Source organism: Brachybacterium kimchii (assembly GCF_023373525.1).
In the GTDB taxonomy this organism is placed as follows: domain Bacteria; phylum Actinomycetota; class Actinomycetes; order Actinomycetales; family Dermabacteraceae; genus Brachybacterium; species Brachybacterium kimchii.
The window spans coordinates 1,473,284-1,699,133 of record NZ_CP097218.1 but is presented as its reverse complement, the minus strand read 5'-3'; the positions used below and the strand labels follow the sequence as shown (position 1 = coordinate 1,699,133).

General features: G+C 72.3%; 202 protein-coding genes, 1 tRNA gene and 1 riboswitch (2 of these 204 cut by a window edge). Of the genes, 114 read left to right on the top strand and 89 right to left on the bottom strand.

Features of this window, described 5'->3' with window-relative positions; translation table 11 throughout:
* Positions 1-676, bottom strand: partial view of a glucose-6-phosphate isomerase gene (gene pgi / locus M4486_RS08085; RefSeq protein ID WP_249480665.1) — the start only. It extends 1,031 nt beyond the left edge of the window; 676 of the gene's 1,707 nt are visible here — the first part of the coding sequence; the start codon lies at positions 674-676; its stop codon lies beyond the left edge, outside the window.
* 275 nt (positions 677-951) lie between these two features.
* Between pgi and M4486_RS08080 the strand changes: the two genes are divergently transcribed.
* The 7 genes from M4486_RS08080 (at position 952) to M4486_RS08050 (ending at position 10,020) form a co-directional block, all read left to right on the top strand.
* Positions 952-2,595: a peptide ABC transporter substrate-binding protein gene (locus M4486_RS08080; protein ID WP_249480664.1), complete on the top strand. Its 1,644-nt coding sequence runs from the start codon at positions 952-954 to the stop codon at positions 2,593-2,595.
* 203 nt (positions 2,596-2,798) lie between these two features.
* Positions 2,799-3,728 (top strand): ABC transporter permease, encoded by a 930-nt coding sequence (locus M4486_RS08075; protein WP_249480663.1) that lies wholly within the window; start codon positions 2,799-2,801, stop codon positions 3,726-3,728.
* Positions 3,718-4,674 (top strand): ABC transporter permease, encoded by a 957-nt coding sequence (locus tag M4486_RS08070; RefSeq protein WP_249480662.1) that lies wholly within the window; start codon positions 3,718-3,720, stop codon positions 4,672-4,674. Before M4486_RS08075 ends, M4486_RS08070 begins: the two co-directional genes overlap by 11 nt.
* A complete protein-coding gene (locus M4486_RS08065) occupies positions 4,671-6,626 on the top strand; it encodes an ABC transporter ATP-binding protein (protein ID WP_249480661.1) in 1,956 nt (651 codons plus the stop codon). Before M4486_RS08070 ends, M4486_RS08065 begins: the two co-directional genes overlap by 4 nt.
* Before the next feature lie 311 nt (positions 6,627-6,937).
* Positions 6,938-8,860, top strand: a complete 1,923-nt coding sequence (gene typA / locus M4486_RS08060; protein ID WP_249480660.1) for a translational GTPase TypA — start codon at positions 6,938-6,940, stop codon at positions 8,858-8,860.
* Positions 8,857-9,399 (top strand): hypothetical protein, encoded by a 543-nt coding sequence (locus tag M4486_RS08055; RefSeq protein ID WP_249480659.1) that lies wholly within the window; start codon positions 8,857-8,859, stop codon positions 9,397-9,399. Before typA ends, M4486_RS08055 begins: the two co-directional genes overlap by 4 nt.
* A 36-nt stretch (positions 9,400-9,435) precedes the next feature.
* Positions 9,436-10,020 (top strand): CDP-alcohol phosphatidyltransferase family protein, encoded by a 585-nt coding sequence (locus M4486_RS08050; protein WP_249480658.1) that lies wholly within the window; start codon positions 9,436-9,438, stop codon positions 10,018-10,020.
* Here the strand turns inward: M4486_RS08050 and M4486_RS08045 are convergent.
* Positions 9,962-10,303, bottom strand: a complete 342-nt coding sequence (locus tag M4486_RS08045) for an acetyltransferase (protein ID WP_249480657.1) — start codon at positions 10,301-10,303, stop codon at positions 9,962-9,964. The two genes, M4486_RS08050 and M4486_RS08045, sit on opposite strands and share 59 nt — an antisense overlap.
* 247 nt (positions 10,304-10,550) lie before the next feature.
* Here M4486_RS08045 and fdxA point away from each other — a divergent pair, with 247 nt between their 5' ends.
* The 3 genes from fdxA to M4486_RS08030 all read left to right on the top strand — a co-directional run bounded on the left by fdxA (position 10,551) and on the right by M4486_RS08030 (position 13,709).
* A complete protein-coding gene (fdxA, locus tag M4486_RS08040; RefSeq protein WP_249480656.1) occupies positions 10,551-10,877 on the top strand; it encodes a ferredoxin in 327 nt (108 codons plus the stop codon).
* Between the two features lie 51 nt (positions 10,878-10,928).
* Entirely contained in the window at positions 10,929-12,116 is a 1,188-nt protein-coding gene (dapC, locus tag M4486_RS08035; RefSeq protein ID WP_249480655.1) for a succinyldiaminopimelate transaminase, read from the top strand.
* Positions 12,117-12,311: 195 nt separating this feature from the next.
* Positions 12,312-13,709 carry a citrate synthase gene (locus tag M4486_RS08030; protein WP_249480654.1) on the top strand — a complete coding sequence of 466 codons (1,398 nt, stop codon included), beginning with the start codon at positions 12,312-12,314 and terminating at the stop codon, positions 13,707-13,709.
* Positions 13,710-13,979: 270 nt separating this feature from the next.
* Here M4486_RS08030 and M4486_RS08025 read toward each other — a convergent pair whose 3' ends face one another.
* The 6 genes from M4486_RS08025 to M4486_RS08000 all read right to left on the bottom strand — a co-directional run bounded on the left by M4486_RS08025 (position 13,980) and on the right by M4486_RS08000 (position 19,989).
* On the bottom strand, positions 13,980-14,774 hold the full coding sequence (locus M4486_RS08025) for a glycerophosphodiester phosphodiesterase (RefSeq protein WP_249480647.1): 795 nt from the start codon (positions 14,772-14,774) through the stop codon (positions 13,980-13,982).
* Between the two features lie 34 nt (positions 14,775-14,808).
* Entirely contained in the window at positions 14,809-15,300 is a 492-nt protein-coding gene (locus M4486_RS08020; protein ID WP_249480645.1) for a VOC family protein, read from the bottom strand.
* Complete coding sequence (locus M4486_RS08015; protein WP_249480637.1) at positions 15,293-16,261, bottom strand: helix-turn-helix domain-containing protein; 969 nt, start codon at positions 16,259-16,261, stop codon at positions 15,293-15,295. The genes M4486_RS08020 and M4486_RS08015 overlap by 8 nt, the downstream gene beginning before the upstream one ends.
* 51 nt (positions 16,262-16,312) lie before the next feature.
* Entirely contained in the window at positions 16,313-17,251 is a 939-nt protein-coding gene (locus M4486_RS08010) for a hypothetical protein (protein ID WP_249480635.1), read from the bottom strand.
* Positions 17,252-17,309: 58 nt separating this feature from the next.
* Positions 17,310-18,296: a 2,3,4,5-tetrahydropyridine-2,6-dicarboxylate N-succinyltransferase gene (dapD, locus tag M4486_RS08005; RefSeq protein WP_249480633.1), complete on the bottom strand. Its 987-nt coding sequence runs from the start codon at positions 18,294-18,296 to the stop codon at positions 17,310-17,312.
* A gap of 136 nt (positions 18,297-18,432) precedes the next feature.
* Positions 18,433-19,989, bottom strand: coding sequence for an MDR family MFS transporter (locus M4486_RS08000; protein WP_429798331.1), 1,557 nt, complete (start codon positions 19,987-19,989; stop codon positions 18,433-18,435).
* A 212-nt stretch (positions 19,990-20,201) separates the two neighbouring features.
* Between M4486_RS08000 and M4486_RS07995 the strand changes: the two genes are divergently transcribed.
* The 7 genes from M4486_RS07995 to M4486_RS07965 all read left to right on the top strand — a co-directional run bounded on the left by M4486_RS07995 (position 20,202) and on the right by M4486_RS07965 (position 27,508).
* Positions 20,202-22,091, top strand: a complete 1,890-nt coding sequence (locus M4486_RS07995) for an FAD/NAD(P)-binding protein (protein ID WP_249480631.1) — start codon at positions 20,202-20,204, stop codon at positions 22,089-22,091.
* 13 nt (positions 22,092-22,104) lie between these two features.
* Positions 22,105-23,238: a succinyl-diaminopimelate desuccinylase gene (gene dapE / locus M4486_RS07990; RefSeq protein WP_249480629.1), complete on the top strand. Its 1,134-nt coding sequence runs from the start codon at positions 22,105-22,107 to the stop codon at positions 23,236-23,238.
* Positions 23,235-24,617: an APC family permease gene (locus tag M4486_RS07985; RefSeq protein WP_249480623.1), complete on the top strand. Its 1,383-nt coding sequence runs from the start codon at positions 23,235-23,237 to the stop codon at positions 24,615-24,617. The genes dapE and M4486_RS07985 overlap by 4 nt, the downstream gene beginning before the upstream one ends.
* Before the next feature lie 325 nt (positions 24,618-24,942).
* Complete coding sequence (locus tag M4486_RS07980) at positions 24,943-26,211, top strand: polysaccharide deacetylase family protein (protein ID WP_249480622.1); 1,269 nt, start codon at positions 24,943-24,945, stop codon at positions 26,209-26,211.
* Positions 26,212-26,254: 43 nt separating this feature from the next.
* Positions 26,255-26,998, top strand: coding sequence for an LOG family protein (locus tag M4486_RS07975; RefSeq protein WP_249480620.1), 744 nt, complete (start codon positions 26,255-26,257; stop codon positions 26,996-26,998).
* Positions 26,995-27,234 carry a hypothetical protein gene (locus M4486_RS07970; protein WP_249480618.1) on the top strand — a complete coding sequence of 80 codons (240 nt, stop codon included), beginning with the start codon at positions 26,995-26,997 and terminating at the stop codon, positions 27,232-27,234. The genes M4486_RS07975 and M4486_RS07970 overlap by 4 nt, the downstream gene beginning before the upstream one ends.
* 103 nt (positions 27,235-27,337) lie before the next feature.
* Positions 27,338-27,508: a DUF3117 domain-containing protein gene (locus M4486_RS07965; RefSeq protein WP_152353492.1), complete on the top strand. Its 171-nt coding sequence runs from the start codon at positions 27,338-27,340 to the stop codon at positions 27,506-27,508.
* Between the two features lie 331 nt (positions 27,509-27,839).
* On the opposite strand, the gene M4486_RS07960 is transcribed toward M4486_RS07965, so the two are convergent.
* Positions 27,840-28,493 carry an O-methyltransferase gene (locus tag M4486_RS07960; RefSeq protein ID WP_249480617.1) on the bottom strand — a complete coding sequence of 218 codons (654 nt, stop codon included), beginning with the start codon at positions 28,491-28,493 and terminating at the stop codon, positions 27,840-27,842.
* Between the two features lie 186 nt (positions 28,494-28,679).
* On the opposite strand from M4486_RS07960, the gene M4486_RS07955 reads away from it, so the two are divergent.
* Positions 28,680-29,075: a twin-arginine translocase TatA/TatE family subunit gene (locus tag M4486_RS07955; RefSeq protein ID WP_227488204.1), complete on the top strand. Its 396-nt coding sequence runs from the start codon at positions 28,680-28,682 to the stop codon at positions 29,073-29,075.
* A 112-nt stretch (positions 29,076-29,187) separates the two neighbouring features.
* On the opposite strand, the gene M4486_RS07950 is transcribed toward M4486_RS07955, so the two are convergent.
* Genes M4486_RS07950 through M4486_RS07935 form a run of 4 tightly spaced genes read right to left on the bottom strand, consistent with a single transcriptional unit; the run spans position 29,188 to position 34,107 of the window.
* Entirely contained in the window at positions 29,188-30,405 is a 1,218-nt protein-coding gene (locus M4486_RS07950; RefSeq protein ID WP_249480615.1) for an Mrp/NBP35 family ATP-binding protein, read from the bottom strand.
* Positions 30,402-31,136 (bottom strand): DUF1003 domain-containing protein, encoded by a 735-nt coding sequence (locus tag M4486_RS07945; protein WP_249480614.1) that lies wholly within the window; start codon positions 31,134-31,136, stop codon positions 30,402-30,404. The genes M4486_RS07950 and M4486_RS07945 overlap by 4 nt, the downstream gene beginning before the upstream one ends.
* Before the next feature lie 5 nt (positions 31,137-31,141).
* On the bottom strand, positions 31,142-32,482 hold the full coding sequence (locus M4486_RS07940; RefSeq protein ID WP_249480612.1) for a magnesium transporter MgtE N-terminal domain-containing protein: 1,341 nt from the start codon (positions 32,480-32,482) through the stop codon (positions 31,142-31,144).
* A gap of 26 nt (positions 32,483-32,508) precedes the next feature.
* Positions 32,509-34,107, bottom strand: a complete 1,599-nt coding sequence (locus M4486_RS07935) for an aminopeptidase P family protein (RefSeq protein WP_249480610.1) — start codon at positions 34,105-34,107, stop codon at positions 32,509-32,511.
* A 94-nt stretch (positions 34,108-34,201) separates the two neighbouring features.
* Here M4486_RS07935 and M4486_RS07930 point away from each other — a divergent pair, with 94 nt between their 5' ends.
* A complete protein-coding gene (locus tag M4486_RS07930; RefSeq protein WP_249480608.1) occupies positions 34,202-35,089 on the top strand; it encodes a PHP domain-containing protein in 888 nt (295 codons plus the stop codon).
* Positions 35,086-35,718 carry a MarC family protein gene (locus M4486_RS07925; protein WP_249480607.1) on the top strand — a complete coding sequence of 211 codons (633 nt, stop codon included), beginning with the start codon at positions 35,086-35,088 and terminating at the stop codon, positions 35,716-35,718. The genes M4486_RS07930 and M4486_RS07925 overlap by 4 nt, the downstream gene beginning before the upstream one ends.
* A gap of 203 nt (positions 35,719-35,921) precedes the next feature.
* On the opposite strand, the gene M4486_RS07920 is transcribed toward M4486_RS07925, so the two are convergent.
* The 4 genes from M4486_RS07920 to M4486_RS07905 all read right to left on the bottom strand — a co-directional run bounded on the left by M4486_RS07920 (position 35,922) and on the right by M4486_RS07905 (position 40,087).
* Positions 35,922-36,905, bottom strand: a complete 984-nt coding sequence (locus M4486_RS07920; protein ID WP_249480606.1) for a Rossmann-fold NAD(P)-binding domain-containing protein — start codon at positions 36,903-36,905, stop codon at positions 35,922-35,924.
* 10 nt (positions 36,906-36,915) lie between these two features.
* Positions 36,916-38,799: a DEAD/DEAH box helicase gene (locus M4486_RS07915; protein ID WP_249480604.1), complete on the bottom strand. Its 1,884-nt coding sequence runs from the start codon at positions 38,797-38,799 to the stop codon at positions 36,916-36,918.
* Positions 38,800-39,007: 208 nt separating this feature from the next.
* The gene (locus M4486_RS07910; RefSeq protein ID WP_152353481.1) at positions 39,008-39,229 is read right to left on the bottom strand and encodes a DUF3107 domain-containing protein; all 222 of its coding nucleotides are present in this window, start codon (positions 39,227-39,229) and stop codon (positions 39,008-39,010) included.
* 153 nt (positions 39,230-39,382) lie between these two features.
* On the bottom strand, positions 39,383-40,087 hold the full coding sequence (locus M4486_RS07905; protein WP_249480602.1) for a TetR/AcrR family transcriptional regulator: 705 nt from the start codon (positions 40,085-40,087) through the stop codon (positions 39,383-39,385).
* A 279-nt stretch (positions 40,088-40,366) separates the two neighbouring features.
* On the opposite strand from M4486_RS07905, the gene M4486_RS07900 reads away from it, so the two are divergent.
* Together M4486_RS07900 and M4486_RS07895 are read left to right on the top strand one after the other, a co-directional pair.
* Entirely contained in the window at positions 40,367-43,921 is a 3,555-nt protein-coding gene (locus M4486_RS07900) for a PD-(D/E)XK nuclease family protein (protein ID WP_249480601.1), read from the top strand.
* Entirely contained in the window at positions 43,918-47,484 is a 3,567-nt protein-coding gene (locus M4486_RS07895) for an ATP-dependent DNA helicase (RefSeq protein ID WP_249480599.1), read from the top strand. Before M4486_RS07900 ends, M4486_RS07895 begins: the two co-directional genes overlap by 4 nt.
* A 9-nt stretch (positions 47,485-47,493) precedes the next feature.
* On the opposite strand, the gene M4486_RS07890 is transcribed toward M4486_RS07895, so the two are convergent.
* Entirely contained in the window at positions 47,494-48,951 is a 1,458-nt protein-coding gene (locus tag M4486_RS07890; protein WP_249480598.1) for an FAD-binding oxidoreductase, read from the bottom strand.
* A 332-nt stretch (positions 48,952-49,283) separates the two neighbouring features.
* The gene (locus M4486_RS07885; RefSeq protein ID WP_249480595.1) at positions 49,284-50,486 is read right to left on the bottom strand and encodes a phosphotransferase; all 1,203 of its coding nucleotides are present in this window, start codon (positions 50,484-50,486) and stop codon (positions 49,284-49,286) included.
* 123 nt (positions 50,487-50,609) lie between these two features.
* Here M4486_RS07885 and nudC point away from each other — a divergent pair, with 123 nt between their 5' ends.
* From nudC to M4486_RS07870, 3 genes are all read left to right on the top strand, one after another.
* Positions 50,610-51,530: an NAD(+) diphosphatase gene (gene nudC / locus M4486_RS07880; RefSeq protein ID WP_249480593.1), complete on the top strand. Its 921-nt coding sequence runs from the start codon at positions 50,610-50,612 to the stop codon at positions 51,528-51,530.
* Between the two features lie 130 nt (positions 51,531-51,660).
* On the top strand, positions 51,661-53,790 hold the full coding sequence (locus M4486_RS07875; protein ID WP_249480592.1) for an ATP-dependent DNA helicase UvrD2: 2,130 nt from the start codon (positions 51,661-51,663) through the stop codon (positions 53,788-53,790).
* Between the two features lie 347 nt (positions 53,791-54,137).
* The gene (locus tag M4486_RS07870) at positions 54,138-54,440 is read left to right on the top strand and encodes a WhiB family transcriptional regulator (protein ID WP_283257967.1); all 303 of its coding nucleotides are present in this window, start codon (positions 54,138-54,140) and stop codon (positions 54,438-54,440) included.
* Positions 54,441-54,611: 171 nt separating this feature from the next.
* Here the strand turns inward: M4486_RS07870 and M4486_RS07865 are convergent, their stop codons facing one another.
* Complete coding sequence (locus M4486_RS07865) at positions 54,612-54,770, bottom strand: DUF5679 domain-containing protein (protein WP_193636287.1); 159 nt, start codon at positions 54,768-54,770, stop codon at positions 54,612-54,614.
* 544 nt (positions 54,771-55,314) lie between these two features.
* Here M4486_RS07865 and M4486_RS07860 point away from each other — a divergent pair.
* Positions 55,315-55,965: a M48 family metallopeptidase gene (locus tag M4486_RS07860; protein ID WP_249480591.1), complete on the top strand. Its 651-nt coding sequence runs from the start codon at positions 55,315-55,317 to the stop codon at positions 55,963-55,965.
* Between the two features lie 65 nt (positions 55,966-56,030).
* Here the strand turns inward: M4486_RS07860 and M4486_RS07855 are convergent, their stop codons facing one another.
* Positions 56,031-56,744, bottom strand: a complete 714-nt coding sequence (locus M4486_RS07855; protein ID WP_249480590.1) for an NUDIX domain-containing protein — start codon at positions 56,742-56,744, stop codon at positions 56,031-56,033.
* Positions 56,728-58,236, bottom strand: coding sequence for a zinc-dependent metalloprotease (locus tag M4486_RS07850; protein WP_249480589.1), 1,509 nt, complete (start codon positions 58,234-58,236; stop codon positions 56,728-56,730). The genes M4486_RS07855 and M4486_RS07850 overlap by 17 nt, the downstream gene beginning before the upstream one ends.
* A 177-nt stretch (positions 58,237-58,413) precedes the next feature.
* Between M4486_RS07850 and M4486_RS19810 the strand changes: the two genes are divergently transcribed.
* From M4486_RS19810 to ettA, 3 genes are all read left to right on the top strand, one after another.
* Entirely contained in the window at positions 58,414-59,634 is a 1,221-nt protein-coding gene (locus M4486_RS19810) for a YlbL family protein (protein WP_283257966.1), read from the top strand.
* A 50-nt stretch (positions 59,635-59,684) separates the two neighbouring features.
* Positions 59,685-60,380 (top strand): HAD family hydrolase, encoded by a 696-nt coding sequence (locus M4486_RS07835; protein WP_249480588.1) that lies wholly within the window; start codon positions 59,685-59,687, stop codon positions 60,378-60,380.
* A gap of 251 nt (positions 60,381-60,631) precedes the next feature.
* Positions 60,632-62,311, top strand: a complete 1,680-nt coding sequence (ettA, locus tag M4486_RS07830) for an energy-dependent translational throttle protein EttA (RefSeq protein WP_249480587.1) — start codon at positions 60,632-60,634, stop codon at positions 62,309-62,311.
* A gap of 154 nt (positions 62,312-62,465) precedes the next feature.
* On the opposite strand, the gene M4486_RS07825 is transcribed toward ettA, so the two are convergent.
* Complete coding sequence (locus tag M4486_RS07825; protein WP_249480586.1) at positions 62,466-63,071, bottom strand: GNAT family N-acetyltransferase; 606 nt, start codon at positions 63,069-63,071, stop codon at positions 62,466-62,468.
* A 182-nt stretch (positions 63,072-63,253) separates the two neighbouring features.
* Here M4486_RS07825 and glgP point away from each other — a divergent pair, with 182 nt between their 5' ends.
* The 4 genes from glgP to M4486_RS07805 all read left to right on the top strand — a co-directional run bounded on the left by glgP (position 63,254) and on the right by M4486_RS07805 (position 69,355).
* Entirely contained in the window at positions 63,254-65,896 is a 2,643-nt protein-coding gene (gene glgP, locus M4486_RS07820; protein ID WP_249480585.1) for an alpha-glucan family phosphorylase, read from the top strand.
* A gap of 244 nt (positions 65,897-66,140) precedes the next feature.
* Positions 66,141-67,004, top strand: coding sequence for a carbohydrate ABC transporter permease (locus M4486_RS07815; protein WP_249480584.1), 864 nt, complete (start codon positions 66,141-66,143; stop codon positions 67,002-67,004).
* Between the two features lie 12 nt (positions 67,005-67,016).
* Positions 67,017-67,850, top strand: coding sequence for a carbohydrate ABC transporter permease (locus M4486_RS07810; RefSeq protein ID WP_249480583.1), 834 nt, complete (start codon positions 67,017-67,019; stop codon positions 67,848-67,850).
* A gap of 161 nt (positions 67,851-68,011) precedes the next feature.
* Complete coding sequence (locus tag M4486_RS07805; protein ID WP_249480582.1) at positions 68,012-69,355, top strand: ABC transporter substrate-binding protein; 1,344 nt, start codon at positions 68,012-68,014, stop codon at positions 69,353-69,355.
* Between the two features lie 23 nt (positions 69,356-69,378).
* Here M4486_RS07805 and M4486_RS07800 read toward each other — a convergent pair whose 3' ends face one another.
* A complete protein-coding gene (locus M4486_RS07800) occupies positions 69,379-70,404 on the bottom strand; it encodes an acyl-CoA thioesterase (protein WP_249480581.1) in 1,026 nt (341 codons plus the stop codon).
* Positions 70,405-70,449: 45 nt separating this feature from the next.
* Here M4486_RS07800 and M4486_RS07795 point away from each other — a divergent pair, with 45 nt between their 5' ends.
* Complete coding sequence (locus M4486_RS07795; RefSeq protein WP_249480580.1) at positions 70,450-70,932, top strand: acyl-CoA thioesterase; 483 nt, start codon at positions 70,450-70,452, stop codon at positions 70,930-70,932.
* On the opposite strand, the gene M4486_RS07790 is transcribed toward M4486_RS07795, so the two are convergent.
* On the bottom strand, positions 70,933-72,438 hold the full coding sequence (locus tag M4486_RS07790; RefSeq protein ID WP_429798330.1) for an MFS transporter: 1,506 nt from the start codon (positions 72,436-72,438) through the stop codon (positions 70,933-70,935).
* Between the two features lie 312 nt (positions 72,439-72,750).
* Here M4486_RS07790 and M4486_RS07785 point away from each other — a divergent pair, with 312 nt between their 5' ends.
* Entirely contained in the window at positions 72,751-73,431 is a 681-nt protein-coding gene (locus M4486_RS07785) for a TetR/AcrR family transcriptional regulator (RefSeq protein WP_249480579.1), read from the top strand.
* A gap of 10 nt (positions 73,432-73,441) precedes the next feature.
* Here M4486_RS07785 and M4486_RS07780 read toward each other — a convergent pair whose 3' ends face one another.
* Genes M4486_RS07780 through M4486_RS07765 form a run of 4 tightly spaced genes read right to left on the bottom strand, consistent with a single transcriptional unit; the run spans position 73,442 to position 77,340 of the window.
* Positions 73,442-73,987 (bottom strand): globin, encoded by a 546-nt coding sequence (locus M4486_RS07780; RefSeq protein WP_249480578.1) that lies wholly within the window; start codon positions 73,985-73,987, stop codon positions 73,442-73,444.
* A 47-nt stretch (positions 73,988-74,034) separates the two neighbouring features.
* Positions 74,035-74,979: a mechanosensitive ion channel family protein gene (locus tag M4486_RS07775; protein ID WP_152353458.1), complete on the bottom strand. Its 945-nt coding sequence runs from the start codon at positions 74,977-74,979 to the stop codon at positions 74,035-74,037.
* Between the two features lie 58 nt (positions 74,980-75,037).
* Complete coding sequence (locus tag M4486_RS07770; RefSeq protein ID WP_249480577.1) at positions 75,038-76,174, bottom strand: FecCD family ABC transporter permease; 1,137 nt, start codon at positions 76,172-76,174, stop codon at positions 75,038-75,040.
* Complete coding sequence (locus M4486_RS07765) at positions 76,171-77,340, bottom strand: FecCD family ABC transporter permease (RefSeq protein ID WP_249480576.1); 1,170 nt, start codon at positions 77,338-77,340, stop codon at positions 76,171-76,173. Before M4486_RS07765 ends, M4486_RS07770 begins: the two co-directional genes overlap by 4 nt.
* A 244-nt stretch (positions 77,341-77,584) precedes the next feature.
* Here M4486_RS07765 and M4486_RS07760 point away from each other — a divergent pair, with 244 nt between their 5' ends.
* On the top strand, positions 77,585-78,595 hold the full coding sequence (locus M4486_RS07760) for an iron-siderophore ABC transporter substrate-binding protein (RefSeq protein ID WP_249480575.1): 1,011 nt from the start codon (positions 77,585-77,587) through the stop codon (positions 78,593-78,595).
* Between the two features lie 132 nt (positions 78,596-78,727).
* Here M4486_RS07760 and pepN read toward each other — a convergent pair whose 3' ends face one another.
* The 4 genes from pepN to M4486_RS07740 form a co-directional block, all read right to left on the bottom strand.
* Positions 78,728-81,289: an aminopeptidase N gene (gene pepN, locus M4486_RS07755; RefSeq protein WP_249480574.1), complete on the bottom strand. Its 2,562-nt coding sequence runs from the start codon at positions 81,287-81,289 to the stop codon at positions 78,728-78,730.
* Between the two features lie 112 nt (positions 81,290-81,401).
* Positions 81,402-82,061, bottom strand: coding sequence for a ribonuclease FAU-1 family protein (locus tag M4486_RS07750; protein ID WP_249480573.1), 660 nt, complete (start codon positions 82,059-82,061; stop codon positions 81,402-81,404).
* A gap of 400 nt (positions 82,062-82,461) precedes the next feature.
* Positions 82,462-84,300, bottom strand: coding sequence for an ABC transporter ATP-binding protein (locus M4486_RS07745; protein ID WP_249480572.1), 1,839 nt, complete (start codon positions 84,298-84,300; stop codon positions 82,462-82,464).
* 8 nt (positions 84,301-84,308) lie between these two features.
* The gene (locus M4486_RS07740; RefSeq protein ID WP_249480571.1) at positions 84,309-86,132 is read right to left on the bottom strand and encodes an ABC transporter transmembrane domain-containing protein; all 1,824 of its coding nucleotides are present in this window, start codon (positions 86,130-86,132) and stop codon (positions 84,309-84,311) included.
* 263 nt (positions 86,133-86,395) lie between these two features.
* On the opposite strand from M4486_RS07740, the gene M4486_RS07735 reads away from it, so the two are divergent.
* From M4486_RS07735 to M4486_RS07720, 4 genes are all read left to right on the top strand, one after another.
* Positions 86,396-87,004: a DsbA family protein gene (locus M4486_RS07735; protein WP_249480570.1), complete on the top strand. Its 609-nt coding sequence runs from the start codon at positions 86,396-86,398 to the stop codon at positions 87,002-87,004.
* Between the two features lie 82 nt (positions 87,005-87,086).
* Positions 87,087-87,593 (top strand): ribose-5-phosphate isomerase, encoded by a 507-nt coding sequence (locus M4486_RS07730; RefSeq protein ID WP_249480569.1) that lies wholly within the window; start codon positions 87,087-87,089, stop codon positions 87,591-87,593.
* Positions 87,593-88,672, top strand: coding sequence for an Fpg/Nei family DNA glycosylase (locus M4486_RS07725; protein WP_249480568.1), 1,080 nt, complete (start codon positions 87,593-87,595; stop codon positions 88,670-88,672). Before M4486_RS07730 ends, M4486_RS07725 begins: the two co-directional genes overlap by 1 nt.
* A 5-nt stretch (positions 88,673-88,677) precedes the next feature.
* Positions 88,678-89,181, top strand: coding sequence for a GNAT family N-acetyltransferase (locus M4486_RS07720; protein WP_249480567.1), 504 nt, complete (start codon positions 88,678-88,680; stop codon positions 89,179-89,181).
* A gap of 63 nt (positions 89,182-89,244) precedes the next feature.
* Here M4486_RS07720 and M4486_RS07715 read toward each other — a convergent pair whose 3' ends face one another.
* The 6 genes from M4486_RS07715 to M4486_RS07690 all read right to left on the bottom strand — a co-directional run bounded on the left by M4486_RS07715 (position 89,245) and on the right by M4486_RS07690 (position 97,124).
* Complete coding sequence (locus M4486_RS07715) at positions 89,245-89,730, bottom strand: ankyrin repeat domain-containing protein (RefSeq protein WP_429798329.1); 486 nt, start codon at positions 89,728-89,730, stop codon at positions 89,245-89,247.
* Positions 89,731-89,862: 132 nt separating this feature from the next.
* Positions 89,863-92,247, bottom strand: a complete 2,385-nt coding sequence (locus M4486_RS07710; protein WP_249480566.1) for an ATP-binding cassette domain-containing protein — start codon at positions 92,245-92,247, stop codon at positions 89,863-89,865.
* Complete coding sequence (locus tag M4486_RS07705) at positions 92,244-92,954, bottom strand: ECF transporter S component (protein WP_249480565.1); 711 nt, start codon at positions 92,952-92,954, stop codon at positions 92,244-92,246. Before M4486_RS07705 ends, M4486_RS07710 begins: the two co-directional genes overlap by 4 nt.
* A gap of 75 nt (positions 92,955-93,029) precedes the next feature.
* Positions 93,030-93,136: riboswitch (TPP riboswitch) on the bottom strand.
* Between the two features lie 264 nt (positions 93,137-93,400).
* On the bottom strand, positions 93,401-93,979 hold the full coding sequence (locus M4486_RS07700; protein WP_249480564.1) for a hypothetical protein: 579 nt from the start codon (positions 93,977-93,979) through the stop codon (positions 93,401-93,403).
* Between the two features lie 7 nt (positions 93,980-93,986).
* Entirely contained in the window at positions 93,987-96,143 is a 2,157-nt protein-coding gene (locus tag M4486_RS07695) for a M13 family metallopeptidase (protein WP_249480563.1), read from the bottom strand.
* A 138-nt stretch (positions 96,144-96,281) separates the two neighbouring features.
* Positions 96,282-97,124 carry a hypothetical protein gene (locus M4486_RS07690; RefSeq protein ID WP_249480562.1) on the bottom strand — a complete coding sequence of 281 codons (843 nt, stop codon included), beginning with the start codon at positions 97,122-97,124 and terminating at the stop codon, positions 96,282-96,284.
* A 234-nt stretch (positions 97,125-97,358) separates the two neighbouring features.
* Here M4486_RS07690 and M4486_RS07685 point away from each other — a divergent pair, with 234 nt between their 5' ends.
* Positions 97,359-98,426, top strand: coding sequence for an ADP-ribosylglycohydrolase family protein (locus tag M4486_RS07685; protein ID WP_249480561.1), 1,068 nt, complete (start codon positions 97,359-97,361; stop codon positions 98,424-98,426).
* A 4-nt stretch (positions 98,427-98,430) separates the two neighbouring features.
* Here the strand turns inward: M4486_RS07685 and M4486_RS07680 are convergent, their stop codons facing one another.
* The gene (locus tag M4486_RS07680; protein ID WP_249480560.1) at positions 98,431-100,461 is read right to left on the bottom strand and encodes a glycosyltransferase; all 2,031 of its coding nucleotides are present in this window, start codon (positions 100,459-100,461) and stop codon (positions 98,431-98,433) included.
* A gap of 177 nt (positions 100,462-100,638) precedes the next feature.
* On the opposite strand from M4486_RS07680, the gene M4486_RS07675 reads away from it, so the two are divergent.
* A complete protein-coding gene (locus M4486_RS07675) occupies positions 100,639-101,241 on the top strand; it encodes a class I SAM-dependent methyltransferase (RefSeq protein WP_249480559.1) in 603 nt (200 codons plus the stop codon).
* 47 nt (positions 101,242-101,288) lie between these two features.
* Here M4486_RS07675 and M4486_RS07670 read toward each other — a convergent pair whose 3' ends face one another.
* Entirely contained in the window at positions 101,289-101,645 is a 357-nt protein-coding gene (locus M4486_RS07670) for a hypothetical protein (protein WP_249480558.1), read from the bottom strand.
* A 331-nt stretch (positions 101,646-101,976) separates the two neighbouring features.
* On the opposite strand from M4486_RS07670, the gene M4486_RS07665 reads away from it, so the two are divergent.
* A complete protein-coding gene (locus M4486_RS07665) occupies positions 101,977-102,549 on the top strand; it encodes a DUF2087 domain-containing protein (RefSeq protein WP_249480557.1) in 573 nt (190 codons plus the stop codon).
* Here M4486_RS07665 and M4486_RS07660 read toward each other — a convergent pair.
* The 5 genes from M4486_RS07660 to M4486_RS07640 all read right to left on the bottom strand — a co-directional run bounded on the left by M4486_RS07660 (position 102,539) and on the right by M4486_RS07640 (position 108,482).
* On the bottom strand, positions 102,539-103,474 hold the full coding sequence (locus M4486_RS07660; protein WP_249480556.1) for an aldo/keto reductase: 936 nt from the start codon (positions 103,472-103,474) through the stop codon (positions 102,539-102,541). The genes M4486_RS07665 and M4486_RS07660 overlap by 11 nt on opposite strands.
* Before the next feature lie 145 nt (positions 103,475-103,619).
* Positions 103,620-104,729, bottom strand: coding sequence for an FAD-dependent monooxygenase (locus M4486_RS07655; RefSeq protein ID WP_249480555.1), 1,110 nt, complete (start codon positions 104,727-104,729; stop codon positions 103,620-103,622).
* Positions 104,722-105,915: a bifunctional 2-methylcitrate synthase/citrate synthase gene (locus tag M4486_RS07650; RefSeq protein WP_249480554.1), complete on the bottom strand. Its 1,194-nt coding sequence runs from the start codon at positions 105,913-105,915 to the stop codon at positions 104,722-104,724. Before M4486_RS07650 ends, M4486_RS07655 begins: the two co-directional genes overlap by 8 nt.
* Complete coding sequence (prpB, locus tag M4486_RS07645) at positions 105,912-106,937, bottom strand: methylisocitrate lyase (protein WP_249480553.1); 1,026 nt, start codon at positions 106,935-106,937, stop codon at positions 105,912-105,914. The genes M4486_RS07650 and prpB overlap by 4 nt, the downstream gene beginning before the upstream one ends.
* 27 nt (positions 106,938-106,964) lie before the next feature.
* Positions 106,965-108,482: an MmgE/PrpD family protein gene (locus M4486_RS07640; protein ID WP_249480552.1), complete on the bottom strand. Its 1,518-nt coding sequence runs from the start codon at positions 108,480-108,482 to the stop codon at positions 106,965-106,967.
* 224 nt (positions 108,483-108,706) lie between these two features.
* On the opposite strand from M4486_RS07640, the gene M4486_RS07635 reads away from it, so the two are divergent.
* A complete protein-coding gene (locus tag M4486_RS07635) occupies positions 108,707-109,000 on the top strand; it encodes an FmdB family zinc ribbon protein (protein WP_249480551.1) in 294 nt (97 codons plus the stop codon).
* 59 nt (positions 109,001-109,059) lie between these two features.
* The gene (gene fmdA / locus M4486_RS07630; protein ID WP_152353428.1) at positions 109,060-110,316 is read left to right on the top strand and encodes a formamidase; all 1,257 of its coding nucleotides are present in this window, start codon (positions 109,060-109,062) and stop codon (positions 110,314-110,316) included.
* 74 nt (positions 110,317-110,390) lie between these two features.
* Here the strand turns inward: fmdA and M4486_RS07625 are convergent, their stop codons facing one another.
* Both M4486_RS07625 and M4486_RS07620 read right to left on the bottom strand, forming a co-directional pair.
* A complete protein-coding gene (locus M4486_RS07625) occupies positions 110,391-110,783 on the bottom strand; it encodes an MmcQ/YjbR family DNA-binding protein (RefSeq protein ID WP_249480550.1) in 393 nt (130 codons plus the stop codon).
* 38 nt (positions 110,784-110,821) lie between these two features.
* Complete coding sequence (locus M4486_RS07620; protein WP_249480549.1) at positions 110,822-111,586, bottom strand: hypothetical protein; 765 nt, start codon at positions 111,584-111,586, stop codon at positions 110,822-110,824.
* Positions 111,587-111,812: 226 nt separating this feature from the next.
* On the opposite strand from M4486_RS07620, the gene M4486_RS07615 reads away from it, so the two are divergent.
* Together M4486_RS07615 and M4486_RS07610 are read left to right on the top strand one after the other, a co-directional pair.
* Positions 111,813-112,415, top strand: a complete 603-nt coding sequence (locus tag M4486_RS07615) for a TetR/AcrR family transcriptional regulator (protein ID WP_249480548.1) — start codon at positions 111,813-111,815, stop codon at positions 112,413-112,415.
* 106 nt (positions 112,416-112,521) lie between these two features.
* Positions 112,522-113,376 (top strand): nitroreductase family protein, encoded by an 855-nt coding sequence (locus M4486_RS07610; RefSeq protein ID WP_249480547.1) that lies wholly within the window; start codon positions 112,522-112,524, stop codon positions 113,374-113,376.
* Between the two features lie 449 nt (positions 113,377-113,825).
* Here M4486_RS07610 and M4486_RS07605 read toward each other — a convergent pair whose 3' ends face one another.
* Positions 113,826-114,365 (bottom strand): chloramphenicol phosphotransferase CPT family protein, encoded by a 540-nt coding sequence (locus M4486_RS07605; protein ID WP_249480546.1) that lies wholly within the window; start codon positions 114,363-114,365, stop codon positions 113,826-113,828.
* A gap of 83 nt (positions 114,366-114,448) precedes the next feature.
* A complete protein-coding gene (locus tag M4486_RS07600) occupies positions 114,449-115,066 on the bottom strand; it encodes a GrpB family protein (protein WP_249480545.1) in 618 nt (205 codons plus the stop codon).
* A 471-nt stretch (positions 115,067-115,537) separates the two neighbouring features.
* Between M4486_RS07600 and M4486_RS07595 the strand changes: the two genes are divergently transcribed.
* From M4486_RS07595 to M4486_RS07575, 5 genes are all read left to right on the top strand, one after another.
* Positions 115,538-116,530, top strand: a complete 993-nt coding sequence (locus M4486_RS07595) for a phosphotransferase enzyme family protein (protein WP_249480544.1) — start codon at positions 115,538-115,540, stop codon at positions 116,528-116,530.
* A 927-nt stretch (positions 116,531-117,457) separates the two neighbouring features.
* On the top strand, positions 117,458-119,329 hold the full coding sequence (gene dnaK / locus M4486_RS07590; protein WP_249480543.1) for a molecular chaperone DnaK: 1,872 nt from the start codon (positions 117,458-117,460) through the stop codon (positions 119,327-119,329).
* Positions 119,329-120,006: a nucleotide exchange factor GrpE gene (locus M4486_RS07585; RefSeq protein ID WP_249480542.1), complete on the top strand. Its 678-nt coding sequence runs from the start codon at positions 119,329-119,331 to the stop codon at positions 120,004-120,006. Before dnaK ends, M4486_RS07585 begins: the two co-directional genes overlap by 1 nt.
* A gap of 253 nt (positions 120,007-120,259) precedes the next feature.
* Positions 120,260-121,279, top strand: a complete 1,020-nt coding sequence (locus tag M4486_RS07580) for a DnaJ C-terminal domain-containing protein (protein ID WP_249480541.1) — start codon at positions 120,260-120,262, stop codon at positions 121,277-121,279.
* Between the two features lie 102 nt (positions 121,280-121,381).
* A complete protein-coding gene (locus tag M4486_RS07575; protein ID WP_249480540.1) occupies positions 121,382-121,852 on the top strand; it encodes a heat shock protein transcriptional repressor HspR in 471 nt (156 codons plus the stop codon).
* A 60-nt stretch (positions 121,853-121,912) separates the two neighbouring features.
* Here the strand turns inward: M4486_RS07575 and M4486_RS07570 are convergent, their stop codons facing one another.
* From M4486_RS07570 to M4486_RS07540, 7 genes are all read right to left on the bottom strand, one after another.
* Positions 121,913-123,025, bottom strand: coding sequence for a glycosyltransferase family 4 protein (locus M4486_RS07570; RefSeq protein WP_249480539.1), 1,113 nt, complete (start codon positions 123,023-123,025; stop codon positions 121,913-121,915).
* A complete protein-coding gene (locus tag M4486_RS07565; protein WP_249480538.1) occupies positions 123,022-123,768 on the bottom strand; it encodes a TVP38/TMEM64 family protein in 747 nt (248 codons plus the stop codon). The genes M4486_RS07570 and M4486_RS07565 overlap by 4 nt, the downstream gene beginning before the upstream one ends.
* Before the next feature lie 7 nt (positions 123,769-123,775).
* On the bottom strand, positions 123,776-125,167 hold the full coding sequence (locus M4486_RS07560) for a glycosyltransferase (RefSeq protein WP_249480537.1): 1,392 nt from the start codon (positions 125,165-125,167) through the stop codon (positions 123,776-123,778).
* Between the two features lie 376 nt (positions 125,168-125,543).
* Positions 125,544-126,026 carry a YbhB/YbcL family Raf kinase inhibitor-like protein gene (locus tag M4486_RS07555; RefSeq protein WP_249480536.1) on the bottom strand — a complete coding sequence of 161 codons (483 nt, stop codon included), beginning with the start codon at positions 126,024-126,026 and terminating at the stop codon, positions 125,544-125,546.
* 118 nt (positions 126,027-126,144) lie between these two features.
* Complete coding sequence (locus M4486_RS07550; RefSeq protein ID WP_249480535.1) at positions 126,145-127,422, bottom strand: carboxylate--amine ligase; 1,278 nt, start codon at positions 127,420-127,422, stop codon at positions 126,145-126,147.
* 122 nt (positions 127,423-127,544) lie between these two features.
* The gene (locus M4486_RS07545) at positions 127,545-128,804 is read right to left on the bottom strand and encodes a carboxylate--amine ligase (protein ID WP_249480534.1); all 1,260 of its coding nucleotides are present in this window, start codon (positions 128,802-128,804) and stop codon (positions 127,545-127,547) included.
* Positions 128,805-128,857: 53 nt separating this feature from the next.
* The gene (locus M4486_RS07540; protein WP_249480533.1) at positions 128,858-129,010 is read right to left on the bottom strand and encodes a hypothetical protein; all 153 of its coding nucleotides are present in this window, start codon (positions 129,008-129,010) and stop codon (positions 128,858-128,860) included.
* A gap of 63 nt (positions 129,011-129,073) precedes the next feature.
* On the opposite strand from M4486_RS07540, the gene trpS reads away from it, so the two are divergent.
* Entirely contained in the window at positions 129,074-130,135 is a 1,062-nt protein-coding gene (gene trpS / locus M4486_RS07535; protein ID WP_152353641.1) for a tryptophan--tRNA ligase, read from the top strand.
* A 22-nt stretch (positions 130,136-130,157) separates the two neighbouring features.
* On the opposite strand, the gene M4486_RS07530 is transcribed toward trpS, so the two are convergent.
* Positions 130,158-131,768 carry a DUF5129 domain-containing protein gene (locus M4486_RS07530; protein ID WP_249480532.1) on the bottom strand — a complete coding sequence of 537 codons (1,611 nt, stop codon included), beginning with the start codon at positions 131,766-131,768 and terminating at the stop codon, positions 130,158-130,160.
* Between the two features lie 153 nt (positions 131,769-131,921).
* Between M4486_RS07530 and cysK the strand changes: the two genes are divergently transcribed.
* Positions 131,922-132,851 carry a cysteine synthase A gene (cysK, locus tag M4486_RS07525; RefSeq protein ID WP_249480531.1) on the top strand — a complete coding sequence of 310 codons (930 nt, stop codon included), beginning with the start codon at positions 131,922-131,924 and terminating at the stop codon, positions 132,849-132,851.
* A 7-nt stretch (positions 132,852-132,858) separates the two neighbouring features.
* Complete coding sequence (gene epsC, locus M4486_RS07520; RefSeq protein ID WP_249480530.1) at positions 132,859-133,539, top strand: serine O-acetyltransferase EpsC; 681 nt, start codon at positions 132,859-132,861, stop codon at positions 133,537-133,539.
* A gap of 71 nt (positions 133,540-133,610) precedes the next feature.
* Here the strand turns inward: epsC and M4486_RS07515 are convergent, their stop codons facing one another.
* From M4486_RS07515 to M4486_RS07505, 3 genes are all read right to left on the bottom strand, one after another.
* Positions 133,611-134,381 carry an SIR2 family NAD-dependent protein deacylase gene (locus M4486_RS07515; protein WP_249480529.1) on the bottom strand — a complete coding sequence of 257 codons (771 nt, stop codon included), beginning with the start codon at positions 134,379-134,381 and terminating at the stop codon, positions 133,611-133,613.
* A complete protein-coding gene (locus M4486_RS07510) occupies positions 134,378-135,235 on the bottom strand; it encodes an aldo/keto reductase (RefSeq protein WP_249480528.1) in 858 nt (285 codons plus the stop codon). The genes M4486_RS07515 and M4486_RS07510 overlap by 4 nt, the downstream gene beginning before the upstream one ends.
* Before the next feature lie 121 nt (positions 135,236-135,356).
* Positions 135,357-135,932, bottom strand: a complete 576-nt coding sequence (locus tag M4486_RS07505; RefSeq protein WP_152353406.1) for a GNAT family N-acetyltransferase — start codon at positions 135,930-135,932, stop codon at positions 135,357-135,359.
* A 122-nt stretch (positions 135,933-136,054) separates the two neighbouring features.
* Between M4486_RS07505 and gcvT the strand changes: the two genes are divergently transcribed.
* From gcvT to M4486_RS07480, 5 genes are all read left to right on the top strand, one after another.
* Positions 136,055-137,179: a glycine cleavage system aminomethyltransferase GcvT gene (gcvT, locus tag M4486_RS07500; protein ID WP_249480527.1), complete on the top strand. Its 1,125-nt coding sequence runs from the start codon at positions 136,055-136,057 to the stop codon at positions 137,177-137,179.
* 52 nt (positions 137,180-137,231) lie between these two features.
* Positions 137,232-137,603 carry a glycine cleavage system protein GcvH gene (gene gcvH / locus M4486_RS07495; protein WP_249480526.1) on the top strand — a complete coding sequence of 124 codons (372 nt, stop codon included), beginning with the start codon at positions 137,232-137,234 and terminating at the stop codon, positions 137,601-137,603.
* Between the two features lie 166 nt (positions 137,604-137,769).
* Entirely contained in the window at positions 137,770-140,835 is a 3,066-nt protein-coding gene (gcvPB, locus tag M4486_RS07490) for an aminomethyl-transferring glycine dehydrogenase subunit GcvPB (RefSeq protein WP_249480525.1), read from the top strand.
* 80 nt (positions 140,836-140,915) lie between these two features.
* Positions 140,916-142,127, top strand: a complete 1,212-nt coding sequence (locus tag M4486_RS07485) for a cobalamin-independent methionine synthase II family protein (protein WP_249480524.1) — start codon at positions 140,916-140,918, stop codon at positions 142,125-142,127.
* Between the two features lie 187 nt (positions 142,128-142,314).
* Positions 142,315-143,460, top strand: coding sequence for a glycosyltransferase family 4 protein (locus M4486_RS07480; RefSeq protein WP_249480523.1), 1,146 nt, complete (start codon positions 142,315-142,317; stop codon positions 143,458-143,460).
* 42 nt (positions 143,461-143,502) lie between these two features.
* Here the strand turns inward: M4486_RS07480 and M4486_RS07475 are convergent, their stop codons facing one another.
* On the bottom strand, positions 143,503-144,243 hold the full coding sequence (locus tag M4486_RS07475) for a type 1 glutamine amidotransferase (RefSeq protein WP_249480522.1): 741 nt from the start codon (positions 144,241-144,243) through the stop codon (positions 143,503-143,505).
* Positions 144,244-144,393: 150 nt separating this feature from the next.
* Here M4486_RS07475 and M4486_RS07470 point away from each other — a divergent pair, with 150 nt between their 5' ends.
* The 3 genes from M4486_RS07470 (at position 144,394) to M4486_RS07460 (ending at position 146,969) form a co-directional block, all read left to right on the top strand.
* Positions 144,394-145,140 (top strand): gamma-glutamyl-gamma-aminobutyrate hydrolase family protein, encoded by a 747-nt coding sequence (locus M4486_RS07470; RefSeq protein WP_249480521.1) that lies wholly within the window; start codon positions 144,394-144,396, stop codon positions 145,138-145,140.
* A gap of 32 nt (positions 145,141-145,172) precedes the next feature.
* Positions 145,173-145,409 (top strand): hypothetical protein, encoded by a 237-nt coding sequence (locus M4486_RS07465; protein ID WP_249480520.1) that lies wholly within the window; start codon positions 145,173-145,175, stop codon positions 145,407-145,409.
* 159 nt (positions 145,410-145,568) lie between these two features.
* Positions 145,569-146,969, top strand: coding sequence for an MFS transporter (locus M4486_RS07460; RefSeq protein WP_249480519.1), 1,401 nt, complete (start codon positions 145,569-145,571; stop codon positions 146,967-146,969).
* Between the two features lie 19 nt (positions 146,970-146,988).
* Here M4486_RS07460 and M4486_RS07455 read toward each other — a convergent pair whose 3' ends face one another.
* On the bottom strand, positions 146,989-147,609 hold the full coding sequence (locus M4486_RS07455) for an L-threonylcarbamoyladenylate synthase (protein WP_249480518.1): 621 nt from the start codon (positions 147,607-147,609) through the stop codon (positions 146,989-146,991).
* Between the two features lie 56 nt (positions 147,610-147,665).
* Positions 147,666-148,031: a DUF952 domain-containing protein gene (locus tag M4486_RS07450; RefSeq protein ID WP_152353396.1), complete on the bottom strand. Its 366-nt coding sequence runs from the start codon at positions 148,029-148,031 to the stop codon at positions 147,666-147,668.
* Between the two features lie 25 nt (positions 148,032-148,056).
* On the opposite strand from M4486_RS07450, the gene M4486_RS07445 reads away from it, so the two are divergent.
* The 4 genes from M4486_RS07445 to M4486_RS07430 all read left to right on the top strand — a co-directional run bounded on the left by M4486_RS07445 (position 148,057) and on the right by M4486_RS07430 (position 150,953).
* On the top strand, positions 148,057-148,410 hold the full coding sequence (locus M4486_RS07445; RefSeq protein ID WP_249480517.1) for a GNAT family N-acetyltransferase: 354 nt from the start codon (positions 148,057-148,059) through the stop codon (positions 148,408-148,410).
* The gene (locus tag M4486_RS07440; protein WP_152353394.1) at positions 148,407-148,895 is read left to right on the top strand and encodes a low molecular weight protein-tyrosine-phosphatase; all 489 of its coding nucleotides are present in this window, start codon (positions 148,407-148,409) and stop codon (positions 148,893-148,895) included. The genes M4486_RS07445 and M4486_RS07440 overlap by 4 nt, the downstream gene beginning before the upstream one ends.
* Positions 148,896-148,980: 85 nt before the next feature.
* Entirely contained in the window at positions 148,981-150,474 is a 1,494-nt protein-coding gene (locus M4486_RS07435) for an amidase (RefSeq protein WP_249480516.1), read from the top strand.
* Positions 150,475-150,491: 17 nt separating this feature from the next.
* On the top strand, positions 150,492-150,953 hold the full coding sequence (locus M4486_RS07430; protein ID WP_249481096.1) for an RNA-binding S4 domain-containing protein: 462 nt from the start codon (positions 150,492-150,494) through the stop codon (positions 150,951-150,953).
* On the opposite strand, the gene M4486_RS07425 is transcribed toward M4486_RS07430, so the two are convergent.
* On the bottom strand, positions 150,916-152,421 hold the full coding sequence (locus tag M4486_RS07425) for a PrsW family intramembrane metalloprotease (protein WP_249480515.1): 1,506 nt from the start codon (positions 152,419-152,421) through the stop codon (positions 150,916-150,918). The two genes, M4486_RS07430 and M4486_RS07425, sit on opposite strands and share 38 nt — an antisense overlap.
* 322 nt (positions 152,422-152,743) lie before the next feature.
* On the opposite strand from M4486_RS07425, the gene clpB reads away from it, so the two are divergent.
* Positions 152,744-155,491 (top strand): ATP-dependent chaperone ClpB, encoded by a 2,748-nt coding sequence (clpB, locus tag M4486_RS07420; RefSeq protein ID WP_283257965.1) that lies wholly within the window; start codon positions 152,744-152,746, stop codon positions 155,489-155,491.
* Positions 155,492-155,584: 93 nt separating this feature from the next.
* Here clpB and M4486_RS07415 read toward each other — a convergent pair whose 3' ends face one another.
* Positions 155,585-156,898 carry a hypothetical protein gene (locus tag M4486_RS07415; RefSeq protein WP_249480514.1) on the bottom strand — a complete coding sequence of 438 codons (1,314 nt, stop codon included), beginning with the start codon at positions 156,896-156,898 and terminating at the stop codon, positions 155,585-155,587.
* A gap of 164 nt (positions 156,899-157,062) precedes the next feature.
* Between M4486_RS07415 and M4486_RS07410 the strand changes: the two genes are divergently transcribed.
* Positions 157,063-158,451 (top strand): MFS transporter, encoded by a 1,389-nt coding sequence (locus M4486_RS07410; protein ID WP_249480513.1) that lies wholly within the window; start codon positions 157,063-157,065, stop codon positions 158,449-158,451.
* Between the two features lie 104 nt (positions 158,452-158,555).
* On the opposite strand, the gene leuS is transcribed toward M4486_RS07410, so the two are convergent.
* From leuS to panD, 3 genes are all read right to left on the bottom strand, one after another.
* Positions 158,556-161,474, bottom strand: a complete 2,919-nt coding sequence (leuS, locus tag M4486_RS07405) for a leucine--tRNA ligase (protein ID WP_249480512.1) — start codon at positions 161,472-161,474, stop codon at positions 158,556-158,558.
* A 211-nt stretch (positions 161,475-161,685) separates the two neighbouring features.
* On the bottom strand, positions 161,686-162,612 hold the full coding sequence (locus tag M4486_RS07400; protein WP_249480511.1) for an AEC family transporter: 927 nt from the start codon (positions 162,610-162,612) through the stop codon (positions 161,686-161,688).
* 23 nt (positions 162,613-162,635) lie between these two features.
* The gene (gene panD / locus M4486_RS07395; RefSeq protein ID WP_249480510.1) at positions 162,636-163,043 is read right to left on the bottom strand and encodes an aspartate 1-decarboxylase; all 408 of its coding nucleotides are present in this window, start codon (positions 163,041-163,043) and stop codon (positions 162,636-162,638) included.
* 301 nt (positions 163,044-163,344) lie between these two features.
* Between panD and M4486_RS07390 the strand changes: the two genes are divergently transcribed.
* The 7 genes from M4486_RS07390 to acs all read left to right on the top strand — a co-directional run bounded on the left by M4486_RS07390 (position 163,345) and on the right by acs (position 171,986).
* Complete coding sequence (locus M4486_RS07390) at positions 163,345-165,105, top strand: DEAD/DEAH box helicase (RefSeq protein WP_249480509.1); 1,761 nt, start codon at positions 163,345-163,347, stop codon at positions 165,103-165,105.
* Positions 165,102-166,496 carry an L-serine ammonia-lyase gene (locus tag M4486_RS07385; RefSeq protein ID WP_249480508.1) on the top strand — a complete coding sequence of 465 codons (1,395 nt, stop codon included), beginning with the start codon at positions 165,102-165,104 and terminating at the stop codon, positions 166,494-166,496. The genes M4486_RS07390 and M4486_RS07385 overlap by 4 nt, the downstream gene beginning before the upstream one ends.
* Before the next feature lie 254 nt (positions 166,497-166,750).
* Positions 166,751-167,773 (top strand): helix-turn-helix domain-containing protein, encoded by a 1,023-nt coding sequence (locus tag M4486_RS07380; protein WP_249480507.1) that lies wholly within the window; start codon positions 166,751-166,753, stop codon positions 167,771-167,773.
* Complete coding sequence (locus tag M4486_RS07375; protein WP_249480506.1) at positions 167,770-168,708, top strand: serine/threonine-protein kinase; 939 nt, start codon at positions 167,770-167,772, stop codon at positions 168,706-168,708. Before M4486_RS07380 ends, M4486_RS07375 begins: the two co-directional genes overlap by 4 nt.
* Before the next feature lie 65 nt (positions 168,709-168,773).
* Complete coding sequence (locus tag M4486_RS07370; RefSeq protein WP_249480505.1) at positions 168,774-168,977, top strand: ribbon-helix-helix domain-containing protein; 204 nt, start codon at positions 168,774-168,776, stop codon at positions 168,975-168,977.
* On the top strand, positions 168,955-169,860 hold the full coding sequence (locus tag M4486_RS07365; RefSeq protein WP_249480504.1) for a hypothetical protein: 906 nt from the start codon (positions 168,955-168,957) through the stop codon (positions 169,858-169,860). Before M4486_RS07370 ends, M4486_RS07365 begins: the two co-directional genes overlap by 23 nt.
* Before the next feature lie 149 nt (positions 169,861-170,009).
* Complete coding sequence (gene acs / locus M4486_RS07360) at positions 170,010-171,986, top strand: acetate--CoA ligase (RefSeq protein ID WP_249481095.1); 1,977 nt, start codon at positions 170,010-170,012, stop codon at positions 171,984-171,986.
* Positions 171,987-172,129: 143 nt separating this feature from the next.
* On the opposite strand, the gene M4486_RS07355 is transcribed toward acs, so the two are convergent.
* From M4486_RS07355 to M4486_RS07345, 3 genes are read right to left on the bottom strand one after another with little or no spacing between them, the layout of a single operon-like run.
* Positions 172,130-172,954 (bottom strand): DUF4097 family beta strand repeat-containing protein, encoded by an 825-nt coding sequence (locus M4486_RS07355; protein WP_249480503.1) that lies wholly within the window; start codon positions 172,952-172,954, stop codon positions 172,130-172,132.
* Complete coding sequence (locus M4486_RS07350; RefSeq protein ID WP_249481094.1) at positions 172,954-173,607, bottom strand: response regulator; 654 nt, start codon at positions 173,605-173,607, stop codon at positions 172,954-172,956. Before M4486_RS07350 ends, M4486_RS07355 begins: the two co-directional genes overlap by 1 nt.
* A gap of 35 nt (positions 173,608-173,642) precedes the next feature.
* On the bottom strand, positions 173,643-175,073 hold the full coding sequence (locus M4486_RS07345) for a sensor histidine kinase (RefSeq protein ID WP_249480502.1): 1,431 nt from the start codon (positions 175,071-175,073) through the stop codon (positions 173,643-173,645).
* 181 nt (positions 175,074-175,254) lie between these two features.
* On the opposite strand from M4486_RS07345, the gene M4486_RS07340 reads away from it, so the two are divergent.
* The 4 genes from M4486_RS07340 (at position 175,255) to rlmB (ending at position 179,575) form a co-directional block, all read left to right on the top strand.
* On the top strand, positions 175,255-176,457 hold the full coding sequence (locus M4486_RS07340) for a LacI family DNA-binding transcriptional regulator (protein ID WP_249480501.1): 1,203 nt from the start codon (positions 175,255-175,257) through the stop codon (positions 176,455-176,457).
* A gap of 140 nt (positions 176,458-176,597) precedes the next feature.
* Positions 176,598-177,083: a phage holin family protein gene (locus tag M4486_RS07335; RefSeq protein WP_200501295.1), complete on the top strand. Its 486-nt coding sequence runs from the start codon at positions 176,598-176,600 to the stop codon at positions 177,081-177,083.
* Positions 177,084-177,125: 42 nt separating this feature from the next.
* Positions 177,126-178,568: a cysteine--tRNA ligase gene (gene cysS / locus M4486_RS07330; protein WP_249480500.1), complete on the top strand. Its 1,443-nt coding sequence runs from the start codon at positions 177,126-177,128 to the stop codon at positions 178,566-178,568.
* Positions 178,568-179,575 carry a 23S rRNA (guanosine(2251)-2'-O)-methyltransferase RlmB gene (gene rlmB, locus M4486_RS07325; protein WP_249480499.1) on the top strand — a complete coding sequence of 336 codons (1,008 nt, stop codon included), beginning with the start codon at positions 178,568-178,570 and terminating at the stop codon, positions 179,573-179,575. Before cysS ends, rlmB begins: the two co-directional genes overlap by 1 nt.
* 8 nt (positions 179,576-179,583) lie before the next feature.
* On the opposite strand, the gene M4486_RS07320 is transcribed toward rlmB, so the two are convergent.
* Both M4486_RS07320 and M4486_RS07315 read right to left on the bottom strand, forming a co-directional pair.
* Positions 179,584-180,825, bottom strand: coding sequence for a DUF4032 domain-containing protein (locus M4486_RS07320; RefSeq protein WP_249480498.1), 1,242 nt, complete (start codon positions 180,823-180,825; stop codon positions 179,584-179,586).
* A gap of 229 nt (positions 180,826-181,054) precedes the next feature.
* Positions 181,055-182,134 (bottom strand): ABC transporter ATP-binding protein, encoded by a 1,080-nt coding sequence (locus M4486_RS07315; RefSeq protein WP_249480497.1) that lies wholly within the window; start codon positions 182,132-182,134, stop codon positions 181,055-181,057.
* 242 nt (positions 182,135-182,376) lie between these two features.
* Here M4486_RS07315 and M4486_RS07310 point away from each other — a divergent pair, with 242 nt between their 5' ends.
* Positions 182,377-183,057: a peptide deformylase gene (locus M4486_RS07310; protein WP_249480496.1), complete on the top strand. Its 681-nt coding sequence runs from the start codon at positions 182,377-182,379 to the stop codon at positions 183,055-183,057.
* Between the two features lie 181 nt (positions 183,058-183,238).
* Positions 183,239-184,027 carry a hypothetical protein gene (locus M4486_RS07305; protein ID WP_249480495.1) on the top strand — a complete coding sequence of 263 codons (789 nt, stop codon included), beginning with the start codon at positions 183,239-183,241 and terminating at the stop codon, positions 184,025-184,027.
* 207 nt (positions 184,028-184,234) lie between these two features.
* On the opposite strand, the gene M4486_RS07300 is transcribed toward M4486_RS07305, so the two are convergent.
* A complete protein-coding gene (locus M4486_RS07300; RefSeq protein WP_200503873.1) occupies positions 184,235-184,747 on the bottom strand; it encodes an inorganic diphosphatase in 513 nt (170 codons plus the stop codon).
* A gap of 100 nt (positions 184,748-184,847) precedes the next feature.
* On the opposite strand from M4486_RS07300, the gene M4486_RS07295 reads away from it, so the two are divergent.
* The 15 genes from M4486_RS07295 (at position 184,848) to M4486_RS07225 (ending at position 199,409) form a co-directional block, all read left to right on the top strand.
* Positions 184,848-186,269, top strand: coding sequence for a D-alanyl-D-alanine carboxypeptidase/D-alanyl-D-alanine-endopeptidase (locus M4486_RS07295; RefSeq protein WP_249480494.1), 1,422 nt, complete (start codon positions 184,848-184,850; stop codon positions 186,267-186,269).
* 12 nt (positions 186,270-186,281) lie between these two features.
* On the top strand, positions 186,282-187,382 hold the full coding sequence (tilS, locus tag M4486_RS07290) for a tRNA lysidine(34) synthetase TilS (protein WP_249480493.1): 1,101 nt from the start codon (positions 186,282-186,284) through the stop codon (positions 187,380-187,382).
* 62 nt (positions 187,383-187,444) lie between these two features.
* On the top strand, positions 187,445-187,996 hold the full coding sequence (hpt, locus tag M4486_RS07285; RefSeq protein ID WP_152353369.1) for a hypoxanthine phosphoribosyltransferase: 552 nt from the start codon (positions 187,445-187,447) through the stop codon (positions 187,994-187,996).
* A 1-nt stretch (position 187,997) separates the two neighbouring features.
* Positions 187,998-190,094: an ATP-dependent zinc metalloprotease FtsH gene (gene ftsH, locus M4486_RS07280; protein ID WP_152353368.1), complete on the top strand. Its 2,097-nt coding sequence runs from the start codon at positions 187,998-188,000 to the stop codon at positions 190,092-190,094.
* 1 nt (position 190,095) lies between these two features.
* Positions 190,096-190,731 (top strand): GTP cyclohydrolase I FolE, encoded by a 636-nt coding sequence (gene folE, locus M4486_RS07275; RefSeq protein ID WP_249480492.1) that lies wholly within the window; start codon positions 190,096-190,098, stop codon positions 190,729-190,731.
* A 4-nt stretch (positions 190,732-190,735) separates the two neighbouring features.
* Positions 190,736-191,653, top strand: a complete 918-nt coding sequence (gene folP / locus M4486_RS07270) for a dihydropteroate synthase (protein ID WP_249480491.1) — start codon at positions 190,736-190,738, stop codon at positions 191,651-191,653.
* Positions 191,650-192,567, top strand: coding sequence for a 2-amino-4-hydroxy-6-hydroxymethyldihydropteridine diphosphokinase (gene folK / locus M4486_RS07265; protein ID WP_249480490.1), 918 nt, complete (start codon positions 191,650-191,652; stop codon positions 192,565-192,567). The genes folP and folK overlap by 4 nt, the downstream gene beginning before the upstream one ends.
* Positions 192,567-193,070, top strand: a complete 504-nt coding sequence (locus tag M4486_RS07260; protein WP_249480489.1) for a DUF3180 domain-containing protein — start codon at positions 192,567-192,569, stop codon at positions 193,068-193,070. Before folK ends, M4486_RS07260 begins: the two co-directional genes overlap by 1 nt.
* 90 nt (positions 193,071-193,160) lie before the next feature.
* Positions 193,161-193,664 carry a PH domain-containing protein gene (locus M4486_RS07255; protein ID WP_249480488.1) on the top strand — a complete coding sequence of 168 codons (504 nt, stop codon included), beginning with the start codon at positions 193,161-193,163 and terminating at the stop codon, positions 193,662-193,664.
* Positions 193,661-195,361 (top strand): PH domain-containing protein, encoded by a 1,701-nt coding sequence (locus tag M4486_RS07250; protein WP_249480485.1) that lies wholly within the window; start codon positions 193,661-193,663, stop codon positions 195,359-195,361. Before M4486_RS07255 ends, M4486_RS07250 begins: the two co-directional genes overlap by 4 nt.
* Positions 195,358-196,254, top strand: coding sequence for a Rossmann-like and DUF2520 domain-containing protein (locus M4486_RS07245; RefSeq protein WP_249480481.1), 897 nt, complete (start codon positions 195,358-195,360; stop codon positions 196,252-196,254). Before M4486_RS07250 ends, M4486_RS07245 begins: the two co-directional genes overlap by 4 nt.
* Before the next feature lie 46 nt (positions 196,255-196,300).
* A complete protein-coding gene (gene panC, locus M4486_RS07240; RefSeq protein WP_249480479.1) occupies positions 196,301-197,155 on the top strand; it encodes a pantoate--beta-alanine ligase in 855 nt (284 codons plus the stop codon).
* Positions 197,156-197,205: 50 nt separating this feature from the next.
* A complete protein-coding gene (gene lysS, locus M4486_RS07235; protein WP_249480476.1) occupies positions 197,206-198,729 on the top strand; it encodes a lysine--tRNA ligase in 1,524 nt (507 codons plus the stop codon).
* A 1-nt stretch (position 198,730) separates the two neighbouring features.
* Positions 198,731-198,916, top strand: coding sequence for a hypothetical protein (locus M4486_RS07230; protein WP_249480475.1), 186 nt, complete (start codon positions 198,731-198,733; stop codon positions 198,914-198,916).
* 163 nt (positions 198,917-199,079) lie between these two features.
* Positions 199,080-199,409, top strand: a complete 330-nt coding sequence (locus M4486_RS07225) for a histone-like nucleoid-structuring protein Lsr2 (RefSeq protein ID WP_249480473.1) — start codon at positions 199,080-199,082, stop codon at positions 199,407-199,409.
* Positions 199,410-199,568: 159 nt separating this feature from the next.
* On the opposite strand, the gene M4486_RS07220 is transcribed toward M4486_RS07225, so the two are convergent.
* Together M4486_RS07220 and M4486_RS07215 are read right to left on the bottom strand one after the other, a co-directional pair.
* The gene (locus M4486_RS07220; protein WP_249480472.1) at positions 199,569-200,549 is read right to left on the bottom strand and encodes an aldose 1-epimerase family protein; all 981 of its coding nucleotides are present in this window, start codon (positions 200,547-200,549) and stop codon (positions 199,569-199,571) included.
* A 5-nt stretch (positions 200,550-200,554) separates the two neighbouring features.
* Positions 200,555-202,042, bottom strand: coding sequence for a malate:quinone oxidoreductase (locus tag M4486_RS07215; RefSeq protein ID WP_249480470.1), 1,488 nt, complete (start codon positions 202,040-202,042; stop codon positions 200,555-200,557).
* Positions 202,043-202,255: 213 nt separating this feature from the next.
* On the opposite strand from M4486_RS07215, the gene M4486_RS07210 reads away from it, so the two are divergent.
* From M4486_RS07210 to M4486_RS07195, 4 genes are all read left to right on the top strand, one after another.
* Entirely contained in the window at positions 202,256-203,641 is a 1,386-nt protein-coding gene (locus M4486_RS07210) for an alpha-L-fucosidase (protein WP_249480468.1), read from the top strand.
* Between the two features lie 111 nt (positions 203,642-203,752).
* On the top strand, positions 203,753-206,392 hold the full coding sequence (locus M4486_RS07205) for an ATP-dependent Clp protease ATP-binding subunit (RefSeq protein WP_249480467.1): 2,640 nt from the start codon (positions 203,753-203,755) through the stop codon (positions 206,390-206,392).
* 99 nt (positions 206,393-206,491) lie between these two features.
* Positions 206,492-207,442 carry a DedA family protein gene (locus M4486_RS07200; RefSeq protein ID WP_249480465.1) on the top strand — a complete coding sequence of 317 codons (951 nt, stop codon included), beginning with the start codon at positions 206,492-206,494 and terminating at the stop codon, positions 207,440-207,442.
* Positions 207,439-207,954 (top strand): amino-acid N-acetyltransferase, encoded by a 516-nt coding sequence (locus M4486_RS07195; protein WP_249480463.1) that lies wholly within the window; start codon positions 207,439-207,441, stop codon positions 207,952-207,954. Before M4486_RS07200 ends, M4486_RS07195 begins: the two co-directional genes overlap by 4 nt.
* A 15-nt stretch (positions 207,955-207,969) precedes the next feature.
* On the opposite strand, the gene M4486_RS07190 is transcribed toward M4486_RS07195, so the two are convergent.
* The 5 genes from M4486_RS07190 to M4486_RS07170 all read right to left on the bottom strand — a co-directional run bounded on the left by M4486_RS07190 (position 207,970) and on the right by M4486_RS07170 (position 211,392).
* Positions 207,970-208,881, bottom strand: a complete 912-nt coding sequence (locus M4486_RS07190; RefSeq protein ID WP_429798328.1) for an HhH-GPD family protein — start codon at positions 208,879-208,881, stop codon at positions 207,970-207,972.
* Positions 208,882-209,036: 155 nt separating this feature from the next.
* Positions 209,037-209,465, bottom strand: coding sequence for a large conductance mechanosensitive channel protein MscL (gene mscL / locus M4486_RS07185; RefSeq protein ID WP_249480461.1), 429 nt, complete (start codon positions 209,463-209,465; stop codon positions 209,037-209,039).
* A gap of 76 nt (positions 209,466-209,541) precedes the next feature.
* Positions 209,542-210,177, bottom strand: a complete 636-nt coding sequence (locus tag M4486_RS07180; RefSeq protein ID WP_249480459.1) for an SAF domain-containing protein — start codon at positions 210,175-210,177, stop codon at positions 209,542-209,544.
* Positions 210,178-210,269: 92 nt separating this feature from the next.
* Positions 210,270-210,614 (bottom strand): FmdB family zinc ribbon protein, encoded by a 345-nt coding sequence (locus tag M4486_RS07175; protein WP_249480457.1) that lies wholly within the window; start codon positions 210,612-210,614, stop codon positions 210,270-210,272.
* A gap of 163 nt (positions 210,615-210,777) precedes the next feature.
* Positions 210,778-211,392, bottom strand: a complete 615-nt coding sequence (locus M4486_RS07170; RefSeq protein WP_249480455.1) for a 5-formyltetrahydrofolate cyclo-ligase — start codon at positions 211,390-211,392, stop codon at positions 210,778-210,780.
* Between the two features lie 52 nt (positions 211,393-211,444).
* Here M4486_RS07170 and M4486_RS07165 point away from each other — a divergent pair, with 52 nt between their 5' ends.
* The 6 genes from M4486_RS07165 to M4486_RS07140 all read left to right on the top strand — a co-directional run bounded on the left by M4486_RS07165 (position 211,445) and on the right by M4486_RS07140 (position 214,861).
* Complete coding sequence (locus M4486_RS07165) at positions 211,445-212,071, top strand: GNAT family N-acetyltransferase (RefSeq protein ID WP_249480453.1); 627 nt, start codon at positions 211,445-211,447, stop codon at positions 212,069-212,071.
* A gap of 37 nt (positions 212,072-212,108) precedes the next feature.
* A complete protein-coding gene (locus M4486_RS07160; protein WP_249480451.1) occupies positions 212,109-213,053 on the top strand; it encodes a hypothetical protein in 945 nt (314 codons plus the stop codon).
* A gap of 43 nt (positions 213,054-213,096) precedes the next feature.
* Positions 213,097-213,951, top strand: a complete 855-nt coding sequence (locus tag M4486_RS07155) for an inositol monophosphatase family protein (protein WP_249480449.1) — start codon at positions 213,097-213,099, stop codon at positions 213,949-213,951.
* Positions 213,952-214,084: 133 nt separating this feature from the next.
* Positions 214,085-214,157: transfer RNA gene (locus M4486_RS07150), tRNA-Ala, on the top strand.
* A 193-nt stretch (positions 214,158-214,350) separates the two neighbouring features.
* Positions 214,351-214,515 carry a hypothetical protein gene (locus M4486_RS07145; RefSeq protein WP_249480446.1) on the top strand — a complete coding sequence of 55 codons (165 nt, stop codon included), beginning with the start codon at positions 214,351-214,353 and terminating at the stop codon, positions 214,513-214,515.
* A 97-nt stretch (positions 214,516-214,612) separates the two neighbouring features.
* Entirely contained in the window at positions 214,613-214,861 is a 249-nt protein-coding gene (locus tag M4486_RS07140) for a hypothetical protein (RefSeq protein ID WP_249480444.1), read from the top strand.
* 46 nt (positions 214,862-214,907) lie between these two features.
* On the opposite strand, the gene M4486_RS07135 is transcribed toward M4486_RS07140, so the two are convergent.
* The 4 genes from M4486_RS07135 to M4486_RS07120 form a co-directional block, all read right to left on the bottom strand.
* A complete protein-coding gene (locus M4486_RS07135) occupies positions 214,908-215,537 on the bottom strand; it encodes a hypothetical protein (RefSeq protein WP_249480442.1) in 630 nt (209 codons plus the stop codon).
* A gap of 172 nt (positions 215,538-215,709) precedes the next feature.
* Complete coding sequence (locus M4486_RS07130; RefSeq protein ID WP_249480440.1) at positions 215,710-216,300, bottom strand: hypothetical protein; 591 nt, start codon at positions 216,298-216,300, stop codon at positions 215,710-215,712.
* A 320-nt stretch (positions 216,301-216,620) separates the two neighbouring features.
* Positions 216,621-216,794: a hypothetical protein gene (locus M4486_RS07125; protein ID WP_249480438.1), complete on the bottom strand. Its 174-nt coding sequence runs from the start codon at positions 216,792-216,794 to the stop codon at positions 216,621-216,623.
* 224 nt (positions 216,795-217,018) lie between these two features.
* Positions 217,019-217,480: a hypothetical protein gene (locus M4486_RS07120; RefSeq protein WP_249480436.1), complete on the bottom strand. Its 462-nt coding sequence runs from the start codon at positions 217,478-217,480 to the stop codon at positions 217,019-217,021.
* Between the two features lie 194 nt (positions 217,481-217,674).
* On the opposite strand from M4486_RS07120, the gene M4486_RS07115 reads away from it, so the two are divergent.
* From M4486_RS07115 to M4486_RS07100, 4 genes are all read left to right on the top strand, one after another.
* Positions 217,675-218,394: an SOS response-associated peptidase gene (locus M4486_RS07115; protein ID WP_249480434.1), complete on the top strand. Its 720-nt coding sequence runs from the start codon at positions 217,675-217,677 to the stop codon at positions 218,392-218,394.
* A gap of 65 nt (positions 218,395-218,459) precedes the next feature.
* Positions 218,460-218,825 (top strand): VOC family protein, encoded by a 366-nt coding sequence (locus M4486_RS07110; RefSeq protein ID WP_249480432.1) that lies wholly within the window; start codon positions 218,460-218,462, stop codon positions 218,823-218,825.
* A gap of 183 nt (positions 218,826-219,008) precedes the next feature.
* Entirely contained in the window at positions 219,009-220,286 is a 1,278-nt protein-coding gene (locus tag M4486_RS07105) for an acyl-CoA dehydrogenase family protein (RefSeq protein ID WP_249480429.1), read from the top strand.
* Positions 220,283-221,728: an LLM class flavin-dependent oxidoreductase gene (locus tag M4486_RS07100; RefSeq protein ID WP_249480427.1), complete on the top strand. Its 1,446-nt coding sequence runs from the start codon at positions 220,283-220,285 to the stop codon at positions 221,726-221,728. The genes M4486_RS07105 and M4486_RS07100 overlap by 4 nt, the downstream gene beginning before the upstream one ends.
* Before the next feature lie 21 nt (positions 221,729-221,749).
* Here M4486_RS07100 and M4486_RS07095 read toward each other — a convergent pair whose 3' ends face one another.
* Together M4486_RS07095 and M4486_RS07090 are read right to left on the bottom strand one after the other, a co-directional pair.
* A complete protein-coding gene (locus tag M4486_RS07095) occupies positions 221,750-222,031 on the bottom strand; it encodes a metal-sensitive transcriptional regulator (RefSeq protein ID WP_152353260.1) in 282 nt (93 codons plus the stop codon).
* A 149-nt stretch (positions 222,032-222,180) separates the two neighbouring features.
* A complete protein-coding gene (locus M4486_RS07090) occupies positions 222,181-223,200 on the bottom strand; it encodes an aldo/keto reductase (protein ID WP_249480425.1) in 1,020 nt (339 codons plus the stop codon).
* Between the two features lie 155 nt (positions 223,201-223,355).
* On the opposite strand from M4486_RS07090, the gene M4486_RS07085 reads away from it, so the two are divergent.
* The 3 genes from M4486_RS07085 to M4486_RS07075 all read left to right on the top strand — a co-directional run bounded on the left by M4486_RS07085 (position 223,356) and on the right by M4486_RS07075 (position 225,260).
* On the top strand, positions 223,356-223,961 hold the full coding sequence (locus tag M4486_RS07085) for a TetR/AcrR family transcriptional regulator (protein WP_249480423.1): 606 nt from the start codon (positions 223,356-223,358) through the stop codon (positions 223,959-223,961).
* Between the two features lie 28 nt (positions 223,962-223,989).
* Positions 223,990-224,694 (top strand): type 2 periplasmic-binding domain-containing protein, encoded by a 705-nt coding sequence (locus M4486_RS07080; RefSeq protein WP_249480421.1) that lies wholly within the window; start codon positions 223,990-223,992, stop codon positions 224,692-224,694.
* Positions 224,695-224,789: 95 nt separating this feature from the next.
* Positions 224,790-225,260 (top strand): S-ribosylhomocysteine lyase, encoded by a 471-nt coding sequence (locus M4486_RS07075; RefSeq protein ID WP_249480420.1) that lies wholly within the window; start codon positions 224,790-224,792, stop codon positions 225,258-225,260.
* Between the two features lies 1 nt (position 225,261).
* Here M4486_RS07075 and malQ read toward each other — a convergent pair whose 3' ends face one another.
* Positions 225,262-225,850: the end of a 4-alpha-glucanotransferase gene (gene malQ / locus M4486_RS07070; RefSeq protein ID WP_249480419.1), read on the bottom strand. Its footprint extends 1,553 nt past the window's final position; the window shows 589 of its 2,142 coding nt (coding positions 1,554-2,142); its start codon lies beyond the right edge, outside the window; the stop codon is at positions 225,262-225,264.

Below are 225,850 nucleotides of genomic sequence, written 5' to 3'. Positions count from 1 at the left end.
CGAGCGTCGTGAACGTCTTCGAGGCGACGATGACCAGGGTCGTCTCGGGGTCGAGGTCCGCGGTCGTCTCGTACGCGTCGGTCGGATCGATGTTCGAGATGAAGCGCGCCTGCAGACCCTCCTGGGCGAGCGGCTTGAGCGCCTCGTAGACCATGACGGGGCCGAGGTCGGAACCGCCGATGCCGATGTTCACGACGGTCTCGATCTTCTTGCCGGTCACGCCGGTCCACTCGCCCGAGCGGACCTTGCGGGCGAAGTCGTAGATGCGCGCGAGGGTCTCGTGGACGTCGTGGTCGACGTCCTGGCCGTCGACGACGAGCTCGGGGGAGGCGCCCTCGGGGCGGCGCAGCGCCGTGTGCAGCACGGCGCGGTCCTCGGTGGTGTTGATGTGCTCGCCGGCGAACATGGCGTCGCGGCGCGCGAGCACGCCGGTCTGCTCGGCGAGGTGCAGCAGCAGCTCCACGGTCTCCGGGGTCACGAGGTTCTTCGAGAGGTCCACGTGCAGGTCGGCGGCGTCGTGGGTGAGGCGCTCGGCGCGCTGCGGGTCCTCCTCGAACCACTCGCGCAGCGAGCCGTCGAGCGACTCGTCGTGCGCGAGGAGCTGCTCCCAGGCGTCCGTCGTCGTGGGGTCGACGGGCGCGTCCTGCGGGGTCTGCGTGTTCTGTGCGGAAGTCATGGCCCCATTGTCCCTCGCGAGGGGGCGCCCGTGCGAGGCGAGGGCGCCCGATGTGGGAACTCAGTCCTCGCGCGGCGCTCCCCGGCATCGACGGACGGACGGGGCAGTGACCGTATCGTGACCAATGGATGGACACTTCTTGCGCTATGCACCCCGTCACGTCGTGCACACTGGAGGATGCGCGCCACGATCCGCATGGATCCCCAGAGCGCGACCCCGTACGGAGATCCGACCGCAGACGCGGCCGCGGCATCCCATGACACTAAGGAGTGTCCATGTCCATCTCGCGACGTTCGATGATCCTCGGCACCGGTGCCGCCGGCACCGCCGCGCTCGCCCTGTCCGCCTGCGGCGGCGGGAGCGACAGCGGCGACGGCGGCTCCGGCGGCGGCTCGGGCGATCCGGTCTACGCCAACGAGACCGAGCCCCAGAACCCGCTGATCCCGACCAACACCAATGAGGTGGGCGGCGGCCGCATCATCACCTCGGTCTTCGCGGGCCTCGTCTACTACAAGGCCGACGGCACGGTCGAGAACGACGTCGCCGACTCGATCGAGTCCGACGACAACCAGACCTGGACCATCAAGATCAAGGACGGTCAGAAGTTCTCCGACGACTCGCCCGTGACCGCGAAGTCGTTCGTCGACGCCTGGAACTTCGGCGCGAACACCAAGAACGCCCAGCTCAGCCAGAGCTTCTTCGAGCCCATCGAGGGCTTCGACAAGGTCAGCGCCGACAAGGCCACCGGCAAGGAGACCCTCTCGGGCCTCAAGGTCGTCGATGACCTGACCTTCACCGTCAAGCTCGTCTCCGAGCAGTCGGACTTCCCCAACCGCCTGGGCTACAGCGCCTACTCGCCGCTGCCCGAGTCGTTCTACGACGACACCAAGTCCTTCGGGGAGAAGCCGGTCTCCAACGGCCCCTACATGGTCGACACCTGGGACCACGACCAGCAGATCGTGCTCGTGCCCAATGACAAGTACGACGGCCCCCGCAAGGCGAAGAACGCTGGCGTCACCTTCACGATCTACTCGTCGGACGACACCATGTACGGCGACCTGGAGTCCGGCGAGGTCGACGTCACCGACCTCATCCCGACCTCGGCGCTGTCGAGCTACCAGGACACCCTGGGCGACCGCGCGGTCAACGATCCCGGCGCCGTGTTCCAGTCCTTCACGATCGCCCAGAACGACCCGAACTTCTCGGGCGAGGCCGGCAAGCTGCGCCGCAAGGCCATCTCCCGGGCGATCAACCGCAAGCAGATCTGCGACAAGCTCTTCTACGGCACCCGCACCCCCGCCACGGACTTCATCGCCCCGGTGATCCCCGGCGGCGGCGAGAAGGACATCCCGGGCGCCGAGGTGCTCGAGTTCGACGAGGCCGAGGCGAAGAAGCTCTGGGAGCAGGCGGAGAAGAAGCAGCCCTTCAAGGGCGAGTTCACCCTCGCCTACAACGCCGACGCCCCGCACAAGGACTGGGTCGACGCCGTGTGCAACTCCATCGCCAACACCCTGGGCATCACCGCCAAGGGCAAGCCGTTCCCGGCCTTCGGCGACTTCCGCGAGCAGATCACCAAGCGCGAGCTCAAGGGCGCGTTCCGCTCCGGCTGGCAGGCCGACTACCCCTCGGCCTACAACTTCCTGGGCCCCCTCTACTCCTCGGCCGCGGCCGACGGCAAGGGCTCGAACGACGGCGACTACAAGAACCCCGAGTTCGACGACCTGCTCAAGGAAGGGCTCTCGGCGGCCGACGAGAACGCGGCGATCGAGAAGTACAAGGCGGCCGAGGCGATCCTCATGGAGGACCTGCCGGCGATCCCGCTGTGGTACCAGAACACCTTCGGCGGCTTCTCCGAGAACGTCTCCGACGTGAAGTACGGCTGGGACACCGTCCCGCTGTACTACGCGATCACCAAGTGATCGACGGAGCTGCGCGCATCCGCTGATGCCGGGGCGGGAGGGGCACGGAGCCCTTCCCGCCCCGAGGTCCGTCCAGGACCGTCGGCACCGGCCCGGCCCCTCGTCGGCCCGGCCGCGGCCATCAGCGGCCCCCGCGCGAGCGCTCCGGCCAACTTCCCCGGGACGGCGATCGTCGTCCTCTCCCATCAACCTGAGGTGACCCAGTGATCTGGTACATCGGGCGGCGACTGCTGCAGATGATCCCCGTCTTCCTCGGCGCGACCCTGCTGATCTACGTCATGGCGTTCTACGCGGGCGGCGATCCGATCCAGGCGATCATGGGCGACAAGCCCCTCTCGCCGGCCGTGCAGGACCAGCTCCGATCGCAGTACAACCTGGACAAGCCGCTCATCGTGCAGTGGCTGATCTACGTGGGGAAGGTGGTGCGCGGCGACTTCGGCGTCGGCTTCAACGGCCGACCGATCTTCGAGCAGATCCGCGACGCGTTCCCCGTGACCTTCCGCCTCGCGATCATCGCGGTCGTCTTCGAGACCATCCTGGGCATCGTCGCCGGCGTCATCTCGGGCCTCAAGAAGGGCACCTGGATCGACACCACGCTGCTCATGGTCTCGCTCCTGGTGATCGCGGTCCCCACCTTCGTGATCGGCTTCGTCGCCCAGTTCACCCTCGGGGTGAAGCTCGGGGTGGTGCCTGTGAACGTCGGACGCGACGCGAGCCTCCAGAACCTGCTCCTGCCAGGGTTCGTGCTCGGCGTCGTCTCCTTCGCGTACGTGCTGAGACTGACCCGGACCTCGATCACCGAGGTCGCGACGGCCGACCACGTGCGCACCGCGACCGCCAAGGGGCTCTCGCGGACCGGTGTGATCTCCAAGCACATCATGCGCAACTCGCTGATCCCCGTGGTGACGTTCATCGGCGCCGACCTCGGCTCCCTCATGGGCGGCGCGATCGTCACCGAGCGCATCTTCAACATCCACGGCATCGGGTCGGTGCTCTACCAGGCGATCAACAAGTCCGAGAGTCCCGTGATCGTCTCCGTGGTCACGATCATGGTGATGATCTTCCTGCTCACCAACCTCATCGTGGACCTGCTCTACGCCGTGCTCGACCCGAGGATCCGCCATGCGAAGTGATCACAGCTCCCGCACCCTGCGCCCGGCCGACGCGCACTTCGTCGCGCCCCTGGACGAGACGCCGCTGCGCGAGGTCGACGCGGTGGACACCACCGCCGCGCCCCGCTCGATGTGGGGCGAGGCCGCGCACAACCTGATCCGCAACCCCGTCTTCGTGATCTCCGCCCTGCTGATCCTGATCCTGCTGTTCATCGCGGCGTTCCCCGGGCTCTTCACCGACTACGACCCCACCAAGGGCGACCTCGGGGTCTCCAACCAGAAGCCGGGCGACGGCCACCTGCTGGGCACGACCGTCCAGGGGTACGACGTCTGGGCGCGCATCCTCTACGGCACCCGCACCTCGCTGAGCGTAGGCTTCTTCGCCATGGTCATCTCGACCGTCATCGGCGTGGTCATCGGCGCCTTCGCCGGCTACGTGGGCGGCTGGATCGACGAGGTCCTCTCCCGCGTCACCGAGATCTTCTTCGCGCTGCCGCTCGTGCTCGGCGCGATCGTCGCCTTCACCGCTCTCAGCAGCGGGGTCAGCACCTTCACGATCGCCCTGATCCTCGCGGTCTTCGGCTGGACGAACATCGCCCGCATCACCCGCGGCGCCGTGCTCTCGGTCAAGAGCCAGGACTTCGTGACGGCCTCGACCGCACTGGGCGCGGGGAGGCTCACGAACCTCGCCAAGCACGTGCTGCCCAACGCGATCGCCCCGGTGATCGTCACGGCCACCGTGAACCTGGGCGTGTTCATCGTCGCCCAGGCGACCCTGTCCTACCTCGGGCTCGGCAACGGCTCGATCTCGTGGGGCAGCGACATCTCGGACGCCCAGCCCGCGCTGCGCAACAACCCGATGATGCTGTTCTACCCGTCAGTGGCGCTCGCGATCTGCGTGCTGAGCTTCATCATGCTCGGCGACGCCGTCCGCGACGCCCTGGACCCCAAGGCGAGGAAGCGATGAGCGCCACCACTGCACCCCGAACGGGCGACCAGCCCGCCAGCGCCGAGGCCGGCGCGCTGCTCGAGATCCGCGACCTCGACATCACGTTCACGACCGGCAGCGGGCCCGTTCACGCCGTGCGCGGCGCGAACCTCGAGGTCTATCCGGGCGAGACCGTCGCGATCGTCGGCGAGTCCGGCTCGGGCAAGTCGACGACCGCGATGAGCATCGCCCGTCTGCTGCCCAGCAACGGCAGCGTCACCGGCGGCTCGATCCGCTTCGACGGCAAGGACATCACCTCCGTGCCGCTCGGCCAGATCCGCGCGCTGCGCGGCAGCGAGATCGGACTGGTCCCGCAGGACCCCATGAGCAACCTCAACCCGCTGTGGAAGGTCGGCGCGCAGATCGACGAGGCGCTCGCCGCCAACGGCATGGCCAAGGGGGCCGCGGCGAAGAAGCGCACCGTCGAGCTGCTCGAGGAGGCGGGCCTGCCCGACGCCGAGCGCCGCGCCGGTCAGTACCCGCACGAGTTCTCCGGCGGCATGCGCCAGCGCGCCCTGATCGCCATGGGCCTCGCCGCCCGTCCGCGGCTGCTCATCGCCGACGAGCCGACGAGCGCCCTGGACGTCACCGTCCAGCAGCAGATCCTCGACCACCTCGACACCCTGACCGCCGAGCTCGGCGTCGCGGTGCTGCTGATCACCCACGACCTGGGCCTGGCCGCCGAGCGCGCCCAGCACCTCGTGGTGATGTACAAGGGACAGATCGTCGAGTCCGGCCCCGCGCTGCAGATCCTCCAGGACCCGCAGCACCCGTACACGAAGCGCCTGATCGCCGCGGCGCCCTCGCTGGCCTCGCGACGACTGGTCTCGACCAAGAGCGGCGACGCGCAGGACGCGACGCAGCAGGCGGCGCCCGCTGCGGCCGGCGGATCCGCCGCGGTGTCCGAGAGGACTTCCGCTGCGAACACCCCTGTCGACGAGGAGGCCCCTGCCGATGGCGCAGGGTCCCGCGCCGATGCTGCGCGCAGTGGCGAGGACACGGTGATCAGCGTCCAGAACCTCACCAAGGTCTTCCCGCTGCGCGGGAAGGTGCCGTGGAGGACGACGCCCTTCACCGCCGTCGACGACGTCTCCTTCGACCTGCGCCGCGGCACGACCACGGCCATCGTGGGGGAGTCCGGCTCCGGGAAGTCGACCGTCGCCCAGATGGTGCTCCGCCTGCTCGAGCCCACGTCGGGCCGCGTGCTGTTCGAGGGCCGGGACGTCGCTGGCATGAAGGGGAAGGAGATGATGGCGCTGCGCCGCCGCGTGCAGCCGATCTTCCAGAACCCCTACGGCACCCTCGACCCGATGTACTCGATCTTCCGCACGATCGAGGAGCCGCTGCGCCTGCACGGCATCGGGGACGCGAAGTCCCGGGAGGCGAAGGTCCGCGACCTGCTCGACAAGGTCGCCCTGCCGGCCTCGATGATGCGCCGCTACCCCAACGAGCTCTCGGGCGGGCAGCGCCAGAGGATCGCGATCGCCCGTGCGCTCGCCCTGGACCCCGAGGTCGTCGTGTGCGACGAGGCGGTCTCCGCTCTCGACGTGCTGGTCCAGGACCAGGTGCTGCACCTGCTCAACGACCTGCAGTCCGAGCTGGGGCTGTCCTACCTGTTCATCACCCACGACCTCGCCGTCGTGCGCCAGATCGCCGATCACACGGTGGTGATGGAGAAGGGCCGCGTCGTCGAGCACGGCTCGACCGATGCCGTCTTCCACGACCCGCAGCAGGAGTACACCAAGCGACTGCTTGCGGCGATCCCCGGCGGCTCGATCCCGCTCGCGGGCGCCGAGACCATCGAGGTGGACGTCGACACGGAGGTCCCCGAGGCGGACGACGCCCGGGGCGGTGACCGTGACGGGACCGATGCCCATCACCCGCTGGGCGGCGACCCCGAGGATCCCTTCAGCGGGGCCGGGCACGTCTGATCCGGAGTGATCCGGCCCGAGCGATCCCGTCCGAGCCCGATCTGCCCGCGCCGCCCCGTGCGGCTCCACCGGCGGCCCGCCGCGCTCCGCGAGGAGGCGGCGGGCCGTCGGCCGTGGACGCCTCTTCGCGGCGTGTCCAAGCGCACCTGGGGATCGGCCCCGTCGGACGGTAGAATCTCTCCGGCGCATCGTGTCCGCACGCCCCGGACCCTCGTGCACGAGCCTCCTCGCGGAGGCCGGTGCCGGGAATGCCGCGGGGCGGCGACGTGAGGAGTGCGCCGCCTTCCGACGACGAATCGAGCAGCCCCCGCATGTCCCTCCAGCACCGCACCGACCTGCGCAATGTCGCTATCGTCGCCCACGTCGACCACGGCAAGACCACCCTCGTGGATGCCATGCTCACGCAGGGCGGCGCCCTCGGCGAGCGCGACAAGCACGACGACCGCGCCATGGACTCCGGTGAGCTCGAGCGCGAGAAGGGCATCACGATCCTCGCCAAGAACACCGCGATCCGGTACCACGGACCGTCGGCTGCGGCGAACGGCGAGCCCGACGGCATCACCATCAACGTCATCGACACCCCCGGCCACGCCGACTTCGGCGGCGAGGTCGAGCGCGGCCTCTCGATGGTCGACGGCGTGGTGCTCCTCGTGGACGCCTCCGAGGGACCGCTCCCGCAGACCCGCTTCGTGCTGCGCAAGGCGCTCGCCGCGAAGCTCCCCGTGATCCTCGTGGTCAACAAGGTCGACCGCCCCGACGCCCGCATCGAGGAGGTCGTCGGCGAGTCGACCGACCTGCTGCTGGGCCTCGCCTCCGACCTCTCCGACGAGGTCCCGGACCTCGACCTCGACGCCGTCCTCGACGTGCCCGTCGTCTACGCCTCGGGCAAGGCCGGCCGCGCCGATCTCGAGCAGCCGGCCGACGGCGAGCTCCCGGCGTCCGAGAACGTCGAGCCCCTGTTCAAGACCATCATCGAGTCGATCCCCGCGCCGAGCTACGACGACGAGATGCCGCTGCAGGCGCACGTCACGAACCTCGACGCCTCGCCCTTCCTCGGCCGCCTCGCGCTGCTGCGCGTCAAGAGCGGCGAGCTCACCAAGGGCCAGCAGGTCGCCTGGTGCACGCGCCACGGCGAGACGAAGACCGTGAAGATCACCGAGCTGCTGGAGACCAAGGGGCTCGCCCGCGAGCCCATGACCCGCACGGCGCACCCGGGCGACATCGTCGCTGTCGCCGGCATCCCCGACATCATGATCGGCGAGACCCTCACCGACGTCGAGGACCCGCGACCGCTGCCGCTGATCACGGTCGACGACCCGGCGATCTCCATGACCATCGGCATCAACACCTCCCCGCTCGCCGGCAAGAACGGCAAGGGCCACAAGCTCACCGCCCGCCAGGTCAAGGACCGCCTCGACGCCGAGCTCGTGGGCAACGTGTCCCTGAAGATCCTGCCCACCGAGCGCCCCGACGCCTGGGAGGTCCAGGGCCGCGGCGAGCTCGCGCTCGCGATCCTCGTCGAGCAGATGCGCCGCGAGGGCTTCGAGCTCACCGTGGGCAAGCCCCGCGTGCTGACCCGCGAGATCGACGGCAAGACCTGCGAGCCCGTCGAGCGGATGACCATCGACGTGCCCGAGGAGTACCTGGGCGCCGTCACCCAGCTGATGGCCTCCCGCAAGGGCCGCATGGAGACCATGAGCAACCACGGCTCCGGCTGGGTGCGCATGGAGTTCCTGGTGCCCTCTCGCGGCCTCATCGGCTTCCGCACCCGTTTCCTCACGGAGACCCGCGGCAACGGCATCGCCTCCTCCTACGCCGACGGGTTCGAGCCCTGGATGGGCCACATCGAGTTCCGCACCTCGGGCTCGCTGGTCGCCGACCGCGCGGGCGTCGTGACGCCGTACGCGATGATCAACCTCCAGGAGCGCGGCTCCTTCTTCGTCGAGCCCACGAGCGAGGTCTACGAGGGCCAGATCGTCGGCGAGAACTCGCGCGCCGAGGACATGGACGTCAACATCACCAAGGAGAAGAAGCTGACGAACATGCGCGCAGCCTCCTCCGAGGCGTTCGAGAACCTCGTGCCGCCGCGCAAGCTCACCCTCGAGGAGTCGCTCGAGTTCGCGAACCAGGACGAGTGCGTCGAAGTCACCCCCGAGATCGTCCGCATCCGCAAGGTCGCCCTCAGCGCCCAGGAGCGCTCCAAGCTGCGCGGGAAGACCAAGGGCACGGCGTGACCCCAGGCCCCTCCGGACGCGCGACGCCGGGGACCCCCGTGCGCACCGCGCCGGGGACCCCCGTGCGCACCGCGCCGGGGGCCTCCGGGCGCACGGCGTCGGGGACCGCCTCGATCGCGGCCAGGATCTCCCAGGTCGTCGCCGCGATCGTCGTGGCCGTGGTCTCCGTGCTCCTGCTGGTGACGATGCACCGCCTGCAGCTCACGGTCGCGGGCGTCGACCTGCCCGTGGGGCTCGTGTTCGGCGCCGTCTTCCAGTTCGCCGCCTCGACCTTCCTGTGGGCCGCGACCGGCGCGCGCCTGCCCGTGGTGGTGCTCGGCTGCATCTGGGGCCTGATGGTGCTCCCCTTCGCGGGCACGAGCCCCGGCGGGGGAGTGCTGATGCCCGCCGTCATCGCGCAGAAGGCGCAGATCTCCGGCTGGATCGTGCAGGGCATCGGCATCGTCGTGCCCTTCGTGTTCCTGGGCATCCAGCACCTCGCCTCGAGGCGGACCCGCCCGACGGGCGGGTCGGCGGGCTCCGTCGGCCGACGGGTCTGAGCGGGCGTGGAGGCCCCCGGCCCTCGCCGTTCCGCCGTGCCCCGCGGGGCACGGCGCCCCGACTGGGCGACGATCCCCAACGCGGTCACCCTGCTGCGCTTCCTGCTGCTGGTGCCCGTGTGCGTGCTGCTGGTGGACGGCGGTCCCGACCCGCTCGCCGTGATCCTGCTGCTCGTCTGGGCGCTCACGGACTGGGTCGACGGACTGCTGGCCCGCGCCCTGCACCAGACCAGCCGCATCGGCGCGATCATCGATCCGATCGCCGACCGGCTGGGCCTGGTGGGCGTGGTGCTCTCGCTCGCCCTCGCCGGGGTCCTCTCGTGGATCCCTCTGGGCGTGATCGCCCTCGTGGACATCGTGCTGCTCGCGCTCGCCGGCCGCACCGCCGCCGGGGGCGCGCTGCCCGTCTCGCGGGTCGGGAAGGCGCGCACCGCGGTGCTGATGTCGGCCGTGTTCCTGCTGGCCGCCGCGGCCGCGTGGCTGCCCGCGGCGATCCCGGCGCTGCGCGTGCTCGTGTGGATCGGCGTGCTGCTGCACGTGATCGCCGGCGTCGGCTACCTGCTCAGCGCCCTGCGCCACCGCGGCGGCGGGGAGGATCGGGCACCGGCCTGGCGGCGGTGACCAGACCCCGCACCACCCGGTCGCTGCCGCGCTTGGTCGCGATCGTGACCGTGTCCTCGTCGGCGTCCTCGACGACGCCCAGTGCATCGGTCATCCCCTCGCCGTGCGGCGACGCGCTGCGGTCGATCGCATAGCGCACCACCACGCGCGTCCCCACCTGCAGGAAGGGCGCCCAGCCCGGACGAGGACGCCGAGCAGGATCCGGGGACGCACCGCGGTCGACAGCGGGATGGTCGCCGGGCGTCGCGCCGGGTGGGGGATCCGGGGAGTGCTCCTGGGCCATGGCTCCAGGCTACCGGCGGGAGCCGCCGCGATGTCGACCTCGTCACCTGCGCGCCGGAGGGCGGGCTGTGCGCCGCGGAGGCACGGGCGACGGTGACATGATGGGGACGGCTCCCTCGCCCCGGGAGCCCGAGAACATCCTGGGACCATCGCGTCGGCCCGCTCCGGCGCCGCACCCGCCCCGGCCGCGGCCGGGAGCGAGTACAGCCCCGGCCGTCGCCCGGTCCCTGCCCTGGAAGGATCGCTGCATGACGTACGTCATCGCCCTGCCCTGCGTGGACGTGAAGGACAGGGCATGCGTGGACGAATGCCCCGTGGACTGCATCTACGAGGGCACCAGGTCGCTGTACATCCAGCCCGACGAATGCGTGGACTGCGGCGCCTGCGAGCCCGTGTGCCCGGTCGAGGCGATCTTCTACGAGGACGACCTCCCGGACGAGTGGGCCGACTACTACAAGGCCAACGTCGAGTTCTTCGACGAGCTCGGCGCCCCCGGCGGCGCTGCGAAGATGGGCGTCATCGACAAGGACCATCCGCTCATCGAAGCGCTCCCGCCGAACCCGAACGACGCGTGACGCGGCCCCTGCGCTGAGCGACCCGGGACGCAGTCCGGAAAGAAGGATCTGATGGTGCAGCACCGTCCGTCGGCCCCGCGCGAGCCCCTGGCCGCGCGCCTGCCCGCCTTCCCCTGGGACTCCCTCGAGGAGGCCAAGCGCGTGGCGAGCGCCCACCAGGGCGGACTCGTCGATCTGTCCGTCGGCACGCCCGTCGACCCGACCCCCGCACGCGTGCAGCAGGCGCTGTGCGAGGCGTCGGACGCCCACGGGTACCCGACCACCATCGGCACCCTTGCGCTGCGCGATGCGCTCGTGGACTTCGTGGTGAGGCGCCGCGGAGCCGGCGCCGGAGACGGGTCCGACGGTGCGGCCGGCATCGGCCACGAGCACGTGCTGCCGACCGTCGGCTCCAAGGAGCTCGTCGCCCACCTGCCCTTCCAGCTCGGCATCGGTGCGGACGGCGCCGTCGCCTTCCCCCACATCGCCTACCCGACCTACGACATGGGGGCGCGCTTCGTGGGCGCCCGCAGCGTGCCCGTCGACATGGAGCGCCTGGCCGCCGAGGGCGACGCCGCGATCGCGGCCGAGGACCTCGAGCGGATCGGCCTGCTGTGGCTGAACTCCCCGGGGAACCCCACCGGAGAGGTCCTGGACGTCGAGCAGCTGCGCAGCATCGTCTCCTGGGCGCGGGAGCGGGGCGTCATCGTCGCCTCCGACGAGTGCTACGCCCTGCTGCCCTGGGACGTCGAGGAGGTGCCCTCGATCCTGGACCCGCGCGTGCACGGCGGCGACCTCGCCGGACTGCTCTGCGTGTACTCGCTCTCGAAGCAGTCGAACCTCGCGGGCTACCGGGCGGCGTTCGTCGCCGGCGACCCGGAGCTCGTGGGCGAGCTCACCGCCATCCGCAAGCAGGCCGGGATGATGCTGCCCACCCCCGTGCAGATCGCCATGACGACCGCGCTCGCCGACGACGACGCCGTGCGCGCCCAGCACGGCGTCTACCGTGCCCGCCGCACCGCGCTCCGCGAGGCCGTCGAGCGCTTCGGCGGCGAGATCCACGGGTCGCGCGCGGGGCTGTACCTCTGGACCGCCTTCGGCGAGGACTCCATGGCCAGCGTCCACGAACTCGCGAAGCTGGGAATCCTCTGCGCCCCCGGAATGTTCTATGGTGAGGCGGGGGAGCGCTTCGTCCGCATCGCACTGACGGCGAGCGACGAACGGATCTCCGCAGCGGTCGAGCGGCTCACCCGCCGCTGACCCGCCACCGGGACCCGCGGGCCAAGTCGGCCCCGGCCCGGACCCGCACCCGACCGCACCGGTCCCCGGACCGGACCAACCCCCGGGACGCGCCCCGCGTCCCCCGCACGACCATCGGGACGCGTCACGTGTCCCGCCGCACGCCCCAGGGTCGCCCGTCGGCCCCCACCGACGCCGATGCACAACGGAGAGCACATGAACAACGCGACGCCGACCGCCCGCCTCACCCACCGCGACCAGGATCTGGACCTTCCCTTCGTCGAGGCCGTCGAGGGCAACAGCGGCATCAGCATCGCCCCTCTGCGCAAGCAGACCGGCGACGTCACCTACGACCCGGGCTTCATGAACACGGCGAACACGAAGTCGTCGATCACCTACATCGACGGCGACGAGGGCATCCTGCGCTACCGCGGCTACCCGATCGAGCAGCTCGCCGAGCACTCCAGCTACCTCGAGGTCGCGTACCTGCTCATCAACGGCGAGCTGCCCACCCAGGGACAGCTCGAGAACTTCGTGTCCTCCGTCGAGCGGCGCACCCTGCTCGACGAGCGCTTCAAGAGCCTGTTCGACGGCTTCCCCCGCGACGCCCATCCGATGGCTGTCATGCAGGCCGGCGTCTCCGCGCTCTCGACCTTCTACCAGGACTCCCTCGATCCGTTCGACGAGGACCAGGTGCGTCTGAGCAGCTACCGCCTGCTCGCCAAGGTCCCCACGATGGCGGCCTACGCCTACCGCGTCAGCAAGGGCCACGCGCTGCTGTACCCGGACAACCAGCTCTCCCTCATCGAGAACTTCCTGCGCCTGACCTTCGGGTTCCCCGTCGAGAAGTACATCGCCGACCCGGTCGTGGTGCGCGCGCTCGAGCAGCTGCTCATCCTGCACGCCGACCACGAGCAGAACTGCTCGGCCTCCGCCGTGCGACTCGTCGGCTCTGCGCAGGCCAACCTCTTCACGTCGATCTCCGCCGGCATCGGCGCCCTCTCCGGTCCCGCCCACGGCGGCGCGAACGCGGCCGTGATGGAGATGCTCGACGAGATCAGCGAGCGCGGCATGGATCCCAAGGACTTCATGGAGCGCGTGAAGAACAAGGAGGACGGCATCCGCCTGATGGGCTTCGGGCACCGGGTCTACAAGAACTACGACCCGCGCGCGAAGTTCGTCAAGAAGATCGCCGACGACGTCCTGGAGCGCCTGGGCATCCACGACGAGCGCCTCGACCTCGCCATGCAGCTCGAGGAGATCGCGCTGAAGGACGACTACTTCGTGGAGCGCAAGCTCTACCCGAACGTCGACTTCTACACCGGCATCATCTACAAGGCGATGGGCTTCCCCACGCAGATGTTCACGGTGCTCTTCGCGATCGGCCGCATGCCCGGCTGGATCGCGCAGTGGAACGAGATGATCCACGACCCGGAGACGAAGATCGGCCGCCCCCGCCAGATCTACACCGGCTCCGAGCTGCGCGAGTACGCCCCGATGCCCGAGCGCACCGGCACCACCGAGATCCGCCTCGAGCAGCTCCAGGCGGAGCTCGAGGCCGAGCGCCGCGCCCAGCAGGAGCGCATCGCCCAGGAGCGCCGCCAGGACCACTGAGCGGGCCGGGGCCTCGCGGTCGGCCGCGGGGTGTGGGCACCTGAGCTGGGGTCGTGGCACCTCGACGGGGCTGATGTCCCGTTGCCCGAGACGGCTGCACTGACCCTTGCCGCGGCGCTGACGTGTCGCGCAGCGGCATATAGCGGACGCCTCTGCCATATATGGCAGAGGCGTCCGCTATATGCCGCTCCGTGACATCGAAGGCCGTCGGCGGTGCGAGGAGCCTCGGCTCGGCTGGGGACCTGAGCCGGGCCCAGGCCTGAGCCGGTCCTAGACCTGCGCCGGGCTTCCAGACCGCCCGTCGGCGAACTCGTCCCTCACCTGGGCGGCGCGGTTGGAGATGATCGCCCGGACCCCGAGGGCGGCCAGGTCCTGGGCGCGCGCAGGGTCGTCGACCGTCCAGCACGAGACCTCCATGCCCAGGAAGCGCGCGTCGGCCGCGCTGCGGGCCGTGACCCGACGATGCTCGGGATTCCAGAAGCGCGGACGCAGGCTGTCGACGAGATCCTGTGAGGGCATACCGTCCTGCTTCCACGTCATCCAGATCTCCGCATCGGCATCGGCATCGCGGATGATGCGCAGGGCCGTGAGGTCGCCGCACCACGCGGGCGGCGGGATCCGAGGGGCAGCGCGGCGCGCATCGGCGACGGCCGCGGCGCTCGCGGCGGCGGGTGACGCGTCGGGCATGTCGATGAGAAGTCGGGCGGGAACCGCGACCCGCAGCGCCTCGACGAGAGTGGGGATCTGCGGCGCGAGGTCGGCCAGCTCCCCATGCGAGATGTCCGCGATCGGGCGTGGATCACCCCAGAGCCGTTCGAGCGTCGGGTCGTGAAGCAGCACGGGGACGCCGTCGGCCGTCAGCCGCACGTCGATCTCGACCGTGCGGGCGCCCGAGGCCGTGGCCCGCGTGATCGCCTCGCGCGTGTTCTCGATCGCGCCGACGGGATCGCCGCGATGGGCGACGATCTCCGGTGCCGGTGCCGGTGCCGGTGCCGGTGCCGGTGAGGGGGAGGATGTGGGGGCGGGGTCGCTGTCCAGGGCCTCGGTGCCGGCGTCGATGTCCATGGCCCTCTCCTGTCTCCGTGGCTGCCCGCGGAGGTCACTCCGGGGCGCGGGCTGCGGGGACCTGTTCCCCCGCGTACGTCCCGAAGGACCACATGTTGCCCTCGGGGTCCCGTACCGCGAACTCGCGGCTGCCGTACGGGGTGTCGGCGAGGGGCGTGATGACCTGCGCGTCCTTGGCGACCACGCGCTCGTACAGCGTATCGATGTCGTCCGCGACCACGTAGAGGCCTGCTCCGCCGGGTTCCGGGGACCACTCGGCGCCCTCCTGGGCGTCGCCGAGCATCACGCCGCCGCGGCCGTCGGGTCGGCGCAGCTCCGCGTGGGCGACGCGCCCGCCGTCGTCGTAGCGGGCCGTGAGGACGAAGCCGAGCACGTCCTGCAGGTAGTCGATCAGCGCGGCGGCGTCCCGGGCGTGGAACGTCGCGAAGAGCGTCGGCCCGGAGGAGCCCGTGGGGGAGTCTTCGGTGAGGTCGGAGGCGGTCGGCGTGGTCGGGGTAGTGTGCGGGGGTGTCCGTGCGTCATCCATGCAGGCGATCCTCCGCCGCGCCGTGGCCGCCGTCTTGAATGTTCCGGAACTCCTCGCGGATCCACTCGCCCGGCGCGAGCCCCGAAAAACGGCTGAACTCGCGGGTCAGGTGGGGTTGGTCGGCGTACCCGCAGTCCGCGGCGATCGACGCCAGATCGGCACGGCCCGTGGCGCGCACGGAGCGGGCGGCCGCGGCCACCGCACGCTCGAAGCGCATGAGGCCGGCGACCTGCTTGGGGGAGCGGCCGAGCTCGTGCTGGAAGAGGGCCCCGAGTCGTCGGGTGCCCAGGCCGACGTCCTCCGCGATGTCGTCGACGCGGGCGCGTCCGCCGCTGCGCTCGAGCAGCCACCAGGCGCGCAGCAGTTCGGGCCGCAGACGGCCGCCCCGGGAGCCGGGGTCCTGCTGCCCGAGCCTCCGCCGGAGCCCGGCGGAGACCAGTGCGAATCTGTCCTCCCAGCCATTCGCCTCGCGTGCCCGCTCCTGCAGGTCGACGGCCCAGCGGCCCAGCACGCCGGCGGCGTCGAACTCCTCGACCGGGAGGCCGGCGGCGGGCGCGCCGAGGAGGGCACGGGCCGCGAGGGGATGGACGGACATCTGGATGCCGGCCTGCGATGGCCGCTGCTGCACGAGGCTCGATGTCATGTGGAGGCCGCCGATGACCACGGGCGCCGGCTGCGCGCGGCGCAGACCCTCCGGGCCGGCGGTCCCGGACGTTGCCTCCACGCCCTCGTCGAGGGCGAGGATGAAGGTCAGGCGGGAGGCGGGGAGTCCGCGATGGATCACCGCGGGGACGTCGAGGGCGCGATAGCCGACCATCGCGTCGATGCCCGGCGGCCTGCCCGTGCGGGCGTTCGCGAAATCCCATGCCGGACCGTCCGCCGTGCGGCCTTCCGACGTTCCGACCTGCGGCGTCGTGTCCGGAGGTGCTGGACCCTGCGCTGCTCGCGCGTTCCCGCTCATGCTCCCGAGGCTAGTCACCCTTCGGCGACGAGCACCACCGCGCGGTGCTGGTCACCCTCCGGCGACGAGCACCACCACGCGGTCCGCGGCGCCGCCGTCGACGCTCGGCCACGTGCCGGACTCCTGGTCGTGGGACTCGCGCTGCCAGGCGCGCCCCTGATAGGAGACCTGGACGACGCCGTCATCGGCCGCCCGGGCGACGGCCCAGTTCGCGACCGCCCACCCCAGGGCCGTGTCGCCGTGCGTGTCGATGGCCAGGGCGGTCGCACTGGAGCCGTCGGGCCGGTCCTTCGCGACGGATGACGCGGAGGCCAGCGAGCTCGAGATCGTCCCGGCCTTCGTGCGCCGCGGGAACTGCTCCTTCAGGGCGTCCTGCACGCTCTGGGGCGAGGCGGCGGAGTCGGGTGCAGCGATGTCGCACACGAGGTTCGCACCGGACTGCCCGGTGAGGGCGGAGGCGAAGATCCGGCCCTCGGTCTCGTGGTCACCGTAGGCCTCGGGATAGCCCGAGCGCTGCACCTTCTGGGCGGCGTCGTTCACGCTCATCGTGGCGTAGTCGAGCTTCACGAGGGAGTCGTAGAAGGCGTTGGTCGCATGGACCGGATCCATGATCTGCGCCTGGTCGCCCCAGCCCTGGGAGGGGCGCTGCTGGAACAGGCCCTGGGAGTCGCGGTCGCCGTGCTCGATGTTCTGCAGCTTCGATTCCTGGTACGCGGTGGCGAGCGCGATCGACGCCGCGCGCGGGGGCAGACCCCGGTCCACGGCGACGGCGCTGATCAGCGCCGCGTTCGCGGTGCGCTCGGTCGTGTACTCGTGCGTCGTCCCGAGGCCCGCCGCCGTGCACTGCCCGCTGCGCTGGACGGACGCGAAGCGGGTCAGTGCGAAGAACGTCCCGGCGACGACGAAGCCCAGCACCAGCAGCATCACGAGGGGCACCGTGAGGTGCCGCATGCGCGAGCGGCCGGAGCGGGAGCGTCGGGAGCGGGCCATGGGCGGTGGTCTCGGCGGTGCGGGTCTCGGCGGGGCGTCGGACGGAGGCGTCGCGGGGTCAGTTCGCGTGCAGCGCGGCGTTGAGCTCGACGGTGCGGCCCTCGCGGGCCACGACCTCGACGGCGCCGGTCACGGAGTTGCGGCGGAACAGCAGGTTGTCCATGCCGGAGAGCTCGCGCGCCTTGACGACGGTGCCGTCCTCGACGCCGCGCGGGTCGACGACGCTGACCTTCGTGCCGGCCGTGACGTACAGTCCGGCCTCGACCACGCAGTCGTCGCCGAGCGCGATCCCGATGCCGGACTCGGCGCCCAGCAGCGAGCGGCTGCCGATGCGCACGCGCTCGGTGCCGCCGCCGGAGAGGGTGCCCATGGTGGAGGCGCCGCCGCCCACGTCGGACCCGTCGCCGACGACGACGCCCTGGGAGATGCGGCCCTCGACCATGGAGTGGCCGAGCGTGCCGGCGTTGAAGTTCACGAATCCCTCGTGCATGACGGTGGTGCCGTCGGCGAGGTGGGCGCCGAGGCGGACGCGATCGGCGTCGCCGATGCGCACACCGGAGGGCAGCACGTAGTCGACCATGCGCGGGAACTTGTCGACGCTGAACACGGTGGGGGTGCGGCCGGCGGCGATGAGACGCAGGCGGGTCTCCTCGAAGCCGGGGACCGCGCAGGGACCCTCGGAGGTCCACACGACGTTGGTGAGCTGGCCGAACAGGCCTTCGAGGCTCTGCACATTGGGCTCGAGCAGACGGTGGGAGAGCAGGTGCAGGCGCAGGTAGGCGTCGGCGGTGTCGGCCGGAGCGGCGGCGAGCTCGATCGCGCGGGAGACGACCTCCTGGCGGGTGCCGCGCACCTCGTCCTCGCGGGCGGCGGCGCCGAGCTGCGCGTGCAGCGGCTGGGACTCGAGGTCCGCGGGAGCCTCGCCGAGCTGCGGGGCCGGGTACCAGGTGTCCAGGGTCGAGCCGTCGGCGGCGAGAGTGGCGAGGCCGATGCCCCAGGCGTGCGTCGGCGTGGTCGTGTCGGCGGAGTTCGCGGGGGTGCTCATGCGAAGGATTCTACGGAGCGCGCCGGGCGCTTCCTATCCCCCTGCGGTGTGGGAATCCTCCTGCCCGCCGGCCGTGCCCTCCTCGGGCCCGGGACGACGAGGAGTCAGCGCCTCGTCGTCCCGTCGGCCCGAGCCCTCAGCTTCGTGCGTTGGCGTTGCGCAGGAACAGCGCAGCGATCACGGCGACGCCCATGATCGCCGCCGGCAGGAACAGGCTCTCGCCCATCGCATGCGCGTACGGAGCGTGCAGCATGTCCGGCAGCACGCCGCCGGAGGATGCGCCGGCCTCGCCGCCCGCGGCGGCGTGGTCGCTCGCCCCGCCGCCCGCGCCGGAGCCGCCGCCCAGGCCGGCGTCGGCGAACTCGGAGGTGATGCGCGAGGCCATCACGGCGGCGATCGCCGCGGAGCCGATCACGGCGCCGAGCTGGCGCATCGCGTTGTAGACGCCCGAGCCGGCGCCCGCCTGCGCGCGGGAGAGGCCGTAGGTCGCGGAGATCGACAGCGGCGCCCACATGCCCGCGTTGCCCAGGCCCATCACGGCGCCCGGGATCAGCAGCCAGTACCAGGCGGCGTCGTTCATGACGAGCACGCCCATCACCGCGATGCCCAGGCCGAACAGGGCCAGGCCCGCGACGGCCAGCAGCCGCGTGTTCCAGCGGTGCAGGTTCTTGCCGACGACGGGGGAGAGGCCCCCGCCGATGATCGCCATCGGTGCGAGCAGGAGGGCGGACTGGGTGGGGGAGAAGCCCTTGACGTTCTGCGTCCACAGCACGATGGGCAGCGCGAAGGTGACGATCGCGGCGCCGACCCCGGCGATCGCGAGGTTGGCGACGGCGAAGTTCCGGTCGCGGAACAGACCGAGCGGCAGCAGCGGCTCGCCGCCCTTCTGCTTCGCCTGCCAGAGCACGAACAGCACCAGCACCACGACGCCCGCGCCGATCAGCAGCGGGACGGAGATGATGCCGGAGATGGTGCCCCAGTCGTAGGTGGACCCCTCCTGGATGCCGAACACGACCAGGAACATGCCGACCGCGGAGAGCAGGACGCCGGGCAGGTCGAAACGGTGCGCGTGGGACTCGAGGTTCGGCACCAGGCGCATGGCCAGGACGAAGCCGACGACGCCCACGGGCACGTTGACGAAGAAGATCCACTCCCAGCCGAGGCCGTCGACCAGGACGCCGCCGAGGATCGGGCCGACGAGGTTCGCGACGCCCGCGGTCGCGCCCCACAGCGCCATGGCCGGGCCGCGCTGCTGCGGCGGGAACATGCGGGTGATGACGGTCATCGTCTGCGGGGTCATCAGGGCCGCGCCGAGTCCCTGGACCACGCGCGCGAGGATCAGCATCTCGATCGTGCCGGACAGCCCGCACCACAGGCTCGCGAGCGTGAAGACGACGAGCCCGGCGAGGTACACGCGCTTGGGGCCCAGGCGGTCGCCGAGACGGCCGGTGACCAGCAGCGGCACGGCGTAGGCGAGCAGGTAGGCGCTGGTCACCCAGATGACCTTGGTGATGTCGGCGTCGAGCTCGTCCTGGATCCGCGGCGTCGCGATCGAGACGATCGTGCCGTCCACCAGCAGCATGAAGAAGCCGATGATCATCGACCACAGCGCGGGCCACGGCCTGAGCTCGGAGGTCTGCGTCGGCGCCGGGGCGGCACCGCGGGGGTCGGTGGTGCGGGGCTCCGCGGGCATGGGGTCCTCCTGGGACTTCGAGGGAGAGGAGCGCCCGTCGGCCGACGGTCCCTGCGGGACCGGACCTGAGAGGGGAGCCTGGCATCGCGCCGGAGCGCTCCGGAAGTGTAGGACTCCGTGCGCCCGCGGGCGTGCTCGCGCGGTCCAACGTCACAGTCGCCCCGGAGGGTCCCGTTCCCGCGCCGCGGCCGACGACCCCGATACTGGGATCCATGACCGTCGCTCCCGATCCCACGCCGAGCACCCGCCCCGCGGCTCCCGCGCCGGGCGAGGGCGTGCGCCGTGAGATCCCGGGCGAGCGCGCGCGCCGCGAGGTCCTGCCGGGCGGCCCCGGGCGCGCCGAGGACGCAGGAGCCGGTGCGGTGCGCCGCGAGGTCGCCGTGATCGGGGCCGGCCCACGCGGCACGGCGATCATCGAGCGCCTGGTCGCGGCCTCGCAGAGGGGAGACTGGCAGGGCCTCCTCGAGGTGCACCTCGTGGACCCGTGCGCCGGCCTCGGCGGCAATGTCTGGCGGAGCGACCAGGGCGAGGTCCTGCTCATGAACACCGCGACCTGCCAGACCACCATGTACCCCGACGAGTCGTGCCGGCCCGAGCTGCCCGTCCCGCACACGGAGACCCTCGCCGACTTCCTCGCCGCCGAAGGGCTGGGACCGGCCGACATCGCCTCCCGCGCCGCCCACGGCCGCTACCTCGCCGCTGTGCTCGAGCGCGCCGTCGCCGACGCGGACCCCGCGCGTCTGCGGATCCGCGTGCACCGGACCAGCGCCCTGGACGTCTCGGGCGAGCCCGGCGCCCCGCAGCGGGTCGCGCTCGAGGACGGCACCGAGCTGAGCGTCGACGCCGTCGCCCTCGCCCTCGGACACCTCGCGACGGCCCCCGGGCCGCGCTCCCAGGTGATGGAGCACGCCGCTGCGCGCCACGGGCTCGTGCACGCGGCTCCCGCGAACCCCCTCCAGGTGGACTTCACCGGACTGCTGGGCCGCGAGCGCGTGGCCGTGCAGGGCATGGGACTGAACTTCTACGATGCGATCGGCATGCTCACCGACGTTGCCGGCGGGAGGTTCGCGCCCGATGCGCACGCCCCCTCGGGGCTGCGCTACCTCCCCGGTGGCGGGGAGCCCCAGCTGGTCGTCGGCTCGCGCTCCGGCATGGTCTACCGGCCCAAGCCCGATCTGCGGCCCTACCTCCCCGAGCCCCACGAGCCGCGGATCCTCACCCGCGAGCGCGTGCTCGAGCTGTCCGTGCGGCCCGACGGCCTGGACCACGAGGCCGACGTGATGCCGCTGATCCTCGCCGAGCTGCAGCGGGCCCTCGCGGTCTCCGGCTTCCGCGCGCTCGCCGAGGAGTCGGCGATCCTGCGGATCCTCTTCCCCTTCGGGCGGCGCGGCGGCCCGATCCGGGATGCCCATGAGCGCACGCTCGAGGTGTTCCGCCGCAGCCTGCGCGAGGCCGCCGAGCCGGACCCCGCCTGGCTGCTGGTCTTCCGCGTGCTCGTCGCGTGCCGCATCCAGGTCAACCAGCTCATCGACCTCGGCGCCTACACCACGCAGTCCGTGGCCCGTGACATCGACGGCCACCTGCGCAACGCCTTCGCGTCCTGGGCCTCCGGGCCGCCGGTGCTGCGCGTGCGCCAGATGCTCGCCCTCGAGGAGGCCGGGCTCGTGCGCTTCACGGGTCCGGGGATGCGCGTGGACGTGGACGAGGAGGCGGGCAGCTTCGTCGTCACCGCGGGCGAGGACTGCCGCTACGCGTGCGACGGGGTGCTCGAGGCGCATCTGCCGGGCGTCGAGCTCAACGCCTTCACCTCCCCGCTGCTGCGGGCGTGGCGCGAGCGCGGAGAGGCCCGCCAGGACTCGTGGGCCTCGCGGGGCACCGGCCGGCGCGTGCCGACGGGCTCGATCGCGGTCGACGGCCTCTACGCCCCGATCGGCAAGGACGGGCGGGTCCACGAGCGGCGCCTGCTCGTCGGCGTCCCGGTCTCCACCGCCCAGCCCGGGTCCGCGATCACCGCGGAGCCCGGCACCGCTCCGCAGCTCCTGCACCACGCCGAGGTCGTCGCGCGACGCCTCGCGGCCTGGGGCGGCGTGCTGCCCGCGTGACACGATAGGGCGCATGACCTCGTCCTCCAGCTCCGCCCCCGCCGGCTCCGCGCCGTCCCTCGACCCCCGCGCCGACATCGTCGAGCTCACCGCCGCGATCGTGGACATCGAGTCCGTCTCCGGGAACGAGAAGGCGCTCGCCGATGCCGTCGAGCAGGCGCTGCGCACCCATGCCCGGCACCTCACGGTCCTCCGGGACGGCGACACCGTCATCGCCCGCACGGACCTCGGGCGCGAGGAGCGCGTGGTCCTCGCGGGTCACCTCGACACGGTGCCGGTCGCGGACAACCTGCCCTCGTCGCGGCGCGTGCGCGAGGGCCGCGAGGAGCTCGTGGGCCGCGGCAGCTGCGACATGAAGGGCGGCGTCGCGATGCTGCTCGCGGTCGCGGTCGAGGCGACCGAGCCCGCGCGGGACCTCACCTTCCTCTTCTACGACCACGAGGAGGTCGCCGCGGCCGACAACTCCCTGACCCGCATCGCCCGCACCCACCCCGAGCACCTGCGCGGCGACTTCGCGATCCTCGGCGAGCCCACCTCCGCGGGCGTCGAGGGCGGCTGCAAGGGCACCATGAAGCTCGAGGTCACCGCGCACGGGACCGCAGCGCACTCGGCCCGCGACTGGGTCGGCGACAACGCCATCCATCACCTCGCCCCGGTCCTGCAGCGGCTGGACGCCTACGAGGCCCGCCGCGCCGTCATCGACGGCCTCGAGTACCGCGAGTGCCTGAACGCGGTCGCCATCGGCGGCGGCATCGCCGGCAACGTCATCCCCGATCGCGCCTCCCTCACCCTGAACTACCGCTTCGCGCCCGACACCAGCCCCGCGCAGGCCGAGGCGCACGTGCGCGAGCTCCTCGAGGGGTGCGACGTGGACATCGTCGTCACCGACAGCGCCGCCGGCGCCCTGCCGGGCCTGGACACCCCCGCCGCCCGCGAGTTCCTCGCGGCGCTCGGCGACGGCGTGGGCGTCGCGGCCAAGCAGGGGTGGACCGACGTCGCCCGCTTCGCCGAGCTCGGCACCCCCGCCGTGAACTTCGGCCCCGGCGACCCCCTCCTCGCCCACACCGACGACGAGCACGTGCCCTTCGAGGACCTCCGCGCCGCGCTCGACGGGCTGCGCCGCTGGCTCGAGCCGTCGGCCCGATGACCAGCCCGAGCGCGCGGGTGCCCGGCGAGTCCGCGGAGCCGGCAGGCGGCGCGCCCGCTCTCCGCCGCAGCATCGGCTTCGGCCAGCTGCTCGCCTACGGCCTGGTCTTCATCGGCCCCGCCGCGGCCGTCGGCGTATGGGGGACGCTGGACGCGAAGTCCGGCGGCGTGGTGCCCGTCGTCTACCTCGTCGCGACCCTGGTGATGGCACTGACCGCCTCGAGCTACGCGCTCATGTCCCGCGCCGTCCCGCGCGCCGGCAGCGTCTTCGCCTACGCGAGCGAGGGCATCGGCCGCAGAGCAGGCCACATGGGCGGCTGGATGATGCTGCTGGACTACGTGCTGATCCCCTCGGTCGCCTACCTCTTCAGCGGCATCGCCCTGCACTCGCTGTTCCCGCAGATCCCCGTGTGGGCGTTCGTGGTGGTCGCCGTCGTGCTCACCACCGGCCTCAACCTCACCGGGGTGGGTGTGACCTCGAAGGTCTCCGCCGTCGTCGTCCTCGTCGAGGTGCTCGTGCTGGCGGCGGTCGTGATCGCCGGGATCGCGGTCCTCGCGTCCGACGGGCCGGTGCGCGGCTGGCTCGATCCGATCACGGGAGGCGGCGCCGGCCTTCACCCCCGACTCGTGCTCGGCGCGGTCTCCGTCGCCGTCCTGTCCTACCTGGGCTTCGACGCGCTCGCGACCTTCGCCGAGGAGACCCGCGGGGGCTCCGCCGCGATCGCCCGGGCGACGCTCGTGTGTCTCGCGGTCGCCGGCGTGCTCTTCATCGTCCAGACCTACATCGGCGCGCTGCTCTCCCCGCAGACCACCGCCCAGCTGCAGGCCGACCCGTCCCTGCAGGGCGATGCCTACTACGCGATGGTCGACTCCTCGATCAGCCCGCTCCTGCACGGCCTGCTCGCCCTGGCCAAGGGCGTGGGCGCGATGTTCAGCGCGCTCGTGGGCCAGGCCGCGGCGAGCCGCGTGATCATGGACATGGCCCGCTCCGGGTCGCTGCCCGGTGGTCTGGCGAAGGTGTCCGCCCGCTCCGGCGCGCCGGTGGCGGGCGTGCTCGCGGCCGCCGCCGGGAACGTCGCCGTCGCCCTGTGGGCGGCGCTGCGCCCCGACGGGCTCGACGTGGTCTCCTCCGCGGTCGACGTCGGCGCGATCACCGGCTTCGTGCTCGTCCACGCCTCCGTGATCGGCTACTTCGTGATGCGCCGGCGCGGGGGACCGGTGCGCCCGCTCCCGCATCTGGTGATCCCGATCCTGGGCGCCGTATCGCTGCTCGCGGTGCTCGTCTCCTCGAGCCCGCTCGCGCTCGCCGTGGGCGCCGTCTGGGCAGTGCTCGGACTGATCGTCCTCATCGTGCGCGGCCCCCGCGCCGCCTCCGCCTGACCCCGGGCGGCCCGCACCTGCGGCCGGGGAGCGCCCCTTCGATGTTGCTGGGTGAGACTTCGGCGCGTATATGGCGTCGAGGTCTCACCCAGCGACATCGGCCGTGCCCAATACCCGTCCCGTCGGGCCGCTGGAGGCGCGGTCGCCGCGCTCCTCGTCGGCCCCGCCGACACACCCCGGAGCCTCCCCGCTCGGTCCGAGCGCCGCCGTAGTGTGGACGCGCCGGGGGCGGCTGCGCCGCATCGGGGCCCGGTGCATCGACGAAGGGGGATCAGAGATGGCACGAGCGACGCGCGCACCGCATGCGGCACCCAGTCGGCGCACGGTGAGCACGGCACTCGCCACCACGGCGCTCGGGGGCACGGTCCTCACGGCGGCCGGATGCACGCAGGGCGGCCCGGGCGGGGGCAAGGGAGGCGGCGCGGCGTCCAAGAAGCCGACTGCCGAGGAGATCCGCGCCCAGAAGGTCTCCCAGGCGCAGCGCCAGCTCGCCCAGCACGACCCGGACGCCGCCGAGAAGACCCTGAAGGGCCAGGACGGCGACGAGGTCGACTCTCTGCGCACGAAGATCTCCTCCGCGCGCGAGGCCCTCGTGGAGTGGCCGAACGACCTGCAGGTCTCCCACCTGTTCTTCCACACGCTCATCGTCGATCCCGAGCGCGCCTTCGACGGCGACGAGGACGCCCAGGGCTACGACGACTACATGTGCACGATCGACGAGTTCACGAAGATCATGCAGGACGTCTACGACGACGGGTACGTGCTGGTCAGCCCGCACGACATCTGCGAGAAGCAGGACGACGGCACGATGAAGCCCCTGCCGATCCGCCTGCCCAAGGACCGCAAGCCCATGGTGCTCTCGCAGGACGACGTCTGCTACTACGAGTACATGGAGGGCGACGGGTTCGCCGCGGACCTCCATCCGAACGCCGACGGCCGCGTGGTCAACTCGTACACCGACGCCGACGGGAAGACGTCCGAGGGCTCCTACGACATGGTCCCCCTCGTCGACGACTTCCTCGAGGACCACCCCGACTTCTCGTACCACGGTCACAAGGGCGTGCTCGCCCTCACCGGCTACAACGGCATCCTCGGCTACCGCAGCTCGAAGCGCGAGTACGGGGACCACCCCGAGAAGCTCAAGACCGCCCAGGAGAAGGCGAAGAAGACCGCCGCCGCCCTCAAGGACACCGGCTGGGAGATCGCGAGCCACAGCTGGGGGCACCTCGACATCAAGAAGTCCTCGCTCGCGCACCTCACCCGGGACTTCGACCGCTGGGACGCTGAGGTCAAGCCGCTCACGGGCGAGACCGACCTGCTGATCCTCCCCTTCGGCGCCGATCTCAGCGGCGTCCCGCCCTACGACACCCAGGACCCGAAGTACCAGGCCGTGCGCGACCACGGCTTCGACTACATCTTCCTCGTGGACGGCACCGCCGAGTACTGGGCGCAGATGCAGGACGGCTACCTCCGCCAGGCCCGCATGAACGTCGACGGCATCCGCCTGCGCGCGAACGCCGCGGGCGAGGAGACCAGCCTCGAGCCGTTCTTCGACTCCTCCTCGGTGATCGACCACTCCCGCCCCGGGCTCTGAGGCGCCGGGGCCGATCGCCGTGCACGGACGCTACGCTCGCCTCATGACCGCCCAGAACACCGACAGGCACCGCAAGGGACCCATCACGCTGCGCGGGTCGCAGCGGCCCACCACCACGACCGACCAGCACCTCCTCGAGGAGGAGGGGCCGGGGGAGTGGGTCCACTCGGACCCGTGGCGGGTGATGCGGATCCAGGCGGAGTTCGTCGAGGGGTTCGGTGCGCTCGCCGAGCTCGGTCCCGCCATCTCGATCTTCGGCTCGGCGCGCATCGCCCCGGACCACCCGGACTACGCGAAGGCCGAGCAGATCGCCCGCGGGGTCGTCGACCTCGGGTACGCCGTCATCACGGGCGGCGGCCCGGGGATCATGGAGGCCGGCAACAAGGGCGCCAAGGAGTGCGGCGGCGTCTCGGTGGGACTGGGCATCGAGCTGCCCTTCGAACAGGGGATGAACGAGTATGTCGACCTGGGTGTCGACTTCCGGTACTTCTTCGCCCGCAAGACCGTGTTCGTGAAGTACTCGAGCGGCTTCGTGGTGCTCCCCGGCGGCTTCGGCACCTTCGACGAGATGTTCGAGGCACTGTGCCTCATGCAGACCCACAAGATCCGCATGTTCCCGCTGGTCCTCGTGGGCCGCGCCTACTGGCAGGGGCTGCTCGACTGGATCCGCGGCACCGTGCTCGACCACGGCCTGATCAGCGAGAAGGACCTCGGACTGCTGCGCGTGGTCGACACCGCCGACGAGGCCCTGGACGTGCTGCGCGACGCCGCACTCCGGCAGCGATGACCGCCGTCGGCCCCGGTGTGGTGCTGCTGCTCCTCGTGGCCGCCGTGGTCGCCGTGCTCATGGTGCTCGCGGCCCTGGGGAAGCTCGACCTCTCGATGCCAGCCCCCGGCGCGGACCACGAGCACCGTCGGCCGCGGCGGGCAGCGGTGCGCGGACCCGGTCGCCGCTGGGGCGTCGGGAGGCGTCGGAGGAGGTCCGCGGCAGCGTCCGGCGAGGACGCATCGTCCGACGTGTGAGCGTCATCTCCGAGAACCTGAGATACTGGTGGCCGACAGTTGCTGCCGACGCTCCCGCAGGGGTGGGAGCGGCGTGCGTTCACATCACCGAGGAGGCAGGCCCATGGCCGCTATGAAGCCGCGCACCGGAGACGGTCCGCTCGAGGTCGTGGAGGAGGGCCGCAGCATCATCATGCGTGTCCCGCTCGAGGGCGGCGGACGCCTCGTCGTCGAGATCGACGGCTCCGAGGCGAAGACCCTGCGCGACGCCCTGGAGGGCGTGATCAAGGCCTGACCGGCTGCTGATCAGCGCACCGGACCCCGTCCCTCGGCATGAGGGGCGGGGTCCTGTGTGTGCGGGCGGGGCAATGTGCGGAGGAGGCGGAGCGGGCCGTGCCGCAGACGCCCCCGGAGCGTCGGCGCACGTCCGCGGGCGTCCCGAGAAGTGCGAAACGGTTGCCAAGAGCGCTCTTGGCAACCGTTTCGCACTTCTCGAGGGTTCGACCGACCGACCGACGGAGGGTGGGGTCGGCGGTGGGGGAGCCCGACCGAGGATGGGCCCGTTGGAGAGCGGGGCCGACGGCCGGCGGGGCCGGCGGCATCGTTCTCGGCGGACCGGGCGGGTGTCAGCCGCGCAGCACCGCGGCGAGCACGCCGTCGCCGCTCGGGGAGAGCGCGGGGATCAGGTCCTCGGCCTCCTGGACCTCGCGCAGCAGCGCGCGGACCTCCTGGGTGGTGGCGTCGCGGGCGGTGGGGTCGGCGACCCGGTCGTGGTAGAGCGCCTGGGAGATCACGAGCACGCCGCCCGGCCGCAGCAGGCGACGCGCATGGGTGAGCAGGTCGCGCGCGTGGGGCGCATCGGCGTGGAAGCTGACGAGGTCGTAGGCGTGGTCGGTGAGACGGCCGATGACCTCTCGCGGGCTGCCGGCGATCGTGCGCGCACGGCCCGAGCGCAGACCCGCCTCGCTGAAGGCCTCGCGGGCCGCGCGCTGGTTCTCGACCTCGGGGTCGATCGTGGTGAGCACGCCGTCCGGGTGCATCCCGGCCAGCACGTACAGGGAGGCCACCCCGGCGCCGGTGCCGATCTCGACGGCGCTGCGCGCGCCGACGGAGGCCGCGAGCACGCGCATGAGGGCGCCGGCCCCGGGCAGCACAGGGGCGACCCCGAGCTCCGATCCGCGCTCACGGGCGCGCGCGAGCACGCCCGGCGTCTCGAAGAGCGATTCCTCGTCGACGAACTCCTCGCCGTGGGCCCAGCTGGTCACCTTCCCCGATGCCATCTGCGGATCCTCCTGTTCGTCGGGTCATGAGCGGTCGCGCGACCGGGCAGGTCACCGCCGGGTCGCCGCGAGCACGCGGATGTCGACCAGGGTACGTCAGCACCCGCCCAGGTCGTACCGGCGCCCCACACAGGCTCGCTCTGCCATAATGGCCTGGCACATTTCGGTTCGATGGCAGGTGGACTCGTGGACATTTTCGGGGGCTGGGAGATCCTCATCCTGCTCATCGTGTTCGTGATCTTCATCGGACCGCAGCGCCTGCCGGAGTACACGCGCAACATCGTGCAGTGGGTGCGCAAGGCGCGCCGATGGGTCGATGATTCCAGGGCCACCGTCGAGGACGAGATGGGCCTGTCCATGGACGAGCTGCGCAAGTACGACCCTCGTCAGTACGACCCCCGCCGCATCATCCGCGACGCCTGGGGCGACACCAGCGTGGACGACATCCTCCCGGACACCAAGGCGCTCACCGGCGCCGTCACGGGCACCGCCGCGGCCGCGTCCGGCTCGAAGCGCTCCACGAAGGGCTCTGCGGAGGACGAGGGCCCCCAGCGGGCCCCCTTCGACGACGAGGCGACCTGATGTCTCCCGCCTGACACGTCCCTCGTGATCCGCCCCGCCTGATCAGTTCCCGCCGTCTGCGGCTCGCCGGGGCGTCACCGGCTCGGCCGCGAAGGCCCCAGCCGCGCAGTTCTCAGCCGCGCACGGTGAGCGGCAGGCGCATCCCCGACAGGCCCCGCGGGCGCGCCACGAGCGATGCGGCGATCGCGCGCAGCTGCTGGGCGGCGGGCACCTCCGGATCGGACAGCACGAGCGGCACGCCGCCGTCGGCCCCCTCCCGCAGCTGCGGATCCAGAGGCACCTGCCCGAGCACCGGCACGGGATGCTCGACGGCTCCGGCGAGGGTCTCGGCGACTCGCTCCCCGCCGCCGGTGCCGAAGACGTCCATGCGCGAGCCGTCGGGCAGCACGAGCCCGCTCATGTTCTCCACGACCCCGGCGACGTCCTGCTTGGTGGCCTTCGCGAGCGAGCCCACGCGCTCGGCGACGGAGGCCGCGGAGACCTGCGGGGTGGTGACCACGAGCATCTGCGCCTTGGGCAGCAGCTGGGCGACGGAGATCGCGACGTCTCCGGTGCCGGGCGGGAGGTCCAGCAGCAGCACGTCGAGCTCGCCCCAGAAGACGTCGGAGGCGAACTGCTCGATCGCCCGGTGCATCTTCGGTCCGCGCCAGACGACGGCCTGACCGTCGGGCACGAACATGCCGATGCTCATGACCTTCACGCCGTGCGCCTCGGGCGGCATGAGCAGGTCGCCCACCTTCGTGGGCTTGTCGGTGATGCCGAACATGCCCGGCATCGAGAAGCCGTGGATGTCCGCGTCGATGACCCCGACGGACAGTCCCTGCGCGGCCATGGCGGCGGCGAGGTTCGCGGTCACGGTGGACTTGCCGACGCCGCCCTTGCCGGAGGAGACGGCGAGGATCCGGGTGAGCGTCCCGGGCTTGTTGAAGGGGATCTGACGGTGGCCCTGGCGCAGGCGCGTGGTGAGCGCCTTGCGCTGCTCGTCGGTCATCGTCCGCGAATCGACCTTCACGCCGGCCAGGCCGGGCACGGTCGCGGTCGCCTCCGCGGTCGAGCGCTCGAGCCGGTCGCGCATCGGGCAGGCCGCGATCGTCACCAGGATGGTCACCTCGGCGGTGCCGGCGGCGTCGATCGTCACCGAGTCGACCATGTCGAGCTCGGTGATGGGGCGACCGATCTCCGGGTCGATCACGGCCTCGAGCGCCTCGTGGATGCGGGCGATCCGGGGGTCTTCGGTCGACGAGGTCGTGTCGTGGGGATCGGTGGCCGACGACGGGTCCTGGCCCCGGGGGCCCGGGTCCGGCGTGCCGGGGTCCTGCGGGGCGCTCATGGTGTCCCGCGCTCCGCGAGTGCCGAGCGCACCTCGCTGCGCAGCATCGCCCGCAGCTCCTCGCGATCGACGCCGACGGTCTGCGGCTGCGCCTCGGCGACGAGAACGCCGCGTCCCGAGCCCGAGCCGCCTGAGTCCGGGCCGCCTGAGCCCGAGCCTGAGCCCGAGGCACCCGAGCCGCCCGAGACCCCGGCGCCCGAGGAGTTCGCGGACCCGCGGCCGCCCTCGGCCTGCTCGGCGGCCTCGTCCTCCTCGCGCTCCTTCTCGAGGTCCTCGAGGAGGTCGCGTAGCTCGCCGCGCACGAAGTCGCGGGTGGCGACGTCGTTCAGGGCGATGCGCAGGGAGGCGATCTCGCGCGTGATGAAGTCCGTGGTCGCGTGGTTGCGGTCGTTGGACTGGCGGTCCTGCTCGGCCTGCACGCGGTCGCGGTCGTCCTGGCGGTTCTGCGCGAGCAGCAGCAGCGGGGCAGCGTAGGAGGCCTGCAGCGAGAGGATCAGGGTCAGCAGCGTGAAGTTGAGGCTGCGGGGATCGAACTGGGCGCTCTCGGGCATGATCGAGTTCCAGGCCAGCCAGACGGCGCAGAACAGCGTCATCCCGACCAGGAAGGCCGGGGTGCCCATGAAGCGGGCGAAGCCCTCGGCGCCGCGGCCGAAGGTGTCGCCGGAGAGCGGGTTGCGGACGCGTCGGCGCAGGGGCTCCGGATCATCCAGGTTCGGCGTGCGGTCTGCCATCTCCCTCACCCCTTCCGCGAGTCGTCGGTGGTCGTGCTGTCGCTGTGGATCCCGCGGGCGATCTCCGAGAGATCGATCTGGCCCGTGGTCACCGGGGGCTCGTCCTGTTCTCGCCAGTCATCGGGCAGCACGTGGTCGAGCACGTCGTCGACCGTGACCGCGCCCAGCAGACGCCCCTCGTCGTCGACCACCGGGATCGAGACCAGGTTGTACGTCGCCATCTCGCGCGTCACGCCCGAGAGCGGCACCTGCGGCTCGACCGTGTGGCGGTCGGCGTCGAGGATCTCGCCGACGGGCCGGTCGGGCCGCTCGCGCAGCAGGTGCTGGAAGTGGACGATGCCCAGCAGCTTGCCGGTCGGCGTCTCGAGCGGCGAGCGGCACACGTGGACGGTCGAGGCGAGCGCAGGGGAGAGCTCCTCCCGGCTGATCATCGCCAGGCAGTGCGCGACCGGTGTCTCCGGGGCCGTGATCAGCGGCTCCGTGGTCATCATGCCGCCCGCGGTGTACTCGTCGTAGGCGAGCAGGCGGCGCACGTCCTCCGCCTCCTCGGGCTCCATGAGCCCCAGCAGCGTCTCGGCGACCTGGTCGGGGAGCTCCTGGACGAGGTCCGCAGCGTCGTCAGGGTCCATCTCGTCGAGCACATCGGCCGCGCGGGACGACTCCAGGCCGGTGAGCACCTCGACACGGGTGTCCTCGGGCAGCTCCTCGAGGACATCGGCCAGGCGGTCGTCGGCCAGCTCCGAGGCCAGCTCGATGCGCCGCTTGGCATCCAGCTCCTGGACGATGTCGGCGAGGTCCGCGGGCTTGAGGTCCTGGTAGGAGGCGAGAAGCAGCGCGGCCGACTGCTCGGTGTCGCTGCCGAACAGGCCCTTGACCGCGCTCTGGTCGACGGTCAGGGTCTCCCCGCGGCTGACCAGCTTCGAGAGGCCCGAGCCCGTCTTCAGACGGCGCAGGTAGAGCTTCGCGACCACCCAGTCGTGCTGCCGGTTCTGCTCGAGGCCGACGTCCTGCACGGTCGCCCGGCCCGAGCCGTCCAGCAGCGACACCGTGCGCTCGAGCAGATCGCCGATGGCGAGCTGCTCCCCGCTGCGCTTCTCGAAGCGCCGAAGGTTCAGCACGCCCGAGGAGATCACCTGACCCGGCATGATCGAGGTGACCCGGGTGGCCGGCAGGAACACGCGCCGTTTGCCCGGCACCTCGACCACGAAGCCGACGGCGCGGGCGGCGCCGCGCGCCTGGGGGAGCACGACGACGTCCCTGATCTTCCCGACGGACTCCCCGATCGGGTCGAAGACGGCGGTGCCCGCCAGGCGTGCGGCGTAGAAGCGGGGCTGCGGAGAGGTCACGTCCCTCAGGGTAGTGCCCTGCCCGGTCAGCGGCCCGGGGTGAGTGATCCCATCCACGCCTCGATCTCGTCGGGCCGACGGGGCAGCGCGGCCGAGAGGTTCTCGACGCCGTCCTCGGTCACCAGCACGTCGTCCTCGATCCGCACACCGATGCCGCGCAGCTCCTCGGGGACCTTGAGATCGTTCTCCTGGAAGTACAGCCCCGGCTCGATCGTGAACACCATGCCGGGCACGAGCTCGGCGTCCATGTACATCTCGCGGCGGGCCTGCGCGCAGTCGTGCACGTCGAGCCCCAGGTGGTGGCTCGTGCCGTGCACCATCCAGCGGCGGTGGAACTGGCCCTCGGGAGCGAGGGACTCCTCGGCGGTGCCGGGGAGCATGCCCCACTCCTCGAGGTGGCGGGCGATGACCTGCATCGCCGTCGTGTGCAGGTCGCGGAAGCGGATGCCGGGACGGGCCGCGGCGAAGGCCGCGTCGGCCGCCTCGAGGACCGCCTCGTAGACCCTGCGCTGGGCGGGGGAGTAGGTGCCGGACACCGGCAGGGTGCGCGTGAGGTCCGCGGTGTACAGGGAATCCACCTCGACACCGGCGTCGATGAGCACGAGCTCGCCCTCGCTCACCATGCCGTCGTTGCGCACCCAGTGCAGGGTGCAGGCGTGGTTGCCGGCCGCGGCGATGGTGTCGTAGCCGACGCCGTTGCCCTCGGCGCGCGCCGAGGCGCCGAAGACGCCCTCGATCACCCGCTCGCCGCGGCGGTGCCCGACGGCCTGGGGGAGCGCCGCCACGACGTCCTCGAAGCCGGCGATGGTGGCCTTCACGGCCTCGCGCATCTGCGAGACCTCGAAGTCGTCCTTGACCAGGCGCTGCTCGCTCGCGGCCTCCTGCAGGCGATCGAACTCGCGCGTCTGCTCCTCGCCGTCCGGCAGTCCGTTCTGGGAGCGGATCTCCTCGACCATCCCCTGCACGCCGGGGTCGACGCCCGGGACGATCGCGAGCGACAGCTGCGGGCCGACGTCCTTGGCGAGCGCATCGCGCAGCTCGTCGATGTGGCGGCACTCGATGCCGATGCGCGCCGCGGTCTCCTCGAGCGTGGGACGGCGCCCGACCCAGAGCTCGCCGTAGCGGGCGTCGGCGTAGAACTCGGTGGAGTCGAAGCCTGCGCGCGGCCGGAAGAAGTAGGTCGCGCGGGACGCGGGCTCGCCCTCCGCGGCGTCGGGGTCGGGCTCGACGACCAGCACGCTGTCGGGCTCCTCGTCCGTGCCCAGGCCGCTGAAGTAGACGAAGCCGGTGTCGGGGCGGAACGGGTAGTCGGTGTCGTTCGCGCGCACCTTGAACACGCCCGCGGGCAGGACCATGCGCGTCGCCGGCAGCTCGCCGACCAGCGCGTCGCGGCGCGCGGGGGTGAAGTCCGCGACCTCACGGCGCTCGGCCGCCGGGACGGTCTCGTCCCAATCGGCGGCGATGAACGCGCGGAAGGCCTCGTTGGTGGGGCGCTCGGAGCGCGAGTCGCCGCGGGAGGCGAGCTCCTCGGCGCTCGGGCCGGGACCGTCGGCCGGGGCCTCCTGGGCCGCCGGAGCGGGGGTCTCGCGCGTGGTGGGACGGGGCACATCGTTGTTCTGGGTCATCACCCGCGCATCGTCTCACGCGGCGCGCGCCGGGGTCGGACGGTGGCCTGCGGATCAGGTCTCCGCGCGGGCACGGGGCTGGCAGGATGGGCACATGGCCCACCTCCCCCCGGGGCTCGCCGACGAGTCCCGCATCGACCTGCACGCGCACACCCGGTGCTCCGACGGCACCGACGACGTCGACGCGCTCGTGCGGCATGCGGCCGAGGCGGGCCTGGACGTCGTCGCGCTCACGGATCACGACACGACCGCGGGCTGGGACGAGGCCGTCGAGGCATCCCGCCGGCACGGCGTCGCGGTGATCCCCGGCATCGAGGTCTCCACGGAGTGCGAGGACCTCTCGGTGCACGTGCTCGCACTCCTGCCGGACCCGTCGCCGAGCACGGAGCTGCACGCCCACATGGAGCGCGCCCGCGAGTCGCGCGCCACCCGCGCCCGGCGCATGGTCGAACGTCTCGCCGCCGACCACCCGATCCGCTGGGAGGACGTCGAGGCGCAGGTCGCGGGCGCGAGCACGACCGTCGGACGTCCCCACATCGCCGACGCGCTGGTGGCCCGCGGAGTCGTCGCCGACCGCACCGAGGCCTTCGGCGATCTGCTGAGCTCCTCGAGCCCGTACTACGTGCGCTACTGGGCGCCCGAGCCCGCCCAGGCGGTGCGTGCGATCGTCGCCGCGGGCGGCGTCGCCGCGGTCGCCCACCCCGGCGCGCTCACCCGCGGGAGCACCATCCCCGAGGACCTCCTCGAGGAGATGGTCGCCGCGGGACTGGCCGGCATCGAGGTCGATCACCGCGAGCACGATGATGTCTCGCGGGCGAGACTGCGCTCCTTCGCCCGATCCCACGAGCTCCTGGTCACCGGGGGCAGCGACTACCATGGCGCGGGCAAACCGAACCGGCTGGGCGAGAACCTCACCCGTCCGTCCGTGCTGGCCGCTCTGATCGAGCGCGCCACGAGCAGAACCGAGGTCCTCCTCCCGTGAACGTGGTCGATCTGCGCTTCCTCGCGGGAGTGTTCGTCACGCTGTTCGTGATCGTGGATCCGCCGGGGACGGTGCCGATCTTCCTCTCGCTCACGCGCACGATGACGTCGAAGCAGCGCTCGCGCGCGGCGATGGTCGCCGTGGGCGTCGCGATCCTCATCATCGCGTCCTTCGCCGTGTTCGGCCGCTTCATCCTCGCCTACATGCACATCTCGCTGCCGGCGCTGCAGTTCTCCGGCGGCCTGCTCCTGCTGCTCATCTCCCTGCAGCTGCTGATGGGCAAGGAGGGCGAGCTCGCCCAGAGCAGCGGAGTGAACGTGGCCCTGGTGCCGCTGGGCACCCCGCTGCTGGGCGGCCCCGGCGCGATCGTGGCGATGATGCTGTTCGTCGACCAGTCCCACGGCGAGCTCCCGCGCGTGAACGCGCTGATCATCGCGCTCGTGGTGATGGCGGTCGTGCTGTACGTGTTCATGCGCTTCGCGGACGTCATCGCGAAGATCCTGGGCGACGGCGGCGTCACCCTGGTCACCCGCATCTCCGGCGTGCTGCTCGCGGCGATCAGCGTGCAGATGCTCTTCGACTCCGTGCACTCGTTCCTTCAGACCTGGGGCGTGATCGCCGCGTCCTGACGCGTGGAGTCCCATCGTCGTCGCTCTGGACTTCACCGAGGCGTGAGAGGTACGAAACGGTTGCCAAGGAGGCTCTTGGCAACGACTTCGTACCGTTCGTCGCCCCGTCGCCCCGTCGCCCCGTCGCGCTGGATCGACGTCCCCACGCGCTCGATCGGGGTCCGGTCGCGCTCGATCGGCGTCCGGCCCGGCTCGACCGAGGGTCAGTCCCCGTCGAACTGCGCAGGCAGCTCCCAGGTGCCGTCGGTCCCGCGTCGGGCGATCGAGCGCACCCACCGGGCCGTCCGCGTCAGGGTCGCCGTCGGCTCCGGGGGAGTGCCGACGAGAGCGCGCAGCGCGCCGAGGTCGAGCTCCTGCCCGGTGGCCCAGGCCCCCGGGAGCGCGCCCGCCTCGCCGTGCGCAGCGGGGCGCACCTCGACTCCGCTCGTGCTGCCGTCCTCGAGCGCGCCCGCGAGGATCCTGGCCGCCTGGAGGTTCGTCACCGCGGGCGCGTCGCCGACGTTCACGACGCGGTCGGAGGGCCGACGCATGCAGGCGGCGACGGCCTGTGAGAGCGATGCCGTGGAGGTGAGGGTGCCGAGGTCGTCGGCCCGCTCGACGGCCAGCTCCCGCGCCCCCTCGAGCACGGAGCGCACCAGCGGCCACTCGCGCACGCGGCGGGTCGAGGGGCCGTGGACGCGAGCCGCCCGCAGCACGCTCACGCGCTCCCCGTGCGCGGCGAGGACCCGCTCGGCCTCCGCCTTGTTCGCGCCGTATCCCAGGCGCGAGGCGTACGGCTCGCCGTGATGCTCCATCGTCGCGGTCGTCTCCGGCGTGGGCCCGGGCCACCGCGGCGCCTCCTCGGAGTTCGCGTGGCGGCCGGCGGCGTCGACGTAGACGGCGCGGGAGGACAGCATGATCGTGCTTCCGCTCGCGTGCGACCAGCGGGCGAGATCGGCCGCATGGCTCGGAGTGAAGCACTGGCCGTCGACGATCCCGTCGACCCCGTCCCCGACGAGCGCATCGATCCCGCGCGCATCGTCGCGGTCGAGCGTCAGCACGCGGATGCCGAGCGCGCACCAGTGCGGCGGGGCGAGCTCGGGCCGACGGCAGGTGACGGTGACATCGGCCCCTGAACGTGCGAGATCCTCGGCGGCAGCGGCGAGAGTGCCGGTGCCGCCGAGGATCAGGCAGGCGGGGGAGGTCATCGGAGCCGGGTCAGGACTCCGCGCCGCCCTCGGAGGCGTGGCCGGACTCGGAGCGCCCGCCCGTGCTGCTCTGCTCGCCCTGCTCGCCGTGGCGACGACCGCGGCCGCCGCGGGAGCGCCGACGACGCGGGCGCGAGGACTCCTCGCCGTCGCGGCCGGCCTTGTCGGGACCGTTGTTCGCGGAGCCGCCGGACGCGCCGCCGTTCTCGGAGCCGGAGACGACCTCGCCGTTCACGCGACGGGTGCGGGTGCGGCTTCGCGAGCGGCGCGGTCGGTCCTGCGCCGGCTTCTCGGAGTCGGAGCCCTCACCGGAGCCCTCGGTGCGAGCGGGGCGCTCGGAGTCGCCGCGGGAGCGCCCGCCGCGTCCTCCGCGACCGCCCTCGCCACGACCGCCGCGCCGGCCGTCCTCACGACCGCCGCGACCGCCGCCGTCGCGCCCCCGGCCGCCGCGCGAGGAGTCCTCGCGACGCGACTCGGGACCGCCCAGGTCCTCGATCTCCTCGGCATCCAGGCCCTCGCGGGTGCGCCGCTCCTTGGGGAGGGTGCCCTTCGCGTCGGTCGGGATGTCGAGATCGGTGAACAGGTGCTCGGAGGTCGAGTACGTCTCGACGGCCTCGGTGGACTCCAGCCCCAGCTGACGGGCGATGAGCGCCCAGCGCGCGAGGTCCTCCCAGTCCACGAAGGTCAGGGCGGTGCCCTTCTTGCCCGCGCGGCCGGTGCGGCCCGTGCGGTGCAGATACGTCTTGTCGTCGTCCGGGCAGTTCCAGTTGATGACGTGGGTGACGTCCTCGACGTCGATGCCGCGGGCGGCGACGTCGGTCGCGATCAGCACGTCGATCTTGCCGGTGCGGAACGCGCGCAGGGCCTGCTCGCGGGCGCCCTGACCGAGATCACCGTGCAGCGGCGCCGCGGCGAAGCCGCGGTCCATGAGGTCGGTGGCGACCTTGTCGGCCTGGCGCTTGGTGCGCATGAACACGATCGTCAGGCCGCGGCCGCGGGCCTGCAGGATCCGTGCCAGCACCTCGATCTTGTCGAGCTGGTGGGCGCGGTAGATGACCTGCTTGATGTCGGCCTTGGTGCGCGACGCGTCGCCCGGGTCGTGGGCGCGGATGTGCGTGGGCCGGCTCATGAAGCGGCGGGCCAGGGCCATGATCGGACCGGGCATCGTCGCGGAGAACAGCATCGTCTGGCGCGTCGTCGGGACGGCCTTGAGGATCTTCTCGATGTCCTCGAGGAAGCCCAGGTCGAGCATCTCGTCGGCCTCGTCGAGGACCGCCGTGCGGACCTGCGAGAGGTCCAGGTGGCCCTGTCGCATGAGGTCGATGAGGCGACCGGGCGTGCCGACGACGATCTCGATGCCCTTGTCGAGGGCCTCGATCTGCGGCTCGTAGGCGCGGCCGCCGTAGATCGTGAGCACGCGCACGGGGCGCTTGGCGGAGGCCGCCTGCAGGTCGGACGCGACCTGCACGGCGAGCTCGCGCGTGGGCAGCACGACGAGGCCCTGCGGCTTGCCGACCGGTCGGCTCTGCGGGTTGTCCTCGCCGGGGGCGACGACGCTCTGGAGCATCGGGATGCCGAAGCCCAGGGTCTTGCCGGTGCCGGTCTTCGCCTGGCCGATGATGTCGCGCCCCTTGAGCGCGATCGGCAGGGTCATGGCCTGGATCGGGAACGGGTGGGTGATCCCCTTCGCGGCCAGCGCCTCGACGATGTCCTCGCGGACGTCGAAATCGGCGAAGGTCTGCGTGGGAGCGGTGTCCTCGACGGGTGCGGCCGCGTCGGCCGTCGCCTCGGGATCGGGGGTGCCGGAGCTCTGCTCGACGGCGATGGAGGAGGCCGGGGTGTCGGGCGCGATCGCGCCGGTGGCCTCAGGGGTGTGCGGGGTGGATTCGGGCACAGTTCATCTCTCTGATCAAAGTGGTGCCCCACCATCGTAGCGTTGTGCGCTCCGTCACCCGATGGGGCGGGGCAGGCCGACGCGGCAGGCCGACGCCCGGGCCGGAGCGGAAGGGCTCCGGACGCACGACGGCCGACGGCGCGGGCATCTCGCCCTGCTGCCGTCGGCCGTGCCGCTCGACGCGGTCGCCGCGGGGTCAGCCCGGGAATCAGCCCAGGAAGCCGACCCGCTTCTGGGTGGGGCTGGAGATCTCGGCGTAGGCGATCTTCGCGCCCGGCACCAGGACGGTGCCGCCCTTGGAGTCCTTGAGGGTCGCGATCGAACCGTCGCCCAGGGCGGTCTCGAGCGCGGCCTGCACCGACTCGGCGCTCTCCTCGGTCTCGATCACGAGCTCGCGAGGCGCGTGCTGGATGCCGATGCGGATGTCCATGTGAGGTCCTTCCCTCGTGCGTGCGGTCGATCCGGGAGTCTATCGCCGCATGCCCCGCGGCGGGCGGGTGGCGGGGCTCTGCGCGGTGCGCTGTGGGGTGAATCCGCCGTCGGCGGAATCGAGGGCGGAGCCGGCAGGGGGCACCGCGAGGTCTCAGACCAGCTCGCGCGCCCCGTCTGCCGCAGGGGAGTCCTCCTCGAGGCCGGCGATGCCCGAGGCCACGAACCGCGAGAGCAGGTCGAGCTCCGCGGACGACGGCTCCGCCGGTCCGGGCGGTCCTGTCCTCTCCGTGGCGGTCCCTTCCATGGCGGTTCCTTCCGCGGTGATCCCCTCCTGGCTCTCGGGGCGCGCTTCCGCGGGGCGCAGCACGTCGCCCGCCGCGAGGGCGATCAGGCAGCGACCCAGCAGCACGGCCGTGCGGTCGGGCAGGACGGGGCGGTGCACGAGGGCCTGGGCGAGGGTGCGCGCGAGCTGGGTGCGGAAGACCGAGACGAGGGCGCTCACCGGACGGGACACGGACTCCTCGCTCAGAAGCAGGCGCACGCCCAGGTGGTCGTCGGCCAGACGCTGCACGCGACGGATCGCTCCTCGCGCGCGCTCCTCGGTGTCCCCGGTGAGCGGCGGCAGCGAGCGGGCGGCGGCGACCACGCGGGCGCCCACGCCCTCGACGACCATGAGATACAGCTCTTCCTTCGAGTCGAAGTGCTGGTACAGGACCGGTTTGGTGACGCCCACGGCACGCGCGATGTCCTCCATGGAGGTGCTGCGGAAGCCGTGCGCGACGAAGGCGTCGGTGGCTGTGGCGAGGACCAGCGCACGGCGCTCCGACTTCGGCATCCGCTGCGTGGACCGTGCCATCTGTGGCTCCTCCCGGCAGAGGTCGACCCTCGGCCCCCATGTCGATGCGCGGTCGCGACCCCTCCCGCACGACCTGCACCACTCATTCTAGGGTATTTGTCCGGTACGTCGGGCTTGCCGGGATCGCGCGTCGTCGGGCGGCGCTCGGCGAACGGCGCGCGAGGGGGATGCGGGAGCACGTGCGACACTGCCGGGGTCGGGGTCGAGGAGCGCGCGGACCTGGCCCGCGGGCCACGCCCGTGGTCTCGGATGTCCGTCTGCTGTGGTCCACTGGGTGACGTGCAGAAGACGGAGGCGGGACCAGGGATCGGCGAGCTGCGGGTGCTGCCGCCGGACCCCCGGCGCCTGCCCGCCCTGCTGCGACCGCAGGACCTGGATCCGACGCAGCGCGAGGCGCTGGACGCCTTCCTCGGCGGGAGCGATGTGCTCGTCCACGGCGCACCGGGCACCGGACGCACCGCTCTCGCGCTGGCCGCAGCCCTCGCGCGCACGAGCGCCGTCGCGCGCGGGGGAGCGCGCGACGAGGAAAGAGATGCGTGCGGCGGGGAGGGCGCCCACGGCGCGGCCGGCGGCGGTGACCGTGAGAGGGAGATCCTCCTGCTCTCCCCCCGCCGCGCGGCCGCCGATCCGCTGCGCGATGCGGTCGCCCTCGCGGGCGGCGCCTCCGATGCGGGCGGCCCCGCGGTGCGGGTCGCGACCCCTCCGGCCTTCGGGTTCGCCCTGGTGCGCGCCGCCGCCCTCGAGGACGGCAGGGGAGAGCCGACGCTGGTCACCGGCGCGGAGCAGGACGCCCTTCTGGGCGACCTGGTCCTCGACCGCGCGGACTGGTCGCTCGACGTCGACGCCGCCACCCGCACCCTCGCAGGCTTCCGCACCGAGCTGCGCGACCTCATCACCCGCGCCCAGGAGCTGGGCATCGGTCCCTCGGCACTGCGCCGGCTGGGCCACCGCCGGGGCCGCACCGCCTGGCTCGACGCCGCCGACATCCTCCGCGAATATCTCGACGTGCTCGATCTGCAGTCCCAGGCCGCTCTGGACGCCGGGCCGCGCCTGGACTCCGGCGCGCTCGTGCGCCGCGCCGCCGGCCTCGTCGAACGACTCGACCCCCGTCTGCTGCCCTCCGCCGTGATCGTCGACGACGCCCAGGACCTCACCGTCGCCGGCGTCTCCCTCGTGCTCGCGCTGGCCCGGGCCGGCTCCCGCGTGCTCGTGACCACCTGCCCCGACGTGATGGTCGACTCCTTCCGAGGAGCGGTGGCCGACGCGGCGGCACGGATCGAGGCAGGCCTCCCGCGCGCCGCCCGCACGGTCCTGCTCAGCTCCGCCCACCGCTCGGCGACGCCTCGCGCCGCCCTCGACGCCCTGCGCGGACGGCTCCCGCTGGCCGGTGCACCCGCCGACGTGCGTCGGCCCGCCGCGGGACCGCCTGACGGGCCCTCGGAGCGCGTCGTCCCCGCAGGGCTGTCCGTGCTCACCGCGTCGGACCCCGAGGAGGAGGGGCGCGCGATCGCGGGCGCTCTGCGCGATCTGCACCATCGCGGAGACGTCCCCTACGACGAGATGGCCGTGGTCTGCCGCTCGGGCGGGATCGTGCGCGAGGTCGCCGACATGCTCGCCCGCCACGGACTCGCCGTCACCACCCCGCAGCGCCTGCCCGCCCTGCGGGAGGAGCCCGTGGTCACCGACCTTCTGCGCATCGTCGAGCTCGCCGTGAGCGGCCCGGCGACCGGTGCAGCGAGCGCGCGCGGGACGTCCCCCGCGGCGGACCCCACAGCGGAGGACCTCGCTCCCGCGCTCACGGCGGCCGAGGCCGCGCAGCTCCTGCGCGGTCCCTTCGGCGACGCCGACGATCTGCGCCTGCGCAGGATCCGCCGCGCGCTGCTCGATGCCCGCCGCGCCGCGCCCGCCGAACCCGCGGCACCTGCCGACCCCGCTGACACCACAGACCCCGCCGATCACGAAGCACCTGCGGACCCCGCCGACCCCACGGCCTCTGCGGACCCCCCGACGGTCACCGGCTCGAGCGCGCTGCTCGCCCGAGCGCTCGTGGCCGAGGAGACCCCCGCGGGCCTCGAGGACGGTGGCCGGACCGCCACCCCCGTGCTGCGCATCCGCCGCATGATCCGGGCCGTGCGCGACCTCGGGCCCGCCCCCGCCGCGGCCGACGCCCTCTGGGCCGCATGGGAGGCCGCGCACCTGGCCGAGGGCTGGCAGCGCGCGGCCCTCGGCGAGGACGCGGAGGACGTCGACGGCGCTCGCGCCCGTCTCACCTCCCACCGCCTCGACGCGGTCGGGGCCCTGTTCGCCGCCGTCGATCGCTTCACCGAGCGCCGCGGGCAGGCCGACGCGCTCGTCTTCATCGACCAGATCCGCACCCAGGCCGTCGCCGAGGACACTCTCGCTCCGCGCGCCGAGGCCGCCGGGCGCGTCGCGGTGCTCACCCCTGCGCAGCTCGCGGGCGCCGAGCGCGACACGGTCGTGCTCGCGCGCGTCCAGGAGGGCACCTGGCCCAACGTCCGCCTGCGCTCGACGCTGTTCGGCGCAGCCGAGCTCAGCCTGCTCGGCTCCCGTCCCGACGGCGAGGAGCTGCCGCTCGAACCCGCGGCCCTGCGCGCCGTCCAGCGCGAGAGCGTCGTGGCCGACGAGGTCCGCCTCGCGCTCAGCGCCCTCACCCGGGCGCGCGAGCGCGTCCTCGTCACCGCGGTGGACGGCGGGGAGCTCGCGCCGTCGGCCCTGGTCCCGCTGCTGCAGTCCCGTGCCGGCGAGGGCTGGCTCGATCCCGCCGTCCTCACCGAGGACCCGGGACCCGCGCCCGACGCGCGCCGCCTCGTCGCCGCCCTGCGCCGTCGCCTGCTGGACGCGGAGGAGGCATCGGGGAGCGGGACGAGCGCCCAGGCCGCGGTGCTCCTGGAGAGCCTGCGCGCCGAGGGCGTGCCGGGCACCGACCCGTCGACCTGGTACCACCAGGGCCCCAGCGTCGACGAGCCCGTGCGTCAGAGCGGGGCGCAGGTGCGGCTGAGCCCGTCGGCGCTCGAGCGCGCCCACGCGTGCCCGCTGGCCTGGCTCCTCGAGCGCTCGGGCGGCTCGAGGCCCTCGGGGCCCGCCCAGCTCGTGGGCACCGCCGTGCACCGCCTCGCCCAGGAGAGCCCCGCCGGCGTCGCCCCGGACCGCGTCGAGGACGTGGTGGTGCGCCTGCACATGCTGCTGCGGCCCCTGCAGCTCGAGGACACCTGGTCCGGACGGCGCACCCTGCGCCGCGCCGAGGGCTCCGTGCGCCTGCTCGAGGACTATCTGCGCACCGCGCCGCCCGCGGCCGCGATCGAGGCGCCCTTCGAGGTCACCCTCGGCGACGTCGTGCTGCGCGGCGCGATCGACCGCATCGAGGGGGAGGCGCGCGCGAGCGCCGAGCAGGACACGGGACCGCACGGCGCCGGGCAGAGCCCCGCCCGCAAGGACATCGGCTCGCTGCGCATCGTCGACCTCAAGACGGGACGTGCGGCGAAGAGGGCGGCCGACGTCGAGGAGGACCTGCAGCTGGGCGCCTACCAGAGCGCCGTCGCCTCCGGCGCGCTCGCCGAGACCCTCGGGGAGGACGCCCCGCAGCGACTCGCCGGAGCCCAGCTCGTCTACGTCGGCACGGGAGCCGCGAAGCCGGTGCTGCGCACCCAGAGCGCTCTTGGCGCGGCCGAGGACCCGGACTGGTTCCACGCCATCGTCGAGGACACCGCCCGCGAGGTCTCGGGGGCCCGCGTCACCGCCCGCCGCAACGCCCACTGCGACAACTGCGCGGTGCGCCGCATCTGCCCCCTGTGGGCCGAGGGGGCCGAGCTGTGAACACGCCCCGACCCATCGCGCCCCGCCCCAGTGCCGCCCGTCCCGGCGCACCCCGTCTCAGCGCGACCCGGCTCGCCGAGCTCATGGACCGCCCCGCGCCGACGGACGAGCAGATCGCCGTCATCGAAGCCCCTCTCGCTCCCATGCTCGTCGTCGCCGGGGCGGGGAGCGGCAAGACCGAGACGATGGCCTCGCGCGTGGTCTGGCTGATCGCGAACGGCCTGGTCGAGCCGCGCCAGGTGCTGGGCCTGACCTTCACGCGCAAGGCCGCCCACGAGCTGGCAGAGCGCATCACCGGGCGCCTCGGCACGCTCGCGACGGCTCTGCGCGCCGACGGGCTGCCCGTCCCGCGCGGCCTCGAGCGGGCGGGGGACGACCTGCTGGGTCAGGAGGTCCAGGTCCACACGTACAACGGTTTCGCCCTCGATCTGGTGCGCGAGCACGCGCTGCGCGTGGGGCTGGACCCCGAGTTCTCCATGATGTCGCCCTCGGCCGCCTGGCAGCTCGCCCACGAGCTCGTCGAGGCGGCGGACGACTCCCTGGACCTCGACGCCTCGCCCGCCTCGCTCACCGCGGCCCTCGTCTCGCTCACGTCCTCGCTCGCCGACCACCTCGTCGGACCCGAGGAGCTCGCCGCCGAGCTGCGCGCGATCCGCGACCATCTCAGCCAGATCCCCCTCCAGATCAGCGGACGCCGACGCACGACGCCCAAGGACGTCGCCGGCGTCATCTCCGCGTGCGAGCAGCGTCTCGAGCTGATCCCTCTGCTCGAGCGCTTCGCGGCGATCCGCACCGAGCGCAGCGCCCTGGAGTTCTCGGATCAGGTGTACCTGGCCGCGCGCATCGCCCGCGAGGTGCCCGAGGCCGGTCGTCTGGCCCGCGAACTCCACCCCGTGGTGCTGCTCGACGAGTTCCAGGACACGTCGGTCGCCCAGCTGCGCATGCTCGCGGACCTCTTCGGGCCGGGCCACGCCGCCTGCGCCGTCGGCGACCCGCAGCAGGCGATCTACGGATGGCGCGGCGCCTCGGCCGCCTCCCTCGACGGCTTCGCGCGAGCCTTCGCGACGCCGACGGCCCCGGGCGCCACGGGCGCGCCGGGCGCCGCCGAAGCGCCGGTCCTGCAGCGCACCCTGTCGACCTCCTGGCGGAACGACCGCGCCGTCCTCGACGTCGCCAACCGCATCGCCGCCCCGCTGCGCAGCGCCTCGACGGCGATCACGATCCCCGAGCTGCAGGTGCGCCCGGGCGCCGGCGAGGGGACGGTGCACGTCCACGAGGCCGCCGACGAGCGCTCCGAGGCGCGCGCGATCGCCCGCTGGATCCTCGCGCGGCGCGGTCGGGCAGGCGACGCGACGGACGCGAGGGTCCACCCGTCCGGTGCCGCGGGAGAGGGCGGGCCGGCCTCGGAGCCGCTGCCGAGCGCCGCCGTGCTCGTGCGTGCGCGCAAGCAGATCCCTCCGATCGTCGAGGCTCTCGAGGAGGCAGGACTCCCCGTGCAGGTCATGGGCCTGGGCGGTCTCCTGGACCGGCCCGAGGTGGCCGACGTGCGCGCCCTCCTCGAATGCGTCCACGACCCCGGCCGCGGCGACTGGCTCATGCGTCTGCTCGCCGGGCCCCGCTTCCGCCTGGGTGCGCGCGACATGTCCGTGCTCGGACGCTGGCGCGAGCAGCTCGCGGCGCGGCGTCGTCGCGCCGCCGCGGGCGCGGACGCGACGGACCGCAGCAGCGCGGCGGGCGTCGGCGCGACGGGCATCGGAGCGGCCGACGGGGCCGACGAGATGACTCTCATCGACGCCGTCGACGATCTCCCCGCCCCGGACTGGACCGATCCCGACGGCCGCTCCCTCAGCTCCACCGCCCGCGAGCGCCTGCGCGATCTGCAGGGGATCCTGCGCAGCCTGCGCCGCCGCCTGGCGCTCCCGCTGCCCGACCTCATCCAGGAGGCCGTGCGCGCGCTCGACCTCGACCTCACCCTGCTCTCCCAGTCGCCCACCGACCCGCCCCTCGGCGGACTCCCGGCGCTGCGCGAGCACGCGGCCGCCTTCGAGCGCACCGCCCAGCGACCGGGCCTGGGCCCCTTCCTCGCGCTGCTCGAGATCAGCGAGGACCAGGAGGCGGGACTCGCCATGGGAGCGGGTCAGGCCGATCCCGACCCCGACGCGATCACGGTGGTCACCATGCACTCCGCCAAGGGCCTCGAATGGGACCTGGTCGCGGTCGCGGGCCTCAGCGAGGGCTCCGTCCCGTCCTACGACCTTCGCCGCGCGAAGACGACCGAGGACGGCAGCGTGCGCGTGGCGGACTCCGGGTGGACCGGGAAGCTCGCCGAGGCCTCGATCCCCAGCTCCCTGCGCGGGGACGCCGACATCCTGCCGCAGCTCGACTGGGCGAGCGCCGACACCCAGGTCGATGCCGAGTCCCTGGTCCAGGAGTTCCGCTTCGCCCAGGGCGAGGAGACGCTGCGCGAGGACCGGCGGCTGATGTACGTCGCGGTCACCCGTGCCCGGGAGGACCTGCTGCTCAGCTCGTGCGCGTGGCGCACCGGGGCGGCCAGGCCCCGGCCGCGCTCGCGCTACCTGCGCGAGACGCTGCCCCTGGTTCCCGAGCGCTTCCAGGAGATCGAGGACGTCCCCGAGAAGAACCCGCTGGACGCGCGGCTGTTCGAGGCCTCCTGGCCTCCCGCGCCCGGGGAGGCCGAGCGCCGGCGCGCCGACGCCGAGGCGCTCGTGCGCGCCGCGGCCGACGGCCGACTCCCGGAGCTCCCCGAGGACGCCGCCCTGGCCGAGCAGACCCGCCGGGTCCTCGCGGATCTCGCGGAGCGCCGTGCACAGCTCACGGTGCGCTCGCCCGCACGGCTCTCGGCCTCCCAGATCGTCGCCCGCGCGCAGGATCCGCAGGCGGCGGCGCGGTCGATGCTGCGGCCGCTGCCCCGTCGGCCCTCGCGCTCGGCCCGCCGCGGCACCGCCTTCCACGCGTGGCTCGAGCAGCGACTCGAGGGCGGTGCGCTCCTGGACCTCGAGGACCTCACCGAGCTCGCCGACCTCGAGGACGGCCCGCTCGCGGATGCGGCCGACGGAGACCCCGGGGCCACGGCCGACGGGGAGCTCTCGGACGCCGAGGCGCTGGCCCGCATGCGCGAGGCCTTCGAGCGCTCGCCCTACGCCCAGCAGGTGCCGATCGCCGTGGAGGAGCCGGTGACCACGCGCATCGGTCCGCTCGCGATCCGCGGCGTCATCGACGCCGTGTTCCCCGATCCGGACTCCGAGGACGGCGTGGTCATCCTGGACTGGAAGACCGGGGCGCCGCCCAGCGGGGCCCGTCGGCGCGCCCGCGCCCTGCAGCTCTCGGTCTACCGCCTGGCCTGGCACGAGCGCACGGGCCTCCCGCTGTCGCGGATCCGCACCGTGTTCTTCTACGTCGCCGCCGGGAAGACCGACGAGGTGCGCCGACACCCGTCGCGCCAGGCCCTCGAGCACATGCTCCTCGCCGAGGGGGACGCGCCGACGGACGCCCCGCCGACGGACGCCCCGCCGACGGGCTCGCCGTCGCCTGGGCGTCCGTAGCGCCCGTCGTCACACCTCGAGCCCGCAGGTGATCCTGTGGCTGGGGTCGTAGTGCTCGCGGATCCGCGCGAGCTTCGCGGCGTTCTCGCCGAAGCAGCGCTCCGCGCTGTCACCGGGTTCGAGGTAGTTGACGTACCCGCCGCTGCTGGCGGAGTCGACGCCCTCGTGCGAGGCCTCGACCCATGCCCTCGCGTCCTCGAGGCCCGAGGTGGAGGTCAGGCTCGCGTACCACTGCAGCGAAGCGGTCTGCGAGCGCCACGGGAAGGCGGTGCCGGAGCGCTCCACGTCGTGGACGGCGCCGTCGAGGGGATCGAGGATCGCGGCGGTCTTCTGCCCGGCCGTCGAGCGCTTCTTCACGGCCGCGACGATCGCCTCGGCCGTGCTCGAGCCGACGCTGCGCAGCACGTCGGTGCCCGCGGCGAAGACCTCGCGGTCCGAGGAGCTCCCGCCGCCCAGGTAGTCGACGAGATCCATGTGGGAGCGGGACTTGTACGTCGCGCTGTCGGGCCGGGCGCCTGTGGCCTTCGCGAGCGAGTTCACGGCGTCCCGGGCGTCGTCGGCATCGGCGACGCCGATCACGTTCACCTTCATCGTGCCGTGCCCGTCGGTGCTGATCTTCACGCTCGCCCAGCGGCTGCCGTCCGAGGACTTCAGCCACGACGCCCATCCGGTGATGACCTCCTCCGCGTCCGAGTCCGCGAAGGCCATGGCGAAGCTGGCCTGCGAATGGAGGGGATGCGTGGCGAAGGTGAGGTCGGTGACCACGCCGTTCAGTCCGCCTCCGCCGCCGCGCAGCGCCCAGAACAGGTCCGGGCGGGAGTCCGCGGAGGCGGTGACGGTCCTCCCGTCGGGCAGCACCACATGGGCGGAGACCAGCGAGTCGCTCGTGGTCCCGTACCGGCGGGTGTCGACCCCGATGCCGCCGCCGAGCGCGAGCCCCACGGCGCCCACCGTCGGGCAGGTGCCCGTCGGGATCATGCGGTCGTGCGCGGAGAGCGCCTCGTGCACGGAGTACAGGTCCGCGCCCGCCTGGATGGTCACGTGCTTCGAGCTCGAGGAGTAGGAGATGCCGTGGTAGTCGCGCAGGTCGAGGACCACGGTGTCGTCGGCGGCGGACGCGCCGACGTACGAGTGCCCGCCGCCGCGCGCCGAGACCTTCAGGCCGTGGACCCGGACGAACTCCATGACGCGCTCCACGTCGCCGCGGGAGCGGGGACGGATCACCGCGGTCGGACTGCGGGAGTCGAAGGCGGGGTTGAACAGCTTCTTGTCCGTGGCGTAGTCGTCGTCATCGGGCAGCAGCACGCTGCCGCTCAGCTCGTCGTCCAGGGCTTCCCAGTTCTTCGGGCCCAGGCCCTTCGCGGAGCCCTCGGCGAGCACCGGGGCGGTGCTCCCGAGCGTGGCGGCGGTCGCGGCGGCGAGCCCGATGCCGCCTCCCAGCAGTTCTCGACGGTTCAGGGATCGCATGATCGTTGTCTGCCTCTCGCGTTCTCGAGGAGTGCGCGGCGCGCACCGGACCCGCCCGTTCGGGCAGGGACAGTCGGCAGGGCCGGATCCCGGGGCGGGACGATCCCGATGACGGAGGATCCCGGGGCAGGAGCGGACGGCGTCGACTGCACGAGTACGAGCACACCACCACGCGGCGCCCGGGGGATCAGACCATGGTCGCGAATCCGTCCGTCGGTGAGCGGAGGCGTCGGGGCCGACGGGTCATGCGGAGGGCGCGTGCGCCCGATCCGGGACGGTGCACGGCGAGAGGGACCGGGCGGAGCCGGTCGATGTGGACGGTCCGGCCGGGCTCAGAAGGTCCGCGGGTCCTCGGGCTCGGGCGCGTCGCCCGACGGGCCTCCGCGGCGGCCCGGTCGCCCGTCGGCGTCCCACTGCCGGGACCGATCCTCGGAGTCCGGACCCTCGGGACTCGGCTCCTCACGGATCGGTTCTTCGGGGATCGGTTCCTCGGGGCTCGGCTCCTCCGGTGCCGAGGCCGCGGGGCCGGGATCCGCGGGCGAGGCGGCCGACGACGCGAGAGGGGAGGGCGCGGAGGCGAGGCCGTCGTGCACGTCCAGGGAGTGGTAGGCGGATTCGGCCTGGTCCTTCGCGATCTGCGAGAGGTCGGACTCGAGGTCGCGGAGCATCCCGCGGGCGTCCTCGATGATGACGTCGTCCTCGGCCTCGATGCCGTGCAGCAGCCAGTCGATCACCGCGAACTCGCCCACGGCGTGGGCGCGCTCGAGCAGTCGCGGGTGCACGGGAGCGCCCAGGGCGTTGCGGTAGGCGGAGAACAGGTCGTCGAAGGCCTCCGACTCCAGTGCGGAGGCGAGCCAGGCGAGATCGTCGGCCGGATCGCCGATGCGGGCGGCGTCCCAGCCGCGCACGCCCGTGATCCTCGATCCCTGGAAGTACAGGCTCTCCTCGGAGAGGTCGCCGTGGACGACCACGGGCTGGAGGTCCCAGAGGCCGTCGTCGGCCAGCAGGGTCTCCCAGCGCTGGAGGACGGCGGTGGGGATCGTCTCGAGCTCGCGGGCGCGGGCGAGCTGCGCGCGGTGGGCCTCGCGCAGCGCCTGCGCGGTGTACGCCTCGGCGCCGACGGTCTCGACCACGTGCGCGGGGACGCGGTGGATCCGGGCGATGACCTCGCCGAGCGAGGTGACCAGGGCGCGGTCGCGGTCCAGGAGGTCCAGCAGCAGCGGGGAGCCCTCGTGGACCTCCGTGACGGCGGCGCGGCCGCCCTCGGGCAGCTTCACGGATCCGAGCACGGCGGGCACCAGGTCGCTCAGCGTGTGCTGGGCGAGGGCGCCGGAGATGCTGAGCTCCTTCTCGAGGCGCACGCCGCCGGCCGTGGTGCGCGGGCAGGTCACGAGGACCTTGCGCCCCTCCTGGCTGATGACCCCGGCGACGTCGACGTCGTCCTGCGGGGTCGGGATCGCCACGGTCCGCGCGGGCTCGAAGCCGGGGACCGAGGCGGCGGCGAAGGCTGCCAGGGAGTAGGAGTTGTGGCGCACGGATCCACCGTACCCGGCCGTCGGCTGGGAGCAGCGGCGGGACACACGGTGCACCCTCGATGCGCGCGCACGAGCTCGCGGACGCGTCGGCGCCCGGGTGTGAGATGGCTCTACGCTGATCACATGGTGCGAGTGCGCGGACCCCAGCTGCAGACCCCTCTGACCCGACATGATCTGGATCGTGGTGCGCTGCGCCGCTCCGACCCGCACGTGCTCGACGCGGGGGAGGACGCCTCCTACCTGGTGACCCGCTCGGGCGCGGCCAGCATGATCGAGGACGGCGAGGGCCGCCTGCTCCCCGCCCTCGAGGACGTCGATCCTCGCGGCCACCAGAGCGCCTCGGCCGTCTACCTCGGTGAGCGCGACGGCAGGCGCATCATCGCCGTCGAGCTCCCCGAGCCCAGCGCCGAGCTCGACGATCCGGGCCGCGACATGCGCGACCTGCGGCGCGTGGTCGGCGACCTCGGGCCCGAGGACGCCGCGCTCGCCGTCGCCGCGGCCGCAATGGGCTCCTGGCACCGCTCGATGCGCCACTGCCCCCTGTGCGGGGCGCTGCTCGAGGCGCGACTGGGCGGATGGGTGCTGGTCTGCAGCGAGGACGGCACCGAGCACTTCCCACGCACCGACCCGGCCGTGATCATGGCGGTCCGGGACGAGCAGGACCGCCTGCTGCTGGCGCGCAACGCGAGCTTCCGCAGCGGGTTCCACTCCGTGCTCGCGGGTTTCGTCGAACCGGGGGAGACGATCGAGGCGGCCGTCTCCCGCGAGGTCGCCGAGGAGGTCTCGCTCGTCGTCGAGGAGGTCGAGTACGTCGGCTCCCAGCCCTGGCCCTTCCCGCGCTCCCTGATGCTCGCCTTCCGCGCCTGGGCGGCCGACGGGCAGGAGATCGTGCTGGCCGACGGCGAGCTCGCCTCCGCCCGCTGGTTCACGCGCGAGGAGCTCACCGCCGCGGTCGCCGCGGGCGAGATCCAGGTGCCGAACGTCGCGTCCGTCGGTCGGGCGCTGGTCGAGGACTGGTACGGCGGGCCCATCGACGAGGGCTGATCCCCGCCGCTCCGTCGACGAGGTCTGATCCCGGACGCTCCCGACGGAGGGTCCCCGCGGTCCCTCCCCAGGGGGTCGCGGTCCACAGCGCGTCCTCGCGCGTCGGTGGGCGCTGGCAGACTGGGAGGCGATGACCGCGCACCAGTCCGACACCGACACCACGAGCCCCGTGGACGAGTCCGCCCCTCCGCTCACCGCCGAGGCGGTGCTCGAGGCGCTCGACCCCGAGCAGCGGGAGGTCGCCCGCAGCTTCGACGGGCCCGTGTGCGTGCTCGCCGGTGCCGGCACCGGCAAGACCCGCGCGATCACCCATCGCATCGCCTACGGCGTGATGACCGGCCGGCTCAATCCCCGGCACGTGCTCGCGGTGACCTTCACCGCGAAGGCCGCCGCGGAGATGCGCTCGCGCCTGCGCGACCTGGGCGTGCCCGCCGTGCAGGCCCGCACGTTCCACGCCGCGGCACTGCGCCAGCTCCGCCACTTCTGGCCGCGCGTGGTGGGCGGTCCCGTGCCCGAGATCATGGCCAACAAGTACCCGGGCGTCGCGGAGGCCTGCCAGCGCCTGCACATGAGCGTGGACCGTGCCGCCCTGCGCGACATCGTCTCCGAGGTCGAGTGGTCGCGGGTCTCGATGCTCACGCCCGAGAGCTACCCCGAGGCGGCCGCGACGACCCGTCGGCCCGGCGTCGCGGGCTTCGACTCGCGGTCGATCTCACGCATCCTCACCCAGTACGAGGAGGTGAAGAAGGAGAAGGGCGTCATCGACTTCGAGGACGTCCTGCTGCACATGGTCGGCTTCCTCACCGAGAGGCCCGACGTCGCCCGCGAGGTCCACGGCCAGTACAAGCACTTCGTGGTGGACGAGTACCAGGACGTCTCCGCCCTCCAGCACTCCCTGCTGCGCCTGTGGCTGGGGACCAGCGGCGACCTGTGCGTGGTGGGCGACGCGGCCCAGACCATCTACACGTTCGCCGGGGCACGCGCCTCGTACCTGCTGGACTTCCCCAAGGAGTTCCGCGGCGCGCAGGTGATCCGCCTGGAGCGCAACTACCGCTCCACGCCGCAGATCGTGCGCCTCGCCAACACCGTGCTCGACGGCGCGCGCGGGCGCACACGCGACCACCGCCTCACCCTCGCCTCCCAGCGCGCGGACGGCCCGCCGCCCGTCATCGAGTCCTACCCCGACGACGTCGCCGAGGCCGAGGGCGTCGCCGAGCGCATCGCCGACCTCGTCTCCCAGGGGCGCAGCGCCGCGGAGGCCGCCGTCCTCTTCCGCACCAACAGCCAGTCCGAGGCGGTCGAGCAGGCCCTCACCGCCCGCGGCATCGGCTACCTCGTGCGCGGGGGCGACAAGTACTTCGAGCGCCAGGAGATCCGCCGCGCCATGGTCGCCCTGCGCGCCGCCGCCCGGGTCCAGCCGGAGGATCCCGCGCGGGCCGTCCGCGACGTGGTGGGCGGGCTCGGCTGGAGCGCGCAGGCGCCGGAGACCACCGGTGCCGTGCGCGAGCGCTGGGACTCGCTGAACGCCCTGGTCAGCCTCACGGACACCATCATCGCCCGCCCCGGCGCGACCCTCGCGGAGGTGGTGCGGGAGCTCGAGGAGCGTGCGGAGGCGCAGAGCGCTCCCACGGTCGACGGGGTCACCCTCGCCTCGGTCCACGCCGCCAAGGGCCTCGAATGGCCCATCGTGTTCCTCATCGGCGCGAGCGACGGGCTGCTGCCCATCTCCATGGCGCAGACCGCCGCCGAGGTCGAGGAGGAGCGCCGCCTCTTCTACGTCGCGCTCACTCGCGCGAAGGACCTGCTGACGATCTCCTGGGCCGCCGCCCGCAGCGCCGGCTCCCGCGGCTCCCGCAAACCCTCGCGGTTCCTCGACGGGCTCCTCGAGCCCGCCGAGAGGACGCCGGCGAAGGGGCCGCAGGCCCGCCGTACCGGCCGCCGCGGCGCCACCACGTTCAGCAGGTGCCGTGCGTGCGGAAAGAACCTGGACACCCCCGGCGAGCAGCGACTCGGTCGACATGTCGCCTGCCCGCCGAGCCATGACGAGAGCGTGCTGGACGAGCTGCGGCTGTGGCGCCGCCAGCGCAGCGCACAGCTCGGGGTCCCCGCGTACTCGGTGCTCACGGATGCCGCGCTCGCCGCGATCGCCGAGCGCGCGCCGTCGGACCTCGACGCTCTCGTGCACGTCCCCGGCGTCGGTCCGCTGAAGGGCCGGCGCTTCGGCGAGGAGCTCCTGCAGATCCTCGCGAGCCACCGCTGACCAGCACGAAACCGCAGGTCAAAAAATAGGTGTCGTGGATCTCGAGGGCGTGTAGTCTGTTCTCGTTCATCGTCCACGACGTGGTCCGGGAGACCGGGGCGCGCGCACAGGAAGGGGGTGTCGTCAATGACCACATGGAAGACGCAGATCGAGCCGATCGGCTTCACCGGGTCCGACGCCGCCCTTCTCGCGGCGCCCGCTCTCTCGAACGAGCGGGTCTATCGACCCAAGGGGCTGACGGCTTGATCTGATCGGGACCCACCTGTCTCGATCTGCCGCCCCTCCGGCGAGAGCGCACTGCAGCGCCCGCCCTTCCTCGACCACGACGATTTCGAAGCAGCGAGACGATGACCGACGTCCTCACCCGCAGTGACCTCACGACCATCACCGACACCCGGCACGATGCCGCGCCCTCGGCGACCCTGCCCTGCCAGGACATCGAGGCGGCTGACCTGTTCTTCTCCGAGCGCCCCGCGGACCTCGAGTCCGCGAAGGTGCTCTGCGCCGACTGCCCCCTGCGGGCGGTCTGCCTCGAGGGCGCCCTCGATCGGGGCGAGCCCTGGGGCGTCTGGGGAGGACAGATCCTCGAGAACGGAGCCGTCATCGCGTTCAAGCGCGGACGCGGACGGCCCCGCAAGAACGCCGCCTGAGCAGGCGGCACGCGTGACGGCCCGGGGAGCGCGCACGGCTGCGAGCCGTTGCGCGGATGCCCCCTCACAGCGTCAGGGGCGGCCCACCAGATGGTGGGCCGCCCCTGAGACGCGAGCGCTGGGCGCTCGCCGCAGGATCCGCGTGGAGCGGATCCCTTCGATCCTGGCTGATCAGGCCTTGCCGAGGATCCGGTTCAGCTTGGTGCCGCAGACCGGGCACACGGCCTTGGCCATGCGACGCTCGTTCGAGACGACGACGTCGCCCGTGGCCTCGCGCTTCTCGCGGCACTTCACGCAGTAGAACTCGCCGCTGTACTTCTCGTCAGCCATGTTCACTCCTTCTCTTGCCCCCGCGGCCCCGGCATCGCACATCACGGCCGGGCCCTGCGAGGTCGTCCCCGACACTGTATAGGTCCGGGAGGGCAGGGACGGAATCGACACCAGGGGGTGTCGCACGGTGGTGTCGCGTGCCTCGGACCGCCGACCCGGTGCGTGCCGCGGCCGACGCCGTCGACGCAAAGACGCACCCCCGCGACGACGGGGGATCGCGGGGGTGCGGGAGATGCTCTGCGTCTCTCGTGGAGCCCCGGGGGCGCTCAGCATCGTGTGCACCTTCCCCGTACGCACCATGCCCGTTATCCCGGGGCTCCACTGACGTACGAAACTAGCCGCTGGCCGGGTGCGGGTCAAAGGCAGTCCAGTGGATCCGCTGTGGACAAGCGGCCTCATCGTGTGGACGGACGGTGCATGATCCATGCCCTTCTGTGGACGACGAGGGGACGCGGGAGCACTGGGGAGGACTGACGTGCACGCTCGTCATGCACAGCTGGGGACGACACGCCGATCCCAGATTTTTTTCTGAGATCCTGTCTCCATGCCAGAGCTCACCGAGCACGAGGGGGTCCGCGGCCCGCAGGGGGAGCGAGTCCTCGTGCGCCGTTCCGCGCGTCGCCGCCGCACCGTCTCCATCACCCGTCGCGAGGGCGATCTCGTGGTCTCGATGCCGGCATCCTTCGGCTCCCGCCAGGAGCGGCACTGGGTGCGCAGCATGATCGAGCAGCTCCAGCGCAAGGAGCTCGCCCGCGGACCGGCCCGCAGCAGCGACGAGGACCTCATGCGTCTTGCGCGCCGGCTCTCCGACGCGCACCTGGGCGGTCGCGCCCACCCCGCCTCGGTGTCCTGGTCCAGCCGCCAGCAGCACCGCTGGGGATCGTGCACCTCCTCGACGGGGGAGATACGACTGTCCGCGCGCCTGCGTCCGATGCCCCAGCACGTGCTGGAGTACGTGCTGGTCCATGAGCTCACGCACCTGATGGTCGACGACCACTCGGCGGAGTTCTGGGCCCTCGTGGACAACTATCCCCGCACCGCCCACGCGCGCGGGTTCCTCGAGGGCGTGTCCTTCGCCCAGCAGTACGGCACCGGCGGCGGGGCGTGGGAAGGCGATGGCGAAGGCACCTCGGAGCAGGGAGCGGACAGCACCCGCCCGTCCGGTCGAGATACAGCGGCCGACGGCGTCGACTGATCGGCCGGGCCGACGGGGCTCGACTGATCGGCCGGGCCGACGGGGCTCGACAGGGTCGACGGACCTCAGTCCGAAGCGGGCCCGGTGTCCTCCAACGGCTCGGCGGCGAACTCGTCCAGGTAAGGCACGAGGCGCTCGAGGATCTCGGGCATGTCGGAGGCGGCGTCGGCCGGCAGCGGGACGCGAGGGGAGAAGCCGCCGTGAGGGCCGTCGATCCGCGGCCACGGCACCCACACGGGCGTCGGCGCGCCGGGCTCCTCCGCCCTCAGCGGCAGCTCTGCGGCCCCGGCGTCTGCGCGCAGCACGAGCACGACATCCCAGTGCCCTCCGCACGCACCGAACGTCGAGGCGAGGTCATGGGCCTCGAGCAGGGCAGGACCCGGGCCCACCGGACGCAGGCGCGCGTCGGCCCCCGGGCCGGCCTCCGCGCCGAGGCCGGTCTCCTCCGCGATCTCGCGACGCACCGCCGCCTCGAGCGACGCATCGGTGGCCTCGAGGTGCCCGCCGGGCTGCACCCAGCAGCGGCCGCGGGCGTGCCAGACCAGTGCCACATGCTCGGCCGGCCCGTCGAGGACGACGGCGCTCGCCGTCAGGTGCAGCGACCCGCCCTCGGCGGCCAGCGCGGGCCCGTCGCGCAGCACGGCATCGGGGATCGCCTCGAGCAGACGCACGTAGTCCTCGCGCACGGCCGGATCGATCGCGACCTCCGATGCGGCGCGCAGCTCCTCGAGAGCGCGCGCCGTGAGCGCGGGGGCCGTGGAATCAGGTGCGCGGGTCATCGTCCGAGGGGGAGTCGTCGGGGGAGGAGCCGTCCGACGCGGGACCGTCCGTCCCGTCCTGCTCTTGCGACCCGTCCGAGCCCGCCTCGTCGAGGAGCTTCGCGAGCTCGGCGTCGATGTCGTCGGGCAGAGCCATCGTCTCCTCCGCGTCCTCGCTCTGGCCGTCGGCCGCGAGAGCGGGAGCGTCGGCGGCGGGAGCCTGCGGGCGACCGCTGAGCACCGCCAAATCGGGCAGCAGATCGGGGTGGGCCCACTTGCCGTCGCGGGCCTGCTCGCCCTCGGTGTCCAGCACGCTCTCCCACCATGCGAGCGCCTCGCGCACGCGGCGCGGGCGCAGCTCGATGCCCACCGTCTTGGAGAGCATCTCCTCGGCCGGCGAGCCGCTCGCGCGACGACGGCGCAGCACCTCGCGCAGGGCGTCGAGCTGCGGGAGCTTCCCGGCCAGGGCCTGCGAGGTGACGTGGTCGACCCAGGCCTCGACGAGCGCGAGCGTCGTCGCGAGCTCCTCGAGGGCGCGCTCCTGGGAGGCGCGGCGGGTGAAGACGAACATCTCCTCGGGCCGACGTGCCTGCAGCGCCGAGGGATCGGAGAGGTCGAGGTCTCGCACCATCTCGTCGAGCGCGTCGAGATCCAGGGTGATGCCGCGGGCGTAGTCCTCGACCGCGGAGAACAGGGCACGCGGCAGCCACGGCGCGGAGGAGAACAGAGCGGTGTGGGCGAGCTCGCGCGAGGCCAGGAAGATCCTCGCCGCCGGTGCGTCCAGGCCGTGGGACTCCACGAGATCGGCGACGTTCGCGGCGACCAGCGCGGGACGCCCCTCGGGTCCCAGCGGCAGCGAGAGGTCCGTGGTGCCGAAGACCTCGCGGGCGAGCGAGCCGATCGCATGGCCGAACTGCACGCCGAACAGGGTGCCGCCCATCCGCTCCATCATCTGGCCCGGGTCCCCGGGCATCTGGAGCTCCGCCTGCTGCATCTGCGCGGTCATGGCCTCACCGATCGCTCCGGCCATGTACTTCGCGACGGGCTCGGCGATCGACTGCCAGCGCTCCTGGGTGCGGTGCAGCCAGGTGCCGCGGGTCCACACCTCGAGCGGGCGGGACGGCAGGTCGAAGGAGATCGCATCCGCCAGCCAGAGGGAGGCGATGTTCGACGCCTCCTCGAGCTCCTTGACCTGCTGGTCGCTCGGCGACGGGTCACCGGGCGTGCCGGCGGGCGCCGGGGCGCCCGGCACCTGGACCGTGCCCTGCGCGGTGCGGCGCGAGAGGTCCTGGGCGAGCGTCCAGTTCACGGGGCCGTCGCCCTGGGCGTTGAGCACGTGCTGCATCTGCGCGGCCGCGGCCTTGAGCATCGCCGGGTCGCTGGGCAGGTTCGCCTGCTTGGCGAGCTCGCTGAGGTCCACGCCGTCCAGCGCGCCCTCGGGGATCGCTCCTCCCAGGGCCTCTTCGAGGAAGCGGCGCAGGGCGTCGTCGTCGGGTGTCGGGTTCTCGGTCATGGGGCACCTCCGGGTGCGGCCGCCCGCGCTCTCGCGGCCGGTGCGGCCTGGATCAACGTCGTGGCCAGCGTACCGAGCAGGATCCAGGACGCATCGGGCGGGCATTCAGTTTCGCTCAGGGCGTCGAACCGGCCTCCCGCCGCGGGACGGTCAGGGCACGTGCGGCACAATGGTCCGGTGACCTCCCGCCCCCCTGGACCGACGCCCGACGGCGCGCAGCCCTCGCACCCCGCCGCACCCGAGAACGGGACGCAGCCGCGCACCGGTGAGCCGCCGGCCGGCGGCTCGTCGGCCGACGGGACGGCCGACGGCGAGCAGCGCATGGGGCGCGTCACCCGGTTCCTCGGCGGCGAGGCCTTCGCCCACCCGCGGCTCGCGGCCGGCAGCCTGCTGGTGATCTGCGCGATGCTGCTGGGCGCCATGTTCGTGCCCGTGCCCTACGTGGTCGAGCAGCCCGGGCCCGCGATCGACGTCCTCGGGAAGTACGACGACAAGCAGGTGCTCTCCATCGAGGGCCACAAGACCTACCCGACCGACGGCTCGCTGATGATGACCACGGTCTCGGTCGACGGCGGGCCCGGCTACCCGGTGACACCGGTCGAGGTGGTGCGCGCCTGGTTCGACTCCACCCGCTCGGTGCTGCCGCGCGAGCTCGTCTTCCCCGAGGAGCAGACCGCCCAGGAGACCACGCTCGAGAACTCCGTCCAGATGAGCAGCTCCCAGCAGGAGGCCGTCGTCGTCGCCCTCGACGAGCTCGACATCGACCACGAGGACTCCGTGCAGGTCTCGGGCGTCGAGCAGGACTCCCCGGCCGACGGCGTGCTGGAGCCCGGCGACCGCGTCCTGGCGATCGGCGGCACGAGCGCCGACAGCGCGGAGGCCTACCGCGCACTCGCCGCGAAGACCACCCCGGGGGACGAGGTCGCCATGCGCGTCGAGCGCGACGGCAAGAAGCTCGACCTGCAGGTGCCCACCCGGGAGGTCGACGGCAAGGCCCGCATGGGCATCGTCCTCGCCGACGGCTACGAGTTCCCCTTCGACGTGAACCTGGGCGTCGGCGACGTGGGCGGCCCGAGCGCCGGCACCATGTTCGCCCTGTCCATCTATGACGAGCTCACCCCCGGCGCCCTCACCGGCGGCCAGGACATCGCCGGCACCGGCACCATCGACGAGAAGGGGAAGGTCGGCGCGATCGGCGGGATCCGCCAGAAGATGGTCGGCGCCCGGGACTCCGGCGCCGACTACTTCCTCGCGCCGGCCTCCAACTGCGACGAGGTCGCCGGGCACGTCCCCGACGGGCTGCAGGTGGTGAAGGTCGACGACTTCGACGGGGCCCTGCACGCCGTGCAGACCATCGCGAAGGACCACAGCACCAAGGGGCTGCCCACCTGCGGGTGAGCGCCCGTGCACCCGCATCCGAGCACGAGCCCATCAGAGGAGAGTCGTTCATGAGCAGGAAGAGGCGCGGCACCTCCGCCGCGGACCCCAAGCGCATCACCGTCGTCTTCGACTTCGGCGGCGTGCTCAGCGCCGGGCACGATCCGGTGCCCACCGTCCACGAGCTGCTGGGCGGCGACGCCGAGACGGTCGGGGAGGCGCTCTGGGAGCACCGCGGCGACTACGACGCCGGCCGCATCGACGCCGCGGAGTACTGGGGGCGCGTGGCCGCCGCCGCCGGCATCGAGAACCTCACCGAGACCGAGGTGCGCGAGCTGCAGAGCGCCGACAACCGCTACTTCCTGCAGCTCGACCAGCGTTCGCGCGAGCTGCTCCACGACCTCGCCCGCAACGGGATGCGGATGGCGCTGCTGTCCAACGCCTCGGCCGCCTTCGGCGAGGACGTGCGCCGCGCCGACTGGTTCGAGGCCTTCACCCTGGCCGTCATCTCCGCCGAGGAGAAGCTCGTCAAGCCGGACGCGGAGATCTACCGGATCCTGCTGGACGTCCTCGCCCACGAGAACGGGGGAGTGGCCCGCCCCGGCGACGTCGTGTTCTTCGACGACCGCGCCGACAACGTCGAGGCGGCCCGCGCGCTCGGGATCGACGCGCACCTGTGGCCGCGCAACGGGGAGGACGGCGCCGCCGAGCACGGCGCGACCATGGCCCGGCGCGTGCTCGAGGGACGCGGAGTCCCGCTGTCCTGACGAGCGGGCCGCGGTCCACTGCGAGAACCGCGTCGGGACGGTGCACCGATCAGCGATCGCGATGACGGTGCGTGATCCGCCGTCGCTGGGCAGGGCGGGTACCCTGGTGAGGGCATCCAGGGGCTCGACCGCGCACATCCGCGCGCCCGTCGGGCCCGGGAATTCCAGGGACCACCTCACCACCGCACGCGCGCGCCGGTGCACACCGGCCCGCACCGTGGCGATATCGACCGTCTACCAGGGAGAACAGCTTGGCAGAGTTCATCTACACCATGTACAAGGCCCGCAAGGCCGTGGGCGACAAGGTCATCCTCGACGACGTCACCATGAGCTTCTACCCGGGCGCGAAGATCGGCATGGTCGGCCCCAACGGCGCCGGCAAGTCCACGATCCTCAAGATCATGGCGGGCCTCGACCAGCCCTCCAACGGCGAGGCGCGCCTGAGCCCCGGCTACAGCGTCGGCATCCTCCTGCAGGAGCCGCCGCTGGACGAGTCCAAGACCGTTCTGGAGAACGTCCAGGAGGGCCTGGGCGAGCTGTTCCGCAAGGTCCAGCGCTTCAACGCCATCGGCGAGGAGATGGGCCAGCCCGACGCGGACTTCGACGCGCTCATGGAGGAGATGGGCAAGCTCCAGACCGAGATCGACAACGCCAACGGCTGGGATCTCGACTCCCAGCTCGAGCAGGCGATGGACGCCCTGCGCTGCCCGCCCGGCGACGAGAAGGTCACCCACCTCTCCGGTGGTGAGAAGCGCCGCGTCGCGCTGTGCAAGCTGCTCCTGGAGAAGCCCGACCTGCTGCTGCTGGACGAGCCCACCAACCACCTCGACGCCGAGAGCGTGCTCTGGCTCGAGAACCACCTCCAGCAGTACGAGGGCGCCGTCATCGCCGTCACCCACGACCGCTACTTCCTGGACCACGTCGCCCAGTGGATCGCCGAGGTCGACCGCGGCCACCTCTACCCCTACGAGGGCAACTACTCCACCTACCTGGAGAAGAAGGAGGAGCGCCTGGCCGTCCAGGGCAGGAAGGACGCGAAGCTCGCCAAGCGCCTCAAGGACGAGCTCGAGTGGGTGCGGTCCTCCGCCAAGGGCCGGCAGACGAAGTCCAAGGCGCGTCTGGCCCGCTACGAGGAGATGGCCGCCGAGGCCGAGCGCACCCGCAAGCTCGACTTCGAGGAGATCACCATCCCGCCGGGCCCGCGCCTGGGCACCAAGGTCATCGAGGCCGACGATCTGAAGAAGGGGTTCGGCGAGCGTCTGCTCATCGACGGGCTCAGCTTCTCGCTGCCCCCGAACGGCATCGTCGGCGTCATCGGCCCCAACGGCGTCGGCAAGACGACCCTGTTCAAGACGATCGTGGGCCTGGAGCCGCTGGACGGCGGCGACCTCGAGGTCGGCCAGAGCGTCAAGATCAGCTACGTCGACCAGAACCGCGAGAACATCGACCCGGAGAAGAACCTCTGGGAGGTCGTCTCCGACGGCCTCGACTTCATCCAGGTCGGCAAGGTCGAGATCCCCTCGCGCGCCTACGTCAGCCAGTTCGGCTTCAAGGGGCCCGACCAGCAGAAGAAGGCCGGCGTGCTCTCCGGCGGCGAGCGCAACCGCCTGAACCTCGCGCTCACCCTCAAGCAGGGCGGCAACGTGCTTCTGCTCGACGAGCCGACGAACGACCTGGACGTCCAGACGCTCGGGTCGCTCGAGAACGCCCTGCTGGAGTTCCCCGGCTGCGCGGTGGTGGTCTCGCACGACCGCTGGTTCCTCGACCGCGTCGCCACCCACATCCTGGCCTACGAGGGCACCGAGGAGGACCCGGCGAACTGGTACTGGTTCGAGGGAAACTTCGAGGCCTACGAGAAGAACAAGGTCGAGCGCCTGGGCGAGGAGGCCGCGCGGCCTCACCGCGTGACCCACCGCCGCCTGACCCGCTGAGCGCGGCCGGGCTCGGTCGGACCCGGTCCGACGACCCCGGCCCCGCCGGCATGCACGACGCCCCCTGCAGATCGCTCTGCAGGGGGCGTCGTGCATGGGATGCGTCGGCGACGGGCGCACCGCGTGCGCGGGACGCGGGCATCGCCGCCTCGCGTCAGCCCAGGTGCCGGCGCACCCGGTGCTCGAGGGTCGCGCGGACCATCGGCCAGTCCCGGGCGAGCACGCTGAACTGGGCGGTGTCGCGCACGATCCCGAAGCCGTCGCGGGAATCGGCGCGCAGGATCCCCTCGAGCTCCGCGCCCAGACGCTCGATCGCCGCGCGGGACTGCTGGTTCGCCCGATGCGTGCGGAAGCGCACCGCCTCCACCTCCCACTGCTCGAAGGCATGGGCGAACAGCAGCGCCTTCGAGTCGGGGTTCGTGCCGGTGCCGTGGACGGAGGCGCGGTTCCAGGTCGAGCCGATCTCCACGCGCGGCACCGTGGGGTCGATGTTCATGAACGTGGTCATCCCCAGCACCAGGCCGTCGGCCCGCCGGATCGTCGTGAACGGCAGCATCGTGCCCTCCTCGCGCAGCGCGAGGCGCCGGTCGATCTCCTCGGCCATGTCCTCGGGGCGGGGGATCGGGGTGTACCAGGTGGACCACAGCTCGCCGTCGGCCACCGCGTCCTGCAGACCCGCGAGGAGATCGTGGCTCAGCGGCACGAGGTCCACGAGCCGCCCGTGCAGGGTGAGGGTCGGCAGCGGAAGCGGGATCGACATGGAGGGGCTCCTTCGGGACTGGGGACTGGGGACTGTGGGCCGAGGAGGCAGGGACGAGGGCCATCCGGGCGCTCGCGCGGGTGCACGCTCGGCATCCAGTTTCGGTCATGCAGGTGACACGGGGTAGCCGACGCGCTGACGCGTGGTGATCGGTGTCCGATTCCGCCTGTACTCTCGGCCCCATGAAGCCTGCCGCCACCTTCACGGTCGCCTCCGATCTGCCCGCCGCGCTCGAGCCGCTGCGCACCCTCGCGATGAACCTGCGCTGGTCGTGGCGCAGGCAGACCCTCGCCCTCTTCCAGGACCTCGATCCGGAGGCCTTCGCCGCGAGCGGCGGCAGCCCGATCGCGATGCTCCCCCTCGTGCCCGCGAGTCGGCTCGCGCAGATTGCCGGCGACGAGGACTACCTCGCCAGGATGCGCGCCGAGATCGGCGACCTGCGCACCTACCTCGACTCCGGCCGCTGGTTCCAGCGCACCGTGCCCACCCAGGGGGCCGACGGGGAGCGCACCCCGGCCGTCGCCTACTTCTCCATGGAGTTCGGCATCACCCCCACGCTGCCGATCTACTCGGGAGGCCTCGGGATCCTCGCCGGCGATCATCTGAAGTCGGCCTCGGACCTGGGCGTCCCGCTGGTCGCCGTCGGGCTGCTCTACCAGTGGGGCTACTTCTCCCAGAGCCTGGACCGCGACGGCTGGCAGCGCGAGAGCTACCGCCTGAACGATCCCGCGGACCTTCCGGTCGAGCCCGTCGTCGACGCCGCCGGCGAGCCGCTGACCGTCTCGGTGGCCCTCCCCGGCGGCCGCGAGGTGCACATCGCCGTGTGGAAGGTGCAGGTGGGACGCGTGCCCCTGCTCCTCCTGGACACAGACGTCGAGGAGAACGACGAGGAGTCGCGGGCGATCACCGACCGTCTCTACGGCGGCGACCACGACCACCGGATCCTCCAGGAGATCGTGCTGGGCGTGGGCGGCGTGCGCGCCGTCGCCGCGTTCAGCGAGACCGGCGCCTTCCCCGCCCCCGAGGTCTTCCACCTCAACGAAGGCCACGCGGGCTTCTCCGGGCTCGAGCGCGTCGGCCGGATCATGCAGCGCGGCCGCAGCTTCGACGAGGCCCTGACCGAGGTCCGCGCCGGCACCGTCTTCACCACGCACACCCCCGTGCCCGCCGGCATCGACCGTTTCGACGTCGGGGAGTTGCGGCGCGTGCTGGACGCCGACGAGTCCGGCATCTCCCGCCTCGTCGGCGGCCTGCCCGTCGAGGCGGCCCTCGCCCTGGGCCTCGAGGACGGCGGCGAGGTCTTCAACATGGCCCACATGGGCCTGCGCCTTGCCCAGCGCTCCAACGGCGTCGCGAAGCTCCACGGCGCCGTCTCGCGCAGCATGTTCCGCTCCCTGTACCCGGGCTTCGACGTCGCCGAGGTGCCGATCACCTCGATCACCAACGGCGTGCACCGCCGCACCTGGACCTCGCGCGCGATGGACGACCTGTACAAGAAGGTCCTCGGGGACGTCGACATCTCGGCGCTGTCGGACTGGAGCCCGCTGGCGACGCTCGGCGACCACGAGCTCACGGCCGTGCGCGACCAGCTGCGCGGCGAGCTGGTGACGATGGTGCGCGAGCGTCTGCGCGCCTCGTGGCTGCAGCGCGGGGCCGACGACGCCGAGCTCGGCTGGACCCAGGAGGTCCTCGACCCGGACGCGCTGACCATCGGCTTCGCCCGCCGCGTCTCCACCTACAAGCGCCTGACCCTCATGCTGCGCGATCCCGAGCGCCTGCGGCGCATCCTCCTGGACCCCGAGCGCCCCGTGCAGTTCGTCATCGCCGGCAAGTCCCATCCGGCCGACGTCCCCGGCAAGGAGTTCCTCCAGCAGATGGTGCGCTTCGCCGACGAGGCCGGCGTGCGCCACCGGATCGTCTTCCTTCCCGACTACGACATCACCATGGCCTCCGTGCTCGTGGCCGGCTGCGACGTGTGGCTGAACAACCCCATCCGCCCCGAGGAGGCCTCCGGCACCTCCGGCATGAAGGCGGTGCTCAACGGCGGCCTCACCTTCTCGATCTCCGACGGCTGGTGGGACGAGATGAACGACGACGAGGCCGGCTGGACGATCCCCACCGCCCACGTCGAGGACCAGGGCGAGCGGGACCGGCTCGAGTCCGACGCCCTCTACGAGATCCTCGAGCACGAGATCGCGCCCCTCTTCCACGACGTCGATGCCGAGGGCATGCGCCACGGCTGGTGCGACCGCGTGCGCACCTCCCTGGTGCGGATCGCCCCGCAGATCACCGCCGCCCGCATGGTCCGCGACTACGTCACCGAGCTGTACCTGCCCGCAGCGGGTGCGGCCGAGGCCTTCGCCGACGACCCCGCGCTCGCCGACGAGTACACGGCCTGGAAGGCCCGCGTCTCCGACGCCTTCGACCGCATCGGCGTGCGCGACGTCCGCATCGAGGGCGGACGCAGCGAGGGCCTCGTGCCCACGGGCGCCGAGATCACGCTCTCGGCAGCCGTCGACCTCGCCGGGCTCGGCGAGCACGACGTCGAGGTCGAGGCGCTCGTGGGCCCCGTCGGCCCCGACGGTGAGATCGAGTCGCCGCAGCTGATCCCGCTGCGCCCGGGTGCCGGCGCAGAAGCGGCAGCAGGGGCGGCGTCGGGTGCCGGGGCGAGTGCAGGAATCGGTGCGGACGACGGGGGAGCGGCCCGCTGGTCCGCGTCCTTCACCCTCGCCCGCCCGGGCGAGCTGGGCGTGAACGTGCGCGTGGTGCCCCGCCACCGGGTGCTCGCCTCGCCCGCCGAGCTCGGCCTCGTCGTCACCGCCTGAGCCCGGCGGCGACGCCGCGCTTCGCACGAAGGGGCCGGCCGGCCGAGCTCTGCTCTCCTGGAGGCGGTGCGGCGAGCGGGACCGTGTCACGGAGGGGTGTACAGCGGCTCTCTCTGCCATATGTGGCAGAGAGAGCCGCTATGTGCCGGTCGACGACAACCATGACAACGGGAGCGCCGGCGGCACGCCGGTCGACGACGACCATGACAACGGGAGCGCCCGCCGCGGGCGTCATACTGGTCCGATGCGTCCCCGTTCGCCCGTGGTCGGCTACCTCCTGCTCGCCCCCAGCCTCATCGGCGTGACCGCCTTCCTGCTGCTGCCGGTGCTGCTCGCCTTCGTCGTCTCCCTGTTCCGCTGGGACCTCATCGGCACCCGCGAGTTCGTGGGGCTGGCGAACTACGCGGATCTGCTCAGTGGCGGAGCACTGCTGAACTCGCTGGTCGTCACGGTGCTCTTCACGGTCATCGCGGTGCCCGTGACCCTCGCCCTCGGCCTCGTGCTCGCCACGCAGCTCGTGCGCGCCGTGCCCGGGTCCACGCTCGTGCGGGTGATCGTGGTGATCCCGTGGGTGTGCGCGCCGCTCGCCCTGGGCGTGGTGTGGAAGTGGATCTTCCAGCCCTCGACGGGTGCGCTGAACGCCCTGCTCGGGGTGCGCGTGGAATGGCTGACCTCGCCGATGCTCGCGCTGCCCGCGGTCGCCTTCGTCGCGATCTGGCAGCAGGTGGGGTACGTTTCCCTGTTCTTCCAGGCAGGGCTCGCCCGCATCCCCGACACCATCTACGAGGCAGCGCGCATCGACGGGGCGAGCCCCTTCCAGCAGCTGCGCTTCATGACGATCCCGCTGCTGCGGCCCACGACCTTCTTCCTGGGCGTCACCCAGGTGGTCGCGAGCTTCCAGGTGTTCGACATGGTCTACGCGCTCACGGGCGGCGGACCCGAGCACCGCACCGAGGTGATCGCCTCGCTCATCTACAACCAGGCCTTCGACTCCTTCGCCGTGGGGAAGGCGAGCGCCGTCGCGGTGGTGCTGTTCCTCCTGCTGGTCGTGATCACCGTCGCCCAGCAGCGGTACTTCGGCCGCCGCATCACCTACGACCTGAGCTGAAGGAGGACCCCGATGCACGCACGCCGACCCCTGTCCCTGGCCGCGACCTACGCGGTCCTGCTGATCGCCGTCCTGCTCACCCTCGCGCCGTTCGCGCTGTCGGTGATCACGGCCCTGAAGACGCCCCGCCAATTCGTCCAGGACGGGCCGCTGGCCCTGCCCTCACCGCTCACCCTCGAGAACTTCACCTCCCTGTTCACCACCTCCGAGGGCGGCTTCGTCACCCCGCTCGTGGTCACCGTGCAGATGGTGGCCGTGATCCTCGTGGGGCAGATGGTGTTCTCCGTGCTCGCCGCCTACGCCTTCGCGCTGCTGCGGTTCCCCGGCCGCGACCTGCTGTTCTGGGTGTACGTCGCGACGCTCATGGTGCCGCAGGTCGTGGTGGTGGTGCCGCTGTACCTGATGATGAGCGAGGCGGGGATGCGCAACACGTTCTGGGCGCTCGTGCTGCCCTTCGTGCTGGGCAGCCCGTACGCGATCTTCCTGCTGCGCGAGAACTTCCGCGGCATGTCCACCGAGCTCATGGACGCCATGCGCCTGGACGGCGCGGGCACCCTGCGCCTGCTGTGGAACCTCGTGATCCCGCTGAACCGTCCCATCATCGTCACCCTCGTGCTGATCACGGTCGTCACCCACTGGAACAGCTTCATGTGGCCGCTGATCATCACCTCGGGGCCGACATGGCAGACGGTCACCGTGGCGACCTCGGCCCTGCAGTCGCAGTACTCGAGCAACTGGACCCTGGTGATGGCCGCGACGACCCTCGCGATGCTCCCGCTCATCGCGCTGTTCGTGATCTTCCAGCGCCAGATCACCCGGTCGATCGGCGCGAGCACTCTGCGCTGAGCATGACGCCCGGTGTCCTCGGAGGTCGGAATGGTCCCGGCTCGTCGGGCGGATCGGGGCACAATGGGCGGATCGGCGGGAGACCACCGCGCCCGACCCGTCGGGCGCACGCCGCGTCCGCCCGCCGAACCGCTCGAGCCCGCCCTCCGGAAGGACCCGCCATGATCAGTCGACGCCGTATGATCTCCGCCCTCGCCGCGACAGGCGCCGCGGGGGCCGCCGCGGCCTGCTCGCCCTCGGGCTCGGGCGACTCAGGATCCGGCTCCGGCTCCGGCAAGGGCGGCAAGTCCCTCACCTTCCGCCTCTGGGACGACACCGCCAAGGCCGCCTACGAGAAGTCCTTCGAGGCCTTCGAGAAGGACTCCGGGTGGAAGGTGAGCATCGACGTCGTGGCCTGGGACGACTACTGGACGAAGCTGCCCCTGGACGTCGCGAGCGGCGACGCCCCGGACGTCTACCTCATGAACTCCGCGAACTACGTGCAGTTCCAGGAGGCCGGGAACCTCGTCGCGATCGACGATGTGGTCGACGGCGTCGACAAGGACCAGTGGCAGAAGGCCGTCGTCGACCTCTACACCCGTGACGGGAAGCTCTGGGGAGTCCCGCAGCTGTGGGACTCGATCGCGCTGTTCTACAACAAGGATCTGCTGGACGCCGAGAAGATCGATCCGACGGACCTCTCCTTCGACCCCTCCAAGGACTCCGACCCGCTGCGCGAGGCGGGCAAGGCCCTCACGGTCGACAAGGAGGACCGCCACCCCGGCGACAAGGGCTTCGACGCGGACTCCCGCAGCCGGTTCGGCTTCAACTCCTCGTGCGACCGCCAGGCGATCATCGGCCCGTTCCTCGCCTCGAACGGAGCGGACTGGGAGAACGACAAGGACCAGTACGCCTTCGCCTCCAAGGAGGGCATCGCGACCTTCCAGTACCTCGCGGACCTCGTGAACAAGGACCAGATCGCGCCCGACGCGGCCGACACCAACGAGAACGGCGACCTCTGCCGCGACATGTTCGCCCAGGGCAAGCTCGCCCTGTTCCAGTCCGGCCCCTACAGCCTGAGCGCGATCGACGAGGCCGTGGGCGACAGCTTCGAGTGGGGCATCGCCCCGATGGTCGCCGGCCCGGCGGGCGCGAAGTCCCTGGTCCATGGCGTGGTCGCCGTGGGGAACGCGAAGGCCGACGACGACCAGCAGGAGGGCATCGCGAAGCTGCTGACCTGGCTGGGCAGCGCCGACGGACAGCGGCCCTTCGGCGAGATGGGCGTGTCCTTCCCGGGCAACAGCGACGTCCAGGACACCTTCGTGGACTACTGGAAGGACAAGGGCCAGGACGTGAGCGTCTTCATCGACGCCGCGAAGGATCCGGCCCCGGCCGACACCGGTGCCAAGGCGAACGCCGGGCTCACCGCGGCGATGCCCGTGTTCCAGGAGATCTTCATCGGCCGCAAGAGCGCGAAGGACGGCCTCCCGGAGGCGCAGAAGGCCGGCAACGAGGCGATGAAGTGACGCGCTGAGGTGCGCGCCGCGCGTCAGCGGCGGTCGGCCCCGGTGCGGATCATGCCCTCCTGGGTGATGGTCGCGACCAGGGAGCCGTCGCGCGCGAACATCTCGCCCTGGGTGAGGCCGCGCCCGCCCGATGCCGAGGGGGAGCGCTGCACGTACAGCAGCCACTCGCCGGCGTCCACGTGCTGGTGCCACCAGATCGCATGGTCGATCGTCGCCATCCGCAGGCCCGGCGTCACCCAGCTCAGACCCTGGCGGCGCAGGATCGGCTCGAAGGGCGTGTAGTCGCTCGCGAACGCGAGGATCGCGTCGTGCACCAGCGGGTCCGCCTCGATCGGCGTGAGGACCCGCATCCACAGCATCTGGGACTCGGCGCCCGAGCCGTCGGGCCGCAGGTAGATCGGGTCGGTGACGTGGCGGATGTCGATCGGCCGCTGGGTCGCCCAGTAGCGGGCCACGGGATGGTCGATCCCGGCGAGGACCTCGGCCGTGGTGGGCAGACCCTCGGGGTCCGGTGCCTGGGGGGCGCGGTCCTGGTGCTGCAGGCCGTCCTGCACCTCCTGGAACGACGCCGTCATCGCGAGGATCGTGCGCTCGCCCTGTGTCGCGAGCACGCGGCGCACCGAGAAGGAGCCGCCGTCGCGCAGCGCGTCGACGCTGAAGCGGATCGGCTGGTGCGGATCGCCCGGGGCCAGGAAGTAGGAGTACATCGAGTGGATGTGCCGGGTCTCGGGGACGGTGCGGCCCACGGCGACGACGGCCTGGCCCATCACCTGCCCGCCGAAGACGTGCCCGCCGGGCTGGGGGCGCGTGTCGCCCTCGAAGACGGCCGCGCTCCCTCCTCCGGCCGCGCTCGCTCCTCCGGCCGCGCCGGGAGTGCCGGGAACTCCGGAGCCCCCGGTCCCGGTGGACCCGTGGGACCCGTCGGATCCGTCGGCCTCCAGCGTGCGCAGGTCCAGCAGGTCGAGCAGCGCGGCGGAGACCGCGGCGGGATCGGGCGCGTCGGCGCCGGTCGTGGGGCCGGAGAGCGGATCGGGATGCGCGTTCGACATGCGCCGATGGTACGTCGGACCCCCACGGATCCCTACGATGGCCCCATGGCTCATCTCGACATCACAGTCCCTGTCCGCTGGACCGATCTGGACGCCTACGGCCACGTGAACAACGCCGCCGTGGTGCGCCTCCTCGAGGAGGCGCGGATCGCCGCGTTCTGGTCGCCCAGCGAGGAGCAGATCGAGCGCGGGGCCGTGCGTCGGCCCTCGCAGCTCGACCTGTTCGACGCGACCTCGCCTCTGCTCACCCTCATCGCCTCCCAGCGCCTGGAGTACCACCGGCCCATCGAGTACCTGCGCGAGGGCGCGCTGGTGCGGATGTGGGTGCCGCGGGTGGGCGGGGCGAGCTTCGACGTGGACTACCGGCTGCTGCGGGCCGACGATCCGGACGGGGCCTACCCCTACGTCAGCGCGCGCACCACGATCGTGGTGGTCGAGCGCGAGCAGGGGCGGGCGACGCGTCTGAGCGACGAGGTGCGCGTGCTGCTGGACCAGTACACCGACGAGCCGCTCGAGTTCCGCGGCTGATCAGGCCGGGTGCTCGTCGGTCTCGTGAGAGTCGGTGAGCGTGAGCGCACCGAGGGTCGCGATGATCCCGACGGCGACGGCGAGGATCGCGAAGGTGATCCGCTCGCCGTGGAAGAACGACGCGACCAGGCCGTCGGACCAGGTGCCGGCGGGCAGCGTCGTCGTCACGAGCGCGGCGATGAGGGTGCCCACCACCGCGGTGCCGACGCTGGTGCCGACCTCCTGCGCGGTGTCGTTCAGGGCCGCGCCGATGGAGGTGCGGTCCTCGGGCATGCCGCCGATGAGGGCGACCGCGCAGGTCGTCATGACGATCCGCAGGCCGAAGGACATGATGACCATGGAGATCGCGATCGGCAGGTAGCCGTGCTGCACGCTCCAGGCCATCCCCGCGAGGGCGACGAACATGCTCGCCGCGCCCACGAGGCAGGCGATGCGGTGGCCGAAGCGAGCCACCAGGCGCTCCACGAGCGGTGAGGCGACCAGCATCGTGAGGATCATCGGCAGGTTCGCGAGCCCGGCGAGCACCGGGGACCAGCCGTAGGCGAACTGGAAGTGCATGACCAGGGCGAACATGACGCCGGCCATGGCGATCGAGGTGCCGATCTGGGCGAGCGCCGCGCCGCGGACGGTGCCGGTCGCGAGCAGGCGCAGATCTAGCATGGGGGAGGCGGCGGTGCGCTCGCGCACGACGAACAGCACGATCGCGAGCACGCAGCCCACGAGGCAGCCGAGCGTCGCCGGTGAGGTCCAGCCGTTCTCGACGCCGCTGGTGAGCATAAAGCAGCCCAGGCCGATGGCGGCGATGGAGAGGATCGAGCCGGGCAGGTCGAGCTTCTCGGTGGTGAGGTCCTCGGGGCGGTCCGGGGCGACGCCGCGGCGCACGCCGATGAAGGCGATGAGCGCGATCGGGGCGTTGACCATGAGCAGCCACTCCCAGCGCACGTGGGCCAGGGCTGTGCCGCCGAGCAGCGGGCCGAGGATGAAGCCGCTCATGCCCACGATCATCATCACGGTGATGGCGCGCATGCGCACGGTGTCGTCGTCGAACAGGCGGAAGACCAGCGAGTTCGTGATCGGCGCCATGGCCGCGGCGGCGATGCCGAGGACGGCGCGCAGCGCGATCAGCTCTCCGGTGGTCTCGACGAAGGCGACCAGCAGGCTGAGCAGGCCGAACACGGCGAGGCCCACGAGCAGCACGCGGCGGCGGCCGAGGCGATCGGCCGCGGATCCTGCGGTGAGCAGGAGTCCGCCGAAGGTCAGCGAGTAGGCGCCGGTGATCCACTGCATGGCGGTGGTGCCGCTGCCCAGGTCGCGGCTGATGGTGGGCAGCGCGATGCTCAGCAGCGTGTTGTCGACCATCTCGACGAAGAAGGCGAGGCACAGGGCGAGCATCGGCAGCCAGGCGGCGCGCAGGCTCGGATAGATGCGGGCCGGCGTGGTGGGTGCGGCGGTCGGGGCGGACGGGGACGACGCGTCGGGCGGGACGGACGGTCGGGTGGTGGTCATGGGAGCCTCCTGGGGAGTCGTATCGAACGACGTTCGAGAATGGAACAACGTTCGATAAGGTAGACCTGGAACGTCACGAGCACAAGGCGGAGGGAGGCGATGGGCATGGCTGGTGCGTCACAGGGCCGACGAGGTCCGGGCGGCGCGGGAGGCCCCGGCGGTCCCCAGGGCCCCGGTGATCCGCGAGGCCGACGCGGTCCCGGAGGAGTCCCGGGCCAGGGCCCCGCCGGCGGACGCGGCCCCGGGCGAGCTCCGGCGGCCGGGCGAGCGCCCCAGCGCGGCCGGCAGCGGGCGACGCATTCGCTCGAGGCCGTGCTCACCGAGGCGATCGCCCTGCTCGACGCCGACGGCGAGGGAGCGCTGACATTCCGCGCGCTCGCCGCGCGGCTCGGCGGCGGCGTCGCGAGCATCTACTGGTACGTCTCCAGCAAGGACGAGCTGCTGGACCGGGCGACCGACCAGGTGATCTCGGAGTACGTCGCGCGCATCGCGGATCTCCCCGGGTCGGAGGATCCGCTCGCGGACCTGCGTGCGCTCGCCGTCGACCTGTTCGACACCATCCGCGAGCACCCCTGGACGGGCCGCTACATGATGCGCGACAGCTCGACCCAGCCGCACGTGGTGCGGGCCTACGAGGCGCTCGGCGAGCAGGTGATGCGGCTGGGGATGCCGCCGCGGGAGACGTTCCACGCGGTCTCCACGGTGCTCGGCTTCGTCATCGGCACCGCGATCGATCTGGGGCAGGAGCCTCCCGCCGAGCTCGCGGCGACCCTCGCGGACCGCGACAGCGGTCTCGAGCAGTACGCGCAGGTCTGGCGGGACCTGGACCCCGAGGAGTTCCCGTACATCCACGCCATCATCGAGGAGTTCGTCGGCCACGACGACGCCGACCAGTTCCGCGCCGGACTCGACCTCATCCTCGAGGGAATGCGTCAGCAGGCGGGCGGCGCAGCGGACGCGGACCGAGCCGGGGCGTCGGCGGGTCCGGACTGAGCCGGGGTGCTCAGTCCATGTGGCCGGGGAGCGCGGCTCCCGGCATCGGCGCCTCGCCGCCGTCCACGGTGTTGACCATCGAGTGCGCGGCGCGCTCGAGGTAGTCCCACAGCGGCTCCTCGAGCATCGGCGCGAGTTCGAGGGAGTCGACCGCGACGCGCATGTGCCGCAGCCACGCGTCGCGCGCCGAGGGCGAGACGGCGAAGGGCGCGTGGCGTCTGCGCAGCCGGGGATGGCCGCGGCGCTCGCCGTAGGTCTTCGGGCCGCCCCAGTACTGCTCGAGGAACATCAGCAGACGCTCCTCGGCCGGCCCCAGGTCCTCCTCGGGGTACATCGCGCGCAGCTCCGCGTCCTCGGCGACGCCGTCGTAGAAGCGGTGGACGAGCCGCGCGAAGGTCTCGTGGCCGCCGACGGCCTCGTAGAACGACTGCCGTGCGGCGGGCTCCGCCGCACGGGCGGGGGCCGGGCCGCCGCCGGTCGCGGGGGCGGCCGTCGGACCCGCCGAGGGGCCGCGCCGGGACGGATCGGAGGAGGGGTCCTGCAGGGGGATCGTCATGGGATGCTCCAGGTTCTCAGGCGGCCGCGTGCGCACCGGCCATGTTCTCAGGAGGCCGCGGTGACGGCCCCGAAGCGGGGGAGCGCGAAGTCGATGTCGGCCTCGCGGAAGGCCAGGCGGATGCGTCGGCGCAGCTCCATCTCGATGGTCCACTGCTGACCGGGCTCGACGCGCACCACGACGCGGCGCTGGTACCTCGCGCCGTCGACCTCGAGCATGCCCGAGACGGTGACGGGGCCCAGCAGCAGCTCCTTCCACTGCTCGTCCTCGCCGAACTCCGCGCCGACCTCGTCGAGGATCTCCGTGACCTTCGTGTAGTCGGCGGCGTGGTCGATGTCGAGGACGACCACGGCGTTGGAGAACCCGCGCGACATGTTGCCCACGCGGATGACCTCGCCGTTGCGCACGGTCCACAGGGAGCCGTCGAGGGCGCGCACCTGCGTGGTGCGCAGGTTGATGTTCTCCACCGTGCCGCTGGCGTACTCGAGGTCCACGACGTCGCCCACGGCCACGAGGTCCTCGAACAGCATGAGCACGCCGGAGACGACGTCCTTGATGATGTTCTGCGCGCCGATGCCGGCGGCCAGCCCCAGCACGCCGAGCGAGGCGATGACGGGGGCGACGTTCAGCCCCAGCTGGTCCAGGACCATCACCAGGGCGATCGCCCAGACCACCATCGTGAACACGTTGCGCGCGACGTTCGAGAGCGTCGTCGCGCGCTGCGCACGGCGGGCCTGGGCGAGCTTCGCCGAGCGGTCGTCGCGCTTGACGACGGATCCGGCGACGGTCGAGATCTTCGTCGACGAGTCGATCATCGTGTTCACGAAGCGCTTGATCAGCCAGGTGCCGATGGTCGAGATCAGAGCGGCGACGACGATGATCACCAGGATGCGCACACCGTGGCTCAGGAGCCAGTCCACGAGGCTCCCCATGATCGTGGTCGCCTCGTCGGCCGGGGCGGACAGCTGCGGCAGGAGGTCGTCGATGGGCATGGATCCGACCCTAACGATCAGTCCTCCACGTCGTCAGTGAGCGAGCGGGACAGGTGCCTCACACCCGTCGGCGCAGCGCGCGCGTGGACTGCGCGACCAGGAGCACGACGAGATACACCCCGCCCAGGACCACGGTGACCATGCCCACGGGGACGGTCTGCGGGAGCAGCTGCTGGGAGACGACGTCGGCCGAGGTGAGCAGGAGCGCGCCGACGAGCGCGGCAGGCAAAATCGGGATGCCCGGGCGGCGCACCAGCAGCCGGCCGACCTGCGGCGCGGACAGGGCGATGAAGGCGATCGGGCCGGCGACCGCCGTGCACACCGCCACCAGGGCGACGGCGATCAGCAGCACGATGCGGCGCGCGCGCTCCACCCGCACGCCGTGCATGGCCGCGGTGTCGTCGCCCAGCTCGAGCTGATGGATCACTGGGACGGACACGATCACCGCGGGGGTCAGCAGGACGAGCACTGCGAGGGCGGGCACCAGCGCGGGCCAGGACATGAGGTCGAAGGAGCCGGCGCCCCAGATGCTCGCCGCCATCGCCACCTCCTCCTTCGCGCGCAGCAGCAGGAACGTGTTGACGCTCGAGAGGGTCGCCGCGATCGCGATGCCCACGATGATCAGGCGGAACCCCTGGATCCCGTCGCGATAGGCGAGCACGTACACGACGATCGCCGCGCCGATCCCGCCCAGCAGGGCTCCGCCGGTCTCGCCCAGGGCGGCCGCCGCCTGCGCGAGCCCGCTGTCGCTCGAGGCGAGCCCGCCGGCGCCCAGGAGCACGGTCACGACCAGCACGCCCGTGTAGGAGCCGGTGGAGAAGCCGAGGACGTCGGGCGAGCCCAGGGCGTTGCGCGTGAGGGTCTGGAAGATCGCGCCCGAGGCGCCGAGCGCCGCCCCGAAGGCGAGGCCCGCGACCACCCGCGGCAGACGCCACTCGCGCACGATCATCGCGCGCGGACCGTCGCCGCGCAGCGCCTCGAGGAGTCCGCCGAGCGTGCCGTGCGGGGTGTCGGAGAAGATCACGGAGGAGCTGCCCAGGTACAGCGCGAGCAGGCCGATCGCCAGCGTCGCGAGGACCAGGGCGGCCAGGACGATGCGGTCGCGGCGGCGCTCGCCGCGCCGGCGCCGTGCGATCAGGTCGTGCGAGGGATCGGCGGTCACGGCCGGGCCGCCGGGGGAGGACGTGGTGCTCACAGGCCGCTCGCTCGAGTCCGGCGCACGAGCACGATGAGAACGGGGGCGCCGACGACGGCCGCGACGATCCCGGCGGGCGCCTCGCTCGGCCAGATGATCACGCGCGCCAGCACGTCGGCCACGAGCATCACGCCCGCGGAGATCGCCATCGCGAGCGGCAGCAGCCTGCGCTGATCGGGACCGACGATCCATCGGGCCACGTGCGGGGCCATCAGGCCGACGAAGGAGATCGGGCCGGCCATCACCGTCGCCGCACCCGCGAGCAGCGTGATCGCGAGGACCATGAGCACCCGGATCCGCAGCAGATGGGCGCCCGCCGCGACCGCGAGGTCGTCGCCCAGCGCGAGCAGGTTCATGCCCGGTGCGAGCAGCAGGGCCAGGACCACGCCGACCGCGAGGAACGGCAGGGCGGGCACCACGAGCGACCATCCGCGCTGGGACAGGTCGCCGCTCTCCCAGACCAGCAGCGCCGAGAACCGCTGCGGGTTCGTCAGCCGCATCGCCGAGGTGATGCCGGCGAGGACGGCGCCCAGAGCGACGCCCGCGAGGGTGAGCCGCTCGGGGGAGACGGCCCCGCCCGCCGTGCCGATCAGCCACACCGCGACCGTCCCCACGAAGGCGCCGAGCAGCGCGAACCAGACGAAGCCCGCCGGCGACGTGATCCCCAGGACCGTGATCGCCAGGGCGACCGCGAAGGCCGCGCCGGCGTTCAGCCCGAGGATCCCCGACTCCGCCATCGGATTGCGGGTGAGGGATTGGATGAGCGCCCCGGCGAGGCCCAGCGCGGCCCCCGCGAGCAGGGCGATCGTCGTGCGCGGCAGGCGCAGGTCGCTCACGGCCGCGTAGTCCTGGACGCTCAGGCCGAGGGATCCCGCCCGGACGCCCGATCCGCCGCCCCGGAGGTGGGTGAGCGCATCGAGCAGCACACGTAGCACGGTGCTCGGCGGGACCGGACGTGAGCCGATCGCGAGGGAGGCGATGCACAGCGCCAGCAGGATCACGAGCACCGCGGCGATCAGGAGGGCGGGGCGCGCGCCATGGGTCGCGGGGGAGCGTCGGCCCGCGCCGTGGGACGAGTCCCGGCCCGCCTCGTCGGCGGGCCGTGCTGGGGTCCCCGTCCCCGAGCGCGGGGCGCGCGCGGAGGGCGCCGCGGCGGGACTGCTCATGGTGCCTCCGGATCGGCAGCGCTCACGCCGGCGGCCGCCGACGCCTCGCGGGAGGCGATCGGGGCGATGCCGTCCCGCGGGGATGCGGGACGCGCGGCGGATGCGCGGGTCGGACTGGATGTGACGTGCGGTAAGTGCGCCGTCTGGGGCTGGGCGCACAGCTGAGGTGAGTCTAACCTTTGTCGTGACGCACGCCCGAGCGCGCGAGCGTCCCCTGTGTCCACTCCCACCCGGAGGTCCCTCGATGCTCACACGCCGTTCCCTCTTCGCGACCGGACTCGCCCTGGGGTCCGCCGGCCTGCTCGCCGCCTGCGGCGGGTCCGACGACTCGAGCTCCTCCGGCTCCGGCTCGGGCTCGGATGCCGGCGGGGCCGACGGCGCATTCCCCGTCACTATCTCCACGCTGTTCGGCGACGTCGAGGTCACCGAGAAGCCCACCCGCGTGGTCGCGCTGGGCTGGGGCGACGCGGAGACGGCGCTCTCGCTCGGCGTGCAGCCGGTGGGCGCCTCCGACTGGATCGCCTTCGGCGGGGAGGGCGTCGGCCCCTGGGCCAAGGGCATGTACGACAAGGCCCCCACGATCATCGAGACCCTCGAGCCCGACTTCGAGGCCATCGCCGCGCTCGAGCCGGACCTGATCCTGGACGTCAAGAGCTCGGGCGACAAGGACCGCTACAAGCGCCTCTCCCAGATCACGACCACCGTGGGGGTCCCGAAGGACGGCGAGAACTACCTGGTCTCCCCGAAGGACCAGCTCGCGATCATCGGCAAGGCGCTCGGCGCCACCTCGAAGGCCGACGAGCTCCAGAAGGGCCTCGACGAGCAGTTCTCGAAGGTCGCCGACGCGCACTCCGACTGGAAGGGCAAGTCGGTGACAGTCGCGACGAAGACCTCCGAGGGCTGGGGCGCCTACGTCGAGGGCGAGACCCGCCTGGGCTTCCTCGAGAACCTCGGCTTCACCCAGTCGAAGAAGGTCGCGGCGCTGCCCACCGGTGACTCCGGATTCTCCGTCTCGATCTCCGCCGAGCAGCTCGACGAGCTGGACGCCGACCTCATCGTCGCCTTCCCGATCTACATCAAGACCACCGAGATCACCGACGACAAGCAGTGGAAGCAGATCCCCGCGGTGGCCGACGGCCACGCCGTGGTCGTGGACGGCGACCTCTCCAGTGCCTTCTCCCTGGGCACCGTGCTCGCTCAGGAGTACGCGCTCAAGCAGCTTCCCGGCAAGATCGAGAAGGCCCTGGGCAGCTGACCCGCTGCCGCGCGGCAGACGACCCGCCCCGCGGCGGGTGGCCGCCCCGCGGCGCACACGACATGAGCGCCACGAACCAGGATCGGCGAGATCTGGTTCGTGGCGCTCATCTGTTCCGGGGCGCGGCGCGCGTCAGGCCGGGACGTCGGCCTCGCGCACGCGCAGCTGGCGGGCGACGGTGTCGCGGCCCTCGATGACCGGGCGGCGCAGGCCGAGCGGCGCGGAGGTGTGCGAGGAGAGCCACGCGTCGGCCGCCTCGACCACGGACTCCCCGCCGAAGTCGGCGGGGAAGTACCCCTGGATGAGGCGGTTGGCGATCTCGCTCGAGCGGTTCTCCCACACGCCGTCGAGCATCGCGAAGTAGCGGGTCTCGTAGGGGGCGATGAGCGCCGGGTCGCTCACGCGGCGGAAGCCCATGACCACCGAGCTCAGGGACTCGTTGGGCAGGGCGTCCTCCTCGACCGTGGCCCGCCAGGCCTCGGCCTTGGTCTCCGGCGTCGGCCGCGCGGCCTTCGCGGTGAGGGCCTTCTTGCGCCCGGACTGGGTGTCGTCGGTGGCGAGCACGGTGTCGATCGCCGCGTCGTCCATCCTGCCCAGGGCCGACAGCGCGATCACGAGCGACCAGCGCAGGTCGGTGTCGATCTCGCGTCCGGGCAGGGTCACCGTGCCGTCGAGCAGCGACTCGAGGATCCCCGCGTGCTCGTCGTTCGAGGAGAGCAGGGCGAACTCGGTGACGAACTGGAACTGGGCGTCGCTGCCGGACTCGGCGGCCTGGGTGAGCTCCCAGAGGGCGTCGGCCGCGGAGGTGGTCCGCGCGGCGCGCTCGGCCGGCGCGGCGTACGGGCCGGCGACCGAGGCCAGCTGCCCGAGCAGCGTGCGCAGCACGCTCGAGGAGTCCTCGCCCGTGATGTTCGCGAGCACGAGCTCCTGGAAGCGGCGGCTGGGCAGCTCGGCGTCGCGCACCATGTCCCACGCCGCCGACCAGATCAGGGTGCGGGCCAGCGGGTCCTCGATGTCACGCAGGTGCTCCATGGCGACGGCCAGGGAGTCCTCGTCCAGGCGGATCTTCGCGTACGCGAGGTCGCCGTCGTTCAGCAGCCAGAGGTCCGCACGCGTGCCGACGAGCGCATCGACCTCGGTGAGCTCGCCGTCGACGTCGATCTCCACGCTCTCGGTGCGGCGCAGCACGCCGCCCTCGAGGGTGAAGCCGGCGATGCCCAGGCGGTGGGGTCGCAGGGTGGGGTGCTCGGGCGCGGCGGTCTGCGCGATCGCGAAGGAGACGACGGTCCCGTCGGCCTCCCGCTCGATGCGCGGACGCAGGGTGTTCACGCCCGCGGTCTCCAGCCACAGCTGCGACCAGGAGGCGAGGTCGCGCCCGCTGGTCTCGGTGAGCTCGGCCAGCAGGTCCTTGAGCTCGGTGTTGGACCAGGCGTGCTTGCGGAAGTACGCGCGCAGGCCCTCGAAGAACGCGTCCTTGCCGACGTAGGCGACGAGCTGGCGCAGCACCGAGGCGCCCTTGGCGTAGGTGATGCCGTCGAAGTTCGTCTCGACCGCGTCGAAGTCGACCATGTCGGCGACGATCGGATGGGTCGAGGGCAGCTGGTCCTGGCGGTAGGCCCAGGCCTTCTCGGAGCTCGCGAAGGTGGTCCAGGCATCCGTCCATTTCGTGGCCTCGGCGCTCGAGAGCGTCGAGGCGTACTCGGCGAAGGACTCGTTCAGCCAGAGGTCGTCCCACCAGCGCATCGTCACCAGGTCGCCGAACCACATGTGCGCGAGCTCGTGGAGGATCGTGAGGTCGCGGCGCTCGCGGATCGCGTCGGAGACGTCGGAGCGGAACACGTAGGACTCCACGAACGTGATCGCGCCCGGGTTCTCCATCGCGCCCATGTTGTACTCCGGCACGAAGACCTGGTCGTACTTGGGGAACGGGAAGTCGCAGTCGAAGGCCTCCTCGTAGAAGTCGATGCCGGCCTTCGTGATGTCGATGATGTTCTGGGGGTCCAGGTGCTCGGCGAGCGAGGCCCGCGCGTACACGCCCATCGGGATGGTGCGGCCGTCGCGCGTGGTCACAGACCCTTCGCCGCCCTCGTAGGTGCCCGCGATGAGCGCCGTGAGGTAGGTGGAGATCTTCGTGGTGGGCTCGAAGGCCCAGGTCGCGGTGCCCTCGCCGGCCGGGGCCGGCTGCGGGGTGGGGGAGTTGGAGATGACGCGCCAGTGGTCGGGCGCGGTGATCGTGAAGCGGAAGGTCGCCTTGAGGTCGGGCTGCTCGAAGTTCGCGAACATGCGCCGGGCGTCGGAGACCTCGAACTGCGTGTACAGGTAGACCTCGTCGTCGACCGGGTCGACGAAGCGGTGCAATCCCTCGCCGGTGTTCATGAAGGCGCCGTCGGCCAGGATCCGCACGGTGTTCTCGCCGACGGCGAGCTCGGGCAGCTGCACCCGGGCGCCGTCGAAGCGGGAGGCGGGATCCTCCAGCACCTCGCCGTTCAGCTCAATCTCGTGCACCGCCGGGGCGATCAGGTCCACGAAGGTGGGCCGGGCCTCGGTCGAGGAGAAGCGGATCGTCGACTCCGTGACGAACGTGGTCGGGCCCGTTGTCAGGTCCAGGCGCACGTCGTAGGAGTCCGTGGAGAGGAACGAGGCGCGCTCGCGCGCCTCGTCGCGGGTGAGGTTCTCAGAGGGGTTCACAGGCATGATTCCCATCCTGCCACCGGGGCGCGGGCCGACGGACCGGAACGGGGGACCGGTCTGTGCGGGTCTGCGCGGGGCCCGCGCATTCCGGGATGGGCGACGGGGCTCCCGTTCCTCAGCGCTTCTGCGTCAGGTCCAGGTCCCAGGAGTAGTGCGCGGGCAGAGGCGGGATCGACCAGCTGGGATCGGGGAAGAAGTGCTCGAAGCCCGCGGAGAACGGGTAGATCCAGTCCTTGATGTCGTGCTCGGCGGTGCGGCCCGCCGCTCGGATCTCGCCGGCCTCGCCGGGGGAGAAGTAGCCGACGCTCTCGGCGCCCTCGAGCTCGTCCTCGTCCTTGTAGTGCCAGTCGCGGCGCGGCAGCACCACCAGATCGAGGACCAGGTCGCGCGTGCGGACGCCCTCCTCGGTGCGCTCGAAGGGGGTCTCGAGGTTCACGTAGTAGCAGCCCAGCGAGCCGTCGTCCTTGTAGAACAGCCACACCGAATAGGGGCGGCCGGGCAGGCCGATCATGAGGATGCCGTTGCCCGTCCACAGCTGCTTGGACTGGACGCGCGGGCGGGTGAACATGCCTTCGTCGCCCGCGCGGCGCAGCGGTGCGCCGTTCTCGAGGACGGGCAGCAGCACCTCGGTGCCGGGCGCGATCCAGACCACCAGGCCGCGTTCGTCGTCGTCGAGGACCACGGTGCCGGGGCGGACGGTGCGGGTGGGGTGCTGGAGGGTGTAGTAGGTCCAGGTCACCTGATCGCCGGGTGACCAGTGTGCAGTGGAGGACATGACGTCTCCTGGCCGGGTAGGCCCCGCGGGGACCCGGGACGACCGGCCCGCCGGCCCAGGATCTTCACCCCGCGAGGGGAAGGAGTATGAGCCGACCATACCGCGCGGTACGCGCGGTGCAGGGGAGGAGCCGGGGCCGAATGCGAGATCGGCGGACGACGGGTGTGCTGGTCGTGCGCGGGGCGAGGGGCAGGGCGCCGCCCCGCGCCGCGGGGGTTCGGCGTGTCGTGGGACGGCATTTGGCGGCGCTCTCTGCCATATGAGGCAGAGAGCGCCGCCAGACGCCGGTGGGCGACAGGCCGCCCCGGATCGGAGGACGGTTGGCACCGGGTCCGGTCGCACCGGGTCCGGTCGGCACCGGGTCCGGTCGGCACCGGGACCGCCCCCGGCGCGGAACCGCTCAGTCGTTCCCGCTCCAGGCGGCCCAGAGCTCGGCGTAGACGCCTCCGTGGTCCACGAGGTCCGCGTGCGGGCCCTGCTCGACGACGCGGCCGTCGGCCATCACCAGGATCCGGTCGGCCTCCTTCGCCTGGGACAGGCGGTGGGCGACGATCACCGTGGTGCGGTCGCGGGCCACCTGCGTCGCGGCGCGCTCGAGCACGCGGGCGCCGGAGGAGCCCTCGTCGGCCGTGGCCTCGTCGAGCACCAGCACCGCTGGATCGCGCAGGGCGACACGGGCGAGCGCCAGCTGCTGGGACTGCTCGGCCGTCAGCCGCTCGCCCTTCTCGCCGACCTCGGTGTCCAGGCCGCGGGGGAGAAGCTCGGCCCAGGCGTCGGCCTCGACCTCGCGCAGGGCCGCCCAGAGCTCCTCGTCGGTCGCCTCGGGGCGGGCCAGTCGCAGGTCCTCGGCGAGCGTCCCGCGGAACACGTGGACGTCCTGCGAGACGATCACCGCGTGGTGGCGCACCGACTCGAGGTCCGCGTGCGCGAGGTCGGCGCCGCCGTGGAGCACGGAGCCGTGGCGCGGGGTGAGGGTGCCCGTGATGATCGCCGCGAGCGTCGACTTGCCGGCGCCGGAAGCGCCCACCAGGGCGATCGACTCGCCCGGCGCGATGTCCAGGTCGATGGGCTGCAGCACGGTCCGCTCGGTGCCGTCCGCGTCCTCGCCGTAGGCGTGGGAGACATGGCGCAGACGGATCGAGGCGTCCGCCGGCACCTCCTCGCCGGGGGAGGACGCCGGATCGATCGACTCGATGACACCCACCATGCGGGTGAGGCTGGCCACCGCCGACTGCACGTCGTCGAGGCTGAACAGCAGGTTCATCATCGGCCAGAGCAGCGAGATGAGGTAGAGGGCGGCCGCGGTCACGAGGCCCACGGGCGCGCCGCCCACGTGCACCATCGCGTAGCCGAGGATCAGCACCAGGGCGATCGACAGGTTCTCGGGCCACACGACGATCTTCACGACCTTCGTGACCAGACCCATCACGCGCATGGCCAGCACCGCGGCGGTCTCCGAGAGCACCGCGACGTGGCGGGTCTCCCGACGCTCGATGCCGTAGGCGTGGACGGTCGGGATGCCGTGGATCGCCGAGAGCAGCCCCTGGGCGCGGGCGCCCATCGCGACGCGCTCGCGCCGGTAGATGGGGGCGGTGCGCCGCAGGTACCACACGCCCGTGGCCGCGTACATCGGCACCACCACGACCACGAGGATCAGCAGCCACGGTGAGAGCGTCGCCATGCCGATCAGCGTGACCACCACGTAGAACCCCATCTGGATGAGGTTCGGGACCACGTTGTTGACGGCGCGCGCGGTGACGTCGACGTCGTCGGCGACCCGCGACAGGGCGTCGCCGATGCCGGTGACCTCCATGGTCTGCGCGGGAAGGTCCAGGGCGCGGTCGATGACGTCCTCGCGCATGGCGGCGAGCACCCGCTGGCCCATGCCGCTCACGAGCGCCCAGCCGAGCGCCGAGAGCACGGCCTGCAGCACGCCGGCGAGCATGATCAGCCCGCCCTGGCGCCACACGGCGGCGGAGCCCTCGCGGTCCTGGACGATGTCGACGGCCCCGCCGATCAGGCGCGGCATCCACGCTGCGGCGATGGCGCCGCCGATCACCACCAGCAGGGTGACCAGGGTCGAGGGCCAATGCGCGAGAAGGCGCCGGCCCACGTGCGAGAAGGACGTGCCGACCGAGGCGATCGGCAGGATCTGGGCGTGCTCGTCGAGCTGGCGGCGCGCGGTCGCGTCGGACTCGAGCACGTCCTCGGCCTCGTGGTCCCACCGGACGGCTGCCATGTCGGGGATCATCGGCGCACCATCTCCCTGTAGTCGTCGCGGTCCATGAGGTCCTGGTGGTCGGCGCGGGCGGTGATCCGGCCCCCGCGCACGTAGAGCACCTCGTCGGCCTCGCGCAGGAGCGCGGGAGCCCGGGTGACCAGCAGCGTCGCCCGGTCGGGGACGCGGCGGGCGGCCACCAGCGCCTCCGCGATGTGCTGCTCGGTGACGGCGTCCACCGCGGTGGTCGGATCCTGCAGCACGAGCACCGGGGCGTCGGAGGCGACGGCGCGCGCGAGCGCGATCCGCTGGCGCTGCCCACCGGAGAGGTTCGCGCCGCGATCGAGGATGCGGGTGTCGTAGCCCTCGGGGAGGATCCGCAGCAGGTCGTCGGCGCCCGCGGCGTGCAGGGCGGCGTCGGCCCAGGAGTCGTCGCTGCCGTCCGTCGGGTCGCTCGCCGGGGCCCGCGTGGCGAGCTGCTCGCGCACGGTCCCGTCGAAGAGGTCGACGACATGGGGCTCGACGAGCAGGTCCGCACGGGTCGCGAAGCGGGTCGAGGAGGTGACCTCGGTGTCGCCGAGGTGGACGCCCGTGTGCTCGGCGCGGCCGCTGACCGCCTCCACGACCGCGTCGGCGTCACGCGCGTCCGCGCAGGCGAGGGCGATGACGCGCCCGTCGGGCACCTCCATGTCCAGGCCCTGCAGGCTGCCGGCGCCCACGCCTCGCAGGTGCAGGCCGCCGGTGCCGGCGCGGCGCTCGCCGGGGCGGGCCTCGCCGCGCTCGTCGCGCGCGGTGGCGAGGTGGCCGATCGTCAGCGCGGGATCGTCGACCGTGCGGCCGAGGTCCGCGAGCAGACGGCGCACGCGGTCGGCGGAGGTCGACATGCTGGCCCACCAGATCGGGATCCCCGAGAGGCCCTGCAGCATGCCCATGTTCGAGCGCGCCACGCCCACGACGGCGATCAGGGTGCCGATGGTCATGTCCCCGGCGACGGTGCGCTGGGCGGCGATGATCACGACGGCCGCCATCATCGCCGCGGTCACGAGGGTGGTCAGGCCGCTCGAGACGCCCGAGTAGCGGGCGTTCACGAGCGCCGCGTCCAGGGCGATCCGGGAGCGCCGGCGGTACTGGGTGCGGGCGCGGGACTGCACGCCCAAGCCCTGCAGCACGCGCAGGCCGTGGACGAGGTCGGTCGCGGTCGCGGCGGCGTCGGCCGCACGGGACTGCTGGGCGTCGTAGCGGGCCGAGAGCACGGGGCTGATCACGCGGATCACGAGCACCATGACCGCGATGCCGACGAGGGTCGCCACGCCCAGCCAGGGGTCGAGCACCGCGAGCCAGACGCCGCTGCCCACCACGACCGCGGAGGCGGGGAAGGCCCAGGGCAGCATGTCCATGATGTCGGACGCCTTGTCGGCGTCCGAGGTCGCGATCGAGAGCACCTCGCCGGCGGGGCGCTCGATCGGCCGCGAGCGCGGGTCGAGCACGGCTCCGGTGACCGCGACCCGCAGTCGATGGCGCTCGAACAGGCGCGCCCGCTGCGAGGCGGTGAACATGAGCGTCCACACCCACGTGCTGATCAGGCGCATCACGAAGATGCCCGCGGCGCCCAGCAGGGTGATCGCGAGGCTGCCGCGGACGATGCCCACGTCGATGATGATGCCCACGAGGATCGGCACCAGCATGTCGACGGCCTCCACGAACGCGGAGGTCGCCATGATCCAGGGGATCGAGCGGCGGTGGTTGCGCACGATCGACCGCATGACGGAGACACGCGGGACCGCCGTCGCGGCGGGGTCCGCGGCGGCCGGGACGGCCTGCTGGCCGGAGGAGGGGGAGGGGGAATCGTGCACTCGTGAATCCCATCCCATCCCCGCGCCCGTGGCAATGTCTTTTCGTGCCCCATCGAGGCCCTGCGCGCACCCTCGTCCCGCCCTCCGGATCAGCGGGGCCGACGCCCGGTTCCCCCGGGTTCATCGATCCGCCCGGGCGGCCGGTCCCGTGACGGCCGCAGCGCCCGGCCCCGTGACAGCCGCGGCGCACGGTCTGGTGACAGAATGGGGGAGGCCGACGCCCGCTCGGGCCCGGCCGATCCCCGACGCGAGAGGAAGACTCCGTGACCGCACCGCATGTCGAACTGTTCTTCGATCCGATCTGCCCGTGGGCGTGGATGACCAGCCGCTGGCTGCTGAACGCCTCGCAGGTCCGCGACGTGGAGATCACGTTCTCGCTCATGTCCCTCGCCGCGCTCAACGAGGGCCGCGACCTCGATGCCGGCTACCGCCGCAGCATGGACGACGCCTGGGGCCCGGCCCGTGTGGCGCTCGCCGTCGAGAACGCCGGCGGCAACCAGGACCTCGCCGACTTCTACACCGCCTTCGGCCAGGCGTACCACGTGGGCGGCCTGCAGGATCGCCGCGACGCCGCGAAGACCGCCCTCGAGCAGGCGGGTCTGGACCCGTCGCTGCTCGAGTCCTACCAGGACTCCTCCCTGGACGACACCCTGCGCACGAAGCAGAAGGCCGTGGTGGAGCTCGTCGGCGACGAGGTCGGCACCCCGGTGATCTCCTTCGGCGACGGACGCGCCTACTTCGGCCCCGTGATCTCCCCGGCCCCCAAGGGCGAGGAGGCCGGCACCCTGTTCGACGGCCTCGAGGCGATGAGCCGCGTCGACGGCTTCTTCGAGCTCAAGCGCAGCCGCACCGTCGGCCCCATCTTCGACTGATCCGGGACCGGGCGGGCAGGGGCCGAGCGCCCCTGCCCGCCCGTCCCCGGCTCCGACCGACCCCCTGAAAGGCTCTCCCTCCATGCACGTGCACATCGGCACAGACCACGCCGGCTTCGAGCTGAAGAACCGGCTCGTGGACTCCCTCACCGCGAAGGGCCACGAGGTCACCGACCACGGCGCCCACACCTTCGAGAAGCTCGACGACTACCCGCCGTTCTGCACCGCCGTCGGTGAGGCCGTCGTCGCCGAGCCCGGCAGCCTGGGCGTCGTCATCGGCGGCTCCGGCAACGGTGAGCAGATCGCCGCGAACAAGGTGCCCGGCGTGCGCGCCGCCCTGGTGTGGAACGAGGACACGGCGAAGCTCGCCCGTGAGCACAACGACGCCAACGTGATCTCCGTGGGGGCGCGCCAGCACACCGAGGAGGAGCTCGAGCACCTCATCGACCTGTTCCTCGCCGAGCCCTTCAGCGGCGACGAGCGCCACCAGCGGCGCATCGACCTGGTGGGCCTCTACGAGCGCACGGGCGGGTACGACTCGTCGGCCGACGGGGACTCCGCGGCCGGTTCCGGCTCCGCCGGCGCCTGATGCCCGAGGGCCACACGGTCCACCGGCTCGCCTCCGCGCTCACGGCGGGCTTCGGCGGACGCCGCGTGCGCACCTCGAGCCCGCAGGGGCGTTTCCTCGAGGCCGCGAGCATCGACGGCTGGGTGCTGGCCGGGGCCGAGGCCGCCGGGAAGCAGCTGCTCATCGCCTTCACCCCGGAGGAGTCCGTCGACGTCTCCGACCCGGTGACCCGCTGGGTGCGCGTGCACCTGGGCCTGTACGGCTCGTGGACCTTCGCGGGCGAGGAGGGCTTCGCGCTCGCCCACGCGATCGGCGCGCCCCGGGTGCGGATCGGCGAGCGGGAGACCCGGCAGGGCGGCGGCTCGGGAGCGGCCGACGGATACGACCTGCACGACGCCGCGACGGAGGACTGGCGCCGCCTGGTCCCGCGCCCCACCACGCGCCTGCGCATCGCCGGCCCCCACGGGCTCGCCGATCTCACCGGGCCGACCGCCTGCGAGATCCTCGACGCCGACGGCCGCGCCGCCGTGCTGGAGCGGCTGGGACCGGACCCGCTGCGCGAGGACGCGGACCCCGAGCGCTTCGTCGAGAGGGTGCGGCGCTCCCGCACGTCGATCGGCGTGCTGCTGATGAACCAGGAGGTCATCGCCGGGGTCGGCAACATCTACCGGGCGGAGGCGCTGTTCCGCGCCCGCCTGGACCCCTTCGTGCCCGGCAAGGACCTCACCGCGGGGATGGTGCGCGGGATCTGGGGCGACCTGGTGCCCCTCATGCGGTACGGCGCGCGGACCGGCCGCATCGTCACCACCGAGCCCGAGCACCGCGAGATCGAGGCGGTCATCCAGGAGCGCACCCGCGCGACGCGGCAGAACGGGGACGACGACCCGAGCGTCGTGCCCCGCGAGCAGTCGTTCTACACGTACCACCGGCAGACGCTGCCGTGCCGTCTGTGCGGGACCGCGATCCGGTCGACGGACCTCGCCGGACGCACGGTCTTCTGGTGCCCGCGCTGCCAGACCCGGCGCTCGCGCCGCGCGAGCTGGACCACGGAGCACCCCGTCGCCGCCTGGGCGGATCCGCAGGACGGGCAGCTACGGTGATGGGCATGCCTGACCCCGAGACGGGCGGCGTGCTGCGCCGCGCCCACCTGCAGGAGATCGATCCGCGCACCGTCTATCTGCTCGCGAAGCTCCGCCAGGACGTCTTCACCCTCGAGCAGCACGCCGACGACGCCGACCTCGACGGCCGCGAGCTCGAGCCCTCCACGGTGCTGCTGTGGATCGAGGCACCGGACGCGGAGCCGGTCACGGGCGGCCTCGAGCGCCAGCCGGTCGCCCAGCTGCGCATCCTGCGCGACCCCGACGGCACCGTGCACATCGGTCGCGTGGTGGTGCGCGCGGATCGTCGGCGCGACGGATTCGGCCGACGACTCGTGCGTGCGGCCCTCGACGTGGCCCGCGAGATCGCACCGGAGGCGGTCGTCGAGATCGGCGCCCAGGCGTACCTCGAGCGCTGGTACGCGAGCATGGGCTTCGAGACCACCGGCCCACTGTTCCTCGAGGCCGGCATCGAGCACGTGCCGATGCGCTACGTGCACCCGCGGGACTGATCCGCGCGCAGTGGGAGAGCGGGCCGTCGGGCCTGACCGACGTGCGCGGGTCAGGGCCTGCGCTCAGCCGCGCGGCGCCTTCTCCTCGATGAGCCGGCCCATCTCCTCCCGACCGAAGAAGGCGACCGAGTCACGGCCGCTCGGGGTGCCCGCATCGGGATCCGCCCCGGCATCCAGGAGCGCGGACACCACGTCGTCGTACCCCTTGAACACGGCGCCCGCGAGCGGCGACTGCTGGCGGTCGTTGAGCTGATCGACGTCCGCACCGCGGGCGGCGAGCTCACGCACCAGGTCCGCGTGCCCGTGGTAGGCGGCGAGCATGAGCAGCGAGTTCCCCCGCGAGTCCCGCATGGCGACCGGCGCCCCCTGATCCAGCAGCGGCAGCAGGGCGTCGCCCCGGCCCTCACGGGCATCGTCGAGCATCCTCCGGGCCAGGGCGAGCACCTGCTCGTCCTGCTCCTCGGTGGTCAGCGGCGATGCAGGCTGCGCGGAGGCAGGCTGTGAGGTGTCGGGCTGCGGGGGCTCGGGCTGCGCGGCGTCGGAAGTCATGCGCACCAGGGTAAAGGCCCGCACGACGCGGCGACCACACGGAACGTCATCCGTCGTCGACTGCACTGCGAGCGGCGGGCGAGGCGGGAGGAAGGATCGCCGGCTCCGGCCCGCGTCGACGGGGTCGGCTCGTCAGCCGCCCAGCACCGTCCGCAGCACCCAGGGCGCCGCGAGCAGGAGTGCGGCGGCGGCGAGCCCCACGAGGTCGCCCCTCGTGAACGGGCTGGGCAGCGCCCAGGTGCGGTGCTGCGCGGTCGCGAAGCCGCGGGCATCCATCGCGAGCGCCTGCTGCTCGGTGCCCCGCACCGCGTCGACCAGGAGGGCGAGGGTGCACGAGGCCAGCAGCCGCACGAGCGCCGCGCCCGAGCGGAGCGGGTGGCGCAGGTCGCGCCGCGCCCCGAGGCCGCGCAGGCGGCGACTGGTCATGATCCGCTCCCAGACGTCGGCCGTGAGCCCTGCCCGTACGAGTCCCGCGACGCTCGCCGCGACCGGCCGGCCGGGCAGACGCAGCCTCCCGCCGAGGGCGTCTCCGAGCCGCGTCGGGTCGAGGGAGGCGAAGATCAGCACGCCGGGAGCCACGAAGTATCCGATCCGCAGGGCCTCCTTGAGACCCAGCAGCCACGTGGTCCCGGAGAACACGGGCAGGGGAGAGGCGAGCACCGTGGACCAGCAGAGGCCGACCGCCGCGAGCTCGATCGGGATCAGACGCAGCGCCGTGCTGCGCACCCCGCGCACGGCGAGCGGGGCGAGGACCGCGACGAGCACGCACGAGAGGAGACCGAGCTGCCAGCGGTCGATCGCGAAGGAGCCGACGGCCGCTGCCACGGCGATCGCGATGGTGGTCAGCGGGTTGAGCGTGTCGGCGGGGGCAGGACGGGCACGGCGGGGCGAGCGGAGGGTCGTATCGGTTGCGGTTGCGGTTGCGGATGCGGATGCGGGTGCGGTTGCCGGCGCCAGTGCCGGTGCCAGCGCGGTGTCGGTCGCGGCCGGCTCCGGGGAGGCGGACTGCGCGTCGTCGCCCGTGCTCACGTGCTCCGCGAGGTCCATGCGCACGTGCGCGCGCGTGATGAGATCGGGGTCGTGCGTCGCGGCCAGCACTGCGCAGCCGCGCGCGGACGCCTCCTCGAGCAGGGCGAACAGCTGGGTGCGACGCTCCTGGTCGAGTCCCACGGTGGGCTCGTCCAGCACGAGGAGGGCGGGTTCCTGGGCGAGGGCGGCGATGATCGCGAGGCGTCGTTGCTCGCCCCCGGAGAGCTCGAAGGGCTGAGCGTCCGAGAGGTGCGCGAGGTCGGCGCGCCGCAGCAGGCTCTCGGCGAGTTCGGGGTCGTGCGCCCAGGGCGAGGCGGTGACCTCAGCGCGCACGGTGCGGGCGACGAAGGAGTGCTCGGGCTCCTGAGGGACGAAGGCGATCTTGGTGGGCTCGGGACGTTCGAGGTGTCCTCCGGCCGGATCGGCGAGGCCCAGGATCGTGCGCAGGAGCGTGGTCTTGCCGCTGCCGCTCGGCCCGGTGAGGACCGCGACACATCCTGTGGGAACGGCCAGGTCGATGCCGTCGAGGAGGGGCGAGGCGACGGCCCGCTTCCCCCGGACCTCGTCCCGTCGTCGCCGTCGCGTGATCGAGACTCTCGAGAGCGACAGCACCGGCGGGCCGCACGTGCCGGATGCGCGCGCAGGGGCCGGCATGGCGGCCGGGTCGGGAGCGGCGGCCGGATCGGGCATGGTGGCCGGATCGGGCTGCTCGAGGACGTCGTCGGGAGCGCCGTCCGCGAGCACGTGCGCCTGCGCTCCGAGCACGATCACGCGGTCCACGTGCGGGGCCCAGCCCTCGGCGTCGTGGTCGGCGACCACCAGGGTGCGATCGCCGACCGCATCCAGGATCGCGGCGCGGACCGCGCAGGCCGTCGGCCGATCGAGCATGCTCAGCGGCTCGTCCAGCAGCAGCGCACCGGGATCCAGCGCCAGGGAGCCGGCGAGGGCGAGCCTCTGCTGCTGCCCGCCGCTGAGATCCCACGGCGAGGTCGCGGCGTCCAGCCCGACGCGCGCCGCGTGCAGGGCGGAGGTCACGCGGCGCTGGATCTCCTCGCGGTCCAACGCCGCGTTCTCGGGCCCGAAGGCCGCGTCCCGGCCGACGCTCCCGCCGATCAGGGCGTGCAGCGGCTGCTGCAGGAGCAGTCCGCGCTCGCCCGGCCGGGTGGGGCCGGTGGCATCACCCGCGAGGTCGCCCGTGCTGGTGTCGAGCAGGCCCGTGAGGGCCCGGAGCACCGTCGACTTGCCGCCGCCGCTGGGCCCCGTGAGCAGCACGCGCTGGCCGGCCGGGATGTGCAGGGTGAGGTCGTCGATCGTCGGGCGGGAGCGGGTCGACGGCGTCCAGGTGACGGCGTCGAGAGCGAGCGGCACGGCGGCGTGGGAGGCGGGGCCCGTTCCGTCGGGAGCCGCGTCGCCGAGCGTCCCGTCGGCCCCAGCGGTCGTCCCGTCGGTCCCAGAGGTCGCCCCGAGCACCGTCGGCCCCGCGCTCATGCGCGCGACCGCCGTCCCCACTGGCGCCCTGCCGGGAAGGCGCTCAGGGCGCCGGTCGCGCCGAGGGCGCGCACGATCAGCCACCCCAGCACCCCGCACAGCAGCGCACCGGAGACGATGAAGAAGCCCAGCAGCGCCCAGGCCGAGGCCCAGGACCACTCGGGGTAGTAGGAGAAGCGCTCGTAGACCCATTCGAGGATCCCCGAGAGCGCGCCGCCGGCGATCGCCACGGGCAGGGTGAAGCGGCGGTAGGCGGTGACGAGGAACGCGATCTCGACGCCTCCGCCCTGCAGCAGGCCGCTGACCACAGTGCCGATGCCCCACTGCCCGCCGAGGACCATCTCGAGGACGGCGGCGATGACCTCCGCCAGCACGGCGGCGCCGGGACGGCGCACGATGAGCATCGCCACCAGCGCGGGCAGGAACCACACGCCCGCGAGCAGCCCCACCGACGGGGGCAGGACGGCCTGCAGCGGGGTGAACAGGGTGTACACCTGGCCCCAGGCGAGGAACACGAAGGCGAAGACGACGCCGATCGCGACCGTCAGCACGAGGTCCACGGTGCGGTAGGCCGGCAGCGGCCGACGTGCGAGGGCGTCGCTCGCCGGTGCTGGTGCTGGTGCCGGTGCTGGTGCCGGGGACGCGCCGGTCGCCGCGGTCTTCTCGGCGCGCGCGGAGGGGGCGGCGGGGGTGGAGCTGGTCGACATCTGGTTCTCCTTCCGATGCGGAAGGGGCCGCGAGGCCCGTCGGCCCCGGATGCAGTCATCCGGCGCGGCGGACATCGCAGAAGAATCCCGACTCCCTACGCCGGTCTGAACCGGATCAGGTTCGAGGGTCTGCGCTCTGTGCGCACTCTCAGCACCTCTGCGGTGCTCCCCTGTCTGTGGATGTCAGCGTCGATGATATCGCGCAGGGCGGTCGGTGCGCCCTCGGGATGTGCGCCAGATCGCCCGGGTCGGCCGATGCCCGACGGCTCGTGCGAGGCGACGGGATCGGACGGTCCCGTCCCGACCGGCTCCCGAACGGGCGAACGGGCGCGAGAAGTACGAAACGGTTGCCAAGAGCGCTCTTGGCAACCGTTTCGTACTTCTCGCGACGCAGACGGGGCGCGGATGGGCCGACGAGCGGTCGGCGGGGCTTCAGCGCGCGCGGATCAGCGGCGGGCGCGGATGGCCTGGTCGATCGCCTCGGCGGCGGCGCGGGGATCGTCGGGGGAGAGCAGGAAGTGGGTGCCCTCGCGACCGATGATCTCCACGAGCGTCCCGGGACGCGAGACCATCAGGCGGTACGAGGACCGCTGCTCGCCGGTGGTGAAGACCTTGCGGCCGGGCAGCGCCTCGATGCTCCCGCTCTCGGGCGCGATCACGCGGCCGCGGCGCCAGCCGAGCCCGCCCACCGTCACGCCGAGCGATTCGCCCGGGATGCGGCGCAGCTGCACGGTGCGGAAGTCGGCGACGGGCCAGGCGGGGCGCGGCAGGAACCCGCCGAGGCTCACGGTCACCCCGTCGACGTCGACCACGAACCGGGTGGCCAGCCGCATCCACGACCAGAAGGCGTACACGAGCACGGCCAGGGCGAGCACCAGGCCCAGCACGACCGTCTCGCCGCGCGCCCAGGCGATCGCGTACCCGGCGATGCCGACGCCGATCACAGCGCTCATGCCGATGCGGGTCCAGCCCACCGCGCCGGGAGTCGTCCGCCCCACGTGGAAGGGCGCCTCCGGCCTGCTCACGGTGTCCTCACCAGATGCTCACGCGGTCTTCGGGCGCGCGGTACATCGCGTCGTCCTCGCGCACGTCGAAGGCCGCGTGGAAGGCGTCGAGGTTGCTCGCGATCGCGTTGCAGCGGAACTCGGCGGGGGAGTGCGGGTCGATCGCCAGCATGCGCGCCGCGTCCTGCGCGCGGGACTTCGCGCGCCACACCGTGGCCCAGGACCAGAACACGCGCTGCAGGCCGCTCAGGTCGTCCAGTCGCGGCGGGTTCCCGCCGGAGCGCGCGAGGTAGGCCTTGATCGCGATGGTGAGGCCGCCCAGGTCGCCGATGTTCTCGCCGATCGTGAGGCTTCCGTTGACATGGGGCAGCTCGTCGCCGCCGATGACCGCGCCATCCCCACCGTCTGCGCCGACCGCGCCGACCGCGTCGCCCCCATCGGCCGCGTCAGTCGCCGTCGCCTCCGCCTGCTCGCGCAGCACGCGCGGGGTGAGGGCGTCGAACTGGTCGATGAGCGCGCGGGTGCGCTGCTCGAAGGCCTCGCGGTCCTCGTCGGTCCACCACGAGCGCAGGTTGCCCTCGCCGTCGTACTTCGAGCCCTGGTCGTCGAAGCCGTGCCCGATCTCGTGGCCGATCACGGCGCCGATGCCGCCGAAGTTCACGGCGTCCTCGGCCTCGGCATCGAAGAACGGCGGCTCGAGGATCGCGGCGGGGAAGACGATCTCGTTCGCGCCCGGGTTGTAGTAGGCGTTGACCGTCTGCGGGGTCATGTGCCACTCGTCGCGGTCGACGGGCCCGGCGAGCTTCGCGAAGTCGTGGGCGGCGTCGTGCGCGCGGGCGGCGCGGACCGAGGCGACGAGGTCGTGGGGGTCGAGCACGAGGCCCTCGTAGGTCCGCCACACGTCGGGGTAGGCGATCTTCGGGGTGAACAGCTCGAGCTTGGCGAGGGCCTTCTCGCGGGTGCCCGGCGTCATCCACTCGAGCGTCGAGATCGACTCCCGATAGGCGTCCAGCAGCGCGCCGACGAGCTCCTGCATGCGCGCCTTGTGGTGCGGCGGGAAGTGCCGGGCCACGTAGTCCTGGCCGATCGCGAAGCCCACGGCCCCCTCGACCAGCGAGATGCCGCGCTTCCAGCGCTCGCGCAGCTGCTCGGCGCCGGAGAGGGTGCGACCGGAGAAGTCGAAGTCCTCCTCGACGAAGGCCGAGGAGAGGTACGGGGCGAAGGCGCCGACGGTGTGCAGGGCGGCCCAGGTGCGCAGCACGGCGAGGTCCTCGGCCGCGAGCAGCGGGGCGACGGCCTCGACGAACTCGGGCTGGCTCACGCAGACCACGTCGAAGGCGCCCGCCGGCGCGCCCGTGCCCTCGACGTACGCGTCCCAGGGGAACGCGGGGGCGAGGGCCTCCCGCTGCGTGGCGTCCATCGGGTTGTTCGACTTCTCGCTGTCGCGCAGGCGCACCCGGTCCACATGGCACGCCGCGAGCCGCGTCTCGAAGTCCATGACCGCGCGGGCCAGGTCGCTCGAGTCCCCGGCGACGAGCCCCTCGCGGCCGGGCAGGGAGGCGAGATCGGCGAGACGTGCGAGGTGGCCGACGTACGCCTCGCGGATCGGTGCGTAGGAGTCCTCGCGGTAGTAGGACTCGTCGGGCAGGCCCAGCCCGCCCTGGTGCAGCTTCACCTGGTAGCGGGAAGAGTCGTCGTCATCCGTCCACACGTAGGTGTGCAGGGCGCTGGTGCCGGCCACGGGGGAGGCGAGCAGGCGCACCAGGTCCGCGAGCGAGGTCGTGGACGCGACCTCCTCGAGCATCGGTGCGAGCGGTGCGGCGCCGGCGGCCTCGACCGCGTCCTCGTCCATGAACAGCCGGTAGAGCAGGCCCACGCGTCCGCGATCCGTCTCCGGAGCATCGCCCGCCGCGAGCAGGTCAGCGAGCTCGGGGTCCTCGGCGGCCTCCTCGACGATGGCGCGCACGCGCTCCTCCGCGAGGTCCCGCAGGCGTCGGAACTCGCCGTCGGACGCACGATCGGCGGGGATCTCGTGCTCCGCGAGCCAGGCGCCGTTGACGTGCCCGAAGAGATCGTCCTGCACGCGGATCGAGTCCGAGACGCCGCTGCGGTCCAGGCCCGAGCGGACCTCGGAGCCGGTCGGTGCTGCGGTCGTGGCGCTGTCGGAGGGGACGGCATCGGTCATGGTGACTCCTTCGTCGGGGAGGTCGGCGTCGGGCCGGGCGGTGGGATGGGCGCGGGAGCGGCGGCGCGACGCCGCTCCCGCCGGCCGGGCCGACGGAGGACGCGCTCCGCGCGCCCTGGGCCGACCCGGTCTCGTGGATCAGAGGGTGGACAGTCCCAGCAGCGCGAGCGCGGCGGTGAGCACGCCGATCCCGAAGGGCGCGTACGCCCACAGGGTGTGCGTGCGCTCGCCCGGGCTGCGGCGCTGCAGGATCAGGGTGGACAGGCCCGTCGCGATGGACAGCACGATGGTGCCGATCGTGAGCACGGGGGAGAGCACGATCAGCACGGTCGCGCCGATCTGGAAGAGCGCGGTGCCCACGACGTCCAGGACGCGCAGCACCATCGAGCGGGGCACGCTCACCTTCTCGGTGAGGAAGGTGCCGACGGCCTCGGTCGCCCACGCGGAGGGCGCGGCGATCCGGCGCCGTGCGCTCACCGTCTGCGCGGTGGCCAGGACGATCCAGACCAGCGCCGCGCCGAGCCCGAGCCAGATGCCCATGGGGCCGACGGCCTCCGAGGGCCACAGCAGGCCCGCGAAGAGCACCGCGGCCAGACGCAGCACCTCCTCGACGGTCGAGCGCACCGCCATCGGTCCGGGGTTGACCGCGAGGCGCCTCTGCACCTTCGAGACGAACATGCTGGTGACCACGACGCCCATGAGCTGGAGGGCGCCGAGGGCGATGCCGAGCACGAGAGGCAGGGGCGTCGAGGGCGTCGCGGGCAGGCAGACGAGCACGAGGGCGACGGCGACCGCGGGGATCACGAGCGAGACGATCGACAGTCCGCGCACGAGCGCGCTGACGATCTCCGCGCCGGTGGGCGGATGGTCGTGCCCGGTGTGGTCGTGGGGGTCCGAGCCGTGCGGGTCGCTGCTGCAGGAGGCGGCCTCGGCGGGGGCCTCGGGATCCGCGGCGGAGGACGGGGAGGACGAGGTGGTCATGGGGCTCCTTCGAAGTCGCTCCACTGTATCGGCCGTGCCTGGTGCTCCGCTGGTGGCAGGCCGCTCGAGGAGGTGGGCGGAACACAGGGCGTCGGTGCGGATGCGCTGGTGCGCGACGTCCCGGGGCCGACGTTCGTCATGTCCGTGTGAGGTTCTCCCCACCAGGGGCCATGGGCGTCCGGGGACCGGACATTCTCCCGGACATGGCCCATGGTCGTGTGGAAACATGTCCCCGTGACCCGCGACCAGCCCTGCGACGACGCCCGGACCTCGGACGGCGACGTCCTCGAGCGCGCCATCGGCGCGGTGGTCGCGGCGGCCGCGGGCGATGCCCTGGGCGCACCGTACGAGTTCCAGGGCCCCATCGCCCCGAGCGAGGACGTCGGCATGATCGGCGGCGGCGTCCTGGAATGGGGCGAGGCGGAGTGGACCGACGACACCTCGATGGCGATCGTCGTGCTCGAGGCGGCGGCCGCGACGCCCGGCACCCATGACCTGCGCACGGCGTCCGCCCTCGATCAGATCGCGCGGGAGTGGTACGCGTGGTCGATGGGCACCCCCGACATCGGCGCCCTGACCTCGACCGTCATGCGCCGCGCGGCCGACGTGGCCCGCAGCGCCGGGCACTCCATGCCCCATGCGAGCGATCTCCAGCAGGCCGCGGAGGACGCCCACCGCGACCTCCCGCGGGTCGCGGGCAACGCCGCGCTCATGCGCTCCCATGCGAGCGTGCTGCCCTATCTCTTCTCCTCCGACGAGGACACCGAGGACGCGATCCGCACGATCTGCCGCCTCACCCACGTCCACCCCGACGCGGTCGAGGCCTGCGTGCTGTGGGGTTTCGCGGTGCGTCACGCGATCCTGAGCGGCGAGATCGACGTGCGCGTGGCCCTCGACCGCCTCCCGGAGGACCGCCGCGATCTCTGGCGGGAGCGCATCGAGGAGGCCGAGTCGGCGCGCCCCGTCGACTTCCCGCGCAACGGCTGGGTGGTGGCCGCCTTCCAGGCCGCATGGTCGGCGGTGCACAGCGTGCTGCCTCTTCCGGAGGACCGCTTCGCCCGCCGTGCTGCCCTCGTGGACGCGCTCACCTCGGCGGTCCGCGCGGGCTACGACACCGACACCGTCGCGTGCATCACCGGGGCGCTGGCGGGCGCCGCGCTCGGCCCCAAGGCCGTGCCGCCGGAGTGGCGGCGCGAGATGTTCGGCTGGCCCGGCTACGAGGTCGCCGAGCTCGAGAGCCTCGTCGAGCGCGTGGTCGCCCCGGCCGAGCAGCGTCGCTGCCCGTCCGACGCCGCCGGCTGAGAGGTCACTCGCTCTCGGCCGGGATCCGCAGACCGGTGCGCAGCGGCACGTCCTGGATCTGACCCCCGACGTGTCGCACGCGCACACCTCCCGGCACGCCCTCGAGCTCGCCGACCACCGTGAGCTGCGTGCGATAGGCGCGCAGCGCGGCGCCGAGGGCGGACGCCGAGCCCGGCTGGTCGCGGAAGGCGAAGGGCTCTCCGCCGGCCAGGGCCTCGGGGTCGGGCTCGCTCGCGACCTCGACGAACGGCACGCCCTGCGCGCGCGCCGCCCCGGCCGTCGCCTCGTGCGCGCGCAGATGGTCGGGGTGCCCGTAGGTGCCCTGGTCGTCGTAGCCGAGGACCACGTCGGGACGCACGTGCGCGATGAGCGCGGAGAGGTCCGCGATCTCCTGGTCGAGATCCTGATGGGTGAAGCTCGTCGGCCCCGCGCTCTCCGACGGACCGGCGACGCCGTCGCGCACCCAGCGCATGCCCGAGTCGCGGTAGCTCCGGGGTGCGGCGCCCTCGGCCAGGGCCGGGGCCTCGCCGAGCATGTGGTGCTCATCGACGCCCAGCGCCCCGAGGGCGCGGCGCACCTCCTGGGCGCGGACCTCCTCGAGCGGGCGCTCGTCGTCCTCGGCGATCGCCCCGGGGACGACCTCTCCCTCCTCACCACGGGTCGCCGTGACGACCACGACGCGGGTGCCGCGCGAGGAGAGGTCGGCCAGCAGCGCACCGGTGGCGAGCGATTCGTCGTCGGGATGGGCGTGCACGGCCAGCACGGTGCCGGCCGTGCGCACCAGGTGCCAGGGGTCCGACGGGCCGTGGGCGGCGCCGCCGTGGACGACGGCCCGGTAGATCCGCTCGAGGTGATGGGCGCAGGCCTGCCAGGTGCGGGTCTCGGCGAAGGCGCGCACGGCGCGCGAGGCCTCCTGGAAAGCGGCCTCCTCGCCGATGAGGGACTCGACGGCCTCGGCCCAGACGTCGGGGTCGCGACCGGCGATCAGCCGGCTGCCGGGGCCCACGGCCTCCTGCACGCCGCCCGCGCGGTCCCAGGCGACCACCGGGGTGCCGCTGGACTGCGCTTCGAGGGCGACGAGCCCGAACGTCTCCGACCAGCTGGGCAGCAGGAGGACGGCGGCCTCGCGCATGCGGGCGGCGAGCTCGTCCTGGTCCATGGAGCCGGCGAACGAGACGCGGTCGGCGAGGCCGAGCGAGCGGGCGGACTCCTCGAGCTCCGCGCGATAGGCCGCGAAGTCCTCCGAGGCGGCGCCCACGAGCACCAGGCGGGCGGCGAAGGACGCGTCGAGCCGGGCGAGCACGTCGAGGGCGAGGTCCGGCGCCTTGAGGGGCTGCAGCCGCGCGGCGAACAGCATCGTGGGCTCCTCCAGACGCTCGCGGGCGCTCAGGGGCGAGGGATGGAAGCGCGCGGTGTCCACGCCGGGCGGGACCACGAGCACGCGGTCCGAGGGGACCCCGTAGCGCTCGCGGACCGTGCGGGCCTCGGCCTGGGAGACGGCGATGACCAGCTGGGACTCCCTCGCCGTGCGGCGCTCGCCGGGGATGCGGCCCGCGGACTCGGCGGGTTCTCCGGCGCCCAGCGTGGTCGAGCCCTCCGGGGCCGCGACGGAGTGGAAGGACTGCAGGTGGGGCAGCTGATGACGATGGGCGACGGGGAGCGCGGCCACGCCGCTGAACCAATGGTGCGAGTGGATCAGGGAGTACGGCTCCCCGGCCTGCTCGGCGTCGGACACGAGGCGCTCGAGGTCCGCGGAGAACGGCTCGATGGCCTGCTCCATGGCGCTCTTGGCGAGCGGCGTCGCGGGGCCGCCGTGCAGCAGGACCTGACGCAGGCGCGGGGTGACCGAGCTGATCGCGGGCGCGTCGGGATCGCTGCGGCGGGTGACGATGTCGACCTGGTGGCCGGCCGCGGCGAGGGCGCGCGCCTGCTCGAGGACCACCACGTTCATGCCGCCGGCATCGGCGCTGCCGGGCACTGCGAGCGGGGAGGTGTGCAGCGAGACGAGCAGCAGGCGCAGCGGCGTGGTTGACATGTACATCATCCTAGGAGTGGATGGGCTCCCGCGGAGTGCGCGACCGCGCAGGGCGCACGCCGCATCTGCCCCTGGGAACCGGCGCAGCGGCCCCCTGGTGTTCGCTGGTGACGAAACCGGTGTGCGCCAGGCCTCTGTCATATTGAATGTTGGATGAAGGTCGATACCCTGAACTGCATGGACACCGCCCCCACGATCGACTGGCACGCATACAACGCCAGTGCTGCGGCGCGTCCCGCCCGGCGGGTCGTGACGCAAGCTGTGCACGCCGCGGGCGGAGATGGGCCCGGGAAGGTCGCGATCGACATCGGCGCCGGTGGTGGCGCCGACGCGCTCGAGTTCGCGCGCCGCGGATTGACCGTCCACGCCTACGACACCGATGACACGCTCACGCAGCGCCTCGTCGAGAACGAGCGCATGACCGGTCGCATCAACTTCCATCACATGGATGCGCGGGACGTCGAGCAGTTCCCCGCGGCCGACGTCGTCTACTCCGCCTACGCCCTGCCGATGCTGGGCCCGGACGGTCTGCGCGAGATCTGGCCGAAGCTCACCGGAGCCCTGAAGATCGGCGGCGTCATCGCCGTGGACCTGTTCGGCGAGTCGGACAGCTGGGCAGAGCGCGAGGACATCGCGACCCTGAGCGCCCAGGAGATCGGCGACATGTTCCGCGGCTTCCGCGTGCTGGACCGCGAGGTCCGCAACGAGGACGGCCGCTCCTACAGCTCCGCGAAGAAGCACTGGCACGTCATCTCGACGCTGGCCCGCCGCCTGAGCTGAGGCATGGGGCCGAGGCCCGTGCGGGGTCGTGTCCCCTCGGGGAGGACTCACGCGGCGCGAGCCGACCGCAGTCCGATCAGCGCCGAGCGCACCACCTGCTCCACGGTCGCGCAGCGCCGCACGCTCGCGCGATCCTGGCGACGCACCACCACGACCCACGAGGCGCGTCCCCGGTCGGGGAGCCTCCCGATCTCGATCCCGTCGACGCTGCCGGCGCCTCCCGCGGCGGTCGGCGGGGCCGGGAGCCGCACCAGCAGCGATCCGCTCGAGGTCTCCACGATGCGTCGCTCGAGCCCGGGCGCCCTCAGCAGGAGCCCCGCGCGGATGCGGTCGCGCTCGCGGCGCGCGGTCCGCTCGGGATGGACGGTGCGCACCCGGGATCCAGGATGACCGACGGTGTCCATGACTGCTCCTTCCCGCCTCCGGCGGCGCCGGCGGCAACGGTCCTCGGAGACTAGGAGAGGGGTGGGACGAACGAGCGTTCGACCGTCCCGCGCCCTCGATCACCTCGATATCGCCGCCGCAGCCGTCACCCCGTCCGCACGGTGCGGGCGTCCTGGGATCGACGCGATCCGCTAGGGTGTTCCCGGCGGCGATCCACCGCCCAGCCCGGCGTCGGCCCCAGCCCGCGCCCTCGGGGCGAAGGGGAGCAGATCCTCGGATCCGGACCGATCATCGTCGAGGCATCGCGCCGCCGACGCAGGCTGGGGATGCCATGGCGGCAGAGGTGATCCGATGACCCGCTCCTCCGACTTCAAGAAGCTCGTGCGCGCCCGCATGGGGCGCACCGGCGAGAACTTCACGGCGGCCCGCGCCGCGCTGCTCGCGCAGGCCGCGACCCGGCCCGAGCGCATCGCCGCCCCGACGCCCGATCCCGCGGCGGCGCGCGCGCACCACGAGAAGCTCATCCGCCCGTTCCTCATCGGCGGCGTGCTCGAGCGCATCCCCGCCAAGCGCAAGACGCGCCTCTCAGTGCTGCTCGAGCTGCTCGCGCGCTTCGCCCCCGGGGAGGTCTACACCGAGGCCGAGGTGGGCGACATCCTGCGGCCCGTCCACGAGGACGTCGCCTACCTGCGCCGTGAACTCGTCGACTACGGGTACCTCGAGCGCGACGGCGTGGGCGCCTACTGGCTGCCGGCCGCGCCGCCGGCCCGTGTGGGCAACATGGCCCAGGAGGTCAGCGACTGGGAGGCCGTCTGGCTGCCGCGCTTCCTCGCCGGGACGCTCGAGGACGAGGCGGAGTCGTCCGCCGAGCCCGCGCGACCGGCTGAGCCCGCAGGCTCCGCGGACCCCACGATCAGCGCGTGAACGGCGCGGAGGCCTCGTCCAGGGCTGCGACGTCCTCGGCCGCGAGCTCGAGCGTGGCCCCGGCGACCAGCGCCGGGAGCTGAGCGGTGGTGCGGGCGGAGGCGACCGGAGCGGTCACGCCCTTCGCGCGCAGCCAGGCGAGGGCCACGGCCGTCGGCTCCGCGTCGTGGCGCTCGGCGACGTCGACGAGGACGTCTACGAGGGCGAAGCCCTCGGGCGTGCCGTAGTCGGTGAGCTGGGCGCCGCGGGCGACCCCCTCGAGGTCGGCCGCCGAGCGGTACTTGCCCGTGAGCAGGCCGGCGGCGAGGGAGAAGTAGCTGAACAGGGCGAGGTCGTTCTCGTCGACGACCTGCCCGTAGCCGTTCTCGACGTCCGCGCGATGGGCGAGGGAGTACTGCACCTGGATGGCCACGGGTACGGTCAGATCCTCGGCGCGGGCCGCCTCGATCCAGGCGCGCTGGCGCTCGGGGGACAGGTTCGAGATGCCGATGGCGCCCACCTTCCCGGCGCGCACCAGGGAGTCGAAGGTGCGGGCGAGCTCGGCGGGGGACTGCGTCTCGTCGTCGAAGTGGGCGTAGTAGAGGTCCACACGGTCGGTGCCCAGGCGGGCGAGGGAGTCCTCGAGGGCGGCCTCGACGTTCTCCCGTGCGAGACCCTTGCGGGAGGCGAGCGAGCCGACCTTCGTGGCGAGCACGACCTGGTCCCGGGTGCCGCGCGCGGCGAGCCAGCGGCCGATCACGGCCTCGGAGACGCCGCCGTCGTTGCCCGGTGCCCACGCGGAGTAGACGTCGGCCGTGTCGATCTGGCGGCCCCCGGCGGCGAGGAAGGCGTCGAGCACGGCGAAGGACTCGTCCTCGTCGCTGGTCCAGCCGAAGGTGTTGCCGCCGAGGACGAGGGGCAGGTCGCCGATGAGATCGTGGGTCATGTGCATCTCCTGCGATGTCGAGAGGTGAGTGCTGATGCGTCACCGCCGACGATAGGACGATGACCTGACATGCGTCCGAGGGGTGTTCACGGGACGACACGACGCGCCGGCGGGACTCGGCGCGGACGCGGCGCGCCGACGGGATTCAGCGCGCGGGCTCCTGGTCCCCGCGGGAGCGGCGGGCGAGGGCGCGGCCGACTCCGCCGAGCGCTGCGTCCCGCCCTCCCGCGAGCCCGTCGGCCATCCCGGCGCGCAGCATGACCTCCGAGCCGAGCCTCCAGCCCTGGTCGACGAGGTGCCGCCGCGCGGCGTAGCGGGCCAGCGCCGGGCGGATCCGCTGCGCGCCGTCGAGCGCCGTGGCGAGGGCCGCCGCGTCCGAGAGTGCGGTGTTCGCCCCATGTCCCAGGTTCGGCGCCATCGCGTGCGCGGCGTCGCCGATCAGCACCACGTCCTCGCGCACGGGCCGCACCGGCGAGACGGTGAACAGGCCGTGCACCGTCGTGCGCGCGGGCGCCGACGCCTCGAGGACGGCGTCGATCGCCGCCCGTGCGCCGCCCACGACCTCCCGGAGGTGCGCGAGGTCGCCCTCGCGATCGGGTGCACGGTGCTCGGGCACGGACGCGAACCAGTTGGTGCCGCCCCCAGTGAGCGGCGTGATGCCGAACAGCCACCCGCCGCCCCAGGTCTCCGAGATCTCCGGCGGCGCCTGCGGGGTGATGCCGCGCAGGATCGTCATTCCGTGCCCGCGGGCCCGGGCGCCCTCGCCCCAGCCGGAGAGCCGGATCAGCGAGTGCAGTCCGTCGGCGCCCACGAGCACGTCGGCGCCGCGCCGCAGCGGACGCACGTCCTGGACGCGCATCCGTCGCCGTCGGACCTCGCTCGGAAGCGCCCTGCGCAGGCACGCGAGCAGGTGCGGGCGCGGCACCAGCAGCGCCTCGCCCGAGGGCAGGGTCGCGAGCACTCGGCCTCCGCGCCCCACGAGGCGTCCCTCGCGCGGGGCCGTCGCCCCTGCCGTCACGGCATCGAGCACTCCGATCCGCGCGAGCACCCGCTGGGCCGGCGGGAACAGGGCGAGCGAGGTGCCCAGCGCCGGCTGCGCGAAGTCCTCGTCGATCAGCTCGACCTCGTGCCCGGCAGCGGCGATCAGGGCCGCCGCGGCGGTCCCGGCGACGCCCGCACCGAGGATCCGGACGCGCAGCACCCGCCGGAACCGCCCGGGTCCCGTGGACGAGGGCCCGCGGCGGGCATCACGCACCCGGGACCGGCCTCTCCTCGGGGCCGACGTACTCCGAGAGCGGGCGGATCAGGGCGTTCGCGGCCCGCTGCTCCATGATGTGCGCGGTCCATCCGGTGATCCGCGAGGCGATGAACAGCGGTGTGAACATCTCGGTGTCGAAGCCCATCAGGTGGTAGGTCGGGCCTGCGGGGTAGTCGAGGTTGGGTTTGATGGACTTCGCCTCGTCCATCGACTGCTCGAGCCCGTTGTAGAGACCCAGGATCTCCGGGCGGCCCACGTGGTCGATCATCGCGTCGAGCGCCTGCTTCATGGTGGGCACGCGCGAGTCGCCGTTCTTGTAGACGCGGTGCCCGAAGCCCATGACCTTCTTCTTCTGCGCGAGGGCGTCGTCCATCCAGGCCTTCGCGCGGTCCTTCGCCGCGGACTCGGACTCCTCGGGGCGGATCCCGATCTCCTCGAAGGTGTGCATGACGGCCTCGTTGGCGCCGCCGTGCAGGGGGCCCTTGAGGGCGCCGATCGCGCCCACGACCGCCGAGTGCAGATCGGAGAGCGTCGAGGTGATGACGCGCGCGGTGAAGGTGGAGGCGTTGAAGGAGTGCTCGGCGTAGAGCACCATCGAGACGCGGAAGGCATCGACGACCTCGGGCGCCGCCTCCTCCCCGAAGGTCATCCACAGGAAGTTCTGGGAGTAGTCGAGGTCCTCGCGCGGGGCGATCGGCTCGGTGGGCCCTCCGGCGCGGCGCCGCCGCTGCTCGTAGGCGATGACGGCGGGAAGCTGTGCGAGCAGCCTCCGGGCCTTCTCGAGCTCCGCGGCGGGCGAGTCGTCCTGCGCGGCGGGATCCAGACCACCCAGGACCGAGACGGCGGTGCGCACGGAATCCATCGGGTGGCAGGTGGCGGGCAGGGAGTCCAGGGCCGCCTTCACCTCGGGCGCGAGCGCGCGGTGGGCGCGCTCGTGGGCGCGGTCCTCCTCGATCTCCGCGTCCGTGGGCAGCTCGCCGGTCCACAGCAGATGGGCGACGGCCTCGAAGGGCTGGGTCGCGGCGAGCTGGGGCACCGGATAGCCGCGGTAGAGCAGGGAGTTGGTCTCGGGGTTGACCTTCGAGATCGCCGTGACGTCGGTGACGACGCCCGCGAGCCCGCGGTGGATCTCGGGGCCGGTCGACGGGTTCTTCGCGGGGTCGCTCTGGCTGCTCGGGCTCATGACTCGCTCCTCTGCTCGTCCGTGCTCGTGGTTCCGCTGGTGCTTCTGCTGTTGCTGTCGGTGCTGCTGCTGTTGCCGCTTCCATCGCCGCTGCCTGCGGCGCCTGCGCTGCCCGTCCCGGCCCGGCCCGGGACCTCGAAGTCGAAGACGCCGGCGTCGAAGCTGCTGAAGGACTCGTAGTCCACGAGGTCGTAGAGGCGTGCGCGGGTGAGCATCTCGTCCACGCGGGATGCCTGGGACCCCTCGACGCGGATGGACTGCAGCACCCGTTCGATCGCGCCCATCGCGGTGCGCAGCAGCGTCACCGGGTAGATGACCAGCGCGACGCCGGTCTGCGCGAGCTGCTCCCTGGAGTACAGCGGGGACTTCCCGAACTCCGTCATGTTGGCGAGCACGGGCACGTCGACCGCCCGGCACACGGCCTCGAACTCGGAGAGGTCGGCCATCGCCTCGGGGAAGATCGCGTCGGCCCCCGCGTCCACGAGGGCGCGCATGCGCTCGATCGCGGCGTCGAGCCCGGCGCCGGCGCGCAGGTCGGTGCGGGCCATCACCAGGAAGTCCGGATCGCGTCGGGCGTCGACCGCGGCGCGGATCCGCTGCACGGCGGTCGCCGTGTCCACGGTGGCCTTGCCGTCGAGGTGGCCGCAGCGCTTGGGGTTGACCTGGTCCTCGATGTGGCAGCCGGCCAGGCCCGCGTCCTCGAGCTCCTGGATCGTGCGGGCCACGTTCATGGGCTCGCCGAAGCCGGTGTCGGCGTCGATGAGGCAGGGCAGGTCGGTGGTGCGGGCGATCTGGGCGCCGCGGGCGGCGACCTCGGTGAGAGTGGTCAGGCCGATGTCCGGCAGCCCCAGCTCATCGGCGAGCACCGCGCCGGAGATGTACACCCCGGGGAAGCCCTGCTCCTCGATGAGGCGGGTGGACAGGGGCGTGAAGGCGCCGGGGAACGGGGCGGCGGCGCCCGGGTGCAGCAGCTCGCGCAGGGCGCGGCGCTTGGCCGACGGGGTGGTCGTGGAGTTCAGCATCGAAGCTCGTCCTTCCAGGATCCGGGGTCAGAACAGTCCCGCGGGGGCGGCCGCTGGGTCGATGACGCCGTCGGCCGCCCGCAGGGAGAGACGGTGCAGCTGTCCCGCCGGGAGGTCGGGGAGGCCCTCGACGGCCTGCAGGAAGCGGTCGGCCTCGGCGTCCTCGACGACGCCCTCGGCGAGCGAGCGGAACTTCTGGACGTACTGCTCGCGCGCGAAGGGACGGGCGCCCTGCGGGTGCGCGTCGGCCACGGCGATCTCGTCCCGGATCACGGTGCCGTCGCGCAGGGTGATCTCGACGGCGCCGCCGAAGGCCTTCTCGGTGAGATCCAGGGAGTGGTAGCGGCGGGTCCATTCGGGGTCCTCGGTCGTGGTGACCTTGTGCCACAGGGCGACGGTGTCGGGCCGGGCGGCGCGGTCGGGCGCGTAGGAGTCGACGTGGTGCCAGGCGCCGTCCTGCAGGGCCACGGCGAAGATGAACGGGATCGAGTGGTCGAGGGTCTCGCGAGAGGCGCGCGGGTCGTACTTCTGCGGGTCGTTCGCTCCCGAGCCGATCACGAAGTGCGTGTGGTGGGACGTGCGGAGGAGGACCGAGTCGACCTGCTCCGGGTCCGTGGCCTCCGGGTGCGTCTCGTGCAGGCGGCGCGCCAGATCGATCCAGGCCTGCGCCTGGTACTCGGCCGAGTGCTCCTTGGTGAAGGTGTCGAGGATCGCCCGCTTGGGCTCGCCCGGATCGGGCAGGGAGACGGTGTAGCGGGCGTCGGGGCCGTCCAGCAGCCAGGCGATCACGCCGTCCTCGCCCTCGTAGATCGGGACGGGGGAGGTCTGGCCGCGCATGGCGCGATCCGCCGCCTCGACCGCCATCTTCCCGGCGAAGGCGGGGGCGTGCGCCTTCCACGTCGAGATCTCACCCTTGCGGGACTGTCGCGTGGCCGTGGTGGTGTGCAGGGCCTGGCCGATGGCCTGGAAGATCGTCTCCGCGTCGAGGCCGAGCAGCGTGCCGATCCCGGCCGCGGCCGACGGCCCCAGGTGCGCCACGTGGTCGATCTTGTGGGCGTGCAGGCTGATCGTCCGCGCGAGATCGACCTGCAGCTCGTAGCCGGTGGCGATGCCGCGGATCAGGTCCGCCCCCGTGGCGCCCGTGTGCTCGGCAACCGCGAGGATCGGCGGGATGTTGTCACCGGGATGGGAGTACTCGGCGGCCAGGAAGGTGTCGTGGAAATCGAGCTCGCGCACGGCGACGCCGTTGGCCCAGGCCGCCCACTCCGGGGAGGTGCGCTCGTCGGTGCCGAACACGCCGGCGCCCGAGCCTCCGTGGGAGACCGGGTGGCTGAGGGCCTGCGCACGGGCCGAGACCACGGGGGAGCGGCGCAGCGAGGCGAGGGCGACCGCGGCGTTGTCGATGATCCGGTTGATGATCATCTCCGAGACCTCCGGGCCGACGGCCACGGGGTCGACGGCGACCTGCGCCATCTGCCAGGCCAGCTGCTCCTCCCGCGGCAGGTTCTCCTCGGAGCGGTGGACGCGGACATCGATGTCGTGCATGGGGTCCTCTCTGGGGCGTTGACCGTGCTCCCACCGTGTATACCGCATGGTGGCGTCCGGCGGATGGCCGCGGCTCCCCGTGGAATCCGACGGGAGCCGTGGAATCCGGAAGGCGCCCCGGAAGCCGCCGGTCGCCCTGCCGATGCGGACCCGCGAACATGCCCCTGCGTCGCGGCGTCCGGCCTATGCTGGGGGACCTGTGACGTACGCGACAAGGAGCCCGGATGCCGATCTACGAGTTCCGCTGCACGGGCGCTCACCGCTTCGAGGTCTCCGTGCCGATGAGCATGCGCGATGGGGCGCAGGACTGCCCCGACTGCGGCGCCTCCGCCGGGCGGCTGATCGCCGCGCCGGCGCTGGGGCGTCTCGGCTCGCTTACCGCTCGGCTGCTCGACAGCACGCAGGCCAGTGCGCACAGCCCGGGCGTGGTGGATGCCGTTCCCGGCGGAGGCGCCGCCCCACGGCGGGGGACGCCCGTCACCCGGGACCCGCGCCACGCCCGCCTGCCGCGTCCCTGAGGCCGGCCCTGTTCGCGACGGGGCCGAGAGGCGACCCCGTCCCTGTGGAAGGAGAGGCCATGCCCACGAACGTCTTCCCGTTGGATTCCACCAAGCCCTTCACCGATCAGAAGGTCCTCGGCCACAACCGCTGGCACCCGGACATCCCTCCCGCCGCGAGCGTGCGCCCCGGCGACACCTTCCGCGTCGACTGCCGCGAATGGTTCGACGGGTACATCCGCAACGACGACTCCGCCGAGGACATCGCGAGCGCGCCGCTGAACACCGTCCACGCGCTCTCCGGGCCCTTCCGCATCGAGGGGGCGAAGCCCGGGGACCTGCTGATCGTCGACATCGTCGACGTCGGCCCCATCCCGCAGGAGGACGAAGGACCCCTCGCCGGCCAGGGCTGGGGGTACACGGGAATCTTCGCCAAGCGCAACGGAGGCAGCTTCCTCACCGATGAGTTCCCCGACGCCTACAAGGCCGTCTGGGACTTCCGCGGCGACCGCGCGACCTCCCGCCATGTCCCCGGGGTCGAGTTCACGGGCATGATCCATCCCGGGCTCATGGGGACCGCGCCGTCGGCCGAGCTGCTGGGCCGATGGAACACGCGCGAGGCGGCGCTGATCGCGACCGACCCGCAGCGCGTCCCGGCGCTCGCGCTCCCGCCCGAGCCCGACGGGGCAATCCTGGGCGGGGTGCCCGACGGGGACCGCGAGAGGGTCGCGGGGGAGGGCGCGCGCACCGCCCCACCGCGCGAGAACGGCGGCAACCAGGACATCAAGAACCTCACCAAGGGCACCCGGATCTTCTACCCGGTGTTCGTGGACGGGGCGAACTTCTCGGTCGGCGATCTGCACTTCAGCCAGGGCGACGGAGAGATCACCTTCTGCGGCGGCATCGAGATGGGCGGCTTCCTGGACCTGCACGTGGACGTGATCCCCGGGGGCATGGAAAAGTACGGCGTCGCGGAGAACGCGATCTTCATGCCGGGCGACACCCCGCCGCAGCACAGCAGGTGGCTGTCGTTCTCGGGCACCTCCGTGACCCTGGACGGCGAGCAGCGCTACCTCGACTCGCACCTCGCCTACCAGCGGGCCTGCCTGCACGCGATCGACTACCTCTCGACCTTCGGCTGGTCGAAGGAGCAGGCGTATCTGCTGCTCGGCGCCGCGCCGGTCGAGGGAAGGTTCTCCGGTGTCGTGGACATCCCCAACGCGTGCGCGACCGTCTACCTGCCGCTGGACATCTTCGACATCGACATCCGCCCCGGAGCCGGGGATGTGCCGCAGATCGATCCGGGGATCGGAGCGCCTCGCGCAAGCGTCGGCTGACGCGGACGTCGTCGGGCCGCGTCAGTCACCCCGTGGCTGATCCGGATGCGCGGGGAAGGGGCGACGACCCGCGCTCAGTCCTCGCGCTCGCCGACGAGGAACGTGCTCGGGTCCACCGGGCGCTGCGCGCGAGGCAGGGTCTCGACGACCAGCAGGTAGGAGTCGGTCACGAGCTCGCGCACGAAGGCGGCGTCCAGGCTCCCGCCAGGCCACAGGGTGATCCAGTGCTGCTTGTTCATGTGGTAGCCGGGCGTGATGTCCTCGTGCATCGAGCGAAGCGCCTCGGAGTCGCGGGGGTCGGCCTTCAGCACGACGGCGGGCGTCCCTCGCACCCCGGCCAGGAGCGCGAACATCTTCCCGAGCACCTTCGCGACGTCCGCCTCGGGTCCGAAGGGCTGCGTGACGTGCGCGGCCGGCAGCTCGAGGGCGCGCGCCCGCGCTACGTCCTGCAGGGTTTCCCCGTCCATCACGCCATTGTCCACGGCGGCCCGCCGAGCTGGCCGCGTCACGCTCCCTGCTGCTGGATGATCCCGATCTTCTGCCAGACCTTCCGGGCCATGTCCGAGGTGAGGGTCTCGATGCCCTGGACCGCGTCCAGCACGTCGCCGTCGGTCGTGTCCTCGGCGAACAGCGCGGCGCTCTTGCCCACCAGCGACAGCATCTCCGTGGAGAAGTCGAGGTACCGGGTGAGGTCCGCGCGGTCCAGATCCATGCCGCCCTCCTCTCGGGTGGCGCGTTCGAGGCGCTCGGGGACCTTGGTGAGCTGGTGCATGTCGATCACGTGCGCGAGCGAGCGCAGGCGGTGCAGAATCCTCAGCACGCGCGCCCGCTCCATGCGCTCGGGCAGCGAGAAGAGGAAGAACACGGCGATGCCGCCGAACACCAGGTCGTTGATGATCGTCTCGATGAGGGGAAGCAGGTCGAGCGGCCCGACGGCGCCGGGAGAGGTGGCGACCTGGACTGCCGCCAGCGCCACCGCGCCGCCCAGGAAGATCGCGATCAGCAGCATGACCAGGCGCGAGAGCACGCGAGCCGCGCGCACGCGGCGTCTGCTGATCCCGGATCCCGCGTTGATCTCGTCCACGATCCCCACCACCTCGCCGCACACCTCCCAGAGCGTGCGATCGGGGAACCGGGAGCTGATGCGCTGCTGCAGCGACTGCGCCGAGCGCCGCACCGCGGCACCGTCCAGGCGCTGGAAGCGGCTGGAGTCGGGCGGCGCGTCGGTGTGGTCGTCGGGGCGCGGGATCGGAGTGGGGAGCCGGGGCATCCCGCGAGGGTATGGCACGTGGGAGGGGTACCCCGTCGACGCCGCGCTGCAGGTCTTCAGTGGAGGCGATGCACCGGCGCTGCTGTGAGCCGATGAGTGACGAGCAGGGCGGGCCCGCCGTAGTGCTCGAGCTCCGTCGTGACCGCGCGGCGCGGCCGGGTGTCCGGGAGCCGGTCGTTGTAGCGTGTGCTCCTCCGCTCGAGAAACCTGCCGATAGAGGAGTCCGATGGCCCGCCCTGTGGTTCCGATTCTCTCGCCCAGCAAGATCGCCGATGCGGCACTGGAGCTCGTCGAGAGATCGGGGGACGTGCAGATGACGTCTCTGGCGAAGTTCTTGGGAGTGGCTCCCTCATCCCTCTACAGCCATGTCCAGGGGCGAGAGGAGGTGATCGACCTCGCTCGTCTCCGGATGCTGGAGCGCATCGCACCCCTGCCCGACGGCCTGGGGTGGGAGGCCGCTGTCGAGGGTTTGATGCGGCAGCTCGCGGACCACTATTCGCGCCACGTGAAGCTGCTGCCCCTGATCTTCTCCACGTCCATCTCCCGCGAGCGGACGATCGCGATCTACGAGCCCGTGTTCGCCGCACTCCTCGACGGAGGGTTCCGCCCTGATCAGCTCCGCCTGATCATCGGTCTCATCGAGTCGCAGGCCCTTGGGCTCGCACAAGGCCTCCCGGAGCCCGTCATCTCCGAGCGCATCCGGGCCGCCCTTCCGGCGTACACCGCCTCCATCGACCACTCCCGCTATGACAAGGAGGCTGCCACTGATTTCGCTGTCACGGTCATCCTGGGAGGTCTTGCCCGCATGCTCCCGAGGTCGGGGGAGTAGCGGCGAACGACCGCAGCGGAGTGTGTTCGACCACAGCCGCGCCCAGCAGGAATGAAGCAGGGGGAGCAGGTGTTGATCTAACCGAATCCAATTCGGAAAGGCGATCATGACCTACACCTCCGACCTCACCCCCGAACGCGCCGACCTCCTCCGTCAGCGCTACGGCCGTGACCATCAACCGGCGATCCTGTGGAACCGGCAGATCGAAGATCTCCTCGCACACCGCTCGCAGCGTGCGTTCCTGCCCGATCCCGTCACCGAGCAGGAGCTGGCGACCATCGTGGCTGGTGCGCAGTCGGCCTCGACATCCTCCAACCAGCATCTGTGGAGTGTCGTCGCGATCTCGGACCGGGACACGCTCGAGCAGCTCGCCGCCTACACGAGGGGGCCGTCGATGAAGGGGAAGGGCTACGACTTCGTGGCCGCGGCACCGATGGTCCTGCTGTGGGTGGCGGACATGTCCCGCAACCAGGCGATCGTCGAGCGTGAAGGCGCGGACCATCACGCCATCGACTTCCTGGACGCGTTCACCATGGCGACGATCGACACGGCTCTGGCGGCTCAGAACGGGCTCGTCGCAGCCGAGTCGATCGGGCTGGGCGGCGTGTACCTCGGATCGATGCGGAACCAGTCCCAGGCTCTGGCCGACCTGATCGGCCTGCCCGACTATGCATACGTCGCCTTCGGCATGGCGATCGGCCGCCCCGACCCGGAGCATGCAAGCTCGATGCGCCCTCGACCCCCTCAGTCCGTCGTGCTCCACCGCGAGGCCTATGACAATGATCAGGGCACAGGGTGGATCGACGACTACGAGGACGCCTTCCAGGAGTTCCGCACCGACGCCGGCCTGCGCGACAAGACCTGGGTGGAAGCGACCGTCTTCGCGGCCAGCCCCGACTACATGGATGGCCGCGAACACCTCCGTCGCACGGTCACCTCCCGGGGATTCGCTCTCCAGTGATGACCCGTCCGGGCGGCGGGCGTGGCCCTGCCGCTCGGACGCCAGCGCACTGTGTTGCGCCCGATCGGAGGGGCGGAATGTCGTGCACGGCGCCGACAACCTCTTGCGTGCGGTCGGTGCGCCTCTGTGCTGCCGTGCAACGGGGGACGGGCATCTCGCGATGGTCCCCGGCGGGGTCGAGCCTTCCCGATGAACCTGTCCGATGAATGCGTCGGGAGCTCATGCGTGCTGACCCGGCTGTCGGGAGCCGACCATCCCGTGCGTCGCCCTCTGCACGGGTAGGTTCCCGTCCGATGTGTCACGGGCACAGTCCTTTGTCCTGTGGTGCGGCACGGGGAAAGCTGCCCAGATTCTCGCCAAGTCATCACATTCCTTTTGGGTGACGTCGGGAGAACCGCCATAGCGTGACTGTCGGCGTGAAGCTTCGGCTAGCTAGATTGGACTGGGGCCTAGCTGTGCAAGCACGGCGCGAACTCGTCGAAGACGACTGCGGCAACCTCTGCCGATGACCTGTGGTCTGTGTCGACGACGAGGTCGTGTGACGGGAGCTGATGCAGCTCTCGTGCAAGTCGCTCATGGTCACCGAGGTGCCACGTCAGTGCGCGGTGCTGGCTTGAGGTGTATCGGCCACGGAGTCGAAGTTCTGCCACGTCCGAGGACGCGGTGAGGTGCACAACCCGGAGCGGGAGCTCGAAGCACTGCTTATAACGCTCCAGGTCCTTGGCTTTTGTGATCACTCCCGCGATGAGGGGTGTCCGTGGGCCAGTCTGACGGTAGTTCCTCCACACCGCACGAATGTTGTCGGCCTCCGTCAGGACGTTTTCAGGATCCGTGGTAGCCGTCGGCCATGAGCGATGGAACCAGTCCACATCGAAGAGGCTGAACGGGAGCTCGGCTTCGGCGAAGAGGTCCGCGAGGTGCTCGAGCGTCGAGGATTTGCCCACCCCGTACGAACCGTTGAGGAAGATCCCGAACTCACGAAGCGTCATGACTGGGAGCCTATCCGGGCCTCTGGGGCCGGGGCGCGTCCTGAAAGATGACGCGGCTTGCAGGAAGTTGGGCAGCAACGCGCTTACTGCTCAGAGGTGCGTGTCTGGTGTGCCCATCGCTCGAAGTCGGCTTGGACCTCGTCGAAGAATGCAGTCTTCGCTCTGGTGTAGTCGTCGTAGTCGGTCTTGCCCGCGTTCTCGTCGCTCAGCCGCCTCTTCATCGACTCGTATCGGATGCGCTGGTCAGGATGTGCTCGCAGCCAGTCTCGGAACCAGACCGTGTAACGACCCCAGGGTGAATCCGCACGGCGCACGTGCAGGATGATGCGGTTGGGCCGGTGCACGAAGACCGACTTCTCCCAGACGGCGTCATCGACGAGTTCTGAGCCGCGTGGGATGTCGCGGTAGACGCCAGGGGAGTCTGGTCTCGCCCCTCGAGCTCGCTCGTAGCCGAGGTCTTCGAGCTGTCCGCACAACGTGGAGTCAGTGGGCAGCGGGAGGATCCGGATCTGGAGATCGAGGTTCGGCTTCGCGGACAGCCCGGGCACGGCCGTGGATCCAATGTGCTCGTAGCTGGCGACAGCAGCCCCCGGAAGCCCCGACAATCGATCGCGAAGTTCATCGAGTGCCCGTTCGGCGCGGTGCGGCCATGAGTGGTCGTACACGTGGAGTTGTGCAGGGTTCGACCACAGCGTCGTCATGGCATCACGCTACGCGCGGGACCGTTTGATCACAGTGAGTTGTTGGGGGTGGCGGGAGCTCTGATCTGGGGTCGGTGAGGCCGGGCCTTGGCGAAGTCGCCGAGGGTGGACCAGCCTTCCGAGCCCGGGGCTGAGGGACCGAGCCCGTTGTAGGTTCTAGCACCATCTGTCTGACAGGCGGCGCTGTGCCCTGCGGCGTGACGACCGAGACGCAGGCCCAGTTTCTCCCCGAGGCGTCCGATTCCTCGGCTCGCTTCTACCTTGCGTGAGCCGCTCACCGGGGCGACCGCATCGGCCCCGACCCAGGTTCCGACGCATGACGGTCATCGGCAGCACAGGCCGCAAAGAGCTCGGTCGGGTGCGGGAGTACGGCTAGCTCTGGCTCGAAGGCGTGGACCTTCCGCCGGCCTCCTCGACCCTGATGTCACGGAGGACCTCATGGGGGAGTCAGTTCTGTGGTGTTCTTGATGCGTGGAGGAGACGACGACGTCCCTAGTGGACATGCTCTGGGAAGACGAGGATCCACGGTCGGTCATCGATTCACGCTTTGGATTCAAGAGTGTTGAACAGGCCGGCCGTTGGATCAAGGAGACAGTGCGGAAGCAGTGGGAGCTGGATATACGTTCCTGCAATCGGATCGCGATCAGCGACCGCAATGCGCTGGGCTGGTTGAATTCTCCTACTGAAGCGTTTGTGGCCAAATGGTCGATCGCCAGTGACAGGTTCGCGCACCTCAACGCCCTTGCCCGAGTGGTTGCCTGGCTGGGGAAGGAAGGGGTTCCGATCTCTGCGCCGATCCCTGCGAGCAACGGGCAGGTGCAGCTCGAAGTCGACAACGTGTCGCTCGCTCTGCAAAGGAAGATCGACGGGACGATTCTGGACGTCGGCGCGCCGAGCCAAGTCCGCGCTGCAGGGGCGACGCTCGCCCACGTGCACGAGGCGCTCGCGGCGTACCCAGAAAGTCTCCAGTTGCCCACTCTGCACCCACCCCGGAGAACACTCACCTCAATGGTCCGCGGATGGCTCGATGGTGACCGCTCTCATGTCCCAACCGCGGCACGGCAGGCACTGGAAAAAGCGATCGAGAGCGGGCTGGACGATGCGCTACCCACACAAATGCTCCACGGCGATTTCCGAAGCACCAACATCCTGTGGTCCGAAAATGGAGTCAGTGGCGTGCTCGACTTCGACGAGGCAAGGGTCGGGCCCAGGATCGACGAGCTCGCTCGCTCCGCGGTGCTCTTGGGAACCGAGTACCGAGACTGGAACCCGGTGTCCGCCGAGGTTCGTTCGACCTTCCTCGACGGATATGCGTCCGTGAGTGCACTCACCCAGGCTGAGGTGCGATGGTGGCCGGTCCTGGTGCTCTGGTACTCGGTCGCGATGATTCCCAAGAGCGAAGAGTCGTCAAGCTGGTCACGCGCAGCCTTAGCAGAGCTGTGTTCGTCGGCCTGGAGGGATTGATCCCGCAGGACGACCCCGCAGCCCGACCTGAGCATGTTGCCTCCTGACATCGTCTCCGCCGTTGTAGCAGCGATCCACGGGCACAACATCACGGTCGCTCGGTACGGAAAGGTGGTCGGCGAGCTGGAGTTTCGATCATCGCTGCGCGATGGCCCGGTCTTGCCGACGCACGACGAAGTCGAACCGAAACGTGCGGTACCGCCCCAGGGCCGCTGTCATTGCTACAGCCAAGGAAGTTTCTGACGTGGCACGTTCGAAGCTCTCTGCCGAGTTCGGTGAAGGGCACGTCGTTCTTGACCTCGCCGATGTTCCACCCAGGAGTGAAGTGCTCCTGCCTCCACCCCGCGGCGGGCCGTCAGCTGATCGCCGCGCTACGCCGAGAGTTCAAGGGGGCACGAAGCGTCATCACCGAGATCGAAGATCTGAACACGGGGACCTGCTACAGCTGCCCTGTCGCCCGGATGCTCAACAAGGAAGCATCCGCGTGCCCCCGAGATCGATTGGTGACCTCCCTGGTGCCGTACGGACGCACCTCACGAGCGGAGTGTCTCCGGGGATCGAGAAACCCTGTCGGTCAGTAGGTGGTCGTCCGTCCGTTGGCTGAGGCCTTCGCCGGTGCTCGAGTCAGCGTGCTCCGTCGCGTACTGACATATGGGTGAGACCACTGGCACGCCACTGACCGATCGATGAGATTGCTGCCAACTTGCGAAGATCGCCCATCTGTGAACTGGACCACTTCTCGCCAACAGGGGAATGAACGGCAGGCTCCCGTAGTTGAGTCATGTGTACTCAAGTTTGGTGAGGCGGGGTTTGACAGCCCTGCGCGGCGGATCTCTACTTGAGTGCGTACGACTCAGCGCTTCCCGGCGGCATCGCCGGCGGTGCACGAACCCGTTGCGACCGTGCGTCGCAGAAAGGCAGGCCCCCATGTCCCGTGTCGTCGGAATCGACCTCGGAACCACCAACTCCTGCGTCGCGATCATCGAGGGCGGCCAGCCCACCGTGATCGCGAACGCGGAGGGAATGCGCACCACCCCGTCCGTCGTGGCCTTCTCCAAGCAGGGAGAGGTCCTCGTGGGCGAGGTCGCCAAGCGCCAGGCGGTCACCAACGTGGACCGCACCATCTCTTCGGTCAAGCGCCACATGGGCACCGACTGGAGCACGGACATCGATGACAAGAAGTACACCGCGCAGGAGATCTCGGCCCGCATCCTGGGCAAGCTCAAGCGCGATGCGGAGGCATACCTCGGCGAGCCCGTCACGGACGCCGTCGTCACCGTCCCCGCGTACTTCAACGACTCCGAGCGCCAGGCGACCAAGGACGCCGGCCAGATCGCGGGACTGAACGTCCTGCGCATCATCAACGAGCCCACCGCGGCCGCTCTCGCCTACGGGCTGGAGAAGGGCAAGGACGACGAGGAGATCCTCGTCTTCGACCTCGGCGGCGGCACCTTCGACGTCTCCCTGCTCCAGGTGAGCAAGGACGAGGACGGCTCGGCCATCCAGGTCGAGGCCACCGCGGGCGACAACCGCCTGGGCGGCGACGACTGGGACCAGAAGATCGTCGACTGGCTGATCCAGCAGGTGAAGTCCAAGGACGGCGTGGACCTGGGCAAGGACCGCATCGCCCTGCAGCGCCTCAAGGAGGCCGCGGAGCAGGCGAAGAAGGAGCTCTCCTCCTCGACGTCGACGAACATCTCGCTGCAGTACCTCTCGATGACCGAGAACGGCCCGCTGCACCTGGACGAGAAACTGACCCGCTCGCACTTCGAGGAGATGACGCAGGACCTCCTCGAGCGTACGAAGGCCCCCTTCCACCAGGTCATCAAGGACGCCGGGATCTCCGTCTCCGACATCGACCACGTGGTCCTCGTCGGCGGCTCGACCCGTATGCCGGCCGTCTCGGAGCTCGTGAAGTCCCTGACCGGCAAGGAGCCGAACAAGGGCGTGAACCCCGATGAGGTCGTCGCCGTGGGCGCCGCCCTGCAGGCCGCCGTCCTCACCGGCGACCGCAAGGACGTCCTGCTCATGGACGTGACCCCGCTGAGCCTCGGCATCGAGACCAAGGGCGGGCGGATGACCAAGCTCATCGAGCGCAACGCGGCCATCCCGACCAAGGCCTCGGAGATCTTCTCCACCGCCGAGGACAACCAGCCGTCGGTCGCCATCCAGGTCTTCCAGGGCGAGCGCCAGTTCACCCGGGACAACAAGCTCCTGGGCACCTTCGAGCTGACCGGCATCGCGCCGGCCCCGCGCGGCATCCCGCAGATCGAGGTCACCTTCGACATCGACTCCAACGGCATCGTGCACGTCAGCGCCAAGGACCGCGGCACCGGCAACGAGCAGTCCATCCAGATCACCGGCGGGTCCGCCCTCTCCGAGGACGACATCGACCGCATGGTCAAGGACGCCGAGGCCCACGCCGCCGAGGACGAGGAGCGCCGGAAGAACTCCGACGCCCGCAACACCCTCGAGCAGCTCGTCTACCAGGGCGAGAAGCTGCTGAAGGACAACGAGGACAAGATCTCCGAGTCCGACCGCACCAAGGCCGAGGACGCCATCAAGGAGGGCAAGGACCTGCTCGCGAACGAGGACGCCTCCACGAGCGACCTCGAGGCCAAGCGGGACGCCCTCAACGAGGCGCTCCAGGCCGTCGGCACCGCGATCTACTCGCAGCAGGGCGAGGACGGCGCCGAGGGCACCGAGGGCGCTCCGAACGCGGACGCCGGTGCGTCGTCGGATGACGACGACGTGGTCGACGCAGAGATCGTGGACGACGAGGACGAGGAGAAGAAGTGATGACCGAGAACCAGCAGACGCCCGATCCCCAGGACCCGCAGGGTCCCGAGGGTGACGCGGCCGAGGCGGGGTTCTCCTTCACCGACAAGCGCAGGGTGGATCCGGCGGACGGCAGCGTCCGGCCGTCGGGCCCGACGGCCGACGACCAGGGGGGCGACCCCCTGGACGCCGAGGCGGCGGCGCTCTACGAGCAGGCGCAGCAGGAGGGCGGCCCCGCGGGGGAGGCCTCCGGCGAGAGCGCCCGGATCGCGGAGCTCGAGTCGCAGGTGGCGGACCTGTCCGAGGAGCTCAAGCGCTCCCAGGCCGAGTACGTCAACTCCCGGCGTCGGATCGAGGCGACGGCGGCGGCCGACAAGCAGGCCGCTTCCGCCCGCGTCCTGACCAGCCTGATCAGCGTCCTGGACGACATCGAGCTGGGTCGCCAGCACGGTGACATCGCCGAGGGCACCCCGTTCCACTCGATCGCCGCGAAGCTCGAGGACACTCTGCGCTCGCAGGGCCTCGAGCGGTACGGCGAGGCGGGCGACGAGTTCGATCCGAGCCTTCACGAGGCCCTCATGCACGAGGAGTCCGCGGAGGCGGACACCACCCGGATCAAGCTCGTCATGCAGCCCGGGTACCGGGCGGGCGACCGCGTGCTGCGGCCCGCCCGCGTGGGCACCGTGGGCCCGCAGTGATTCCCACGGGATGATCGGAGGCGCTCCCGTCGCTTCGGCGGGAGCCGCCCCGATCGCACGCCGACCCCGTCGGCGCGGCGGGCCGGTGCGGATCAGTTCCGCACCGGCCCGCCTGCCATGAGGGAACATCGGCACCACAGACTTCCGCGGCCCGCAGCCGGGCCGTGCACCATGGACTCAGCGGCACCCCTCGCCGCACCGGGACCACCACAGATCCACAGCAGACCGACGCTCCCCGAAAGGAGGCGCACGAATGTCCCAGCAGGACTGGCTCGAGAAGGACTTCTACGCGGTCCTCGGCGTCTCGAAGGACGCGAGCGCGCAGGAGATCAAGAAGGCATACCGCAAGAAGGCACGGGACCTCCATCCCGACCGCCACGCCGACGACCCCACCGCCGAGGACCGCTTCAAGGAGGTCGGCGAGGCCTACTCCGTCCTCAGCGACGACGAGCAGCGCGAGCAGTACGATGCGATCCGCGCCATGGGCGCGGGCGGCGCGCGCTTCGCCCCCGGATCCGGCGGCGGAGGCGGCGGCGGATTCGAGGACATGTTCGGCTCGATGTTCGGAGGCGGCGGAGGAGGCCGCACCGCCTACAGCTCGGGCGGTCAGAACATCGACATGGACGACCTGCTGCGCATGTTCGGCGGCGGCGGGGGCGGCGCGAGCTTCGGCGGTGCGCCCGGCGGCGGCGCGGGATTCGGCCGCGGCGGCTACGCCACGCAGACGAAGGGCGAGGACCTGCGCGCCCACCTCACGCTCAGCTTCCGCGACGCGGCGCTGGGCACCGAGGCGAAGCTCGACGTCGGCGGGCGCAGCGTCACCACCCGGATCCCCGCCGGCGTGCACGACGGACAGAAGATCCGTCTGCGCGGCAAGGGACAGCCCGGTCAGAACGGCGGCCCCGCCGGCGACCTGATCCTCACCCTCGACGTCGGCTCCGACCCCGTGTGGTCCGCCGACGGCGCGGACCTGCACATCACCGTGCCCGTCCGCTTCGACGAGGCGGCGCTCGGCACCACGATCGAGGTCCCCCTGTTCGACGGCGGCCACGTGCGGATGAAGGTCCCCGCGGGCACGCCGTCGGGCCGCACGCTGCGCGCCAAGGGCAAGGGGCTGAAGACGTCCAAGCGGACGGGGGACCTGCGTGTGAAGATCGAGGTGGCCGTCCCCGAGCACCTCGACGACTCGGCGCGCGAGGCCGTCGAGGCCCTGCGCGACGCGCTCGGCGACGAGGACCCGCGCGCCGGCCTCGCCGAGGCTGCCCGCCGCTGACGGCCGCGGGCGATCCGGCCCGGACGCTGACTGCGCCCAGGCCGGTCGCGCGGCGCGGTGCACGACCAGAGCTCGACCGCAGTACGAGAGGAGGCGAGGGCGATGCCCCCGTTCCAGCAGTTCGACGAGCGGGCGCCCGTGTTCGTCATCTCCGTCGCGGCCGAGCTCGCGGGCATGCACCCGCAGACCCTGCGCCAGTACGACAGGCTCGGCCTGGTCTCACCGCAGCGCACGTCCGGCCGCGGTCGCCGTTACAGCGCGCGCGACGTCGCGCAGCTCCGCGAGGTCCAGCGCCTCTCCCAGGAGGAGGGCATCAATCTCGCGGGGATCAAGCGGATCCTCGAGCTGCAGGACGAGGTGACGCAGCTGCAGTCCCAGCTCGGTTCCGTGCGAGAGGCGATCGCCGCGATGGGCGGCCGCACCTCGGGCTCCCGCAGTGGCGGGGGCGAGGGCTCCGGTCGTGTCTTCGCGGCCGACAGCGCGGGGCGCGTGAGCACCCTGCGCCGCGGCCAGCGCCCCGCCCGCCCCGATAACGGGGCCGTCGTGCTCTGGAGGCCGGGCGGGGGACGCTGAGCCGTGCGCACGGGTCCGACGGGCGCTCGAACCTTCGAGTGCTCGGCCCGTCGCCCGCCCTCAGCGAGGACGACGCGGGGTGACGCCCTCCTGGTCGTAGATGCGCTGCAGCTGCGCGGCGACCTCCTGCATGTCCACCGCCTCGGCGGCGGCGCGGCCCGCCGCGGAGAGGTCGGCGAGATCCCCGTCGAGGAGCCGCCGCAGGCGCTCGGCGATCTTCTGCGCTGCGCTGCGCCGGGCGCGCAGCGCCTGGTCCGAGCCGCCGTTCACGGCGCTCGAGGCGGGCACGGGCACCTTGTGGACGACCTCGCCGTCCGGCAGCCATTCCTCGTAGATCGGGATGTCCGAGAGCAGCACGGGGGCGCGGCAGGCAAGGGCCTCCAGCAGCACGATCCCCTCGGTCTCCTCCTTGGTGAGGAAGCAGAAGGCGTCGCACCCGGCGTAGGCCTCGCGCAGCACGTCCGGGGTGACGTACCCCGGGAAGCGGGCGTTGGACGGCGCGGAGGCGACCGCGGCGGCGACGTCCTTCGTGATCAGACGCGGGTCGGTGCGGCCGTACCAGACGAAGGTGACCTCGGGCATCGCTCGGGCGAGCTCCACCCATTCGAGGATCCCCTTGCGGACCATCTGGATGCCCACACTCATCACCACCGGTGCCTCGGGCGCCAGTCCCAGACGATCGCGCAGTGCAGCGCGGTCCCCGTCGCGGCGCGCGAAGAAGCCGGTGTCGACCCCGTTCGAGAGCACGTGGATGCGCCGGGAGATCTTGTAGCGGGGCCGGGAGATCAGCGTGCGCGCGTACTGCGTGGGCGTGACGACCGCGTCCCCGCGGCGGTATATCCACGCGATCCAGCGCCGGAACCAGGGAGCGATCCGGTTCGCTCCCGTGAACGAGTCCCGGAAGTCCTCCTCGGTCGAGTGCGCCCACATCATCACCGGGCGCCCGCGCAGGTGCGAGAGCGCCGCGAGCAGCGGGGTGTCCGGGAAGGGGGTGTTCAGGTGCGCGACGTCGTAGTCCGCGAAGGGCGAGGTGACGACCTCGTGCCCCAGGGCCTCGACCGCACGGCGCTGATGACGGATGGCCTCGCCGATCCCGGACTGACCGGCGAGGGCCGCCAGGCCCTTGGGGATCAGCACGCGCAGACGCGCAGGAGTCGTGTCGTCGCCGCTCACCAGGGCACCACCTTCATCAGCAGGGCGCTCACGCCCAGTCCGTACGCGAGCAGAGCCCAGGGCTTGCACGCGAGGATGATCAGCGCGAACGTGCGCCAGCGCATGCGGGTCGTGCCCGCGAGGTAGCACAGCAGGTCGTCCGGCGCGACGGGCAGGGCGATCGCGGTCGCGAACAGGGTCGTGAAGCGGGGCCTGCGGGTCCACCCCAGGTACTTCTCGACCGTGCTCTCGCTGAACGCGCGCTCGATGAGCCCGAGCCCCATGTGGCGGGCGATCGCGAAGTTCGCGAAGGAGCCCGCGCACACCGCGAGGTAGCTCAGCAGCGTGCCCTCGACCGGGCCGAACAGCACGGGCGCCGCGAGCACGAGGATCCCGCCGGGGATGATCGGGAAGACGACGCTCGCCCCGCTCAGCAGCACCAGGACCACGGGTCCGAAGGCCCCCAGCGAGTCGATGAAGGACTGCAGGTGCTCCTGGGAGTCCAGGACGCCGGCGCGCAGGCCCCAGATGACGGCGCCCGCGCAGGCGAGCAGGCCCAGCAGGGGCGCGAGGCGCACCGCCACCCGCAGCGGATCGCGACGGGGAGCGGCGGACGTGTCACCGGTGACAGCGGCAGCCGCGTCTGTCGGAGCCGGCGATACGGCTGACGAGCTGACGGACGGGCCGGTCGCAGGACGCTCGAGGACAGCAGGGCGCGCAGGACGGGCGGGGCGCGTGGTGCGCCCCGGGATCGTGGTGCTCATGGTCGCCTCAGGCGTTCAGGAGGTGCGACGCGGCGCCGTGCGGACCGCTCTCAGCGGCCGGTGCCGGGACCTCGACGCCCGGGGCTCCCGCCGAGGAGTCGGCGAGGTGCGCTCCGAGAGCGGGCGCGAGGCCGCGAGCCGATGACGACGCGGTGGACGCGGTCGACGGGGCCGCTGCCCGGCTGCGCTCGAGGTGCATCGTGCGGTAGACCTCGAGGACCCGAGCGCCGAAGGCCTCGGCGCCGCAGGTGCGGCGCGCGTGCTGGAGGGCGCGGTGCGACATCCTCTCGATGCCGATCTCGTCGTCCAGCAGCGAGGTGAGGCGGGCGCCGAACTCGGCGGAGTCCTCCACGGCGTAGCCGGTCTCGCCGTCCACGAGCACTCCGGCGACGGAGTCGTCGCGGCGGCACAGCAGCGGGAGCCCGCAGGCGAGGGCCTCGATGTACGTGAGGCCCTGCGTCTCCGAGCGGGACGCGGAGACGAACAGGTCGGCCATCCGGTACCAGCGCGGGACCTCGTGCGGGTCGATCGCGCCGGCGAAGCGCACGCGCTTCTCCATGCCGAGGTCGGCGACCAGGTGCTCGAGGTGCTCGCGGTAGGGGCCGTCGCCCACGAGCACGAGGACGGCATCCTCGCGCTCGGCGGCGGCCACGTCGCGGATGACCTGGTCGAGGTTCTTCTCCTTGGCCAGGCGGGAGACGCTCAGCAGCACCTTCTGGCGCGCGCCGATCCCCAGGGAGGCGCGCAGGGCGGCGGAGTCGGCCGCCTCGGCGGAGGACTGCGCGGGGCGGAAGCGCCCCAGGTCCAGGCCCGTCGGGATCACGTGCACGGGGCGGCTCACCCGGTAGCCCTCGAGCAGGTGTGCGACCTTCTCGGTGGGCGCGATGACCGCGTCCGTGCGCTCCAGCAGTCGGCGGGAGAACTCCGCGACGGCCTTGCGGCCCATGGTGCGGCTGGGGGAGTAGTAGTGCGTGTAGTCCTCGTAGATCGTGTGGTACGTGTGCACGAGTGGCACGTCGAGATCGCGGGCGATGCGGCGGGCCCACACGTGGGTGGTGAACTCGCAGTTCGAGTGGACCGCGTCCGGGTGCCAGCGCTTGATCGCCCCGAGGATGCGCCGCTGGTGGATGGTGCCGATGCGAGCGCTCGCGTAGAACAGCGAGGCCGAGACCGAGCCGAGCCGGTAGACCTTGCCCTCGCACGAGGAGCGCAGGCCGGGTGCGAGGGTCAGCACGCGGACGTCGCAGCCCAGGGCTTCGAGCTGCCGACGCAGCGTGGTCACCGAGGCGACGACCCCGTTGACCGCGGGTTCCCACCAGTCGGTGGTCAGGAGCACCTTCAGCGGACGCTCGGATCGCGCGACGTGCCGCGCGGACGAGGACCTCTCGAGCAGTGTCATGGTGCCATCCTCCGCCGGAGCCGGGGCCGACCCATCAGTCGGAGGTCCACTCTGCGTCCACCCCAGGGATGATCCTGCGACGGAGGCGGACCCGGGCACTCGGCCCTGGCCTCCCCCTTCGCACGAACGTGAGCGCTGCATGGTCCCGACCATAGCGTCCCGGAGCCGCGAGTCGAGGGTGCGGCGGGGGACACGCCGGGGAAGGCCTGATGACGGGGAGCGGGTCGGGGCGGTGGCGGGGTGTCGAGGAGTCATGCTCCGAGTCTGCGCACCCGCGGCGCCCCTTCCCATCCCGCCACCTGGTGGGGCCCATGTCGGGCTTTCCCCACCTCCGGTGTCCGCCCCGGCGCGCGCCGGGGAGCGGCTCAGGCGGTGATCACTCGCTGACCTGGTAGGTGGCGGTGAGGTCGGCGCTCGCGAGCTGCTGGGTGAAGATCGCGAAGCGCGCGCCCACGTGGGGGTCCGACGGGTCGGCGCCCAGTGTCTCCACGGGCAGCGCGTGCACCGAGAAGACGTAGCGGTGCGGCGGGCCGGCGGGCGGGTTGGGGCCGTCGTAGCCGACGCGCCCGAAGTCGTTGGCCGCCTGCTTCAGATCGGTGCTCTCGCGCGGCACGCCGAGGTCCAGCGAGGTGGTCGAGGCCGGGATGTCCCAGGCGACCCAGTGCCAGAATCCCGAGCCCGTCGGCGCATCGGGGTCGTAGCAGGTGACGGCGAAGCTCCGGGTCCCCTCGGGCGCGCCGGTCCAGGTGAGGTCCGGGGAGGTCGAGGTGCCGCCGAGCTCGGGCGCGAGCTGCGCGGCGGCGACCACGGAGTCGTCGGGAGTGGCCTGCGAGGTGACGGAGAACGTGGTGTCGGTCATGCGCCCAGGCTACGGGACGCTCGCCCGGTGACGACAGGATCCCCGGCGGTCGCAGTGCTCGACCTGCGCTCGTCGGCGCGTCCCTCCTGCGCTGACCCCGGGGCTCGTCGGTCCCGGCTCAGAATCCGCTGGAGGACGGGCGCGGGTAGTGCGTGAGGAACTTCTTGACCTGGTTGGCCATCGCGACGGCGATGTAGGCGCGACGGCGCGTGCCCTCGGTGGCGTAGGCCAGCGGGTGCACCGTGCGGTGGCGGGCGATGCGGCGCACGCGGGCCCGCAGCCCGGGCTCGGTCACGTAGCGCATGAGCAGGGGGCGGGGGACGATCGAGTAGAGGATCTCGTCGTCCGGGACGATCCGCTCGATCTGCTCGTGGTCGACGACGTCGCGGACGACCGCGCGCGCCACGTTCGCCCCGGCCGCGGTCATGTAGTAGTTGTTCCGCCCGATGCGCGGGTTGACCTCGAAGAACTTCGCGACACCCGTGCGCGGGTCGACCTTCACATCGAAGTTCGCGTAGCCGCGGTAGCCGGTGAGCTCGAGGAACGCCACGGCCTGCACGGCGATCTCGCCCGGGTCGGCCGTGAACATCGCGGCCGGGTTCCCGAGGGCGCCGGGGGTGTGCTCCTCGAGCAGCACGTGCGCGCCGCCGAGCAGCGTCACCCGGCCCGCCTGGTCGACGTAGGCGGTGATCGAGCGCATGGCGGTGTCATCGCCCGGCACCATCTCCTGGACCACGAAGCGGTCGGCGAAGCCCGCCGCGTCGAGTCGGTGCACGAGGTCCGTGAGCTCGGCGGGCTCCGTGAGGTGGTAGACCTTCTTCTTCCCCGCGAACTCCACGTGCGTGTAGGCGGAGGAGCGGGCTGGCTTGGCGACGACGGGGAAGGCGAACGGGAGCTCCGGGATCTCCGTCGGCCCCTCGCCGGTGAAGTCGACGACCACGGTCTCCGGCGTGCTCACGCCGAGCGTCGTGCAGATCTCGGAGAAGGTCGCCTTGTCGGAGACGTCGCGGAGGGTCTTCTCGTCCAGCACCGGCAGCACGAAGAACTCCTCGAGCTCCTCGCGGTGTGCGCTGAGCAGTGCGATCAGCCAGTCGGCGTTCGCGAGCACGATCGCAGGGACGCCCGGGCGCCGCGCGGCGCGCTCCCGGCCGTGGCGCAGCAGGGCGGCGGCGAGGTCGTCCTCGGTGGCGCTCGCGCCGAGCTCCTCGGCCACCAGGATCCGCGAGTCAGCGATCGGCCCCGAGACGCTGCGGGTGATGACGTGCGAGATCGTCCCGTACTGCTCGTGGAAGGCGCGGGCCAGGGCGTACACCCCGATGTCACCGCCCAGCATCACCAGGTCGAAGTCGTCGCGAGGCTCGACGGGGCCGCGGGAGCGCGAGGAGGCGGGAGCCATGGATGATCTCCTTCGGACGGGCGGTGGGGCGGCCGACGGGATGGCGGGCCGACGGGATGGGCGGCCGATGGGCTGGGCGGCCGACGGGCGGGTGACCGAGGGGTCGGACGGGACCTGTCCCGTCAGAACCCGGTGTCGGTCGGGCGCGGGTACACGCGCAGGTACTTGCGCACGAAGTTGAGACCCGAGGTGCGGGCGTACGCCCTCATCCAGGCCCCTTCCGGACGGTACAGGAACGGATTCGCCAGCGCGGTGCGGGCGACGTCCTTCACGCGCGCCCGCAGGTGCGCATCGCGGACGTAGCGCAGCACGAGCCGCACCGGCAGGATCGTGTAGAGCACCGGGCGGGTCACCACGACCTGGTCGATGTCCTCACCGTGCACGAGGTCCTCGACGATGTGCCGGGCGACGGACTCGCCGGCGGCGGTCACGTAGTAGTTGTTGCGCCCGATCCGCGGGTTGATCTCGAAGAAGCACTGCTCGCCGGTGCGCGGGTCGACCTTCACGTCGAAGTTCGCGAACCCCACGTAGTCGACCGCGTCCAGGAAGCGCGAGGCGGCCTCGACGAGCTGCGGGTGGGCGCCCGTGATCATCGCGGCCGGGCGGCCCAGGGCCTCCGGGGTGTGCTCGCCCAGCAGCACCTGTGCGGCGCACAGCAGGGTGACGCGTCCGCGGCTCGAGCGGTAGGCGGTGATCGAGCGCTGCGCGGTGTCGTCCCCCGGGACCAGGTCCTGGAACAGGAAGCGGCCCGTGAAGCCCGCGTCGCGCAGGCTGCGCACCAGACGCAGACGCTGCTCCTCGCTCTCGAGGAAGAACACCTTGCGCTTGCCGGGGAAGGACACCCGGCCGTACTCGGCGGTGTTCGCGGCCTTGCCCACGCAGGGGTAGGCCCAGGGCAGCGGATCCTCCCCGTCCCAGTCCGCGTCACGGGCACGCGCGAAGTCCACGACCTTCGTGGGCGGGGTCGCGATGCCCAGGCCAGCGCAGATCTCCTGGAACTCGGCCTTGTCGGCGAGGCGCTCGAGCTGGGCGGCGTCGACCTGGGAGAGCAGGTAGTGCTCCTCGAGATCGGCCCGGTGGGCGTCGATGAAGGCGACCAGCGAGTCGGCGTTGCACAGCAGCAGCGCGGGGCGGCCCGCGGGACGCTGCTGCGCGAGCTCGACGAGCACGTCGCGCATCTCCTCGTCGCTCGCGTCCGCGCCCAGCACGATGCTGCGCGCGGTCACGGTGCGCTCGTTCATCGCCACGGGCACGCGGCACACGAGTGTGGACACGATCCCGTACTCCTGATGGAACGCGATCGTGAGGTTCAGTGTGTTCAGACCCGCTCCGAGCACGACGACGTCGAAGCCCGGATCGGCCGTCGGGGGGGACGAAGGCATGCGTGGGATCCTACCGGGCGTTCACGCGTTCTCTCCCAGGTGGGACACGGATCTCAGCGTGCGCCGGTGGTGCGCAGCCACAGGGGCGTGTCCGCGGGCAGCGCTCGCAGGCCGGTCACGTCGTCCTCGTGGGAGGCGATGAGGACGCGGGCCCCGGCGAAGCACCTGGGAGGGGCGTCGGGACCGGCGCCCCGGGCCGATAGCATGGATCGGTGACCACCGAGACCACCGAGACGGCCCAGACCCCCGAGAACCCCGACGCCGCCGGCATCAGCGATGCCAGCTACCGCCGCGCGCAGACCCGCAGCGACGCGCTGTGGGAGAAGATCCGCACGAACCCCAGCGGGCTGCGGATGCTCACCGGGGACCGCCCCACCGGCGCGCTGCACATCGGCCACTACTTCGGCTCCCTGCGCAACCGGGTGCGGCTGCAGCAGGCGGGCGTGGAGACCTGGCTGATCGTCGCGGACTACCAGGTCATCACCGACCGCGAGGTGCTCGGCGACATCCGGGGCTCGGTGCGCGAGCTGATCACCGACTACCTGGCCGCGGGCATCGACCCGGAGCAGGCCACGATCTTCACGCACTCCGCGGTGCCCGCGCTGAACCAGCTGATGCTGCCGTTCCTCTCGCTCGTCACCCAGCCCGAGCTCGAGCGCAACCCCACCGTGAAGGCCGAGCTCGCCGCCGCCGGCAAGTCGGCGATGGGCGGGCTCATGCTCACCTACCCGGTCCACCAGGCGGCGGACATCCTGTTCTGCCACGGGAACCTGGTGCCGGTGGGCAAGGACCAGCTGCCCCACATCGAGCAGACCCGTGTGGTCGCCCGCCGCTTCAACGAGCGCTACGCGGGCGGGGAGCAGTTCTTCCCCGAGCCCGACGCGCTGCTCTCCGAGGCGCCCACGATCCTGGGGCTCGACGGCAGCCACAAGATGAGCAAGTCGCTGGGCAACACGGTCATGCTGCGCATGAGCCCCGAGGAGACCGCGAAGAAGATCAAGAAGGCCAAGACCGACTCCGAGCGCGAGATCACCTTCGATCCCGAGAACCGTCCCGAGGTCGCGAACCTGCTGACCATCGCCTCGCTGTCCACGGGGCGCAGCCCCGAGGAGATCGCCGCCGAGATCGGCGACAAGGGCGCGGGCACCCTCAAGGTGATGACCGCCGAGGTCCTCAATGAGCACCTGGCGCCCCTGCGCGAGCGCCGCGCCGAGCTCGAGAAGGATCCCGGCTACCTCTTCTCTGTGCTGCGCGCGGGCAACGAGCGCGCGAACGCCGCCGCCGACGAGACGCTCGCCCACGTGCGCGAGGTCATGGGGATGGTCTACTGACCCGTCGGCCGACGGCCCCGGTTCAGAAGCTGCTCGAGCTGCCGGCTCCGGAGAAGCCGCCGCCCGAGTACCCGCTCGTGCTCCCTGAGGACGCCGGCGGATTGCGGTGCGTGTCCAGCGCCGTCGTGGCGCCGCCGTACCAGGCGCCCGTCCACAGCACGGGGCTCAGCGAGTAGCCCGAGACGTAGTCCTGCGGGTGCCGGGCGAACTGTCGCCCGCGCACCGAGGTCGGGAAGTCGCTGGTGAAGTGCTCGGGCTCGGCGTCCCGCATCACCTTGACCTCGTCATCGTCCTTGGAGCGGGCGCCGATCGCCTCCTCGCGCAGGCGCTCGCTCGCCACGGACAGCCGCTCGGTGAGCTCGTCGAGCCTCTCCAGTGCGTCGTCGGGGCTGATGCCGCCGTCGAGGTAGGCGGTGGAGACCTCCTCGAGATCGGTCGAGACCTGCTGGGCAGTGGAGCGCAGGCCGGCGGCCGCTGCGGAGTGCGTCGTGGTGCTCTGCTGCCCGTCGGTGTCGGTGTCGGTGTCGGTGTCGGCGGGGTCGAGGACCTCCGCGATGGTCTGCTCGACCGCGGCGAGCGACTCGTCCAACGGCCTGCGCTCCTCCTGCCATGCGGTCCGGAAGTCTCCCGTGCGGCCGAGGAGACGGGCCGCGCCGATGATGGTGTCGTCGGCTCGATCGGCGACCTCGACCGACTTCTCGAACTCCTTCGCGCGGCGCGCCGACGCCGGGCCGATGCCCCACAGCGGGCCCGGGTGCGCGGGCAGCTCGGAGGAGGTGCTCTCCGCCTCGTCGACCGCGCGGCGGTAGTCCTCGACGTCGGCGAGGATCGTCGCGCCGTAGGAGGAGTCGCGCGGGATCCGGGAGGCGGCCTGATCGGTCTCCTGCCGCTTCGCGCGCACGTCGTCGAAGCGCTCACGAGCGGTGCGGACCCGGCGGCGGCTGCCGGCGCCGCGAGCGAGCGCGGCCACGGCTCCGGCGCCGAGGGCGACGAGCGCGATGAAGGCGCCGATGATCGCGCCCGGGCTCCGCCACCAGGGGCGCCCCAACAGGTCGGCGTACTTCTGGGCGCCCGCCTCGAAGGCATCGGCCCAGGCGCCGTCGGAGGCGTCGTCCTTCATCGCGTCCTGCACGTCCTCGAAGTCGCCGTCGGAGAGTTTGACGTCCTCCCCGGCGTACGTCCCGACCTTCCGGTGCTCCGGGTCGATCGCGAGGATCACGACGCCGTCGGCCCACTTCTCGCCGTCGATCCAGTCGGGGTGCTCGGATCTCGCGTCGTCCAGCACCGCGTCGTTCAGCCCGGTATCGGCCGACGGGTCTGCGTCGTGCGCGGCGATGTCGAGAGTGACCACCTTGAGGTCGACGGGAGCGGCGGCGTCGCGGAGGTCGATGCCCTCCAGCCGGCCCTGGAGGGCGTCCGGATCATCGATCACCCCCTGCTCGTCGTCGATCTCGACCGAGCCCGGGGGAGCGGCATGCGCTCCAGGAGCCAGCAGGGGAGCGAGCAGCGCCAGCAGCGCGAGCGCGCCCAGGAGCACGAGGACGAGGCTGCGTACATGGGCCGACGGGGCCGGGGCGCGGGTCGTCGCCCGGGGAGCGCGAGGAGCGGACGGGGCCTGGGGATGCGGGTCCATGGCTCCACGCTACGGAGCGCCGAGCGCACGGCGGACCCGCCGATCGTCGGTCCCTGCACCTGCGCAGGGAGCGCCCTTATACTCGCCTAAAGCAGACCTTTGGGTGGCGGGCCGGTGTGCCGGGACCGCCGCCTCGGACGGAAGGGAACACGCATGCCCATCTTCGAGAACGTCTCCGAGCTCGTCGGCCGCACCCCGCTCGTGCGCCTGAATCACCTGGGCGACGAGGTCGTCGCCGACGTCGTCGCCAAGCTCGAGTTCTACAACCCCGCGGCCTCGGTCAAGGACCGCATCGGCGTGGCCATGATCGACGCGGCCGAACGCTCCGGCGAGCTCGAGGAGGGCGGCACGATCGTCGAGGCCACCAGTGGCAACACCGGCATCGCCCTGGCCATGATCGGCACCTCGCGCGGGTACCGGGTCGTCCTGACCATGCCCGAGTCCATGTCCAAGGAGCGGCGCGCCCTGCTGCGCGCCTTCGGGGCCGAGCTCGTGCTCACCGAGGCCTCCAAGGGCATGAAGGGCGCCGTGGAGAAGGCCCAGGAGGTCGCCGCGGAGACCGGCGGCGTCCAGGTCAAGCAGTTCGAGAACCAGGCGAACGCCGAGATCCACCGCAGCACCACGGCCGAGGAGATCTGGGAGGACACCGACGGCGAGATCGACGTCCTCGTCGCCGGCATCGGCACCGGCGGCACCATCACGGGCGTGGGCCAGGTCCTCAAGGAGCGCAGGCCCGGCGTGCGGATCGTCGCCGTCGAGCCCGCCGAGTCCCCGATCCTCAACGGCGGCCAGCCCGGCCCCCACAAGATCCAGGGCCTCGGCGCGAACTTCGTGCCCGCGCTGCTGGACACCGACGTGTACGACGAGGTCATCGACATCGACGCGGAGACCGCCATGGAGCGCGCCCGCTCGATCGCCCGCACCGAGGGCCTGCTCGTGGGCATCTCCTCGGGCGCCGCGATCGAGGCCGCCGTGAGCGTGGGCTCGCGCCCCGAGTTCGCGGGCAAGCGGATCGTCGTGGTCGTGCCCTCCTTCGGCGAGCGCTACCTCACGACCCCGCTGTACGCCGAGTACATGGACTGAGGTCCGCATGGGCCTCCTCTCCCGCGTCCGCGGCGGCCGACGCGGCGGGCTCGTGCGCGGGTCCGCCGCGTCGGCCGCGTCGACCGCGCCGGTAGACGGACGATCCGGTGCCGCGGACCTTCGCGGCGCGCTCGCGGCCGTCCACGACGACGTGACCGCTGCGCGCCACCGCGATCCTGCGTCGACCTCCGACCTGCAGGTGCTGCTGACCTCCCCGGGACTGCACGCGATCTGGTCGCACCGCCTCGCCCACCGCCTCTGGGGTGCGGGGCGCGGCGGGCGCCTGCCCGCGCTCCTGCTCGCCCAGGCCACCCGCTCGGTGACGGGCGTGGAGATCCATCCGGGCGCGCGCATCGGACGGCGCTTCTTCATCGACCACGGCATGGGCGTGGTCATCGGGGAGACCGCCGAGGTGGGCGACGACGTGATGCTCTACCACGGCGCGACCCTGGGCGGCCGGTCCATGGAGCGCACGAAGCGCCACCCGACCGTGGGCGACGGCGTCGTCATCGGGGCGGGTGCACGCGTGCTCGGCCCGGTCGCGATCGGCGATCAGGCGCAGGTCGGCGCCAACGCGGTGGTCGTCGCCGACGTGCCCGCGCATGCGACCGCCGTCGGGGTCCCCGCGCGGGTGCGCCGCGAGCGCGCCCATCCCGAGGAGCTCGTCGACCCCGCCATCTGGATCTGAGCAGCGGCCGCGTGCCCGGGCGCCCCGCGCCTCGCGGTCTCCGCGCGCAGTCGCCGGGTGCGGGGCCGCACTCAGCCGAAGGGCTCCAGGAAGGGGTTCGTCGCGCCGTCGCGATGGCGCTCCCAGTCGGGAAGCACCTGGTGGGCGTCCTCGGCGATCACATGATCGAAGGCGGCGCGCACGAACGGGTCGCGCGGAGGATCGATGTCGATGAGCACCGTGGTCGCGCCGTGCTCGCGCGCGAGCGGGGCCAGGGCCGCGGCTGGGAACACGGTGCCGCTGGTGCCGACCACCGCGAACACGTCGGCCGAGATCGCGAGGGCCTGCGCGCGCGAGAGCGCGGCCTCGGGGAGCATCTCGTCGAACAGCACGACGTCGGGCCGGGTCGGGCTCCCGCAGACGGGACAGACGGACGGCGTGCCGTGGTCCTCGGCGCGATCTCCCTCGCCCGGGGTCAGCGGGGCCTCCCACGTGCAGTCCGGGTCGGTGCAGACCGCCGTGTACGCGCGGCCGTGCAGCTCGCTCACGTCGCGGGACCCCGCCGCCTGGTGCAGGCCGTCCACGTTCTGGGTGATCACGGGCGCGCCCATGCGGGCGATCGCGTAATGGCCGGGCGTGGGACCGTGATCCGCCGCGACCTTCGCCATCCCGCCCCACACGCGCCACAGCGCTGGCAGGGAGCCGGGGAGGGCATCGGCGTGCATGGCGCTCTCGAGGTCGGGCGAGAGCGCCCAAAGCCCGTCGGGCCCGCGGAAGGTGCCGACCCCTGTGCGCGCGCTGAGCCCCGCTCCCGTGAGGACGACGAGCCGCTGCGAGGGGTCCGGACGGAACCGGGGGGTCACCACTCCTCGTGGGTCCTCGAGTCCCAGGCGGCGTCCTCGCCCAGGTCCAGCGTGGCGAGCAGGGCGCGGTCCTCGTCGTCCAGCGCCACGGAGCCCAGGTCGAGGTTGGCACGCTGGCGCTCGGGGTTCGCGGACTTCGGGATCACGACGATGCCCTGGTCGACGGCCCAGCGCAGGGCGATCTGCGCGACGGCGACGCCGTGCTTGTCGGCCACCTTCCGGATCGCGAACTGCTCGCCGAGGCCCTCGCGGCCGCCGAGCGGTCCCCAGGCCTCGGTGACGATGCCGTGCTCGTCGTGGAAGGCGACGGCGTCGTGGCGCTGGAGGGCGGGGGAGAGCTGGATCTGGTTGACCTCCGGCCACTCGCCGGTCGCGTCGAAGAGCTCCTGCAGCTGATCGGGACGGAAGTTCGAGACGCCCGCGTGGCGGATCAGGCCCTCCGAGCGCAGGTCCAGCAGGGTGCGCCAGGTGTCCAGAGCCAGGCCGCGGGAGGGGTTCGGCCAGTGGATGAGGACGAGGTCGACGCTGTCCAGGCCCAGACGGCGCACGGACTCGAGCACCCCGCCGCGAGCGGCCTCGCGGCCCTGGTCGCCGCCGGCGACCTTCGTGGTGATGAAGACGTCGGCCGGATCGAGGCCGCTCGCGCGCAGGCCCTCGCCCATGGCCGCCTCGTTGCCGTACTGGGCGGCGGTGTCGATGAGCCGGTAGCCACCGCGCAGGGCCGCGGCGATCGCCTCGGCGCCCTCGACGCCCTTGGTCGAGGAGGTCCCGAAGCCGATGAGCGGGATCTCGGTCCCGTCGGCGAGGGTGCGGGTGGGGGCCGACGGGGCGGCTGCTGCGGACGACGTGCTCATGGGGACCTCCTGGGTCGGTGGGTCGTGCAGTGCTGTGCTTGGGATGCTGTGGAGCGGGTGCTGTGCGGAGCGGGTGCTGTGCGGAGCGGCGGGCGACGGACGGCGGGGAGGGCCTCGGCGCTCAGCGCCAGGACGCGGGGGCGTGGGGCGGGACGAAGGCGGCGATCTCCTCGGCGCTGGGCAGGGCGGTCTCCAGGGAGCGCTCCATCATCAGCTGCTGGGAGCCGAACTCCTCGAGCCCGCGGCGCACCGTGAAGCCCAGGCGCTGCAGCAGGGCCACGCTGCGCTTGTTGCGGGTCTGCGTGACGGCGATGACGTGGTCGTCCTCGAGGTTCTCCTGCGCCCAGGCCAGCAGCTGGCGGCACGAGGCCGCCGCGAGGCCCTGGCCGGTGGCCTCGGGCAGCAGGGCGTAGGAGAGCTCGAGCTCACCGCGGTCGTAGTCCAGGGTGATGGACCCGATCATGCGGTCCTCGTCGTCGGCACGGTCGATCACCCAGTGCCCCCAGCTCAGCCCCAGCGGGGACAGCTCGAGGGCCTGGCGGGACGCGTAGTCGACGGACCCTCCGAGGTACTCGCGGGTGATCGGGTCGGTCATCAGCCGGATCATCTCCGGGCGGTCGCCGTCGTGCGGGGCGCGGATCACGACACGCTGCCCGCGGATCGTGATCGGCCATTCCCACGTACCTTCCCGAGTCACCGTGCCAGCCTACCCGCCCGGCCCCGGTACAGTGAGATCCGCGCCGCGAGGACGCGGCCGCGAATCTCCCGGCTCACCCCTCCCACCTGCGAGGGAGAGCCCCGCACGAATCAGGAGAGCAGATGCCCGAGGCCATGGAGCGCACCACCCCGCTGCACGCGGTGCACGAGGAGCTGGGCGCGACGTTCACGGACTTCGCGGGATGGCAGATGCCCGTGCGCTACAGCTCCGATCTCGCCGAGCACAGGGCGGTGCGCGAGCACGCGGGCATCTTCGACCTCAGCCACATGGGGGAGATCGAGCTCGTCGGCCCCGGCGCCGGAGAGGCCCTGGATCGGGCCCTGGCCGGCAAGCTGTCCGGCATCTCGGAAGGTCGCGCGAAGTACTCGCTGATGCTCACCGAGGACGGCGGGATCGTCGACGACCTCATCGTCTACCGCCTGGGGGAGCAGCGCTTCCTGGTGGTCGCCAACGCCTCCAACGCCGACGTCGTCGCCGAGCAGCTGCGCGAGCGCAGCGCGGGGCTCGACGTCGAGGTCGACGACCGCTCCGCCGACGTCGCCCTCATCGCCGTGCAGGGCCCTGCGAGCGCCGACATCGTCACCCGCGCCCTCGTGGGGGCGCGCACCGGCGTCAGCGTCCAGGAGATCGCCGAGCTCAAGTACTACCGCGTGCTCGCGGGGACCTTCGAGGGCGAGGAGCTGCTGGTCGCCCGCACCGGCTACACCGGCGAGGACGGCTTCGAGCTCTACGTCCCCTCCTCCCATGCGCGCGCCCTGTGGGACACGGTCGTCGCCGCCGGCGGCGCCGAGCTCACCCCCTGCGGCCTCGCCAGTCGCGACACCCTGCGCCTGGAGGCCGGGATGCCGCTGTACGGCCACGAGCTGGGTCGCGACACCCTCCCCGCCCAGGCGGGCATGGGACGGATCGTCGCCCTCACCTCGAAGGGCGACTTCGTGGGCCGCGCGGCCGTCGAGGCCTCGGACCCCAGCGGGAGGCCCGTGCTCGTGGGCCTGGTCGCCGAGGGCCGACGGGCCGGGCGCGCGGGCGCCCGCGTGCGCGACGCACAGGGCCAGGACCTGGGCGAGATCACCTCGGGCGTGCTCTCCCCGACGCTCGGCCACCCCATCGCCATGGCCTACCTCGACCGCTCGGCCTCGGCCGAGGGCACGGAGGTCGTCATCGACGTGCGCGGCAAGGACCTGCCCGCGACCGTCGCCGCCCTGCCCTTCTACCGCCGCTCCTGACCGCCGCTCCCGCTCCCAGCCCCACCATCGCCCCGTCCCGGAAGGACCGACCATGAGCAACGAACTCCTGTACAGCAAGGACCACGAATGGGTCCGCGTCGGCGAGGACGGCATCGCCGTCATCGGCGTCACCGACTTCGCCGCCGGCCAGCTCGGCGACGTCGTCTACGTGGACCTGCCCGAGGTCGGCGCGAGCATCAGCGCCGGCACCGAGATGGGCGAGATCGAGTCCACGAAGTCCGTCTCCGACCTGTTCGCCCCGCTCGACGGCACCGTCACCGAGGTCAACCAGGCCGTCGTCGACTCGCCGGAGCTCGTGAACTCCTCCCCGTTCGAGGACGGATGGCTCGTCAAGGCCTCCTTCCTCTCCCTGCCGCCGGACCTCATGCAGGAGGCCGAGTACAAGGACTCCGTCGGCGAGTGACCGGGCGGACGGGGCCGCGTCCGCGCCGCCCCGTCGTCCCCTGGCCACGGGCCGCCCGATCCCTCGGTCCGCCCGTCGGCCGCTCCGGCCGGGGCCCTCGGCGCAGGGCCCGGCCGCACCGCAGCACCCCTCCCATCCGCGACACCCGATGAGGCGACACACGTCGATGACCAGCACCGCCAGCCCGTTCCCCCACGACGCCTTCGTCCACCGCCACGTCGGCACGGATCCCGATGCCCAGCGCCGCATGCTCGAGGCCGTCGGCGTCGAGGACCTCCACGCCCTGCTCGAGGCCGCCGTGCCCGGGACGATCCTGCTGGATCCCCGCACCGACGACGCCCTGGGCGACGGGGCGAGCGAGGCCGAGGTGCTCTCCGAGCTGCGCGGGCTCGCGCGCGCCAACACGGTGCGCACGCCGCTGCTGGGGGAGGGGTACTACGGGACCGTGACCCCCGCGGCCATCCAGCGCAACGTGCTGGAGAACCCCGCCTGGTACACCGCCTACACGCCCTACCAGCCGGAGATCTCCCAGGGCCGCCTCGAGGCGCTCCTGAACTACCAGACCGTGATCGCCGATCTCACCGGCCTGCCGATCGCGAACTCCTCGATGCTCGACGAGGCCACGAGCGCCGCCGAGGCGATGCTGCTCGCGCGGCGCGCGACCCGCGCGAAGGTCGCCCGCTTCGTCATCGACGAGGACGTGTTCAGCGCGACCGAGGCCGTGGTGCGCGGCCGCGCCGAGGCCGTGGGCATCGAGCTCGTCAGCGCCGACCTCAAGGACCCGGCCTCCGCCGCCGAGGCACTCGCGGACGGCGCCTTCGGCGTGCTCGCCCAGTACCCCGCCGCCTCGGGCCTGGTGTGGGACCCGCAGCCCCTCGCCGAGGCCGTCCACGCCGCCGGCGGCAAGATGATCCTCGCGAGCGACCTGCTCGCCCTCACCCTTCTCACCCCGCCCGGGGAACTCGGCGCGGACGTCGCCGTCGGCTCCTCCCAGCGCTTCGGGGTGCCGCTCGGCTTCGGCGGCCCCCACGCCGGCTTCATGTCCGTCGCCAAGGGCCTCGAGCGCCAGCTGCCCGGCCGTCTCGTGGGCGTCTCCCAGGACGCCGAGGGGAACCCCGCGCTGCGCCTGGCCCTGCAGACCCGCGAGCAGCACATCCGCCGCGAGAAGGCCACCAGCAACATCTGCACCGCCCAGGTGCTGCTGGCCGTGATGGCCTCGATGTACGCGGTCCACCACGGGCCCGACGGACTGCGCCGCATCGCCCGGCAGGTCGCCGCGCGCACCGCGGACCTCGCCTCCGCGCTCGCCCGCAGCGGTTTCCCCCTCGCGCACGACGCCTTCTTCGACACCCTCACCGTCGCCGTCCCCGGCCGGGCCGAGGAGATCGCCGCCGCGCTCGCCGAGACCGGCTACCTCGTCCGCGTCGTCGACGCCGACACCCTGCGCCTGAGCCTCGACGAGACCACCGACGCCGGCGATCTCGAGGCCCTCGTCGGCGTCATCGACGGCTTCGCGCCCGCGGAGTCCTCGGTCCCCGGCGGGATCGCGGCCGGCGGGGCCGCGTCCGAACCGGCCGCGCCCGACGCGTCGACCGACGGGTCGGGCTCCTCGCAGGCGGTCGACGAGGACGGGCTCCCGGAGATCGGCGCGGGCTGGCCCGCCGAGCTGCACCGCACGAGCGCCTACCTCGCCGATCCGGTGTTCTCCTCCTTCCACTCCGAGACCGCTCTCATGCGCTACCTGCGACGGCTCTCCGACCAGGACTACGCGCTGGACCGCGGCATGATCCCGCTGGGCTCGTGCACCATGAAGCTCAACGCGGCCGTCGAGATGAGCGCGATCACCTGGCCGGAGTTCGCCGCCGTGCACCCCTTCGCCCCGCGCGAGGACGTCGAGGGGTATCTCGAGCTCATCGACTCCCTTGAGCGCTTCCTCGCCGACATCACCGGTTACGACACCGTCTCCCTGCAGCCCAACGCCGGCTCCCAGGGCGAGTACGCGGGGCTGCTCGCGATCCGCGCCTACCACCTCTCGCGCGGCGACTCCGAGCGCACCGTGTGCCTCGTGCCCGCGAGCGCCCACGGCACCAACGCCGCCTCCGCGGTCCTCGCGGGCCTGCGCGTCGTGGTCGTGGCCTCGGACGCCGAGGGCAACGTGGAGGTCGACGACCTCCAGCAGAAGATCAAGGACCACGGCGACGAGCTCGCCGCCATCATGATCACCTACCCCTCCACCCACGGCGTCTACGAGCAGCAGGTGCGCACCGTGTGCGAGCTCGTGCACGACGCGGGAGGCCAGGTCTACGTCGACGGCGCGAACATGAACGCCATGGTCGAGGTCGCCCGCCCCGGCGAGTTCGGCGGCGACGTCTCCCACCTGAACCTCCACAAGACCTTCTGCATCCCCCACGGGGGAGGCGGCCCCGGCGTCGGCCCCGTCGCGGCCAAGGCGCACCTCGCGCCCTTCCTGCCGGGCCATCCGCTCATGCAGAACCCCGAGCACTACGTCGCCGGGCACCCCGCGACCGTGCACGGCGGCGCCCCGGTCTCCCAGGCCCCCTACGGCTCGCCGTCGATCCTGCCGATCCCGTGGGCGTACATCCGCCTGATGGGCGGGGCGGGCCTGCGGCACGCGACGGCCTCCGCGGTGCTCGCCGCGAACTACGTCGCCGCGCGCCTGAAGGACGTCTTCGACATCCTCTACCGCGGGGAGAACGGGCTCGTCGCCCACGAGTGCATTCTCGACCTGCGCCCCTTCACGGCGCGCACCGGGATCTCCGTCGACGACGTCGCCAAGCGCCTCATCGACTACGGCTTCCACGCGCCCACCATGTCCTTCCCCGTGGCGGGGACGCTCATGGTCGAGCCCACCGAGTCCGAGGACCTGCCGGAGCTGGACCGCTTCGTCGACGCGATGCTGATGATCGCCGAGGAGGCCGAGCAGGTCGCCTCGGGCGCCTGGCCGAAGGACGACAACCCGCTGGTGAACGCGCCCCACACCGCGCAGGCGATCGCCCGGGACGACTGGGAGCACCCGTACTCGCGGGAGATCGCCGTCTACCCGGGCGTGCACGCCTCGCGGGAGAGCATCGCGCAGGGCCGTCGCCACGACAGCGTGCAGATGCGGATCGCCGCGAAGTACTGGCCGCCGGTGCGCCGCGTCGACCAGGCCTACGGCGACCGCCACCTCGTCTGCACCTGCCAGAGCCCCGAGGCGTACGCGGAGTCCTGAGGCGCCGCGGTCCCGCGGCCGCATGAACCCGCGTGTCATCCGGTTTCGGCCGGGCGAGTCGGCACCCGTAGCCTGCGGTCATGACCGAGATCCTCACCTCCCACGCCGGCTCCCTCCCGCGCACGCCCGAGCTCATCGAGGCGAACGCGCGGCGCGAGGTCGCCGATGACGGCGTCACACCGATCATCACCGACGAGTTCCGCCAGATCCTCGCCTCCGCGGTCGACGACATCGTCGCGCGCCAGCAGCGCGTGGGCATCTCCGTGCCCAACGACGGCGAGTACGGCCACGCCATGGGATCGGCCTACAACTACGGCACCTGGTGGAGCTACGTCTTCGATCGCGTGAGCGGACTGCAGATCACGGGCGTGGACCATCGCAGCCAGGAGCCCGTGCGCTCCGCGCCCGGCGACGTGCGCCTGACCTCCTTCGCGGACCGCCGCGACTGGGTGCGCTTCGCCGACGCCTACGCCGACCCGGCCTCCGGGATCTCGCTCGGCGAGCAGCACGTGTTCCCCGCGGCGACCGGAGAGGTCGCCTTCACCGAGCTCGGACGCGAGCTGGTCGCCCAGGATGCCGCGAACCTGCGCGAGGCGCTCGGCGCGCACGGCATCGAGCAGGGATTCCTCAACACCCTCTCGCCCGGATCGGGCAGCCGCATCCAGGACGACCACTACGGCGACGTCGACGCCTTCCTCGACGCCTGGGTCGAGGTCATGCGCCCCGAGTACCGCGCCATCGCCGACGCCGGGCTGCTGCTGCAGATCGACGACCCCTCGATCGCCGAGAACTTCGACCAGATCAACCCCGAGCCCACCGTCGAGGACTACCTCGCCTTCACCCGCAAGCGCGTCGACGCGGTCAACCGCGCGCTCGAGGGCATCCCCGCCGAGCAGGTCCGCTTCCACCTGTGCTGGGGCTCCTGGCACGGACCGCACACCACCGACCTCGAGTTCGCGCACCTCGCGCCCACGATGCTCGAGATCGACGCCAAGTACTTCAGCTTCGAGGCCGCGAACGTGCGCCACGAGCACGAGTGGACTGTGTGGGAGGACCTCGAGCTGCCCGAGGACAAGGTGATCGTCCCCGGCATCGTCTCCCACTCCACCAACGTGGTCGAGCACCCGGAACTGGTCGCCCAGCGCATCGAGCGCTTCGCGAAGCTCGTCGGTCCCGAGCGCGTGATCGCCTCGACCGACTGCGGACTCGGCGGGCGCATCCACCCGGACATCGCCTGGGCCAAGCTCGACTCGCTCGTGCAGGGCGCCGCGATCGCCTCCGCGAGGCTCTGAGAGCCGCTCGGCCCGGTGCGCCCGACCGGGCCCGACCCGGCTCGGACCGGCCGGCCGGTTCCTGACTGATCGGAGCTGTCCGTACCGGTCCGGACCGGTCCGATCCTCGGCCGACGTTCGCAAGAACGTCGCCGACACGTCACGCCGGCGTGTCCTGCGGTATCCCACTGCGGGACACGCTGAGCGCGTGAGGATACTCGTCATCGCCGAGACGTTCCTGCCGCACATGAGCGGCGTGACCGGCTCCGTCCTGCACATGGCCGACCAGCTGACCGCCCGCGGGGACGACGTCTCCGTGATCGCGCCCCACCACGCGGGCGCTCCGGATTCCCTGACCACCGCCTGCGGTGCGCGGGTGCCCATCCACGAGGTGCCGTCCCTGCCGCTCCCGGGCTACCCCGGGATCCGCGTGGCGACCGTGAGCGCGACCTCCCTGCGGCGCACCATCGCCGCCCACGCGCCCGACGTCGTCCATCTCGCCTCGCCGATCGTGCTCGGCGGTCGCGCCGTGATCGCCGCCCGCCAGCTCGACCTGCCCGCGGTCGCCGTCTACCAGACCGACGTGCCCGGCTTCGCCGCCGCCTACGGACTGCCCTTCCTCGAGAACGCCTGCTGGCAGATCCTGCGCGACCTCCACCAGCGCGCGACCCTCACCCTCGCCCCGTCGACCGCGTCCCGCGACCTGCTCGCCGCTCACCAGATCCCGCGCATCCGTCTCTGGGGCCGCGGCGTGGACACCGAGCAGTTCCGTCCGACGGCGCGCTCCCGCGCCCTCCGCGACGAGCTCGCCGACCCCTCGGAGCGGATCGTCGCCTACGTGGGGCGCCTGGCTCCCGAGAAGCAGGTGCGCGACCTGCGTGTGGTCCACGACATGCCCGGAGTGCGCCTGGTGATCGTGGGGGACGGGCCGGAGCGCGCCGATCTCGAGCAGTCCATGCCGCGCGCCCGCTTCGTGGGATTCCGCCGCGGCGCCGACCTGGCCGCCCATCTCGCGAGCGCCGACCTGTTCATCCACCCCGGCGAGCACGAGACCTTCTGCCAGACCATCCAGGAGGCGATGGCCTCGGGTCTGCCCGCGATCGCCCCTCGCGCCGGCGGCCCCATCGACCTCATCGACCCCAGCCGCACCGGCTGGCTGTACGCGCCCGGCGATCTCGCCGAGCTGCGCGCCCGCACCGCCGACCTGCTGTTCGACGACGCCAAGCGCGAGGCCATGGGCCGCGCCGCCCTCGACTCCGTGCGGGAGCGCTCCTGGAGCGCGCTCGCCGATCAGCTGCGCGGACACTACGAGCAGGCGATCCTCGCCAACGCCGGAGTGCTCGCCCTGGGCTGAGCGCTCCCGTCCGCACGAGGACGCGACAGCGGCGGCGCGGCGTCAGTCGCCGCGGACGATGCGGGCGAAGGCCGCGAGCAGCGCCCGCCAGCTCTCGCGCGGGGCCTCGGCCTCCGCGACGGCCGCTGCGGCCTGCGCGGGCGTCACGCCCTCGGGCAGAAGATCGCTCGTCTCCGCCCAGCGGCCCACGACCTCCGGGGTCACCTCGGGGTGGAACTGCACGCCCCACGCGAGGTCCTCGGTGACGAAGGCCTGCACGGCGCCGTCGGTCCCGGAGGCGAGCAGCCGGGAGGCGGGCGGCAGCGAGGTGATCTGATCCTGGTGCCACTGCAGCACCCTCGGGTCGTCGCCGAGCGCGGCGATCAGCGGATCCTCCCTGCCCTCGGCGGTCGGCACGACGGGCAGGATCCCGACCTCCGCGACCGCGCGGCGGCCCATGGCGCCCTCGAGGGCGAGGGCGAGCTGCTGAGCACCCAGGCAGATGCCCAGGGTGGGCACGCGGCGATCGCGCGCGGTGCGCACGAGCGCCCGCACCGCCGGGAACCAGGGATGACCGGAGTCGTCGTCGGCGTCCATGCCGCCGCCGAGCACCACGAGCCCCTCGACGCCCCGCAGATCGTCCGGCACCTGCTCGCCGCGGTGCGCGCGTACGAGACGCAGGGTCACGCCCTCGGCCTCGAGCACCTCGGCGAGCACCGCGGGCGGGCAGTCCGTCTCGTGCTCGATGACGAGCACCTCGGGCAGGTCCAGGGCGGGGGAGGGATCCGGGTTCTCGGGCGACATGGGGGATTCCTACCAGAGCCCGTCACATTCGGCCACACACGTGGACCGGGCGACGCACGGGGGAGTGGTATGGACCCCGTCGGCCCGACCGGGACCGGCCCCACAGCACCGCACTCGCCGGACACCGGCATCGAACAGGAAGGACCTCTCATGGCCGAGCGCACTCGTCGCCCGCTCATCGGCGTGACCGCTGGGACGTCCCGCCTGATGTCCGGCGCCTGGGAGGGCCACGAGGCGGTGGTGCTCACCGAGCATTACGTCGAGGCGATCCGCCGCGCCGGCGCGCGGCCCGTGATCCTCGCCCCGCAGGACGCGTGGACCGACGAGGAGGTCGCCGAGCTCGACGGCATCGTCCTCAGCGGCGGCGCCGACCTCGACCCCGCGCTGTACGGCGCCGAGGCCCGTGACACCGACATGACTCCCGCCCCGGAGCGCGATGCCTTCGAGTCCTCGCTCTACCGGGCCGCTCGCCGCGTGGGCCTGCCGGTCCTGGGCATCTGCCGCGGTCTGCAGATCATCACCGTCGCCGAGGGCGGCGACCTGCACCAGCACCTCCCCGCGGACCTGCCGCAGCACCCCGTGACCGGGGAGCGTCCCACCCGCGTCGAGGTCGAGGTGGATGCCGCGAGCGACACGGCGCTCGCCGTGGGCACCCGTCCCGAGGTCACCGCCTTCCACCACCAGGGCGTGCGCACCGTGGGCGAGGGCCTGCGCGCCGTCGCCCACCACACGAGCGGCCTCCCGCTCGCCCTCGAGGCGACCGCCGGATCCCCGGTCCTGGCCGTCCAGTGGCACCCCGAGCTCGACCGCGAGGGCGACGGGCTGTTCGAGGCGCTCGTCACCGCGATCGGCAGCGTGCCCTCATGCGCGGACGGGGCCCGTGCTGGTCTAGGATGAGGGACGTCCCCGCCGTACCCCCTGGAGGAATGATGAGCTCCGCCACCGACCCGCACACGCAGCAGCCCCGTGAGGAGGCCAGCACCCCCTCCACCCACAACCCCGTGGTGACCTGGGTGCTGTTCATCGTCGTGTTCGGCCTGTTCATCGCCGGCCTGTGGGTCATGAGCCTCTACACGATCGCGTGGTTCCTCTTCGTGATCGGGCTGCTGATGTGCATCCTCTCCCTGTTCCTCGCCTTCCAGGCGATACCCGCGCTGCTGCGCTGAGTCCGCAGCCGCGCCACCGCTGAACGCGCGCGGCGCCCGCGCAGGGCCTCGGCCCGCCGCAGGGCTCCGCACCGCGCCGACGGGCCCCGCTCTCCGCCGCCGGAGAGCGGGGCCCGTTCTCGCTCCGACCGCCGCACCGATCCGGAAACCTGGGTGACCGTGACCTCGTCCCGCTCCTCGCACCCGCACCGCACCTCGCGCGCCCCCGTCGCCGCCGACGCCCGCCGCGCGCGCTGGGCGGTCTCGCTGATCTTCTTCCTCAACGGGGCGTCGTTCTGCGCGATCCTCCCGCGCTACCCGCAGCTCGTGGAGTCCATCGGCCTGTCCAACGGGTCCTTCGGCCTGGCCGTGGGCCTGGGACCGATCGGCGGGCTCGCCGCCGGCCTCCTGGCGGCCCCGCTCATGGCCCGCTTCGGCTCCGCGAGGGTGGCCGTCGCCTTCCAGGTCGTCGCGAGCACCGTCCACCTGCTCGTCTACACCTCGGCGACCTGGCTGTGGCTCGCCGCCGCGCTGTTCCTCGCGGCCGCGAGCGACTCGATCACCGACGTCTCGATGAACGCCCACGGCATGCGCGTCGAGCGCCGGTACCGGCGCTCGATCCTCAACAGCTATCACGGCTGGTGGTCGCTCGGCGCCGTCACCGGCGGCATCCTCGGTTCGGTCTGCGCCCAGCTCGCGGTGCCGCTGTGGATCCAGGGCCTCGTGGGCCTCGTCCTCTTCGGCTCCCTCGCCCTGGGCAGCAGGCGCTTCCTCCTCACCGGCCACGACTCCACCGAACGTCGCCCCGCGGCCCTCGAGGCAGGACTCGCCGCTCCGTCCGCCGCCTCCGCCGCGGCCCCTGCGGCCGCGACCGAGGAGGCGCTGGGCGGGGAGACGGCGAGCGCGGGCGAGACGGCCGGGGCGGACTCTGCGACGGGCAGCGACGCGACGACCGGGACCGGCGCGACGACGGGCACCGGGGTGACGCGCGCGAGCACCCTGCGCGGACTGCTGCTGATCGCGGCGCTCGGGCTCGTGCTCGTGTTCGCGGGAGCGACCGAGGACGCCGGCAACACCTGGGGCGCCCTGTTCATGCGCGACACCTTCGAGGCGACGCCGTTCCTCGCGGGCCTCGCCTTCGTCGCCCTGCAGGGCGCGCAGACCGTCGGACGCTTCCTCGGCGACGGGGTCGTGGACCGCCTCGGCGACCGTCTCACGGCCCGGATCGGCGCGCTGCTCAGCGGCGCGGGCATGGCCATGGCGCTCATCTTCCCGCACCCGGCGACGGCGCTGATCGGCTTCGCGTGCGCCGGCTGGGGGATCGCGACCCTGTTCCCCGCGGCGTTCCGAGCGGCCGACGAGATGGAGGGCGTCCCGCACGGCCTCGGCATCACCGTGGTCGGCTGGTTCGCCCGCATCGGCTTCTTCGTGACGCCGCCGATCGTCGGCGCCCTCGCCGACGCCCTCACCCTGCGCTTCGCGCTGTGGCTCGTGCCGCTCTACGCCCTCGGGATCCTCGTGTTCTCCGGAGTGCTCTCCGCGCGCACGGCGTCGACGACGGAGGCCGGGGCCCGGGCCTGAGCGCGCCGGCGCGCGCGGTTCACTGCAAGAGAGAGAGGTCCCCCGCCCCTTCGCGACGGATCTCGGCGAGGTCCCCGGTGAGGTCGATGACGCTCGTGGGCTCCGTGCCCACGTCCCCGGAGTCGATGATCACGTCGAGCTGAGGGTCCAGCGCCTGCTGGACCTGCCAGCCCTGCGAGGGAGGGGTCTCCTCGCCCGGCAGCAGCAGCGTCGAGGAGACGATCGGCTCGCCGAGGGCCTCCACGAGCGCTCGGTCCACGCGGCTGTCGGGGATGCGCACTCCCACGGTCTTCTTCTTCGGGTGGGCCATCCTGCGGGGCACCTCCTTGGTGGCCCGCAGGATGAAGGTGTACGGCCCCGGCGTGAGGTTCTTGACCAGGCGGAACGTGGGGTTGGAGACGAGCACGAACTGCGAGAGCTGCGCGAAGTCCGAGCAGACGAGCGTGAAGTCGTGGTCGGAGCCGACCTGCCGGATGCGGCGGATGCGCTCGAGCCCCTCGTGCGCCTCGAGGGCGCAGCCCAGCGCGTAGCAGGAGTCGGTGGGGTAGGCGATCAGCCCGCCGTCGCGCAGCACGCGCACCGTCTGCTCGATGAGGCGCGGCTGCGGGTCCACGGGATGGATGTCCAGATATCGAGCCATGCCCGATGCTACGTCCGGCGGGGGCCGACGGGGGAGGGGCGCCTCGCGCGGCGCGCTCAGGCGACGACCACGAACTCCCGGCCCAGCCACTTGGTGCGGCGCAGGCGGACCACGGCGCTGATCGGCACGGGGCCGCGGATGTGCGGATACGAGCGGCCGGTGCCGCGGGAGTCCTCCTCCACGTCCACGGCGATGCCCGCGGCCTCGACGCGCTGCACGTCGATCTCGAGGATCACCAGGTCCGTCGGCCGATCCGGATAGACGCGCTTGGCGACCATCGAGATCTGCTCGGGCCAGGAGGCGTGGATGAAGCCGACCTCGGCGAGGCTGCGGCCGCGGGTCGAGCACGTGTAGCGCCCGGTGGGCACCGCCGCGTCCCAGGAGGAGCGTTCGGTGATGTGCCAGATCAGGGGCGCGGGCATGACCGGCAGTGTACCGTGATGCCCCATGGGAGCACGGGGACGGATCGTCGAGGGACTGCGCATCGCGCACGCGGCGGACCGGGAGAGATTCGAGGCGCTGCTGGACGACCGTCTGGTGGGCGTCCTCCAGTACGGACCGGGCAGCGCCGAGGGCGTGCGGGATCTGCGCTCGACCGTCGTCTCCCCGGAGCACGGCGGCCAGGGCATCGGCACCGCGCTCGTGCAGGAGGCCCTCGCCGAGACCGCCGAGGAGGGCCTGGACGTCGAGGCGACCTGCTGGTTCGCCCGCGGCTACCTCGAGCGTCATCCCGCAGGGGCCCGTTCGACGCAGCGCCCCACCGACGAGGTCGGCCCCGAGCCGCAGGAGGGCGACGCGTGACCTTCAGGATCATCACCGTGTGCACCGGCAACATCTGCCGCTCGCCGATGGCGGAGTACATGCTCCGCGGCGCGTTCGAGGACGAGGGCCTGGCGGACCAGGTCGAGATCTCCTCCGCGGGCACCACGAGCTGGGAGACCGGCGAACCCATCGATCCTCGGGCCGGGGCGAAGCTGCGCGAGCTCGGATTCGACCCCTCCGGCCACCGGGCGCGGCAGGTCACGCCGGAGGAGCTGCGCGAGGTCGACCTGGTGCTGGCCCTGGACCACGATCACGTCGGGCCGCTCGAGCGGATCGGCGGGCGCGGCGTCTCCGAGCGCCTGCGCATGCTGCGCGAGTTCGATCCCGAGGCCCCGGAGGACCTGGGCATCCGCGACCCCTGGTACGGCGACAGCAGCGACTTCGAGGACACCGCCCGCAAGATCGAGGCCGCCTCCCGCGGCATCGTCGAGCACGTGCGCGGTCACCTCCCCGCCCGCGGCTGAGCGCCCTCCCCGCGCCGGACATCGGGCGCACCGGATGAGGCGCCCGCGTGAGACCCTGGCATCCCGCGATGCAGGAGGATCTCCGATGACGATGCCCGCGGCGGATCCCCTCCGCCTCGACACCCTCGCTCTCGCCCGCGCGCTGCGCGTCGGCGAGGTCGACGTCCGCGAGCACACCGAGAGGGTCCTCGCGCAGGCCCGCTCCGTCGGCCCCCGTGTCGGAGCCTTCGCGCATCTGCTCGAGGAGCGCAGCCGCACCCAGGCCGAGACCGCCGCCCGGGAGCTCGCCGCCGCGCACCGCGGCTCCGCCCGGGAGGAGCTCGCGCGCTCCCGCCCCCTGCTCGGCGTGCCGCTGCCCATCAAGGACCTCACCCGCATCCAGGGCGAACCCTTCGAGGCCGGCAGCTCGGTCCTCGTCGGCACCCGCGCGGACGTCACCGACGGCGTCGCCCAGGACGTCCTCGACGCGGGCACCGTGACCATCGGGAAGACGACGACCCCCGAGTTCGGCCTGCCCTGCTACACCGAGCCCGCCACCACCGCCCCCGCCCGCACGCCCTGGGACACCCGCCGCACCGCCGGAGGCTCGAGCGGGGGAGCTGCCGCGGCCGTCGCCAGCGGCATCGTGCCGATCGCCCAGGGGTCCGACGGCGGCGGCTCGATACGCATCCCCGCCGCCTGCTGCGGCATCGTGGGGATCAAGCCCTCGCGCGGGCTCGTGTCCCCGGGGCCGCACGGCGCCGAGGGGCCGGGGCTGGTGACCGATGGGATCCTCGCCCGCACCGTGCGCGACGCGGCTCTCGGGCTCGATCTGATCGCCCGCGTGCGTCCCGGCGACGCCTGGGGCCGACGCGCCCCTCGCGGGGGCTATCTCGCACCGCTCGAGCAGGCCGCAGGTGGGCTCCCCGGCGCGGGCGGGAGCGGGACGGGACTGCGGATCGGCGTGCTCACCGAGCCCCTCGCGATCGCGACCGACGTGCACCCGGCCGCGCTGCGCGCCGTCGAGCGCGCGAGCACCCTGCTGCGCGCGCTCGGGCACGAGGTCACGGCGGTGCCCGCGCCCTTCGACACCACGCGCTGGCGCACGTTCATGCCGCTGTGGACCGTCGGCGCCGCCGCCCTGGACCTCCCGCCGGAGGCCGAGGCGCTGCTGCTGCCGCTCACCCGCTGGCTGCGCGAGCGCGGGCGCGAGTACGACGGCCGCGCCGTCACCGGCGCGCTCGCGGGGATGCAGTTGCTGGCCCGGGAGGTGGGGGAGGCCTTCGACGGCCTCGATGTCGTGATCACCCCGTCCCTCGCCGCCCCGCCGGCGTTCCCCGCGGAGCTCCAGCTCGAGGACCCCGAGGCAGATTTCGACGCCCAGTGCGCGTTCACCCCCTGGACGAGCACCTGGAACATGACCGGGCGCGCGGCGATGTCCGTACCCCTTCACCGGGAGGAGATCGACGGGGTCGAGCTCCCCTTCGGCGTGCAGCTGGGCGCCGTGCGCGGCGGCGACGAGGAGCTGCTGCTCGCGCTCGCCGCCCAGTTGGAGCAGGCCGATCCCTGGCCGCTCGTGCGCGAGGTCGATGTCCCGTGAGCGGCGGGCAGGGGCCGATCGGGGCGTCGGGCGCGACGGGGCCGACGGCGGTGCGCGTGGACGTGTGGCTGTGGAGCGTGCGCCTGTTCCCGACCCGCTCGGCCGCCACGGCGGCCTGCCGCGGCGGGCACGTGCGCCGCGACGGCGACCTCGTGAAGGCCTCGCAGCGGATCTCCGTGGGCGACGAGCTGCGGGTGCGTCGCCCCGGACGCGAGCGGATCATCGTGGTCACCCGCCTGCTCGAGAAGCGGGTGGGCGCGCCCGTCGCCCGCGAGGCCTACGAGGACCATTCGCCCGAGCCCGCGCCGCAGCTGCTCGCGGCGCCGCCCCGCCGCGACCGCGGCGCCGGCCGGCCCACCAAGAAGGATCGGCGGGAGATGGACCGCCTGCGCGGTCGCGGGGTGGATCCCGTCGACGCCCTCGGCGAGAGCTCCGTCGACCTCAGGCCCGGGAGAGCAGCTCGCGGCGATTCACGGTGAGACGGTCCAGCAGCTGCCTCTCGTGCGCGGTGGCCTTCGGGCTCGCCCCGTCGGCCAGCAGTCGCTGGCGGGTGGCGGCAAGTTCCGCCGACTCCCGGATGAAGCGCTTCATGACGGGCAGGGCGCCCATCGTGCGCGCCCAGGAGCGGCCCTCCCGACGTCCCTTCCAGGTGCCCAGCATCGTGACCTCCTCGTGCGTGAGCCAGCCGAGGTTCGCGTACTCGCCCAGGCGCACGCGCGTCAGGCGCGACTCGTCCCAGACCAGCACGGCGATCAGGCCGAGCCACAGGGCCGAGAGCACGAACTCGAGCAGCAGCATGATGATCAGGCCCTCGAGGTCGGGGAACAGGAACGAGGACAGGTTCCACATGCAGTGCAGGAACATGCCCGGCCACGTCGCCACGAAGAAGACGAGGGCGCCCGGCACGGTGCCCCACTTGCGCGCGACGAGCCCCATGATCACGCCGGTCAGGGACGTGTAGATGGCGTGGCCGAAGATGCCGATGACCCCCCGGATCACCACCGTCGACGCGACGGTCGTGACGGCGCCGTGGTCCCAGGCGCTCCCGTAGTAGGTGATGTTCTCGGTGAACGCGAATCCACCCCCGATGAGGGCCCCGTAGACGAGCCCGTCGAGCGGACCGTTGAAGTAGCGCCGCCCCACCAGGAACAGCACCACGAGGCCGAGGCCCTTCGCGCTCTCCTCGGTGAAGGGAGCGCTGATCACTGCCCCCACGAACGAGGCGGCGCCCTCGTCGCCGGTCACCTGGTAGGCGAGGATCGAGACGACCGAGTTGACCACGTACGCCGTGCCCGCGGCGGCTGCCGCGCCCCACAGCACGGCGCTGATCAGCAGAGGGATCGGCTGCGGATCCCAGCGGTCCGCGAGCACGATCACCCCGATGATGACGACGAGGGAGAACGAGGCGAGGACGGCCTCGAGCACCCAGGCGCCGGGGCTCGAGCCCTCCAGCACGTACAGCAGGAACAGCAGGGTGAGGAGCACGAGCAGCCCGAGTCCCAGGAGAACCGCGAGGATCCAGCCCAGCACGATCGGCAGCGGCATGCCCGCCTTCGGCTGCTGCTGGACCTCCTGGATGCGGCGGGTCTGCGACGCCCACGCCGAATCCGGCTGCGCCTGCTGCGGGCGCTGCGCCGGTGCGGGAGCGAAGCGGGCGCGCGTCAGCGGACCGGCGGGACGGCTCGAGGTGTCGTACAGGCGCGGCAGCTCGTAGTGGACGTACTGGCCGCCGGGCTGCCCATGGCCCTGTGCGCCCGGGCGGCCCTGCGGCGCAGGGCCCTGGCCCGTGGCCTGCTGCTGCCCGCCGGCCTGCTGTTGCCCGCCGGTCCGCTGCCCGGGTGCCGGCTGCTCCCGGGGGACCGGCTGCTGTTCCCGCGGTGGGGGCTGGAGGGGGCGCCGCTGCGGAGGCTGCTGCGGGGGCTGAGGTGCGGAGGGAGGATGCGTCATGGGGTCCTCGCGGGGAACGGGAACGGCGGGCGGGAGCCGAGGAGGCGCCGGAGTGCCGATGCTACCGGGAGGGGGATTCCGTCACAGGGGAGGGCCGACGATTGTGGACGACGGCCTCAGGCCCGACACCCTGCGCGAGTATCGTGAGGCAGGCCACGGGGAGACCAGGGTTGAGCGGAATAGACTCAACTTCCCTGACGTTGCATCTCATGTCGGGTCGCGAGGGATCGTGCCCCGCAGTGCGCCTCATCGAGAGCGCGCGTGCGGGCGTGATCGTCGCAGCGGCCCGGAATCGACCATCCACGAACCGGAGGCAGCGACTGTGGAGTTCCACTTCACCACCCGTTCCCAGGAAGCCGTGGCCCAGGCCGCCGAACGGGCGGCGGAGCTCGGCAACCCCCAGGTCCTCGCGATCCACCTGCTGTGGGCTCTCGCCCAGCAGAAGGACGGCATCGCGCGCGCCCTGCTCGAGAAGGTCGGGGCGGACCCCGACCGCATCGTCGAGCGCTCCCAGCGGGCGATCGACGCCCTGCCGCGCGTGAGCGGCAGCGACACCCATCCGACCTTCGTCGGCAGCGGGTACGACGCCCTCGAGGCGGCGCGCCGCGAGGCCGACGATGCCGACCGCACCCATCTGTCCACCGAGCACCTCCTGATCGGCATCGCGCTCGGCAAGGACGACGCCGCACGGCTGCTCGCCGACTTCGGCGCGACGCCCCGCACCCTGCGCGATGCCCTTCCCGCACTGATCGGAGAGAACCCCATGGATACGGAGAACCCTGAATCGACCTTCGAGAGCCTGGAGAAGTTCGGCCTCGACCTCACCGAGCAGGCCCGCGAGGGCAAGCTCGACCCGGTGATCGGCCGCGACGCCGAGATCCGCCGCGTGGTGCAGGTGCTCAGCCGCCGCACCAAGAACAACCCGGTGCTGATCGGCGAGCCCGGCGTCGGCAAGACCGCCGTGGTCGAGGGCCTCGCCCAGCGCATCGTCGCGGGCGACGTCCCGGCGTCCCTGCGGGACAAGACCCTGATCTCCCTCGACCTGTCCTCGATGGTGGCCGGCTCGAAGTACCGCGGCGAGTTCGAGGAGCGGATGAAGGCCGTCCTCGACGAGATCCGCACGTCCAACGGCCAGATCATCACGTTCATCGACGAGCTGCACACGGTCGTCGGCGCCGGCGGCGGCGGTGACGGCTCGATGGACGCGGGCAACATGCTCAAGCCCATGCTCGCCCGCGGCGAGCTGCGCATGGTGGGCGCGACCACGCTCGACGAGTACCGCGAGAACATCGAGAAGGACCCGGCCCTCGAGCGGCGCTTCCAGCAGGTCTTCGTCGGCGAGCCGAGCGTCGAGGACACCATCACGATCCTGCGCGGGCTCAAGGACAAGTACGAGGCCCATCACAAGGTCTCGATCACCGATGCCGCGCTGGTCGCCGCCGCGACGCTCTCCGACCGGTACATCTCGGGACGTCAGCTGCCGGACAAGGCGATCGACCTGGTCGACGAGGCCGCCTCGCGCCAGCGCATGGAGCTCGACTCCTCGCCGGTGGAGCTCGACATCCTGCGTCGCCAGGTGGACCGTCTGAAGATGGAGGAGCTGGCCCTGCAGGGCAGCGACGATCCCGGCAGCCAGGCGCAGCTCGGATCGGTGCGAGGCCAGCTGGCCGACCGCACGGAGAAGATGGACGAGCTCTCGGTGCGCTGGGAGCGCGAGAAGGCCGGGCTGAACAAGGTCGGCGACCTCAAGGCCCAGCTCGAGCAGCTGCGCATGCAGGCCGACCGCGCCCAGCGCGAGGGCGACCTCACCGCGGCCTCGAAGATCCTGTACGGCGACATCCCCGCGCTCAAGAGCCAGCTCGTGGACGCCGAGGAGGTCGAGGCCTCGGGCGAGGCCGAGGAGTCCCGTCCGCTGGTCTCCGACCGCGTGGGGCCCGACGACATCGCCGAGGTGGTCTCCAACTGGACCGGCATCCCCGCCGGGCGCATGCTGCAGTCCGAGACGCAGAAGCTCCTGGACATGGAGGACATCATCGGGGAGCGCCTGATCGGGCAGCGCCAGGCCGTCACCGAGGTCTCCGACGCCGTGCGCCGTGCCCGCGCGGGCATCGCCGACCCGAACCGTCCCACCGGATCGTTCCTGTTCCTGGGGCCGACGGGCGTGGGCAAGACCGAGCTGGCCAAGTCGCTCGCGCAGTTCCTGTTCGACGACGAGCGCGCGATGACCCGCATCGACATGTCCGAGTACGGGGAGAAGCACAGCGTCTCCCGTCTGGTCGGCGCCCCTCCGGGATACGTCGGCTACGAGGAGGGCGGCCAGCTCACGGAGGCGGTGCGCCGCCGCCCGTACACGGTCGTGCTGCTGGACGAGATCGAGAAGGCCCACCCGGACGTCTTCGACATCCTGCTGCAGGTCCTCGACGACGGCCGCCTGACCGACGGCCAGGGCCGCACGGTGGACTTCCGCAACACGATCCTGATCCTCACCTCGAACCTGGGTGCGCACTTCCTGCAGGACCAGGCGCTCAGCGAGAAGGAGCGTCACGAGAACGTCATGAACGTCGTGCGGGCGAGCTTCAAGCCCGAGTTCCTGAACCGCCTGGACGATGTCATCATGTTCGACGCCCTGGACCGGCAGCAGCTCGCCCGGATCGTGCGCCTGCAGGTGGCCTCGGTCTCCGCGCGGCTCGCCGAGCGCCGGATCACCCTCGACGTCGACGACGCCGCGACCCAGTGGCTCGCCGACGAGGGCTTCGACCCGCTCTACGGGGCGCGACCGCTCAAGCGGCTCGTGCAGAAGGAGATCGGCGACGCCCTGGCGCGCATGATCCTGCGCGGCACGGTGCACGACGGGGACCACGTCTCCGCGGGCGTCGCGGCCGACCGGTCAGCCCTCGAGCTGCACGTCGTCGGCTCCACCGAGGACGGCGACGAGCAGGAGTCCGATGCCGAGGCCCGGGAGGCGGAGGACGCGATCCTCGAGGACACCTCCGCCCCGCGGGACACCGAGGCCCCGGTCGACCTCTCGGACGTCGACCTCGGTGGCGAGGACGACGGCGCGCTGCGATGAGCACCCGCGCTCCGCGGGGATGAACCACCCGATCCGCAGGGCCCCGTCCGCCATCACGGCGGACGGGGCCCTGCCGCGTCAAGGGCGTGTGCCTCACTCGTCCCAGGGCATGGGGGCGACCCTCCGGCGCATCTCCAGCAGCGGCTCGGTGTCGGTGAGGTTGGTCCTGCGGCGCTCGAAGTCCTCCACGAATCCGTCGACCTCCTGCTGGCGGGCGCGCAGCGCGTCGCCGTCGATGCCCGTGCCCTGGAAGACCGGGGAGTCCAGGATGTCGGCCTCCGCCTCCAGCTGGGTCGAGACCATCGGACCGAAGGAGGAGATCGGCGTGGACGTCGCGGTGTGCGCGGCGATCCCCAGCTCGCGGTAGGCGCCGGTCTCCATGGCCCGCGCCGCGCCCGGGAGATCCCCCGTGCCCAGGGCGCCGCCCACCTCGTCCTTCGTCTGCAGGACGCCGCCGAGCAGCTGGTCCGTGCCGGACAGCATCGAGCCGACGGCGGACTTCTCGCCGAACAGCGCCTCGTCGGGTGCATGGGAGAGGCGCATGGCGGCGAACAGCGGAGCCGTCGCCTCGCCGAGACCGTGCTCGTTCGCGAACGTCTCCATCCGCCCGCGCATCGACTGGACGCTGTCCCGGGCGTCCAGCGCGGCCTGCGCCTCGCCGGCATAGGGCACGCGCGCGAGCAGCGAGTGCCGCAGCTCCGACCCCTGCTGCTCATGGGCCGCATCGAGGTCGAAGGACGGATCATGGGGGCGCACCGGTGCGTCGAGAGCCGCCGCGCGCTCCCGCACCGCATCCGCGAGACCGGGGTCGATCGGATGGGCGAAGGGCTTCCCGGGAGCCAGCCAGCCGGGGACCGGGCGCTGGGTGAGCTCGAAGAGCTTCTTCGCGAGCTTGGAGGAGGTCTCGCTCACCCAGCGGCTCATGCCCTCCGGATCGCCGTATCCGAGCGGATGCGGTTCGACGAGATCGCGCACATCGTCCTCGTCGAGCCCGGTCGCGTCCTCGAACATGTCGAAGAGATCGTTGCGCGCCATCGCGCCGAGATCGAGGCCATCGGCCCCGGAGCCCGGGCCGATCCGGGCCCCGCCGGCCACCGGCCCGATCGCCGCCGCGTACGTCCCGGCCGTGGCACCGCCCGCTCCCTCGGCCATGCTCACCTGCTCCTGCTCATCGGCCTGGGAGCGAAGGTCATCAGCGAGGGCGTGCAGCCTCGCGCTGCGCGAGCGCACCTGCCGCCCCGCGTTCGCCGCAGCGGCGAGGAAGGTCTCCGCATCAGGCCCCTCCCACCGCAGACCTCCGGCGGCGTCGAGCACGCCCGCCCGCGTCTCCAGACCCGAGGCGGCTCTCTCGAACCGCCGGGCGAGCTGCTGCATCTGCACGGTGTCGCATCCCAGGAATCCACTCATGCCGCGGACGCTACGCAGATGCGGCCGCGGCCGCCGGGGGAGCGGCGCCGTTGTGGAGAACTCGCGGTGGGGAGGACTCGTGGGGATCGTGGAGCTCCGCGTCCGCGGGTCCGAAGGGCAGAAACCTCCGCGTGCCACCCGCCGCCCGTGCTTCCCTGGGCGGCATGACCACGCACCCCACGACACCGGGAGGCGCCGGCGCCCGGCCCGCGCAGCCCGCACAGTCCACGCTGAAGACCCTGCTCGGCACGGGGATCGGGAACGCCCTCGAGTGGTACGACTGGAACATCTACGCGAGCTTCGCTGTGTACTTCTCCGCGCAGGCGTTCAACGGGGACAACAAGGCCTCGGACTTCCTGGCGACCATGGCGATCTTCGCCGTCGGCTTCGTCGCACGGCCCTTCGGCGGCGTCGTCTTCGGCTGGATCGGCGACCGCATCGGCCGCAAGCACGGCCTGACGATCGCCGTGCTGTGCGCCTCGGCAGGCTCCCTGCTCATCGCGCTGCTGCCCACCTTCAGCCAGATCGGCGTCGCCTCCTCCGCACTGCTGCTCGTGGCGCGTCTCGTGCAGGGCCTCGCCCACGGCGGCGAGCTGCCCAGCGCCCAGACCTACCTCGCCGAGCACGCGCCGCGGAACCGGCGGGGCTTCTGGGCCAGCTCGATCTACGTCACGGGCACGCTGGGGCTGCTCGCGGGACTCGTCGTCGGCCTGGTCCTCTCCGGCGTGCTCACGGAGGCGCAGATGAGCGCCTGGGGCTGGAGGATCCCGTTCGCGGGCGGAGCCGTCCTGGGGCTCGTCGCGCTCTGGATCCGCAGCTCCATGGACGAGTCCGAGGTGTTCGAGGAGAGCAAGGCCCAGCAGGAGGCCAGCGGCTCGAGGGCCAACGTCTGGCTCGCGCTCGCGCGCAACTGGCGCACCGGGCTCATCGTCATCGGCATGACCGCGGGCCTCACGGTCTGCTACTACGTGTGGTCGGTCTCGATGGCCTCGCTCGCCCAGCAGAACCTCGGCTACTCCGACTCCGAGGCGTTCGAGGCCTCGATGATCGGCAACATCGTGCTCATCATCGCCCTGCCTCTGTGGGGCATCGCCTCGGACCGCGTGGGCCGCAAGACCTGCGCGGTGATCGCCCTGCTGGGCTCCGCGATCGCCTACATCCCGCTGGTGCTGCTGATCCAGGGCGAGTTCTGGCAGCTGGTCCTCGCGATCTGCGTGCAGCTCGCGCTCCTGGCCGGCTTCCTTTCCCACGCCCCCGCGATGTACGCGGAGATGTTCTCGACCGCCGAGCGCACGAGCGGCTTCGGCATCCCCTACGCGATCGCGATCGCCGTGTTCGGCGGCACCGCGCCGTACGTGAACACCTTCGTCTCGACCCACGCGGGCTCGGGCACCGGAGGCCAGATCGCCTTCGGGATCTACGCGATCGCGCTGCTCGTGATCTCCACGCTCACCATCGTCCTGTGCCTGCCCGAGACCAGGGGCAAGGACCTGCGCGAGGTCGGCTCCGCCTCCGTGGAGGGCGCCTCGGGCGTGTCGACGGCGACCCGGTGACGACGCTGGGCCCCGGGCGGCGCGCTCGCGCCGTGAGGCGCGTCCGGGCGCCGTGCGCCGATGCGGCGGTCCGACGGGGATCGTGCCCCGTCGGCCCGCCGTGATCAGACGACGATGTTCACGAGCTTCGGCGCGCGCACGATGATCTTGCGGATCTCGGCATCGCCGATCAGCTCCTGCACCCGCGCCTCGGCGAGGACGGCCTCCTGCAGGGCGTCCTCGCCGATCTCGGGATCGACCTCGAGGCGGTGGCGGACCTTGCCCTTGATCTGGACCACGCAGGTGACGGCGTCGGCCTTCACCAGCTCCGGATCGGCCTCGGGGAAGCGCTCGCGCGTCACCGTGCCCTCATGGCCCAGGCGCGTCCACAGCTCCTCGGCCAGGTGCGGCGCGAAGGGCGCGAGCATGATCACCAGGGGCTCGACGGCCTCGCGCGGGGAGGCCCCCGACTTCGTGAGCTGATTGACCAGCTCGATGAGCTTCGCGATGGCCGTGTTGAACCCGAAGGTCTCCATGTCGCGGGAGACGCCGTCGATCGTGCGGTGCACCGCCTGCTTCGTGGGCAGGTCGGCCGGGTCCTCGCTCACGCGCAGCTCGCCGCTGTCCTCGTCCACGATCAGTCGCCACAGCCGCTGCAGGAACCGCTGCGAGCCGACGACGGCCCGGGTCTCCCACGGGCGGGAGTCCTCGAGCGGGCCCATCGACATCTCGTACACGCGGAAGGTGTCCGCCCCGTACTCGTCGTACATGTCGTCCGGGGTGACGGCGTTCTTCAGGCTCTTGCCCATCTTGCCGTACTCCTGGGTGACCTTCTCCCCCTGGTGGGTGAAGGTCCCGTCGGACTCCTCGACGACCTCGTCGGCCGGGACGTACATGCCGCGTGCATCGGTGTACGCGAAGGCCTGGATGTACCCCTGGTTGATGAGGCGGTGGAAGGGCTCCTGGCTGGAGACGACGCCGCGATCGAACAGCACCTTGTGCCAGAACCGCGCGTACAGCAGGTGCAGCACGGCGTGCTCGACGCCGCCGACGTACAGGTCGACGCCGCCCACGTCGCCCTCGCGGCGCGGGCCCATCCAGTAGCGCTCGTTGTCCGGCTCGACCGCGTGGGCGCCGTCCGAGGGGTCGATGTAGCGCAGCTGGTACCAGGACGAGCCCGCCCACTGCGGCATCGTGTTCGTCTCGCGCAGGTATTCCTTGGGGCCCTCGCCCAGGTCCAGCGTCACGTGCGTCCACTCGGTCGCGCGCGAGAGCGGGGTCTGCGGCTCGGTCTCGGCGTCCATCGGGTCGAAGGTCTTCGGGGAGAAGTCCGTGACCTCCGGCAGCTCGACGGGCAGCATGCTCTCGGGCAGCGCGATCGGCGTCTCCGGATCGGCGGGGTCGTAGACGATCGGGAAGGGCTCGCCCCAGTAGCGCTGGCGGGAGAACAGCCAGTCCCGCAGGCGGTAGGTGGTGCGGGCGCGCCCGAAGCCCTTCGCGGTCGCGTACTCGGTGGCCAGGCGCTTGGCCTCGTCCTTGTCCAGGCCGTCCAGGTCCAGCTCGTCGTTGCGCGAGTTGATCTTCGCGCCCTCGCCGGTCCAGGCGCCGCCCTCGAAGTCGGCGGGCGGCTGGACGGTGCGGATGATCGGCAGCTCGAAGCGGTCGGCGAAGGCGAAGTCGCGCTCGTCCTCCGCGGGGACGGCCATGATTGCGCCGGTGCCGTAGCCGGTGAGCACGTAGTCCGCGGTGAACACGGGCAGGCGGCGGCCGTCCATGGGGTTCACGGCGAACAGGCCGGTGAACACGCCGGTCTTCTCGCGGTCCTCGGCGGTGCGGTCCTCCTCGCCCGCCGCGGCGGCGCGCTGCTGGTAGGCGCGCACGGCCTCGCGCGGGCTCGCGGCGCCGCCCGTCCACGCGTCCTTCGCGCCCTCGGGCCATGCCTCCGGCAGGGAGTCGACGTCGGCCAGCAGGGCGTGCTCGGGGGCCAGCACGCAGAAGGTGGCGCCGAACAGCGTGTCGGCCCGGGTCGTGAAGACCTCGAAGCCCGCGCCGTCCCCGTCGCGGCCCTCGATGCCGAAGGCGATCTGGGCGCCGTGGGAGCGGCCGATCCAGTTGCGCTGCATGGAGCGCACGGCCTCGGGCCACTGGACGCGGTCCAGGTCCTCGAGCAGGCGGTCGGCGAAGGTCGTGATGCGCATGTTCCACTGGCGCAGGGTCCGCGTGAAGACCGGGAAGTTGCCGCGCTCGGAGCGGCCCTCGGAGGTGACCTCCTCGTTCGCCAGCACCGTGCCCAGTCCCGGGCACCAGTTCACGGGCGTCTCGGAGATGAAGGCCAGGCGGAAGGATTCCGCGAGGTCGCGGATCTCCTTCTCGGAGGCCCTCGCCAGGTCCTCGGCGCTGCGCCCCGCCCAGTCCTCGGGCAGGGCGATGCCCTGGCGCTCCGCCAGCGCGAAGGGGTCGACGGCGCCCGCGCGCAGCTCCTCGACCAGCTCGGCGATCGGGCGGGCGCGCCCGCGCACGCCGTCCGCGTTCGCGGCCGACGGGTCGTACCAGGAGTCGAAGACCTGCAGGAAGATCCACTGCGTCCACTTCACGAACTCCGGGTCCGTGGTCGCGAAGGAGCGGCGCGGATCGTGGCTCAGGCCCAGGCGGTGCAGCTGGCGGCGCATGTTGGCGATGTTCGCCTCGGTGGTGGTGCGCGGGTGCGTGCCGGTCTGCACGGCGTACTGCTCGGCGGGCAGGCCGAAGGCGTCGTAGCCCATCGTGTACAGCACGTTCCTGCCCAGCGTGCGCTGGTACCGGGCGATCACGTCGGTCGCGATGTAGCCCAGCGGATGGCCCACGTGCAGCCCCACCCCGGAGGGGTAGGGGAACATGTCCATGATGTACATCTTCTCGGGCAGGTCCGCGGGGGCGGTGCCGTCCGCGAGCGGCCCCACCGGGTTCACGGCGTCGTAGGTGCCGTCCTCGTCCCAGCGCTTCTGCCAGCGCTCCTCGATGCTCCGGGCCATCTCGGCCGTGTAGCGGAAGGGTGCCTCGCTCATGGATGTCTGTCCTTCTCGGTGGTGGTCCTGGGGCCCGTGCCCGCTCCGGCACAAAAAAACCCCCGCACAGGCGAGGGGAGCCGCGTCGGTGTCCGGTCCCCGGGGCCGACGGCTGGGGCGGACGCATGTCCGGCGCGGCTACGGAAGCAGGAGCGAACGAGCCACGGGGCGATCCTATCGCGACCCGTCGTCGGGGTCACGGAGGACCCGCTCACGCGCTCATCACGCCGGAGACGATGAGCAGGGTGATCACGGTGCCGACCGTCGTCAGCAGCACCGTGTCCCGGGCGAGGTTCTCGGCGGCCTTGTACTGGGAGGCGGCGACGAACACGTTCTGCGCCGTCGGCAGCGCGGCCATCACCACGACCGCGAAGAGATCGTGCCCGCCGAGTCCGAGCAGCAGACCCAGGCCGAGCGCGATCACCGGCATCACGGCGAGCTTGAAGACGGTGGCGATCGCGATCAGCCCGCGGTACCCGTCGTCCTTGGCGAGCGGCGCCGACCCCATCAGCGAGATCCCGTAGGCCAGCAGCATGGCGGGGATCGCCATGTCCGCGATCGAGCCGAAGGGCTGCAGGATCACCTCCGGCAGCTTCACCCCGCACACGACGAGCACGATCCCGACCGCGGCGGCCACGATCGTCGGGTTCGAGGCGATGTTGCGCAGCACGCCCGCGGGGGAGGGACGCATCTTCGTGGTCACGGCGTGCAGCACGAACAGGTACAGCGGCGTGTAGATCGCCTGCTGGAAGAGGATCACGGGCAGCGCGTGCGAGGTGTCGCCCAGGACGTACGCGGCGATCGGGAAGCCCATGTTCGCGCCGTTGACCACGGAGCCGCTGATCGCGGTGACCACGAGCTCGGCTCCGCGGCGCTTCGTGAGCACACGGATGATCAGCAGGAGCAGCCCTCCCGAGACGAGCCCCGAGACCCCGGCGATGAGCATCGGCGTGGACAGCACCTGCCCCAGGTCCGATTCGAGCAGGGAGGTGAGCACGAGGCACGGGGACGCCAGGAAGAACGTGGTGCGGTTCAGGACGAAGCGCCCCTGCTCGCCGAGGACGCCCGTGCGCCCGACGATCCAGCCGATCGCGATCAGGCACCAGACGATGAAGAACCCGGAGAGGACCCCTGTCACGGCTCAGCTCACCCGTGCGCGGCTCAGCGGCCGGTGCGCTGGTCGGGCATGCCGGGCACGGGCTCCGCGGGGTCGTCGCCCACCTTCACCACGCGGTTCGCGCCGTCCACGTGCACCACGCGGGGGTGGTGCTCTGCGGCCTCCTGCGCGTCGAACAGGCCGTAGGCGATGATGATCACGAGGTCGCCGGGGACCACCAGATGCGCGGCCGCCCCGTTGATGCCGATGACGCCGCTGTCGCGCTCGCCCGTGATCGCGTAGGTCTCCAGCCGGGCGCCGTTGGTGACGTCCACGATGGAGACCTGCTCGTTCTCGAGGATCCCGGCGGCGTCCATGAGCGCCGCGTCGATCGTCACCGAGCCGACGTAGTGCAGGTCGGCCTGGGTCACGGTCGCGCGGTGGATCTTCGAGGTCATGAGTGTGCGCATCATCGCCGCCATTCTCCCACGGGCCGACGGGCCCGGCGAGGCACGACCACCTCGTGAGGCGACCTGTGACGAGCGCCCCGTCGGCCGTCGGCCCCCGGACCCCGTCCGACCGATGAGGGCGACGCTGTCCGGCCGACGGGAGGCATTGCGCACCCGCATGCCCCGCACGGCCTCGCGCGAGCGCGCGGTGCGCGATGATGGAGGAGCGCTCCGCCCGATCGACGACCCGATCGCAGGCCCGATGCACGGCCGGATCGGGACACCGATCGGCCCCGAGGGGCGCCCCGACCCAGGAGGACCCCCGATGCCCAAGGCACGCCGCCGCAGCGCCCACAGCTCGTCCCGCTTCGACGACATGGCGCTCAGCGAGGAGCTGCTCGCCGTGCTCGCCGAGCAGGGCCTGACCCGCGCCTTCGAGATCCAGGAGGCGATCCTGCCCGACGCCCTCGCGGGCCGCGACGTGATGGCCCGCGCCGAGACCGGCTCCGGCAAGACCCTCGCCTTCGCGCTCTCGATGTGCGCACGGTTCCGGGGGCGCAAGGTGCACCGCCGTCGACCGCTCGGCCTCGTGCTGGTCCCCACCCGTGAGCTCGCCGTGCAGGTCGTGGACACCTTCCATCCCTTCGCGCGGGCCGTGGGCATCCGTGCGCAGCTGGTCGCCGGCGGGATGAACATCGAGAAGCAGGCCGAGGCCCTGCGCCGGGGCGCGGAGATCGTCGTCGCCACGCCCGGTCGTCTCCTCGACCTCGCCGCTCGCGACGCCCTCTTCCTCGACCGCATCGAGACGACCGTCGTGGACGAGGCCGATCACATGGCCGACCTCGGCTTCCTCGACCAGGTCGGGGAGATTCTCGCGGCGACCCCCATGGGCACCCAGAAGATGCTGTTCTCCGCGACGCTCGACGGGCAGGTCGAGACCCTCGTCGACAGCTTCCTGGTCGATCCCGTCGAGCACGAGACCACTCCGGTGGCCGCCGCGGTGAAGACCATGTCCCACCACGTGCTCGCGGTCGCCCCCAAGGCCAAGCGCGAGGTCATCGCGCAGCTCGCCGCGCGCCGCGGGCGCACCCTCGTGTTCACGCGCACCCAGCTGGGCGCCGAGCGCATCGCGGCGGAGCTCGTGGAGGTCGGCGTGCAGGCGGCGGCGCTGCACGGCAACAAGCAGCAGGGTCTGCGCACCAACGTCCTCGCCGGCTTCCGCGAGGGCGACTTCCCCGTGCTGGTGGCGACCGACGTCGCGGCCCGCGGGCTGCATATCGACGACGTGAGCATGGTCGTGCACGCCGATCCCGCCACCGACTCCAAGGAGTACGTGCACCGCTCCGGCCGCACGGCGCGAGCGGGCGCCGCCGGCAGCGTGGTCACCCTCGCCCTGCCGCACCAGACCCGGGGCACCCGCGCCGTTCTCGAGGCGGCCGAGGTCGAGCCCACGTGGGAGGAGGCCCGCAGCGCCGACGCCCAGGCGCTCATCGACCTGGGCGGTCGTACGCCCTCGGGCGAGCCCGCCGCGGACCCGGCGAAGATCAAGCACAAGGGCGCCCCGCGCAAGCTCCGCCTCTCCGGCGGCGTGGCGAACGGCGGTGAGGGCGCGAACGCGGCCCGCGCCGAGGAGCGTCGCACGAACGAGGAGCTCCGCGCCGCCTGGGACGAGGAGGCCGCTGCCGAGGGCGGCCCCTCGGCCGGTCACGGCGCTCGGCGAGGAGCAGGCGGGTCCGGCGGGCGCGGCTCGGGTGGACGCGGTGCCGGCGGGCGCGGCGGCGCAGGGCGCGCCACCGGCCAGCGCACCGGAGGCCGCACGAGCGGCCGCACCGGCCAAGGGCGCACGGGCGGCGCACGCTCGGGCGGCAGGCAGGGCGGCGCCCGCACCGGCGGCGATGCTCCCTCCGGGCGGTCCGGCGGCGGCTCCCAGGGCGGGCACGGCGGTTCGCGCAGCGGGCGCGGCGGCCAGGGCGGACGCGGTGGCCAGGGTGGTCGCGGCGGCTCGCAGGGACGCGGCGGCCCTCAGGGCGGACGCGGCGGCCGCCGCGGCGGCGGGGGAGCGGGCCCGCGCAGGGGCGGACGATGAGCATCAGCCTGTTCGACCTGTTCAGCATCGGGATCGGGCCGTCGAGCTCCCACACCGTGGGCCCCATGCGGGCCGCGAGCCTCTTCGCGCGCGAGGTGCTCGAGGACCGTGAGACCGGGCCGCGCGTCGCGGACGTCGGCGTGCATCTGTACGGATCGCTCGCCGCGACCGGCCAGGGCCACGGGACGCTCGACGCGATCGTGATGGGCCTCGAGGGCGCCGACCCGGAGACCGTCGACCCCGTCGCCGGGCGCGAGCGCGTCGCGCAGATCGAGGCCGGGGGAGGACTGCTGCTGGACGGCCGCCTCCCCGTGGCCCTCCGGCCCTCCGCGATCGTGCTGCACCCCCTGACCTTCCTGCCCCAGCACTCCAACGGCATGACCTTCGAGGCCTACGACGCCTCCGGCGAGGTGATCGCGAGCCGGCCCATGTTCTCCGTGGGCGGCGGCTTCGTCGTCGACGCCGCGGACATGGACCAGTCGATCGCCGAGGTCGCCTCCGAGGAGACGGGGCAGGCCATCTTCACCACCGGCGCCGAGCTGATGCGCGTGTGCGAGGAGCGCGGGATCTCCGTGTCGGCCGCGATGATGCGGCGCGAGCTGCAGTGGCGCAGCGAGGACGAGATCCGCGAGGGCGCCCTGCGCATCTGGGGCGCCATGAGCGACTGCATCGAGCGCGGCGTGCGCACCCCCGGTGTGCTCCCCGGCGGTCTGGACGTCCGGCGCCGCGCGGCCTCCTGGCACGACTCCCTCAGCGCGGAGGACCCCGGCCACGGCGCCGAATCCGCCCTCGAGTGGGTCTCGCTCGCGGCGCTCGCCGTGAACGAGGAGAACGCCGCCGGCGGGCGCGTCGTGACCGCGCCGACGAACGGCGCGGCGGGGATCATCCCGGCCGTCCTCTACTACGCGACCCACTATCTGCGGGACGCCGACCCCGACGACGTCGCCGTGCGGTTCCTGCTCACCGCCGGGGCCATCGGGTCCCTCTACAAGGAGCACGCCTCGATCTCCGGCGCCGAGGTGGGCTGCCAGGGCGAGGTCGGATCCGCCTGCTCCATGGCCGCCGCGGGACTCGCCGAGGTGATGGGGGCCAAGCCCCGCCAGGTCGAGAACGCCGCCGAGATCGCGATGGAGCACAACCTGGGTCTGACCTGCGATCCCGTGGGAGGGCTCGTGCAGGTGCCGTGCATCGAGCGCAATGCGATGGCCGCCGTGAAGGCGATCACTGCCGCCCGCTTCGCGCTGCGGGGCACCGGCGAGCACTTCGTCTCCCTCGACACCGTCATCGAGACCATGCGCCAGACCGGCAAGGACATGTCCGAGCGCTACAAGGAGACCGCCATGGGCGGGCTCGCCGTCACGGCGGTGCCCGTGTCCCTGCCCGAGTGCTGACGGGGCATCGCACGGGCGCCGGCGCCCCGCTGCCCGACGCCCTCGCCGTCAGACGCGCTCGCCGTCCGACGCCGCCGCGCCTCGACACCCCACATCGCATCCGCCCGCGCAGCGCGTGCGCGTGAGCCGCATCGCATCATGACCCTCTCGTGACCCCGCCGCGGTGTCCGATTCCTCCGAATTCGCCTGCGTGGGTAGGGTGAGGCGGAGTCGGGCGCCCCGTGCGGGAGCGCCCCGATCACGAGGGGGAGTCGATGGGATCCAGCGCGGGCGGGGCCGAGCGGAGCGGGGCGGAGAGCCCCGCGCCGGGGCCGACGTCGCCCGCTCGCTCGAGCCCGGTGCTGCGCACCCCCGCGACTCCGCCGTCGGCCCTCACCCCGGATCCTCCCGGAGCGCTGCCCGGGGACACCTTCGGAGCGCGCCTGGATGCGGCGCTCAGCGCGCGCGGCCTCGCGCTCGAGCGCGTGTGCGAGCGCCTGCGCGGAGCGGGGATCGCCCTCTCGCCCTCGACCCTCTCGCTGTGGCGCCATGGCCGCAGCCGCCCGCGTCGCAACGAGGCCATGCGCGCCGTGGCCGAGCTCGAGAAGGTGCTGCGCACTCCGCGCGGGTATCTCCTCGACACCCTCGTGCGCAGTCTCCCCGCCCACCATTGGAGCGCCCGGACGGAGACGGAGGATCCGGTCCAGCGGGTGCGAGCGGAGATGGGTCTCGACGAGGGGGACACCGTGCAGCGGCTGCTCGTCCATCACCGCGTGGACATCGATCCGCAGCATCGGCCGATCGGTGTGCGGATCCGCCGCGTCCTGCGCTCGACCCGCGAGACCGTCTCCCGCCTCGGGGTCGCCTCCCACGGGGCCGAGGGCGTGCCCCTCCAGCTGGTGCCCGGCCACGGCAGCCGTGTGGGGCGCCAGCGCTCGTGGCCCGAGCGCGGGCTGCTGTTCACCGAGCTCCTGCTCGACGAGCCGATCGTCCCGGGCAGGATCGGCGCTCTGGACTACACGGTCCGGCCCCTCGAACGGCCGGCCCCCTCGGTCGACCTCGAGGGCGGTTACGTCGTGCACACCGAGTTCCCCGTCTCGACGATCGTGCTCGAGTGCCGTTTCCCCGTCGGCGCGGTCCCCGCCTCGGCGACGTCGATCGTGCGCTCGCGCGAGGCCACCGCGCGCTCGAGCGCCGAGCATGCCGTCGACGTGGGCAGGGACGGCATCGCGGCCGTGGTCGCCCACGGCATCGACGAGGGGTCCGTGCGACTGGGTTGGGCCTGGGGCGCGGCATGACCGCCACGGTGCCCGGGCGCCGCGGTCTGGGCGCGGGCGGCGACTTCGCGATGCGGCTGAGGGAGACCATGATCTCGCGCGGCATCGGCTTCGCCGAGCTCGCCGGCATGCTCGCGCGCACGGGTGCACCGACGTCGCCCGCGACCCTCTCCTACTGGGCCAGCGGGCGCTCCCGTCCCCGTCGCCGCTCGTCCCTGGGCGTGGTGCAGGCTCTCGAGCAGTGCCTCGACCTCGAGGACGGCGAGCTCGTGGATCTCGTGGACATCGACGCCGAGACCTGGCGCTATCGCAGCGCGGCCGAGGCGGCCCGCCTGCTCCCGCGCGCGAAGGAGGCGGAGGACGCCCGTCGAGCGTGGGGGCTGCGCTGGGACGACGGGCTGCGTCGCGAGTACGTGCGCACGGCTCTGGATCTCGATGCTCCCGACGGCGAGGCGATCCTGCACTACGACGTCGTCCTCACGGCGCAGCGCGGCGGGGCGGACCGACTCCTCGCGGTGCTCGAGGCGCCGCTGGACTCGTTGGCCTCGGAGGAGGCGCGGGTGCTCGGCGCCGACCTGGGGAGGCGCGCGGCCCTCCCCGGCGGCGCGACCCTCGTGGAGGTCGTGCTGCCCCGGCCTCTCGGGGAGGGCGAGGCGGCGGTGCTCGAGCTGGCCCTGCCTCTTCCCGGGGCGATGGAGCGCGGGCGGTTCGTCAGCTGGCACATGCGGCCCGCGGATCTCGCCGTCACCGAGGTGCACCTGCCCTGGCGCGAGGGGCGGGGGGAGCGGGGTGCGCAGGGTGGACGCCCGTGGTCCGTGCGGCGGACCGTCGCGACCGTGGGGCGCGCCGGACGGCGCGTGGACGAGGTGCACGCGGGCCCCCTTCCGCACGGCGCGCTGCTGCAGAGCGTGATGGCCGAGGTGGTCGCCGCGACCTGCGTGCTCGAGTGGGAGTGAGGGTGCGCGGTGCGGGCGCCCGGAAGCCTCTGGTGGACAGCATGCAAGGGTGCTAGCATTCTTGCATGCCCGGAAGCTCTTCCTCGACCGACGGCACCGGCGGCGGCGATCGCAAGGTGCAGTTCAACGTCTACCTGCCCAAGGACCTCGTGGTCGCCGTGAAGCATCGCGCGATCGACGAGTCGTCCTCCCTCAGCGCGCTCGTCGAGTCGGCGCTGCGCGCACACCTCGGAAGGAGCGTCGAAGATGACGCCCAGGACCACTCCTGACCCTGCCGCGCTCGCCGCCGAGGCCGGCGCGGCCCCCGCCTCGACGCCCGTCGGCGCACCCGATCTCACCGTCTTCCCGCTGCGCTTCACGGCCGATCCGCGCGCGATGATCGCGTTCCTCGTGGAGCTCGGCATGGCCCGCCGCATCACCGCCGGCGACGACGGCTTCGGCGAGCTGCGCGCAGGAGCGGGCGCCGTCATGGTGCACGCCGCCTCCACCAGCGCCACGGGCGCCCGGTCGGGCACCACGGACCTGTGCATGGCGGCGCCGTCGGCCGACGGAGCCGCAGAGGCCCTCGAGCGCGCGGGCATCGAGGTCACCGTGTGGGACGAGAGCTACGGCCGGCAGGGCATGATCACCGGGCCCGACGGCGAGGGCGTCTCGCTGAACGAGGACCAGGAGGACCTCTACGGCTACGAGGGGCACGACGCCTCCCCGGACCCGCGCCTGCACGTGTGCGCGGTGCTCTCGAGCGAGGACTTCGGGCGCGATGCGCGCTGGCTCGGCCGGCTCGGCTTCGGTCCCGGAGCGGCCGACGGAGCCGAGGGCGAGGACGGGCCCGGTGGGCGGGCGGACGAGGAGATCGCCGCCGCCGAGCACCACGGGTGGCTCGAGCTGCACGGCCCCGGGAGCGCGGGGATCATCGGTCTCCACGCCCCGATGGCAGGTCGCGAGCGCACGCGTCGCGCCTCCCCGGAGATGCCCGACCTCCCGCCCACGCTCCAGGTGCGCCTGGGCTTCGAGACCTCGGAGGACCTCGGAGCGCTCGGGGAGAGGCTCCGCGCCGCCGGGTACGACGCGCGCCTCGTCGAGGGCGCCGTGCGCGCGCTGCACGTGCTCGACCCCGACGGCATCGAGGTCGAGATCCATCCCCTGCCCTGAACGGTCCGGCGTCCCCGCGCGGCGGGCGCCGGCCGCGGTGCCCGATCGCGTGGGCGCATTCCCGTGACGTGGGTCTCCTGCGATACGGTGAGGCGGAAGACCGAACGCCCCGCGGTCAGCGCCGCGGGACCCCGTACGCAGGAGCGATGATGTCCGACGACGCCACTTCGACCGGCACCCACCCCGCGGAGAACCGCACCTTCCCCCCGAGCTCGGCGTTCGTCCAGAACGCGAATGCCCGTCCGTCCCTCTATTCGGAGGCCGCGCGCGACCGTCTGGGCTTCTGGAAGTCCCGCGCCGCGTCGCTGAGCTGGCACAAGACCCCCACCGAGACCCTCGACTGGTCGGACCCGCCGTTCGCGAAGTGGTTCGCCGACGGCGAGCTCAACGCTGCGTACAACTGCGTGGACCGCCACGTGGAGTCCGGCCACGGCGACCAGGTCGCCCTGCTCGCCGAGTACGAGGACGGCTCCGATGCCGCCTTCACGTACGCCCAGGTGAAGGACGAGATCAGCCGGATGGCGAACGTCCTCGAGGGCTTCGGCGTCACCACCGGCGACCGGGTCGCGATCTACCTGCCGATGATCCCCGAGGCCGTCTTCGCGATGCTCGCCTGCGCCCGCATCGGCGCCCCGCACTCCGTGGTCTTCGGCGGCTTCAGCGCCGACGCGCTGCGCTCCCGCATCGAGGACGCCGAGGCGAAGGTCGTCATCACGGCCGACGGTCAGTTCCGCCGGGGCAAGGCCCTGCCGCTCAAGGACGCCGTGGACGCCGCGCTCTCCGGCGGCGCCGAGTCCGTGACGAACGTGCTCGTGGTGCGGCGCACCGGGGGCGACGTCGCATGGACCGAGGGGCGCGACGTCTGGTGGCACGAGGCGCGCGAGAGCGCCTCCTCCGACCACGAGCCGGTCTGGGTGGAGGCCGAGCACCCGCTGTTCATCCTCTACACCTCGGGCACCACGGGGAAGCCCAAGGGGATCGTCCACACCACCGGCGGCTACCTCACGCAGGCGAGCTACACCCACCGCGACGTCTTCGACCTCAAGCCCGACACCGACGTGTACTGGTGCACGGCGGACGTCGGCTGGGTCACCGGCCACACCTACATCGTGTACGGCCCCATGGCGAACCGCGCCACCCAGGTGATCTACGAGGGCACCCCGGACACTCCCCACCAGGGCCGCTGGTGGGAGATCGTCCAGAAGTACGGGGTCAGCATCTTCTACTCCTCGCCGACCGCCATCCGCACCGCCATGAAGTGGGGCGACGACATCCCGGCGAAGTTCGACCTCTCCTCCCTGCGCCTTCTGGGCAGCGTCGGAGAGTCCATCAACCCCGAGGCCTGGCTGTGGTACCGCCGCGTGATCGGCGGGGACCGCTGCCCGATCGTCGACACCTGGTGGCAGACCGAGACCGGCGCGATCATGATCTCCCCGCTGCCCGGCATCACCGACGCCAAGCCCGGCTCCGCGCAGGTGCCGCTGCCCGGCATCAGCGCCGAGGTGGTGGGCGACGACGGCGAGCCCATCGAGAACGAGAAGACGGGGTACCTCGTGCTCACCGAGCCGTGGCCCTCGATGCTCCGCACCATCTGGGGCGACCCGGAGCGCTTCAAGGAGACCTACTGGTCGCGCTTCCCCGGGAAGTACTTCGCGGGCGACGGCGCGAAGCGCGACGAGGACGGCGACATCTGGCTGCTGGGCCGTGTGGACGACGTCATGAACGTCTCCGGCCACCGCCTGTCGACCACCGAGATCGAGTCCGCGCTGGTCTCCCACGACTGGGTGGCGGAGGCCGCAGTGGTCGGCGCGGACGACGAGACCACCGGTCAGGCCGTGGTCGCCTTCGTGATCCTGCGCGAAGGGACCCAGGGCGATGTGGAGGCCGCCGGCGGCGAGGAGGAGGCGGCGAAGATCCTGCGCGCCCACGTCGGCACGGAGATCGGCCCGATCGCCAAGCCCAAGAAGGTGCTGCTGGTGACCGAGCTGCCCAAGACCCGCTCCGGCAAGATCATGCGCCGCCTCCTGCGCGACGTCGCCGAGCACCGCACGATCGGCGACACCCAGACCCTCGCCGACTCCTCGGTCATGGACCTCATCCAGAAGGGCCTCGAGGACAAGAAGTGAGCGTCCGTCCCTGACGGCGCCGGCCCCGTGGGCCGGCGCCGACGGGAGTCCCGCTCACGGCGCGGCGCCCCTCACCCCGGTGGTGAGGGGCGCCGCGGCGCGTCCGGCCGACGAGCCTCGTCGGGTCGGTCCCGAGCGGAGCCTCAGCGCCGCGAAACGCTCACGTCGCCGATGTCCGTGCGGGCGCTCAGCGGCGCCCCCTCGCCCCGGATGCCGGCGTCGACGTCGGTCGAGCCCTCCTCGGCGCGGGCGTCCACGCTCCAGGTCTCGCAGCAGGGGAGGGAGACGGACACGTCGCCCGTGGTCGTGCGGGCCGTGACCTCGTGGGCTCCGTCGTCGTCGAGCGCGAGGTCGATGTCGCCGACATCGGTGCGCGCCGCGACGGAGCCGTGCGCGGAGACGCCGTCGGCGTCGATGTCGCCCGTGATGGCGCGCAGGTCGAGACCGGCCAGGGCGCCCTGGGCCGAGAGGTCCCCGACGTCGACCTTCACGGCGAGCGAGAGATCGGGTGCGGCGCTCGGCGGCACGAGCACGAGCAGGTCGCGGTGCTCGTCGTCGAACCAGCTCGAGGTCGCCTCGAGGCGCGGCCGCTGCACGTCCACGCGCAGCGTCCCGTCGTGCGTGCTGCGCACCCAGCGCGCCTTCACGGGAGCGGGATCCGCGGGCACGGTGTCCGTGCCCTGCTCGACGAGCGCGAGCGTGACCTGGTCGACCTCGTCGCTCACGCGCACGGTTACGTCGGAGACCGAGGACGTGACCTCGAGGGACGAGGGCGAACCGGCGGCGAGCACGGCGGGCACCTCGGGGAAGCGCGACTGCTCGACGCCCGCGGCGATGCTGCGCGCGGCGAGGCCCCCGGCGGTGAGCACGAGGCAGACGACGGCGAGGATCACGAGCACGCGCCGCATCGTGCGGTCGCGACCGGTCCCCTCGGGCAGCGGGCGGGGCGGGAGCTGGGTGGTGGGCATCAGCGGTCCTCCGATTCCAGGTGGCGCAGCACGGCCATGACCCGACGGTTCTCACCGTCGACAGGGGGCAGGCCGAGCTTGGCGAACAGGGACGAGATGTGCTTCTCGACGCTCCCTGCCGAGACGTGCAGCCGCTCGGCGATGGCCGCGTTGGAGCGTCCCTCGGCCATCAGCTGCAGCACCTCGCTCTCGCGCGGGGAGAGATCCTCCCGGATCGAGCGGCGCCGGGAGCGCACGAGGATCTGCTGGACCACCTCGGGGTCCAGGGCGGTCCCGCCGTCGCCGACGGCGCGCACCACGCGCAGGAACTCCTCGACGTCGGCCACCCGATCCTTGAGCACGTAGCCGAGCGCCCCGCCCGAGTCGGCGATGAGCTCGGAGGCATAGCGCTCCTCGACGTACTGGGAGAGCACGAGCAGGGCGACGTCCGGGTTCTGGGCGCGGATCAGCACGGCGGCGCGGATGCCCTCGTCGGTGAAGGTCGGAGGCATGCGCACGTCCACGATCGCGAGGTCCACCTCGTGGCGGGAGACCGCGTCCAGCAGCCCGGTCGCGTCCTCGACGGAGGCGACGATCTCGTGGCCGGCGGCCGCGAGGAGGCGCTCGAGGCCCGCCCGCAGGAGCACCGAGTCCTCGGCGATGACGATCCGCAGGCTCTCGCGCGCGGGGCGGGGGGATCGGGTCGTGCTCATCGGTGGGTCTCCTTCGCGGAGTCGTCGGGGACGGAGGCGGGAGCGTGGGCGCCGGCGGGCTCGCGCGCCGGTCCCGAAGCAGCGAGCGTCGGGATCGCGGCGTCGAGGACCGTGGGACCGCCCGCGGGGGAGGAGACCACGAGGTGCCCGCCCGTCGCGCGGACGCGGTCGGTGAGCCCCGCGAGGCCCGTCGAGACGCCGTCGCGGTGCACGCGTGCGCCGCCGCGGCCGTCGTCCTCGATGCGCACCCGCAGGGTCGCGGTCGCGGGCGGTCCAGGGTGCAGACGGGAGGACCCCGCCGCGTCCGGACGCTCGGCCGGCCCCGCGGTCGTCACGTCCACGCGGACGTGCGAGGCGCCCGCATGCTTGGCGACGTTGGTGAGGGCCTCGGAGACCACGAAGTAGGCGACGGCCTCCTGCTCGCGGCCCAGGCGCTCGGGCACGGTGACCGTGAGGCGCACGGGAACGGGGGAGCGCGCCGCGAGTGCGGAGAGCGCGGGGTCCAGGCCGCGGTCGGTGAGGACCGCCGGGTGGATGCCGCGGGCGAGCTGACGCAGGTCCGTGATGACGGCCTTCGCCTCGCCGTGCGCCTCGTCGACGAGCTCGGCGGCGCCCGCGGGATCCTTCTCGATGCGCGAGCGCGCGAGGCCCAGGGTCATGGCCAGCGCGACCAGGCGCGGCTGGACGCCGTCGTGCAGGTCCCGCTCGATGCGCAGGCGCTCCTGCTCGGCGGCGTCGACCGCGCCCTGGCGGCGCACGGAGAGCTCCTGGACCTCCTGGCGCAGGCCGTCGTCGCTGCTGGGCAGCATCACCCGGGCGAGACCCCGCTCGGCGAGGACCCCGGCGGCGAGCGAGCCGATCGCGATCGCGAGGCACAGCACGGCGCCCAGGGCGAGCACGAGCGCGCCGGGACGCCAGGAGCCCAGCTGGGCATCGGGCGCGAGGATCGCGAGCTCGGCCCCGGTCCACGCGCCCCACACTCCGACGTAGAACACGAGGCTCGGGAAGAAGCCCACGATCATCGTGAGGTGGTGGTGCAGCACCGAGCGCCAGAACTGCCAGGAGATGAGGTCGAGGCCCAGGTTCTGCAGCGCGGCGCCGAAGCCGGCTCCCTGAGCGACCCGTCGCGAGGGGACGACGGCGTCCAGGCCGTGCACCGCGCGGGCCCGTCGGCGCTCGAACGCGGCCGCCGCGCGCATCACCAGCACCCACGGCACCAGCAGCACGAGGCCCGTGAGGACCGCGGGCAGGGAGGCGATCCCGGTGACCAGGACGGTCAGGCTGATCCACAGCCAGGTGATCGACAGCAGTCCCGAGACCAGCACGCTCGCCATCCCCACCAGGAAGCGGGGACGAGGTGCGTCGGGGCGCGGTGCGTCGGGCCGCGGTGCCGGCGCGGGACCGGCGGGCGTCGTGGTGGAGGTCATGGGATCACCGTAGGCGGGCGCGGTGCGGCGCACACCGGGGCCCACCGCCCTGCCTCGCGGGGGATAACCCCCGCTCGTGCGGCCGATCGGTCGCCGCCCGGCGGGCGCGCGGCGCTGTGAGACCTGTCCCGCCCGGGGGAGCCGCGCACCCCGCAGGGCTCCGGTGCGGTTCAATGAGTCCATGAGCGATGACCTCATCAGCGAAGGAGCGGACGACATGCAGGATGCCGGCAGCATCGACCCGAACTCGGACAGCGCCGAGGGAGCGGGCGCGACGGACCAGGTGATCGAGCAGGGCGACGCGGTGAGCGCGTCCATCGCCGCCGACCAGGGACCCAGCCGCGGCACTCTCCGAGACGTCGCCGACAGCCTGGGCATCTCCAGCGCCGTCGCACTGCGGGCGCTGCGCGACCAGACCGACATCCGGCCCCGCCTGCGCGAGCGCGTCCACGAGGCCGCCGAGCGCCTGAACTTCCCGCTCGAGGAGCTCGCCGACGAGACCTCGCACCGCGGTGTGGTCGCCGTCCTCGTCAACACGATGCGCAACACCTGGATCTCCGATCTGGTGCGCGCGATCCGCATCGAGCTCACCGCCACCGGCCGCTCGGCGATCGTCGTCCCGACCCGTCGCCGGGTCCCGGAGTACCCGATCGCCGCGGACACCGACGCGATCCGCTCCCTCGTGGACCTCGGCGTCGACGGCTTCCTCATGGTCTCCGACCTCCACGACGTCGACAGCGTCATCGAGGCCACGGCGGACCGTCCCTTCGTGGGCATCGGCTGCTCGCGCTCCTTCGTCGGCCGCTTCGACACGGTCCGCATCGACGACGAGGTGGGCCAGGGCCTGCTCGTCGACCACCTCGTGAGCCTCGGCCACACCGAGATCGCGCACGTGGGCGGCGTCGGCTCGACCGTCGCCCGCGAGCGCGCCGACGCCTTCCAGCTCGCCATGGAGCGCCACGGACTCGCCGACCACGCCCGCATCGAGCCCGGCGACTTCACCGAGCAGGTGGGGCAGACCGCGGGATCGATGCTGCTGCGCGGCAGCCAGGTGCCCACGGCCGTGACCTGCGCGAACGACGTCACCGCGCTCGGCGTGCTCGCCGCCGCCCGCGACGCCGGCTACGAGGTGCCCACGCAGCTGGCCGTCGCCGGCTACGGCAACACCTCGCTCTCCTCCTCGGGCGTGACGCAGGTGACCAGCGTCGACCCGAACTCGGACCGCCTGGGTGCGCTCGCCGCCCAGTTGCTCGTCGACCGCGTCTCCGGCCATGAGCAGGAGGCGCGGGACGTGGCCGTCGCGCCGTCGCTCGTCGCCCGCCAGAGCACCGCGGCCGGGCCGCGCGCCGAGTCCAAGCGCCGCACGCGCGTCCACGTCGACTGACCGACGCGGGCGAGCCCGCCCGCGGGGCCCCTCGGGTCCCTCGGGCGCTCCGCCCCACGGGCATCTGACCCGTCACGTCCCTCCGCCCGCTCGCGCACGGACCGCGTGTCCGGGCATCCCTCCTGCGATAGGCTCCGACCATGATCAACACCACGAACGACCCGACGACCCCGCCCACCCAGCGGTCGATCGGCGAACTCGTCGCCTCGATCCGTGACGAGGTGCTCGGTGTCGTGCACTCCGAGATCGACATCGCCAAGAAGGAGATCACGGGGATCGCCGTCAAGGCGGGCGTGGTCGCGGCGTGCGCGGCCGTGCTGCTGTTCCTCCTGCTCTCCGCCTGGGTGATGCTGCTGTTCGCCGCCGCCTGGGGCCTGCAGGCCGCCGGTCTGCCGGCCTGGGCGTCCTTCCTCATCGTGGCGGGCGTGTTCATCGTCCTCGCCGTGATCGCCGGCCTCGTGGCCTTCCTCGTGGTGCGAAAGATCCGCGCCCCGGAGACCACCATCGAGACCGCCAAGGGCGCCGTCGACGCCGTGCAGGGCAAGCGCCGCGCGAACGCCGTCTCCTACGACGACACCTTCGACGAGCTCTACGGCAAGCAGGTCAGCGCCCGCGTCTCCGACTGACCCGCGTCCCGGACAGGCCCCGCGGCCACGTACCCTGGACCCGTGAGCCTGAACCTGTACGACACAGCAACGCGCGAGACCGCGCCCTTCCGCCCCGTGCGAGAGGGCGCGGTCTCGCTGTACGCGTGCGGTCCCACCACGCAGGGTGCGCCGCACATCGGGCACCTGCGCACCTTCCTCGCCGTGGACGTGCTGGTCCGCTGGCTCGAGCGCAGCGGCCTCGACGTCACCTATGTGCGCAACGTGACCGACATCGACGACAAGATCCTCGCGAAGTCGACGCAGAACGACGTGCCCTGGTGGGCCTGGTCCTACCGCTTCGAGCGCGAGTTCCACGAGATCCTCGACGACCTGGGCTGCCGCGTCCCGGACTACGAGCCGCGCGCGACGGGCCACGTCACCGAGATGATCGCCTTCATGGAGCGGCTGATCGAGCGCGGCCACGCCTACGCCGACGGCCGCGGCAGCGTCTACTTCGACGTGCGCTCGCTGCCCGACTACGGCTCCCTGACCCACCAGGAGCTCGACGACATGCAGGACGCGGGCGAGACGCCCGAGCCCGGCAAGCGCGATCCGCGGGACTTCGCCCTGTGGAAGGCCGCGAAGCCCGAGGAGCCCGAGACCGCGGCCTGGGACACGCCCTTCGGGCGCGGCCGCCCCGGCTGGCATCTCGAGTGCTCGACGATGGCCCGCCGCTACCTGGGGGAGACCTTCGACATCCACGCGGGCGGCCTGGACCTGCGCTTCCCGCACCACGAGAACGAGCAGGCCCAGTCCCACGGCGCCGGCTACGGCTTCGCGCGCACCTGGGTGCACGTGGGAGTGCTCACCGTGGATGGCATGAAGATGGGCAAGAGCCTGGACAACTTCGTCTCCACCGAGGACGCGCTCGCCGCGCATCCCGCCCCCGCCGTGCGCCTCGCGCTGCTGGGCGCGCACTACCGCGCCACCAGCGAGTACAACGCCGCCTCGATGCGCGAGGCCGAGGTGGTCTGGGAGCGCTTCGGTGCGAGCACGCAGCGCGCCCAGGAGCTGCTGGGGGAGGAGACCGTGCTCGCGCAGGACCTGCGCGCCGTCGAGCTCCCCGCCGCGTTCGTGGCCGCCATGGACGACGACCTCGGCGTGCCCGAGGCGATGGCCGTCGTGCACCGCACGCAGGCTGCGCTGAACGCGGCCCTCGCCGAGCGCGGAGCCGCGCCGGAGACGGTCGCGGCGCTGCTCGCGGAGCTCCGCGCGATGCTCGACGTGCTGGGCCTGGACCCCGTGTCCTGGACCGATGCGGCGGGCGAGGGCGGCAGCGAGCACGAGGCGCTCGACGCCCTCGTGCGAGGCCAGCTCGCCGCGCGCGCCGAGGCGCGGGCGGCGAAGGACTGGGCGCGGGCTGACGCGATCCGCGACGCACTCGATCATGCAGGCATCCGGGTGGAGGACGGCGCCGACGGCGCCCGATGGACCCTCGCACCCGCGACCAGGAAGGACTCCTGATGGCAGGGAACAGCTCCCGTCGCGGCGCCACGCGCCGCACGAAGAAGGGTGCGACCGCCGGTTCAGGCGGCGTGCGCCGCCGTGGCCTCGAGGGGAAGGGGCCGACTCCCAAGGCGAGCGACCGCCCCGGCCACAAGGCCTACCAGGGCGGCTCCGGCGGCTCCGGCCAGGGCGGCAAGGGCGGCGCCGGGAAGGGCGGCCACGGCGGCAGGCAGCGCCGGGGCGACGCCCCCGCGCCCGGCGAGAACCAGGTCGCCGGCCGCAACGCCGTGCTCGAAGCCCTCCAGGAGGGCATCCCGGCGACCTCGCTCACAGTGCTCGCGCGCATCGAGGGCGACGAGCGGGTGCGCGAGATCCTGCGCCTGACCACCGCGCGCGGCCTGCCGATCGCCGAGGCCACCCGCACCGACCTCGACCGCATCACCGACCACGCCGTCCACCAGGGCGTCTCGCTGACCATCCCGCCGTACGAGTACGCGGACGTCGACGAGCTGCTGGAGATCGCCCACGACGCCTTCGAGCCGCCGCTGCTCGTCGCGCTGGACGGCATCACCGATCCCCGCAACCTCGGGGCGATCCTCCGCAGCGCGGGCGCCTTCGGCGTCCACGGCGTGATCCTTCCCGAGCGCCGCAGCGTGTCGATGACCGCGAGCGTCTGGAAGGTCGCGGCCGGCGCCGCGGGCCGTGTGCGCGTCGCCCAGGTCACGAACCTCAACCGCACCCTGGCCGACCTCAAGTCCCGCGGCGTGTTCGCCCTCGGGCTCGATGCCGAGGGGGACGTCTCCACGCGGGACCTCGCCAGCCAGGAGCGCTCGCTGGGCACCGAGCCCGTCGTGCTCGTGGTCGGCGCCGAGGGCAAGGGCCTCTCGCGGCTGGCCCGGGAGACCTGCGACCAGGTCGTCTCGATCCCGATGGGGGAGCGCACGGAGTCGCTGAACGCCTCGGTCGCCGCGGCGATCGCGCTCTACGAGATCGCCGGGGTCCGCGAGGGCACGGGCATCGCCTGACGCCGGGGTCAGCCCTCGAAGATCGGGAGGGCTGACGTCTCGGTCGTGACCAGGGACTTCTCGTCGGGCCGATGGGGGAGGATGTTCTCCACGTAGTCCTGGACGGCCTCCCTCATCGGCACGTCCCGGCCCTCCTTCTCGCTGAGGAACCACTTGTGCTCGAGCACTTCGTGGAAGAACTCCGGGGGCTGCAGCTTCGAGCGCATCGTGCGGGGGATCGCCCGCACGATCGGCTCGTAGTGCTCCTGCTGCCACTCGTGGGCCACGAACTCCTCGTCCTCGGCCTGCTGGTCGGTGATCGCCCCGTACTGGTCGAGATCGTTGAGGAGACGGCGCGCCTGGTTCTCCTGGGCGTCGATCCCCGTCAGCCGCATGAGGCGGCGCGCATGGTGGCCCGCGTCCACGACCTTGGGCTGGATCGACACCGTGGTGCCGTCCAGGTCCGTGGTGAGCTCGAGCTCGCCCACGTCGAAGCCGAGCTCGTTGAGGCGCTCGATGCGCGCGGAGACTCGCCAGCGCTCGTCGGCCGAGAAGCTCTCGCGCTCGGTGAGCGCGGACCAGAGCTCCTCGTAGCGGGCCACCAGCTGGTCGCCGACCTCCACCGGATCGGACTCCTCGTCGATGAGCTCCCCGGCCTGCAGGTCCATGAGCTCGCCGATGATGTTCGTGCGCGCGATGTCGAGGTCGTAGGCCCGCTGGCCGTCGGTGAGGCTCTCGTGGAGGGTGCCGGTCTCGACGTCCACGAGGTAGGCGGCGAAGGCGCCCGCGTCGCGGCGGAACAGCGTGTTGGACAGCGAGACGTCGCCCCAGAAGAAGCCCTCCAGGTGCAGGCGCACCAGCAGCACCGCGAGGGCGTCGAGCAGGCGCCGGGCCGTCTCCTCGCTCGAGACCTGCGAGAAGACCGCCCGGTAGGGGAGCGAGAACTGCAGGTGGCGGGTGATGAGGACGGCGTCGAGCGGCTCGCCGCCGGGCGTGGCGCGGCCGCTGACCACGGCGAAGGGTTCGACTGCGGGGATGCCGATCTTGCGCAGGATCCGCAGCATGTCGTACTCGCGCTGGGCGAGCTCCCGGTTGATCTCCTTGAGCGCGAGCACACGGCCCGAGACGCGCACGAAGCGCACCACGTGCCGGGAGATGCCGCGCGGCAGAGTGGCAAGCATCGACTCGGGCCACTCCTCGAGCGGCTCCTCCCACGGCAGGTCCAGCAGTGCCGGGTCGGGGCGCGAGGCCGTGATCTCGAGGGAAGCCATGGGCACCATTCTGCCCTCCCGCGCGTGCACGGTGAAGCGAGATGTGCGCAGGAGGTGTGCAGACGCATGGGGCGTTCGTGCAGTGCACGGGCGGCAGACGGACGAAACGGACGGGCGGGAGGCCCGGGGCCGTCCCGGCCCATGGCCACGGCCGCGCGGACGGCAGCGGGCGCCCGGCCGATGGCCGAGCGCCCGCTGGATGCGGCCCCGCGCAGCGGGGCGGGTCGCGTCAGTCGCCCAGACGGGCGCCCGTTTTGACGTCGAACAGGTGCACGTGGCCCTCCTTGGGCTGGAAGTGCACGGTCTCGCCCTTCATCGGGGGCTTGCGGCCGTCGACGCGGGCGATGATCGGCTTGGAGTTCTCGTCCGAGCCGGCCAGTCGGCCGTAGACGTACGCGTCCGCGCCGAGCTCCTCGACCACGTCGACCTCGACGGCCAGGCCGTTCTCGGCGATCGTGAGGTCCTCGGGGCGCACGCCCACGGTCACCGAGGTCTCGTCGGTGTCCGAGAGGGTCGCGCGGTCGACGGGGACCGTCACGGCGCCGAAGGAGACGCCCTGGTCGGTGAGCTTCTGCTCGACCAGGTTCATGGCGGGGGAGCCGATGAAGCCCGCGACGAAGACGTTGTCGGGGTGGTCGTACATGCGACGCGGCGCGTCGATCTGCTGGAGCACGCCGCCGTTGAGCACCGCGACGCGGTCGCCCATCGTCATGGCCTCGGTCTGGTCGTGGGTCACGTAGACGGTGGTGACGCCCAGGCGGCGCTGCAGCGACGCGATCTGGGTACGGGTGGACACGCGCAGCTTCGCGTCGAGGTTCGACAGCGGCTCGTCCATGAGGAACACCTGGGGCGAGCGCACGATCGCGCGGCCCATGGCCACACGCTGGCGCTGGCCGCCGGAGAGCGCCTTCGGCTTGCGGTCGAGGTACTGCTCGAGGTCGAGGATCTTCGCGGCCTCCTCGACGCGCTTGCGGATCTCCGCCTTCGGGGTGCCGGCGATCTTCAGGGCGAAGCCCATGTTGTCGGCGACCGTCATGTGCGGGTACAGCGCGTAGTTCTGGAACACCATCGCGATGTCGCGATCCTTCGGCGGCACGTCGGTGACGTCGCGGTCGCCGATGAGGATGCGGCCGGCGTCGATCTCCTCGAGACCGGCGAGCATGCGCAGGGAGGTCGACTTCCCGCAGCCCGAGGGGCCCACCAGGACGAGGAACTCACCGTCCTCGATGGCGATGTCGAGGCCATCCACCGCAGGGCGCTCCTGGCCCGGGTAGACGCGGCTCGCGTGGTCGAACGTGACTGTAGCCATGGTGATTCCCTCCACCGGCAGGTACGTGCCGGACGATCCGTTGTGAAGTGTTGAGAGCACCGGTGCCGCTGTGCACCGCCCCCGAGGGCTGTGTGCAACGTCGCACCGGCGATCGGAAGTGTATCCCAGATCTCAGGGCCGGGAGGACACCGTGCACGCCGTCGCGTCGCGGGACCCCTCCGGCCAGGCCGCGCGGCCCCGATGGCCGCGGCACGACGGCGTCGACGGGGATACTGGGGGGCGTGGATCTCACCGAGTACGTACAGCGCCTCCTGGACCGCCGCTCCCGCCCCGAGGAGCCCCTCCGCATCGTGCAGGCGGGCCATCCGGCTCTGCGCGGCCCCGTGCGCGACGCGCGCGACCGCCTCGACCCCGCGCTGCTGCGCGCGCTCGTGGACGCCATGGTGGTGACCATGCGCGACGCCCCGGGCGTCGGCCTCGCCGCGACGCAGATCGGCGTGCCGCTGCGGCTGTTCGTGGCCGAGGACCGCTACGCCGCGGCCGACCAGGACCCCGAGGACGACCTGCTCGAGCGTCGGCCCTTCCCGCTGCGCGCCGTGCTCGACCCCGCCTACGAGATCCTCGGCGAGCAGAGGGTCTACGCCTGGGAGGGCTGCCTCTCCTACGACGGACTGAGCTCGATCGTGCCGCGAGGACGCCGCATCCGCTTCACCGGCGCCCTCCTGCAGCCGGACGGGGCGCTCGTGGACGTGGACGAGGAGCACCAGGGCTGGTCCGCGCGCATCCTCCAGCACGAGACCGACCACCTCGCCGGCACGCTCTGCCACGACCTGGCCGTGCCGCGCTCCATCATCGACACCCGCTACGCGCCGCGCTGGGCCGACGTCACCGAGGCCGTCGACGGCCTCGGCCTCACCGGGCCCATCGAGCGACTCGCTCCCGGGACCGTGGTGCTCGACTGATCCGTCGACCCCTCGACCCGTCGACCCGTCGACCCGTCGACCCGTCGACCCGTCGGCCCCGCCGGGCCGCACTCCCGCATCCCCGCGTCGCCCTGTCCATCCGGCGCCCGGGTGATCCCGCTATGGTGTGCCTCGGCGCCGGGGACTCCCGGCGCGCAGGACAGCAGAAGGGGAGCTGAACGTGGCGAACGCGAACGGTGGGTCCAAGGCATCGAAGAGCGGCAAGGGCGGCGAGGACGCACAGGGCCCTCAGGCGCCCGACGAGCGCGTGCTCGGCATCGTCGACCATGCGCTGCGGATCCAGAGGCCCGTGGCCGACAAGTACGTGGACTCGCTGCGGCGCAAGCACCCCGAGATGTCCGAGGAGGACCTCGTCGGGCACGTCGAGAAGCAGTTCCGCCGACTTCTGACCGTCTCCGGCGCCGGCGTCGGCGGCGCCGCGGCCCTGCCCGGTGTGGGCACGGTGGCGGCGATCGCCCTGACCTCGGGCGAGGGCGCCGCCTTCGCCGAGGCATGCGCCTTCCTCATCCTCTCCGAGGCGCGCGTGCGCGGCGTGGACATGGGTGATCAGGCCAGCCGCAAGACCGTGGTGCTCGGCGTGCTGGGAGGGGAGAAGGGCGAGGAGCTCGTCGCCAAGGCCCTGGGGCGCCAGGGGCTGCAGTGGGGCGCGGTCCTCAACGGTGTGGCCCCCGATTTCGTGATCTCGACCGTCAACAACCAGATCAAGCGCTGGATCCGCCGCAAGATCGCCGCGCGCATGGGCAGCGTCTGGGCCGGTCGTCTGATCCCGTTCGGCATCGGCGCGGTGATCGGGGGCGTCGGCAACCGCCTCGTCGCCGGCGGGGTCATCAAGGCCGCGCGGGAGATCTTCTCCCACGCCGACGAGCTCGGCGCGGGGACGGACGGGACGTCCGCGCCGAACCCCAAGCGCGTCGACGCCTCGCTCGACGGCGACGCGAAGAGCGCCTGACCCCTCCGTCGGCGGCCCGCGACCCGAGGGGCTCGACGCACGCGCGTGCGTGCAACGGCGCGCACCGAGAAGGCCATGAGGACATGAGAGCGGCGCACCGGATCCCAGCGGATCCGGTGCGCCGCGCTCTTGTCCTCGGCTCTTCGGCCGGTCGGCCATAGACCGGCGAGCCGGCTCCCGTGCGGGGGGCCGGACGCCGGGCCGCGGTCAGACCTCGACCGTGAACTCGTTCTCGTGCTCGGTGCCCTTGGCGCGCTCGTAGGAGCGGCGGATCTCCGCCTCGGCGTCGCTGCGGCCCTCCCAGTGGGCGCCCTCGACGCTCTTGCCGGGCTCGAGGTCCTTGTAGACCTCGAAGAAGTGCTGGATCTCCAGGCGGTGGAACTCGGAGACGTCCGTGAGCTCCTGGCGGCGCACCTGGCGCTGGTCGCCCACCGGCACGGCGATGATCTTGTCGTCGCCGCCGGACTCGTCGCGCATGCGGAACATGCCCAGCGCGCGGCAGCGGATCAGGCAGCCAGGGAACGTCGGCTCCTCGAGGAGGACCAGGCAGTCCAGCGGATCGCCGTCCTCGCCCAGCGTGCCCTCGATGAACCCGTAGTCGTCCGGGTAGCGGGTGGCGGTGAACAGCATCCGGTCCAGCCGGATGCGCCCGTTGTGGTGGTCCACCTCGTACTTGTTGCGATTCCCTCGGGGGATCTCGATCGTGACGTCGAACTCCACGTCTGCGGCTCCGTTGCGGTGCTCATCGCCCTGTGGGCGCGGTCAATGGTCCTCACACTCTATGCGGAGAGTGGTCCCGACACTCTATATCCTGGGATCCATGCGGACCGAGAAGCTCTGGCGCGCGATCGCCATCACGCTGTGCGCCGCAGTGCCTGTCAGCTTCTACGTGGTGGGCGACCTCACGGACGCGTTCCCGGGAGTGCTCACCCTCTCCACCGAGCAGCAGGGCGAGGACGCGGGACCTCGCGCGCAGGGCGAGGACTACGACAGGGAGCAGGCCGACCCGATCGTCCCCACCCCCGCGACCGCCTCGACACGCACCGCCGACGAGGACCTGGCGGGTCGCCTGGCCTCACACGCGAAGGATCCGGTGATCGACGGGGGACTGGCCTACTCCGTGGTCGACGCCGAGTCCGGCGACGTGATCGCCGAGCGCGACGCCGACACCGCGCGCGTCCCCGCCTCCACCCTCAAGCTCCTCACCGCCTCGGCCCTGCTGCGCAGCGTCGACGGCGACCAGCGCCTCACCACGCATGCCGTGCTCGACGGCAGGACCCTGACCCTCGTCGGCGAGGGCGACATGACGCTGACCCGGGAGCGCGTGGACGCCCTCGCGAAGGATGCGGCGAAGCTCGCGAAGGAGAACGGCCAGGACCAGGTCGCCCTGCGCCTGGACACCAGCGCCCTGCCCGGCGGGGAGAACCCGGCCTGGGGCGACAACGGGCGCGCGGGCGGCTGGGTCACTCCCACCGCGGCCCTCGCGGTCGACGAGGGCTGGCTCGACGGCGAGCAGTACGGCAAGAAGTCCGCGGACCCCGCGGGCGATGCCGCGAAGCTCTTCGCGAAGGACCTCGAGAAGCACGGGGTGAAGGTCTCCGGCGGCGCCGACGCGCACGTCGAGGGGGCGAAGGCACCCGAGGTCGGCGGCGACGTCGTCGAGGTCGCCACGCGCTCCGCGCCGCTCACCGACATCGTCCAGCACGCGCTGCAGACCTCCGACAACACGATCGCCGAGCTCATGGCCCACCTCACGGCCAAGGCGCAGGGCCTCGAGCCGACGCCGGAGAACGCCGCGAAGGCCGTGGACACCGAGGTGCGCTCCCTCGCCGACGAGCTCGGCGTGCCGCAGAAGGACCTCGAGGAGCTCGTGATCCGCGACGGCAGCGGCCTCTCGACGGGCGACCGCGTGCCGCCGCGGCTGCTCAGCGCGATCCTCGGCGAGGTCGCCTCGGGCGGCGCGCCGCAGCTCGAGCCGCTGCTGTACGACGTGCCGATCGCGGGCCTCACCGGCACCCTCGAGGAGCGCTTCGGCGCGAAGGGCGTCGCCGGCGCCCGGGGCACCGTGCGCGGCAAGACCGGATACCTCGCGGGCACGTCGGCGCTCGCCGGCGTGACCGTGCTGCCCGACGGCCGCACCGTCGTCTTCGACATCGTCGTCCACGGCTTCGACGGGGCCGACGCCGACAAGGCCAAGGCCGCCGTGGACGACGTCGCCTACGAACTCGCCCGTCGGACCTAGGAGCAGGCCCCCATGGCAGGACCTCCGCGCGTGGTCGCACGCGCTCGCAGCGCGGTGCGCGCCGCCCTCCTCGCGCGCCTGGCGGACCTCGCCGACGCGACCGGCGGGGCCGCGCTCTCGCCGCGCGTCCTCGTCGGACTCAGCGGCGGAGCCGACTCCCTCGCCCTGCTGGCCACCACCTGCTGGGTCGGCGCGAGGCTGGGTCTGGAGACGGAGGCGGTGATCGTCGACCACGGCCTGCAGGAAGGATCCGCGTCCGTCGCCGAGCGCGCCCGCGCCCAGGCCGAGCGCCTCGGGGCATCGGCCGTCCACGTGCTCGCCGTCCAGGTCGATCCCGAGGCGCCGGGCGGGATCGAGAACGCCGCGCGCGACGCCCGCCACGAGGCGCTCGAGACGCTGCTCGAGGAGCGCGGGGGCCTCGCGCTGCTGCTCGGCCACACCCTCGACGACCAGGCGGAGCAGGTGCTCATGGCGCTCGCCCGCGGTGCCGGGCCGCGCGCGCTGGCGGGCATCCCGGCCGCCCGCGGCCCCCTGCTGCGGCCCTTCCTGGGCGACGGCCGCGACGAGACGACTGCCGTCTCCCGGGCCGACACCGAGGAGATCTGCCGCCTGCACGACCTCGAGTGGTGGGAGGACCCGATGAACGCGGACACCTCCCTGCTGCGCGCCCGCGTGCGCCACCGGGTGCTGCCCGTGCTGCAGGAGGAGCTCGGCGAGCAGATCTCCCAGAACCTCGCTCGCAGCGCGGCGCTGGTCAGACCCGACTCCGACATGCTCGACGCCGACGCGGCCGCGCTGCGCGAATCCCTCGAGCGCGAGCTCGGGGACCTCGAGGAGGAGGGTGATGTGCTCGCCCTGGACGTGCACGCGCTCGCGGCGGCGCCGGGGCCCCTGCGCACCCGTGTGCTGCGCGATGCGTCACGCCTCGCCGAGCAGCGCGGCGGCGCCCCGTCGGACAAATCCCTGCTGCGCCGCCACGTGCTCGCGGCCGATGCGCTGGTGGTCTCATGGCACGGTCAGGCAGCCTCGCCCCTTCCGGGTAGGATCGAGGTCGCTCGTCGTGACGGACTGCTGGTGTGGCGACGCTCCCGCGACGGGAGCACTCGCGCGTGAACAGCACTCCGGCGCCGAACCCGCGCGACGCCGAGCCGAAGCCGACCCACGGAGGAGACCGCGTGTCCGTCAACCCTCATGAGGACGTCGAACGCGTCCTGCTCGACGAGGAGACCATCCACGAGCGCCTGCGCGAGATGGGGGCCCGGATCGCCGAGGACTATGCGGACGAACCCCCGCTGCTGGTGGGAGTCCTCAAGGGCGCCGCGATCGTCATGTCCGATCTGGCCCGCACGATCGACCTCGACGTCGACATGGACTGGATGGCCGTGTCCTCCTACGGCTCGGGGACGAAGTCCTCGGGAGTGGTGAGGATCCTCAAGGACCTGGGCACGGACATCTCCGACCGCCGGGTGCTGATCGTCGAGGACATCATCGACTCCGGACTCACCCTGAAGTGGCTGCTGGCCAACCTCCGCTCGCGCGGCCCCAAGAGCGTGGACGTCGCCGCGCTGCTGCGCAAGCCCGAGGCCGCGCGCGTCGAGATCGACGTGAAGTACGTCGGCTTCGACATTCCCAACGAATTCGTGATCGGTTACGGACTGGACTACGACGAGTCCTACCGGAACCTTCCCTACGTGGGCGTCCTGAAGCGCTCCGTGTACGAGGACTGAGATGGCAAGCACCACCAAGAAGAAGCGGCCCGGCGCGTCCATCGCGATCTGGGTCGCCGTCGCCCTGCTCCTGGGCATCCTCGCGTTCACCTTCCTGGGACGCGACAGCTACCAGCAGGTCGATACCGAGCAGGGCCTGCAGCTGCTGCAGGACGGCAAGGTCGAGCAGGCGAAGATCATCGACGGCAACCAGCAGAGGGTCGACCTCGTGCTGAGCCAGGACTTCGACGACAAGGGCAAGAAGGTCTACTTCTCCTACGTCACCGCGCGCGGTGACGCCGTCGTGGACGCCGTCGACAAGGCCGACCCGAAGAAGGGGTACACCGACGAGATCGCCACCAGCCCGTGGTGGTCGACGCTGCTCGTCTCCTTCCTGCCCCTGCTGCTGTTCATCGGCGTGTTCTGGTTCCTCATCATGAACAGCCAGGGCGGCGGCCGCGCCATGCAGTTCGGCAAGTCCAAGGCCAAGCTGTTCAACAAGGAGGCCCCGCAGGTCACCTTCACCGACGTGGCGGGGGCCGACGAGGCCGTCGAGGAGCTCGACGAGATCAAGCAGTTCCTCGTCGACCCGGAGAAGTACCACGCCGTCGGCGCGAAGATCCCCAAGGGCGTCCTGCTCTACGGCCCTCCCGGCACCGGCAAGACCCTGCTCGCCAAGGCCGTCGCCGGCGAGGCGAACGTGCCCTTCTACTCGATCTCCGGCTCGGACTTCGTGGAGATGTTCGTGGGCGTCGGCGCGAGCCGCGTGCGCGACCTGTTCTCGACGGCGAAGGAGAACGCCCCGGCGATCATCTTCATCGACGAGATCGACGCCGTCGGCCGCCACCGCGGCGCCGGCATGGGCGGCGGGCACGACGAGCGCGAGCAGACCCTGAACCAGATGCTCGTGGAGATGGACGGGTTCGACGAGAACCAGAACGTCATCCTCATCGCCGCCACCAACCGCGTGGACATCCTCGACCCCGCGCTGCTGCGCCCGGGCCGCTTCGACCGCCAGGTCGCCGTGGGCCTGCCGGACCTCAAGGGGCGTCTGCACATCCTGAACGTCCACGCGCAGGGCAAGCCGCTCGCGGAGGACGTCGACCTCGAGATCGTCGCGCGGCGCACGATCGGCATGTCCGGTGCGGACCTCGCGAACGTGCTCAACGAGGCCGCGCTGCTCACGGCGCGCTCGAACAACCAGATCATCGACTCGCGGGCCCTGGACGAGGCGATCGACCGCGTCTCCATGGGACCGCAGCGCTACTCCAAGGTGATGAGCGACCGCGACCGCCAGATGACCGCCTACCACGAGGGCGGGCACGCGCTCGTGGCGGCCGCGCTGAACTATTCGGCGCCGGTCAACAAGGTGACGATCCTGCCGCGCGGCCAGGCCGGCGGCTACACGATGGTCGTGCCCACCCAGGACCGCAACTACCAGTCGCGCAACGAGCTCCTGGACCGCCTGTCCTACGCGCTCGGCGGCTACGCGGTCGAGGAGGGCATCTTCCACGACGTCACCACCGGCCCGAGCTCGGACCTGCAGAACGCCACCAAGATCGCACGCACCATGGTCACCCAGCTGGGCATGAGCGCGAAGGTCGGCCAGGTGTTCTACGGCAGCGGCCAGGACGAGGTCTTCGTCGGCATGCAGCAGGGCGGCGACGTCCAGGTCTCCGACGAGACCGCGCAGCTCATCGACGAGGAGGTGCGCCGTCTGGTCGACGAGGCGCTCTCCGAGGCCTGGGCCGTGATCTCCGAGAACCGGCCCGTGCTCGACCGCCTGGTCCTCGAGCTCCTGGAGAAGGAGACGCTCAACGAGCACCAGCTCGCAGCGGTCTTCGAGGGCGTCACCAAGCGCCCGCAGCGCGACGTCTGGCAGTCCTCCGCGCAGCGCCCCGTCTTCACGGCGCCGCTCGTGGGCGGCAATCCCGGCGATGCGAGCAGCGAGCACGGTGATGCGGGCGACCCGCTCACCCCCGGGCCGCCCGAGCTGCCTTCCCCGGGCGGCGACGGACCCCAGATCCCCGGCTACCCCGGAGGCACCGATCGCGGAGCCGGCGGCGCCGGACCGGAGGGGCTCCAGGGCACCGACGGTCCCGCGACCGAGGATCGCTGAGATGGGCGCGGACCTGGCTCCCGAGGAGCCCGCCGCGGCGGACGCCCCGGTCGACCCGTCGACCGGGGCTCCCGGCGTCGACGCCCCGCGCATCGAGGCGGCCGTGCGCGAGATCCTCGCCGCGATCGGGGAGGACCCCGACCGCGACGGGCTCGTGCAGACCCCCTCGCGCGTGGCCCGCATGTACGGCGAGGTCTTCGAGGGCATGCGCATGGACGCCCACGAGCCCCTCTCGGTGACCTTCGGGGACATCGAGCACCAGGAGCTCGTGCTGGTGCGCGACATCCGCTTCCACTCCATGTGCGAGCACCACCTGCTGCCCTTCTTCGGCACGGCCCACGTGGGTTACATCCCCGGCGCGCGCGGCGTCACCGGCCTGTCGAAGATCGCCCGGCTCGTGCACGTCTACGCCCGTCGGCCCCAGGTCCAGGAGCGGATCACCACCCAGATCGCCGACGCCCTCATGGAGGAGCTGCGCGCGGCCGGCGCGATCGTGGTCCTCGAGGCCTCGCACATGTGCATGTCGATGCGCGGCGTGCGGGCCGAGGGCGCGCAGACCGTCACCTCGGCCGTGCGCGGCATCCTTCGCAAGGGCACCACGCGCTCCGAGGCCATGTCCCTCATCATGCGGGGCTGACGCCATGAGGACGCGCCCCGACGGACTGCCCGCGGACCTCGCGCGGGACCGCACCCTGGTGATGGGCATCCTCAACGTCACCCCGGACTCCTTCTCCGACGGCGGCGCGCACATGCGCCCCGAGCAGGCCCTCGACCATGCCGAGCGGATGCTCGCCGAGGGGGCCGCGATCATCGACGTCGGGGGCGAATCGACCCGGCCCGGCGCCGAGCGCGTCGAGGAGGCCGAGGAGCTGCGCCGGGTGGTCCCCGTCGTCCGCGAGCTCAGCGCGCGCGGCGCGGTCGTGAGCGTGGACACCATGCGCTCGGCCGTCGCGGAGGCGTCCCTCGAGGCGGGCGCACTCATCATCAACGACGTCTCGGCGGGCCTCGCCGACCAGGGCATGCCCGGGCTGCTGGCGCGCGCCCGGACCCGGCTCGGCGCCCCGCCCGTCGTGATCGCGATGCACTGGCGCGGCCACAGCGACGTCATGAACGACCTCGACGAGTACGCCGACGTCCCGCGCGACGTCGAGCGGGAGCTCGGCGCGCGGCTGGCGGCGCTGCGGGAGGCAGGGGTCGAGGACTCCCAGCTCGTCGCCGACCCCGGCCTGGGCTTCGCGAAGAACGGCGCGCAGAACTGGGAGATCCTGGGGGACTGGGACGCCCTGCTCGCCCACGACCTGCCCGTGCTCATCGGCGCGTCCCGCAAGCGCTTCCTGAGCACGCTGCCCGGGGATCGCGACGTCGCGACCGCGGCCGTCAGCGCCCTGTGCGCGCGCGAGGGCGCCTGGGCGGTGCGGGTGCACGACGTCGCGGCGTCCGTGGCCGCCGTCGAGGTCGGGGCCCGCTGGGCCGCCAGCGAGCGCGCGGCGCACCGCACGATGAGCGCGGACCGGTCGCCTGGGGCCGCCGGAGCCGCCCCTGCCGGAGGCGCCCGATGAGCGCCCTCGTCGTCCCGCCGGACCTCGCGCGGGCCCTGCACCCGGGCCCGCCCGACGCGATCGAGCTGATCGGCCTGCGCGCCCGCGGCCATCACGGGGTGCTCGAGCACGAGCGCCGCGACGGGCAGGACTTCCTCGTCGACCTGCGGATGGACGTCGACACCGCGCCCGCCGGGCGGGCCGACGCCCTGGGCCGCACGGTGAACTACGCGGAGGTCGCGGACTCGGCCGTCGCCGAGATCGAGGGCGGCCCCCACCAGCTCATCGAGACGCTCGCCGCGCGCATCGCCGGGCGGATCCTCGCCGAGCAGATCCTCGTGCGCCGCATCGAGGTCACCCTCCACAAGCCGTCGGCGCCGATCCCGCACCCCTTCTCCGACGTGCGCGTGCGCATCGAGCGCAGCGCTGCCGCGACCCCGGCCGTGCTCGCGCTGGGCAGCAACCTGGGCGCGCGCGAGCAGCATCTCTCCCGCGCGCTCGCCCTGCTGCGCGCCGCCGACGGCATCGAGATCGACTGGACCGCCCCCGTCGTCGAGACCGACCCGGTGGGAGACGTCGCGCAGGACGCCTTCCTCAACACGGTCGTGGGCATCCGCAGCGAGCGCGGGCCGTGGCGGCTCCTCGACCTCGCCCACGCCCTCGAGGAGGACGCCCGGCGCGTGCGCGAGGTCCGCTGGGGGCCCCGCACGCTCGACGTCGACCTCATCGCCTACGGCGACCTCGTCCAGGACGACGAGGAGCTGACGCTGCCGCATCCCCGCGCCCACGAGCGCGCCTTCGTGCTGGCGCCCTGGCACGCCGCCCGCCCCGCGTCGGAGCTGCCCGGGCACGGCCCCATCGGCCCGCTCCTCGCGCGCGCCGAGGATCGCGACGGCGTGCGCCCCGGCCCCGCGCTCGGAGGGTTCGGCGCCTGATGCGCCCGCTCTCGGTGCCGACGCTCGTCGTCCTCGGTCTGCTCGCAGCCGTGTTCGGCGCGGTGCTCGCGAACTTCGTGACCGGGCGCGGCGCCGTGCTCCCGGTGACCGGCTGGGTCACCGGGCTGCTGCTGCTCGCCCTGGGCGCCGTGCTGCTCGTGTGCGGGCTCCCGCTGCGCCGCTACACGAAGGAGAGCGAGGAGAGGCGGGAGAACCCGAGCACGGCCCCGCGCCGCCACCCGATCGACATGCTCACCGCCTTCCGCACGATCGTGTTCGCCCGCGCGTGCGCCTACACGGGGTCGATCGTCGGCGGCATCCAGCTCGGCCAGCTCGCCTTCTTCGTGTCCTCGGGGACGGGGACCCTCGTCGGCGCCCTGCTTCCCACGGGCTTCGGCGCCCTGTGCGGCATCGCCCTCGCGGTGCTCGGCGTGATCGTCGAGCGCTGGGGGACCCTCCCTCCGGACGACGGCGAGGGCGGGGCCCGCTCGACCGCGGCCTGAGCCCCGCGCCCGCCGCTGCGACGCAGGTCAGGGGGTGTCACGGACGATCGTCGGGTGCCTCCGTGCCCGGCGGCCTGCGAGGATGGTCCCATGGACGATTCGACGCGACCCCAGCGGCTGGGCGGACGGGGCCTCACCCCGGTCTCGCCGCGGCTCGTGCCCGCCCGCTACATCGCCGCGGTCCCGTGGTGGGTGATCTCCCTGGCGATCGCGATCGCCTGCCTCGTGCTGGGCCTGCGCCTGGGCTGGTGGTGGCTCGAGGTGCTCGCGATCGTGCCGATCCTCTGGTGCCTGCCCGGGGTCCTGCTCACGCCGCGCCGCGTGCGGGCGATCGGCTACCGGGCGGGGGAGGAGGAGCTGACCCTCGCGAGCGGACTGATGTTCCGCTCGGTCACCTCCACCCCCTACGGCCGCGTGCAGTCCGTGGAGATCCACGAGGGCCCCGTCGAGCGCCGATACGGGATCGCCCGACTGTCCTACTCGACCGCATCCGACGACGCCGACGGCACCATCCCCGGGCTCCCGCGCGAGGACGCCGAGGAGCTCAAGGAGCTGCTCACCCGGCGCGGCATCGAGAGGATGCAGTCGCTGTGAGCGCCGAGGACGCAGCAGACGGCCCGGCCGGGCAGGACGGTTCCCGTCGCACCCATCCGCTCACGCCCCTGCTGACCGGCTGGAAGATCTTCGCCGGCGTGATCGCCGTGATCGCGGCCCAGAACCTGGCCCAGCTCGTCGACGAGTTCACCGTGCGCCGTGCGCTGCTGGGACTGGGCGCGCTCGCGATCGCCCTCGTCATCGCGGTCGGCGTCAGCGCCCTGACCTGGTGGCGGACCACCTACGAGATCTCGTCCGACGGGGTCACGCGACGCTCGGGCCTGCTCACCCGCACCGGCCGCACCGCTCCGCGCGAGCGCATCGAGTCCGTCTCGGTCGAGCGTCCGGCGGTGCCGCGCCTGCTGGGCCTGGCGAAGGTGCGCGTCGAGTTCGCGGGCGGCTCCGAGTCCCATCTCGACATCGCGTACGTCACGGCGGCCGATGCCGACACCATCCGCACCGAGATCCTCGACGTGACCGTCGGGCGGCAGGACCGGACGGCGGGGGAGGCCGGCGCAGCCGCCGAACGCCCGACCGCCGAAGGCCCGGCCGCCGAGGGCCCGGCCGCCGACGGTGCGGCCGGCGTTCCCCCGCAGGGCCCCGTGTCCCCGGCGGAGGAGGCGCCCGGGGCTCCCGCCCGCGATCGCGGCCTGCGCGAGAACCTGCGCGAGGTCGCCTACGACGGCGTCACCGACGGCGATCTCATCGCGCAGATCCCCACCACGCGTCTCCTGCACGCGATGCTGCGCGACGTCGGCTGGCTGATCGGGCTGGTCATCGGCGTGGTCTGGATCATCGTCGCGGCCGTCATCGCCTGGCGCACCGACGGCGCGGGCGCAGGGCTGATCGCGGCCGCGCTGCCCGCGATCGTCGCGGTCCCGCAGGCGGTGCTGCATCGCCTCGAGGGCGGATGGGGCTTCGTCTCCCGCGACACCGACCGCGGACTGCGCATGCGCCGCGGCCTGTTCTCCACACGCACGGACAACCTCGGTGCCGGACGCGTGCAGGACCTGCGGCTGCGCCGCCCGCTGCTGTGGCGCGGACCCGGATGGACCGAGGCGCGGGTGAGCGTCGCCGGCATCGGCGAGGACGACTCCTCGGCGGCGACCAGCGCCCTGCCCGTGGGCACCCGCGAGGAGCTGCTGCGCACCCTCGGCCACCTGCTGCCCACCCTGGGTACCGAGGACGACGCCGCGCTGCTGGACCGCCTGCTCACCGCCCGCGCGCGGGATCTCGGCGGCATCGGACCCCGCCATCGGCTCTTCGTCATCGGCCGGCGCACCCGCCGCGTCCTGCTGCTGCCCGGCGCGCTCGTGCTGCGCAGCGGCGTGATCACCGCGAAGGTGCAGATCGTCCCGCGCGAGCGCATCCAGGGCCTGAGCCTCGCGCAGGGCCCCGTCGGCCGCATGACCTCCACCGCGACCCTCGCGGTCGGGGTCGCGGCGGCCCGCGCCGAGATCGCCGGGGTCGACATCGCCGACCTCCTCGAGCTCGAGGACGCCCTGCGCCCGGACGCCGCGCAGGGCCGCCGCTACCGCGATCGCGACGACTGGCCCCGACCGCCGCTCGGACCCCACGCGCACGCGCCGTCGGCCCCCGCCCCGATGTCGGCTCCCGACCCGGCCTCAGCCCCGGTCCCCGCCGCGGCCGCCGCCACGGCTCCGGCGCCGACCCCGGACCCGGAGGAGGACGCATGAGCGCCCCTCGCCTGGGCGTCGGCATCATCGGCGCCGGCCGCGTCGGCGCCGCCCTCGGCGCCGCCCTGCGCGCCGAGGGGCACGCGATCACCGGTGCCTACGCCGTCTCCGACGCCTCCCGCGAGCGCGCCGCGCAGATGCTGCCGGACGTCCCCCTGCTCGAGATCGACCGGATCGTCGAGCGCAGCGAGCTCGTCCTGCTGGCCGTGCCCGACGACCAGCTCGCACCGCTGGCCGCGGGCATCGCCGCGACGGGCCTCGCCCCGGGCGGGCAGATCTTCGCCCACACCTCGGGCCTGCACGGCATCAGCTCCCTCGCCCCGCTCGAGCGCACCGGCGCGATCGCCCTCGCCCTGCACCCCGCGATGACGTTCACCGGCACCGCCGCAGACCTCCCGCGCCTGGTCGGATGTCCGATCGCCGTGACCGCCCGCGAGGCCTTCCTGCCGATCGCCCAGGCCCTCGTCGTCGAGATCGGCGCCGAACCGGTGACCCTCGCCGAGGGGGACCGCGCGCTCTACCACGCGGCCCTCTCCCACGGCGCGAACCACCTGGTGGTGCTCGTCGACCAGGCGCGCGAGCTGCTCGCCAGGATCGGCATCGACCAGCCGGGGGAGTACCTGCGCCCCCTCCTGACCGCCGCCCTCGAGGAGTCCCTGCGGCGCGGCGCGAGCGCCCTCACCGGACCCGTCTCCCGCGGCGACGCCGGCACGGTCGAGGCGCACCTCGATGCGCTCGCCGAGGCCGACGGGACGGCGGGCGCCCTGTCTCCGGCCGACAGCGCCCGCACCTACCGGGCGCTCGCCCGCGCGGCGCTCTCGCGCGCGGGGCTCGGCGCGGCCGAGGAGAGCGCGATCCGTGAGATCCTTCGGGAGCCCGACGCAGGGGAGTGACCTGCGGGCCGACGCGCGTCGGAACGGGCAGGACCAGGAGGAGCAGATGACCGAGCCGGCCACCCAGCTGGTGACGACGAAGGACGCGCTGCGCGCCGCCCGCGCGCAGTTCGAGGGCCCCGTCGCGGTGGTGATGACGATGGGCGCCCTGCACGAGGGGCACCTGAGCCTCGTCCACCGCGCCCGCGAGGTCGCCCGCCACGTGATCCTCACCGACTTCGTCAACCCTCTCCAGTTCGGCCCCGGCGAGGACCTCGAGACCTACCCGCGGGACATCGACGCGGACCTCGCGCTCGTCGACGGCCTCGTCGACCTCGTCTTCGCGCCGTCGGTCGAGGAGATGTACCCCGTGCTCCCGCCCGCCGTGAGCGTGAGCGCGGGCCGCCTGGGCACCGCCCTCGAGGGCTCCGCTCGGCCCGGGCACTTCGACGGCGTGGTCACCGTCATCACCAAGCTCCTGCAGCTCACCGCTCCCGAGATCGCCGTGTTCGGCCGCAAGGACGCCCAGCAGCTCGCCATCGTCCAGGCCCTCGTGCGCGACCTCGACCTCCCGGTCCGGATCGAGGCGGCGCCCATCGTCCGCGAGCCCGGCGGGCTCGCCCGCTCGAGCCGGAACGTGCGCCTGGGCGCCGAGGGCCGCACGCACGCCCTCGCCCTCTCACGAGCGGTGCGCGCCGCCGAGGCCGCCGCCCCGTCGGCCCCCGGGATCCGCGCGGCCCTCGCGGACGCCGTCGCCGCAGGATCACCCGGAGTGCGCTGGGACTACGCGCTCGCCCTCGACCCCGTGACCTTCGAGGAGATCGGCGACGACCACGAAGGCGAAGTGCTCGTGGTGATGGCCGCGCACGTGGACGGGGTGCGGCTCCTGGATGCGGCTGTGGTGGAGGCGACACCGTCCTGAAGACCACCCCGCCTGGGATACGCCGGGCCGGTGATGCGAGAATCACCCCTATGACTGCACAGCCCCCCAGCGATCAGCATCGCGCCCCGGACGCCCTGGACACCTCCGACCAGATCGCGGTCCGCAAGGCCAAGCGCGAGCGGCTGATCGAGCGGGGCGAGGAGGCCTACCCGGTCTCCGTGCCGGTCACCACCACGATCGCCGCGGTGCGCGAAGCCTACGGCCACCTCGAGGCCGGCCAGGAGACGCAGGACGTCGTCGGCGTCGCCGGGCGCGTGGTCTTCCAGCGCAACACCGGCAAGCTCTGCTTCGCGACCGTCCAGGACGGCGCGGGCGAGCGCCTGCAGATCATGCTGAGCCTGGCCGAGGTCGGCGAGGAGCGCCTCGGCGCCTTCAAGGCCGACGTCGACCTGGGCGACCACGTCTTCTTCCACGGTCGCGTGGGGGCCTCGCGCCGCGGCGAGCTGTCGATCTTCGCGGACTCCTGGGCGATGGCCGCCAAGGCCGTGCGCCCCCTGCCCGTGCTGCACGCGGACCTCTCCGAGGAGTCCCGCGTGCGCCACCGCTACGTGGACCTCATCGTGCGCGAGGAGGCCCGCGCCTCCGTGCGCCAGCGGGCCGAGGTCATGCGCTCCCTGCGCTCGTCGTTCCAGGACCGCGATTTCGTGGAGATCGAGACGCCGATGCTCCAGGTGATCCCCTCGGGCGCGGCGGCGAGGCCCTTCGTCACCCACATGAACGCCTTCGACATGGACCTGTTCCTGCGCATCGCCCCCGAGCTCTTCCTCAAGCGCGCGGCCGTGGGCGGGCTCGAGCGGGTCTTCGAGATCAACCGGAACTTCCGCAACGAAGGCGCTGATTCCACGCATTCGCCGGAATTCGCGATGCTCGAGGCGTATCAGGCCTACGGGGACTACAACACGATCGGCGAACTCACCCGCTCCCTCATCCAGGAGGCGGCGGAGGCCGCGACCGGTTCGCAGGTCGTCACTCTCGCGGACGGAGAGGAATACGACCTCTCGGGGAGCTGGGACCGGATCACCGTCTACGGATCCCTCTCGGAATCCCTGGGACAGGAGATCACGCCGGAGACGACTCCCGAGGAGCTGCGGAAGATCGCACGCTCGCTCGATCTGGATCTCGACCACCCGAAGTTCGGCCACGGGAAGCTCGTCGAGGAGCTCTTCGAGCACCGGGTCTCCGATCATCTCCACGCACCCACGTTCGTCCGCGATTTCCCGGTCGAGACCAGTCCGCTGGTGCGCGCGCACCGCGAGACGCCGGGCGTCGTGGAGAAATGGGACCTGTACGTGCGCGGATTCGAGCTCGCGACCGGATATTCCGAGCTCGTGGATCCCGTCGTCCAGCGCGAGCGCTTTGAGCAGCAGGCGCGCCTGGCCGCCGCCGGCGACGACGAGGCGATGCGCCTGGACGAGGACTTCCTCGAGGCCATGGAGTACGCGCTCCCGCCCACCGGCGGCATGGGCATGGGGATCGACCGCCTGCTCATGGCCATCACCGGCCTGGGCATCCGCGAGACCATCACCTTCCCGCTCGTGAAGCCCGAGGCCTGAGATGGACAGCGGATTCCTGTACGAGGCCGGCTCCCTCCTCCCCCCGATCGGCGTCGGACTGCTCTTCTGGTTCACGATGCGCGCGATCCTGAGGGCCGACCGCCGCGAGCGCGAGGCGGAACGGCAGGCGGAGCGCGAACTCCGTGCCCAGCAGGGGAACTCGGGAGACCATCCGGAAGCTCCCTGAACACGATTGTTATGAGATGGTCAATGCCTCGCGGGATTCATCGGCTGGCGAACGCCGCGGCGGGCATTTCGTGTTCTGATTGAATTCTCAGGTGCGGTGTGCAGATAATAGGGCGCGTCCAACACCTGTTAGGCGCTCCACACGCATCAAGGAGAACCACCCCATGGCACGGAAGACTTTCGTTGAACTCATCGACGACGTCGACGGGTCCAAGGCCGAGGAGACGGTGAGCTTCTCGCTCGACGGCGTCGCCTACGAGATCGATCTCTCGGACGAGAATGCGGAGAAGCTGCGCGAGGAGATCGGCGAGTGGGTCGGCCGCGCGCGCCGCGTGGCCGGGCGTCGCATCCGCGGCACGGGCAGCGGCTCCACCTCCACCTCCTCGAACGACTCCGCGAAGATCCGCGTCTGGGCCCGCGAGAACGGCCGCGAGGTCTCGGACCGCGGTCGTATCCCCGAGGAGCTCCGCCAGGCCTACTACGCCGCCAACTGACGGCGCGGCGCCGCGCCTCGGCGCCTGAACGGCACGCCGGCCTCGAGCCCCACGGCTCGACCCGCCGCCCCCGGGACGGCCGGATCGACGAGGGCCCCGGGACGCATCAGCGTCCCGGGGCCCTCGTGCATGCGCGGACGATCGCGTCGCCCCTCGACGTCACCAGCCGCGGATGCTCCAGGAGGCCGAGTGCTCGGCGCCGGGGGAGAGACGCACCAGGTCCTCGCCGCTGCGGAACGCATCGGGCGGGCAGGTCATCGGCTCCACCGCGAGCCCCTTGCGGTCGTTCTCCGGTTCCGGGCGGTCGCCGGTGTGCACCTGCACCCACGGGCAGGACCCGTCGGCGGAGATCTCGACCCCTGTCCCGCCGGGCGCGGTCGCCGTGACGCGCCAGCGGCCGTCGGCCCCGGGGGAGAGGTCGGTGAAGGCGTGGTCGAGGAAGCGGTCGCCGATCGGGCGCGCCCGCCGCAGATCGAGATCCGAGCCCGCCTCGACCGCACGGGTGCCGACGGGGAGCAGGCGGTCAGGGGTGACCTCGAGGACCGTCGACGCCGGGCACGAGAGCGTCCACTCGTCCAGCTCCTCGGGGCCCGCGAGCAGGTACGGGTGCGGGCAGACCCCGTAGGGGGCGTCGGACGATCCGAGGTTGCGGGCGGTGACCGTGGTGGTCAGCCCGCTCTCGGCGTCGACCCGGTGCTCGACCCTCATCTCGAGGGCGAAGGGGTATCCGGTGGTCGGGTACAGCAGTGTGCGCAGCGTGAGGGCGGAAAGGCCCTCCTCGGCGACCTCGTAGGCCTGGAAGCTCAGCAGCCCGTGCAGGGCGTTGTTCCGCTCGACCTCGGTGATCGGGACCTGCAGCTCCTGCCCGTCCCACGTGTACCGGCCGTCCCCGATGCGGTTCGGCCACGGGGCGACGACCGCGCCGCGGTAGAACAGCATCGGGCCCTCCGCGGGGCTGCGCAGCAGCAGGTCGCGCCCGCCCACGGTGAGCGATTCGAGGGTCGCGCCGACCTCGGACACCTCGGCCGCGTACTCGCCGGCGGCGATCCTGTGCAGCGCGCCGCGATCGCGCACGGAGCCGTCGGCCCCGGCGGTCGCGCTCGCTCCGGGCGTCGCGCCCGGCATCGTCTCCTCGGCCATGGCGATCAGCTGTCCTCGAGGCCCAGCAGGTGGGCGGTGCGGGCGAGGGACGCCGACGCCGCCGCCGGGTCCTCGGACAGGTGGGTGCCGAAGCTCGGGATGATCTCGCGGATCCGGGACTCCCAGGTGCCGAAGCGGTCGGGGAAGACCTTCTCGAGCATGCCCAGCATGATCGTGGTGGCCGTCGAGGCGCCGGGGGAGGCGCCCAGCATGCCGGCGATCGAGCCGTCGGCCGCGGTGATCAGCTGGGTGCCGAACTGCAGCACGCCCACCTTCTTGGGGTCGGGGGCGATGACCTGGACCCGCTGACCGGCGGTGATGAGCTCCCAGTCGTCCGCGCGGGCCGAGGGCATGTACTCGCGCAGCGCGTCGAAGCGCTTGGCGGGGGAGGCGACGAGCTCGCCCGCGAGGTACTTCATGAGGTCCAGGTTCGGCGGGGCGACGGCCATCATCTGCGCGATGTTCCCCGGCTTGATCGACTCGAACAGATCGAGGTTCGAGCCCGCCTTGAGGAACTTCGGCGACCAGCCGGCGTAGGGGCCGAACATGAGCGCCCGCTTCCCGTCGACGTAGCGGGTGTCCAGGTGCGGGACGCTCATGGGCGGGGCGCCGACGGCGGCCTTCCCGTACACCTTCGCCTCGTGGCGCTCGATGATCTCGGGGTCGGTGCAGCGCAGCCACTCGCCGGAGATCGGGAACCCGCCGAATCCGCGGATCTCGGGGATCCCGGAGTCCTGGAGGATCGGCAGCGCGTTGCCGCCGGCGCCCACGAACACGAAGGGCGCGCGGACCACGCGCACCTCGCCGGAGGTCGAGCGGGCCATCACGCCCCAGTCGCTGCCCATGCGCCGCAGGGAGGTGACCTCCCAGCCGGTGGAGACCGTGGTGCCGGCCGACTTCGCCACGCCCAGGAGCTCATGGGTCAGACGTCCGAAATCGACGTCGGTGCCGTCGGGGGAGTGGGTCGCGGCGATCGTCTCGGTCTCGGGGCGCGCCTCGGTGACCAGCGGCGCCCACTCGCGCAGCTGCTCGTGGGAGGTCGTGAACTCCATCGAGTCGAACAGCGGGTTCTTTACGAGCGCATCGTGGCGGCGGCGCAGGTAGTCGACGTTCTCCATCCCGTGGACGAAGCTCATGTGCGGCACCGGGTTGATGAAGGCGCTGGGGTCCGTGATCTTCCCGGTCTCCACGAGGTGCGCCCAGAACTGGCGGCTCACCTGGAACTGCTCGTTGATCGAGATCGCCTTCGCGGGGCTCACCGAGCCGTCGATGTCCTGCGGGGTGTAGTTCAGCTCGCACAGGGCGCTGTGGCCGGTGCCGGCGTTGTTCCAGCCCTGGCTGGACTCGAGGGCGACGTCGTCGAGCTTCTCGAGCACCTCGATGCGCCAGCTCGGCTCGAGGTCGGTCAGCAGGGCCGCGAGGGTCGCGCTGGCGACCCCACCCCCGATCAGCACCGCATCCGCTCGGGTCACGTCCACCGTGAGCTCGCCCATGACACTCCCGTCCTCATCGCTGATGTGCTCCGAAGAGGCTACCCCGGTCCACCTGGGCGGGGTGCTCGTCCGACGGAGGGCGGGCTGTGGTCCGCGGCACGGCGCGGCATCATGCGGGGCGCGAGACGGTGCGCGAGGGCGGACCCGTCAGGACGCGAGGGCGCGCCCGCGCGCCGCCCCGGGCCCCGGCCGACTCTCTGATGAGGTGGGTGCATGTCCGACGACGTGCATCCCGAATCCCCGCCGTGCCCCGTCCCGCCCTCGCGACCGATGGAGCCGCTGCGGCCGACGCCCGAGCAGCTGGCATGGCAGCGCGAGGGGCTGGGCGTGTTCTTCCACGTGGGTGTGAACACCTTCGCCGGTCTGGAATGGAGCGACGGGACCCTCTCGCCCGGCATCTTCGACCCCTCCGACCTGGACGCCGACGAATGGGTGCGCACCGCGCACGACCTCGGTGCCGCCTACGTGGTGCTCACGGCCAAGCATCACGACGGCTTCTGCCTGTGGCCCACCGCGACCACGGACTACAGCGTCCGCTCGAGCCCGTGGCGGCAGGGTCGGGGCGACCTCGTCGCCGAGGTCGCCGCGGCCTGCGAGCGCTGGGGTCTCGGTCTCGGTCTGTACCTCTCGCCCTGGGACCGGCACGCTCCCGAGTACGCGGATCCCGCGCGCTACGACGCCTTCTACCTCGAGCAGCTGCGCGAGCTGTGCACGGGGTACGGGCCCCTCCACGAGCTCTGGTTCGACGGCGCGGGCTCCGCGGGCCGCGAGTACGACTGGGACGCCATCGGCGATCTCGTCGACGAGCTGCAGCCCGGGGCGATGGTGTTCAACATGGGGCGCGCGACCATCCGCTGGGTGGGGAACGAGGACGGGCTCGCGAGCGACCCCGTGGAGTACGTCACCAGCAGCGCCGACCTCAACAACTATGACGACGACATGATCGAGACAGCTGCCCCGCGCTACCTCCCGCCGGAGTGCGACGTGTCCCTGCGCGACGGCTGGTTCTGGCAGGAGCACGAGCAGCCGAAGTCCCTCCCGCACCTGCTCGCGATCCACGACCGCTCGATCGGCCTGGGAGCGAACCTGCTGCTGAACATCCCGCCCGACCGGCGCGGCCGCATCGATCCGGCCGACGCGTCCCGGGTCGCCGAGCTCGCCGCGGCCCTGCGCGCCCGGTTCGGGTCGCCGATCCCGGCACGCAGGGAGAGCGTCGGCACGGGGGCGGCACCATCGGACGACGCTCCTGAGCTCCACGACTCCTCCTCGTCCGTCTCCGCGGTCCTGCGGCTGCCCGGGCCGACGACCTTCGATCATGTCGAGCTGCGCGAGCACCTCGAGGACGGCCAGCGCATCCGCCGCCACCGGCTCCTCGACTCCCGGGGCCGGGAGCTCGCGGCCGGCGGCACCGTCGGCGTGCGCAGGATCCACCGGCTCCCCGCGTCCGTCACCGCTGACGAGATCGTCCTGGAGATCGAGGGGGAGGGCGGCTCGATCGATGCGGCCTGTGTGCACGACGCCCGCGGGACCGTCGTCCCGGACCTCACCGGGGCAGGCTCCGCCCCGACCACTGCGCCGGACCGACCTCTGCCGAGCTGATCGGCGGGATCTCCGGGTCGCGCGCCGTCACGCCCGCGGCGAACAGCCATCGATCGGCGGTGGGGTTCCGACTAGTCTCGATCCATCACCACCGCCCGATGGGGGAGAGACATGTTCGAACGCTTCACCGACCGCGCGCGTCGCGTCGTCGTCCTCGCACAGGACGAGGCCCGCCTGCTGAACCACAACTACATCGGCACCGAGCACATCCTCCTCGGCCTCATCCACGAGGCCGAGGGCGTGGGCGCGAAGGCCCTCGAGGCGCTCGGGGTCACCCTCGACGCCGCCCGGGACCAGGTGCGGGACATCATCGGCGAGGGGAACCAGGCCCCCACGGGTCACATCCCCTTCACGCCGCGCGCCAAGAAGGTCCTCGAGCTCTCGCTGCGCGAGGCGCTCCAGCTGGGCCACAACTACATCGGCACCGAGCACATCCTGCTCGGCCTGCTGCGCGAGGGCGAGGGCACCGCGGTCAAGGTGCTCTCCCGTCTGGGCGCCGAGCCCGCCGCAGTGCGCCAGGAGGTCATCGAGCGCCTGTCCGGCTACCAGGGCAAAGAGCCCGCGAACGCGGGCGGCCCCGCGGAGGGCCAGCCCGCCGGCTCGCTCGTGCTGGACCAGTTCGGCCGCAACCTCACCCAGGCTGCGCGCGACGGCAACCTCGACCCGGTCATCGGCCGCGAGCACGAGGCCGAGCGCGTCATGCAGGTCCTCAGCCGCCGCACCAAGAACAACCCGGTGCTGATCGGCGAGCCCGGCGTGGGCAAGAGCGCCGTCGTCGAGGGCCTCGCCCAGTCGATCGTGCGCGGCGACGTGCCGGAGACCCTCAAGGACAAGCAGCTGTACACGCTGGACCTGGGCTCGCTGGTCGCCGGCTCGCGCTACCGCGGTGACTTCGAGGAGCGCCTGAAGAAGGTGCTCAAGGAGATCCGCACGCGCGGCGACATCATCCTGTTCATCGACGAGATCCACACGCTCGTCGGCGCGGGGGCGGCCGAGGGCGCGATAGACGCCGCGAGCATCCTCAAGCCGATGCTCGCCCGCGGCGAGCTGCAGACCATCGGCGCGACCACGCTCGAGGAGTACCGCAAGCACATCGAGAAGGACGCCGCGCTCGAGCGCCGCTTCCAGCCGATCCAGGTCGACGAGCCCTCGATCGCCCACACGATCGAGATCCTCAAGGGGCTGCGCGACCGCTACGAGGTGCACCACAAGGTGACCATCACCGACGGCGCCCTCGTGGCCGCGGCGAACCTCTCGGACCGCTACGTCAACGACCGCTTCCTGCCGGACAAGGCGATCGACCTGATCGACGAGGCCGGCGCGCGCCTGCGCATCCGCCGCCTCACCGCGCCGCCCGAGCTCAAGGAGTACGACGAGAAGATCGAGGACGTCCGCAAGCGCAAGGAAGAGGCGATCGACGGCCAGGACTTCGAGAAGGCCGCCTCGCTGCGCGACGAGGAGCAGACCCTCAAGACCGAGCGCGACGAGCGCGAGGACGCATGGCGCAACGGCGAGACCGACGCGGTGACCACAGTCTCCGAGGAGGTCATCGCCGAGGTGCTCGCCGCCTCGACCGGCATCCCGATCGTCAAGCTCACCGAGGAGGAGTCCTCGCGCCTGCTCCACATGGAGGATGAGCTGCACAAGCGCGTCATCGGGCAGAACGAGGCCATCAAGGCGCTCTCGCAGGCGATCCGCCGCACCCGCGCCGGCCTCAAGGACCCCAAGCGTCCCGGCGGCTCGTTCATCTTCGCGGGCCCCACGGGCGTCGGCAAGACCGAGCTCGCCAAGGCCCTCGCGGAGTTCCTGTTCGGCGACGAGGAGTCCCTCATCCAACTGGACATGTCCGAGTTCGGCGAGAAGCACACGGCCTCGCGGCTGTTCGGCTCGCCCCCCGGGTACGTCGGCTACGACGAGGGCGGCCAGCTCACGGAGAAGGTGCGTCGCAAGCCCTTCAGCGTGGTGCTGTTCGACGAGGTGGAGAAGGCCCACGTGGACATCTTCAACTCGCTCCTGCAGATCCTCGAGGACGGCCGCCTGACCGACTCGCAGGGCCGCGTCGTGGACTTCAAGAACACCGTGATCATCATGACCACGAACCTGGGCACCCGCGACATCGCCAAGGGCGTCTCCATGGGCTTCACCGCCGGCGGGGACCTCTCCACCGACTACGAGCGCATGAAGTCGAAGGTCCACGAGGAGCTCAAGCAGCACTTCAAGCCCGAGTTCCTCAACCGCGTCGACGACGTGGTGGTCTTCCCGCAGCTCTCCCAGGAGGAGATCGTGCAGATCGTCGACCTCATGGTCGCCAAGCTCGGCACGCGCCTCGCGGAGAAGGACATGGACATCGAGCTCACCGAGGGCGCCAAGGAGCTGCTCGCGGAGAAGGGCTACGACCCCGTGCTCGGCGCGCGTCCGCTGCGCCGCACGATCCAGCGGGACATCGAGGACGCGCTCAGCGAGCGGATCCTGTTCGGCCAGGTCTCGGCGGGCGACCACATCGTCGTCGACTCCGAGGGCGAGGGCCTGCTGGGCGAGCTCGTGTTCCGTCGCCGCACCGACGGCGGATCGCTCGAGGCCCTCTCGGACGACGTCTCCGTCAGCGCGATGACGGAGGCCCGCACCGAGGACGCCGCCCACCCGGACGTGCCGGAGGGCGAGGACTCCTCCGGGGCCGACGGAGGGACCGGCGCGGACGACGGATCCGGCGCTGCATCCTCCGAGGACACCGATGTGAGCTCCTCGCGCTGACCTCCGGGTCGGCAGAGGAGTGAGCGCCCGGCGCCCTGAGGGCGCCGGGCGCTCTCGCCACAGGTACGGCGCAGTCGGACGGAGAGGCGGAGCGCGATCGTGGGAGTGGGCACGTTCCAGGCGTGGATGACCGGTCTGCAGGACTGGATCGTCGCCGCGGGCGACACCTGGTGGGTGCACCTGGTGGTGTTCGCGCTGTGCGCGATCGACGCCTTCTTCCCCACGGTCCCCAGCGAATCGGTCATCGTCGCCCTGTCCTCCCTGTGGGCGTCGTCCTCGGTGCCCCCGATCTGGCTGACGGTGCTCGCGGCCTGGGGCGGCGCCTTCCTGGGCGACAACATCGCCTACCTGATCGGACGCACCGTGGGCTGGGAGCGCTTCGGCTTCCTCCATCGCGGACGCGGACTGAAGGCGGTCCAGGCGGCGGAGCGCGGCCTGGACCGGCGCGCCCTGCTCTTCCTGATGACCGCCCGCTACATCCCCTTCGGCCGCACCGCCGTGAACCTCACGGCCGGTGCGGTCCGCTATCCCTGGCGCCAGTTCTGGCACCGCTCGCTCGCCGCGACCTTCGTATGGGCCGTGTACTCGTGCGGCATCGGCGCCGTGGCCGGCAGCTGGTTCGAGGACAACCATCTGCTCGCCATCACGGTCGCCGTGGTCATTGCGGTCGTCGTGGCCCTCGTCGTCGAGCGCCTGGTCTCCCTCATGAACCACCTCCTGGACGGCCGCCACGAGCGCGCCGCCCAGCGGGCCGAGGAGGAGGCGGCGCTGCGGGAGCGCGGGAACTCCGACGAGGAGCCGCCGGCCGCGAGCGCGCCGGGAAGCGCCGAGGACGATGCGGGGAGCGGGGACGACGGGCCGGTCCCGACCGCCGGGGTCGCCGGCGGAGACGTCCCTCCCGTGACGCCGCGCGAGACGGGTGACGGCGAGAAGGTCGAGGCGAGTAGCGTCGGGGAGCACCAACCGTCGGACGAGGACCGATCGGCCGAGAACCCGGGGGCCGAGAGCGACGCCGACACGGACCCCCGAAGGACGGCATCCCCCGCATGAGCATCGAGCTGCGCCCCGCGCTCCCGGCCGACGTCCGGGCCATCGACCGCCTGGTGCAGCCCCTCGCCGCCCGCCAGATCCTGCTCGGCAAGGAGCTCGTGGTCTACTACGAGGCCATCCAGGAGTTCCTCGTCGCGGTCGACGAGGACGGCACCGTGATCGGCTGCGGCGCGCTCCACGTGATGTGGGAGGACCTCGGCGAGGTGCGCACCCTGGCCGTGAGCGAGGAAGCCCGCGGCACGGGGCTGGGCCATCGGATGCTCGAGGCGCTCCTGCAGCGCGCCCGGGACCTGGGGCTCGAGCGCGTGTTCTGCCTGACCTTCGAGGTCGACTTCTTCGCCCGTCACGGCTTCCGCGCCATGAGCCCGGATCCGCTGCCGCCCGAGGTCTACGCCGAGCTGCTGCGCTCGAGCGACGAGGGCGTGGCGGAGTTCCTGGACCTCGCGAGGGTCAAGCCCAACACCCTGGGCAACACACGGATGATCCTGCGCCTGGCCGACGCACAGGTCTGACCCGCGGCTCCCACGTCAGGGCAGGCGAACGGTTCGGTCTTCGACCACAGCGAGGCCGTCGGCGACGAGGGAGTCCAGGCAGCGCGGCACCCTGTCGTCGGCCTCGTCGGTGCGCAGCTGCGCGATCCGCTCCCTGCTCGCGGGCCCCTCGCGCAGCAGCGCCATGATCCTGCCGCGCATCTGACGGTCGGTGCCCTCGAAGGCCTGGGTGCGGGCACGTGTCCCGGAGTCCGCCGGACGTCCCTTGGCCAGCCATGCGCAGTGCGGGGCCAGCGGGCAGACCTCGCAGTGCGGGGAGCGGGACGTGCACACGAGCGCGCCGAGCTCCATCACCGCCTGGTTCCAGCGCACCGACCGCTCGGTCTCGGCGGGAAGGACCTCGGTGGCCAGCGCCCGCTGGGATGCGGTGAAAGTGCTGCCGGGGAAGGCCTCCCCGCGCACGCAGCGCACGAGCACCCGTCGGATGTTGGTGTCCGCGACCACCGCGCGCTCATGGTGGGCGAAGGCGGTGACGGCGGCCGCGGTGTACTCGCCGATCCCCGGCAGGGCCCGCAGAGCCTCGAGCCCGACGGGCACCTCTCCGCCGTGCTCCTCGACGATGGCGCGGGCGCAGGCCTGCAGGCGCAGCGCACGGCGCGGGTAGCCCAGGCGGTCCCATGCGCGCAGCACGTCGGCCGTCGGCGCCTCGGCGAGATCCTGCGGTCGGGGCCAGCGCCGCATCCACTCCTGCCAGCGGGGGAGGACCCGCACCACGGGGGTCTGCTGGAGCATGATCTCCGAGACCAGGATGCCCCAGGCGCTCGCATCGCTCGCCCGCCACGGCAGCTCGCGTCCTGCGCGGGCGAACCAGTCGATCACCGCGTCGATCCCGCTGCCGTCGAGCAGCCCGACGGGGTCGGGAGCGGTCACGGGGGATTCGGCGGGCACCCGGGCACGGTACCGCACGGGCGGGACGGTCGGGCCTGCGGGAATCTCCGTGCCCGGGCATGAGAAAGACGGGGCGGGACCGTACGGTCCCGCCCCGTCCCTGCGCCGTTCTCACGGCGTCACGCGGAGTCTCCGGCAGGGCCGGAGGGGTTCCTTCACTGCTGCGGGGTCTGGCCCGGCGTGCTCGAGTCCTTGTTCTGGAGGGCGTCGCGGATCTCGGTGAGCAGCGCGATGTCCTCCGGGGTGGCCTCCGGGGCGTCGGGGTCCTCGCCGCGACGGATCATGGCCATGCGACGGGCCTTGGCCATCGGCAGCACGAACACGAAGTACACCACCGCGGCGGTGATGAGGAACGTGATGACGGCGGAGATGACCTCGCCGACGTTGATGAACGTGTTCTCGTTGCTGGAGATGAGCTGGTAGCCCAGGCCGATGCTGTCCGCACCGCCGGCCGCAGCCACGATCGGGTTGATGATGTACGTGACGAAGGCGGTGACCAGAGCGGTGAAGGCACCGCCGATCACGACACCGACGGCGAGGTCGATGACGTTGCCCTGCATGACGAAGTCCTTGAAGCCCTTCACGGTGCTTTCCTCACTGCTCGGAGACGCGGGGGATCGGGTGACACAGTGGATGCTGGGGAAGCACCCGCTGGGGAGATTAGAACATGATCGCGATCTCGAGCCAGCCTTCACGCACGGCGTGAGCGACTTCTCCCGTGTGCGACGGATCCACGGCGACGAGGATCTCCACAGCATCCGTGCTGGACACGGCGCCCATCGGGCCCGTCGCCGTCGCGTCGGCCGGGACCTCGACGACCATCGCATCGATCCTGCGCGTGTCACCGGGCATCTCGGTCGAGACGACGAGGCTGAGCTCGTCGCCCGAGGCGAGGTGCGGCAGCAGCGCGGGGGGCACGGGCACGACCACCACGGCCCGTCCCGCGAGCGGCGGGGACTGCGCCTCCTCGCGCAGCCTCTGCGGGGCGAGAACCTCCCCGGCGCCCACGCCGCGCGAGAGGCGCAGGCCCTCCAGCCGTGAGGGATCCGAGGTCGAGTCCTCGGGGACGAGTGCATCGGCGACCTCGGCCTCGCGCAGGTCCCCGGACTGGATCACGCTGCCCGCGGGGAGGTCGTGCGCGGCCACGAGCACGCCGCGCGCATCGGCCGACGCGGGCAGCAGCCCGGGCAGGACCGCCACGGCGAGCAACGCGGTGAGCAGGATGCTCAGCAGGCGCCGTCGCCGACGGACGGCTCGATGCCAGCGGGGGAGGGAGTCGTGCAGTCGTCGCAGCATGCCCCGACGCTAGGGCGAGCTGGTGGGCGCCGGGCGTCGCCCGTCGTCACTGTGGACGACGGGGTGATGTGGAGGAACCGACGGCGGAGCGCTCAGTCCGCGGCGGAGGCGGCCGCAGGGGCCTTGGACGAGCCGCTCGACGCGCTCGAGGTCTCCTTCGACGAGGAGGCGCTGCTCGAGGAGTCGGAGGAGCTCGAGGAATCGGACGAGCTCGTGGAGTCCGAGGAGTCCGACGACGCCGAGGAGGCGGTGCGCGAGGACGCGGAGTCCGTCGAGTAGAAGCCCGAGCCCTTGAACACGACGCCCACGCTGTCGAAGACCTTGCGCAGAGCGGACTGCCCGCACTCGGGGCAGAGCTTCAGCGAGTCCTCGCTGAAGCTCTGGTACTTCTCGAAACGATGGCCGCAGTTCTTGCAGGCGTACGCGTACGTGGGCACTAGGGTCCTCCACATCCAGGGTGATCGGCGCCTCCCGAGGCGCCCGCACGAGCTTACCGCCGCGCGGGGTCCACCAGCAGGACTGCCCGGGGTGATGCTCGACGCGCCCCTCGCCGTCAGTGGCGCCCGGAAGGCGCACCGCCCGGGCAATGATCCCGGCCCATCAGGACCCGAGCCGCTCCACACCGTCGGTGGTGAGCACGGCGTGCGCCGGGCGGTCGTGGGCCTCGCGCGGCAGGGCGTCCGGGGCCAGGACCTCCCAGGGATGGACGACGGCGACGACCACGGCCGTGCGCGCGTGGTCGAGCGCTCTGTCGTAGTAGCCGCCGCCGTGCCCCAGCCGCGTGCCGGAGCGGTCCACGGCGAGGGCCGGGGCGAGCACGAGATCCGTCCGGGCCAGGGCGTCGGCGCCCTCGCGCGGGCCCGACGGCTCCCTGCCGAAGCCTCGCGCGGGAGGCGGCGAGAGCGGGGAGGTCCCGTCCCATGCGGCCCAGTCGATCCCCTCGCCCGCATGCACCGGCAGCAGGATGCGGTGGCCGCGATCGGCGAGCATGCGCAGCAGCATCCGCACGTCGGGCTCGGTGGGCGTCGGGTCGAAGGCCGCGATCCGCAGCCGGCCCGTCGCGCGGGGCAGGAGGGCGAGCACCTCGTCGGCCCGGCCCGCGAGTCGCGCGTCCTCGTCGGGTGAGCGATGGGCGGTCGCGGCGCGCTCGGTGCGCAGTCCCGTGCGCAGGGCCCGCTTGCGCACGGCTGGGGCCTGCTGAGAGTTCTCCTCCACGGCCCCAGCATGGCACCGCGGACGCCGCCCCCGCGATGGCTACGATGCCCGGATGCCCCCTGTCTGGCCGCTCGTGCTCTCGGATGCGGAACTCACCCTGCGTCCGCTGCGCCGTCGCGACCGCCGTGCCTTCGAGACGCTGCTGGTGCGCAACCGTGAATGGCTCTCGCCCTGGGACGCGACGGACCCCGAGCGCCGTCGGCCCCGGCCCACCCATGCGGAGTTGCTGCGCTGGTCGGAGCGGGAGGGGCGCGCCGGCCGCCACCTCAGCCTGCTGCTGTGCGCGGACGGCCGACCCACGGGCCAGGTGAGCGCGGGACCGATCCTGTACGGCGCGCAGTCCTCGGCGACGATCGGCTACTGGATCGACCACGCGCGCGCCGGCCGCGGGTATGCGCCGCGCGGCGTCGCCCTGCTCGTCGACCATCTCTTCGCCGAGGTCGGGCTGCACCGGGTGGAGATCAACATCCGCCCCGAGAACGAGGCCAGCCTGCGGGTCGCCCGCAAGCTCCACCTGCGCGAGGAGGGGCTGCGCGAGCGGTTCATCCACGTCGACGGCGCCTTCCGCGACCACCTGAGCTTCGCCCTCACGGCGGACGAGGTCGAGACCGACGAGCGCGGCAGGGGAGTGCTCGCGCGGTATCGGCGCGAACACATGGGCGCCACGGGCGCGTCGTGACCAGCTGAATCACAGCCGTGTCATTAGGGTGGGCGAGGTGGAGACCTTCAACCTCGGGGCTGTCCTTTTCGCCCTCCTGCTGCTCGTCTGGGTCGGCTATGCCGTCCCGCGCAGCGCGGAGCGCCGGGAGCTGATCTCGAGAGCGCGCGACGCGATGCGCTCCCGGGACTCCCGCACCGCGCGGGATCTCTCCGAGGCCGCCCACTCCCGCCCGAGAGCCCGTGAGGTGCACGTCATGAATGACGACCGTCTGCTGCTGCGTCCCGCCGATCCGACCGCCCGCCCGCGCTTCGACGCGTCCCCGGGCACCCGCGTCGACCCCTTCGAGGAGGCCGGGCGCCAGCGACGCACCCTGCGCGTGGTCCTGCTCGCCCTCGCCCTGGTGACGATCGGGGTCGGCGTCCTCGCCGGCGTCTCGATCCTGCCGGTGTGGAGCGTGCTGCTGCCGCTCGCGGTCCTCGCCGCCTACGTGGTGGGCCTGCGCCGCGCCGAGCTGGACCGCCGGTCCCGTCTGCGCCGCGCCGCCGAGCTGCGAGACGCCGGCACGACGGCCTCGGCCACCGCGTCGAGCCCCGCCGGCAAGGGCGCCTCGGCCGAAGAGGCCTCGCAGGTCGCAGCACCGACTGCTCGGTCGGACGAGCGCTCCACCAGCGCGACGACCGCGCGCACCCAGGCCGACGCCGCCGCGCAGACGGAGGAGCACGCGAAGCTCGGCGAGGAGATCGAGTCCGCGAGCGCCGCCCTCGCCGCGCCCGGCGAGTGGATCCCGCGCCCCGTGCCGCGTCCGTCCTACGCCCTGCGCGGCGAGGTCGAGGATCTCGCCACCCGCCACGCGGCCCACCGCAGCAGCGTCGCCCCTCAGCATGTCGCGCTCGAGGTCGAGACCGACGACGTGGCCGACGAGGCCCTGCACGAGGAGCCGCAGCGCACGCCCGCCCCGGATCTCGGCCTCGACGAGATCCTCGCGCGGCGCCGCGCCTGAGACCCTGAGCCGACCCCAGCCCGCGCCAGCCACAGGAGGCACAGTGACCGCACCCGAGGAGCTTCTGGAGGCGGCCGAGGCCGCCGCGTCCCTCGCCGCCGACTACGTGAGGGGCCTGGATCGCACCGCCCTGCAGCGGGAGTACAAGAACGACAGTCACGACATCGTGACCGCCCACGATCGCGCGTGCGAGGAGATCATCGTGCGCGAGCTCGCGCGCCGCGTGCCCGGCGCCCGCGTGATCGGCGAGGAGGGCGGCGAGCGGCCCGGCGCCGGGGCCGACGGCGGCGCCTCCGACTCCGAGATCACCTTCTACGTCGACCCGATCGACGGGACCAGCAACTTCGCGGCCGGGCTGCCGTTGTTCTGCGTCTCGATCGGGGTCGCCGTCGGCGGAGAGCTGGTCGCGGGAGTGGTCGACGCGCCCGTGCTCGGCGAGGTGATCGGCGCGGCCGACGGACCGGTGCGGCTCAACGGGGTCGAGATCGCCGGGCGCCCGACCCTCGCCGCGAAGGACGCGCTCGTCCTCACCGGCTACCCGGGGTACCGCGCCTACAGCGAGCTTCCCGAGCTGTCCGCGGCGCACGGACGGCGCCTGTCCGACGGGGTCTCGGCGGTCCGCCACCTGGGCTCGGCCGCGCTCGAGCTCGCGTACGTGGCGCTGGGCCGCGCCGATGCGACGATGCTGCCCTCGATCAACGCCTGGGACGTCGCCGCCGGATTCCACCTGGTCCAGAGCGCGGGCGGCAGCCTGCGCACGTGGCCCGGGACCACGGGACAGGGGCGGCCCGTGCAGGAGCAGCCCGCATACGTCGCGTGCACCGGCCGCGAGCGCCTCGCAGTGCTCGACGAGCTCATGGACGAGGTGCAGGCGGCCCGCGACGAGCGGGTCGCGTGAGAGCGGGCGACGGCAGCTGCGGAGGCTCCCCTCCGGCTCCGTGACCGGTCGCTGTGATCCTCGTCAAGGCGGCTCCGAGCGGTCGTGAGCACCGGCTTCGCGATGCTAGGCTTGCCAGGTCGCCATGCGGCACGGGGCTTTAGCTCAGTTGGTAGAGCGTTTCGTTCGCAATGAAAAGGTCAGGGGTTCGATTCCCCTAAGCTCCACGGCACGACAGAAGGCCCCTCACCAGGACGGTGAGGGGCTTTCTTGTTGTGACGAAGCGATGCCTACTTGAGGTGACCCAAGGTCGGGATGCCCATCAGGTTGCCCATGCTGGAAGCGGATGCCCAACGCCCTCCTCGTACTGTCCTGGCCGATACAGCCTCATCTGTCCCAGCCCAGGCGCAGACTTCCCTCATGGGGAGCATGCGTGAGCGGGATGCGGAGTGGGCGCACGAGGTGCGGATGAGGATTGAGCAGCGAGTGCACCCGTTCTTCGAGCCGCCCACCCCGCCGGCGGACGACGAGTGGGCGCGGCGCGGTGAGGAGTCGCAGGACCCGGGCGACTGGGAGGCGGCATGAGCGAACTGCGCGCGGTATCCGCGCTACCACGCCCACCACGACCTCATGTCGGCCGCAGAGCGCGTCGTCTCCGGGTACCGGCGGACCGTGGACGCCCGTGGGGTACACGCACAGCAGCCGGGATGCGTCACTGCCCGCCGAGACCGTCCGGGTGACCGTGGACCGGGAGTATCTGGACCTGACCGTGGACGAGTGGATGGATCAGCTCGACGCGGCGGAGCCGTACGTGCTCGCGTGGGTGAGCCCGCGCGTGAACCTGCAGGGCGCGAAGCTCACGACGTCGCGGGGGCGCCCGGACCCGTACTGGAAGGACGCTCTGCGGGAGGCGAACCCGGGCCGGACATGACGAAACGCCCCACCCTCATTCGGGAGGGCGGGGCATTTGCGCGTGGTCAGGCAGTCTTCGTGACCGTGGGGGCGGAGACGCCGATGTCATCTCCCGCTCCGGTCCCGCTCGTCGCAAAGGTCCAGCGGAAGCGGAAGCGGATCTGCGCTTTCTGCGTGATGGTGATGGTCACCGTGTCACCAGTCCTGGACGAAATCGCTCCGGACGTTGTCGTGAAGTTGATGAGGTTGCCGGTGGTTGCACCCGTGTCCTGCAGCACCACGTCAGCCCGCAGTTGAAGATTACGAGGATTCGCGTTGTACAGACGCGAGTCGAACTTGAATGCGTAGGTCCCCGGGGCCAGACAGGCCGTGGGGCTCTGGAGAGTCGTTGTCGACGTCACGTTGGCTGGCGGATCTGCGACGAGAACCGCGGCGTTGGCAAGGTTGTTGTAGGAGGAGGAGTACTCCACAGCAGGGGCGGTTGATGGGTCTCGCGACATCGTCCATTTCGAGATGCCCGAGGTGAAAGTGAAGCTCTGCTGAACCTGCGAGGCTGATTGCGGAGTGCAATTGGCGGAGGCGGCGTAGGCGGGTGCTGCTGTGCTGACGACGATGGCGGGCGTCGTCCATGCCACGCCTTTTACGAGGCTGCGACGGTGAATGTGCCGATCAGTCTGGCTGGGCGATTCGCTCACGTGCTCTCCCAAGGGACGAAAGTGTGCGGCCTGATCCCCCACTGGGGCCGCGCATACGCACGGTATCAATGCGGAGCTCGGTACCCTCTCGACTCTCGTGGATACGTGACGCGCCCCCCACCCCGATCGCGAGGTCAGGATGGGGGCGCACTTGCGCGGTGCTTCGGAGTTCTCAGCTGAGTCCGGTCCGCGGATCGTCGCCGTCGTCTTCGTTGGTGGCGCGGGCGGAGCGGGCCCTTGTTGAAGCGGTGTAGGCCCCGTCGGTTCCGGCGCGGCGCTGGAAGGTGTACGCGTTACCGTCCAGCGTGACCGCCCGTTCGGTCCAGAAGTTGAGCTTTCCGCAGGATCCGGTGGGCTGGGCGAAGGTGTTGGAGGTGACGTGGAAGTTGCCCAGCATGACGCGCTTGACGCCGTCGTTGCCCGTGGTCGTTGACTTCGGGTTGATGGCGCACGTGTACGTCCACCGGTATCCGGTGTAGGTGAGCCCGTCGGGCTTCTGGGCTGTGCCGATGCGTCCCTGGTAGTTCCAGCAGCTCGAGTGGCCGCTCGCGCTGGACCAGGTGATTGCCGTCGATCCGGACGTGGCGTGGTTGCCGAGTACCCAGTAGGTGATGGTTGCGTTGGTCGCGGTGCTGACGTCGTCGGTGTCGTACAGGTACAGGCCGAAGGGTGCGCCGTCCGGGGTGGTGCCGCTACCGATCGAGGTGACCTCGATGGAGGTGTTCGTCGAGCCGCACGTACCGACGCGGTAGCTGTTGTTCACCCATCCGTTGATGCCGGGATCTTTGCGGAGGGATGAGGCAATGGCTGGGGCCGACGTAACGAGGAGTGCGGTGGGGGCGGCCCAGGCGGCTCCTCGCGCGAGGGCGCGACGGGGGATGCGGGGGCGTTCGCTCGGGGTGGTCACGCTGACGAAAGCTACCAATCAGTCGCCCCGTTTGTCCGAAAAGCGAGGAACAGGTGATCTACACCATATACAACCACTATGCGCGCTTTCGTATGTATGCACCGAAGATCCCGATCCAGACAGCAGAAGCGCCCCTCACCTCCCGGAGGAGATGAGGGGCGCAGATGACACAGATGTCAGCCGTTGAGGGTGCCGAGGGCGTGGAGGATATGCGCGTCGGTCACGGCCGCCGGGTCCTCGCCCGTGCGGTAGCGGGGCTGCAGGGCAGCGCACTCGTACACCGAGGCGATCGTGACCCCGTCGTGGGCGGTCGCGGCGGCGAGACCGTGCTGGCTTTCGAGGGTCGGCACGTCCTAACCATCGCATCCGTCCAAGTGTGTTCGTGTTGGTGCTCAGGCCTGGCCTCATAATTGAGCCCTGCCTAGGCGCTATTGCCGCCCGTGAGCTGCCGATTCGTCGTCTCCCAGTACACCGAACAAGAGGTCAGGGGTTCGATTCCCCTAAGCTCCACGGCATCACTGGAAGGCTCCCCATCGTCACGATGGGGAGCCTTCCGTCGTTCGCGGGCGTGCGCTCAGTCCTTCAGGGTCCCGCTGTCGATCGCGGGCTCCTGCGCCCAGGTCGCCTCGCCGGGATCGAGCACGCTCATGGTGCCGTGGGCGGTCAGCTCTCCGGCCTCGGTGCCGAAGAACGTCGCGGAGAGTCCGCCTCCCTGCGAGGCGGGCGTGAGCGAGAACGTGAACGTGGTGGCGGTGGTGCCCGTGGCCGGGGAGGCGACCCAGCCCGCGCCGACCGAGCTCAGCTGGGCGGGCTGGGAGAGCTCGATGACGATCTGCAGCGTCGCCCCGTCCGGCGGCGGGACCCAGGGGTCCGCCCGGTAGCTGACCTGGGCGGAGACCTGGAACTGCAGGTGGCTCTCTGCGGCGGCGACGGTGATGAAGTGCGCGTCGGCCGCGACGTTCCAGTAGTAGTTCGCCTCGTCGTTCAGCGCCGGTCCGGGCTCCGAGGCGGCGATGGCGGGGGCAGCGGTGGACACGAGGATCAGCGGGGCACTCCACGCCGCGCCGCGGAGGATGCCTCTGCGACGGAGTTCTCTCGAGGGCGGGGGCTGAGGGGGCATGGGGAGCCCCGTGCTCGGCGTGCAGCGGGCTGTCGGGTACGAAAGCTGCGCCCCGAGGGAAGTGCGGTCAGCCCCGGCTACCATCATGGGCACCTGACGAGGAGGCCCTCATGTGCGGACGGTTCGTGCTCGACTTCGACGAGGCGGGGCTGCTGCGCGCCTACGTCGCCACCAAGGCGGACCAGGACGGCCCGGACTGGTCGCCGGCCTACTCGATCGCTCCGTCGACCCTCGCGCCCGTCGTCCGCGAGCACTATGACGAGGACGGCGAACTGCGCCGCACCCTCGAACCCGCGCGCTGGGGCCTGCACCCCTCCTGGGCGAAGGACAAGGGGCCCCGCCCCATCAACGCGCGCTTCGAGACGGTGACAACCAACGGCATGTTCCGCGGTCCCTTCGCGAGCGCCCGCGTGGTGGTCCCGATGAACGGCTACTACGAGTGGGTCGAGCAGGCCGACGGCGCCAAACAGCCCTTCTACGTGCACGCCGAGCACGCCGGTCTGCTGCACGCCGCCGGTCTCGCCTCCGCCCGGAAGGACGGCGAGGCCTGGCAGGTCTCCTTCACGATCATCACCCGCGAGGCGAAGGACGCCGCGGGCGACGTCCACGACCGCATGCCCGCCTACCTGCCGGAGGACATGCTCGGGCGCTGGCTCGCACCCGAGAAGCTCGAGGGCGAGGAGAAGGACGCACTGCAGCACGAGCTCGGCGAGGCCTCCGACGAGATCGCGACGACCCTGGTCACCCATCCCGTGGACCGCCAGGTCAACAGCGTCCGGAAGATCGACCGCACCGACCCCTCGCTCATCGAGCCCATCGAGCTGGACTGAGGGCGGGAGCGGGACGGCCCGGGGCGCGCTCCGCCTGTCCTCGGCGTCCGCCTACACTCGCCGCCATGGGACATGTGCACAGCATCGGCGGCTTCTTCCTGCGCGCCACGGATCCGCAGCGCCTCACCACCTGGTATCGGGACGTGCTGGGACTCGACATCGACGAGAACGGACTGTGGCACCAGCAGGCGGGGCCGACGGTCTTCGCCGCCTTCCCGCAGGACACCGACTACTTCGGCGACTCGGGGCAGACGGCCATGCTCAACCTGCGCGTCGACGACCTGGACGCCCTGCGCGCGCGGCTCCGCAGGACCGGAGCGGACGTGGAGGACGCGGTGCAGGAGATGGAGGGCGCAGGACGCTTCGGATGGGTGCGCGATCCCGAGGGGAACCGCATCGAGCTGTGGGAGCCGGCGTCGCTGCGCTCGTGACGCGTCACGCGACTGCCTGGCGGGCTCTGCTGAGCGTCATTCCGCGCCCTCGCGCGAATCTGCATTTCCGCATGTGACGAGGCCCTTCCGTGCGGCGCGGGGCGCCGCATACGTTCGGGAGACGTCACGGCCCCGAGGTCGTGACCGGACGAACGTCTCCCGAGCCGGAAGGTGCCCACCGTCGTGACCTCACCGAAAGAAGCAGAGAAGATCGCGCAGAGGTTCCGCGAGGTCTTCGCGCGGATCGCCCCAGGCGCCGTGGAGCGCGAGAGCGAGCACCGGCTGCCGCGCGAGGAGGTCGCCGAGCTCGCGGCCCTCGGGTTCGGCGCCCTGCGCATCCCGATCGCCGACGGCGGCGCGGGACTGAGCATCCCGCAGGCCGCCCGCATCTGGGTGGACGCCGCCGCGGCGGACTCGAGCCTGCCGCAGATCTTCCGCGGCCAGTTCGCGATCGTGGAGGACCGCGTGCACACGAGCGACGACTCGCGCGAGGACTGGCTGCGCCGCTTCCTCGACGGCGAGATCGTCGGCAACTCCTGGAGCGAGGCCTCGGGCTCCACGACCGCGAGCCCCTCGACCCGCCTGGTCTCCACGCCGCAGGGGCTGCGTCTGCGCGGCCGGAAGTACTACACGACCGGCAGCATCTTCGCCCAGTGGACCGATGCCACCGCGGCCGACGACTCCGGCGAGACCGTCGCGGTCCTCGTGCCCACGGACGATCCCGGCCTGAGCGTGAGCGACGACTGGAACGGCTTCGGGCAGCAGCTCACCGGCACCGGCACGATCGTGTTCGACGACGTGCCCGTCGATCCCGGGAACGTCATCGTGCTCACGGACCGCTTCAGCTACCAGACGGCGCTCTACCAGCTCGTCCTCCTCGTGGTGCAGGCGGGCATCGCACGCCGGGCCGCCGAGGACGCGGCCGACGCCGTCCGCGCCCGCACGCGCGTGTACAGCCACGGCCTCGCCTCCCGGGCACGGGACGACGGTCAGATCCTCGCCGTGATCGGGCAGGTCCGCTCCGCGGCCTTCGCCGCCGAAGCCGTCGTCGACCGCGCCGCCGCAGCGCTCCAGCGCGCCTCCGACCTCGAGCCCGAGCGCGGCTCCGAGGCGCAGCGGGCGGCCCTCGCCGAGGCCGAGCTCGCCACCGCCGAGGGCCAGGTCGTGCTCGCCGAGCTCGTCCCCGAGGCCGTGACCCGGCTCTTCAACGCCCTGGGCGCCTCCGGCACGAGCACCGACCTGGGCCTCGACCGCCACTGGCGCAACACACGCACGGTCTCCTCCCACAACCCGGTGATCTACAAGCAGCGCATCATCGGCGACCACCTGGTCAACGGCGCGGATCCCCTCCGTCTCTGGGGCGTCGGCACGGCTGTCGCAGCGGACGGACAGGGGGCGACGGCCGATCCCGCCCCGGAGCATCGCCCCGGCGAGACCCGAGAGGCGGTCGCCCGCGCATGAGCAAGCAGATCCGCTTCAACGCCTTCGACATGAACTGCGTCGCCCACCAGTCGCCGGGACTCTGGCGCTGTCCCGGGGACCAGTCCTGGCGCTACAAGGACATCGAGTACTGGCAGGACATCGCGCGGATCGCCGAGCGCGGACTGTTCGACGCCGTGTTCATCGCCGACGTGCTGGGCACCTACGACGTCTTCGACGGCAACGACCTGGCCGCGATCCGCCAGGGCGCGCAGGTGCCCGTGAACGATCCGGTGCAGCTCGCGGCGGTCGGGGCGGCCGTCACCGAGCACGTGGGCTTCGGGATCACCGCGGGCACCGCCTTCGAGCACCCGGTGCCCTTCGCCCGGCGCCTGTCGACCCTCGACCACCTCACCAAGGGCCGGGTGGGATGGAACGTCGTCACCGGCTACCTGCCCTCGGCCGCGAAGAACCTCGGCCAGCACGACCTGGTCGAGCACGACGCGCGCTACGACCACGCCGACGAGTACCTCGAGGTGATCTATAAGCTCCTCGAGGGCTCCTGGGAGGACGACGCCGTGGTCCGCGACGCCGAGTCCGGCGTGTTCACGATCCCCGAGAAGGTGCACCACATCGGGCACCACGGCACCTTCTTCGATGTCCCCGGCATCCACCTCTCGGAGCCCTCGCCCCAGCGCACCCCCGTGGTCTTCCAAGCCGGTGCCTCCCCGCGAGGCGTGCGCTTCGCGGCCGAGAACGCCGAGGCGATCTTCATCGGCGGCCCCACCAAGGAGATCGCCCGCAGCACCGTCCAGCGCATCCGGAAGGCGCTCGTGGACGCAGGCCGCGGGCGCTATGACGCCAAGATCTATCTGCTCAGCACGATCATCACCGACGAGACGGCGGCCGGGGCCCGCGCGAAGCACGCGGATCTGCTCTCCTATGCGAGCGTCGAGGGCACCGAGGTGTTCTTCTCCGGCTGGCTCGGCGTGGACTTCGCCGCCTACGACCTCGACCAGCCGCTGGGCGCCGTGCAGTCCAACGCCATCCAGTCCGCGCTCGCCGCCTTCCAGGGCGACAACGAGCGCGGGGAGACCTGGACGGTCCGCGACATCGTGCGGCTCGGCGGCATCGGAGGCCAGGGGCAGGTCTTCGTCGGCTCGCCCTCGGAGATCGCCGACACCCTCGTCGACATCGTCGAGGAGACCGACGTCGACGGCTTCAACCTCGCCTACGCGACCACGCCGGGAACCTTCGAGGACGTCGTGGACCTGGTGGTGCCGGAGCTGCAGCGCCGCGGGGTCTACCCGCAGGAGTACGCGCCGGGGACGCTGCGCCACAAGCTGCTCGGGGCGGGGGACCGCCTGCCCGCGAACCATCGCGGCGCGCAGTACCGGGTCGGCGGGCCGCTCTCGACGATCGACGACGTCACGGGGACGGGCAGGCCCGACCCGGCCTCCGGTCCCGGCCCGACGACCGCCTGACGCACGCCGCGGGGGAGGGGATCAGGACCGCACGAGACGACGGATCGCCTCGGTGGCCTCCTCGATCTTCTCGTCCGCGTTCGCCCCGCCGCCCTTGACGGCGTCGGCGACGCAGTGGCCCAGGTGATCGTCCAGCAGCTCGAGGGCGACGTTCTCGAGCGCCCGGCTGACGGCGGAGATCTGGGTCAGCACGTCGATGCAGTAGCGGTCGTCCTCGATCATCTTGGCGACGCCGCGCACCTGGCCCTCGATGCGCTTCATGCGGCGCTCGAGAGCCGCCTTGTCCTCGCTGTACCCGTTCATGGCGCTCCTCCCGTCGGCCGCACGTCCTTCGGCCCGGCCTCGCACGATACCCCTCCCCGGTATGCCCGGCAATGCGCGGACGGCTGGCCCGAGCCGAGCCGGTCCTAGCCGGCCTGAGCCGATCCGGGGAGGGGCGTGCGCGGAGCGGCTCAGGCCGCGGCACGGCTCCCGGCCGAGCGGCGACGCAGCGTCGGATCCAGGATCGGGGGAGTGCTGTACTCCTGGTCCATGCGCCCCACGCCCGTCCCGGGTGCGACGATCTCGTCGATGCGGTCCAGGACGTCGTCCGTCAGCTCGACCTCCGCGGCGGCGAGCGAGTCCTCGAGGTGCTCCATGGTGCGGGGACCGATGATCGCGGCGCTGACGCCCGGATGGGCGATCACGAAGGCGAGCGCCATGTGCGTGAGCGTGAGTCCGGAGTCCTGAGCGAGGGCGAGCAGATCCTCCACGGCGTCGATGCGCCGCGGGTCCCGGAGCGCCGCGAACATCTGCGTGCGGCGCAGGTCGCTCTGCTGCCCCCGCCGCGCCCTGCCGGTGAGCATGCCGCTGGCCAGCGGGCTCCAGATGATCGTGCCCATGCCGTAGCGCTCGGCGACGGGGAGCACCTCGCGCTCCACCGTGCGGTCCAGCAGGGAGTAGTGCGGCTGCTCGGTGCGGAAGCGCTCGAGCCCGCGATCGCGGGCCACCCACTGCGCCTCGACGATCTCCGACGCCGGCATGTCGGAGGTCCCGATCGCGCGCACCTTCCCGCTGCGCACCAGATCGGTGAGCGCGGAGAGGGTCTCCTGGATGTCGGTGGCCGGGTCCGGGCGGTGCATCTGCAGCAGGTCCAGATGATCCGTCCCCAGGCGGCGCAGCGAGTTCTCGATCGCCGTCATGATCCAGCGGCGGGACCCGCCGCGGTGGTTGGGGTCCTCGTCGAGCGGACGCCCGAACTTCGAGGCGAGGACCACCTCGTCGCGGCGGCCGCGCAGCGCGCGACCGAGCATCTCCTCGGACTCGCCGTAGGCGTCGGCGGTGTCGACGAGGTTGATGCCCGCATCCAGCGCGCGCCCCACCATCGCGTCCACCTCCTGCTGGTCGCCGTTGCCGAACGAGCTGAACATCATGGCGCCGAGGGCGAAGGGCGAGACCTGGATCCCTGTGCGGCCGAGCGAGCGGTGCTTCATGTGAGTCCTCCTGGGACGGGGCCGGGCCCGGGTGGACCCGGGTAGGCTGGCCGAAGAAACGGAACCTGCGTCCACAACTATGCGGAACGCGGTTCCGGTTGTCAACGTCCTGCCGCGGGACCGAGCGCCCGCGTCCGATCCGAGAGAGGGTGCGCGTGAGCCAGGAGAGGCCGGAGACCCCCGAGAGCCCGGTGAGCGAGGGCGCCCCGCGGCGTCGGCGTGCGGATGCCGTGCGCAATGCCGAGGCCGTGCGCGAAGCGGCGAAGCAGGTGTTCGCGGAGTCCGGGATCGACGCCCCGATGCGCGAGATCGCCGCGCGCGCCGGGGTCGGCGTCGGCACGGTGTACCGCAGCTATCCGCTGCGCTCGGACCTCATCATCGCGGTGTTCCGGCACGAGCTCGAGGCCACCGCCCAGGACGCGAGGACCCTGGCCGACGAGCATCCTCCGCGCGAGGCGCTGCGCCTCTGGACCCGCAGCCTGGCGCGGTTCCTGGCGACGAAGCGGGGTTTCGCGACGGCCCTGCATTCGGGCGATCCCGCCTACGCGCCCCTGCCTGCGCAGTTCCTCGGGGTGCTGGCGCCCGAGGTCCAGCGGATCCTGGATCTCGGAGCGGCCGACGGGACCATGCGCCGCGACATCCGCGCCGAGGACATGATCCACGCGCTCGGGCGGCTCAGCGACGCGGGCCCGGCCGACGGCACGGATGCCGACGCGTCGCGCATGATCGATGTCCTGCTCGACGGCATCGCCGCACGGTGAGCGACGGATCCGGCCGTAGTCTGAGCGCATGAACCGTCGGCCCCGCCCCTCCGCCGCGCGCTCCGGCCGCACCGCCCCCGCATCCTCGCGACGTGCCGGGCGCAGCGCGTCGGATCGGAGCGCAGCCGGTCGCGGCGCCACCCCCGCGTCGGGCGCTCCTGCCGAGCTCCCCGTGCTGCGCGTCGGGTTCATCCCGGGCGTCGAGCCCGACCGGTTCGCGCGGCGCTGGCGCAGCGGGCAGCGCGCCGCCCGGCTCGAACTGGTGCCCGTCCCGCTCTCCCGTCAGGCCGACGTGCTCGGGACGGGCGAGGTCGACATGTGCTTCGTGCGCCTGCCGCTGGACGCCGACGGATCGGGCACGGCGGGCGTGCCGGGGGAGCTGCACCTCGTCGAGCTCTGGGAGGAGCGCCCGATGGTCGTCGTCGGCATCGAGAACATCCTCTCCCTGCACGAGGAGCTCACCGTCGCCGACCTCGCCGAGGACCCGGAGATCCCCTCGGCGCACCCCGACGACGCCGCGGACCGGGTCGCCGTCGTCGCCACCGGGGTCGGCCACGCCCTGCTGCCCATGTCCCTCGCGCGGCTGCACCACCGCAAGGACGTCGTGCACCGGCCGCTCGCGGATGCGCCCGCCACCCGGATCGCCCTGGCCTGGCCGAGGGCGGCCGACGACGCCGTGCGCCAGGAGTTCGTGGGCGCCGTGCGCGGACGCACCGCCCGCTCCTCGCGCTGAGGCGCGCAGCGGGCTGACCACGCCGGACGCCCCGTGCGCGCGGCCGGGCGCGGCGTTAGGGTCGTAGCACCGCCGTCGCACCCGAGGAGAACGCCGTGACCGAGTCGTCCCGCATGAACGTCGAGAGCTTCAACCTCGACCACCGCGCCGTGCGCGCCCCGTACATCCGCATCGCCGACCGCAAGACGCTGCCCCACGGCGACGTGCTCACGAAGTTCGACGTGCGCTTCACCCAGCCCAACGTCGCCCACCTCGACTCCGAGGTCGTCCACTCGCTAGAGCACCTGATGGCCGAGCACATGCGCAACCACACCGGCGACGTCATCGACGTCTCCCCGATGGGCTGCCGCACGGGCTTCTACGCGCTGCTCTCCGGCGAGCACGAGGTCGCCGACTTCGCGCCGGTCCTCGAGGCCACCCTCCACGACCTGCTGCAGGCCGACGAGGTCCCCGCCGCGAACGAGGTCCAGTGCGGCTGGGGCGCCCACCACACCCTCACCGGTGCGAAGGACGCCGCCCAGGCGTTCCTCGCCCGCCGCGACGAGTGGGAGGACGTCGGCGCCTGACTCAGGTCGCGTCCATCGCCTCCCGCACCGCGGCGAGCAGTCGCGCCGTCCGGGCGCTGGCGGCGATGTCGTCGACGGTGACGACCTCGCCGTCCTGATCGGCCAGCGGCACGCGCCAGTTCGGGTACTCCGAGTCCGTCCCCGGCTGGTTCTGGATCCTCCGCTCGCCCACGCAGTCCACGAGGGACACGCCCACCAGCAGTGACGGGGTCTGGGCGAGATAGCGGTGCAAGGCGATGACGGTCGCCTCCACGTCCTCGCGAGGATCCGCGTCCTCGTCGAGGAGGCCGCGTGCGCGGACCGCGTCCAGCACCTTCGCCTGGGCGGCGGCGTCCACGGCGATCTCCTCGTCGAGGTCCCGCTCGAGCAGTCCGAGCTCGTGGCGCAGGCGCACGTGGTCGCCGGCGAGGTATCCGGCAGTCGGCGGCAGGTCGTGCGTGTTCACCGAGGCCAGGCACAGGCGGCGGTAGTCCTCGGGCGGCAGCGGGTTCCCTGCGGCGTCGTTCTCGAACCACAGGATCGAGGTGCCCAGGATCCCGCGCTCGGTGAGGTAGTCGCGCACCCACGGCTCGAAGGTCCCCAGGTCCTCG

What these genes read in the sequence shown, in the direction of transcription:
- M4486_RS07605 (WP_249480546.1), bottom strand. Translation starts at nt 114,365, where the DNA reads ATGACGCTTCGTGAGTTCGGGATCTTCCTCAACGGTTCGTACGGGGTG.
- M4486_RS07475 (WP_249480522.1), bottom strand. Translation starts at nt 144,243, where the DNA reads ATGTCGCCCGAGAACCCGGATCCCTCCCCCGCCCTGGACCTGCCCGAG.
- M4486_RS07725 (WP_249480568.1), top strand. Translation starts at nt 87,593, where the DNA reads ATGCCCGAGGGCCACACGGTCCACCGGCTCGCCTCCGCGCTCACGGCG.
- M4486_RS07585 (WP_249480542.1), top strand. Translation starts at nt 119,329, where the DNA reads ATGACCGAGAACCAGCAGACGCCCGATCCCCAGGACCCGCAGGGTCCC.
- M4486_RS07705 (WP_249480565.1), bottom strand. Translation starts at nt 92,954, where the DNA reads ATGTCGACCAGCTCCACCCCCGCCGCCCCCTCCGCGCGCGCCGAGAAG.
- M4486_RS07750 (WP_249480573.1), bottom strand. Translation starts at nt 82,061, where the DNA reads ATGTCCTCCACTGCACACTGGTCACCCGGCGATCAGGTGACCTGGACC.
- M4486_RS07115 (WP_249480434.1), top strand. Translation starts at nt 217,675, where the DNA reads ATGTGCGGACGGTTCGTGCTCGACTTCGACGAGGCGGGGCTGCTGCGC.
- M4486_RS07345 (WP_249480502.1), bottom strand. Translation starts at nt 175,073, where the DNA reads ATGACCTCCACCACGACGCCCGCCGGTCCCGCGCCGGCACCGCGGCCC.
- M4486_RS07905 (WP_249480602.1), bottom strand. Translation starts at nt 40,087, where the DNA reads ATGGCACGGTCCACGCAGCGGATGCCGAAGTCGGAGCGCCGTGCGCTG.
- M4486_RS07975 (WP_249480620.1), top strand. Translation starts at nt 26,255, where the DNA reads ATGACCGCCCAGAACACCGACAGGCACCGCAAGGGACCCATCACGCTG.
- M4486_RS07220 (WP_249480472.1), bottom strand. Translation starts at nt 200,549, where the DNA reads ATGGCCGAGGAGACGATGCCGGGCGCGACGCCCGGAGCGAGCGCGACC.
- M4486_RS07110 (WP_249480432.1), top strand. Translation starts at nt 218,460, where the DNA reads ATGGGACATGTGCACAGCATCGGCGGCTTCTTCCTGCGCGCCACGGAT.
- M4486_RS07145 (WP_249480446.1), top strand. Translation starts at nt 214,351, where the DNA reads ATGGGGAGCATGCGTGAGCGGGATGCGGAGTGGGCGCACGAGGTGCGG.
- M4486_RS07610 (WP_249480547.1), top strand. Translation starts at nt 112,522, where the DNA reads ATGACCTACACCTCCGACCTCACCCCCGAACGCGCCGACCTCCTCCGT.
- M4486_RS07850 (WP_249480589.1), bottom strand. Translation starts at nt 58,236, where the DNA reads ATGACCGAGAACCCGACACCCGACGACGACGCCCTGCGCCGCTTCCTC.
- M4486_RS07640 (WP_249480552.1), bottom strand. Translation starts at nt 108,482, where the DNA reads ATGCACGACATCGATGTCCGCGTCCACCGCTCCGAGGAGAACCTGCCG.
- M4486_RS07815 (WP_249480584.1), top strand. Translation starts at nt 66,141, where the DNA reads ATGCGTCCCCGTTCGCCCGTGGTCGGCTACCTCCTGCTCGCCCCCAGC.
- M4486_RS07670 (WP_249480558.1), bottom strand. Translation starts at nt 101,645, where the DNA reads ATGGACACCGTCGGTCATCCTGGATCCCGGGTGCGCACCGTCCATCCC.
- M4486_RS07095 (WP_152353260.1), bottom strand. Translation starts at nt 222,031, where the DNA reads ATGAACGGGTACAGCGAGGACAAGGCGGCTCTCGAGCGCCGCATGAAG.
- M4486_RS07540 (WP_249480533.1), bottom strand. Translation starts at nt 129,010, where the DNA reads ATGCTATCGGCCCGGGGCGCCGGTCCCGACGCCCCTCCCAGGTGCTTC.
- dapD (WP_249480633.1), bottom strand. Translation starts at nt 18,296, where the DNA reads ATGAGCACCCCCGCGAACTCCGCCGACACGACCACGCCGACGCACGCC.
- lysS (WP_249480476.1), top strand. Translation starts at nt 197,206, where the DNA reads ATGACTGCACAGCCCCCCAGCGATCAGCATCGCGCCCCGGACGCCCTG.
- M4486_RS08020 (WP_249480645.1), bottom strand. Translation starts at nt 15,300, where the DNA reads ATGGATGACGCACGGACACCCCCGCACACTACCCCGACCACGCCGACC.
- M4486_RS07620 (WP_249480549.1), bottom strand. Translation starts at nt 111,586, where the DNA reads ATGCCCCGGCTCCCCACTCCGATCCCGCGCCCCGACGACCACACCGAC.
- cysK (WP_249480531.1), top strand. Translation starts at nt 131,922, where the DNA reads ATGCCCATCTTCGAGAACGTCTCCGAGCTCGTCGGCCGCACCCCGCTC.
- M4486_RS07765 (WP_249480576.1), bottom strand. Translation starts at nt 77,340, where the DNA reads ATGAGCAGTCCCGCCGCGGCGCCCTCCGCGCGCGCCCCGCGCTCGGGG.
- M4486_RS07530 (WP_249480532.1), bottom strand. Translation starts at nt 131,768, where the DNA reads ATGGACCCGCATCCCCAGGCCCCGTCCGCTCCTCGCGCTCCCCGGGCG.
- M4486_RS08025 (WP_249480647.1), bottom strand. Translation starts at nt 14,774, where the DNA reads ATGGACATCGACGCCGGCACCGAGGCCCTGGACAGCGACCCCGCCCCC.
- M4486_RS07365 (WP_249480504.1), top strand. Translation starts at nt 168,955, where the DNA reads ATGACGCCCAGGACCACTCCTGACCCTGCCGCGCTCGCCGCCGAGGCC.
- M4486_RS07090 (WP_249480425.1), bottom strand. Translation starts at nt 223,200, where the DNA reads ATGAAGCACCGCTCGCTCGGCCGCACAGGGATCCAGGTCTCGCCCTTC.
- nudC (WP_249480593.1), top strand. Translation starts at nt 50,610, where the DNA reads ATGGTGCGAGTGCGCGGACCCCAGCTGCAGACCCCTCTGACCCGACAT.
- fdxA (WP_249480656.1), top strand. Translation starts at nt 10,551, where the DNA reads ATGACGTACGTCATCGCCCTGCCCTGCGTGGACGTGAAGGACAGGGCA.
- M4486_RS07650 (WP_249480554.1), bottom strand. Translation starts at nt 105,915, where the DNA reads ATGAGCCCGAGCAGCCAGAGCGACCCCGCGAAGAACCCGTCGACCGGC.
- dapE (WP_249480629.1), top strand. Translation starts at nt 22,105, where the DNA reads ATGACCTCGTCCTCCAGCTCCGCCCCCGCCGGCTCCGCGCCGTCCCTC.
- M4486_RS07315 (WP_249480497.1), bottom strand. Translation starts at nt 182,134, where the DNA reads ATGGCTACAGTCACGTTCGACCACGCGAGCCGCGTCTACCCGGGCCAG.
- M4486_RS07470 (WP_249480521.1), top strand. Translation starts at nt 144,394, where the DNA reads ATGGCCGAGCGCACTCGTCGCCCGCTCATCGGCGTGACCGCTGGGACG.
- M4486_RS07865 (WP_193636287.1), bottom strand. Translation starts at nt 54,770, where the DNA reads ATGGCTGACGAGAAGTACAGCGGCGAGTTCTACTGCGTGAAGTGCCGC.
- M4486_RS08070 (WP_249480662.1), top strand. Translation starts at nt 3,718, where the DNA reads ATGCGAAGTGATCACAGCTCCCGCACCCTGCGCCCGGCCGACGCGCAC.
- M4486_RS07435 (WP_249480516.1), top strand. Translation starts at nt 148,981, where the DNA reads ATGACGATGCCCGCGGCGGATCCCCTCCGCCTCGACACCCTCGCTCTC.
- M4486_RS07695 (WP_249480563.1), bottom strand. Translation starts at nt 96,143, where the DNA reads ATGACCGATGCCGTCCCCTCCGACAGCGCCACGACCGCAGCACCGACC.
- M4486_RS07920 (WP_249480606.1), bottom strand. Translation starts at nt 36,905, where the DNA reads ATGACCTCCCCCGCCTGCCTGATCCTCGGCGGCACCGGCACTCTCGCC.
- M4486_RS07100 (WP_249480427.1), top strand. Translation starts at nt 220,283, where the DNA reads ATGAGCAAGCAGATCCGCTTCAACGCCTTCGACATGAACTGCGTCGCC.
- M4486_RS08045 (WP_249480657.1), bottom strand. Translation starts at nt 10,303, where the DNA reads ATGGCCCAGGAGCACTCCCCGGATCCCCCACCCGGCGCGACGCCCGGC.
- M4486_RS07825 (WP_249480586.1), bottom strand. Translation starts at nt 63,071, where the DNA reads ATGTCGATCCCGCTTCCGCTGCCGACCCTCACCCTGCACGGGCGGCTC.
- M4486_RS07260 (WP_249480489.1), top strand. Translation starts at nt 192,567, where the DNA reads ATGCGCCCGCTCTCGGTGCCGACGCTCGTCGTCCTCGGTCTGCTCGCA.
- M4486_RS07555 (WP_249480536.1), bottom strand. Translation starts at nt 126,026, where the DNA reads ATGACCGACACCACGTTCTCCGTCACCTCGCAGGCCACTCCCGACGAC.
- M4486_RS07600 (WP_249480545.1), bottom strand. Translation starts at nt 115,066, where the DNA reads ATGACGACGCTGTGGTCGAACCCTGCACAACTCCACGTGTACGACCAC.
- M4486_RS07930 (WP_249480608.1), top strand. Translation starts at nt 34,202, where the DNA reads ATGGCCCACCTCCCCCCGGGGCTCGCCGACGAGTCCCGCATCGACCTG.
- M4486_RS07545 (WP_249480534.1), bottom strand. Translation starts at nt 128,804, where the DNA reads ATGCCTTCGTCCCCCCCGACGGCCGATCCGGGCTTCGACGTCGTCGTG.
- M4486_RS07635 (WP_249480551.1), top strand. Translation starts at nt 108,707, where the DNA reads ATGCCGATCTACGAGTTCCGCTGCACGGGCGCTCACCGCTTCGAGGTC.
- M4486_RS07415 (WP_249480514.1), bottom strand. Translation starts at nt 156,898, where the DNA reads ATGAGTGGATTCCTGGGATGCGACACCGTGCAGATGCAGCAGCTCGCC.
- M4486_RS08015 (WP_249480637.1), bottom strand. Translation starts at nt 16,261, where the DNA reads ATGAGCGGGAACGCGCGAGCAGCGCAGGGTCCAGCACCTCCGGACACG.
- M4486_RS07795 (WP_249480580.1), top strand. Translation starts at nt 70,450, where the DNA reads ATGGCTCATCTCGACATCACAGTCCCTGTCCGCTGGACCGATCTGGAC.
- M4486_RS07165 (WP_249480453.1), top strand. Translation starts at nt 211,445, where the DNA reads ATGCCCCCTGTCTGGCCGCTCGTGCTCTCGGATGCGGAACTCACCCTG.
- M4486_RS07425 (WP_249480515.1), bottom strand. Translation starts at nt 152,421, where the DNA reads ATGACGCATCCTCCCTCCGCACCTCAGCCCCCGCAGCAGCCTCCGCAG.
- M4486_RS08000 (WP_429798331.1), bottom strand. Translation starts at nt 19,989, where the DNA reads ATGCCCGCGGAGCCCCGCACCACCGACCCCCGCGGTGCCGCCCCGGCG.
- dapC (WP_249480655.1), top strand. Translation starts at nt 10,929, where the DNA reads ATGGTGCAGCACCGTCCGTCGGCCCCGCGCGAGCCCCTGGCCGCGCGC.
- typA (WP_249480660.1), top strand. Translation starts at nt 6,938, where the DNA reads ATGTCCCTCCAGCACCGCACCGACCTGCGCAATGTCGCTATCGTCGCC.
- M4486_RS07720 (WP_249480567.1), top strand. Translation starts at nt 88,678, where the DNA reads ATGCCTGACCCCGAGACGGGCGGCGTGCTGCGCCGCGCCCACCTGCAG.
- M4486_RS07935 (WP_249480610.1), bottom strand. Translation starts at nt 34,107, where the DNA reads ATGACCCAGAACAACGATGTGCCCCGTCCCACCACGCGCGAGACCCCC.
- M4486_RS08010 (WP_249480635.1), bottom strand. Translation starts at nt 17,251, where the DNA reads ATGGCCCGCTCCCGACGCTCCCGCTCCGGCCGCTCGCGCATGCGGCAC.
- M4486_RS07225 (WP_249480473.1), top strand. Translation starts at nt 199,080, where the DNA reads ATGGCACGGAAGACTTTCGTTGAACTCATCGACGACGTCGACGGGTCC.
- M4486_RS07875 (WP_249480592.1), top strand. Translation starts at nt 51,661, where the DNA reads ATGACCGCGCACCAGTCCGACACCGACACCACGAGCCCCGTGGACGAG.
- M4486_RS07295 (WP_249480494.1), top strand. Translation starts at nt 184,848, where the DNA reads ATGCGGACCGAGAAGCTCTGGCGCGCGATCGCCATCACGCTGTGCGCC.
- gcvH (WP_249480526.1), top strand. Translation starts at nt 137,232, where the DNA reads ATGAGCAACGAACTCCTGTACAGCAAGGACCACGAATGGGTCCGCGTC.
- M4486_RS07835 (WP_249480588.1), top strand. Translation starts at nt 59,685, where the DNA reads ATGAGCAGGAAGAGGCGCGGCACCTCCGCCGCGGACCCCAAGCGCATC.
- M4486_RS07810 (WP_249480583.1), top strand. Translation starts at nt 67,017, where the DNA reads ATGCACGCACGCCGACCCCTGTCCCTGGCCGCGACCTACGCGGTCCTG.
- tilS (WP_249480493.1), top strand. Translation starts at nt 186,282, where the DNA reads ATGGCAGGACCTCCGCGCGTGGTCGCACGCGCTCGCAGCGCGGTGCGC.
- M4486_RS07370 (WP_249480505.1), top strand. Translation starts at nt 168,774, where the DNA reads ATGCCCGGAAGCTCTTCCTCGACCGACGGCACCGGCGGCGGCGATCGC.
- M4486_RS07665 (WP_249480557.1), top strand. Translation starts at nt 101,977, where the DNA reads ATGACCCGCTCCTCCGACTTCAAGAAGCTCGTGCGCGCCCGCATGGGG.
- M4486_RS08065 (WP_249480661.1), top strand. Translation starts at nt 4,671, where the DNA reads ATGAGCGCCACCACTGCACCCCGAACGGGCGACCAGCCCGCCAGCGCC.
- M4486_RS07195 (WP_249480463.1), top strand. Translation starts at nt 207,439, where the DNA reads ATGAGCATCGAGCTGCGCCCCGCGCTCCCGGCCGACGTCCGGGCCATC.
- M4486_RS07710 (WP_249480566.1), bottom strand. Translation starts at nt 92,247, where the DNA reads ATGAGCGCGGGGCCGACGGTGCTCGGGGCGACCTCTGGGACCGACGGG.
- M4486_RS07580 (WP_249480541.1), top strand. Translation starts at nt 120,260, where the DNA reads ATGTCCCAGCAGGACTGGCTCGAGAAGGACTTCTACGCGGTCCTCGGC.
- M4486_RS07985 (WP_249480623.1), top strand. Translation starts at nt 23,235, where the DNA reads ATGACCAGCCCGAGCGCGCGGGTGCCCGGCGAGTCCGCGGAGCCGGCA.
- M4486_RS07385 (WP_249480508.1), top strand. Translation starts at nt 165,102, where the DNA reads ATGAGCATCAGCCTGTTCGACCTGTTCAGCATCGGGATCGGGCCGTCG.
- M4486_RS07205 (WP_249480467.1), top strand. Translation starts at nt 203,753, where the DNA reads ATGTTCGAACGCTTCACCGACCGCGCGCGTCGCGTCGTCGTCCTCGCA.
- M4486_RS07380 (WP_249480507.1), top strand. Translation starts at nt 166,751, where the DNA reads ATGGGATCCAGCGCGGGCGGGGCCGAGCGGAGCGGGGCGGAGAGCCCC.
- M4486_RS07995 (WP_249480631.1), top strand. Translation starts at nt 20,202, where the DNA reads ATGACCGTCGCTCCCGATCCCACGCCGAGCACCCGCCCCGCGGCTCCC.
- M4486_RS07575 (WP_249480540.1), top strand. Translation starts at nt 121,382, where the DNA reads ATGCCCCCGTTCCAGCAGTTCGACGAGCGGGCGCCCGTGTTCGTCATC.
- M4486_RS07970 (WP_249480618.1), top strand. Translation starts at nt 26,995, where the DNA reads ATGACCGCCGTCGGCCCCGGTGTGGTGCTGCTGCTCCTCGTGGCCGCC.
- acs (WP_249481095.1), top strand. Translation starts at nt 170,010, where the DNA reads ATGTCCGACGACGCCACTTCGACCGGCACCCACCCCGCGGAGAACCGC.
- panD (WP_249480510.1), bottom strand. Translation starts at nt 163,043, where the DNA reads ATGATGCGCACACTCATGACCTCGAAGATCCACCGCGCGACCGTGACC.
- M4486_RS07860 (WP_249480591.1), top strand. Translation starts at nt 55,315, where the DNA reads ATGCCAGAGCTCACCGAGCACGAGGGGGTCCGCGGCCCGCAGGGGGAG.
- M4486_RS07870 (WP_283257967.1), top strand. Translation starts at nt 54,138, where the DNA reads ATGACCGACGTCCTCACCCGCAGTGACCTCACGACCATCACCGACACC.
- M4486_RS07675 (WP_249480559.1), top strand. Translation starts at nt 100,639, where the DNA reads ATGGACACCGCCCCCACGATCGACTGGCACGCATACAACGCCAGTGCT.
- gcvT (WP_249480527.1), top strand. Translation starts at nt 136,055, where the DNA reads ATGCCCGAGGCCATGGAGCGCACCACCCCGCTGCACGCGGTGCACGAG.
- leuS (WP_249480512.1), bottom strand. Translation starts at nt 161,474, where the DNA reads ATGAGCGAGGCACCCTTCCGCTACACGGCCGAGATGGCCCGGAGCATC.
- M4486_RS07245 (WP_249480481.1), top strand. Translation starts at nt 195,358, where the DNA reads ATGAGCGCCCCTCGCCTGGGCGTCGGCATCATCGGCGCCGGCCGCGTC.
- fmdA (WP_152353428.1), top strand. Translation starts at nt 109,060, where the DNA reads ATGCCCACGAACGTCTTCCCGTTGGATTCCACCAAGCCCTTCACCGAT.
- M4486_RS07950 (WP_249480615.1), bottom strand. Translation starts at nt 30,405, where the DNA reads ATGAGCGCCCCGCAGGACCCCGGCACGCCGGACCCGGGCCCCCGGGGC.
- M4486_RS07890 (WP_249480598.1), bottom strand. Translation starts at nt 48,951, where the DNA reads ATGCGATCCCTGAACCGTCGAGAACTGCTGGGAGGCGGCATCGGGCTC.
- M4486_RS07485 (WP_249480524.1), top strand. Translation starts at nt 140,916, where the DNA reads ATGACCGAGATCCTCACCTCCCACGCCGGCTCCCTCCCGCGCACGCCC.
- M4486_RS07340 (WP_249480501.1), top strand. Translation starts at nt 175,255, where the DNA reads ATGAGCGATGACCTCATCAGCGAAGGAGCGGACGACATGCAGGATGCC.
- M4486_RS07615 (WP_249480548.1), top strand. Translation starts at nt 111,813, where the DNA reads ATGGCCCGCCCTGTGGTTCCGATTCTCTCGCCCAGCAAGATCGCCGAT.
- M4486_RS07255 (WP_249480488.1), top strand. Translation starts at nt 193,161, where the DNA reads ATGGACGATTCGACGCGACCCCAGCGGCTGGGCGGACGGGGCCTCACC.
- M4486_RS07760 (WP_249480575.1), top strand. Translation starts at nt 77,585, where the DNA reads ATGCTCACACGCCGTTCCCTCTTCGCGACCGGACTCGCCCTGGGGTCC.
- M4486_RS07180 (WP_249480459.1), bottom strand. Translation starts at nt 210,177, where the DNA reads ATGCTGCGACGACTGCACGACTCCCTCCCCCGCTGGCATCGAGCCGTC.
- M4486_RS07790 (WP_429798330.1), bottom strand. Translation starts at nt 72,438, where the DNA reads ATGACCACCACCCGACCGTCCGTCCCGCCCGACGCGTCGTCCCCGTCC.
- M4486_RS07945 (WP_249480614.1), bottom strand. Translation starts at nt 31,136, where the DNA reads ATGGCAGACCGCACGCCGAACCTGGATGATCCGGAGCCCCTGCGCCGA.
- M4486_RS07715 (WP_429798329.1), bottom strand. Translation starts at nt 89,730, where the DNA reads ATGACTTCCGACGCCGCGCAGCCCGAGCCCCCGCAGCCCGACACCTCA.
- M4486_RS07410 (WP_249480513.1), top strand. Translation starts at nt 157,063, where the DNA reads ATGACCACGCACCCCACGACACCGGGAGGCGCCGGCGCCCGGCCCGCG.
- M4486_RS07445 (WP_249480517.1), top strand. Translation starts at nt 148,057, where the DNA reads ATGGGAGCACGGGGACGGATCGTCGAGGGACTGCGCATCGCGCACGCG.
- folE (WP_249480492.1), top strand. Translation starts at nt 190,096, where the DNA reads ATGGGCGCGGACCTGGCTCCCGAGGAGCCCGCCGCGGCGGACGCCCCG.
- gcvPB (WP_249480525.1), top strand. Translation starts at nt 137,770, where the DNA reads ATGACCAGCACCGCCAGCCCGTTCCCCCACGACGCCTTCGTCCACCGC.
- M4486_RS07780 (WP_249480578.1), bottom strand. Translation starts at nt 73,987, where the DNA reads ATGACGATCCCCCTGCAGGACCCCTCCTCCGATCCGTCCCGGCGCGGC.
- glgP (WP_249480585.1), top strand. Translation starts at nt 63,254, where the DNA reads ATGAAGCCTGCCGCCACCTTCACGGTCGCCTCCGATCTGCCCGCCGCG.
- folP (WP_249480491.1), top strand. Translation starts at nt 190,736, where the DNA reads ATGAGGACGCGCCCCGACGGACTGCCCGCGGACCTCGCGCGGGACCGC.
- pepN (WP_249480574.1), bottom strand. Translation starts at nt 81,289, where the DNA reads ATGCCTGTGAACCCCTCTGAGAACCTCACCCGCGACGAGGCGCGCGAG.
- M4486_RS07690 (WP_249480562.1), bottom strand. Translation starts at nt 97,124, where the DNA reads ATGACCACCTCGTCCTCCCCGTCCTCCGCCGCGGATCCCGAGGCCCCC.
- M4486_RS07390 (WP_249480509.1), top strand. Translation starts at nt 163,345, where the DNA reads ATGCCCAAGGCACGCCGCCGCAGCGCCCACAGCTCGTCCCGCTTCGAC.
- prpB (WP_249480553.1), bottom strand. Translation starts at nt 106,937, where the DNA reads ATGCTGAACTCCACGACCACCCCGTCGGCCAAGCGCCGCGCCCTGCGC.
- M4486_RS07215 (WP_249480470.1), bottom strand. Translation starts at nt 202,042, where the DNA reads ATGGGCGAGCTCACGGTGGACGTGACCCGAGCGGATGCGGTGCTGATC.
- folK (WP_249480490.1), top strand. Translation starts at nt 191,650, where the DNA reads ATGAGCGCCCTCGTCGTCCCGCCGGACCTCGCGCGGGCCCTGCACCCG.
- M4486_RS07550 (WP_249480535.1), bottom strand. Translation starts at nt 127,422, where the DNA reads ATGGCTCCCGCCTCCTCGCGCTCCCGCGGCCCCGTCGAGCCTCGCGAC.
- M4486_RS07730 (WP_249480569.1), top strand. Translation starts at nt 87,087, where the DNA reads ATGCACGTGCACATCGGCACAGACCACGCCGGCTTCGAGCTGAAGAAC.
- ftsH (WP_152353368.1), top strand. Translation starts at nt 187,998, where the DNA reads ATGGCAAGCACCACCAAGAAGAAGCGGCCCGGCGCGTCCATCGCGATC.
- M4486_RS07335 (WP_200501295.1), top strand. Translation starts at nt 176,598, where the DNA reads ATGATCAACACCACGAACGACCCGACGACCCCGCCCACCCAGCGGTCG.
- M4486_RS07560 (WP_249480537.1), bottom strand. Translation starts at nt 125,167, where the DNA reads ATGACACTGCTCGAGAGGTCCTCGTCCGCGCGGCACGTCGCGCGATCC.
- M4486_RS07625 (WP_249480550.1), bottom strand. Translation starts at nt 110,783, where the DNA reads ATGGACGGGGAAACCCTGCAGGACGTAGCGCGGGCGCGCGCCCTCGAG.
- M4486_RS07910 (WP_152353481.1), bottom strand. Translation starts at nt 39,229, where the DNA reads ATGGACATCCGCATCGGCATCCAGCACGCGCCTCGCGAGCTCGTGATC.
- M4486_RS07210 (WP_249480468.1), top strand. Translation starts at nt 202,256, where the DNA reads ATGTCCGACGACGTGCATCCCGAATCCCCGCCGTGCCCCGTCCCGCCC.
- M4486_RS07805 (WP_249480582.1), top strand. Translation starts at nt 68,012, where the DNA reads ATGATCAGTCGACGCCGTATGATCTCCGCCCTCGCCGCGACAGGCGCC.
- M4486_RS07455 (WP_249480518.1), bottom strand. Translation starts at nt 147,609, where the DNA reads ATGGCTCGATATCTGGACATCCATCCCGTGGACCCGCAGCCGCGCCTC.
- M4486_RS07510 (WP_249480528.1), bottom strand. Translation starts at nt 135,235, where the DNA reads ATGAGCACGTCGTCCGCAGCAGCCGCCCCGTCGGCCCCCACCCGCACC.
- M4486_RS07680 (WP_249480560.1), bottom strand. Translation starts at nt 100,461, where the DNA reads ATGTCAACCACGCCGCTGCGCCTGCTGCTCGTCTCGCTGCACACCTCC.
- M4486_RS07565 (WP_249480538.1), bottom strand. Translation starts at nt 123,768, where the DNA reads ATGAGCACCACGATCCCGGGGCGCACCACGCGCCCCGCCCGTCCTGCG.
- M4486_RS07660 (WP_249480556.1), bottom strand. Translation starts at nt 103,474, where the DNA reads ATGACCCACGATCTCATCGGCGACCTGCCCCTCGTCCTCGGCGGCAAC.
- rlmB (WP_249480499.1), top strand. Translation starts at nt 178,568, where the DNA reads ATGGCAGGGAACAGCTCCCGTCGCGGCGCCACGCGCCGCACGAAGAAG.
- M4486_RS07320 (WP_249480498.1), bottom strand. Translation starts at nt 180,825, where the DNA reads ATGGCTTCCCTCGAGATCACGGCCTCGCGCCCCGACCCGGCACTGCTG.
- panC (WP_249480479.1), top strand. Translation starts at nt 196,301, where the DNA reads ATGACCGAGCCGGCCACCCAGCTGGTGACGACGAAGGACGCGCTGCGC.
- M4486_RS08030 (WP_249480654.1), top strand. Translation starts at nt 12,312, where the DNA reads ATGAACAACGCGACGCCGACCGCCCGCCTCACCCACCGCGACCAGGAT.
- M4486_RS07465 (WP_249480520.1), top strand. Translation starts at nt 145,173, where the DNA reads ATGAGCTCCGCCACCGACCCGCACACGCAGCAGCCCCGTGAGGAGGCC.
- M4486_RS07960 (WP_249480617.1), bottom strand. Translation starts at nt 28,493, where the DNA reads ATGGCATCGGGGAAGGTGACCAGCTGGGCCCACGGCGAGGAGTTCGTC.
- M4486_RS07775 (WP_152353458.1), bottom strand. Translation starts at nt 74,979, where the DNA reads ATGCCCATCGACGACCTCCTGCCGCAGCTGTCCGCCCCGGCCGACGAG.
- M4486_RS08080 (WP_249480664.1), top strand. Translation starts at nt 952, where the DNA reads ATGTCCATCTCGCGACGTTCGATGATCCTCGGCACCGGTGCCGCCGGC.
- M4486_RS07355 (WP_249480503.1), bottom strand. Translation starts at nt 172,954, where the DNA reads ATGCCCACCACCCAGCTCCCGCCCCGCCCGCTGCCCGAGGGGACCGGT.
- M4486_RS07375 (WP_249480506.1), top strand. Translation starts at nt 167,770, where the DNA reads ATGACCGCCACGGTGCCCGGGCGCCGCGGTCTGGGCGCGGGCGGCGAC.
- M4486_RS07080 (WP_249480421.1), top strand. Translation starts at nt 223,990, where the DNA reads ATGAACCGTCGGCCCCGCCCCTCCGCCGCGCGCTCCGGCCGCACCGCC.
- M4486_RS07230 (WP_249480475.1), top strand. Translation starts at nt 198,731, where the DNA reads ATGGACAGCGGATTCCTGTACGAGGCCGGCTCCCTCCTCCCCCCGATC.
- M4486_RS07965 (WP_152353492.1), top strand. Translation starts at nt 27,338, where the DNA reads ATGGCCGCTATGAAGCCGCGCACCGGAGACGGTCCGCTCGAGGTCGTG.
- M4486_RS07745 (WP_249480572.1), bottom strand. Translation starts at nt 84,300, where the DNA reads ATGGCAGCCGTCCGGTGGGACCACGAGGCCGAGGACGTGCTCGAGTCC.
- M4486_RS07800 (WP_249480581.1), bottom strand. Translation starts at nt 70,404, where the DNA reads ATGTCGAACGCGCATCCCGATCCGCTCTCCGGCCCCACGACCGGCGCC.
- M4486_RS07450 (WP_152353396.1), bottom strand. Translation starts at nt 148,031, where the DNA reads ATGCCCGCGCCCCTGATCTGGCACATCACCGAACGCTCCTCCTGGGAC.
- dnaK (WP_249480543.1), top strand. Translation starts at nt 117,458, where the DNA reads ATGTCCCGTGTCGTCGGAATCGACCTCGGAACCACCAACTCCTGCGTC.
- epsC (WP_249480530.1), top strand. Translation starts at nt 132,859, where the DNA reads ATGGGCCTCCTCTCCCGCGTCCGCGGCGGCCGACGCGGCGGGCTCGTG.
- M4486_RS07855 (WP_249480590.1), bottom strand. Translation starts at nt 56,744, where the DNA reads ATGACCCGCGCACCTGATTCCACGGCCCCCGCGCTCACGGCGCGCGCT.